The 230,686-nt window shown below is 72.4% G+C and carries 154 protein-coding genes and 7 pseudogenes (2 of these 161 only partly in view); 81 read left to right on the top strand and 80 right to left on the bottom strand.

Going from position 1 to position 230,686, the window contains the following annotated elements:
* A protein-coding gene (locus tag AB0B50_RS03045) for an MBL fold metallo-hydrolase (protein WP_362324560.1) crosses the window boundary here: on the top strand, window positions 1-215 show its 3' portion. It extends 685 nt beyond the left edge of the window; only the last 215 of its 900 coding nucleotides appear in the window; its start codon lies beyond the left edge, outside the window; it ends in the stop codon at window positions 213-215.
* 102 nt (window positions 216-317) lie between these two features.
* Window positions 318-587 carry a hypothetical protein gene (locus tag AB0B50_RS03040; RefSeq protein WP_362324557.1) on the top strand — a complete coding sequence of 90 codons (270 nt, stop codon included), beginning with the start codon at window positions 318-320 and terminating at the stop codon, window positions 585-587.
* A 63-nt stretch (window positions 588-650) separates the two neighbouring features.
* Here the strand turns inward: AB0B50_RS03040 and AB0B50_RS03035 are convergent, their stop codons facing one another.
* Genes AB0B50_RS03035 through AB0B50_RS02995 form a run of 9 tightly spaced genes read right to left on the bottom strand, consistent with a single transcriptional unit; the run spans window position 651 to window position 68,964 of the window.
* The gene (locus AB0B50_RS03035) at window positions 651-3,227 is read right to left on the bottom strand and encodes a beta-ketoacyl synthase N-terminal-like domain-containing protein (RefSeq protein ID WP_362324554.1); all 2,577 of its coding nucleotides are present in this window, start codon (window positions 3,225-3,227) and stop codon (window positions 651-653) included.
* 9 nt (window positions 3,228-3,236) lie between these two features.
* Complete coding sequence (locus tag AB0B50_RS03030) at window positions 3,237-4,385, bottom strand: OzmP (RefSeq protein WP_362324551.1); 1,149 nt, start codon at window positions 4,383-4,385, stop codon at window positions 3,237-3,239.
* 44 nt (window positions 4,386-4,429) lie between these two features.
* Window positions 4,430-7,999 (bottom strand): amino acid adenylation domain-containing protein, encoded by a 3,570-nt coding sequence (locus tag AB0B50_RS03025; RefSeq protein WP_362324548.1) that lies wholly within the window; start codon window positions 7,997-7,999, stop codon window positions 4,430-4,432.
* Window positions 7,996-23,166: an SDR family NAD(P)-dependent oxidoreductase gene (locus AB0B50_RS03020; protein ID WP_362324545.1), complete on the bottom strand. Its 15,171-nt coding sequence runs from the start codon at window positions 23,164-23,166 to the stop codon at window positions 7,996-7,998. Before AB0B50_RS03020 ends, AB0B50_RS03025 begins: the two co-directional genes overlap by 4 nt.
* Window positions 23,167-23,195: 29 nt before the next feature.
* Window positions 23,196-26,585, bottom strand: coding sequence for an ACP S-malonyltransferase (gene fabD / locus AB0B50_RS03015; protein ID WP_362324542.1), 3,390 nt, complete (start codon window positions 26,583-26,585; stop codon window positions 23,196-23,198).
* Window positions 26,582-32,608, bottom strand: coding sequence for an amino acid adenylation domain-containing protein (locus AB0B50_RS03010; RefSeq protein ID WP_362324539.1), 6,027 nt, complete (start codon window positions 32,606-32,608; stop codon window positions 26,582-26,584). The genes fabD and AB0B50_RS03010 overlap by 4 nt, the downstream gene beginning before the upstream one ends.
* A gap of 50 nt (window positions 32,609-32,658) precedes the next feature.
* Entirely contained in the window at window positions 32,659-36,285 is a 3,627-nt protein-coding gene (locus tag AB0B50_RS03005) for a beta-ketoacyl synthase N-terminal-like domain-containing protein (RefSeq protein ID WP_362324536.1), read from the bottom strand.
* Window positions 36,286-36,301: 16 nt separating this feature from the next.
* The gene (locus AB0B50_RS03000; RefSeq protein ID WP_362324533.1) at window positions 36,302-45,406 is read right to left on the bottom strand and encodes an SDR family NAD(P)-dependent oxidoreductase; all 9,105 of its coding nucleotides are present in this window, start codon (window positions 45,404-45,406) and stop codon (window positions 36,302-36,304) included.
* Complete coding sequence (locus tag AB0B50_RS02995; protein ID WP_362324530.1) at window positions 45,403-68,964, bottom strand: amino acid adenylation domain-containing protein; 23,562 nt, start codon at window positions 68,962-68,964, stop codon at window positions 45,403-45,405. Before AB0B50_RS02995 ends, AB0B50_RS03000 begins: the two co-directional genes overlap by 4 nt.
* On the opposite strand from AB0B50_RS02995, the gene AB0B50_RS02990 reads away from it, so the two are divergent.
* The 7 genes from AB0B50_RS02990 (at window position 68,954) to AB0B50_RS02960 (ending at window position 74,955) form a co-directional block, all read left to right on the top strand.
* Complete coding sequence (locus tag AB0B50_RS02990; RefSeq protein ID WP_362324527.1) at window positions 68,954-69,145, top strand: hypothetical protein; 192 nt, start codon at window positions 68,954-68,956, stop codon at window positions 69,143-69,145. The genes AB0B50_RS02995 and AB0B50_RS02990 overlap by 11 nt on opposite strands.
* Window positions 69,146-69,895: 750 nt before the next feature.
* Window positions 69,896-70,759: a 3-hydroxyacyl-CoA dehydrogenase family protein gene (locus AB0B50_RS02985; RefSeq protein ID WP_362324524.1), complete on the top strand. Its 864-nt coding sequence runs from the start codon at window positions 69,896-69,898 to the stop codon at window positions 70,757-70,759.
* Window positions 70,759-71,424, top strand: coding sequence for a class I SAM-dependent methyltransferase (locus AB0B50_RS02980; RefSeq protein ID WP_362324521.1), 666 nt, complete (start codon window positions 70,759-70,761; stop codon window positions 71,422-71,424). Before AB0B50_RS02985 ends, AB0B50_RS02980 begins: the two co-directional genes overlap by 1 nt.
* A gap of 14 nt (window positions 71,425-71,438) precedes the next feature.
* On the top strand, window positions 71,439-71,720 hold the full coding sequence (locus AB0B50_RS02975) for an acyl carrier protein (RefSeq protein ID WP_362324518.1): 282 nt from the start codon (window positions 71,439-71,441) through the stop codon (window positions 71,718-71,720).
* On the top strand, window positions 71,713-72,813 hold the full coding sequence (locus tag AB0B50_RS02970) for an acyl-CoA dehydrogenase family protein (RefSeq protein WP_362324515.1): 1,101 nt from the start codon (window positions 71,713-71,715) through the stop codon (window positions 72,811-72,813). Before AB0B50_RS02975 ends, AB0B50_RS02970 begins: the two co-directional genes overlap by 8 nt.
* The gene (locus AB0B50_RS02965) at window positions 72,810-73,796 is read left to right on the top strand and encodes a 3-oxoacyl-[acyl-carrier-protein] synthase III C-terminal domain-containing protein (protein WP_362324512.1); all 987 of its coding nucleotides are present in this window, start codon (window positions 72,810-72,812) and stop codon (window positions 73,794-73,796) included. Before AB0B50_RS02970 ends, AB0B50_RS02965 begins: the two co-directional genes overlap by 4 nt.
* A 46-nt stretch (window positions 73,797-73,842) precedes the next feature.
* Complete coding sequence (locus AB0B50_RS02960; RefSeq protein WP_362324509.1) at window positions 73,843-74,955, top strand: HAD-IIIC family phosphatase; 1,113 nt, start codon at window positions 73,843-73,845, stop codon at window positions 74,953-74,955.
* Between the two features lie 51 nt (window positions 74,956-75,006).
* Here the strand turns inward: AB0B50_RS02960 and AB0B50_RS02955 are convergent, their stop codons facing one another.
* Window positions 75,007-76,425 (bottom strand): MFS transporter, encoded by a 1,419-nt coding sequence (locus AB0B50_RS02955; protein WP_362325068.1) that lies wholly within the window; start codon window positions 76,423-76,425, stop codon window positions 75,007-75,009.
* Window positions 76,426-76,466: 41 nt separating this feature from the next.
* Window positions 76,467-77,414 carry a nucleoside hydrolase gene (locus tag AB0B50_RS02950; RefSeq protein ID WP_362324506.1) on the bottom strand — a complete coding sequence of 316 codons (948 nt, stop codon included), beginning with the start codon at window positions 77,412-77,414 and terminating at the stop codon, window positions 76,467-76,469.
* A 294-nt stretch (window positions 77,415-77,708) separates the two neighbouring features.
* Between AB0B50_RS02950 and AB0B50_RS02945 the strand changes: the two genes are divergently transcribed.
* Window positions 77,709-78,695 carry a LacI family DNA-binding transcriptional regulator gene (locus AB0B50_RS02945; RefSeq protein ID WP_362324503.1) on the top strand — a complete coding sequence of 329 codons (987 nt, stop codon included), beginning with the start codon at window positions 77,709-77,711 and terminating at the stop codon, window positions 78,693-78,695.
* Between the two features lie 169 nt (window positions 78,696-78,864).
* A complete protein-coding gene (locus AB0B50_RS02940) occupies window positions 78,865-79,707 on the top strand; it encodes a methyltransferase domain-containing protein (RefSeq protein WP_362324501.1) in 843 nt (280 codons plus the stop codon).
* A gap of 510 nt (window positions 79,708-80,217) precedes the next feature.
* On the opposite strand, the gene AB0B50_RS02935 is transcribed toward AB0B50_RS02940, so the two are convergent.
* Window positions 80,218-81,555, bottom strand: coding sequence for a M64 family metallopeptidase (locus tag AB0B50_RS02935; RefSeq protein ID WP_362324498.1), 1,338 nt, complete (start codon window positions 81,553-81,555; stop codon window positions 80,218-80,220).
* 173 nt (window positions 81,556-81,728) lie between these two features.
* Here AB0B50_RS02935 and AB0B50_RS02930 point away from each other — a divergent pair, with 173 nt between their 5' ends.
* From AB0B50_RS02930 to AB0B50_RS02910, 5 genes are all read left to right on the top strand, one after another.
* The gene (locus AB0B50_RS02930; RefSeq protein ID WP_362324495.1) at window positions 81,729-83,117 is read left to right on the top strand and encodes a helix-turn-helix transcriptional regulator; all 1,389 of its coding nucleotides are present in this window, start codon (window positions 81,729-81,731) and stop codon (window positions 83,115-83,117) included.
* 175 nt (window positions 83,118-83,292) lie between these two features.
* A complete protein-coding gene (locus AB0B50_RS02925) occupies window positions 83,293-84,270 on the top strand; it encodes a hypothetical protein (protein ID WP_362324492.1) in 978 nt (325 codons plus the stop codon).
* A 141-nt stretch (window positions 84,271-84,411) separates the two neighbouring features.
* Window positions 84,412-85,623 carry an FAD-binding oxidoreductase gene (locus AB0B50_RS02920; protein ID WP_362324489.1) on the top strand — a complete coding sequence of 404 codons (1,212 nt, stop codon included), beginning with the start codon at window positions 84,412-84,414 and terminating at the stop codon, window positions 85,621-85,623.
* A gap of 45 nt (window positions 85,624-85,668) precedes the next feature.
* Window positions 85,669-87,057 carry a VOC family protein gene (locus tag AB0B50_RS02915; RefSeq protein ID WP_362324486.1) on the top strand — a complete coding sequence of 463 codons (1,389 nt, stop codon included), beginning with the start codon at window positions 85,669-85,671 and terminating at the stop codon, window positions 87,055-87,057.
* Complete coding sequence (locus AB0B50_RS02910; protein WP_362324483.1) at window positions 87,054-88,583, top strand: aldehyde dehydrogenase family protein; 1,530 nt, start codon at window positions 87,054-87,056, stop codon at window positions 88,581-88,583. Before AB0B50_RS02915 ends, AB0B50_RS02910 begins: the two co-directional genes overlap by 4 nt.
* A 50-nt stretch (window positions 88,584-88,633) precedes the next feature.
* Here AB0B50_RS02910 and AB0B50_RS02905 read toward each other — a convergent pair whose 3' ends face one another.
* Both AB0B50_RS02905 and AB0B50_RS02900 read right to left on the bottom strand, forming a co-directional pair.
* Complete coding sequence (locus AB0B50_RS02905) at window positions 88,634-89,866, bottom strand: MalY/PatB family protein (RefSeq protein ID WP_362324482.1); 1,233 nt, start codon at window positions 89,864-89,866, stop codon at window positions 88,634-88,636.
* A 23-nt stretch (window positions 89,867-89,889) separates the two neighbouring features.
* A complete protein-coding gene (locus tag AB0B50_RS02900; RefSeq protein ID WP_362325065.1) occupies window positions 89,890-90,360 on the bottom strand; it encodes a peroxiredoxin in 471 nt (156 codons plus the stop codon).
* Window positions 90,361-90,561: 201 nt separating this feature from the next.
* On the opposite strand from AB0B50_RS02900, the gene AB0B50_RS02895 reads away from it, so the two are divergent.
* The 4 genes from AB0B50_RS02895 to AB0B50_RS02880 all read left to right on the top strand — a co-directional run bounded on the left by AB0B50_RS02895 (window position 90,562) and on the right by AB0B50_RS02880 (window position 94,723).
* Window positions 90,562-92,823 carry an FUSC family protein gene (locus AB0B50_RS02895; RefSeq protein ID WP_362324479.1) on the top strand — a complete coding sequence of 754 codons (2,262 nt, stop codon included), beginning with the start codon at window positions 90,562-90,564 and terminating at the stop codon, window positions 92,821-92,823.
* Window positions 92,824-92,872: 49 nt separating this feature from the next.
* Window positions 92,873-93,139: a hypothetical protein gene (locus AB0B50_RS02890; RefSeq protein WP_362324477.1), complete on the top strand. Its 267-nt coding sequence runs from the start codon at window positions 92,873-92,875 to the stop codon at window positions 93,137-93,139.
* 133 nt (window positions 93,140-93,272) lie between these two features.
* A complete protein-coding gene (locus tag AB0B50_RS02885) occupies window positions 93,273-93,746 on the top strand; it encodes a carboxymuconolactone decarboxylase family protein (RefSeq protein WP_362324474.1) in 474 nt (157 codons plus the stop codon).
* A gap of 53 nt (window positions 93,747-93,799) precedes the next feature.
* The gene (locus AB0B50_RS02880; protein ID WP_362324471.1) at window positions 93,800-94,723 is read left to right on the top strand and encodes an RNA polymerase sigma-70 factor; all 924 of its coding nucleotides are present in this window, start codon (window positions 93,800-93,802) and stop codon (window positions 94,721-94,723) included.
* A gap of 2 nt (window positions 94,724-94,725) precedes the next feature.
* On the opposite strand, the gene AB0B50_RS02875 is transcribed toward AB0B50_RS02880, so the two are convergent.
* The 3 genes and pseudogenes from AB0B50_RS02875 to AB0B50_RS02865 all read right to left on the bottom strand — a co-directional run.
* Window positions 94,726-95,250 carry a hypothetical protein gene (locus AB0B50_RS02875; RefSeq protein ID WP_362324468.1) on the bottom strand — a complete coding sequence of 175 codons (525 nt, stop codon included), beginning with the start codon at window positions 95,248-95,250 and terminating at the stop codon, window positions 94,726-94,728.
* Window positions 95,251-95,317: 67 nt separating this feature from the next.
* Complete coding sequence (locus AB0B50_RS02870; protein ID WP_362324465.1) at window positions 95,318-96,355, bottom strand: CU044_5270 family protein; 1,038 nt, start codon at window positions 96,353-96,355, stop codon at window positions 95,318-95,320.
* Window positions 96,356-96,563: 208 nt separating this feature from the next.
* Window positions 96,564-97,058 (bottom strand): annotated as a pseudogene (locus tag AB0B50_RS02865) (sigma-70 family RNA polymerase sigma factor); the annotation flags it as partial.
* Between the two features lie 106 nt (window positions 97,059-97,164).
* Here AB0B50_RS02865 and ctaD point away from each other — a divergent pair.
* Window positions 97,165-98,913, top strand: coding sequence for a cytochrome c oxidase subunit I (gene ctaD / locus AB0B50_RS02860; RefSeq protein WP_362324462.1), 1,749 nt, complete (start codon window positions 97,165-97,167; stop codon window positions 98,911-98,913).
* A 5-nt stretch (window positions 98,914-98,918) separates the two neighbouring features.
* The gene (locus AB0B50_RS02855; RefSeq protein ID WP_362324459.1) at window positions 98,919-99,266 is read left to right on the top strand and encodes a hypothetical protein; all 348 of its coding nucleotides are present in this window, start codon (window positions 98,919-98,921) and stop codon (window positions 99,264-99,266) included.
* Window positions 99,267-99,313: 47 nt separating this feature from the next.
* Here the strand turns inward: AB0B50_RS02855 and AB0B50_RS02850 are convergent, their stop codons facing one another.
* The 4 genes from AB0B50_RS02850 to AB0B50_RS02835 form a co-directional block, all read right to left on the bottom strand.
* Window positions 99,314-100,693 carry an MFS transporter gene (locus AB0B50_RS02850; RefSeq protein ID WP_362324456.1) on the bottom strand — a complete coding sequence of 460 codons (1,380 nt, stop codon included), beginning with the start codon at window positions 100,691-100,693 and terminating at the stop codon, window positions 99,314-99,316.
* A gap of 168 nt (window positions 100,694-100,861) precedes the next feature.
* Window positions 100,862-101,287: an NUDIX domain-containing protein gene (locus tag AB0B50_RS02845; RefSeq protein WP_362324453.1), complete on the bottom strand. Its 426-nt coding sequence runs from the start codon at window positions 101,285-101,287 to the stop codon at window positions 100,862-100,864.
* Window positions 101,288-101,528: 241 nt separating this feature from the next.
* Window positions 101,529-102,395 (bottom strand): NmrA family NAD(P)-binding protein, encoded by an 867-nt coding sequence (locus AB0B50_RS02840; protein WP_362324450.1) that lies wholly within the window; start codon window positions 102,393-102,395, stop codon window positions 101,529-101,531.
* The gene (locus AB0B50_RS02835) at window positions 102,392-102,889 is read right to left on the bottom strand and encodes a nuclear transport factor 2 family protein (protein ID WP_362324447.1); all 498 of its coding nucleotides are present in this window, start codon (window positions 102,887-102,889) and stop codon (window positions 102,392-102,394) included. Before AB0B50_RS02835 ends, AB0B50_RS02840 begins: the two co-directional genes overlap by 4 nt.
* A gap of 107 nt (window positions 102,890-102,996) precedes the next feature.
* On the opposite strand from AB0B50_RS02835, the gene AB0B50_RS02830 reads away from it, so the two are divergent.
* On the top strand, window positions 102,997-103,602 hold the full coding sequence (locus AB0B50_RS02830; RefSeq protein ID WP_362324444.1) for a helix-turn-helix domain-containing protein: 606 nt from the start codon (window positions 102,997-102,999) through the stop codon (window positions 103,600-103,602).
* Here the strand turns inward: AB0B50_RS02830 and AB0B50_RS02825 are convergent.
* Entirely contained in the window at window positions 103,578-104,018 is a 441-nt protein-coding gene (locus AB0B50_RS02825) for a nuclear transport factor 2 family protein (RefSeq protein WP_362324441.1), read from the bottom strand. The two genes, AB0B50_RS02830 and AB0B50_RS02825, sit on opposite strands and share 25 nt — an antisense overlap.
* A gap of 459 nt (window positions 104,019-104,477) precedes the next feature.
* Here AB0B50_RS02825 and AB0B50_RS02820 point away from each other — a divergent pair, with 459 nt between their 5' ends.
* The 3 genes from AB0B50_RS02820 to AB0B50_RS02810 all read left to right on the top strand — a co-directional run bounded on the left by AB0B50_RS02820 (window position 104,478) and on the right by AB0B50_RS02810 (window position 107,251).
* Entirely contained in the window at window positions 104,478-105,560 is a 1,083-nt protein-coding gene (locus AB0B50_RS02820; protein WP_362324438.1) for a hypothetical protein, read from the top strand.
* Complete coding sequence (locus AB0B50_RS02815; RefSeq protein WP_362324435.1) at window positions 105,557-106,342, top strand: methyltransferase domain-containing protein; 786 nt, start codon at window positions 105,557-105,559, stop codon at window positions 106,340-106,342. The genes AB0B50_RS02820 and AB0B50_RS02815 overlap by 4 nt, the downstream gene beginning before the upstream one ends.
* Before the next feature lie 93 nt (window positions 106,343-106,435).
* Window positions 106,436-107,251 (top strand): LuxR C-terminal-related transcriptional regulator, encoded by an 816-nt coding sequence (locus AB0B50_RS02810; RefSeq protein WP_362324432.1) that lies wholly within the window; start codon window positions 106,436-106,438, stop codon window positions 107,249-107,251.
* A gap of 69 nt (window positions 107,252-107,320) precedes the next feature.
* Here AB0B50_RS02810 and AB0B50_RS02805 read toward each other — a convergent pair whose 3' ends face one another.
* The gene (locus tag AB0B50_RS02805) at window positions 107,321-107,881 is read right to left on the bottom strand and encodes a DinB family protein (protein ID WP_362324429.1); all 561 of its coding nucleotides are present in this window, start codon (window positions 107,879-107,881) and stop codon (window positions 107,321-107,323) included.
* A 477-nt stretch (window positions 107,882-108,358) separates the two neighbouring features.
* Here AB0B50_RS02805 and AB0B50_RS02800 point away from each other — a divergent pair, with 477 nt between their 5' ends.
* The 6 genes from AB0B50_RS02800 (at window position 108,359) to AB0B50_RS02775 (ending at window position 114,120) form a co-directional block, all read left to right on the top strand.
* Window positions 108,359-108,994 (top strand): isochorismatase family protein, encoded by a 636-nt coding sequence (locus AB0B50_RS02800; RefSeq protein WP_362324426.1) that lies wholly within the window; start codon window positions 108,359-108,361, stop codon window positions 108,992-108,994.
* 88 nt (window positions 108,995-109,082) lie between these two features.
* A complete protein-coding gene (gene argC / locus AB0B50_RS02795; protein ID WP_362324423.1) occupies window positions 109,083-110,117 on the top strand; it encodes an N-acetyl-gamma-glutamyl-phosphate reductase in 1,035 nt (344 codons plus the stop codon).
* Window positions 110,114-111,271: a bifunctional glutamate N-acetyltransferase/amino-acid acetyltransferase ArgJ gene (gene argJ / locus AB0B50_RS02790; RefSeq protein ID WP_362324420.1), complete on the top strand. Its 1,158-nt coding sequence runs from the start codon at window positions 110,114-110,116 to the stop codon at window positions 111,269-111,271. Before argC ends, argJ begins: the two co-directional genes overlap by 4 nt.
* An 11-nt stretch (window positions 111,272-111,282) precedes the next feature.
* Window positions 111,283-112,191 (top strand): acetylglutamate kinase, encoded by a 909-nt coding sequence (gene argB / locus AB0B50_RS02785; RefSeq protein ID WP_362324417.1) that lies wholly within the window; start codon window positions 111,283-111,285, stop codon window positions 112,189-112,191.
* Between the two features lie 83 nt (window positions 112,192-112,274).
* Window positions 112,275-113,405 (top strand): acetylornithine transaminase, encoded by a 1,131-nt coding sequence (locus tag AB0B50_RS02780; RefSeq protein WP_362325062.1) that lies wholly within the window; start codon window positions 112,275-112,277, stop codon window positions 113,403-113,405.
* A gap of 136 nt (window positions 113,406-113,541) precedes the next feature.
* Entirely contained in the window at window positions 113,542-114,120 is a 579-nt protein-coding gene (locus AB0B50_RS02775) for a DUF4232 domain-containing protein (RefSeq protein WP_362324414.1), read from the top strand.
* 30 nt (window positions 114,121-114,150) lie between these two features.
* On the opposite strand, the gene AB0B50_RS02770 is transcribed toward AB0B50_RS02775, so the two are convergent.
* From AB0B50_RS02770 to AB0B50_RS02745, 6 genes are all read right to left on the bottom strand, one after another.
* Window positions 114,151-114,675 carry a GNAT family N-acetyltransferase gene (locus AB0B50_RS02770; protein ID WP_362324411.1) on the bottom strand — a complete coding sequence of 175 codons (525 nt, stop codon included), beginning with the start codon at window positions 114,673-114,675 and terminating at the stop codon, window positions 114,151-114,153.
* Between the two features lie 157 nt (window positions 114,676-114,832).
* The gene (locus AB0B50_RS02765) at window positions 114,833-115,063 is read right to left on the bottom strand and encodes a hypothetical protein (RefSeq protein WP_362324408.1); all 231 of its coding nucleotides are present in this window, start codon (window positions 115,061-115,063) and stop codon (window positions 114,833-114,835) included.
* A 131-nt stretch (window positions 115,064-115,194) separates the two neighbouring features.
* The gene (locus AB0B50_RS02760) at window positions 115,195-116,775 is read right to left on the bottom strand and encodes an amidohydrolase (RefSeq protein WP_362324405.1); all 1,581 of its coding nucleotides are present in this window, start codon (window positions 116,773-116,775) and stop codon (window positions 115,195-115,197) included.
* Window positions 116,776-116,837: 62 nt separating this feature from the next.
* A complete protein-coding gene (locus AB0B50_RS02755; RefSeq protein WP_362324402.1) occupies window positions 116,838-117,671 on the bottom strand; it encodes an ABC transporter ATP-binding protein in 834 nt (277 codons plus the stop codon).
* Window positions 117,668-118,810 (bottom strand): iron chelate uptake ABC transporter family permease subunit, encoded by a 1,143-nt coding sequence (locus AB0B50_RS02750; protein ID WP_362324400.1) that lies wholly within the window; start codon window positions 118,808-118,810, stop codon window positions 117,668-117,670. Before AB0B50_RS02750 ends, AB0B50_RS02755 begins: the two co-directional genes overlap by 4 nt.
* Complete coding sequence (locus AB0B50_RS02745; protein WP_362325059.1) at window positions 118,807-119,838, bottom strand: iron chelate uptake ABC transporter family permease subunit; 1,032 nt, start codon at window positions 119,836-119,838, stop codon at window positions 118,807-118,809. The genes AB0B50_RS02750 and AB0B50_RS02745 overlap by 4 nt, the downstream gene beginning before the upstream one ends.
* Before the next feature lie 286 nt (window positions 119,839-120,124).
* Here AB0B50_RS02745 and AB0B50_RS02740 point away from each other — a divergent pair, with 286 nt between their 5' ends.
* Both AB0B50_RS02740 and AB0B50_RS02735 read left to right on the top strand, forming a co-directional pair.
* Window positions 120,125-121,822 carry an ABC transporter ATP-binding protein gene (locus AB0B50_RS02740; protein WP_362324397.1) on the top strand — a complete coding sequence of 566 codons (1,698 nt, stop codon included), beginning with the start codon at window positions 120,125-120,127 and terminating at the stop codon, window positions 121,820-121,822.
* Window positions 121,823-121,908: 86 nt separating this feature from the next.
* Entirely contained in the window at window positions 121,909-123,747 is a 1,839-nt protein-coding gene (locus AB0B50_RS02735; RefSeq protein ID WP_362324394.1) for an ABC transporter ATP-binding protein, read from the top strand.
* 244 nt (window positions 123,748-123,991) lie between these two features.
* Here AB0B50_RS02735 and AB0B50_RS02730 read toward each other — a convergent pair whose 3' ends face one another.
* The 4 genes from AB0B50_RS02730 to AB0B50_RS02715 form a co-directional block, all read right to left on the bottom strand.
* The gene (locus tag AB0B50_RS02730) at window positions 123,992-124,204 is read right to left on the bottom strand and encodes an MbtH family protein (RefSeq protein WP_362324391.1); all 213 of its coding nucleotides are present in this window, start codon (window positions 124,202-124,204) and stop codon (window positions 123,992-123,994) included.
* Complete coding sequence (locus tag AB0B50_RS02725; RefSeq protein WP_362324389.1) at window positions 124,201-138,591, bottom strand: amino acid adenylation domain-containing protein; 14,391 nt, start codon at window positions 138,589-138,591, stop codon at window positions 124,201-124,203. Before AB0B50_RS02725 ends, AB0B50_RS02730 begins: the two co-directional genes overlap by 4 nt.
* A 140-nt stretch (window positions 138,592-138,731) precedes the next feature.
* Window positions 138,732-139,727 carry an iron-siderophore ABC transporter substrate-binding protein gene (locus AB0B50_RS02720; RefSeq protein ID WP_362324386.1) on the bottom strand — a complete coding sequence of 332 codons (996 nt, stop codon included), beginning with the start codon at window positions 139,725-139,727 and terminating at the stop codon, window positions 138,732-138,734.
* A 162-nt stretch (window positions 139,728-139,889) separates the two neighbouring features.
* Window positions 139,890-141,242 (bottom strand): lysine N(6)-hydroxylase/L-ornithine N(5)-oxygenase family protein, encoded by a 1,353-nt coding sequence (locus AB0B50_RS02715; protein ID WP_362324383.1) that lies wholly within the window; start codon window positions 141,240-141,242, stop codon window positions 139,890-139,892.
* 258 nt (window positions 141,243-141,500) lie between these two features.
* Here AB0B50_RS02715 and AB0B50_RS02710 point away from each other — a divergent pair, with 258 nt between their 5' ends.
* On the top strand, window positions 141,501-142,448 hold the full coding sequence (locus tag AB0B50_RS02710) for a methionyl-tRNA formyltransferase (protein ID WP_362324380.1): 948 nt from the start codon (window positions 141,501-141,503) through the stop codon (window positions 142,446-142,448).
* A gap of 183 nt (window positions 142,449-142,631) precedes the next feature.
* Entirely contained in the window at window positions 142,632-143,405 is a 774-nt protein-coding gene (locus AB0B50_RS02705; protein WP_362324377.1) for a PIG-L family deacetylase, read from the top strand.
* On the opposite strand, the gene AB0B50_RS02700 is transcribed toward AB0B50_RS02705, so the two are convergent.
* Window positions 143,395-144,324, bottom strand: a complete 930-nt coding sequence (locus AB0B50_RS02700; RefSeq protein ID WP_362324374.1) for an LLM class flavin-dependent oxidoreductase — start codon at window positions 144,322-144,324, stop codon at window positions 143,395-143,397. The genes AB0B50_RS02705 and AB0B50_RS02700 overlap by 11 nt on opposite strands.
* Before the next feature lie 75 nt (window positions 144,325-144,399).
* Here AB0B50_RS02700 and AB0B50_RS02695 point away from each other — a divergent pair, with 75 nt between their 5' ends.
* The gene (locus AB0B50_RS02695) at window positions 144,400-144,804 is read left to right on the top strand and encodes a MerR family transcriptional regulator (RefSeq protein WP_362324371.1); all 405 of its coding nucleotides are present in this window, start codon (window positions 144,400-144,402) and stop codon (window positions 144,802-144,804) included.
* 27 nt (window positions 144,805-144,831) lie between these two features.
* Here AB0B50_RS02695 and AB0B50_RS02690 read toward each other — a convergent pair whose 3' ends face one another.
* The gene (locus AB0B50_RS02690; protein WP_362324368.1) at window positions 144,832-145,509 is read right to left on the bottom strand and encodes a Clp protease N-terminal domain-containing protein; all 678 of its coding nucleotides are present in this window, start codon (window positions 145,507-145,509) and stop codon (window positions 144,832-144,834) included.
* Between the two features lie 80 nt (window positions 145,510-145,589).
* On the bottom strand, window positions 145,590-146,117 hold the full coding sequence (locus AB0B50_RS02685; RefSeq protein WP_362324365.1) for a hypothetical protein: 528 nt from the start codon (window positions 146,115-146,117) through the stop codon (window positions 145,590-145,592).
* A gap of 263 nt (window positions 146,118-146,380) precedes the next feature.
* Here AB0B50_RS02685 and AB0B50_RS02680 point away from each other — a divergent pair, with 263 nt between their 5' ends.
* Entirely contained in the window at window positions 146,381-147,628 is a 1,248-nt protein-coding gene (locus AB0B50_RS02680) for an erythromycin esterase family protein (protein ID WP_362324362.1), read from the top strand.
* Here AB0B50_RS02680 and AB0B50_RS02675 read toward each other — a convergent pair.
* Window positions 147,564-148,124, bottom strand: a complete 561-nt coding sequence (locus AB0B50_RS02675; RefSeq protein ID WP_362324359.1) for a helix-turn-helix domain-containing protein — start codon at window positions 148,122-148,124, stop codon at window positions 147,564-147,566. The two genes, AB0B50_RS02680 and AB0B50_RS02675, sit on opposite strands and share 65 nt — an antisense overlap.
* A 96-nt stretch (window positions 148,125-148,220) precedes the next feature.
* On the opposite strand from AB0B50_RS02675, the gene AB0B50_RS02670 reads away from it, so the two are divergent.
* Window positions 148,221-149,159: an alpha/beta hydrolase gene (locus AB0B50_RS02670; RefSeq protein WP_362324356.1), complete on the top strand. Its 939-nt coding sequence runs from the start codon at window positions 148,221-148,223 to the stop codon at window positions 149,157-149,159.
* Here the strand turns inward: AB0B50_RS02670 and AB0B50_RS02665 are convergent.
* The gene (locus tag AB0B50_RS02665) at window positions 149,149-150,066 is read right to left on the bottom strand and encodes an RNA polymerase sigma-70 factor (protein WP_362324353.1); all 918 of its coding nucleotides are present in this window, start codon (window positions 150,064-150,066) and stop codon (window positions 149,149-149,151) included. The genes AB0B50_RS02670 and AB0B50_RS02665 overlap by 11 nt on opposite strands.
* Window positions 150,067-150,273: 207 nt before the next feature.
* Between AB0B50_RS02665 and AB0B50_RS02660 the strand changes: the two genes are divergently transcribed.
* Together AB0B50_RS02660 and AB0B50_RS02655 are read left to right on the top strand one after the other, a co-directional pair.
* Complete coding sequence (locus tag AB0B50_RS02660) at window positions 150,274-150,753, top strand: carboxymuconolactone decarboxylase family protein (RefSeq protein WP_362324350.1); 480 nt, start codon at window positions 150,274-150,276, stop codon at window positions 150,751-150,753.
* A gap of 99 nt (window positions 150,754-150,852) precedes the next feature.
* On the top strand, window positions 150,853-151,362 hold the full coding sequence (locus AB0B50_RS02655) for a DinB family protein (protein ID WP_362324347.1): 510 nt from the start codon (window positions 150,853-150,855) through the stop codon (window positions 151,360-151,362).
* Between the two features lie 52 nt (window positions 151,363-151,414).
* Here the strand turns inward: AB0B50_RS02655 and AB0B50_RS02650 are convergent, their stop codons facing one another.
* Window positions 151,415-152,395 carry an SDR family NAD(P)-dependent oxidoreductase gene (locus AB0B50_RS02650; RefSeq protein ID WP_362324344.1) on the bottom strand — a complete coding sequence of 327 codons (981 nt, stop codon included), beginning with the start codon at window positions 152,393-152,395 and terminating at the stop codon, window positions 151,415-151,417.
* On the opposite strand from AB0B50_RS02650, the pseudogene AB0B50_RS02645 reads away from it, so the two are divergent.
* The 3 genes and pseudogenes from AB0B50_RS02645 to AB0B50_RS02635 form a co-directional block, all read left to right on the top strand.
* Window positions 152,301-153,089: pseudogene (locus AB0B50_RS02645) on the top strand (NmrA family NAD(P)-binding protein); the annotation flags it as partial. The gene AB0B50_RS02650 and the pseudogene AB0B50_RS02645 sit on opposite strands and share 95 nt — an antisense overlap.
* A 21-nt stretch (window positions 153,090-153,110) precedes the next feature.
* Window positions 153,111-153,570, top strand: a pseudogene (locus tag AB0B50_RS02640) (aldo/keto reductase); the annotation flags it as partial.
* 13 nt (window positions 153,571-153,583) lie between these two features.
* Complete coding sequence (locus AB0B50_RS02635; RefSeq protein WP_362324341.1) at window positions 153,584-154,444, top strand: alpha/beta hydrolase; 861 nt, start codon at window positions 153,584-153,586, stop codon at window positions 154,442-154,444.
* Between the two features lie 29 nt (window positions 154,445-154,473).
* On the opposite strand, the gene AB0B50_RS02630 is transcribed toward AB0B50_RS02635, so the two are convergent.
* On the bottom strand, window positions 154,474-156,444 hold the full coding sequence (locus tag AB0B50_RS02630; protein WP_362324338.1) for a M13-type metalloendopeptidase: 1,971 nt from the start codon (window positions 156,442-156,444) through the stop codon (window positions 154,474-154,476).
* 271 nt (window positions 156,445-156,715) lie between these two features.
* On the opposite strand from AB0B50_RS02630, the pseudogene AB0B50_RS02625 reads away from it, so the two are divergent.
* Both AB0B50_RS02625 and AB0B50_RS02620 read left to right on the top strand, forming a co-directional pair.
* Window positions 156,716-157,684: pseudogene (locus tag AB0B50_RS02625) on the top strand (hypothetical protein); the annotation flags it as partial.
* A 388-nt stretch (window positions 157,685-158,072) separates the two neighbouring features.
* On the top strand, window positions 158,073-159,128 hold the full coding sequence (locus AB0B50_RS02620) for a tetratricopeptide repeat protein (protein ID WP_362324335.1): 1,056 nt from the start codon (window positions 158,073-158,075) through the stop codon (window positions 159,126-159,128).
* Here the strand turns inward: AB0B50_RS02620 and AB0B50_RS02615 are convergent.
* Window positions 159,118-159,504 (bottom strand): PPOX class F420-dependent oxidoreductase, encoded by a 387-nt coding sequence (locus tag AB0B50_RS02615; RefSeq protein WP_362324332.1) that lies wholly within the window; start codon window positions 159,502-159,504, stop codon window positions 159,118-159,120. The genes AB0B50_RS02620 and AB0B50_RS02615 overlap by 11 nt on opposite strands.
* Window positions 159,505-159,572: 68 nt before the next feature.
* Between AB0B50_RS02615 and AB0B50_RS02610 the strand changes: the two genes are divergently transcribed.
* The 3 genes from AB0B50_RS02610 to AB0B50_RS02600 all read left to right on the top strand — a co-directional run bounded on the left by AB0B50_RS02610 (window position 159,573) and on the right by AB0B50_RS02600 (window position 161,796).
* Complete coding sequence (locus tag AB0B50_RS02610) at window positions 159,573-160,187, top strand: CGNR zinc finger domain-containing protein (RefSeq protein ID WP_362324330.1); 615 nt, start codon at window positions 159,573-159,575, stop codon at window positions 160,185-160,187.
* Between the two features lie 97 nt (window positions 160,188-160,284).
* A complete protein-coding gene (locus tag AB0B50_RS02605; RefSeq protein WP_362324328.1) occupies window positions 160,285-160,539 on the top strand; it encodes a Rho termination factor N-terminal domain-containing protein in 255 nt (84 codons plus the stop codon).
* Window positions 160,540-160,770: 231 nt separating this feature from the next.
* On the top strand, window positions 160,771-161,796 hold the full coding sequence (locus tag AB0B50_RS02600) for a terpene cyclase (protein WP_362324325.1): 1,026 nt from the start codon (window positions 160,771-160,773) through the stop codon (window positions 161,794-161,796).
* Window positions 161,797-161,917: 121 nt separating this feature from the next.
* On the opposite strand, the gene AB0B50_RS02595 is transcribed toward AB0B50_RS02600, so the two are convergent.
* Genes AB0B50_RS02595 through AB0B50_RS02575 form a run of 5 tightly spaced genes read right to left on the bottom strand, consistent with a single transcriptional unit; the run spans window position 161,918 to window position 166,217 of the window.
* Window positions 161,918-163,195, bottom strand: a complete 1,278-nt coding sequence (locus AB0B50_RS02595; protein ID WP_362324322.1) for a cytochrome P450 — start codon at window positions 163,193-163,195, stop codon at window positions 161,918-161,920.
* Window positions 163,192-163,827 carry an ATP/GTP-binding protein gene (locus tag AB0B50_RS02590; protein WP_362324319.1) on the bottom strand — a complete coding sequence of 212 codons (636 nt, stop codon included), beginning with the start codon at window positions 163,825-163,827 and terminating at the stop codon, window positions 163,192-163,194. Before AB0B50_RS02590 ends, AB0B50_RS02595 begins: the two co-directional genes overlap by 4 nt.
* Window positions 163,808-164,191 carry a DUF742 domain-containing protein gene (locus tag AB0B50_RS02585; protein WP_362324316.1) on the bottom strand — a complete coding sequence of 128 codons (384 nt, stop codon included), beginning with the start codon at window positions 164,189-164,191 and terminating at the stop codon, window positions 163,808-163,810. Before AB0B50_RS02585 ends, AB0B50_RS02590 begins: the two co-directional genes overlap by 20 nt.
* Complete coding sequence (locus AB0B50_RS02580; RefSeq protein ID WP_362324313.1) at window positions 164,188-164,598, bottom strand: roadblock/LC7 domain-containing protein; 411 nt, start codon at window positions 164,596-164,598, stop codon at window positions 164,188-164,190. Before AB0B50_RS02580 ends, AB0B50_RS02585 begins: the two co-directional genes overlap by 4 nt.
* Complete coding sequence (locus AB0B50_RS02575) at window positions 164,595-166,217, bottom strand: ATP-binding protein (RefSeq protein WP_362324310.1); 1,623 nt, start codon at window positions 166,215-166,217, stop codon at window positions 164,595-164,597. The genes AB0B50_RS02580 and AB0B50_RS02575 overlap by 4 nt, the downstream gene beginning before the upstream one ends.
* Before the next feature lie 283 nt (window positions 166,218-166,500).
* Here AB0B50_RS02575 and AB0B50_RS02570 point away from each other — a divergent pair, with 283 nt between their 5' ends.
* Window positions 166,501-167,328: a TioE family transcriptional regulator gene (locus AB0B50_RS02570; protein ID WP_362324307.1), complete on the top strand. Its 828-nt coding sequence runs from the start codon at window positions 166,501-166,503 to the stop codon at window positions 167,326-167,328.
* Here the strand turns inward: AB0B50_RS02570 and AB0B50_RS02565 are convergent.
* A complete protein-coding gene (locus tag AB0B50_RS02565; RefSeq protein WP_362324304.1) occupies window positions 167,223-167,924 on the bottom strand; it encodes a M15 family metallopeptidase in 702 nt (233 codons plus the stop codon). The two genes, AB0B50_RS02570 and AB0B50_RS02565, sit on opposite strands and share 106 nt — an antisense overlap.
* Window positions 167,925-168,049: 125 nt before the next feature.
* Here AB0B50_RS02565 and AB0B50_RS02560 point away from each other — a divergent pair, with 125 nt between their 5' ends.
* Both AB0B50_RS02560 and AB0B50_RS02555 read left to right on the top strand, forming a co-directional pair.
* Window positions 168,050-168,466, top strand: coding sequence for a PPOX class F420-dependent oxidoreductase (locus tag AB0B50_RS02560; protein ID WP_362325056.1), 417 nt, complete (start codon window positions 168,050-168,052; stop codon window positions 168,464-168,466).
* Between the two features lie 238 nt (window positions 168,467-168,704).
* On the top strand, window positions 168,705-170,033 hold the full coding sequence (locus AB0B50_RS02555) for an LCP family protein (RefSeq protein ID WP_362324301.1): 1,329 nt from the start codon (window positions 168,705-168,707) through the stop codon (window positions 170,031-170,033).
* Between the two features lie 12 nt (window positions 170,034-170,045).
* Here the strand turns inward: AB0B50_RS02555 and AB0B50_RS02550 are convergent, their stop codons facing one another.
* Together AB0B50_RS02550 and AB0B50_RS02545 are read right to left on the bottom strand one after the other, a co-directional pair.
* Window positions 170,046-170,909: an ABC transporter substrate-binding protein gene (locus tag AB0B50_RS02550; RefSeq protein ID WP_362324298.1), complete on the bottom strand. Its 864-nt coding sequence runs from the start codon at window positions 170,907-170,909 to the stop codon at window positions 170,046-170,048.
* 133 nt (window positions 170,910-171,042) lie between these two features.
* A complete protein-coding gene (locus tag AB0B50_RS02545; protein ID WP_362324295.1) occupies window positions 171,043-172,476 on the bottom strand; it encodes an MFS transporter in 1,434 nt (477 codons plus the stop codon).
* A gap of 181 nt (window positions 172,477-172,657) precedes the next feature.
* Between AB0B50_RS02545 and AB0B50_RS02540 the strand changes: the two genes are divergently transcribed.
* The 3 genes from AB0B50_RS02540 (at window position 172,658) to AB0B50_RS02530 (ending at window position 175,321) form a co-directional block, all read left to right on the top strand.
* Window positions 172,658-173,290, top strand: coding sequence for an NAD(P)H-dependent oxidoreductase (locus AB0B50_RS02540; protein ID WP_362324292.1), 633 nt, complete (start codon window positions 172,658-172,660; stop codon window positions 173,288-173,290).
* A gap of 48 nt (window positions 173,291-173,338) precedes the next feature.
* Window positions 173,339-174,322, top strand: coding sequence for a zinc-binding dehydrogenase (locus AB0B50_RS02535; protein ID WP_362324289.1), 984 nt, complete (start codon window positions 173,339-173,341; stop codon window positions 174,320-174,322).
* Between the two features lie 78 nt (window positions 174,323-174,400).
* Complete coding sequence (locus tag AB0B50_RS02530; RefSeq protein ID WP_362324286.1) at window positions 174,401-175,321, top strand: NADP-dependent oxidoreductase; 921 nt, start codon at window positions 174,401-174,403, stop codon at window positions 175,319-175,321.
* On the opposite strand, the gene AB0B50_RS02525 is transcribed toward AB0B50_RS02530, so the two are convergent.
* On the bottom strand, window positions 175,308-177,125 hold the full coding sequence (locus AB0B50_RS02525; RefSeq protein ID WP_362324283.1) for an ATP-binding protein: 1,818 nt from the start codon (window positions 177,123-177,125) through the stop codon (window positions 175,308-175,310). The two genes, AB0B50_RS02530 and AB0B50_RS02525, sit on opposite strands and share 14 nt — an antisense overlap.
* Before the next feature lie 130 nt (window positions 177,126-177,255).
* On the opposite strand from AB0B50_RS02525, the gene AB0B50_RS02520 reads away from it, so the two are divergent.
* The 4 genes from AB0B50_RS02520 (at window position 177,256) to AB0B50_RS02505 (ending at window position 180,844) form a co-directional block, all read left to right on the top strand.
* On the top strand, window positions 177,256-177,708 hold the full coding sequence (locus tag AB0B50_RS02520) for an ATP-binding protein (protein ID WP_362324280.1): 453 nt from the start codon (window positions 177,256-177,258) through the stop codon (window positions 177,706-177,708).
* A 22-nt stretch (window positions 177,709-177,730) separates the two neighbouring features.
* On the top strand, window positions 177,731-178,216 hold the full coding sequence (locus AB0B50_RS02515) for a hypothetical protein (RefSeq protein WP_362324277.1): 486 nt from the start codon (window positions 177,731-177,733) through the stop codon (window positions 178,214-178,216).
* A complete protein-coding gene (locus tag AB0B50_RS02510; RefSeq protein WP_362324274.1) occupies window positions 178,150-180,111 on the top strand; it encodes a LuxR family transcriptional regulator in 1,962 nt (653 codons plus the stop codon). The genes AB0B50_RS02515 and AB0B50_RS02510 overlap by 67 nt, the downstream gene beginning before the upstream one ends.
* Before the next feature lie 139 nt (window positions 180,112-180,250).
* Window positions 180,251-180,844 carry a barstar family protein gene (locus AB0B50_RS02505; protein ID WP_362324271.1) on the top strand — a complete coding sequence of 198 codons (594 nt, stop codon included), beginning with the start codon at window positions 180,251-180,253 and terminating at the stop codon, window positions 180,842-180,844.
* Between the two features lie 19 nt (window positions 180,845-180,863).
* Here the strand turns inward: AB0B50_RS02505 and AB0B50_RS02500 are convergent, their stop codons facing one another.
* The 3 genes from AB0B50_RS02500 to AB0B50_RS02490 form a co-directional block, all read right to left on the bottom strand.
* Window positions 180,864-181,811 carry an aminoglycoside phosphotransferase family protein gene (locus AB0B50_RS02500; RefSeq protein ID WP_362324268.1) on the bottom strand — a complete coding sequence of 316 codons (948 nt, stop codon included), beginning with the start codon at window positions 181,809-181,811 and terminating at the stop codon, window positions 180,864-180,866.
* 79 nt (window positions 181,812-181,890) lie between these two features.
* The gene (locus AB0B50_RS02495) at window positions 181,891-182,241 is read right to left on the bottom strand and encodes a hypothetical protein (RefSeq protein WP_362324265.1); all 351 of its coding nucleotides are present in this window, start codon (window positions 182,239-182,241) and stop codon (window positions 181,891-181,893) included.
* 83 nt (window positions 182,242-182,324) lie between these two features.
* On the bottom strand, window positions 182,325-183,587 hold the full coding sequence (locus AB0B50_RS02490; RefSeq protein WP_362324262.1) for a YbiU family protein: 1,263 nt from the start codon (window positions 183,585-183,587) through the stop codon (window positions 182,325-182,327).
* 343 nt (window positions 183,588-183,930) lie between these two features.
* On the opposite strand from AB0B50_RS02490, the gene AB0B50_RS02485 reads away from it, so the two are divergent.
* Both AB0B50_RS02485 and AB0B50_RS02480 read left to right on the top strand, forming a co-directional pair.
* Complete coding sequence (locus AB0B50_RS02485; protein ID WP_362324260.1) at window positions 183,931-185,118, top strand: ROK family transcriptional regulator; 1,188 nt, start codon at window positions 183,931-183,933, stop codon at window positions 185,116-185,118.
* A gap of 8 nt (window positions 185,119-185,126) precedes the next feature.
* Window positions 185,127-186,755: a helix-turn-helix domain-containing protein gene (locus AB0B50_RS02480; RefSeq protein WP_362324257.1), complete on the top strand. Its 1,629-nt coding sequence runs from the start codon at window positions 185,127-185,129 to the stop codon at window positions 186,753-186,755.
* Here AB0B50_RS02480 and menC read toward each other — a convergent pair.
* The 3 genes from menC to AB0B50_RS02465 all read right to left on the bottom strand — a co-directional run bounded on the left by menC (window position 186,745) and on the right by AB0B50_RS02465 (window position 189,877).
* Window positions 186,745-187,845 carry an o-succinylbenzoate synthase gene (gene menC / locus AB0B50_RS02475; RefSeq protein WP_362324254.1) on the bottom strand — a complete coding sequence of 367 codons (1,101 nt, stop codon included), beginning with the start codon at window positions 187,843-187,845 and terminating at the stop codon, window positions 186,745-186,747. The two genes, AB0B50_RS02480 and menC, sit on opposite strands and share 11 nt — an antisense overlap.
* A 107-nt stretch (window positions 187,846-187,952) precedes the next feature.
* On the bottom strand, window positions 187,953-188,768 hold the full coding sequence (locus tag AB0B50_RS02470) for a GNAT family N-acetyltransferase (RefSeq protein WP_362324251.1): 816 nt from the start codon (window positions 188,766-188,768) through the stop codon (window positions 187,953-187,955).
* The gene (locus tag AB0B50_RS02465) at window positions 188,765-189,877 is read right to left on the bottom strand and encodes a M20 family metallopeptidase (protein WP_362325053.1); all 1,113 of its coding nucleotides are present in this window, start codon (window positions 189,875-189,877) and stop codon (window positions 188,765-188,767) included. Before AB0B50_RS02465 ends, AB0B50_RS02470 begins: the two co-directional genes overlap by 4 nt.
* Window positions 189,878-190,115: 238 nt before the next feature.
* On the opposite strand from AB0B50_RS02465, the gene AB0B50_RS02460 reads away from it, so the two are divergent.
* Together AB0B50_RS02460 and AB0B50_RS02455 are read left to right on the top strand one after the other, a co-directional pair.
* A complete protein-coding gene (locus AB0B50_RS02460; protein WP_362324248.1) occupies window positions 190,116-190,562 on the top strand; it encodes a nuclear transport factor 2 family protein in 447 nt (148 codons plus the stop codon).
* An 82-nt stretch (window positions 190,563-190,644) separates the two neighbouring features.
* The gene (locus tag AB0B50_RS02455) at window positions 190,645-191,340 is read left to right on the top strand and encodes an alpha/beta hydrolase (protein WP_362324245.1); all 696 of its coding nucleotides are present in this window, start codon (window positions 190,645-190,647) and stop codon (window positions 191,338-191,340) included.
* Between the two features lie 27 nt (window positions 191,341-191,367).
* Here AB0B50_RS02455 and AB0B50_RS02450 read toward each other — a convergent pair whose 3' ends face one another.
* The 3 genes from AB0B50_RS02450 to AB0B50_RS02440 all read right to left on the bottom strand — a co-directional run bounded on the left by AB0B50_RS02450 (window position 191,368) and on the right by AB0B50_RS02440 (window position 195,906).
* Window positions 191,368-192,558 carry a serine hydrolase domain-containing protein gene (locus AB0B50_RS02450; RefSeq protein WP_362324242.1) on the bottom strand — a complete coding sequence of 397 codons (1,191 nt, stop codon included), beginning with the start codon at window positions 192,556-192,558 and terminating at the stop codon, window positions 191,368-191,370.
* 501 nt (window positions 192,559-193,059) lie between these two features.
* Window positions 193,060-194,028, bottom strand: coding sequence for a maleylpyruvate isomerase family mycothiol-dependent enzyme (locus AB0B50_RS02445; RefSeq protein WP_362324239.1), 969 nt, complete (start codon window positions 194,026-194,028; stop codon window positions 193,060-193,062).
* A gap of 102 nt (window positions 194,029-194,130) precedes the next feature.
* Window positions 194,131-195,906, bottom strand: coding sequence for an ABC transporter ATP-binding protein (locus AB0B50_RS02440; RefSeq protein ID WP_362325050.1), 1,776 nt, complete (start codon window positions 195,904-195,906; stop codon window positions 194,131-194,133).
* 347 nt (window positions 195,907-196,253) lie between these two features.
* Between AB0B50_RS02440 and AB0B50_RS02435 the strand changes: the two genes are divergently transcribed.
* Window positions 196,254-198,230 carry an AAA family ATPase gene (locus tag AB0B50_RS02435; RefSeq protein ID WP_362324237.1) on the top strand — a complete coding sequence of 659 codons (1,977 nt, stop codon included), beginning with the start codon at window positions 196,254-196,256 and terminating at the stop codon, window positions 198,228-198,230.
* 31 nt (window positions 198,231-198,261) lie between these two features.
* On the opposite strand, the gene AB0B50_RS02430 is transcribed toward AB0B50_RS02435, so the two are convergent.
* The gene (locus tag AB0B50_RS02430) at window positions 198,262-199,590 is read right to left on the bottom strand and encodes an ROK family protein (RefSeq protein ID WP_362324236.1); all 1,329 of its coding nucleotides are present in this window, start codon (window positions 199,588-199,590) and stop codon (window positions 198,262-198,264) included.
* A 76-nt stretch (window positions 199,591-199,666) separates the two neighbouring features.
* Between AB0B50_RS02430 and AB0B50_RS02425 the strand changes: the two are divergent.
* Window positions 199,667-200,861 (top strand): annotated as a pseudogene (locus AB0B50_RS02425) (family 1 glycosylhydrolase).
* Here the strand turns inward: AB0B50_RS02425 and murJ are convergent.
* Together murJ and AB0B50_RS02415 are read right to left on the bottom strand one after the other, a co-directional pair.
* Window positions 200,804-202,366, bottom strand: a complete 1,563-nt coding sequence (murJ, locus tag AB0B50_RS02420) for a murein biosynthesis integral membrane protein MurJ (RefSeq protein WP_362325047.1) — start codon at window positions 202,364-202,366, stop codon at window positions 200,804-200,806. The pseudogene AB0B50_RS02425 and the gene murJ sit on opposite strands and share 58 nt — an antisense overlap.
* A gap of 46 nt (window positions 202,367-202,412) precedes the next feature.
* Window positions 202,413-203,208 (bottom strand): annotated as a pseudogene (locus AB0B50_RS02415) (zinc-binding dehydrogenase); the annotation flags it as partial.
* A 286-nt stretch (window positions 203,209-203,494) separates the two neighbouring features.
* Here AB0B50_RS02415 and AB0B50_RS02410 point away from each other — a divergent pair.
* The 4 genes and pseudogenes from AB0B50_RS02410 to AB0B50_RS02395 all read left to right on the top strand — a co-directional run.
* The gene (locus AB0B50_RS02410; RefSeq protein WP_362324234.1) at window positions 203,495-203,770 is read left to right on the top strand and encodes a hypothetical protein; all 276 of its coding nucleotides are present in this window, start codon (window positions 203,495-203,497) and stop codon (window positions 203,768-203,770) included.
* Complete coding sequence (locus AB0B50_RS02405) at window positions 203,743-204,039, top strand: helix-turn-helix domain-containing protein (RefSeq protein ID WP_362324231.1); 297 nt, start codon at window positions 203,743-203,745, stop codon at window positions 204,037-204,039. Before AB0B50_RS02410 ends, AB0B50_RS02405 begins: the two co-directional genes overlap by 28 nt.
* Window positions 204,040-204,068: 29 nt before the next feature.
* Complete coding sequence (locus tag AB0B50_RS02400; RefSeq protein ID WP_362324229.1) at window positions 204,069-204,290, top strand: hypothetical protein; 222 nt, start codon at window positions 204,069-204,071, stop codon at window positions 204,288-204,290.
* A 136-nt stretch (window positions 204,291-204,426) separates the two neighbouring features.
* Window positions 204,427-204,597, top strand: a pseudogene (locus AB0B50_RS02395) (DUF5999 family protein); the annotation flags it as partial.
* A gap of 2 nt (window positions 204,598-204,599) precedes the next feature.
* Here AB0B50_RS02395 and AB0B50_RS02390 read toward each other — a convergent pair.
* Window positions 204,600-205,805: an MFS transporter gene (locus tag AB0B50_RS02390; protein WP_362325044.1), complete on the bottom strand. Its 1,206-nt coding sequence runs from the start codon at window positions 205,803-205,805 to the stop codon at window positions 204,600-204,602.
* Between the two features lie 88 nt (window positions 205,806-205,893).
* Between AB0B50_RS02390 and AB0B50_RS02385 the strand changes: the two genes are divergently transcribed.
* Window positions 205,894-206,652 (top strand): DeoR/GlpR family DNA-binding transcription regulator, encoded by a 759-nt coding sequence (locus tag AB0B50_RS02385; RefSeq protein ID WP_362324228.1) that lies wholly within the window; start codon window positions 205,894-205,896, stop codon window positions 206,650-206,652.
* 5 nt (window positions 206,653-206,657) lie between these two features.
* On the top strand, window positions 206,658-207,308 hold the full coding sequence (locus AB0B50_RS02380; protein ID WP_362324226.1) for an HAD family phosphatase: 651 nt from the start codon (window positions 206,658-206,660) through the stop codon (window positions 207,306-207,308).
* Here the strand turns inward: AB0B50_RS02380 and AB0B50_RS02375 are convergent.
* A complete protein-coding gene (locus AB0B50_RS02375) occupies window positions 207,298-207,906 on the bottom strand; it encodes a TetR/AcrR family transcriptional regulator (RefSeq protein ID WP_362324224.1) in 609 nt (202 codons plus the stop codon). The genes AB0B50_RS02380 and AB0B50_RS02375 overlap by 11 nt on opposite strands.
* 108 nt (window positions 207,907-208,014) lie before the next feature.
* Here AB0B50_RS02375 and AB0B50_RS02370 point away from each other — a divergent pair, with 108 nt between their 5' ends.
* From AB0B50_RS02370 to AB0B50_RS02360, 3 genes are all read left to right on the top strand, one after another.
* Entirely contained in the window at window positions 208,015-209,532 is a 1,518-nt protein-coding gene (locus AB0B50_RS02370) for a cytochrome P450 (protein WP_362324222.1), read from the top strand.
* An 86-nt stretch (window positions 209,533-209,618) separates the two neighbouring features.
* A complete protein-coding gene (locus tag AB0B50_RS02365; protein WP_362324220.1) occupies window positions 209,619-209,921 on the top strand; it encodes a hypothetical protein in 303 nt (100 codons plus the stop codon).
* On the top strand, window positions 209,918-210,967 hold the full coding sequence (locus AB0B50_RS02360; protein WP_362324218.1) for a glutathione S-transferase C-terminal domain-containing protein: 1,050 nt from the start codon (window positions 209,918-209,920) through the stop codon (window positions 210,965-210,967). The genes AB0B50_RS02365 and AB0B50_RS02360 overlap by 4 nt, the downstream gene beginning before the upstream one ends.
* Before the next feature lie 16 nt (window positions 210,968-210,983).
* Here the strand turns inward: AB0B50_RS02360 and AB0B50_RS02355 are convergent, their stop codons facing one another.
* The 3 genes from AB0B50_RS02355 to AB0B50_RS02345 form a co-directional block, all read right to left on the bottom strand.
* A complete protein-coding gene (locus tag AB0B50_RS02355) occupies window positions 210,984-211,247 on the bottom strand; it encodes a hypothetical protein (protein ID WP_362324216.1) in 264 nt (87 codons plus the stop codon).
* 76 nt (window positions 211,248-211,323) lie between these two features.
* Window positions 211,324-211,470, bottom strand: coding sequence for a hypothetical protein (locus AB0B50_RS02350; RefSeq protein ID WP_362324213.1), 147 nt, complete (start codon window positions 211,468-211,470; stop codon window positions 211,324-211,326).
* 27 nt (window positions 211,471-211,497) lie between these two features.
* Window positions 211,498-212,430: a LysR family transcriptional regulator gene (locus AB0B50_RS02345; protein WP_362324210.1), complete on the bottom strand. Its 933-nt coding sequence runs from the start codon at window positions 212,428-212,430 to the stop codon at window positions 211,498-211,500.
* Window positions 212,431-212,604: 174 nt separating this feature from the next.
* Here AB0B50_RS02345 and AB0B50_RS02340 point away from each other — a divergent pair, with 174 nt between their 5' ends.
* The gene (locus AB0B50_RS02340) at window positions 212,605-213,849 is read left to right on the top strand and encodes an MFS transporter (RefSeq protein WP_362324207.1); all 1,245 of its coding nucleotides are present in this window, start codon (window positions 212,605-212,607) and stop codon (window positions 213,847-213,849) included.
* On the opposite strand, the gene AB0B50_RS02335 is transcribed toward AB0B50_RS02340, so the two are convergent.
* From AB0B50_RS02335 to AB0B50_RS02325, 3 genes are read right to left on the bottom strand one after another with little or no spacing between them, the layout of a single operon-like run.
* Entirely contained in the window at window positions 213,846-215,057 is a 1,212-nt protein-coding gene (locus AB0B50_RS02335; RefSeq protein WP_362324204.1) for a glycosyltransferase, read from the bottom strand. The genes AB0B50_RS02340 and AB0B50_RS02335 overlap by 4 nt on opposite strands.
* Window positions 215,054-215,932 (bottom strand): MerR family transcriptional regulator, encoded by an 879-nt coding sequence (locus tag AB0B50_RS02330; RefSeq protein WP_362324202.1) that lies wholly within the window; start codon window positions 215,930-215,932, stop codon window positions 215,054-215,056. The genes AB0B50_RS02335 and AB0B50_RS02330 overlap by 4 nt, the downstream gene beginning before the upstream one ends.
* Before the next feature lie 56 nt (window positions 215,933-215,988).
* Entirely contained in the window at window positions 215,989-216,708 is a 720-nt protein-coding gene (locus AB0B50_RS02325) for a helix-turn-helix domain-containing protein (RefSeq protein WP_362324200.1), read from the bottom strand.
* An 84-nt stretch (window positions 216,709-216,792) separates the two neighbouring features.
* On the opposite strand from AB0B50_RS02325, the gene AB0B50_RS02320 reads away from it, so the two are divergent.
* The gene (locus AB0B50_RS02320) at window positions 216,793-217,167 is read left to right on the top strand and encodes a hypothetical protein (RefSeq protein ID WP_362324198.1); all 375 of its coding nucleotides are present in this window, start codon (window positions 216,793-216,795) and stop codon (window positions 217,165-217,167) included.
* Window positions 217,168-217,250: 83 nt separating this feature from the next.
* Window positions 217,251-217,421 (top strand): 50S ribosomal protein L32, encoded by a 171-nt coding sequence (rpmF, locus tag AB0B50_RS02315; RefSeq protein WP_362324196.1) that lies wholly within the window; start codon window positions 217,251-217,253, stop codon window positions 217,419-217,421.
* Window positions 217,422-217,493: 72 nt separating this feature from the next.
* Here rpmF and AB0B50_RS02310 read toward each other — a convergent pair whose 3' ends face one another.
* Window positions 217,494-218,174, bottom strand: a complete 681-nt coding sequence (locus AB0B50_RS02310) for a TNT domain-containing protein (protein WP_362325041.1) — start codon at window positions 218,172-218,174, stop codon at window positions 217,494-217,496.
* A 175-nt stretch (window positions 218,175-218,349) separates the two neighbouring features.
* On the bottom strand, window positions 218,350-219,570 hold the full coding sequence (locus AB0B50_RS02305; RefSeq protein ID WP_362324194.1) for a hypothetical protein: 1,221 nt from the start codon (window positions 219,568-219,570) through the stop codon (window positions 218,350-218,352).
* Between the two features lie 230 nt (window positions 219,571-219,800).
* Here AB0B50_RS02305 and AB0B50_RS02300 point away from each other — a divergent pair, with 230 nt between their 5' ends.
* Complete coding sequence (locus AB0B50_RS02300; RefSeq protein ID WP_362324192.1) at window positions 219,801-221,042, top strand: lactonase family protein; 1,242 nt, start codon at window positions 219,801-219,803, stop codon at window positions 221,040-221,042.
* 9 nt (window positions 221,043-221,051) lie between these two features.
* On the opposite strand, the gene AB0B50_RS02295 is transcribed toward AB0B50_RS02300, so the two are convergent.
* The 4 genes from AB0B50_RS02295 to AB0B50_RS02280 all read right to left on the bottom strand — a co-directional run bounded on the left by AB0B50_RS02295 (window position 221,052) and on the right by AB0B50_RS02280 (window position 224,060).
* Window positions 221,052-222,287: a serine hydrolase domain-containing protein gene (locus AB0B50_RS02295; protein WP_362324190.1), complete on the bottom strand. Its 1,236-nt coding sequence runs from the start codon at window positions 222,285-222,287 to the stop codon at window positions 221,052-221,054.
* A gap of 106 nt (window positions 222,288-222,393) precedes the next feature.
* A complete protein-coding gene (locus tag AB0B50_RS02290; RefSeq protein ID WP_362324188.1) occupies window positions 222,394-222,558 on the bottom strand; it encodes a hypothetical protein in 165 nt (54 codons plus the stop codon).
* A 221-nt stretch (window positions 222,559-222,779) separates the two neighbouring features.
* Entirely contained in the window at window positions 222,780-223,394 is a 615-nt protein-coding gene (locus AB0B50_RS02285; protein ID WP_362324185.1) for a hypothetical protein, read from the bottom strand.
* A gap of 75 nt (window positions 223,395-223,469) precedes the next feature.
* Entirely contained in the window at window positions 223,470-224,060 is a 591-nt protein-coding gene (locus tag AB0B50_RS02280; RefSeq protein ID WP_362324183.1) for a cysteine hydrolase family protein, read from the bottom strand.
* Window positions 224,061-224,114: 54 nt separating this feature from the next.
* Here AB0B50_RS02280 and AB0B50_RS02275 point away from each other — a divergent pair, with 54 nt between their 5' ends.
* Window positions 224,115-224,402 carry a hypothetical protein gene (locus tag AB0B50_RS02275; RefSeq protein WP_362324181.1) on the top strand — a complete coding sequence of 96 codons (288 nt, stop codon included), beginning with the start codon at window positions 224,115-224,117 and terminating at the stop codon, window positions 224,400-224,402.
* On the opposite strand, the gene AB0B50_RS02270 is transcribed toward AB0B50_RS02275, so the two are convergent.
* The 4 genes from AB0B50_RS02270 to AB0B50_RS02255 form a co-directional block, all read right to left on the bottom strand.
* Window positions 224,367-225,080, bottom strand: coding sequence for a DUF2470 domain-containing protein (locus tag AB0B50_RS02270; RefSeq protein ID WP_362324179.1), 714 nt, complete (start codon window positions 225,078-225,080; stop codon window positions 224,367-224,369). The genes AB0B50_RS02275 and AB0B50_RS02270 overlap by 36 nt on opposite strands.
* A gap of 196 nt (window positions 225,081-225,276) precedes the next feature.
* Window positions 225,277-225,951 (bottom strand): MBL fold metallo-hydrolase, encoded by a 675-nt coding sequence (locus AB0B50_RS02265; protein WP_362324177.1) that lies wholly within the window; start codon window positions 225,949-225,951, stop codon window positions 225,277-225,279.
* Window positions 225,951-227,036: an S-(hydroxymethyl)mycothiol dehydrogenase gene (locus tag AB0B50_RS02260; protein ID WP_362324174.1), complete on the bottom strand. Its 1,086-nt coding sequence runs from the start codon at window positions 227,034-227,036 to the stop codon at window positions 225,951-225,953. The genes AB0B50_RS02265 and AB0B50_RS02260 overlap by 1 nt, the downstream gene beginning before the upstream one ends.
* 43 nt (window positions 227,037-227,079) lie before the next feature.
* Window positions 227,080-229,125 carry a PE-PGRS family protein gene (locus tag AB0B50_RS02255; RefSeq protein WP_362324172.1) on the bottom strand — a complete coding sequence of 682 codons (2,046 nt, stop codon included), beginning with the start codon at window positions 229,123-229,125 and terminating at the stop codon, window positions 227,080-227,082.
* A 327-nt stretch (window positions 229,126-229,452) separates the two neighbouring features.
* On the opposite strand from AB0B50_RS02255, the gene AB0B50_RS02250 reads away from it, so the two are divergent.
* Both AB0B50_RS02250 and AB0B50_RS02245 read left to right on the top strand, forming a co-directional pair.
* The gene (locus AB0B50_RS02250; RefSeq protein ID WP_362324169.1) at window positions 229,453-230,304 is read left to right on the top strand and encodes an ABC transporter permease; all 852 of its coding nucleotides are present in this window, start codon (window positions 229,453-229,455) and stop codon (window positions 230,302-230,304) included.
* A gap of 342 nt (window positions 230,305-230,646) precedes the next feature.
* Window positions 230,647-230,686: the 5' portion of a glutathione peroxidase gene (locus AB0B50_RS02245; protein ID WP_362324167.1), read on the top strand. 449 nt of this gene lie beyond the right edge of the window; only the first 40 of its 489 coding nucleotides appear in the window; the start codon lies at window positions 230,647-230,649; its stop codon lies off the right edge, out of view.

The raw sequence follows: 230,686 nt of genomic DNA, 5'->3' as shown, positions 1-230,686 counted from the left end.
AGGTGGCCGAGAGCGTCACCTGGTACTCCATCGAGGAGCTCGCGGCCTCCCTTGCCCGCACGGCCGAACGGCTCCGCTTCGAGTGGCTGCTGCCGGGGCACGGCGACCGCATGCGCCGGCCCGCCGCCGAAATGGCCGACCGCATGCGGGCGTTGGCCGAGAGGGCGCGGGCTCTGCGGCCGCGTCCCATCGACTTCACCGCCCTGCGCTGGTGAGCGCGGCGGCGCGGCGAAGCACCGTACGAATGCCGACGCCGTGGTGGTGAAAACCGCGGTGAGAACATGCGGGGCGCGCCACTCCTGTCTAGCGTCGCTCGCATGAAGACTCATCCGCAGAGGTACGAGATCCTGCTGGTCCCGCAGTTCTCCGAGAGCGGTACGGGCACGACCGACACCCGCGGCGCCCTGCGCTCCGCCGTGGTGGTCGCCACCGGGGAGACCGGCTCCTCCGGCTATCCCCGGTACGTCGGGGACGGTATGGAGGCCGACATCGACCCCGTGACGCGTTCCGTCGAGGCACTCCTCGTCGACGGTGCCGAGCTGGACTACGGCCTCTCGGTGCGGGTCGCGGACCACGAGGGCGGCTGAGCCCCCGCGCGGCCGGACGTCCTGCCGTCCGCGCGGGGCCCGCTCACCGGGTGGTGCCGCCCCTCACGACCCCGAGGGACGGCGTGCGGCGGCCCGCTGGGCGCGGCGCGACATCCGCCCTTCGGAGCCCGCGGCGGGAGCCGTGGGTGCGGTGGTGTCCGGGCCGATGCCCAGTTCGCCGCTCAGGTCCTCCACGAACGAGCGGACCGTGGGGTACTCCACGAACGCCGACGAGCGCACCGAGTGGGCGAGTTCGTCGCTGAGCTTGGCGATGACCTCGATGAGGATCAGCGAGTCCAGGCCCATGTCGAAGAGGTTGGTGTCCAGGTCCACGGTCCGCGGGTCGGGTGCGCCGAGTACCGCGGCGATCTCGTGCCGGATGAAGTCCGTGAGCAGGGTGACCTTCTCTGTGTTCGGCACACCATCGAAGCGGTCCCGCAGCGTCTCGCCCCCGGTCTCGGCGGCCTGTGCGATGGCGCCGTGCGGCTCGATCCAGTGCCGCTTCCGGTCGAAGGGGTAGCTGGGCAGCGGCACGCGGCGCACGCTCTCGCCCTCGTGGTAGGCGGCCCAGTCGACGTCATCGCCCGCGGTCCACACCCTGCCGAGCACGTCCAGGAGGAAGGCCACGCCGACTGTCTCGGGGGTCTGCGGCAGCAGCGCGAGTGCCGGGCGCCCTGACGCGGCGGCGTGCTGGGCGCCGATCCGCTCCAGGAGGCGCAGGGCCGCGTCCGGCAGGTCCGTGCGGTCCGCGGCGACGGCGGGCGTCCGCACGCCCCAGCCGGTCAGCGTGCGCAGGGTGGCGTACTGGACGGCGAAGGCCGCCAAGGCGCCCTCCGCGCGCAGCAGTTCGGCGGCGCCGCCCGGGGCGTTGAGCTCGGTGGCGCACTCGTCGAAGTGCTCGCGAAAGGCCGGGATCTCCTCGTACAGCGCCGTGGCGTGCCCTGCGGGAACGGCCGACGCGTCACCGACGAGTTCGAGGACCGGCTTCTCGGCGGTGGGATCGCCCTTCAGGAGGCGGTTCTCGTCGCCGAGCGCCAGGGCCAGTGCCGCGTCACGCACGTCGGTGGCGACGAGCGCGCGCCGGTAGGTGTGCACGCGCCGCCCGACCGCCAGCGTGTGGGAGACCGCCGCCAGGTCGAGGGCGCGCTCCTTGCGCAGATGGCGGGCGAGGTCGGCGGTCGCCGTGTCGAGCGCTTCGGGGGTGCGGGCGGAGAGCACGAGGAGCCGGGGCCCTGCCGCTCCGGTGGCGGGCTCGGCGGCGGGGGCCTCCTCCACGATCACGTGGGCGTTCGTGCCGCCGATGCCGAAGGAGCTGACGCCGGCCCGGCGCGGGGTCGTGCCCGCGGGCCACTCCTTGGTCTCGGTGCCGACGTAGAAGGGCCCGGCCGCGAAGTCGATCTCGGGGTTGGGCGCGTCGAAGCAGAGGCTCGGGACCAGGGTGCGGTGGCGCAGCATCAGGACCGTCTTGATCAGGCCCGCCATGCCCGCGGCGGTGTCCAGGTGCCCGACGTTGGTCTTGACCGAGCCGATCGCGCAGGACTCGGGGGCGAGTTCGGTGCCGTCGCGCCCGAAGGCCTGGTTGAGCGCGGCGATCTCGATGGGGTCGCCCAGCGGCGTCGCGGTGCCGTGCGCCTCCACGTACGAGATGGTCTCCGGGCCGCAGTCGGCGATCTGCTGCGCCTCCACGACGACGGCGGCCTGCCCCTGCACGCTGGGGGCGGTGTAACCGGTCTTGTCCGAGCCGTCGTTGTTCACGGCGGTGCCCTTGATGACGGCGTGGACGGTGTCGCCGTCCGCCAGGGCGTCGCTCAGCCGCTTGAGGGCGACGACGCCGACGCCGTTGCCGATCACGGTGCCCTGCGCCTTGGCGTCGAAGGCCCGGCAGTGGCCGTCGGGCGAGAAGATCATGCCCTCGTGGTGGAGGTAGCCCTCCCACTGGTCGGCCTGGATGTGGGCGGCGCCCGCGAGCGCCATCGAGCAGTCTCCGGAGAGCAGGCTGAGGCAGGCCAGGTGCACGGCCACCAGGGAGGTCGAGCAGGCCGTGTTGGTGCTGATGCTCGGGCCCTGCAGGTTCAGCTTGTAGGAGGTGCGGGTGGCCGCGAAGTCCTTGTCGTTCGTGATCATCATGCGGTAGCGGTCCACGGACGACGCGGTGCGATAACGCTCGCCGAGGTTGTGCAGCAGATAGGTGTTCATGCCGACACCGGCGAACACACCGATCCGCTGCTCGCCGCGCTGCGGGTCGTAGCCCGCTGTCTCCAGGGCCTCCAGCGCGCACTCCAGGAACTGGCGCTGCTGCGGGTCGATCAGCTCCGCCTCGTCCTGGGTGATGCCGAAGAACCCCGCGTCGAACTTGTCGGCGTCCTCGACGATCTGACCGGCCTTCACATAGCGCTCGTCCGCGATCAGTTGCTCGCTGACCCCGGCCGCGCGCAGCTGGTCGTCGGAGAAGTAGGTGAGGGTCTCGCGGCCCTCGTTCAGGACGCGCCAGAACTTGTCGGGGGTGTCGGCGCCGGGGAAGCGGCAGGCGAGGCCGACGATCGCGATGTCCGAGTCCCTGACCTCCGCGCCGCCGTCCGTCTCCGCCTGGTGGGCGCTCTGCTGTATTCGCCCGTCGTTCATGTCTTCCATGTCTTCCATGTCTGCTCCTCAACCCACCTTGATACCGAGGTCCGCTGCGACGGCGCGCATGTCCAGGAACGTCTCCGCGATGAACCTGGCCCCGTCGTCGGTGGTGTCCATCTGCTTGAACAGTTCCACCAGCGCCTCCCGGTGCTGATCGCGCTCGCCCTCACCCGCGGCGATCTCGAGCACCACGCGCTTGAGGCGCTCCTCGACCTCGGGCAGGTCCAGGGAGCGCGGGAACTTGATGCTGAACGTGGAGCGGTCGTAGTCCTTGTTGCGCCGCACCGCCCGGGTGTAGCTCGATGCGTTGAGCTTGTAGAACATGCAGTCCCAGTTCTTGAACGAGTAGTAATTCAGGAGCGGGAACAGCGTGCAGTGCGTCTCCATCGGCGAAGAGGCGTACAGCCCCTTCTCCTTGAGTTCCGCGACCATGCGGTCGGGGTCGTAGTCGTGCCGCATCGCGATGAACGGGAAGACGATTTTGGGGAGTTCGTCGTCCTCTGCGAACAGGACCTCCTCGATCTCGCCGTCGAAGAGTTCGCTCGCGAGCTCGGGCCCAAAGGACTTGTAGAAGCCGCGGACGACCTCGCGGACGTTCGACTCCATGGTGAGGATCTGCTGCGGGTCGGCGCACAGGGCGATGTAGGGGATGCGCTCGCGGTAGGCGTGGAGGATGGCCCGGATCACGAAGAAGGTGCGGCACGAGACGCAGGGCAGCTTCTCGTCGAGGTACTGTCCCGGCTTCTTGGGGCGGGGCCGGTTGAAGACGTCCCGCATCATCTTCTTGATGTTGTCGTCGTCCGCGTCCACCACGAACGTCGCGGGCAGCTTCTCCTGCGCGAGCTTGATGTTCTGCGCCGCGTGCGTGCTCTCGAAGGGCACGTCGAAGGTGTATGCGAGCGTCCTCTTGCCGTATTCGTTGACGAACTTGTCCAGCATGTACGTGCTGTCCTTGCCGCCGCTGTACATGAAGAGGCAGTCGAATTCCCCGCGCGGGTTGGGCGGCGCCGCCTGGAATTCGGCGAACACCTCATTGGTGTACTTGTAGTTGACGATCAGATCGCCCGCGAAGTCCAGGTTGCACAGATTGCAGACCTGCTCGTCGTCCAGGACGATCCCCGGGTGCCCGTCCTTCAGCGAACAGATCTTGCAGCGGACAATGGTCGGTTCCACGATGCCTCCTTGAAAGGGTGTCGACTGCCCGGTCGGCGGCGGGCTCAGCGTTGCGTGCCGGACCTTCGACGGCGCGCTCCGAGCAGGGAGCGGCCACGGGCGGGGGCCTGCCGCCCGCGCGGCGGTGACGCTCCCGCCGCGTCGTCGGCGAGATGACGGGCCATGGACCCGACCGTCGGGTGGCGGAACATGTCGAGCCGGGTCAGCGAGGGGCGCAGCTCCGCCCGCAGCCGCGCCACCACCTGGGTGAGGCGCAGCGAATCCCCTCCGGCGTCGAAGAAGTTGACGTCGACGCCGACCGCTTCCAGGCCCAGCGCGCCCTGCCAGATCCCGGCGATCCGCCGCTCCAGGGCGCTCGCCGGCGCGGCGTCGGTGCCCTGTCCGGCTCCGGCTCCGGCGAGGGCAGCGGGGGCGGGCAGGGCCTTGCGGTCGAGCTTGCCGTTCGGGGTCAACGGAAGGTCGCGCAGGGCGACGACGGCCCCGGGGACCATGTACGCGGGCAGCCTCGCCCGCACGTGGTCGCGCAGCCCGGCAGCCGAGGGCGAATCGCCGCCCGCGGCGACGACGTACGCCACCAGACGGCCGTCGCCACCATCGCCCTCGCGCACGGCCACGGCCGCCTCCGCGACGGCCGGGTGGTCGCGCAGCACCGTCTCCACCTCGCCGAGCTCGATGCGGTAGCCGTGCAGCTTGACCTGGTTGTCGACCCTGCGCAGATACTCCAGGCGCCCGTCGGGCAGATGCCGCACCAGGTCCCCGGTGCGGTAGACGCGGCCCGGCGCGAAGGGGTCGTCCAGGAACTTCTCCGCGGTGAGGTCGGGCCGCCGGTGATAGCCGTCGGCCACTCCGTCGCCGCCGATGTACAGCTCGCCCGGGGTGCCGGGCGGCACGGGCCGCAGCCGCGCGTCGAGGACGTACATCCGCGTGTTGGCCAAGGGGCGCCCGATGGTGACAGGACAACCGGCCGCCACCCGGTCCAAGGAGGACCAGATGGTGGTCTCGGTCGGCCCGTACATGTTCCAGACCCGGCCCGCGCGCCGCACGAGAGCGGCGGCCAGGTCCTCGGGCAGCGCCTCGCCGCCGCACAGGACGGTCAGTTCGTCGCGGCCCTGCCAGCCCGCCTCGATCAGCATGCGCCAGGTGACGGGGGTCGCCTGGACGACGGTCGGGCCGCACTTCTCGATCAGTTCGCGCAGCTCGAATCCGTCAGCGGCCGCACGCGCCGGGGCGACCTGGACCTGCCCGCCGGTCACCAGCGGCAGATAGAGCTCCAGGCCCGCGATGTCGAAGCAGGCGGTGGTCACGGCGAGCAGGGTGTCCGTGCGGGCGAAACCGGGCTCCTTCGCCATGGAGCACAGGAAGTTGGTCAGCGCCCGGTGGCCCACGCGCACGCCCTTGGGCAGGCCGGTGGAGCCGGAGGTGTAGATGACGTAGGCGGGGTCCTTGGCCGACGCCCGGTCCCCGAAGGCGTCCATCGGCTCGAAGGCGTCCATCGACTCCAAGGAGCCCGCCACCTCGTCTTCCTGCGCGTCGAGTTCGACCGCGCGTGACGGGCAGTCCGAGGGGAGTGCGGGAGCCAGCGCGGCCTGTGTGAGGACGAGGAGCGCGCCGGAGTCGTCGAGCATGTGCCGGATCCGCTCGGGCGGATAGACCGGGTCGAGCGGTACGTACGCCGCGCCCGTCTTCAGCACCGCGAGCAGCCCCGTGAGCAGGTCGGCGGATCGGTGCAGGAACACCCCGACCAGGGTGCCGGGGCCCGCGCCGAGCCGGGCGAGGCGGTGCGCGAGCCGGTCCGAGCGGCGCGCCAGTTCGCCGTACGTCACGACCTCGTCCCCGAACCGGACGGCGGGCGCGTCCGGTTGGCGGCGGCTCCACTCCGCGAAGAGCTGATGCACACAGCGGTCGCTCGGGTAGTCGGCCGCCGTGTCGTTCCACGTGTCGAGCACGCGACGGCTCTCGTCCGCGGTGAGCAGCGGGATCAGGCCCGCGTCCTCGTCGGGCAGCGCGGCGGCGCTGTGCAGGAACCGGCGGAAGCGGGCGGAGAGTTGCTCCGCGGCCCCGGTCATGCCGGGGGCGGCGGGCTCGAAGGCGATGCCGCCGGATCGGCCGATGCGGACGGTGAGGGCGGAACCGTCCGGCTGCGGCCGGTGAGCCGCGATGGCGCCGTCGGTCAGGTCCACGGTGATCGGCAGGGCGGTGCTGCCCGACACGGCCGACCGCTCGCGCAACCGGGGATCACGCAGCCGCACGTCACGCAGTGGGGCGCCGCGCCGTGCCACATCGACGAGCCGTTGGGCGACGGCTTCCTTGAGTTCGGTGAGCGATCGGCTCTCCGTCGCCTCCGGGGCACGGAAAGGGACTTCGGAGTGGAGCGGGGCGGGAATCCTTTCGGCTTCCGGTCCACGGCCGGGAAGGCGCAGGCCCACGTCGAAGCCTCCGGTGTGCTCGCCGGCCATGCGGCCGAGGAACAGCAGCAGGGCGGCGAGCAGCCACGCTTCCCTGTCTTCTTCATCCAGGGCTCGCAGCCGGTCGGGGATCTCGGCATGCGCGACCGTCCCCGTGGCCTGCTCCGACTCCCCTGCGGGCCAGGGCACTTCGAGGGGTTCCTGCTCGGTCAGCCGACTGAGCCAGTACGCCTCGTGGCGACGCGCGGCGCGGGACGCCGACTCCCATCGCTCGGTCGCGGCGTCGTCGAGCTCGGTGAAGCGGTCGCCTGGGCGGAGCCCGACCGCGCCGCCGTCCAGGTCGACGAGATCGGTGAGGCGTACGTCGAAGTCGGCCGTGGCGACGACGACAGCCGCGTCGTCGACGGCCAGCACGGTCCCGGCCGGACGCGTCGACGCATGGGCCGTGACCTGCGCGCCGCGCACCGCGAACAGCCGCTCGTCCAGGGCGAGGAGGGCGAGACCGAAGGCGTTGCGGTGCGGACCGAGCGTGGTGGCCCGCACGAGCGCGTCGAGCTCCCCCGCCGGTCGCCGCCAGGAGAAAAGGCCCGCGCGGGGCGGGCCGTCGTGCGCACCGTGATACGTACGCAGGGTCAGGTCCTGCGGGGTGCGTGTCTCCGTTCCCGCGGCCAGTTCGTCGACCAGTTCACCGAAGGAGGCGGCCGCGGCCTCGTAGCAGGCGAGGTTGAGCGTGTACGCGGTGTCGTCCGGGGCGACCGGCACCGTGCGCTGCTTGAGCAGATCGCCGGTGTCGGCCTCGCGCTCCATCACGTGCCAGGTCACGCCGTGCTCGGCGGCGCCCTCCAGGACGGCCCAGCTGGTCGCGTGCAGACCGGCATGCCGGGGCAACGGCGCGTCGTGGAAGTTGACGGGCATGCGCTCGGGCAGCGCCAGGACCTCGTCGGACAGCATCCGCAGGTTGGTGATGCTGAAGAGGTACGCGAACCGCAGCGGGCGCAGCCGCTCCGCGAGGCCCCGGCCCGGCTCGATCACGGGGAGGCCGTGCCCGGCCGCCCAGCGGCGCAGGCCGGGATCGGCGGCGACCACGGCGGTCACCCGGTGGCCGCGCGTCAGGAGGTGCTCGCCGCATTCGGCGAGGAGGGGCTCCTCGCCGATCAGGACGGCGCTGAAGGGGGCGCAGGGACCGGCAGAGCCGGAAGGTGGGGTCATCGCTGCTTCTCCTGGTCGTGGAGAACGGTGCTCAGCTGGTGGAGCAGGTCGTCCACCTCCGTGTCCGAGAGACCGTTGACGATCTGTTCGAGGCCGGGCTCCTCCGTGGACGCGTCGACGTCCTGAACCGCGAGGTGGCGGGCGAGGCGCTCGATGGTGATGTGCTCGAAGAGCAGGGTCGACGGCAGGGGCCCGTACTCCTGCTCCAGTTCCTTGGTGAGACTCAGGACCACGAGCGAGTCGATGCCGTAGTTCTCGAAGGTGGCCTTGGGGTCCAGGAGGTTCTCGGGCATCTCCAGGACGCGGGCGAAGACCGCCCTGACCCTGTCCTCCGTGGCGCGCACCGGGTCACCGTCGAGGCTCCGCGCGGCGGCCTCGGGGCGCACGGCCCCGGTGTCCGGCTCGGACGGGACAACGGGCTCGGACGGGACGACGGGCTCGGACCGGACGAGCACCACGGGCGCCTCCCCTGCCGCGGGCACCAGCCCGTCGCTCTCGGCCACCAGCACGCACTGGTACGTGCCGCCGCCCGGCCGCGCGTGCGCCGCGACCTTGCGGAAGCCGTTCTGGGCGAGCACGTCGCGCCAGGCGGCCAGGCCGAGCAGCGGGGAGTTGGGCAGCCGGTACTCCGCGTCCTCGAAGAGCCACCAGCCGGTGGCCAGACCGAAGATCAGGGACATCTGGTCGCGCAGTTCGACGCCTTCGTTGATGATCAACACGCCGTTCGTGCCCAGCAGTTGCTTGACGTGCGCCAGGGTGCGGTCGATCCTGCGGGTCGCGTGGAACACGTTGGTGCCGAGCACCAGGTCGTACCCTCCGCTCTCGAAGTCCTGCTCGCGCGGGTCGCGTTCGATGTCCAGGACCCGGAAGTCGGCGAACGGGTGGTCGGCGCCGAAGCGCTTGCGTCCGTGCCGCACGAATCCGTCGGAGACGTCGGTGTACACGTACGCGACCCGGTCGCCGTGGCCCGCGGCGGAGATGCCGCGCAGGACGCGCTCGCTGGTCCCGCCGGTCCCCGCGCCCACTTCGAGGATCCTGATCCGGTCGCCCGGCCGCTGTCGCAGGCGTTCCGCCACGTACCGCAGCACGGTGTCGGTGACCTGGTCGTTGCACCGGTCGGTGACCGGGTCCCCGGCGTAGACCGCTTCCACCAGCTCGAAGGAGCCGCCGGGGAAGAGCACGTCCATATGGCCGCGCCGCCCGGTCAGGACGTCGGGCAGCGCCTCGACGCAGCGCAGCAGCAAGGCGGTCACCGCACCGGCCTCGGGATGACGCCGGGTCAGTTCCCGTACGGCTTCCTCGGGTCGGGCGACGCGGCGCCGCAGCTCCTCGTCCTCGATCCGGTCGGTGGTGACCAGGTGGCCGTGTCCGTCGTCGTACGTCCCTTCGCCCTCGGCCCGCAGATGGCCGCCGCGCAGCAGGACGTCGACGAGCAGGTCGAGCAGCCGCTCCTGCCCGGCGGTGACACCGAGGCGCGAGCGGAGCCCCTCGCGGGTGTGCCGCTCGCCGGTGCTCCGCAGCACGCCCATGGTCCGCAGGGCGCCGACCAGCAGGTCCCGGGCGAGCCGCTCGGTCTCGGCCGACGCGCTGCCTGCGTCCCCCACGCCCTGCGGCTCCGCCGGAAGGGCGGTGAGCGCGGCCGGTGCGGACCGCTGGTGCGGCTGCGCCCTCAGCACGGTGTGCGGGTCGACGCCGAGACCGGCGAGAATGCCCTGCTCGGCCTTGACCACCAGGGCCTGCGGCAGGTCGCCCGCAAGGACGCGCTCGACGGCGGCCATGCCCTCGCCGGCGCCGATCGGCTGGATGCCCGCGGCGGCGAAGCGGCGCAGGACGCGCTCACGGTGGGCGTCGCCCGCGGCGTGCCAGTAGCCCCAGTTGACGGTCCGGACGGGGTAGGGCGCGGTGTGCGCCGCGGCCCTCGCCCAGGCGTCGGCGACATGGCAGCCCGCCGCGTAGCCTGCCTGGCCGTGGTTGCCCTCCAGCGTGACGGCGGAGGAGTACAGCAGCGCGAAGTCGAGGTCCTCGCCGCGCAGCGCGTGGAACATGCTCCACACCGTGTCCGCCTTGGCGTCCAGGGCACTGCGCAGCTCGGCTTCGCCGAGGTCCCTGATGGGCTTGTCCACCAGGACCATCGCGGAGTGGATCACGCCGTGCAGCGCGCCGAAGCGGGCCTTGGCTTCGTCGATTACCGTGCGCAGGGCTACCGGGTCGGCGGCGTCGCACGGCGCGTACAGCACATCGGCGCCCAGGCGTTCCAGGTCCGCGATGTCGGCGCGACGCCGCTCGTCCGGTGCGCCGCGCCCGACCAGGACGAGGCGGGCCCGGTAGGTGCGGGCCAGGTAGCGGGCGGTGTCACGGCCGAGCACGCCCAGGCCGCCGATGACGAGGTACACCCCGCCTACGCGGAGGCGCGTCGGGGCGGCGGGCAGGTCGACACGCTCCAGGGTGCGCACGCGTCGTACGCCTGCGCGCAGGGAGACCGGGGTGACCTTGCCCTGAACGGGCTCGTCCACCAACTGCCGTACGCCCTCGGCGACTTCACTGCCGCGCACGTCGAGGCACGCCGCGCTCAGCCGCGGGTACTCCTTGGCCGCCACCTCGCAGAAGCCGACGAGCCCGGCGGCCGCGGGGCGTACCGAGTCGTCTTCGCCGAGCGGCAGGGCGTCGGCGGTGAGCACCTTCAGGCTCAGGGGGCGGTCGAGCATCCCGGCGCGGTCCAGGGCCCGTGTCAGGCGGTACAGCGAGACAGCGGCACGGTCCTGCGCCTCCCGCACCTCACCGCCGCTCTCCGGCAGTTGCTCGGGGCCGGCGGTGGCGAGGAAGTACACCAGGTCGGCCTGCGGTGCGCGGGCGAGGGTCCGGTCCGCCGCCCGCTCGTCGAGGCCGCCGGCTCCGATGGTCAGCCGTACGTGCGCCGCGTCCGGGTGGGCCTTCTCCAGGGTCGCCGCCAGGTGCTCGGCGTCCGGCGCCGCGACCGTCAGGACCGCCCTGGGGGCGGGCGCGCCTCCGTGCTCCTTAAGTGGCGGGGCGGCCGCCCAGCGGGGGCGGTAGTCGATGCCGGGTGCCGCCGCCTTCAGTTCGCGCAGGGCGAGTCCGGCGATGCGTACGCAGACACGGCCCGCGTCGTCGGCGATGGTGACGTCGAAGCGGTGCGAGCCCAGGTCACGGATGTGGGACCAGCCGTCGCCGGGTACCGGGGCGTGCAGCTCGACCCGGTCCGCGGCGAAGGGCAGCAGCGGCCGGGCGTCCGCGTCGGCCCGGTCGGCGAGCAGCAGGGCCAGCGGGTGCAGCGCCGCGTCGAGCGTGCCCGGGTCGAGCGGGCCGGTGCGGGCTCCCGCGAGATGCTGCTTCTCCGGTCGGCGCAGGCGGGCGAGTGCGGCCCCCTCACCGCTCCAGGCCTGTGCAACGCGCCGGAAGTAGGGGCCATAGGGCAGACCGCGTCGCCGCAGGGAGGCGTAGAGCTCTTCGTGCGTCACCCGGCCGGGACACGCCGCCTTCAGCCGGTCGATGTCCAAGGCTTCGGGGAGCTCGGGAGTCGTGGTGAGCACCTGCCCGAGCGAGTACACCGCGTCGACGCCGGTGGCTGCCGTGAGGCGGTAGTCGTGACCGCCCGCGTCCCGCGCGGGGGTGAGCGCGAGCGTCAGGTCGAGGCCGTCGCCGTCCGTCATCTGGACCGGGGAGAGCCAGCGGACGTCCCGGAAGACGCGCACCGCTCCCTCCCCCAGGGCGCGGGCGATCAGGTCGAGGTGGCCCACACCGGGCAGCACCGGGCGGCCGCCGACGACGTGTTCGCGTACGACGGGATCGGCAGGGGTGAGGGTGACGTGGCGCTCCCGCTGGGTCGTCGGCACGTCCCGGCCCTCACGACGGGCCGTGGGCGTGGCAGGTCCGGTGACCGGCAGCCAGTGCCGGGCCCGCTCGAACGGGTAGCCCGGCAGCGGCACGGTCCCGCACGCCCCCGGGGTCGCCGGGTCCAGCGCCCTCCAGTCGGCGAAGGCGCCGGAGACCCAGAGCCGGGCGAGCCGGGCACGGTCGCCCGCGTCCGCGAGGGTCCGCAGGAAGTCGGGACCGGCTCCCTCGACGAACACGTCCGCGAGCGCGGTGTGCTGTTCGGCATTGCCGAGGATCGCCCAGGGCCCCGCGTCCCCCTCGGCGAAGGCCGCGAACTTGTCGGCGGCGTCGGCGAGATCGGCGGCCAGGAACGCGAGCCGCTCGGGCAGCGCTTCCCTGCCGGCCCTCAAGGTGTGCCCGACGTCGGCGAGTTCGGGCCGCTCGCGGCGCAGGTGGGCGGCGAGCACGGCGGCGTACTCCCGCAGCCGCTCGGGACCGCGGGCGGAGAGAACGAGCAGTTCGGGGCCACCCGCCGAGGTGGTGCGACGCCGAGTCGCCGGGGCCAGGTACTCCTCGAGGACCACGTGCGCGTTGGTGCCGCCCGCGCCGAACGAACTGACGCTCGCCCGCCGCGGCAGCTCCACCCGCAGGCCGTCCCGCTCCTCCACGGGCCGTTCCCAGTGGGCGAGTTCGCGCTGCACCCGGAACGGGGACCGGGCGAAGTCGATGATCGGGTTGGTCTCCTCGGAGTGCAGCGACGGCACCAACTCGCCGTGTGACAGCTGCAGTACGGCCTTGGTGACGCCCGCGATGCCCGCGGCGCCCTCCAGGTGGCCGATGTTGGACTTCACCGAGCCGAGCGCGATGCTCCCCGCCGGAAGGCCGACTCCGGCGAAGGCCTGCTCCAGGGCGGTGTGCTCGATCGGGTCACCCAGGGACGTGCCCGTGCCGTGCGCCTCGACGTAGCCGATGGTGGCCGGGTCGATGCCCGCCTTCTCCAGGGCCTCCTCGACGAGCGCCTGCTGCGCCTGCGGGTTGGGCACGGTGAAGCCGCCGGTGCGGCCGCCGTGGTTCACCGCGGTCGCCTTGATCACTGCGTGGATGTGGTCGCCGTCGGCGACCGCATCGGAGAGCCGCTTGAGCAGCACGGCGCCGACGCCCTCGCCCGGCACATAGCCGCTGCCGCCCGCTCCGAAGGACCGGCAGCGACCGTCGGTGGACAGCATGCGCATGCGGCTGAGGTGCTCGTACTTGAGCGGGTGCGCGGATACGTTGACGCCGCCCGCAAGGGCGTAGCGGCACTCGCCCCTGCGGATGCTCTCGCAGGCCTGGTGGAGGGCGACCAGGGACGCCGAGCACGCGGTGTCCACGACGACGCTCGGGCCGCGGAAGTCACCGAAGTAGGAGACCTGGTTGGCGATCGCGGAGCGGTTGGCGAGGACGGTGTGGTGGTTGCCCTTGGCCGCCTCGTCGGCGGCGAGCTGGGCGTAGTCGCCCCACATGACTCCGGCGAAGACCCCGACGTCGTGCCCCTGGCCGCCGTGGCGCGGGCGCGGGAGGCGGGACGGCGGGTAGCCGGCGTTCTCCAGCGCCGCCCAGGATGCCTCCAGGAAAAGGCGCTCCTGAGGGTCCATCAACTTGGCCTGGGACGGCGGAATACGGAAGAACAGCGAGTCGAAGGCGGCCACGTCCGAGAGGAAGCCGCCCCACTTGCCGTAGCTGGTGCCGGGGGTCGACCGGTCGCTGTCGAAGTGGGCGTCGGCGTCCCAGCGTTCGCGCGGCACCTCGGTGACCGCGTCTCGGCCCTGGCGGAGATTGTCCCAGAACTCCGTGAGGTCGCGGGCCTGCGGATAGCGGCCGCTGATACCGATGACGGCTATGTCGTCGCTGCCGTTGGCACCGTGGTTGCCGCTGTTGCCGTGGCTGCCGTCGCCGAGCGCCGCGGTTCCGTGCGCGGGCGCGGCGGCAGGGGCGGGCGGCTCCTCGCTCTGCTCCTTGACCGCGGGAGGCTCCGGTGACGTGTGCGGCTCCTCGGGGAACAACCTCCTTGCCGCATCGGGGTGTTCGACCAGCAGATGCTCCGCAAGGTCGTGCACGGTGCGGTACTCGAACAGCAGGGTGCCGCGGGCGCCGGGGAAGTCCCGGTCGAGGTGCTCGTTGGTCTCCATGACCAGCACGGAGTCGAGGCCGTAGGTCTCCAGCGTGGTGTGGTCGTCGATCCGCCCCTGGGCGAGGCCGAGCACTTCGGAGAGCAGGGCTCGTACGTGGTCCTTCATGCGGGCCCGCAGGTCCGGGGAGGGCCCGGCCTGGGTGAGTCCGGCCTGGGTGAGTCCGGCCCGGGACGGCGTGGCCTGAGCGGACGCGGCCGGGGTCGTGCCGCTCGTGCGCGGCGTCAGGGCACGGTCCACGGCCCGGCGGTCACCGATCGCCGGGACCAGCCGGACGTCTCCGGTCCGCCAGGCGATGTCCAGCGCGCGCATGCCCTCCTCGCCGGTGAACTCCCGCATGCCGGTGCGCCGTTGATACCCGGCGTGCTCCTCCTCGCCCATGAGGGCGTCGACGCCGCCGATCCGCCACAGCGGCCAGGCGAGCGACAGGGTGCGGCCGTGTACCTGCCCCGCCCGTACCCGGGTGTCGCGTTCTTCCGCGTACGCGTCGAGGAACCGGTTGGCCGCGGCGTAGGCGCAGGCCCCGAAGTCGCCGACGACCGAGGCGATGGAGGAGAACATTACGAAGAGGTCCAGCGGTTCGTCGGCGGTGAGCGCGTCCAGGAGTCGGACGCCGTGTGCCTTCGCCGCGAAGAGCTCGGTGAAACGGGCCAGGTCCGCGTCGAGGACGGTGCCCTGGTCCGCGGCGCCCGCCAGGTGGAAGACGCCGTCGAGGCGGCCGAAGCGGTCCTTGGCCCGGGTCACGGCGGCGCGCAGGGCCTCCGGGTCCGCGGTGTCGGCGGCCACGAGCAGCACCTCGCCGCCGACCGCGGTGAGTTCGCCCGCGGCCGTGCGCGCCTGGGGTCGCTCGGCGGAGCGGCTGACCAGCACGAGCCGGGCCCGGTAGGCCGACGCCAGGTGGCGCGCCAGCTCCAGACCGATGCCACCTGTGCCGCCGGTGACGAGGTAAGTGCCGTACCGCTTGATGGGATTGGTGCCGTTCTGCTGCGGAAGGTTGGCACCCTCGAAGGCCGGTGCGGTCACGTCGGCCCCGCGCAGGGCGCGGACCTGACGGCCCGCCGCCGAGTGACGCACTTCCACTCCGGCGAGGCGGCCGCTCTGGGCCAGTTCGGCGGTCAGCAGTCCCGGCAGTCCGTGCGCGTCGGCCAGGCCGTCCGCGCAGGTCACGGTGAACAGTTCGAAGCGCGGCAGCACTCCACTGGTGGAGAGCGCGAAGCCGGCCGCGGCCTCCTGGTCGGGGCGCGGCCCGGACTCCGTCTCGGCCAGGACGTAGGCACAGCGCACACGACCCGCGAGGCGGACCGCGTCGACGGCGTGAGCAAGCGAGCGCAGTGAGCCGAGGCCGCGCGCGAAGGCCGTGTCGAGCGCGTTCCCCGCCCCGTCGGCGGCCCCCTCGGCCCCATACGGGACGGGCTCGGTCGTCAGGCCCCACAGGTGGACGATGTCGAGGGAGCGGACGCCGTCGCTCTCCAGATCCCTCAGGATCCGTTCGAAGTCCGCGGGCCGGGTGGGCTCCACGGCGTACTGGTCGACTCCCGTTCGTGCGAAGGCCGTTCCCGTGCGTACGTGGATGACGCGTCGCCCGCCGGGCAGCGCGGCCAGGCTCCGCGCGGTGGCGTCGGTGTCCGCGAGGACCAGGACGGCGTCGGCGCCTGTCGTGCCGTCCTGCTCAAGGGGACGCCCCTCCCATTCCTGCCGGTAGAAGAACGGGGCGTCCTTCTCCACGGCTTCCTGCGTCCGTGTCGGCGCGGCGTCGAGGTGGCGGCCGCCGAAGTTCTCGATGCGGACCAGTTCGGCCCCCGACTCGTCGAGGATCCGCACGTCGAAGCTGCGCACGCCGGACACCGTGTCGGCGTCGCGGGCGGGCTGGGCATGGGCATAGCACGTGCGGGGCAGTCGTACGCCGGGTGTACGCATCTCCAGCATGCCGAGGCTGAACGGCACGGCGAGGTGCTCACTCTGCTCGGGTGAGGTCCGGTCCGCCCAGTGGCAGGCGCGCAGGGCGCCGTCGAGCAGCGCCGGAGGCAGCAGCTCCCGCTCGGCGGCGCGGCCCGGCTCCGGCTCCGGCTCCGGCAGGGCGAGGCCGACGAGTGCGCTGCCGTCGCCGAAGTGGACCTCTTCGATGACGTCGAAAGCCGGGCCGTACGCGAAGTGGGCCATACGGTAGGCGCGTTGGACGTCCGCGCCGTCCCGGTGCCGCGGCAGGCTCGCACGCAGGGCGTCGAGGTCGACGGCTTCGGCGGACGGGAGACGCCGTCCGCCGGGCGGTGCGCACACGGTGCCGCGCACGTGAACGGTGCGTTCCGCGCCTTCCGACGTCCAGACCGTGAAGGCCAGTTCGGTGGCCACGCCGGTGCGGGCGAGGCCGACGTGGACGTCGCGCGCCTGGTCCCCGATGACCACCGGCCGTCCCCAGAGCACGTCCCGCAGGGCGTGCGCGCCGGTGAGTCCGGCCAGTTGGGCCGCGGCCCGCGCCATCTCCAGGCAGGCGGCGCCCGCAAGGAGACCGCGCCCCTCGATCACGTGGTCGCGCACCAGCGGCTCGTCGGGCAGGAAGGTCCTGCGGAAGCGGGTCTCGTCGACGGTGGATTCGTTGGCGTCCAGGAGCGGGTGCAGCCGGTGGGCGACCGTCGTCGCGGAGCGTGCGCCGTCCCGGTCCGCCGCGGGCACCCAGTAGCGCTCGCGGGCGAACGGGTAGAGCGGGGCGGGGACGCGGCGCGGGGACGCGCCCCGGGCCGGGGCGAGTTCGTCCCAGTCGGCGGTGCCCTCCCGCGTCCACCGCGCGGCGAGCGCGAAGGCCGGGCCCTCGGCCCCCGGTCGCGCGGACCCGGTGGGCCGGTCGTCGGCCCCGCCCGACAGCAGCAGTCCCGGGCTCGGCGTCCCGCTCTGGTGGGCGCGCAGGGCCCGGACGAGCGCGGCGCCGTCCTCGGCCACCACCGCGAGCCGCTCCTCCATCACTTCGCGGCCGCGCTGCAGCGTATGGGCGAGATCGACGGCGCGTACGCGGTCGCGCTCGGCGAAGTCGGCGAGACGGCCCGCGTACGCCCTCAGCCGCTCCGCGTCACGTGCGGAGAGCGGGAAGACCAGCGGTCCCGCGAAGCGCTGCCCCACGACGGGCTCCGTGGTGCGCTCGGGTCCGTCCCGGTACTCCTCCAGGACGAGGTGGGCGTTGGAGCCGCCCGCGCCGAAGGAGCTGAGGCCCGCGCGGCGGGGCAAGGGGCCGTCGTCACCGGCCGGTTCGGGCCAGTCGGCGGCCTCGCGCTGCACCCGGAACGGGGCGCGCCCGAAGTCGATGTTCGGGTTGAGCTCATCGGAGTGCAGCGAGGGGACGAGACGCCGGTGCTTGAACTGCAGCAGCACCTTGGTGAGTCCCGCGATGCCGGCGGCCGATTCGAGGTGACCGACGTTCGACTTCACCGAGCCGATGGGCCACCGCCGCCCGTCCCCGGTGGCGGGGCCGAAGGCCTTGGCGAGGCCCGCGATCTCGATCGGGTCGCCCAGGGAGGTGCCGGTGCCGTGCGCCTCCACGTAGCCGATGTCGGCGGGCTCCAGGCCGGATCCGCGCAGCGCCCGGCGCACCGCGTCGGCCTGTGCGTGCGGGCTGGGCACGGTGTAACCGTTCGTACGGCCGCCGTGGTTGACGGCATGGCCGCGGATCACCCCGTAAATGTGGTCGCCGTCGCGCACGGCGGCGGCCAGCGGCTTGAGGAGCACGGCGCCGACGCCCTCACCCGGGACGTAGCCGGTGCCCCCGGCACCGAAGGCGCGGCACCGGCCGTCGGCGGAGACGAATCTGCCCTGGCTGAGGAAGACGTACTTGTACGGGTGCAGGGAGAGGTTCACGCCGCCCGCGACGGCCACTTCGCTCTCCGCCGTGCGCAGGCTCTCGCAGGCCAGGTGGATCGCGGTCAGCGACGACGAGCACATGGTGTCGAGCGCGATGCTCGGCCCGTTCAGCCCCAGGGTGTAGGAGACGCGGTTGGCGATCGAGGCGAACGAGGAGCCCGTGACGCGGATGCCGCCCCGCTCGGCGTCGGCCGCGCCGTAGAGCTGGTACTCGCCGTACATCACGCCGACGAAGACGCCGACGCTGCGCCCGGACAGCTCGTCCCTGCGGTATCCGCCGTCCTCCAGGACGTGCCAGGCGTTCTGCAGGAACAGGCGCTCCTGCGGGTCCATCAGCTCCGCCTCGCGGGGCGAGATGCCGAAGAACAGCGGGTCGAAGCGGTCGACGTCGCGCAGGAAGCCGCCCCACTTGGAGGAGGCGCGGCCGCGGGCGGCCGGGTCCGGGTCGAAGTAGCGGTCGTGGTCCCAGCGGTCGGCGGGGATCTCCGTGACGCAGTCGCGGCCCTCGGCGAGGTTCCGCCAGAACTCGTCGACGTCGTCGGCCATCGGGTAGCGCCCGGCGAGGCCGATGATGGCGACGGCACCGGCGTCGTCGGGGTCAGGGGCAGCGGGCTCGGGGGCTGTCGTCACCGCCGTGGACGTCGGCCGCGGGTCCTTCGGGGCCTGGACGCCCGCCAGTTCACCGAGGCGTGCGGCGTGTTCCGCCACGAAGTAGCCCGCCAGTTCCTCCAGCGTCGCGTACTCGAAGAACAGCGTCTTGGGCAGGTCGTCGAAGTGCCGGTCCAGCTCGGCGTTGAGCTGGGTGATGACGAGCGAGTCGATGCCGTACCGGTCGAACGGCACCCTCAAGTCGAGCTCCGCGACGTCGAGTTTGGTGCGCTCGGCGAGCAGCTCGCGCAGGAAGGTGCACGCCCACTCGGTCAGGTCGGCATCGGACAGCTCCGCGCGAGCCACGCCCCCTGTCTCGGGGTGCCGCGTCCCGGGGCGCACCCGGACGGGTTCGAGCGCGGCCGCGATGCGGTCCGTGGCGCCGTGGCCGACGAGGATCGCGCCGCCGTCCTGGCCGCCCAGTGCCGCGTCGAAGGCCGTGAGACCCGCCACCGTGGGCATCGGGTCCAGGCCGAGGCGGTGCTTCATGGCGCGGACGGCGTCGGCGTCCTGGTGCATCCCGCCGTCCAGCCAGAGCGGCCAGGCGAGCGACAGGGTACGGCCGGAGCGCAGGCCCGCCGCCGCCATGGCGGTGCGGCGCTCGGCGAAGGCATCGAGGAACGCGTTGGCGTACGCGTAGTCGCTCTGCCCGGCGTTGCCGAAGACCCCGGCGATCGACGAGAAGCAGACGAAGAGGTCCAGCGGGTCGCCGGCGGTGAGCCGGTCGAGGTGCGCGGCGCCGTGCGCCTTGGCGCGGACGACGTCGGTGAACTCCTCCCAGCTCTTGTTCAGGAGGTAGGAGTCGTTCAGCGTGCCCGCCGCGTGGATCACCGCGCGGATCGTCCCATGGTCGGCGCGGACGGCGTCGAGCAGTGTGCGCAGGGCCTCCTCGTCGGCGATGTCCGCGCGCCGGAAGGCGACGTCGTGTCCGGCCGCGCGGAGCGCTTCGATACGGCGTTCGGCGTCCGGTCCCGGTTCGGACCTGCCGATGAGGACGAGAGGGGCCCCGGACCGGCCGGCGAGGTGCTCGGCCACGGTCAGGCCGAGACGGCCCGCGCCGCCGATGATCAGGCAGGCGCCGTCCTCGCGCTCCTCGCCCTCCTCGCGCAGGGCCGTGCCGCGCTCGGCTTCGGGCACGGAGGCGAGGCGCCGGTGGCGTCGTACGCTCCGTACGCCGTCGACGTACCGCGTCTCGGTCTCGCCGTCGCCCTCGCCGAGGGAGGCCAGTTCGGCCACGAGCGTGCGCGCTGCCGGGGTGTCGGCGTCCAGACCGACCAGGCGGTGGGCAAGACGCGGGTTCTCCAGTGCGGTGGTGCGGGCCAGGCCCACGAGCGCGGCCGCCGTGGGGCTCGCGCCGTGCGCGTCGGTGCGGTGGGCGATCAGCAGGGCGGTGCGGTGGCCACCGCGGCGTGCGACGAGGGCCTTGGTCAGCGCGAAGACGGTGTGCGGGCCCTGGTCGAGCAGGGCGGGCGCGAGCGGCTCGGCGGGGTCGCTCGCGGCGCACCAGGTGTGCAGGACGGCGGTGGGCGTGCGGTCCGACTCCGCGAGGCGGTCGAGCAGCGCGGCGAAGTCGGCCTGACTGCCCGGGGCCACGGTGAAGTGCCCGCTGTCCACGGCGGCGTACCGCTCGCCGGGGGTGACCAGGACGACGTCGGGGTCGGTGGCTCCGGTGGCGCGCAGGGCGTCGATCAGCTCGGTGCGGCGCGCGGGGTCGTGGGCGAGCAGGAGGAGAGGGCCTGTGGGGGTGGCCTTGGTCCCAGCCGTGGTCGCTGCCGTAGTCCTTGCCGTGGCCCCTGCGGGGTCCGGCGCGGCTTCTGCGGGCTCCCATGCGCTGCCGAACAGGGTGGTCTCGGGCTGCGCTCGCTCGTCTCGAAGCGAATCGCCCCGCTGCGACTCGCCCCGCAGCGACTCGCCCCGCAGCGTGCGGACGGACAGGTCGCGGAGCCGGGCGAGCAGCCTTCCCTCGGTGTCGAGGACGGTGACGTCCGCCTTGGTCTGCTTCTCCCCCGCGCCGTGCTCGGGCAGCGTGACATGGGCGAGGCAGCGGCGAGGCAGGGGCGCGAAGACCTCCAACTGGCCCAGTGCCAGCGGGAGATACGTGGTGGCGCCGTCCTCACGGGCCGCGAGCAGGGCCACGACGGCGTGCAGGGCGCCGTCGAGCAGCGAGGGGTGCAGGACGAACCCGGACGCGCTGCCGGGCGTCGGCTCCGCGGCCGGGCCCTCGGGCAGTTCGAGGACGCCGAGTGCCTCCGCGTCGCCGCGGCGCAGCTCGCGCAGGGACCGCATGGCCGGGCCGTAGTCGAGGCCGCGCGCCCGCAGCAGGTCGTAGAGCTCGGGCGCGGCGAGCGCGTCGGGGCAGCGCTCGGCGAGGGCGGACGGTTCGACGGGCGTGGGGGCGTCGGCCCGGCCACGGCGGTGGAGTTCGCCTCGGGCGAAGACCTCGGAGGCACCACTCGCGTCGTCGCTGATCGTGAACCGCGCGCCCTCGCCGTGCGGGGTGAGCCGGACGTGCACCGTACGCGGTCCGCGCGCGAAGGACAGCGGACGTTCGAAAGCGACTCTGCTCAGGTACACCTCTCCCCATGCCCCTTCCAGCAAGGAGAGTTCACCTGCGGCGCGCGCCATCTCCAGGTAGCCGACGGCGGGCATGACGGCCTCGCCCGCGACGCGATGGTCGGCTATGCAGAACTCGTCGCCGGTCAGCGGGGTCGCGTAGCGGTGCTCGGCGAGGGTGGAGACATTGGCGCCGAGCAGCGGGTGCAGCGATTCCCCCGGGGTCCCGGGGATCCCCGGAGTCCCCGGAGCCTCCGGAGACTCGGGGTCGAGCCAGATCCGTCGGCCCTCGAAGGGGTAGGTGGGCAGGGGGATGCGGCGGCGGCGCTCGTCTCCGTAGAAGGCGGCCCAGTCCACGTCCTCCCCCCGCAGCCAGGCGGTGCGGACGGCGTCGAGGAGCGCACGCCCCGACAGCCCCGCGTCCGCGGTGAACGTCCGCTGCTCGCTCGGGACTTCGCCGTCGCCGGTGGCGCAGCCGGGCTCGGCACGCTCCCGCAGGGCGCGCACGGCCTCGGCGCGGTCGGCGCAGACGACGGCCCGGCGGTGGCGGTGGGCCTGACGGCCCAGGGCGAGGGTGTAGGCGGTGTCGGCGAGGTCCGTGTCGGGGTGGCGTTCGAGGTGGTCGGCGAGGTCGTCGGTGAGGGTCTCCAGGGCCGTGCGGGTCTTGGCGGACAGCACGAGCAACTGCCCGTCTCGCGGGGAAGCGTCGGTGGGCTCCGGGCGCGGGGCCTCTTCGAGTACGGCGTGCGCGTTGGTGCCGCCGATGCCGAACGAGCTCACACCGGCCCGCAGCGGCCCCTGCCCGGAGCCGGTCCAGGGCTTGGTCTCGGTGTTGACGTAGAACGGGGTCGCGGCGAAGTCGATGGCGGGGTTGGGCCGTTCGAAGTTCAGGGTCGGCACCAGGGAGCGGTGGCGCAGCATCAGCGCTGTCTTGATCACCCCGGCAACGCCCGCGGCGGCGTCGAGGTGGCCGACGTTGGACTTGAGCGAGCCGATCGCGCAGAACCCGGTGTCGCGCGTGCCGCGGCGGAAGGCGTCGGTGAGCGCCGAGACCTCCACCGGGTCGCCGAGCCGGGTCGCGGTGCCGTGCGCCTCGACGTAGGAGACGCTGCCGGGTTCCGTGCCGGAGACGGCGTGCGCCTCGGCGACGACGGCCGCCTGGCCCTCCTTGCCGGGAGCGGCGTAACTCACCTTCAGGGAGCCGTCGTTGTTGGTCGCGGTGCCCTTGATCACGGCGTGGACGGTGTCCCCCGCGTCGAGGGCGTCCTCCAGGAGCTTGAGGACGACGATGCCGACGCCGTTGCCGAGGACGGTGCCGCCGGCCTCCGCGTCGAAGGTGCGGACACGGCCGTCGGCGGAGAGGATCGCCCCTTCCTCGTACAGATACCCTCGCGTCTGCGGGAACTTGACGGTCACACCGCCCGCGAGCGCCATGTCGCACTCGCCGTTGATGAGCCCCTGGCAGGCGAGGTGAATGGCCACCAGCGAGGTCGAGCAGGCCGTCTGGACGCTGTAGCTCGGGCCGCGCAGGTCGAGTTTGTAGCTGACCCGGGTGGCCAGGAAGTCCTTGTCATTGCCCACCATGACCTTGAAGTGGTCGGATGTCGCGGTCTGGTCGATGCGGGGCAGGACGTTCTGCTGCAGATAGGTGTTGATCGCGGCGCCGCCGTAGACGCTGATCAGGCCGTCGTAGCGGCGCGGGTCGTACCCGGCGTCCTCCAGGGCCGTGTGGCAGCTCTGCAGGAAGAGCCGCTGCTGGGGGTCGATGACCTCCGCCTCGGCGGGCGTGAGCTCGAAGAACCCGGTGTCGAAGAGCTCGACGTCGGGCAGGACGCCGTGCGCCCTGACGTACGCGGGATCGGAGCGCAGCGCCGCGGGGACGCCGGCCTCGGCGAGCTCGTCGTCGTCGAACCGGGAGATGCCCTCGCGGCCCGTGCGCAACAGCTCCCAGAATTCCGCCACGCTGTCGGCGCCCGGGAAGCGCCCGGCCATGCCGACGATGGCGATGTCGTTCCCGGACACTTCGCTCCCGGAGACTTCACTCCCGGGCATGTCGGTGCCGGACACTTCGGTGCCGGACACGTCGGTGCCGTCCGCTGCGGTGCCTTCGTGCGAACTCACGGTCGTTCCCTCTTCCCTTGCCGCTCGGCTCACAGTGCGGCGAACCTGGCCGCGCGCTCGCGCAGCAGTACGGCCGTCTCGGACATCAGCTGCTCGGCGATCGCGTCGACGTGGCGCGACTGCCAGGACTCCAGGACGGTGCCGCGTACCCAGGAGTTGAAGGCGCCCATGGCGGGCCCGCAGTAGATCAAGTAGTCGACGGTCCTGCCCGGTTCACCGCGCAGCGCGAGCCGGAAGCCGCGGTCGAGGTAGGTCCGGAAGGCGTCGGCCATGCCCCGCTTGGGGTCGCCGCCCGCGGTGGCGTTCGCCTCGGGCAGGGGACCGCGCAGGAACTTCTCCTCGATCTGTCGTCGGGTCGCCGCGTCGAGCGCGTCCAGGGAGTCGTGGCGGCGCCACAGCTCGTGCAGCTTTCCCGCGCGCGCGGGCAGGAACACGCCGCGCTTGACGACCTGTGCGCGTACGCCCAGTTCGAACATCTCGGCGGCGGGCGCGAGGGCCACGTCGTGGACGTCGAGTTCCTGGAGCAGGTCCTTGACGGCGGTGCTGGTGTCCGCCTCGGGGGTGCACTGGTTGATGGACCCGGTGACGAGGAAGTCCGCGCCGAGCAGGAACGCGGCGGCCGCGGCCTCCGGGGTGCCGATGCCGCCGGCCGCGCCGACGTGCACCCGGGGGCCCGCGCCGGGCGCCGCGTCGCGCATCCGGATCACGGCGGGCAGCAGCGTGGCGAGGCTGCCGACGGCGTCGTACCAGCCTGAACCGACCTCGACGCACAGGTCGTCGGCCAGCGGCAGTTCCGCGTACCGCGCGGCGTCGCGCTCGGTGACCTGCCCCGATTCGATCAGACTCTGGACGACGCGGCGCGGGGCGGGTGCGAGGAACGCGGCCGCCATGTCCGTGCCGGACACCTTGGCGAGGATCCTGCCGCCACCGAGCCGGTACTTGACGAGGGCGGGGGTGATCCGCAGGAAGCCGGAGGCCTCCACGGTGCGTACGCCCTTGCGCAGGAGGAGGTCGACGAGCGCGGACTCGCGCTGCGGGTCGGCGTGCTGGTGGAGGAGGTTCGCGCCGTAGGTGCCGTCGGCGCCGAGCTCCCCGCGGACGGCATCGAGGCCCGCCTCCACCTCGGGCAGGGACAGCCCGCCCGTCCCGAGGAAGCCCATGCCACCGGCCTTGGCGAGGCGCACGAGCAGGTCAGGGCCCGACACCCCGCCGTACATGGATCCCGCGAGGTAGGCGTATCGGAGGCCGTAGCGCTCGCGGAAGGTGGCGGCGCCGAGGGCGGCGGGGCCGGTGGCGGTGACGGGCTCCCGCGCGGCCACGGGCCCGACGACAGGTTCCTGGCGAGCCACGGGCTCGGCGGCGGACTCCCGGGCAGCCACCGACTCGGCGGCAGACGCCACGGAAGCCACCGGCTCGACAACGGGTTCCAGGACAACAGCCACCGGCGCGACGACAGGCTCCCGGACAACAGCCACCGGCCCGGCGACAGGCTCCCGGAAAGCAGCCACCGGCTCCGCCGCGGCGACGGGCTCGCTCTCCCGCAAGGGTTCGGCCGCCTCCGCCCTCAGCGGCTCCGCCTCCGCCCTGATCTTCGTGACCAGCTTCCGCAGCACCGCGCCGGGGCCGAGCTCCTGGAACTCGAAGTCGCCCCGGCCCATGAGATAGCGGACGGTCTCCGTCCACCGCACCGGCGAGGCGATCTGGCGGGCGAGGAGCTCCTTCGCCTCGCCGGGGCCGTAAGGCCTCGCGTGCGCGTTGGCGATCACGGGGATCGCCGGGTCCCGCAGCGTGAAGCCGTCGAGGAAGCGGCGGAACTCCTCGGCCGTGTCCCGCAGATAGCGCGAGTGGAAGGGGGCGCTGACGTTCAGCGTCACGTAGTGCGCGCCGAGCGCTTCGAACACCGGCTTGCCGCGATCGATCTGGTCGGTGGGTCCGGCGAGGACGAACTGGGTGGGCGCGTTGTGGTTCGCGATGTCCAGGCCCGTCAGACCGTGCTCGGCCAGCGCCTGTTCCACGGTGGCGAGGTCGCGGCCGAGGACGGCCGCCATCCTGCCGCCGTCGGCGCGGCTCATCAGCTCGCCCCGGCGCGCGACGAGCCGCAGCCCGGTCTCGAAGTCGAAGGCACCCGCGGCGAACAGCGCGACGTACTCGCCGAGGCTGTGGCCGACGAGGAAGTCGGGCGGCTCCGGGTTCTCGCGCCGGGTGCGCAGCCAGGTCAGGGCGCTGACGGTGTAGAGCGCGGGCTGCGTGAACCGGGTGAACTTGAGCTCGCGCCTGGGGTCCTCGACGCACAGCTCGCGGATCGAGTACCCGAGCACGGAGTCCGCGAGCGCGGTCTCCTCGGGGAACTCGTCGAAGAGGTCCTTGCCCATTCCCTTGGCCTGGCTGCCCTGGCCCGGGAATCCGTACACCTTCATGACGCCGTCCTTGGGCTCGGGGAGAGCGGAGTGGGAGGCCCGCCGCGCGCGCGGGGCCACCGCGTCGCGCACCGCGGCAAGCGACCGGGTGTCGTCGCCCAGCGGGCTCAGCAGCCGCAGCGACCGTGAACGCGAGCCCGCGGGCAGGCCGTTCCGCACGAAGTTGTGCAGGGTGCCGGAGGGCCCGAGGTCCAGGTACTGGAAGGGACCGCGCCGTTCGAGTGCGGCCAGCGTGTCGGCGTACTCGATGGGCTGCCTCGTCGCCCGCCACAGGTGGTCGGCCGTGATCCGGTCGACCTCGCCCGCGGTGGCGCAGGACACGACGGGGATCCGCGGCGCCTTCGGCTCGGTCTGCGCCATGACCTCCCTGAGCAGCGGCTCGACCGCGTCCATGTGCCGCGAGTGGAAGGCGTAGGCGACCGGGACGCGATGGCACACCACCTTGCGGGCCCGCAGCAGTTCCTCGGCCGCGACCAGGTCGTCGTGGGAGCCCGAGAGCACGAAGTGGCCGGGGTAGTTGCGGGCGGCGACCTCGGTGCGTTCGCGCAGCAGCGGTACGTCCTGGTGGAGCGTCACGTCGTCGAGTACGGCGAGCATGCCGCCGCGCGGCGCGTCGCGCAGCCCCGCGGCCTGGCGGACCAGGAGCCGCAGGCACTCCTCGGCACCGATGACGCCCGCGAGGACGGCCGCGGTGAACTCGCCGAGGCTCGCGCCGAGCAGCAGGTCGGGCTCGATGCCGTGGTGGGCGAGGGTGTCGGCGAGGGCGAGTTCGACCATGACGATCGCCGGGTGGGTGAGCCGGATGTCGTCGAAGGGTTCGGCCGGGCCGCGGCCGGGTGCGTACAGCGTCGCGAGCACCGATTCGCCGAGCTCGGCGGCCACCGCCGCATCGAGCCGGTCGAGGGTGTCGCGGAACACGGGTTCCGCCTGGTACAGGGACCAGCCCATCCGGCTGTACTGCGAGCCCTGGCCGGAGAACTGGAAGACGACGGGCCGGCTCAAGCGCGTTCACCGCCCTGCTGTGCGCGTATGTCCTCGACGCGGAACTCGCCCTCGTGGAAGACCCCGAGGCCGGGCGGGAGCGGCCGCTCGGCGAGGGCCGCGTCGGCGAGGGCACCGACCTGCTGGTCGAGGCCGTCGAGCAGGGACTCCAGGACGGACTGCAGGCCGAGCAGGAGCCGGGTCGCACCGGCGTCGGTGACCTGGTCCCGGTGGTAGGACAGGTGCACGGTGACGACGTTGGTCGGGAACACGTCGAGGCGCAGCGGGAAGCCCATCTTGGAGACGAAGAACGCGGTGCCGGAGCGCTCCATGGTGTCCACGCCGACGTTCTGGAAGACGATGTAACTCTCGCAGGGCAGCGCGCCGTCGGGCAGTTCGCTCCAGCCGAGCACGGCGTCCAGGGGCGTCGTCTCGTGGCTGCCCATCTCGACGAGGGCGCCGAAGACGTCCTCGAGGAACTCCCCCGCGTCGCGGTCGCGGTCCAGGCGGGTGCGCAGCGGCAGGATGTTGAAGGCGGGGCCGACCATGGTGGAGAGCGCCTCGGGGTCGGCGACGGGCGAGGACCGCCCGGCGAGGAGCACGCCGTGCACCACGTCGTCGGAGGCGGTGTACGCGGCGTTCACCAGTGCCCAGGCGCCCTGGAACAGGGCGTTGAGCGGGAGGTGGCCGCGCTGCGAGAGGCGTCGCAGGCCGAGGGTGGTGTCCCGGTCGAGGGTGATGATCTGGCGGGCGCAGCCGTCCTCTGCGGGGCTCGCGGGCAGCTGCCTGCGCAGCCCGTCGGACAGGGCGGTGGGCCGGGTGAGGCCCGCGAGGGCACGCCGCCAGTACTTCTCGGCGGGCGCGTCCGGCAGGGCTCGTACGCCTTCGACGAACTCCTTGAACGGCAGGCGGTCGAGGGCGGGGCTCGGGGTGCGACCGGTGGCCGCCGCGTCCAGGAGTTCCTCGAGCCGGTCGGTGACGATCTCGAAGCTCCAGCCGTCCAGGCAGAAGTAGTTGAGGCTCACCACGACCAGCGCGGTGTCCGCGTCGAGGAGGGCGACCAGGTAGCGCAGGCCGGATGCGGTGGCGAGGTCGACGCCGCGTTCCCGGTCCGCGGCGAGATACGTCTCCAGGTGCGTGTCCTGCTCGGCTCCGGGCAGTCCGCGCCAGTCGGCGAACGTCGCCTCGGGGGCGGCCTCCTCGTGCACCACCTGCACGGGCTCGGCGAGGCCGTCCCAGGCGAAGGTGGTGCGCAGCAGCGGGTGTTCGGCGATCAGTCGGCGGAAGCAGTCGACGAAGACGTCCTCGCTGAACGCGGAGACGCGCAGCAGCTGCATGCGGTGCACGAGGAAGAGGCCGGGCTCCGGGTGCTCGCGCCATTCCCCGAGGGCCCATCGCTGGAACGGGGAGAGTGGATAGACGTCCACGACGCCCGGTGCCCCGGACAGCTTCCGCAGTGCGGCGTCGGCGTCCTCGCCGGTGGCCGCGGCCGGTTCGGGCGCGGTGGTCCCGGCCGACGCGGCGGCTTGCTCGTCCAGGGCGGCGGCCAGCGCGGCGACCGTGCTGTACCGGAAGATCAGCTGCGGCGCGAACTCCAGGTCGCGCTGCCGGGCCTTGGCGACGACGTGGATGGTGTGGATCGAGTCGCCGCCGAGCTCGAAGAAGTTGGTGTGCACGCCCACGTCGTCCAGGCCGAGCACCTCCGCCCACAGCTCGGCGATGACGCGCTCGGTGGGTGTCGTGGGCTCGGCGGGCGCACCGTCGACGACGCCCTGGTCGAGCACCGGCGGCAGCGCGTCCCTGTCGAGCTTGCCGTTGACGCCGACCGGCAGGGAGCGCAGCGGCAGGAACGCGGACGGGATCATGTAGTCCGGCACGCGGTCCTTGAGGAAGCGGTGCAGCGCTCGCACCAGTTCGGCGCCCGCGCGGTTGAACGCGGGGTCGTTCGTCAGGTCCGCCGCGCCGCCCGTCCCCCGGGGCGGGGTGTGCGCCAGGTCGAGGCGGTGCGTGCCGGTGCGGCTGAGCAGGACGGCGTAGCTGCCGTCGGTCGCGTCCGGCATCCAGCTGACGGTGACGGTGCGTCCGGTGTCCTCGCCGAGCCGCCACCACTGCTCCGGGTCGACGTGGGCGGTGGGGTCGGGTGCGGTGTCGCGGACGAGTTCGCCCACGATCTCCTCGCCGTCCCGGTCGCCGAGCCGGTCCCGCTTGTCGTTGATGTCGGCCAGGCGGGCGTTGGGCACGCCGAGCACCGCGAGTGCCTCGGGCCGCTCGTCGGCGAGACGGCGGCGCACCGCGTCGATGCCTCCGCTGTCCGGCCAGTCGAGCGTGACGAGGTCGCTGTCGCGGTCCGCTGCGGGTGCGCCGACGTGGAGGACGGCGTCGTAGCGGTAGCGGGTCATCTCGTTGTCGTGGCTGCCCCGCCGCAGCTGTACGTCGACGCCGGTGAGCGCGGGCCGCCGCGCGCGCAGCGTGGTGAAGAACGCGGGGTGGACGAGGAGTTCCTGCTCCTGGCGCGTCTGACGGGCGATCCGGCCGCGCAGACGCGCGACGGGGAGCTTGGCCGTCGCGCGGCTCAGTTCGACGTCGGCGTGGAAGGTGTCGAGCAGGGCGAGGTTGCGCACGTCGCCGACGAAGACGGCTCCGCCGTCACTCACGCGGTCCAGGGCCCGGTCGAGGACGGTGCGCAGATAGGCGGCGTCGGGGAAGTACTGCACGACGGAGTTGAGGATCACCACGTCGTAGGGCTCCTCGCCCGCGCCCGCGCCGACGCCCGCACCCGCGACCTCGTCGGCGGCGCCGCGCGACAGGGTGACGCCGGCGAGTTCGGGGCGCGCGTCGATCAGCCGCGTACGGACGAAGTCCAGAGCGGCGGCGGAGATGTCGGTGCCGTGGTAGCTCTCGCAGTGCGGGGCGATGCGGGCGAGCAGCAGGCCGGTGCCGCAGCCGATCTCCAGGACCCGCCGGGGCTCGAGGGCGAGGATGCGGGCGACGGTGCCGTCGACCCACTCCTTCATCTCCTCTGCGGGCAGCGGTTCGCCGGTGTAGCTGCTGTTCCAGCTGATGATGTTGAAGTCCGCCTCGCGGGGGTCGGTGTCCTGGGCGTAGGCCTGGTCGAACACCTCCGCCCACTGGTCGACCTGCCCGCTCATCGGGTCCTCGTCGACGGCTGCCGCGGCGGGTCCAGCGCCGGTGCCGGGCACGACGTAGGCCACGAGCTGCTTGTGGTCGGGGTCGCGCGGGTCGTCGCGGGTGACGACGGCCGCCTCCAGGACGTCGGGGTGCTGGGTCAGCGCGGCCTCCACCTCGCCGGGCTCGATACGGATGCCGCGGACCTTGACCTGGAAGTCGGCACGGCCGCGGTACTCGACCGCGCCGTCGGGCAGCAGCCTGGCCAGATCGCCCGTCTTGTAGAGCCGATCGCCCACGGCGCCGAACGGGTCGGGGACGAACCGCTCCTCGGTGAGGTCGGGCCGGTTGTGGTAGCCGCGGGCCACCTGGACGCCGCCGATGTGCAGTTCGCCGACGACGCCGACGGGCACCGGGTGGAGCCCCTCGTCGAGGATCAGGACGCGGGTGTTGGCGATGGGGCGGCCGATGGGGACGATGCCGCGTTCGTCACCGGGCACGCACTGCCAGGCGGTGACGTCGACGGCCGCCTCGGTCGGGCCGTAGAGGTTGTGCAGTTCGGTCTCCGGCAGCCGCGCGAAGAACCGCTCCTGGAGGGCGAACGGCAGGGCCTCGCCGCTGCACACGACGCGCCGCAGGTCCGCGCAGTGCGCGGCGAGGCCGTCCTGGGCGAGGAAGACCTGCAGCATCGACGGCACGAAGTGGGCGGTGGTGATCCGCTCCTCGCGGATCACCTCGGCGAGCCGCGCCGGGTCCTTGTGCTCGTCGGGTCCCGCGACGACCAGCGTGGCGCCGGTCAGCAGCGGCCAGAAGAACTCCCAGACGGAGACGTCGAAGCTGAACGGCGTCTTCTGCAGGACCCGGTCGGTGCCGTCCAGGCGGTAGCGGTCCTGCATCCACAGCAGCCGGTTGACGATGCCGCGGTGGGTGTTGAGGACGCCCTTGGGCTGCCCGGTGGATCCGGAGGTGTAGATCATGTACGCGAGGGTGTCCGGGCCCGCTCCGTGCGCGAGCGGTCCTTCGGGCTCCTCGGCGATCTCCGCCCAGCGCGTGTCGAGGGCGACCACCTCCGCGTCGGTCGGCGGCAGGTCGGCCACCAGGTGCTCCTGGGTGAGGACGATGTCCGGGGCCGCGTCGGCGAGCACGAAGGCGCGGCGGCGCGCCGGATGGTCCGGGTCGACGGGGACGTAGGCGGCGCCGGACTTGAGTACGCCGAGCAGGGCGACGACCAGTTCGACGGAGCGTTCCGCGCAGACCGCGACGAAGCGCTCGGGGCCCGCGCCGCGCCGACGCAGCCAGTGGGCGAGCCGGTCGGCGCGGCGGTCCAGTTCGGCGTAGTCGACGCTCTCGCCGTCGAAGACGAGTGCGGGGGCGTGCGGGGTGCGCCGCGCCTGGTCGGCGATCAGGTCGTGCAGGCAGCGGTCCGCGCCGTCGAAGTCCGTGGCGGTGTCGTTCCACTCCTCGACGATCCGGTGACGCTCGGCCTCGGGGAGCACCGGGAGGCGTGAGACGGCGAGCTCCGGCCGGGCGGCCGCGGCCTCGACCACGACGCGGAAGGCGTCCATGAGGCGGCGTACGGTGCCCGGTTCGAAGACGTCGCGGTTGTACTCCACCTCGACGAGGAGTTCGTCGGCGCAGTCGACGACGCTGATCCACAGGTCGAACTTGGACGTGTCGATGCGTACGCCCTCGATCGCCTCGATGACCAGTTCGTCGCCGGGCTTGAGCTCGCGTGCGGGCAGGAAGTTGAAGCAGACCTGGAACAGCGGGTTCTGCGACAGGTACCGCTCGGGCTGCAGCGCGTCCACGAGGACCTCGAAGGGCACCTCCTGGTGCTGCTGGGCGCCGTTGACGACCTCCTGCACCCGGCGAAGGACCTCGCGGAAGTCCGGGTCACCGGACATGTCCGTCTTGTAGACGAGGGTGTTGACGAACATGCCGATGAGCGGCTCGATGTCGACGTGGGTCCGGTTGGTGACCGGTGAGCCGACCGGGATGCCGCTCTGCCCGGTGTAGCGGTGCAGCAGTACGTTGAGCGCGCCGAGGAGGACGACGAAGAGACTGACGCCCTCGCGGCGGCACAGCGCCTGAAGGCCGTCCCGCAGGGAGTCGGGATAGACGTCCCTGAGGTCGCCGCCCTCGAAGGTCTGGACGGGCGGCCGCGGCCGGTCCAGGGGCAGTTCCAGGTTCTCCGTCCCGTCGCCCAACTGACCGCGCCAGTAGTCGAGCTGGGTGTCCAGGCGCTCGCCGGAGAGGTGCTCGCGCTGCCATACGGCGAAGTCCGCGTACTGTACGCGCAGGTCGGCGAGCGGCGATGGCCTGCCGGCCGCGAACGCCTCGTACAGGGTGAAGAGTTCCTGCCAGAACAGGCCGAGCGACCAGCCGTCGACCACGACGTGGTGGGCGTTGAGCAGCACCACGTGCAGCTCGGGTGCGAGGCGGTACAGGGTGATCCGCAGCAGCGGCCCCGTGGCCAGGTCGAAAGGCCTGCGCCCCTCGTCGAAGATCAGGGCGTCGAGCCGGGCGGGGTCGTCGGTGACGTCGACCAGGTCGACGGGCACCCGGACGTCGTCCAGGATCTCCTGCCACGGCTCGCCGTTCTCGCTGGGCAGCCGGGTGCGCAGCGACTCGTGCCGGCGCACCACTTCCTCGGCGGCGCGCTCCAGGACCTCGCGGCGCAGCGGCCCGCGGAGCCTGAAGCTCATCGGGACGTTGTAGGCGGGGCTGTCGGGCACCATCTGGTCGAGGAACCAGAGCCTGCGCTGGGCGTAGGAGAGCGGCGGTCGCTCCCCGGCCGGCCGGCGCGGAATGCCGGTGGTCCCCGACAGGCGGGCCGCGCCGCTCAGCTTCTCCAGCAGCGCCCGCTTGCGCGGGGAGAGTTGCGACTTGCGCGAAGGGGCGAGGTCTTCGGGGGACATGGGGCGGGAACTCCTCTGGGTCGTCGGCGGCGTCCTGGTTTCTCGCCGGTTCACGCGAGCAGGCTGCTGACTGCTTCCTCGGGCAACTCGTCGATGCGCTCGATCAGTTCGGCCTCGAGAAGCTCCACCATGTCGGCCAGGGTGCGGGCCTGGAACAGTTCGCCGAGGTCCAGTTCGATGGGGAAGCCGCTCTTGATCCGGGAGATGATCTGGGTCGCCAGGATCGAGTCGCCGCCCACTTCCTGGAAGTCGTCCTCCGGACGGGCCGCGGTGACGCCGAGAACCTCGCGCCACGCTTCCGCGACCAGCTCCTGGAGCGGCCCTCCGGCCGGCTCGTCGGATACCGGGGCGTCCGGGGCGTCCGGGGCCGACTCGGTGGCGGGTCCCGCCACCGGCAGGACGAAGGCCGCCTGAGTCTTCGAGGTGGTCACGGGCGAGGCCGTGCGCGCCGCTCCGACCGCGCCCTCCAGGGCACTGTCCAGGGCACCTTCCTTCTCCGCGAGGACGACCGCCTGGTACGCCTGGTCCTCCCGGACCGGGGCCGGGGAGAGGCTGCGCACCGACCGGAATCCGCCGCGCTCCAGGGCCTGGCGCCACAGGGAGACGCTGAGCAGCGGGGAGCCCGGCAGCCTGCAGTCGTCCTCGAAGGCCCACCAGCCGCCCATCAGGCCGAAGGTGAGCGTGAAGAAGTCCTGGGCGCGGGTGGTCTCCAGGAGGATCAACACGCCGCCGGGGCGCAGGAGTTCCCGGGCGTGGGCCAGGGTGGCATCGATGTTCCGGGTGGCGTGCAGCACGTTGCAGGCGAGGACGAGGTCCTGGCTTCCGGCCTCGAAGCCCTGCGCGGCGGGCGAGGACTCGATGTCCAGCGGCGCGAAGGTCACGAAGGGGTGGTCCTTGCCGTACTGGTTGCGCCCGTACTGGGTGAAGCCGCGGGAGATGTCGGTGTAGACGTAGCTCAGCCGCCCGTCCGTGCCGTCGAGCGCGGGCAGCACCTTCGCGGTGGTGCCGCCGGTGCCCGCGCCGATCTCCAGGACGGAGACGGCCGCCTCGGGGTCGCGCTCGCGGCGGGCGTTCACGTACCGCGCGACGAGCCCGGCGACCAGGCCGTTGGTGTCGCCGTCGCTGTGGTAGACGGCCTCCACGGCGTCGAACGAGCCGCCGGGGAAGAGGACTTCGTGGGCCTTCCTGCGGCCGGTGAGGACGTCGGGGAACTCCTCCAGGCAGATCGTCAGGAGGTGGAAGTACCCGTCCATCTCGGGGTAGTCGGCGGTCACCGCGCGCTTGAGGTCGGCCAGTTCGCCCTCCTCCCAGGTCAACGCCTGTCCGTCGGTGACCAGTTCGGTGGTGACCAGCTCGTCCCCTTCGGCGCGCAGGTAGCCGCCGTCGGCGAGGACGCCGAGCAGGCCGTGGAAGAGCGGCAGGTGCTCGTCGACGACGCCGAGCCGCTGGACCAGGTCCGCCTCGCGGTGGCGCTGCCCCGCGGCCGTGAAGACGTCCATGCGGCGCAGCGACGCGAACAGCATCCGGCGGCAGACCTGGGTCAGTTCGCGCACCATCACGTCGGAGCGCAGGGCGGCTTCGAGGTCGCCCGCCGCCGGGTCGGACCGCAGGTGCGCGTCGGCGGCGGCGTCCAGCTCGGCGAGGACGGACGGCACGGCGGCGGAGCCCGACGCCCCGGTCGCCGCGCCCGGAAGGGGAGTTCCGGGCGCGACGCCGGAGGCCCAGGCGTGCGGGAACACGTCCCGCACGAAGGGGTGGCCCGGCAGCCCGATGCGGCGCGGGGCGCTGCCGGTGTGCAGGCGGGGCCAGTCGACGGCGGATCCGGTGGTCCAGGCCGCCGCGAGCTCGTCGACGTCGCGGCCGGTGGCGGCGGGCGCCTCCTGGCGGCGCTCCGTCACCTGGCCGTGGCGCGCACCCGGCACCTCGGTGGCACCGCCCGCGAACGCGTCGAGGCGTTCGAGGAGTTCGGCCAGGGAGTCGGCGGTCACGGCGAGCCGTTCCGCGAACGCCTCGCGGCCCACCTGGAGCGTGTACGCCACATCGGCGAGCGCGTCGTCACCGAGCTCGGCCCGGCGCAGATGGGCGGCCAACTCCCCTGCCTTCTCGCGCAGTTGGCCTTCACTCTTCGCGGAGAGCGGCACGAGCCCGCGCCGCCGGGTCACGGCCCGGACGGCGGCCTTCGGAGCAACGTACTCCTCGATGATCACGTGGGCGTTGGTGCCGCTGTAGCCGAAGGAGCTCACGCCCGCCACCCGCGGCCCCTCGCCCTCGGCGGTCCAGTCGGCGGGCTCGCGGCTGACGTAGACGGGACTGTCCTCGAAGTCGGCGTGTTTGTTCTCGGTACGGAAGTTCGCGGCCGGGGGAAGCTGTCCGTGCCGCAGACACAGCAGCACCTTGATGGCGCCGAGGACTCCGGCGGCGCCCATGGTGTGCCCGATGTTGGCCTTGACCGAGCCGATCGCGCAGAACTGCCTGCGCTCGGTGAACTCGGCGAACGCCTCGGTCAGTCCGAGCACCTCGATGGGGTCGCCGAGGCTGGTGCCCGTGCCGTGCGCCTCGATGTAGCGCAGGCGGCCCATGTCGACGCCGCTGCGCCGGTAGACGTCGCGCAGCAGACCGCTCTGCGCGGTGGAGCTGGGCGAGGTGATGCCGGAGGTACGGCCGTCCTGGTTGGTGGCGCTGCCCCGGATGACGCCGAGGATCCGGTCGTGGTCACGCACCGCGTCCGACAGACGCTTCAGTACGAGGACTCCGACGCCCTCGCCGACGAGCATGCCATCGGCGTCCGCGTCGAAGGGGCGGCAGGCCCGGCCCGGCGAGACGGTGCCGAGGGCCTCCATCGTGACGAACGTGCCGGGGTGGTTGGCCACGTACACCCCGCCCGCGAGCGCCAGGTCCGACTCGCCGTCGAGCAGCAGTCGGCGCGCGATGTCGACCGCGACGAGCGAGGACGAGCAGGCGGTGTCGACCGTCATCGCCGGTCCCGCGAGGTCGAGTTGGTAGGCGAGGCGGGCCGCCATGATGCTGGTGTCGGAGCCCATCAGGGCGTGCGCCGAGTACTCCGCCTGGGGCGCGAGCCCGGTGCTGCCGACGACGGTGGCGACGGCGCGGCCGCGCAGTGCGGAGGCGTCCTGGCCCGCGTCCTCCAGGGCGTGGTAGCAGGATTCGAGCAGGACGCGCTGGGCGGCGTCCATCGCGGCGGCCTCGCGCGGAGCGATGCGGAAGAAGGCCGGGTCGAACTCCTCGCTGCCGGCCATCGCGCCGTAGCGGGGCGCGGCGACGTCGGGGAAGTGCTCGGCGAGCAGCGAGAGCGCGACCGGGTCGTCGACCTCGGTGGTGCGGTCCTCGGCGTTGCGGATCACCTCCCACAGCTCGTCGGGGTTCCGGGCGCCCGCGGTGCGGCAGTGCATGCCGATCACCGCGATCGCCTCGGGCGGCGCCTGCCGGTCCCGGTGGGCCGTGACGCGCTCGGCGAGCCCTGCGAGGTCACCGGCCTCGGTCACCGCGCTGGTCGCGAGAGTGGTGCCGAAGCGGGCGTTGACCTCCTCGGTCAGCGCCACGGTGGTGACCAGGTTCAGGCCGAGGTCCTTGAAGGACGCCTGGGCGGCGCGCTCGGGAGAGACATCGAGGACACGGGCCGCGAGTTCCGACAGCGTCTGCTTGACGTGGGGCGACATTGACTCTCTATCTCCTTCAGCTCCGCGGGGCGCGCGGCTGCGCGGTGGTCTCTGCCAGGTGTGCGCCGTCTGCCAGGTGGGCGCTGTTGGTCCGCAGGCGTTCCGCGTCACTGGCGGAGGCGCGCTTGCGCAGCCGGAACAGGCGGCGTCCGATCCAGCCGCGCCGCAGCGGCTCGGCCAGGTCGGGGTCGGGCCGCGGGTCCACGGCGTCGTACAGGAGCAGTTCCTCGACGACGAACCTGTTCCGTGCGAACACCTCGGACCAGGTGCGCGCGGTCGGCACACTGATGCCGGCGCCGGGGTCGACCAGGTCGCCGCTGAGGGTGCACAGGTGGTCGGCGAGCAGCAGCTGTCCGCCGTCCACGACCGCCGCGTCGAGACGGGCGAAGAGGGTCTGCTTGTCCTCGACGCGGTGGCAGGCGTCGACGCCGTACACCAGGTCGTACTGGCCGGGGAACGGGTCGAGCGGGCCGCTCCGGTGGAACAGCGCGACGCGGTCCCCCGGCCCGTGCCCCGCGATCCGCCGCTCGGCCGCGTCGACCAGTTCCTTGTCGCCGCTCACGCCGTGCACGATGAGCGCGGGGTGCTCCCCTGCGAGGTCGAGGAGCGGTTCACCGTCGCGTACGCCGAACTCCATGACGGCGCCGAGCTGTTCGAGGTCGGTGCCGGAGAGGAGGGTCTTGGCCGCGGCTTCCGGAGATTCCGAAGCTGCGGGAGCCGCGGTGGCTGCGGGAGCCGCGGGAGCTTCCGAAGCCGCAGGAGCTTCCGAAGCTGCGGGAGCTGCAGGTGCTTTAGGAGCTGCCGAGCCATCCGGGGCCACGGGGGCTGCGGGGGCCGCGGGTGCTGTCTTCGCCGCCGCTCCGTGCCCCTTGCCTCCCCGCGCCTTCGTGAGCCGCCGCTGCAGATACGCCGCCAGCGGGCCCGGCGCCGGTTGGTCGAAGACCAGGGTGACGGGGAGCCGCAGGCCCGTGGCGCGGCCCAGGCGGTTGCGGAGTTCCACCGCGGTCAGGGAGTCCAGGCCGAGCTCGACGAATCCGGTGTCGGCACCGATCGTCGCCGCATCCGTGACCAGGACGGACCCGACCTGGTGGCAGACCAACTCCAGGAGCGCGGCGCGCTGTTCGGCCTCAGGGAGGTCGGTGAGCCCGTCCAGGCCCCCGCTGTCCGGCGGCGCGACGGCGGCCTCCACCCCCGGCACGGCCTTGATCAGCCCGCGGTGCAGCGGGTGCCCCGCGCCCGACTCGGCCTGGGTGCGCAGCGCGGCGAGGTCCAGGCGCATGGGCACCTGGAGCGGCTCGTCGGCGCCGCGGGCCAGGTCGAAGAGCGCGAGGCCGTCCGCGGAGGGCAACGGCAGCAGACCGCCGCGGGCCATCCGTCCGGTGTCGCCCTCGCTGAGGTGCCGGGTGAGGCCGGTGGCCTGCTCCCAGTACCCCCAGGCGAGGGAGGTGCCCGGCAGCCCCTGCGCCCTGCGGTGCTGGGCGAGGGCGTCCAGGAAGGAGCTGGCGGCGGCGTAGTTGGACTGGCCGGGGTTGCCGAGCACACCGGCCGCGCCGGAGAAGAGCACGAACTCGGCGAGGTCGAGGTTCTTCTCGCGCGTCAGCTCGTGCAGGTTCAGCGCGCCCTCGGCCTTGGGCCGCAGGACGCGGGCGAGCCGCTCGGGGGTCAGCGCGTCGAACACGCCGTCGTCCAGGTCGCCCGCGGTGTGCACCACGGTGCCGAGAGGGTGCGCGGCGGGAATGCCGTCGAGCACCTCGGCGAGCCGCGCGCGATCGGCGACGTCGCAGGCGAGCACGGTCACCTCGGCACCGGCGGCGGTGAGTTCGGCGGTCAGCTCGGCCGCGCCGGGGGCGACGGGGCCGCGCCTGCTGAGCAGCACCAGGTGCCGGGCCCCGCGTGCGGTCACCAGATACCGCGCGAGCATGCCGCCGAGGACGCCGGTGCCGCCGGTGATCAGGACGGTGTGCGCGGGGTCGGGGCGCCGCGGCACCCTCAGGACGATCTTCCCTACGTGGCGGGCCCGGCTCATGAACCGGAAGGCGTCCGGTGCGCGCCGCAGGTCCCAGGCGCGCCGGGGCAGATGGCTGAGGACGCCGCGCGCGAAGAGGTCCACGATCTCGTGGAGGATCTCGCCGATCCGCCGCGGCCCCGCGTCGACGATGTCGAACGCCCGGTACCGGACGGCGAAGTGCTCGGTCGCGACCTGTCCCGCGTCGCGGACGTCGGTCTTGCCCATCTCCACGAACCGGCCGCCGCGCGGCAGCAGGCGCAGCGAGGCGTCGACGAACTCGCGGGCGAGCGAGTCGAGGACGACGTCCACGCCGCGTCCCTCGGTGACGGTGCGGAACTTCTCCTCGAAGCCCAGGTCACGGGAGGAGGCGAGGTGGTCGTCGGGCACCCCGAGGTCCCGCACGGCGTCCCACTTGCCCTCGCTCGCGGTGGCGAAGACCTCCGCGCCCAGGTGCCGGGCGAGCTGGACGGCGGCCATGCCGACGCCGCCCGCCGCCGCGTGCACGAGGACCGACTCGCCCGAGCTCAGGCCGCCCATGTCGACCAGGCCGTAGTAGGCGGTGGCGAAGGCGACGGGGACGGCGGCGGCCTGCTCGAAGGACCAGCCGTCCGGCATCCGCACGACCGTGTGCGCGTCGGCCACGCAGACCGGGCCGAGGCCGCTGGGGAAGAGGCCCATCACACGGTCGCCGACGGCGAGGTGCGACACGTCGGCGCCGACCTCGGTGACAAGGCCCGCCCCCTCCGCGCCGAGCGTCAGCTCTCCGGGGTACATGCCGAGAGCCCCGAGTACGTCACGGAAGTTGAGCCCCGCGGCACGCACCTCGACACGTACCTGCCCCGCGGTCAGCGGGGCATCGGCGGCGGGCCAGGGCAGCAGGGCGAGGTTCTCCAAAGTGCCCGCGCCGCTGGTGTCCAGGCGCCATGCGGTGCCGTCGCCCGGGGGCACGAGCGCGCCGTCCGAGGCAAGCGGGGCAAGGCGGGCCACCGTCGCCTCGCCGGCGCGCAGGGCGAGCTGCGACTCGGCGGCGTCGATGGCTGCCGCGACAGCCGCGGGCAGCGCCGCGACCGACGCGTCGGTGCCGTCCACGTCGACCAGGAGCAGTCGGTCGGGGTTCTCCGCCTGCGCGGCCCGCAGCAGGCCCCACACGGGGGCGTGGGCCAGGTCCTCGACGTCCTCGCCGACGCGGGTGGACACGGCCCGCCGGGTCACGACCACCAGGCGTGCCGCGCCTTGCGTGTCGTCGGCGAGCCGGCCGCGCACCAGGTCGAGCGCGCGGGCGGTGGCGGCCCGGATGCCGACCGCCAGGTCGTCCTGCCGCTCGGCGTGCAGGGACACCAGGGCACTCTCGCCCGCGCCGTCGTCGGACACGGCCGTGCCTGCGCGGCGCAGGGCGTCGGCGAGGCCGAGGTCGTCGGGGCCCGCCACGGTCCACGTCCCGGCGGGCGCGTCGACCGGGGTCAGCGGCGTCAGCGGGGTCCAGTCCAGGCGCAGGAGTTCATCGGGCAGGGCCGTGCGCGCGGCTCCTTGCCGTACGCCGGTCGCGGATCCGCCCCGTACACCGGTCAGAGGGCGCAGGACGAGCGAGTCGAGGACGGCGAGCGGCCTGCCCCCGGTGTCGGCGACCTGGGCCGAGACCGCGTCGGTCCCCGCGGCGGTGAGGCGCACCCGGACGGTGGCTGCTCCCCCGCCGAACAGGCGCATGCCGGACCAGGAGAACGGCAGCAGTCCGCCGCCGTCGCGGACGAAGCCACCGAAGCCCATGGCGTGCAGGGCCGAGTCGAGGAGCGCGGGGTGCAGGCCGTAGCGTGCGGCGTCCCGGGCGTCGTCGAGCGCGGCCTCGGCGAACACCTCGTCGCCGCGCCGCCACACGGCACGCAGGCCGCGGAAAGCGGGGCCGTAGGCGTACCCGGCGTCCGCCATCACTTGGTAGTAGTCGTCCACGGGTACGGCCTCGGCGCCGGTCGGCGGCCACACCGCGAGGTCGAAACCCGCGTCGGCGTCGTCGGGCGCGAGCAGCCCGGCGGCGTGCCGCGTCCACGGCTGCGCGGCCTGCTCCGCCCCCTCCCCCGCTGCTTCGGTGGACGGCTCGGCCAGGGCGTACACCTCCACGGGCCTGCCGCCCGTGGCGTCCGGTGCCTGGACGACGAGTTGCAGGTGGGCGCCGCCCTGTTCCGTGAGGGTGAGCGGCGCCTCCAGGGTGAGCTCTTCGAGCCGCCCGCAGCCCAGCGTCCGGCCGGCGTGCAACGCCATCTCCACGAAGCCGGTGCCGGGGAAGAGCACGGTGCCGGACACGGCGTGGTCGGCGATCCAGGAGTGTGTGGCCAAGGACACGTCGCCGCTGAACACGGTGCCGCCGTCGGCGAGTCGGACGACGGAGGTCAGCAGCGGATGGCCGGGCGTCTGCTGGGCGGGGACCGCGGCGGACGCCAGGGGCGGCAGGGACGCGCAGGACGTCCCGGATGCCCCGGACGGCAGAGACGCGTCGGGCGTCCTGGACGGCAGAGACGCGCCGGACGTCCTGGACGGCAGGGGCGCGGAGTCGTCGATCCAGCAGACCTTGCGCTCGAACGGATACGTCGGCAGTCCCGACTTCCGCACGGGCGCGCCCTCGCCCTCCTCGTGGAGCCCGGACCAGTCGACCACCGCGCCGCGCACCCACAGGTCGGCGATCCGGCCGAGGTCCCGCTCGCGCAGGGCCTCGTCAAGTCCGGCCGCGTCCATCCGGGCGGCGGTCGCCGCGAAGACGGCGTCGGACGGCCGGCCCCGGCGCCAGCGCGCGAGGTGTCCGCGCAGCTCCTCGGCGCCGGAGGCGACGACCGCCAGACGGTGGGTCAGGTCCACGCGTCCGACCTGGAGTGTGTACGCGATGTCAGCGAGGTCGGCCGAGGGCCTCTGGGCGAGGAAGTCGAGCCAGATGTCGACGTACGCGCCGAGCCGTTCATCGGTGTGCGCGGAGAGGGCGAACACGACGGGGCCTCGGGCGGTCCTCCGGGGGCGCGCCTCGGGTTCGGGCGCCTCTTCGACCACGACGTGCGCGTTGGTGCCGCCTCCGCCGAGTCCCGTGATGCCCGCGCGGCGCGGCGCGGGCACACCGTCGACCACGACCTGCTCCCACGGCACGGGGGTGCCGGAGAGCTCGAAGGGCAGCCGGTCGACGTCGATGGCCGGGTTGAACTCGTCGGGCAGCCGGGTCGGCGGCAGCGTGCGGTGCTGGAGGGCGAGGACGACCTTGAACAGCTGCGCCATGCCCGCGGACGCCTCGCCGTGGCCGATGTTGGGCTTCAGGGAGCCGATGCGGAAGCGTCCGCTCGCCCCGGTCCTGTCCTCGAAGGCCTGGGTGAGGGCGGTCATCTCGACGGCGTCGCCGATCTCCGAGCCGTTCGCGGTGGCCTCCACGTAGCCGATCGTCCGCGGGTCGACCCCGGCGTCGCGCAGCGCCTCCCTGATCACCTCGGCCTGCCGCTGGGAGCTGGGGCTGGTGAACCCGATGGTCCGGCCGTTGTGATTGACGGCGCTGCCCCGGATGACGGCGCGCACCGGGTCGCCGTCGCGCAGGGCCCGGCGCAGCGGCTTCAGGAGGACGACGCCGACCCCCTCGCCGGGCACGATGCCGTTGGCGTCCGCCCCGAACGACGCGCAGTCGGAACGGTCGGAGAGCAGCCCCACGGTGGCCAGTTCGACGTACGTCGACGGATGCAGGTAGAGGTTCACGGCGCCGGCGAGCGCCAGGTCGCAGCGGCCGGAGCGGAGGCTCTCGACCGCCTCGTGCAGCGCCACGTGCGCCGAGGAGCAGGCGGTGTCCACCGCCTTGCTGGGGCCGCCGAGGTCGAACTGGAAGGAGACGCGGTTGACCATGTCGCCGAAGGAGGTGCGGGGCATCTCCAGGCGGCCTTCGGAGCCGAGTTGGGTGAAGCCGTGCTTCGCGCCGCCCGCGAACACGCCGATGCGGCCGCGTACGTCGGCGGGCAGCTTCGAAGGTGCGTGGCCCGCGTCCTCCAGCGCCTTCCAGCACTCCTGGAGGAACAGCCGGACCTGTGGGTCGGTGTTGCGCGCCTCCTGCTCGGTGAAGTTGAACAGAGCGGGGTCGAACCGGTCGAACCCGTCCAGGAAAGCACCCCACTTCGAGTGGCTCTTGCGCACCACGTCCTCGCCCTCGGGATGCGGGTCGTAGTGCTCCCGCCAGTCCCAGCGGCGTCCCGGGACCTCGGTGACGGCCGAGCGGCCCTCCATCAGGAGCTGCCAGTAGCGGTCCTGGTCGGGGGCGTCGGGGAAGGTGCCGCTCATGCCGATGACGGCGATGGCACCGTCGAGTTCGTCGGCTTCGGTTGCGGCATCTTCGGGCTCGGGCTCGGCATCGGGCTCGGCATCAGCTACGGATACGGCTACGGCCTGCGCTTCGGCTGCGGGAGTCGGCTCCGATTCTGATTCCGGCACCGGTACGGGCTCCGCGGCGACAGGTACGACAGGAGCGGCAGGTGCGACAGGTGCGGCCGCCGAGCCGCCCCACCCGAGGAACGCCCTGCACGCGTCGGGGAATCGCTCGACCAGGTGCCCGGCCACGCCCTCGACCTTCGCGAACTCGAAGAAGAGCGTGCGCGAGGCCGCCGGGAACGCCTCGCTCAGGAGCTGGTTCAGCCGGGTGCGCGTGATCGAGTCGATGCCGAAGCGGTCCAGCTGCTCCCGCGGGTCGACTCCGCCGTCGCCCTCGCCGTCCGCGGCCCCCGTCAACTCGGTGGCCATCAGGGCGATCCGGTCCTCCATCGCCTGCGCCAGCCGCTCGGGGCGCTGCTCGGCGGCGGGCTGCGTGGCGGCAGGTACGGGAGCGGGAGTCGGCACCGACACCGGCGCCTTCGCGGTTGCGGGCACAGGCGCAGGAGCGGGCACAGCAGCCACAGCCGTCGCCATGGCCGCCTCAGGTATGCCGTGCCGGGTCCTGGCGAACGGATAGCCCGGCAGCGGCACCCGGTGCGGGGGACCGTTCCTGTGCAGGCGACGCCAGTCGATGGGGCCGCCGCGCACCCACAACTCCGCGACCTGGGCGAGCTTGCCGCGCTCCAGCCACTTGCCGACGGCCTCGCGCAGCTCGTCGTCGTCCCCGAAGAGCCGAACGACGTCGCCCCGTGCGTCGACCTCACCCGCCCAGCAGTTCGCGGGGAGTTCCTGCCCGGCGGCCACGGCCCGCAGCCCTGCGACGAGTTCGGCACGGTCGCGGACCATCAGGGCGGCACGCGCCGGGAGTTCGGCCCTGCCGAGCTGCAGAGTGCGGGCGACGTCGGCGAGCGGCGGCAGCGCTCCCCCGCCCACGGAGACGCTCCCGGCGCGAGGGCCGGCGCCACCCGCATCGGCGGCCAGCAGCGCCAACTCCCCTGTCGTACGGCCCGCATGGAGCGCGTCGGTCGCCAGGCGCGACCCGAACTCGGCGTCCAACGCGTCGCCGATGCGGGCCAGCTGCTCCGGACGTACTCCGTAGGAGTCCAGGCGCTCGTCCGGGTCGATCTCGTCGGCGGCGACGCCCAGGACGCCCGCCACGACCGCGCACACCCGCACGGCATCCACCCGCACGGCGTCCACCGGCAGCGGGGGAACGGAATTCTCCGGGTGCGCCGACTCCAGATGCTCCGCGAGGACGTGCGCATAGGCGCGCAGCCGCTCGGGAGTGCGGGCCGACAGCGGGACGAGCTGCGGTCCGCCCTCGTCCACGCGGGCGGCCATGGCCGTGTCGGGAACGTACTGCTCGACGACGACGTGCGCATTGGTCCCGCTGTGCCCGAAGGAGTTCACCGCGGCCATCAGCGGGGCGCCGGTGGAGCTCTGCCAGGGGCGGGCCGCCTCGTCGGGGACGAAGGCCGAGTCCTGGAAGCGGATCAGCGGGTTGAGCCTGCGCAGGGTCGGCATGCCGACGAGCCTGCCGTGCCGCATGGACAGCAGGACCTTGATGAGCCCGACGACTCCGGCCGGGGCGCCGGTGTGGCCGATGTGCGCCTTGGCGCTGCCGATGGCGCAGAACTCCCGCTCGCCGGTCAGCCGGCGGAAGGCCCTCACCAGGGCGTTGGCCTCGACGGGATCGCCGAGCGCGGTGCCGGTGCCGTGCGCCTCGACGTATCCGACGCGCTCTGCGGGGATGCCGAACCGTTCGTACGTGTCGAGGACGAGCTCCTCCTGCGCGGCGCCGTTCGGCGCGGTGATGCCGTTGCTCGCGCCGTCCTGGTTCATGCCGGTCGCGCGCACCACGCCGTGGATGTGGTCGCCGTCGGCCACCGCGTCGGCGAGCCGCTTGAGCACGAGGACGGCCACGGCCTCGGAGTACACGGTGCCGTTGGCGTCGGCGTCGAAGGTGCGGCACTGTCCGCTCGGCGACATCGCGCCGCTGTCGACGAGGAGGTCGAGGCCCCGCGCGTCCAGACCGGCGTTCACGCCGCCGACCAGCGCGAGCGAGGACTCGCCCGAGCGCAGGCTCTGGCAGGCCAGGTGCACGGCCGCGAGCGAGGACGAGCAGGCCGTGTTGACGACGAGCGCGGCGCCGCGCAGGTCGAGGAAGTACGACAGGCGCGAGGCGACCAGCGCGTCGGAGGCCCCGGTGAACGACTCGTGCGGGTAGCCGGTGGGCTCGGCGCCGATGAACAGTCCCGTGCGGGAGCCCGCAAGCGACTTCGGGTCGAGCGCGGCGTCCTCCAGGGCGTGCCAGCTCTCCTGGAGCAGCAGCCGCTGGTTGTGGCTCATCAGGTCGGCCTCGTGCGCGCGGATGCCGAAGAACTCCGCGTCGAAGCAGTCCCGTTCGGCCAGCGCGCCGCCCCAGCGGTAGCCGCCGGGGTCGTCCGCGGCGACGTAGTGGTCGGGCAGCTCGCCGTAGCCGACGCGGCCCTCGGTGAGGTTGTGCCAGAACTCGCGTACGTCCGCGGCGCCCGGGAACTGCCCGGACATGCCGACCACGGCGATGTCCAGCATCCGCGGGCGGTCGTGGCCATTCCGGTCGCCCCGGTCGCCCCGGTCAGGCCCGGGGGCGGCCGCCGGCGTCTGACGGCGCGCGTCCAGCAGGTCGCGTGCCGCGTCGGCACCGACCGCTCCCCTGGCGTATCCGTCGAGGATGTCGCGGAAGTCCGCGCTGCTCATCGTTGCTCCCTCGTGGCCAGCTCGGCGTCGAGCAGGTCGAGCACGTCGGCGGCGGAGAGCTCTCCGGCCGCGAAGCGTGCCTCCAACGTCGCGATCAGGTCGTCCGGTGGTGATGGCACTGCCAGTTCCAGTTCCGGTTCCGGTTCCGCATCCGGCTCCGGTCCCGACGGGCCGAGCAGCTCGGCCAGGTGGTCGGCGAGCCGCTCGACGGAGGAGAACTCGTACAGGGCGGCCGCGTTCAGCTCGATGTCGAGCTCCTCGGCGATCTGCGCGACGAACGTCGAGCCGGTGATCGAGTCGACGCCCAGGTCGGCGAAGGCCGTCGAAGGCGACAGGTCTGCCGCGGGCACGCGCAGCGTCCTGGCCAGCCGTTCGACGAGCAGCCGCCGGATCTCCGGAATCCGGTCGCCGTGGCCCGCCGCCCTCCGCCGCGTGCCTGCCTCCGCCCGCTCGGACACCCCGGAAGCTCCAGAAGCCCCGGGAGGCACCGCCACAGGGGCGGCGGCCCGCATCCCGATGACCTGCCGGTACCGGCCCGCGCGCAGCAGCCGCACCGCGGTGTCGAAGCAGGCGGCGCCCTCGCCGTCGGCCAGGAAGCCGAGCGTCGGGTAGTCCTTGGCGGCCTCGCCGAACGAGGCGCGCCAGGCACCCCAGTTGACGATCCCGACCGGGAACCCGGCGGTGGGTCCCACGGATCGCGCGAAGGCGTCGGCGAAGGTGATCCCGGCCGCGTAGGCGGCGTGGGTGCCCGCGCCGCCGAAGGAGAAGGCCTGCGCCGAGGAGAAGTAGCAGAGGAAGTCGAGCGGTTCGTCGGCCACGGCCTCGTACACGTTGCGCGCGCCCGCGGCCTTCACCTCGTAGTGCGCGCGGAACTCGTCCTCGCCCAGGTCGGCGAGGGCGCCGGGCGCGCCGGTGATGCGGGTGGCGCCGGCGAAGAGCACACCGTGGATCCCGCCGAGGAGCGCCTTCGCCTCGGCCATCGCCCGCCGCGCCTGCGCGGGGTCGGTGACATCGCCCTGTACGTAGCCGACGCGGTCCCCGTACAGCGCCTCGCGCACGGCGGGGTCGCCCTGCGGCCTGCGTCCGACACAGACGACCTTGGCGTCGTAGCGGTCGACGAGGTGGCGGCTGACGACGCGCCCGACGAATCCGCTGCCGCCGACCACCACATAGGTGCCGCCGGGCCGGATGCCCGGCAGTCCGGGCCTGGCCGCCTCGGACGGCTCCACAGGGCGGACCTCCTGCCGGTAGCGGCGGCCGCCGCGCAGCGCGACGAGGTCACCGGCCGGGGACGCGGGTTCCGCGGCCACCGCGGCGGCGACCGCGGCGCGGCCCTCGGGTGTGCGCAGGTCGTCGCCCGCCACGTCGAGGTTGCGCACGGCGAAGCGGCGGGCGTCGCGGGCCACGAAGTAGGTGAGCCCTGCCAGGCCCGCGCCATGCGCTCCGCTGTGCTCGCCGGCGACCGACTGGGTGTCCTGTGTGACGACGCAGAGGTCCGTGGTCGTACCGGCGGGTGCGAGCCGCTGGACGGCCTCGACCAGGCGGAGCAGGGCGAGTTCGGGACCGGCCGTGGTCACGGTGGCGTCCGGGGCGGGGCCGGTGACGACATGGACGCGGTCGGGAGCGGGACCGCCGAGGGCGAGATGCCCGTCGAGGGCGAGATGCCCGTCGAGGGGACGCTCGGTCACCTCGGCGCCGCCGCGCCGGTAGTGCTGTGCCAGGGCGTCGGCGAGCGCTGTGCCCGTCCGGTCGGCCGCGATCAGCACGGTCCGCGGCGCGTAGCCGCTGCCGGGGGCGGCGTCCGACTCCACCCAGCGGGGCACCGTCAGGAGCCCGGAGGGCGGCACGACGGGGGCGTCCGCGGCAGGGACGGGCTTCGGGAGCGGGGCGGCGCCCTTGGCGGGAACCCAGTGCCTGTCGCCCCCGAAGGGGTACGTCGGCAGGGCCACGCGCCGCGGCCGGTCCGCCCCGAAGCCGGACGACCCGTGGTGGGCGTGCCAATCGACCGTGCCACCGTCGTGCCAGCGCCGCGCGGTCTCGTCGAGCCCCGTCGCGCCGAGCGCGGGGCGCACGCCGTGGACGGCGAAGTCGTCGAGCAGACGGCCGAGTTCGGCGATGTCACGGGCCACGAAGGCAGCACGTACGGCCCACTCCACCCGGCCCACCTGCAACGTGTACGCGATGTCGCGCAGCGCACGGCCGCTGCCGTCGCCCGCGGTGGATCCGCCGAGCGCGTCCCGCAGGCGCGCGGCCATCTGTCGCAGCTGCTCCTCGGTACGGGCGGAGAGCGGCACGAGGACGGGTTCCGACGCGGCCACGCGGGCGCGCGCCGACGTCGAAGCGGACGGCGCGTGCCGCTCCGCGTACTCCCCCGCGTATTCGCCTACGTACTCCTCCAGGACGATGTGCGCGTTCGCCCCGGTGGCTCCGAAGGAGCTCAGGCCCGCGCGGCGCGGCCCCTCCGGCGGCGCGGGCCACGCCGTGGTCTCGCGCTGCAGCCGGAAGGGCGTGCCGTCCAGGCCGAGCAGCGGGTTCACGGTCCGCGCGTGCAGCGAGGGCACCAGCGTGCGGTGGTGCAGTTGCAGGGCCGCCTTGGTCAGGCCCGCGATGCCGGCCGCGGACTCAGCGTGCCCGATGTTGGACTTCACCGAGCCGAGCGCGCAGAACCCGGTGTCGTCGGTGTCCCTGGCGAAGGCGGTGGTCAGGCCCCGCACCTCGATCGGGTCGCCGAGCGAGGTGCCGGTGCCGTGCGCCTCCAGGTAGCCGATGGAGCGCGCGTCGACGTCCGCCGCGGAGAGCGCCGCGGAGATGACGGCGGCCTGGCCGACCGGGCTCGGCACGCTGAATCCGCTGGCGGCGCCGACGTGGTTGACGGCGGACGCGGCGACGACCGCGTAGATGTGGTCGCCAGCGGCCTCGGCGGCGGCGAGCGGCTTGAGGACCACCGCGCCGACGCCCTCCGCCGAGACGTAGCCGTCCCCGCCCTCCCCGAAGGAGCGGCAGCGGCCGTCCGAGGAGTGCATGCCGACCTGGCCGTAGGTGCGGTACTTGCCGGGGTGCAGCGAGAGATTGGCGCCGCCCGCGATCGCGACCTCGCACTCCCGGCGGCGCAGGCTCTCCACCGCCAGGTGCAGCGCCGTGAGCGAGGACGAGCAGAGGGTGTCCACCGTCATGCTCGGGCCGTGGAAGTCGCAGACGAAGGAGACGCGGTTGGCGATCTGCCCCTGGTTGAGGCTGAGCGGCACGGACGTGGCGGCCTCGGCGGCCACCAGCGTGTAGTCCTTGTGCATGGCCCCGGCGAAGACGCCGACCGCGCGGCGCAGGTCGGGCCCCTTTGCCTCGGCGAGGGTGGCCGGGGTGTATCCGGCGTCCTCGATCGCCTCCCAGCAGGTGCGCAGGAACCAGCGTTCCTGGGGGTCGGTGATCTCCGCCTCGGGGCGGGAGATCCGGAAGAAGTCGGCGTCGAACCGGTCGACGTCGTCGAGGAATCCGCCCCAGCGCGAACCGGTGCCCTCGTCGGACGTCCAGCGCCCGGCCGGCACCTCGGTCACGCTGTCGCGGCCCGCCTTGAGGTTCTCCCAGAAGGCCGCGAGGTCCGTCGCGCCGGGGTAGTGCCCGGCCATGCCGACGATCGCGAAGCGTTCGGTACGAGGGGTGGGCATCCGGCGGCGATTCAGTCGGGGGCGCGCGAGCGGCTGCCGTACAGCGCCGGTGCCTGTGGTGCCAGAGGCGCCGGTTCCGTGCCAGCCGGCAAGGATCGCATGGGCGTTGGTGCCGCCGTCGGCGAAGCTGGACACGGCGGCGACCAGCGGAGCGTCGGGCCAGGGGACGAGGCCTCGCTCGAAGCGCAGCGGTGACGCGCCGAAGTCGAAGTGCGGCAGCGGTTGTTGACCGCTGAGGAACGGGACGATCCGGCGGTTGCGGAGCATCAGGACGGCCTTGATGACTCCCGCGATGCCTTCGGCGCACTGCGGGTGGCCGATGTTCGGCTTGACCGAGCCGAGCGAGCACGGGGTGTCGGAACCGGGGCGGTAGACGGCCGCGATCGCCTTGAGCTCGATGAGGTCGGGTACCGGGGAGCCCGCCGCGTTGGTCTCGATGTACGTGACGTCGTCGGCCGCGACCCCTGCGCGGGCAAGGGCGCGGGCCATCACGCCCTGCTGGGCGGCCGGGTTGGGCGTGGCGGGGCCCGCGGTCCTGCCGTCGTTGTTGACCGCCACCGACTTGATCACCGCGTGCACGCGGTCGCCGTCGGCCTCGGCCGCGGCGAGCGGCTTGAGCAGGAGGACGCCGACGCCCTCGGCGGGCGTGAAGCCGCGGGCCCGCCGGTCGAAGACGTGGAACTCCGGCTCGGTGTTGAGCAGCCCGCGCCGGTCGAACAGACGGTGTCCATCGGCGTTGGGGAGCAGGGTGATCCCGGCGACCACGGCTGCCTCGACGTCGCCGGAGCGCATCGCCTGGATCGCGTGGTGCATCGCGACGAGCGCCGAGGAGCATGCGGTGTCGACGACCGCGCCGGGGCCGCGCAGGTCGAAGTAGTGGCACAGGTTGGCGGCCAGGTAGTTCTGGCCGACGGCGACCACGGGGTTGCGGCTGCGGCCGAGGGTCGCGTCGTCAGGGTCGTGCCGGGTGCGGCCGCCGACGTAGACGCCGACCTCTCGCCCCTTCAGCTCGTCGGGGGCGTAACCGGCGTCGCAGAACGCGAACAGCGTCTCCTCCAGGAGCAGCAGCGCCTGCGGGTCCATCGCCGCGGCGTCGCCGTCGGAGAGGTGGAAGTGCCCGGGGTCGAACCCGTCGAGCTCGACGAGGCCCGCGGTGTACCCGGTCTCGCTCCCCCATCGTCGGGCGGGCACGGCACCGATCGCGGACCGTCCTTCGCTGAGCAGCCGCCAGTAGCCGTCCAGGTCGGGGGCGCCGGGGAAGCGACCCGACATACCGACGATCGCGACGTCGAACGGGCCGTCGGCGGGGGGTTGTCGACGCGGTGCGGGAGCGGTGTTCCGGGCCGTGGAGCCGGACGGCCGCTCGGCGACCGCGGCGGCTGCCGTGTTGACTGCTCTGTCGACTGCCGTGTCGACTGCTGTGTCGACTGCCGTGAGGGTCGCCTCCGTACCGAAGGTGCGCGCCAGCGCCTCTCCGTGATGATCCGTCAGCCAGCCGATGAAGGACTCCACCGTGGGGTGGTCCACGAGCACCGACGGGTCGAGTTCGGCGTCGAGTTCACCGCCGACCTTCCGCAGGATCTGCACCATCATGATCGAGTCGGTGCCGTAGTCCGCGATGGGTACGTCGGCCGCGAGCCGTGCACGGTCGAAGCCCAACTGCTCGGCGAGCAGGCCCAGAAGCCACTCCTCCGCCTCCTTCGGCGCAGCAGCCGCAACTCCAGGACTCGCGGGAGCGGCCTGCGCAATTGCCGCCGCGCGCACCTGCGCCTGCGGCCTGCGGACACGCAGTGCCTCCGGCGTCCACTCCGCGGCGACGATCGCCGGCAGGACCACGGGCCCGGCCCCGGTGGACAGCACATGGTCGAGGAGCCTCAGCCCTTCCGCCTCGGAGAGCTCGCCGAGGCCGGTGGCCCGGTAGCCGGGTCCGGGCCGTTCGCCGCCCATGCCGACGCCCCGCCAGCTGGGCCAGGCCACACTCACCAGCGGCAGCCCGTGCGGCGCGCGGCGGGCGACCGCGTCCAGATGGGCGTTGGCCATCGCGTAGTCGCTCTGCCCGACGGCCGCGGCCGGGACCATCGAGGCGACCGACGAGAACAGCACACAGAACCGCAGCGGGTCGCCCGCGAGGGAGTCCACCAGCGCGTCGAGGCCCGCGGTCTTCGGTGCGAGCACGGCGCGCACCGCGTCGACCGGCTTGCTCACGAAGGCGAGGTTGTCCCGGTCCACGAGTCCAGCGGCGTGCAGCACGCCACCGATGGGGCCGAACTCCCGGCGGATCTCCGCCAGCGCGGCGCGGACGGCGGCGGCGTCCTCGCCCAGGGGCAGCGAGAGCACCCGCAGCCGGACCCCGTCACGCTCCAGGGCACGCAGCCCGCTCAGCTTCCGCCCCAGGGCGGTGTTCTCGCCGTGGCGGTCCCACTCCTCGCGCGGCGGCAGCTGCTCTCGCCCGGTCAGGACGAGGGTGCGGGCGCCCCACCGCTCGACGGCGTGCCGGGCGAGCGCGAGGCCGATGCCGCGTGTGCCACCGGTGATGAGGAGAGGCTCGTCGGCAGGGAAACGGACCGGGGCGCCGACGGCACCCGGCAGCTCGGCGAGCACGGCCCGGTGCCGCGCTCCTCCGACGTAGGTGACCTCGACGTCGTCCCCGCCGTCGGACAGTTCGCGCGCCACGAGTCCGGGCAGAGCGGCGTCGGCGGGGTCCGCCTCCAGGTAGCGGGAGCGCACCCGGCCGTACTCGCTCTGCAGCATGCGGTAGAGCCCTGCGCGGGCGTCCCCGGTGCCGACGCCGAGCAGCAGCGCCTCGCGTCCGGCCATGCGCTGCACCACCGGCAGCCAGTCGGCGAGCGCGAGGCCGCCCAGGTCGACGAGCGCGTCGAACCGGTCGTCGAGCTGCGCCACGGAGCCGATCAGCTCGGCGTCCGGCAGGGCGTCGGCGAGTCGGCGGGCATCGGGCCCTGTGCCCAGGACGGCCACGGCACTCGGGCGGCGGCCCGCGACGGCATCGGCGGGCTGCCACTGCCTGGCCAGGAGCCGGGTCCCTGCGGGGGCGGGGACGTCTGCGCCGCGTCGCGCGGCGACGAACACCTCGCCGAACGCGTCCTGTTCGGCCACAGGACGCCACACCTCGGCGTACCCGGAACCTTCGAGGACCTCCTGCCAGCGGGGTGCGGAGAGGATCGGCGCCCCGGGCATCCTCACGTCCTCGTCGTCGTAGAGCCACCAGCCGTCGAGCAGGCCGAAGGTCAGGGTGAGCACCGCCGACTTGCGGGTGACCTCGTTGACGACGAGGACACCGCCGGGGCGCAGGGCCGCGGCGAGGTTGCGCAGGACGAGGCGGATGTCCTGGGTGGCGTGCAGCACGTTCGTCGCCACGATCACATCGCAGTCGCCGCCGGTGAGGCGCTGGCCCGCGCCCTCCTTGCTGACGTCCCAGCGGCCGTAGCGCAGGTAGGCACGGCCGGGTCCGAAGCGACGCTCGGCCTGGTCGAGGAAGGCCGGGGACAGGTCGGTGTACCAGTACTCGACGCGGTCGGCGTACGCGTCGACGCGGGGCAGGACGACGGCGGTGGTGCCTCCGGTGCCGGCGCCGACCTCCGCGAGGCGGACGGTGGCCGAAGGATCCTCGGCGAGGCGCTCGCGCACGGCCGTCGCGGTCACCTCGGCCACGACGTCGTTGAGCCGGTCCGCGACGGAGTTGCCCTGATAGACGGCGGTGAGCTTGGCCATGGAGCCGCCGGGGAAGAGCACGTCGGTGGCGGGCACCGCACCGCAGAGGATCTCGGGCAGCCGGTCGACGCACTCCTCGACCAGGGCGAGCTGCGCGTTCCAGTACGGGTCGGCGGCGAACCGCTCGCGCACCGCCGTCCAGGCGGTGGCCTGGGTCGGAGGCCGCTCGGCCGTGAGCTCCAGGACATCGCCGTACTGCCGTGTCAGGCCCGCGGCGGTGAGCAGCCGGGCCGCTTCGTCGAGCCAGCGGCGGTACTTGTCCACGACGCGGAGCCGCCGCGCGAGCCCTGCCAGGGACTCGGTGCGGTCTTCGGCGAAGGCGCCGGACGCGCAGAGCCGCACCAGGACCCGCCCGGCGATCAGCCGGTCGAGTTCCTCCGCGGAGAGCGCCGCCGGGGCGGGGGCGGGCGGGACGACGGCGCCACGCTTGATCCGGGCGAGACCTTCGACGGGCCCTCCGACAGGGCCACTTGCCGGTTCGACCGGCTCGCTCGGCAGCACGGCCACGTCAGCGTCGCTCTCCCCCGACGCGAAGGCCCCCGGGAACCTCCCCGCCAGATGCGCCGCCAGATCGCGCACCGTCGTGTACTCGAAGAGCAGAGTGGGCTCCAGCTCCTCGCCCACCACGCCCTGGAGCTCCTCGACCAGGCCAAGCACCTGCACCGACTCCAGGCCCAGTTCGTAGTAGCCGGCGGTCACCGGTATCGACTGCGGGGCACGGCCCAGCCGTTCGCCGAGGAGGCGACGCAGGAAGTCCTCCACACGACCGGCCTCGGGCACGGCGCCGGTCACCTCGTCCGTGACGGCGGGGGCGGCCGCGCCTCCCGCCAGCGCCTTGCTGGACAGCTCGGTCAGCTCGGCCACCTGGCGGCCCTCCGCGTCGAAGAAGTCCACCGAGAACCGCACGACTTCGCCGCGCCTGCTCACCGAGGAGCGGCGGACGCGGGCCGTGCAGCGCCCGGTCAGGGGCGCGGTCGTGCGGAAGGAGGCCAGGTGCAGCGGCAGGAACGCCTGGCCGCCGGTGTCGAGCAGCGAACCGGCCGCCACCGCACCGCCGAGCAGCAGCGCCGGGTGCACGAGGAAGTCGCCCTGGGGCGCGGTGAGTTCGGCGGTCAGCTGGTCCGGTTCCGTGCGGACCACTCCTTCGGCGCGCGCGGCGCCGCTGTAGTGCTGGCCGTTGTCGCCGTCCCTCCGGTATGTCTCGGCCAGTGACGTGGCCGCGCCGTACGGCGGACGGTCGTCCAGGCGTTCACCGAAGCGCGGCACGTCCCCCACCAGGACCTCGGCCGTGGCGTAGGGCTCTCCGTCGGTGACGCTGACCTGCCAGCGGCCGGGCCCCGCGGGAGCGCAGCGGATCTCGGCGGCGACCGGCCCGTCGGTCACGTCCAGCGGCCGCAGCGCGGTGAGGTTGCGTACCGTGATCCGCTCGACCGGGTGGCCGTGGTCGCGGAACACCCGGGCGATCAGGTCGACATGGGCGACGGCGGGGAGCAGCGACCGGCCCTGGACCTGGTGCCCCGCGATGACCGGGGTCTTTGTCGACAACACCACGGTGGCGTGCGGGTCACCTGCCAATGCCGTTGCGGGCGCGGAGAGTTGAGCCTCCAGCGCGCGGTGTCCATCCAGCGCGCGGTGGCCCTCCAAAGCGCCGTGGTCCACCGACGCCCGGTGGCCCTCCGGCTCGCCCGACCGCGCGCGGAACGCGTCGGCGACCGGCAGCCAGCACCGCTCCCGGGCGAACGGGTAGCCGGGCAGGGAGACGCGCGGTCCTCCGGCGGGCCACGTGACGTGCGCGCCGCGGACCCAGGCCGCCGCCCGTTCGCGCGGGGAGCCGTCCGCGGCGGGTGCGGCGGACCGCGTCGCGATGCCGGACAGGACGCTCGGTACGGCCGCCCCGGCGAGATGCGCCTCCAGCGCCTCCACGAGGTCGCCCACCGCGTCGAAGACCACGGCGATGCGGTGCGCCATCGGTTCACGGGTCTGCAGTGTCGCGGCGAGCGCGGCCGGGTGCGTGTCCCGGCCCTCTCCGCGCAGGAACTCCGCCATCTGTGTGGTGTGTTCGGTGAGTCGTTCCGCGTCGCGCGCGGACAGCACACACACGTACGGACCGTCCTGCGCGGAGGGCCGCGTGGGGGACTGCGTGGGTGACACGAACTCCTCCAGGATCACGTGGGCGTTGCTGCCGCCCGCGCCGAACGCGCTGATTCCGGCGGTACGGGGCAGGGGGCGGCCCGCGGCGTCGACGCGCGGCGTCCACGGGGCCGGCTCGCGCTGCAGACGGAAGGGAGTGGCGTCCAGGTCGAGGTGGGGGTTGAGGCTCTCGGCGTGCAGGGAAGGCACCAGTTCCTGGTGTCGCAGCTGCAGCAGGACCTTGGTGAGCGCGGCCATGCCCGCGGCCGACTCGGCGTGCCCGATGTTGGACTTCACGGAGCCGATCGGGATGCGCACCCCGTCCAGGTCGTGCCCCTGGAAGGCACGGACGAGGCCGGTGATCTCCACCGGGTCGCCGAGCGAGGTGCCCGTGCCGTGCGCCTCCAGGTAGTCCAGCTGCCCGGGGGTCAGGCCGGCGCGGTCGAGCGCCTCGCCGATCATCACCCCCTGGGCCTTGGGGTTGGGCACGCTGAAGCCCTTGCCCGCCCCGCCGTGGTTGACCGCCGTCGACCTGACCACGGCCAGGATGCGGTCGCCGTCGGCCTCGGCCGCGGAACGCCGCTTGAGCAGCACCGCCCCCGATCCCTCGGCGGGCACGTACCCGTCGCCGCCCTCGCCGAAGCTGCGGCACCTGCCGTCCGTGGACAGGAACCCGCCCTTGGAGAGCTGGAGGTACTTCAGCGGATGGCTCGACACATTGACGCCACCGGCCACGGCCACCTCGCAGTCGCCGTCCCTGATCGCCCCGCAGGCCAGGTGGAGGGCGGTGAGCGAGGACGAGCACATGGTGTCGAGGGCGATGCTCGGGCCGTCGAAGTCGAAGAAGTACGAGACCCGGTTGGCGACGGAGGCGTACGACGACGAGGTGGCCGCCCCGACACCGCGCAGGGCCTCGTCGACGCCGTACAGCTGGTAATGGCCGTACATCAGGCCGACGAAGACTCCGGTACGGACCTTCGACAGCGCGGCACGAGACGTACCCGCGTCCTCCAGGAGGTGCCACACCGTCTGCAGGAAGATCCGCTCCTGCGGGTCGATGTGCTCCGCCTCCACCTGGGACATGCGGAAGAACATGGGGTCGAAGGACGCCACGTCGGAGAGCCAACCGCCCCATTTGGCATACGCCTTGCCGGGGGTGTCGCGGTCCGCGTCGTAGAACCGGTCGTGGTCCCAGCGGTCCTTCGGCACCTCCTCGACACAGTCCCTGCCGTCGCGCAGGTTGCGCCAGAACTGCCCGAGGTCGTCGGCCTGCGGGTAGCGGCCCGCGACGCCCACGACGACGATGTCGTCGTCCTCGGCGGGTTCCCTGGCGGGGACGCCGGCGCGCACGGCCGGGGCAGGAGCCAGGGAGGCGGACAGCACGGCCGCCGGGGCCGCCGGAGCCGGGGCTGTCGTCGGCTGCGCTGTCGGCACCAGCATGTCGCGCAGCACGGGCGCGTGGTGGTCGAGGAGGAAGTCGGCCAGCTCACCGATCGTCAGGTACTCGAAGAACAGCGTCTTGGAGAGCGGCCCGAACCGCTCCTCCAGTGCACGCGTGAGGCTGAGCACCAGCAGCGAGTCGACGCCGTAGGTGTCGAACGCCTCGTCCTCCGCGACGTCGTCGAGCGCCATCTTCAGCTCGTCGGCCAGCAGTTCGCGCAGGAACTCGACGGTGGGGGCGCGCAGTACACCGTCGTACGCATCCGCGTCCGCATCCGCATCAGCGGATGCACGCGCCTGCGTACGCACCGCAGGGCGTCCGCGCAGGACTTCGGCGATCCGGGCGCGGTCGCCCGCGGTCACCAGGAGCCGGGACGCGCCGCTCGCCAGGGCGGCCTCCAGGGCGTCGAGCGCGGCCTCCGTCGGCAGCGGCTCCATGCCGAACTCGCGCCGCATGGCCTGGCGCGCCTCGGCGGTGATGGTCATCCCGCCGTCGCGCCACAGCGACCAGTCGACGGTGAGGCCGCCGCCGGGGCGCCGCTCCAGGTAGTGGTCGAGGAAGCTGTTGGCATACGCGTAGTCGCTCTGCCCGACGTTGCCGAAGACCGCGGCACTCGAACCGAACGCGACGAAGTAGTCGAGGGCGTCCGACCGTGTCGCCTCGTCCAGGTGGACCAGGCCGCGCACCTTGGGCGCGAGCACCGCGTCGGCGTCCGCGCCGCTCTTGCGCAGCGCGAGCGAGTCCCTCAGCGTGCCCGCCGCGTGGACCACTCCGGCGATGCGCCCGAACCGGCGTCGGGCCTCGTCCACCGCACGCTCGACATCGGCGCGCACGCCGACGTCGGCCTGGATGTGCAGCCAGCCGTCGGGGAGTTGCTCCGTCGGGCGGGTTCTGCTGACGAGGACGACGCCCGCGGCGGGGTGCCGGGCGATCCGTTCGGCGACGAGCAGTCCGAGCCGCCCGGTGCCGCCGGTGACGAGGTGGGCGCCGTCGCGGGCGAACGGCGAGGCGCCGGCGGGCGCGGGCAGTTCCACGGGGCGCCAGCCGCGCACCGCGCGTCGACCGCCTTCGGAACGCACCTCCGCCGCGCCGTCTTCGGAGAGTTCGGGGAGCTGGGCGAGTTCGGCAAGCACGAGCTGGGCGAGTTCGCGCGGGGTGGCCGGGCGGGTGTCGGCTCGGCCGAGCACGCTCATCCGGATGCCGGGGTGCTCCTGGCCGATCGTCCGGGCGAAGCCGTCGAGCGCGGCGTGCGCGGCGCCGGTCGCTCCGGGCCCGTCCTCGTGGACGTACAAGTACCGCAGAGGTCCGCCGTGTTCGACGATCCGCCGCCTGCAGAGGTCCAGCGCGGCGTGGAAGCCGCCGCGCACCGCCGCGTCGAGGTCTTCGCCGGAGGCCAGGTGGACGATGCGCGAGGCCCGCGCGGTCGCGCCGCCGACCTGGACCGTCAACTGCGGCGCGAGCAGGGCCAGTTCATCACGCAACGCCTGGGCGCGGCCGTCACCGGTGTCCAGCACGGTCAGCGGCTCGACCGCGACGCGCGGCGCGGATGCCGCACCCTCCGCGGCCCCCTCCGCGACCGGCTCGGACTCCCAGACCGGCTCGAAGGCGTGCACGTCATGCGCCGCCTGTGGCACCTGCACGTCGCGCTCCGCCCGCGGCACCGCCCGCAGCGTGAACCTCTCGATCCGCGCCACCACCCTCCCGTCGAGGGCGGCCAGGTCGATGTCGAAGACCTGCGTGTCGGCGCGGCTCTCCACGGCGACGGCGTGCACGAGGCAGTCGGCCGGCAGCTCGTCGAGGATCCGCACGGATCCGATCGCGTACGGAAGGTGCGCCGTCGAACCCGCCACGAGCCACCCGGCGGTCTGCAGCGCCCCGTCGAGGAGCGAGGGGTGGAAGCGGTGCGCGCCGACCTCGGGGCGGCGCAGCCGGGCCAGCGCCTCGCCCTCGCCGAGGGCCAGCTCCTCGATCACCTGGAACGTCGGCCCGTACGCGAAGCCGAGTCCCGCGAAGTAGTCGTAACACTCCTGCCGGGTCCTGCTCCGGTGGCACCGGGCGCGCACCGCGGACACGTCGACGCGGGCGGGCGGCGCGGCGGTGTCCGTGCCCTCGAAGACCAGACGGCCGCGGGCATGGGGGCGTTCGCCGGTGATCTCGAACTCGCCGGAGGACGCGACGACCACCCGGAGGTCCCGTCGTCGCCCGTCGGCGAGCGCGACCGGCGCGGCCCAGACGACATCGTCGACGCGCAGGACCCGGGCGGCGGCGTCGCCGTGCGCCCGCTCGCCCGCGAGGCGCGCCATCTCCAGGTACACGACGCCCGGCAGTACGCGCTCCTCGCCGACCCGGTGGTCGGCGAGATAGAACTCCGAGCCCGTGAGGTGCTTGGCGAAGGCGGTCTCACCGAACGTCGAGACGTTCTCGTCGAGCAGCTCAGCCAGGTCGGCCCGCGCGGAGCCGCCCCGGGCGGCGGTCGGGTTCCCGGGCCCGGACGGAGCGTCGACCCAGTGACGAGTCGGCTCGAACGGGTACGTCGGCAGGCCGATCCGGCGGCCTGCGGGCAGCCCGGACCAGTCCACGTCCGCCCCATCGGTCCACAGCCGCGCCAGGGACTCCAGGTCGCGCTCGGCCGACAGCGCACGCACGAAGTCCCGCCAGGCGGCGCCGCGCGACGCCACGGCACGGCGCTGTGCGGCGCCCACCCGCCCACGCAGGAGGCCTTCGGCGGAGCGGCCCTCCGCGCAGGCATCCAGTCGGTCGAGCAGCTGGGTGCGGCCACGGGCGACGAAGGCGAGGCGCTCGTCCATGGCCTCGCGGCCGACGCGCAGGGTGTGCGCGACATCGGCGGGCGAGGGCTCATCGGCGCGGACGCGGGCGGCCAGGCGCCGGGCCTGCTCCCGCAGCGCGTGCTCGGACTTGGCGGACAGGACGAACAGGTCGTCGACCGCCGCGTCAGGAGCCGGCGCCGCCGCCTGCGTCCCCTCCGCCTCCTCGATGACGACGTGCGCGTTGGCGCCGCCGAAGCCGAAGGAACTGACGCCCGCCCGGCGGGGCAGCGGGGAGCCGTCCTCCGCGAGCGGAGCGGGCCAGGGCCGCGTGGAGTCGACGATCTCGAAGGGGCCGCCGTCCAGCGCGAGATAGGGGTTGCGCTCGCGGAAGTGGAGGCTGGCCGGGAGGGTGCGGTGGCGCAGCGCCAGGACGACCTTGAACAGACCCGCGATGCCCGCGGCGGCCTCCAGGTGACCGATGTTGGTCTTCACGGAGCCCACGCCGATGGTGGTCCCGGTGCCGGCGTCCACGTCCCCGCACAGCCGCCCGAACGCCTCCGTCAGGCCGGTCGTCTCGATCGGGTCGCCGAGCGCCGTACCGGTGCCGTGCGCCTCGATGTAGCCGACGGTGCGCGGATCGATGCCCGCGGCCCTGTAGGCGTCGACGAGCAGATCGGCCTGTGCGGCGGGGTTGGGCGAGGTGAGCGAGGTGGTGCGCCCGCCGTGGTTGACCGCGGCCGCTTTGATGACCGCCGCCACCCGGTCGCCGTCCCTGCGGGCCGCGGTGTGATCGCGCAGCACGACGACGCCCACGCCCTCGCCGCGCACATAGCCGTTGGCGGAGGCGTCGAACGCCTTGCACCGGCCGTCCTCGCTGAGCATCTCGTTGCGGCTGAGCGCCTCGTAGAGACCGGGATCGAGGATCAGACTGACGCCGCCCGCGATGGCGAGGTCGCAGGTCCCGTCGCGCAGCGCGGTGACCGCCTGGTGCACGGCGGTGAGCGAACTGGAGCAGGCCGTGTCCACGGCGACGCTGGGACCGCGCAGGTCGAGGAGGTACGAAATGCGGTTCGGGATGATCGACAGCGCGGCCCCGGTGAGCGTGTGCGCGTCGGCGGACCGCCCGGAGGCGCGCTGCACCTCCGCGTAGTCGGAGTTGGTCGTACCGATGAAGACGCCGACCCGCTTGCCCGCGAGGTCGGACGCGCGGTACCCGGCGTCCTCGATCGCCGACCAGACCACCTCAAGGAGGAGGCGCTGCTGGGGGTCCATCAGCTCGGCCTCGCGCGGGGAGATCACGAAGAAGGCGGCGTCGAAGCGGTCGACGTCGGAGAGGAAACCGCCCCAGCGGGAGCGGGAGTTGTCCGCGTGCGCCCGCCAGTCCCAGCGCCCGGCGGGAATCTCCGTGACCAGGTCCCTGCCCTGCTCCAGGTTCTCCCAGAACTCCGCCAGGTCGGCGGAGCCAGGGAGGCGGCCCGCCATGCCGACGATCGCGACGTCACCGGTCGGCGCCGGGTCGGCCGGGGGAGCTTCGGGAGCCGTCCGTCGGACCGGGACCGCGTAGGTCTCCTGGAGCTCAGGCATCTCCTGGAGCTCAGGTGTCTCGTGGATCTCAGGCGTCTCCCGGGCCTGCGGCGTCTCCCGGGCCTCGACCAGATGCGCGGCGACCGCGGCCACGGTCGGGTGGCGGTAGAAGAGCGTGGGCAGGACCTCGGTCCCGTACCGCTCGCTGATCCGCGTACTCAGCGTGGTGAAGCTGATGGAGTTCATCCCGAGCCCGCCGAGGGGCGCGTCCGCGGGGATCTCCGCGGCCTCCGCGCCCAGAAGCTCGGCGATCATCGCACTCAACTCGGTTACGAGGGAGGCCAGTTGGGGCGCACCCTCGGTCTCTGTCCGCACCCTGGGCCGCACGATGTCCCAGCCCGACTCCCTACCGCCGCCCGGTCCGCGCAGCTCGGCCAGTGGGGCGTCGGTCAGCCTCCCGCGATCCACCTTGCCGTTGAGCGTGCGCGGCAGCTCCGCAAGCGGTACCAGGACGTCCGGGACCATGTGCGCGGGCAGCCACTGGGCCAGGGCCTCGCGGGGCGGCACACCGGCGCCTTCGTCGAGGTCGAGGAAGGCGTGCAGGACGTTGTCGCCGCCGACGCACCGCGCGACCACGGCGGCCTCGCGAACTCCGTCCTGTCCGCGCAAGGCCGTCTCGATCTCGGCCGGTTCGATGCGGAACCCGCGGACCTTCACCTGGGCGTCGAGCCTGCTCAGGTACTCGATGCGGCCGTCGGGCAGGGTGCGCACCAGGTCGCCGGTGCGGTAGAGGCGGTCGCCGTCGACGGTGACGAACCGTTCGGCGGTCAGCTCGGGTCGGCCCAGGTAGCCCGTGGCCAGGCCCGCGCCGCCGATGTACAGCTCGCCGGGCACTCCGGCGGGGAGCTTCCTGCCGCGGGTGTCCAGCACGTGCAGCCGGGTGTTGGCGACGGGGTGGCCGATGGTGACTCGCTCGCCGGGCGCGAGCCGGCACACGGCCGACCAGATCGTGGTCTCGGTCGGGCCGAACATGTTCCAGACCTGACCGGCGCGGGCCAGCAGCCGCTCGGCGGTGTCCTGGTCGAGCGCCTCTCCCCCGCACAGCGCCTTCAGGCCGGGGTTGCCCGCCCATCCCGCGGCGAGCAGCATCTTCCAGGTGGCGGGCGTGGCCTGGACGACCGTGGCCGTGCTCGCGTCGAGCAGGCGGCGCAGCAGGACGCCGTCGCGGGCGACCTCGGTGGGCACGATCTCCACGCGGCCGCCGGTGATCAGCGGCAGGAACAGTTCCAGGGCGGCGATGTCGAAGCAGACGGTGGTGAGCGCCAGGAGGTGGTCGTCCGCCGAGAACCCGGGCTCCTCGGCCATCGAGAGGAGGAGGTTGGCCAGGGCACCGTGCGGCACCTGAACACCCTTGGGGCGCCCGGTGGATCCCGAGGTGTAGATGACGTACGCGGAATCGTGCGCGGCGGGCCTGGCGCTCGGCGCCGGCAGGATCCCCTCGCCACCGTCGTCGTACGCGTCGACCTGCAGGACCGGCATGCCGAGGTCGACGCTCTGTCCGGAGCGGGCGAGCAGCAGACGCACTCCGGCGTCCTCGACCATGTAGCGCAACCGGTCGACCGGGTAGTCGGGGTCGAGCGGCACATACGCGCCCCCGGCCGTGAGGACGCCGAGCAGGGCGACGAGCATGTCGGCGGACCGGTCGACGAGCACGCCGACTCTGCACCCCCGGGCGACGCCGCGGTGGCACAGGCGAGCCGCCAACGCGTCGACGCGCACGGCGAGTTCGCGGTAGGTCAGCGTGGCGTCCCGGTCGGACACCGCGATCGCCTCGGGCGTGCGGCGGGCCTGCTCGGCGAGCAGCGCGGGCAGTGTGCTGTCCGCGGGGTAGTCACGCCGGGCGATGCGGTGCCGCTCCTCTTCGCCGCGCAGTTCCTCGGCGCTCTGCAGGGGCAGACGGCCGAGGCCCTGGTCAGGAGTGGCGAGGGCCGACGCGAGCAGGACGCCGAAGTGGTCGCCGAGCCTGCGCACGGTCTCCTCGTCGAAGAGGTCCGGGTTGTACTTGAGGCAGTACCGGGCGCCCGCGGCCTCCTCCACGACCTCCAGCGTGACGTCGAACTCGCCTTCCTGGTGGACTCCGGGGAACACCGCGGCCACAGGGCCGGTGTCGCCGTCGTCCTCCACCCAGTTCTGGAAGTAGAAGGCGGTGTCGAACAGGCGGGAGGCCCGGAGCTCCTGAGCGAGCGTCAGCAGGGGGTAGTCGCTGTGCTCCAGGGCCTCCACAAGGGTGTCCCGCACCCCACGCAGCAGGGTGCGGAAGTCCTGGTCGTCGTCGATGTCGTGCTTGAGGACGACCATGTTCATGAAGTAGCCGAGCACGTCGGCGTACTTCGGCGCGGGCCGCCCCGCGACGGGCGTCCCGATGAGGATGCGGTCCTGCTGGGAGTAGCGGTGCAGGAGGGTGGCGTAGGCGGCGAGCAGCACCGCGAAGAGCGAGGTGCGCTCCTCGGCGGCGAGGCGTCGCGCGGCCTCGATCTGCCGTGCTTCCAGACGGCCTTCGACCGAGGCGCCCCGGTAGCTGGGGGCAGCGGGGCGGGGCCGGTCCAACGGGAGCTGGAGCGTGGGCAGCTCACCGGACAGCTGTCGCAGCCAGTACTCGCGCAGGCGCTCGCCGCGCTCCGAACCCAGCAGCTCCGTCTGCCAGTTCACGAAGTCGGCGAAGGTGGCGGCGGGCTCGGCGGAGGGTGGGGACTGCCGGTAGAACGCGGCCAGTTCACGCAGGAAGACGGCGATGGACAGGCCGTCGAAGACGATGTGGTGGAAGGTGAGCAGCAGGACCCGCCTGCCGTCCGCCAGGGCGAACAGCGTGGCCCGCAGCAGGGGTCCCCCGGCCAGGTCGAAGGGTTCGCGTACGCACTTCCTGGCGGCCTCGCGCACCTCGGTCACGTCGCCGGTGTCCAACTGCCTGCGCTCGAAGGCGAGTTCCTGTTCCGGGTCGACGATCTGCCGGTCGCCGCCGACGACGCGGGCCCGCAGCTGGGGGTGCCGGTCGACCATGGACCGCAGGGCTGCGCGCAGGGCCTCCTCATCGGTGTCCGGCTCCAGCCAGAACGCGAGGGGCAGGTTGTACGCGTAGGTGCCGGGCGCGGTCTGTTCGATCACGCTCAGGGCGCGCTGGCCCGCCGAGAGCGGGAACTCCACGGGCTCACGCACCGGGCACACCTCGACGGGTTCGTCCGTCTCGGGCTCCGTGCCCCCCAACGCCGCGACATGAGCGCCGAGTTCACGCAGCGTGGGATGCTGCAGCAGGTCGCCCAGGCGGAGCCGGATGCCCAGATCCTCCTCGATGACCGCGGAGATCTTCATGCCGCTGAGCGAGTCGAAGCCGTAGTCGGACAGGAGGCGGTCCGGGTCGATCGGCTCGTCCAGCTTCAGGGTGGCCGTGACGATGTCGCGGAGCCGGGAGAGCGCCCCCTGCCCGGCCGGACGGGCCGAGGCGCCGGGTGACGCCGCCCGGGAAGCGGTCGGCGCGGGCGTGGCGACGTCGACCGTGCCCGCTTCCGCGTTCTGGCCGATGATCACGTGCTGGCCGAGGGCCGCGCCGCGGTCGAGGACGAGGGCGTCGTCGAAACCCTCCTCGATCAGCAGCCGCTGCCAGGTCTGCGCGGTGGCCAGCGGGGCGTCCTTGATGCGCAGCTCCGGGTCCGTGAAGGCCCACCAGCCGTCCAGGACGCCGCCGGTGACGGTGATGCTGCTGCGGATCGACGTCAGTTCGTTGAGCACCAGACGCCCGCCGGGGCGCAGGAGTTCGCGGGCCTTGCGCAGTGTGCGGCGCAGGTCGCCGGTGGCGTGCACGACATTGGTGGCCACCACGACGTCGACGCCGCCGGGCGTGAACCCCTGCTCGGCCAGGCCCCGTTCGAGATTGAGCGTACGGAAGCGGGTGAACGGATGGCGGGAGCCGAAGCGCTGCTCGGCGCTCTCCAGGAACTGCGGCGAGATGTCGGTGAAGACGTACTCGGCACGGTCGGCCCAGGCGGACAGGACCGGCAGGACGCGGTCGGTGGTGGCGCCGGTGCCCGCGCCGAACTCGACGACGCACAGCCGTTCTCCCGCGCCGAGTTCCGGCACCCGCCGCCGGGCGTGCTCGGCGACCGCTTCGGCGGCGAGTTCATTGAGGGAGTCGGTGAGCGGGTTGCCCCGGTAGAAGTCCTGGACGAGCTCCATGGACGCGTCGGGGAACATGATCTCGGTTGCGCCGACCTCACCGCGCAGCACCTGCGGGTAGCTCCGCAGGAACAGCCGGGTCAGCTCGACGGTGGCCGTGATGTCGGGGTGGTCGGCGGCGATCCGGTCCAGTTCCCTCTCGGCGTGGTCGAGGCCGGTGCCGTCCGCGAGCGCGAGCAGCTCGACCGTGTCGCCGCGTAAGGTCAGATGTCCCGCGTCGGCGAGGATGTTGAGCAGCGCGGTGTGCAGCCGGTGGTACTTGGGGACGATACCGAGCCGGTCGGCGAGGCCACTCGCACTGTCCCGCTCGCCGGGCCGTGCGAAGGCGCCCATGCGCTGGTAGACGCCGAGCAGCGCGGTGTCGCAGAGCGCGGAGAGCCGGTCGTAGCCCGCGAGGACGGCGTCGGCGCCGGGTCCCGCGGGCGCGGGCGCGGCGAACCGCCCGGCGAGCGCGGAGGGGCGGTGGCCGAGTGCTTCCAGGGCCCGCCGGTCGGCGCGGATCGGCATGACCTGGACGGGGCCGTGGACGAGCACCCGCTCCAGCGCGTCGAGTCCTTCGCGCACCGTGAACTCGGCGACGCCGGTCCTGCGGAAGATCTCCCGGAGTCCGGGCTGCGCGCCGGAGCCGACGAGGCCCCAGTAGCCCCAGTTCACCACCCGTACGGGACAAGGGAGTCGGGTGGAGAGCGAGCGGGCGTAGGCGTCCTGGAAGGAACTGGCCGCCACGTAGGCGGCGTTGCCGGCGGCGCTCACGAAGGAACCCACCGAGCTGAAGAACGCGAGGAAGTCCAGCGGTTCGTCGGCCAGCGCCGCGGTCAGCGCGAGCGAGCCGTCGACCTTCGCGGCGAGCGCGGCGCGCAGTTCGGGCTCGGTGAGTTCGGCGATCGTGCTGGCGTTGAAGGTCATGGCGGCGTGGAACACGCCGTGGAGCGCGCCGAACTGCCGCCTGGCCTCGGCGACGGCCTCGCGCAGCGCGGCGGGGTCGGCGGCGTCGGCGCGCAGGTGCAGCAGTCGGCCGCCCGCCGCACGCACCCGCTCCGCGGTGGCCAGCTGCTCGGGGCCGAGCTCGCCGCGGCTGATCCACACCACGGAGGCCCGGTGGCGCTCCGCGAGCTCCTCGGACAGGGCACGCCCGATGCCGCCGCTGCCGCCGACCATCAGATAGGTGCCCCCGGTGCGGTACGGGGAGCGGCCGGGCGGGGGCACGGGCGTCTTCACGAGCTGCCGGACATGGCGGCGGCCGCCGCGCAGCAGGACGGCACGTCCCGCCGGGTGCGGGGGTTCGGCGAGGACCGCGGGCAGCGCGTCAACGGGCTCGGTGTCGGCCACGTCCACGCAGGTGACGTCGAGTTCGGGGTACTCGGCGGCGACAACCTGGGCGTAGCCGAGGATGCCCGCCGCATGCGGGTTGTCTCCGTGCGCGCCCGCGGTGACCACGGTGAGCCGTGGCCTGCCGCCGTTCACCGCGGTCCGGCTGCCGAGGGCGCGGAACAGGGCGAGCACCCCGTCGCGCAGGGCGGCGTCGAGGCAGTCAGGACGGCGCAGACCGCCGAGGTGGAAGAGGTGCCGCACCGGTTCGGTGAGCAGGGCCGCCGGATCGTCGCGGTCCAGGCGGAGGAGGCGGGCTCCGGGGTGCTGCCGGAGCAGGGCCTCGGCGAGGGCGTCGGGTTCGCCCGCGGTCAGCACGGTCACCTGGCCGGAACCCGCGGCGGCGGACGAGGCGGGGGCCGCGGCCGGGAGGTCTTCGGGGGACCAGCACGGCTGGTAGAAGCCGAGCGCGGGGGCGAGCGAGTCGTCTTCGGGGTCCTGCGCGGACGTACGTATGAGGTCCTTCGCCGGAGTGGTCACTGGGTTCGAGGTGGCCGCCGAGCCCTGGCCGGTCGCCGGGATCACGGTGGTCGCCGGTATCACGGTGGTCGCCGAGTTCCGCTCCGGCAGCGGTATCCAATAGCGCTTGCGGGCGAAGGGATACGTGGGCAGGCCGATCCGCCGCGCACCGCTGTCCGGCCACCGCGCCTCGACGCCCTGGGTCCACAGACGGGCGGCTGCCGCGAGGTCGCCGTCGGCCAGGGCGCGGGCGAGGTGGTCCGTCGCGTCCCGGTCCGCCGAACGGCGGGTGCGGGAGGCGTCGTTCAGCTCGACGCCACTCTCCGTACCGGCCGCGACGGCGCTCAACACCGCGCGTACGTCGTCGAGTTCGGCAGCCGGAAAGGCGAGCCTGACGTCCAGCTGCTCCCTGCCGACACGCAGCGTGTGCGCCACGTCGGCGAGGGAGAGCACGGGGAAGGCGGAGAGACCGGCCTCGCCCACTTGCCCTTCGGTACGGGCCAGTTCGCGCAGCGTGGTCTTCCCGGAGACCGTGTGGTCGAGGCCGAGCCGCTCGCTGAGCCCGGCCAGTTCGGCGGCGCCCGGGCCGTACTCGGCGAGCTCCAGGTCGGCGTCCAGGTCATCGGGCCGCACCCGCAGGACGTCGGCGGCGACCCGCAGACACGCCTCAAGGGACTCCTCGGAGACCGCCCGGCCCGCGTCCCGCCGCCCCTGATGGCGCCCGTCCAGGAAGTCGGCGAGCTCTCGCGCGTAGACCCGCAGCCGCTCCTCGCTCAGCGCGGAGAGCACGATCAGTTCGGCGGCGCCGCCGTCCGCGGCGGGCGCCACCGGCGCCCTGCTCCCCCGGTACTCCTCGACGATCAGGTGCGCGTTGGCCCCGCCGCCGCCGAAGGAGCTGATGCCGGCCCGGCGGGGCAACTCCCTCTCCTCGCCGTCCTGGTCACGCACCACGACGCGGTTCCAGGGCGCGGCCTCCTGTTGTACGTGGAAGGGGGTGCCGGACAGGTCGATGTCGGGGTTCAGCTCCGCCGAGTGCAGGGACGGCGGGAGCACGCCGTGCTTCAGCTGCATCAGCACCTTCGTCAGGCCCGCGATGCCCGCGGCGGACTCCAGGTGCCCGATGTTGGACTTGAGCGACCCGATGGCGCAGCCGGCGGGGGCGAGGTCCGGTGCGGTGCCGGCGGCGGCGCGGAAGGCCTCGCGCAGTCCGGCGATCTCGATGGGGTCGCCGAGAGGGGTGCCGGTGCCGTGCGCCTCCACGTAGGTGACGGTGCGCGGGTCGACGTCGGCCCGGCGCAGCGCCGCGGCGATCACCTCGGCCTGGGCGGACGGGTTCGGGACGGTGTAACCGCTGGTCCTGCCGCCCGCGTTGATCGCTGAGCCCTTCAGGACGGCGTGGATGCGGTCGCCGTCGGCTTCCGCCGCGCGCAGCGGCTTGAGCAGGACGGTGCCCACTCCCTCCCCGTCCACGAAGCCGTCGGCGTGCGCACCGAAGCTGCGGCACTGATCACCGCGCGAGATCATCTGACGGTCCGCCAACATCCGTAGGTGCATGGGGTGCAGGATGAGGTTGACCCCGCCGGCGATCGCCGTGGCGCACTCGCCGCGCCGCAGGCTCTCGCAGGCCAGGTGGACGGCGGTGAGCGAGGCCGAGCAGGCGCTGTCGACGGTGAGGCTCGGGCCGTGCAGGTCGAGCGCGTAGGAGACGCGGTTGGCGATCGACCAGTGGGCGGACCGCGCGTGCGTGTGTACGCCGAAGGCGCTGCTCTCCCCCGCCAGCCATTCGTAGTCGTTGTTCATCACGCCCGCGAAGACGCCCACCGGACCCTGCGCGCCGAGCCCTCGGGGCGCGTACCCGGCGTCCTCGGCGGCCGTCCACGCGGACTCCAGGAAGAGGCGCTCCTGGGGGTCCATCTCCTCGGCGTCGGAGGGCGATATCTGGAAGAGCAGCGGGTCGAACTTGTCGACGTCGTCGAGCCAGCCGGCCCACTTGCTGTAGCCGCGCCCGTCCTGGGAGTCGGGGTGGTAGTGCTCGTCCACGTTCCAGCGGTCGGCGGGCACCTCGCCGACACAGTTGCGGCCCTCGACGACGTTGCGCCACAGCTCGTCCGGCGTCCGCGCCGCGGGGAAACGTCCCGCGAGCCCGATGACCGCGATGTCCTCGACCTCCCGCGCGGGGGCGGGGGCGGGAGCGGCCTGCTGCTGCACGGAGGCCAGCAGTTTCAGGAGAAGAGCACGCTTGTCGTCCATAGACCTTCGTCTCATCCGGGTGCCTGGCGGCGCGAATTGCGGCAAGCCCGCAGCACTGCACCACAAAGCGGCGCAGCTCCGGGTAAACAATTCATCAAATCAAGCTGAAGAGAAACAGTGCGGCATCACGATCCGCGACTACGGTGCGATCCATAATGGATCGAAACTCACGCCCGAGTGAAGAGGACGGAAATACCACGTCCGACGACCCTGCTTATGTCACTGTCTGTAAGCACACTCTGAGTCGACCCCCCGTCAGCTTCACTCGTCAACCGGAATCTAACATTGGATATCCAGCATCGGCAAGCACTTGATCTTCACATCCCACATGCATTTGCGCGCCATTCAACTACTCGGGGCGACACCCCCTTTGACCACGGAACTCTCGGTTCCGTTGCCTTCTAAACCACTCACATAGACCGGCATTTCGGGCGTCGTCTTTCAGCCAGCCATGGCACACAGTGAACACAACCGGGCAGTAAGCGGGCGCTGCGGGAGACCTACCGTCGGTAGCACCCGTACACGGCCCGCAGCCGCCCGGATCCGCGTTCCCCACCGGCCTCCGAGTTATTCATGGAAAGGTGTGGAGAAGTGAGAAGGAGGGCTCAACAAGGGGAAAGGCGCAGGCTGTCCAGCATTCCGACCCGACCCCCGATAGGCGAGCTAATGACATCTGGCCATCTCCCGGAACAATCATGCTACGGTCATGCGTCGTCGGGTCGAAGGGGAGAGCCATGGCATCGTCCTGCGAGGCGTGGAACATCGCATTGGCCTAGGCCTGATGACTTCTGATTGGCCTAGGCCTTGTGACTTCTGATTGGCCTGGGTCTGACGACTTCTGAAAGTCCCTCATCGGCCCTCATCAGCCCTTATCCGTCTTCCCGAGCGAACGATTCATTGATGTCAACCGCCAGGTAAGGGGAGGTATGCGGTGACAGAGGAAGAACCCACCCCTCGGCTGGCCGTTCTGGGCGCCGGCGTCATGGGGGTCAGCATCACGACGCTGGCTCTCGCGCGGGGCGTACCGGTCGTCCTGATCGAGACCGATCCGGCGAAGCGGGCGGACGCCCCGGCCAGGATCGAGCGCGAGCTGCGCACCGCTCACCTCATGGGCGTACGCGCGGACACACCGCGCGGGGAGCTGACCACCGGCGCTTCGGCGGCCGACTGCGCGGGCGCGGACGTGGTGATCGAGGCCATCACCGAGGAAGCCGGGCTCAAGGCCGCGGCGCTCACCGAAGCGGCCGGGATCGTGGGCCCGGACACCGCTCTCGTCACCAACACCTCGTCCATCCCCGTCGACGAGCTCGCGGGAAAGCTGCCGCACCCCGAGCAGCTGCTCGGCGTCCACTTCATGAATCCCACGTATCTGATCGGCACCGTCGAGGTGATCCGCGGCTCGCGCACGGCGCAGCGCGCGGTGGACTCGGTGGGCCGGCTCCTGTCGGCGCTCGGCCGCCGCGGCGTCTTCGTCGGCGACGGGCCGGGCTTCGTCACCAGCCGCGTGTTGCACCGCATGATCAACGACGCGGCGCGCGTCGTCGAGGAGGGGCGGGCCACCGCCGAGGACGTCGACACGCTGATGCAGGAGTGCCTGGGACACCGCACCGGGCCGCTGCGCACCGCCGACCTGATCGGCATCGACAACCTCGTGGACTCCCTGTGGGTGCTGCACCAGCGCACCGGCGACGAGGGCTGCCGCCCGTGCGACCTGCTGCTGCGCAAGGTGCGCGACGGCGAGCACGGCCGCAAGAGCGGACAGGGCTTCTACACCTATACGGGAGTGGTGTCCTGATGGCCGGTCAGCTGGCGGTGGACGAGCAACTCCTCGACTACGTACGTCAGATGTCGCTGCGTGACGACGACGTGCTGAGCGATCTGCGCGCCGAGACCTCCGGCATGCCGATGCTGCAGGCGATGCTGGTCCTGCCGGAGGAGGCCCAACTGCTGGCCCTCCTGGTGCGGGTGACCGGCGCCTCCAGCGTCCTGGAGGTCGGTACGTTCACCGGCTACAGCAGCCTGTGCATGGCGCGCGCCCTGCCGCCCGACGGCACGGTCGTCACCTGCGACATCAGCGAGCGCTGGCCCCGCATCGCCCGGCGCTACTGGGAGCGCGCGGGCGTCGCCGACCGGATCGACCTCCGGATCGGGGACGCCGCAAAGACGCTCGACCAGCTCACCGAGGAGCGCGGCGCCGGCAGCTTCGACCTGGCCTTCGTCGACGCCGACAAGGCCAACTACCTCCGCTACTACGAGCAGGCGCTCGCCCTGGTCCGCCCCGGCGGGCTGCTCGTCCTCGACAACACCCTCTTCTTCGGCAAGGTCGTCGATCCGGCCGCGCAGGACCCGGACACCCTGGCCATCCGTGAACTCAACACCCTGCTGCGTGACGACGACCGCGTGGACATCTCCATGCTCGCCGTCGCCGACGGCCTCACCCTCGTCCACAAGAAGCCCTGAGAGGAAGCGCGGAGATGAGCGAGCCCACCACGACCCGTCAGATATCGGCGGACCACGTCCGGACCGAGCTGAACCGGTTCCTGACGGAGCGCACCAAGACCGACTGGGCGGCGGACACCGACCTGTTCGCCACCGGCGGGGTGTCCTCCCTGTTCGCGATGGAGCTGGTGGTCCATGTGGAGAAGACCTTCGGCATCGCCGTCGAGGGCCCCAACCTCAGGATCGACAACTTCCGTACGGTGAACGCCATGACCGAGCTCGTGCTCCGTATCGCCGGGGCCGGCGCCGGTGAGTGACGAACTCCGGGACCTCATCGGCACGGAGATCGGCGACCGGGCCGCCGCGTGGGACCTGGAGGGCTCGATCCCGCTGGAGGTGCTCCGCGGGCTCGGCGCCAAGGGCGCGCTGTGCGCGGAGGTCCCCGCCGAATTAGGCGGACGCGGTCTGACGGGCCTCGAGAACGGTGAACTCACCGCCCACGCGGGCGCGTTGTGCAGCTCGCTGCGGAGCGTGATGACCTCGCAGGGCATGGCGGCGTGGACGATCCAGCGGTTCGGCACGCGGCGCCAGCGCACCGACGAGCTCACCCGGCTCACCCAGGGCGGCCTGGCCGCCGTGGCGTTCAGCGAGCCGCAGGCCGGCAGCGACCTCGCGGCGATCGCCACCACGATCGTGGACGACGGCGACGAGGTGGTCCTGAACGGCCACAAGGTGTGGTCGACCGCGGCAGCCTACGCAGACGTCGTCGTGGTCTTCGGCCGCTACCGTGACGAGGCCGCGGCCGTGGTGGTCCCCACCGACACGCCCGGCGTCACGGTGCGACCCGTCCCCCAGCCCCTCGGCTGCCGCGCGGCCGGGCACGCCGACGTCCTGCTCGACGACGTACGCCTGCCCGCCGCCAAAGTGCTCTCGGGCACGAGCCAGTCACTCGCCCTGCTCACCACGATCGCCCTCACCTACGGCCGTCTCTCGGTCGCGTGGGGCTGCGTCGGCATCATCCGCAGCTGTCTGCGGGCCGCCGCCTCCCACGCCCGTACCCGTGAGCAGTTCGGCAAGCCGCTCGCGCAGCACCAGTTGATCGCTCGTCACCTGTCGGAGCTGGTGGTCGCCGAGCAGACGTCGACCCGGGTGTGCGAGCACGCCGCAGGCTGCTGGGACAACCGTTCCGCCGAGTTGTCCGGCGCCGCGGTCCTCGCCAAGCATGTCGCAGCGGGCCAGGCCGCGCACGCCGCCTCCACCGCGGTGCAGGTCCTCGCGTCGGCGGGGTCGGTGGACGGCGAAGCGGTGGCCCGTGCCTACCGCGACGCCAAGTTGATGCAGATCATCGAGGGCAGCGAGGAGATCTGCCAGCTGATCCTCGCTGAGCGCGCGTTGGAAGGTGTGGCATGACGATCCCTGCCCCGATGAACCAGGCCGTGGGCATCGGCGCGATCCACTGCCTGCTGCCGGACGAGCGGATGTCCGTCGCGGACCTGCCCGAGCTGGCCCGTCTCACCGACGAGGAGCTGAAGTTCGCCGAGCAGGCGGGCATCAAGTCCGTCGGCGTCTTCCCCGACACCGAGCCGACCGAACTGGCCGCCCGCGCCTGCCGTGAGCTCGTCGCCGGGCAGTCCGACGTCCCCGACCTGCTGGTGCACATCGGGTCGCGGGCACCGGACGTACTGATCGGCTCGGACTCGGGGAAGATCGCGCACCTCGCCGGTCTCACGGGCACCTTCCCGTTCACCGTCGACGGCCTGGGCTGCGCGGGTTCCTCGGCCGCCTGGGGCCTCGGCCGCGATCTGCTCCTCGGCGATCCGTCCCGCAAGAGCGTCCTGATCACCTACGGCAGCCGGCCCACCGCGGCCGACCGGGTGCGCCGCCCCGTCACCGTGGTCGGTGACGGCGCGTTCGCGATGACGCTGGTCCGCGGCGGACGCCCGGTACTCAAGGCGCACCGCATGGAGGCCGACAGCTCCTTCCACGACCTGTTCAAGGTGGACTACAAACACCACCCCTGGTCCCAGTGGCGCGAGGAGTGCGCCGACAACGACCGCTACTCCTTCGAGCTGGCCATGCACAGCCGTACGCGGCTCGGCAAGCTCGTCGACCAGGTCCTCGCGGACGCGGGCCTCGGCAAGGACGCCGTGGCCGCCACCCTCATGCAGAACGTCACCGCCAGCGCCTTCCAGTTCTACAAGGCCACGCTGGAGCTGCCGATCCACCCGGTCTGCGCCACGCACCTGGCGGAGCTCGGCCACCTCGGCCCGATGGACGTCGTCCTCAACCTCGACCGCCTCCTCGCCACCGGGGAGCTGACGACCGGGCAGCACGTCCTCGTGCTCAGCAACAGCCCGGTGGCCGCCTGGACCGTGACGTTGTGGGAAGTGTGAGCGCGCCCCGAGGGAACGCGCCCCGAGAGGGAGAGGGAACAAGCCGGTGACCGAACCGCAGCCGACCGTCAAGTGCCTGGTCTGGGACCTGGACAACACCCTGTGGCGCGGCACGCTCGTGGAGGACGGCGAGGTGGTCCTGCACGAGGGGCTCCGCGACGTGATCGTCGCGCTCGACGAGCGCGGCATCCTCCAGGCGGTCGCGAGCCGCAACGACCACGACCACGCCTGGGGGCAGCTGGAGAAGCTCGGCCTCGCCGAGTACTTCGTGCTGCCGCGCATCAACTGGGGCGTGAAGTCCGCCTCGGTCGCGTCGATCGCCCAGGAGCTGAACTTCGCGATGAAGACGATCGCCTTCATCGACGACCAGCCGGCCGAGCGCGCCGAGGTCGAGTTCCACCACCCCGAGGTCCGCTGCTATCGGGCGGAGGACGCCCGCACGCTGCCGGAACTGCCGGAGTTCACGCCGCCGGTGGTGACCGGCGACGCGCGCCGCCGCCGGCAGATGTACCAGGCAGGAATCCGCAGGGAGACCGAGCGCACCGAGCACGCGGGCACCGACGACGAGTTCCTGCGCTCGCTCTCCCTGGAGCTGCGCATCGAGCGCGCGGGCGACGAGGAGATCGCCCGGGTCGAGGAACTGACCCTGCGCACCAGCCAGATGAACGCGACGGGGGTGCACTACTCCGACGAGGCGCTGCGCGCCCTGGTCGCCGACGAGCGGCACGAGGTGCTCGTGGCCTCGCTCACCGACCGCTTCGGCCCGCACGGCGCGATCGGCGTGATCCTGCTCGAACGGCGCCCCGGCACCTGGCACATCAAGCTCCTCGCCACCTCCTGCCGCGTGGTGTCCTTCGGCGTGGGGGCGGCGCTGCTGCGCTGGCTCACGGACGAGGCGGCGCGGGCCGGGGTGTCGCTGACGGCCGGGTTCCGGCGCACGGAACGCAACCGCATGATGGAGGTCGCCTACCGCTTCGCGGGATTCGAGGAGGCGCCCACGCAGGCACAGCCACATGACGGCGACAAGGAGGCGGAGGGGGTGCAGACCCTCGTCCTCATCCCCACTCGCCAGGACCCGCCCGCACACCTCAGGGTCCTCGCCCCGCGCCTGTTCGGCTCCCCGCACGAGGCCGTCGAGTGGGCGCCCGCCGCGCAGTGAACCACCGGTCCGCGCCACGACCGAGCCGTGGTGCGGACCGGGACTGCGGGCTCACTCCGCGGCTTCCGCCTCCACCGGCTTCGGGATGAGGAAAGACGTCGCGAAGGCCGCCGCGATGAGCACGACTCCGGCGATCATGCCTGCCGTGTATCCGGCGGGCGACGTCTTGTCGGCCGGTGCCGCCGCGGTCTGCACGGCGTACAGGACGGCGAAGCTGAGGCCCGCGCCGAGGTTGAACGCGCCCGCGTTCAGACCCGGCAGGAAGCCCGGGTTCTCCTTCGGGGAGAGCACGATGCCGAGGCCGTTGAGGACGATGTTGCCCACGCCCGCGTAGGTGACGCCGATGAGGATCGACGCCGCGAGGAGCAGCAGCCGCGAGTCGGCGTGCAGCGTGAACAGCATCAGGGTGACCGTCACGGCCGAGCCGATCAGGCCGATGCGCAGGATGCGGCCGTAGCCGTACGTGGCGGCCAGGCGCCCGGCGAGGGGGCCCATCGCGAGGCCCGCGAGGGCGTACGGCGTCAGGGTCCACCAGGCGGACTGCTCGGCGGTCATGCCGAAGCCCGCCTGCGCGTCCTGGGCGAAGGCCGGGATCATGCCGTTCATGACGGCGAAGACGCCGGTCATGGTGAGGACCGTGGTGAGCAGCAGTGCCCAGGTGGAGCGCTGGCGCAGGTGCCGGGTGGCGACCAGCGGATGGCTGCTGCGGTCCTCGGTGCGCCAGAACAGGGCGAAGGCGATGGCGGTGACGACGAACAGGCCCGCGACCAGCGGCCAGTTCGCCTTGCCGAGCTTGCCGGCCTCGTTCAGGGCGATGAGGGCCGCGCCGACGGAGATGACGAGGAGGGTGACGCCGGGCCAGTCCATGCGGCTGTCGGCGGAGTCGGCGGACCGTTGAGCAACCGACTCCGGGGTCAGGGTGGCGACCAGCAGAGCGGCGACCGCGGCCACGGCGGCCATCACCCAGAACACCGACTGGAAGCCGTAGTGGTCGGCGAGGAAACCGCCCGCGAGGGAGTCGACGCCCGCGATGCCGCCGTTGACGGCGGTGATGACGCCGAGCAGCGTGCCGTACTTCTTGGGCTCGTGGACTTCGTTGCGGAGCATGATCAGGCAGAGCGGCACGGTGGGCCCGGAGACGCCCTGGATGACACGGCCGGCGAAGAGCATCGGCACGCTCTCGGCGAGCGCGGCCACGACACAGCCGACGACCATGAGCGCCAGCATTCCGGCGAGCACCCTGCGGCGGCCGATGAGGTCGCCGAGGCGCGGCAGGAAGAGCGAGAAGAGCGCGGCCGAGGTGAAGAACGCGGTCTGGGTCAGGCCGACCTCGGCCGAGGTAGCCCCGAGGGAGTCCTCGATGTTCTTCAGGGCGGGGCTGAGCATGCTCGCGTTGAGCTGGAAGGCGAAGCAGGCCGCGAGGAGCGCGGTGACCAGGACGCCGATGCGGACGGGGCGTGAGCCCCGCATGCCGCCGCCGGGGGCAGCGGCCGGTTCGGTGAAGGAGGCGTTCATGCGCGGACGTCACCGATCCGTTCGAGGGCGTCGATGATCAGGTCCCAGAAGCGCTGGTGGTCCAGGTCGACGGCGACCTGGGTGTGGCAGTCGTCGGGGGCGGGCGCGCGGAAGTCCGTCACGGTCATGCCGAGGGTGAGGGTGCCGGTCAGCTCGATGTCCACGGGGGCCTTGCGGACCGTCATGACGCTCGGGTCGATGACGTAGGCGACGGCGCAGGGGTCGTGGACCGGCGGCGCGTCGAAGCCCTGGGCCTCCAGGTACATGGCACCGAAGAAGTCGAGGAGCTCGTTGACGAAGACGGCGGGCTTCGTGCCGACCTTCGCGATGCGCTCGACGACCTCGGGGGTGGCGAGCGCCTGGTGGGTCAGGTCGAGGCCGACCATGGTGACGGGCCAGCTCTCGTTGAAGACGATGTGCGCGGCCTCGGGGTCGATCTTGATGTTGAACTCGGCGACCGGGCTCCAGTTGCCGGTGTGGTAGCCACCGCCCATGAGGACGACCTCGCGGACGCGCTCGACGATGCGGGGCTCCTTGCGGGCGGCGAGGGCGACGTTGGTCAGGCCCGCGGTGGGGACGATGGTGATCTCGCCGGGCTCGTGCGCCATGACCGTGTCGATGATCAGGTCCACGGCGTGCCGGGAGTCGAGCTCCAGGGTCGGCTCGGGCATGACCGGGCCGTCGATGCCGCTCTCGCCGTGGATGTCCGGGGCGGTCTCGACCTCGCGTACGAGGGGACGGGGGCAGCCCGCGGCGAAGGGGACGCCGGTGATGTTCGCGATGCGGGCCACCGACAGGGCGTTGCGGGTGACCTTCTCCAGGGTCTGGTTGCCCACCACGGTGGTGACGGCGACCAGCTCGACATCCGGATTGCCGTGCGCCAGGAGCATGGCGATCGCGTCGTCGTGCCCGGGGTCGCAGTCCAGGATGATCTTTCGGGGCATCGCGGAACCTCTTTGTTCGGCTGAGTCGGCGCTGCGGGGCGAAGACTCGGGAAAACGTTCTCCCAAAACTGTGTGCACAGCTGCGAATTATGTCAATGGCGGACGACACAGCACGGCAAACTCGCCCGGAACGGACACAGTTCGGAGCGGCACGGAGGCGGATCACAGCAGCACAAATAGGGCGAAAGTACACGCAGAATCGACCCTGGTGACGCCGCGAGGCCGCTGATAACGTTTGCCGAAACATACCGAAGGGCGGGTGGGCGCGGCGTGGCCGACGTAACGCTGAGAGATGTGGCCCGTGCCTCCGGCTGCTCCGTCGCCACGGTCTCCCGGGTCCTGGCCGGCACGCGGCCCGTCGGCACGGAGACCGCCCGCCGCGTCCGCGAGGTCGCCGACGCGCTCGGCTACCGGCCCAACCACGCGGCGCGGGCGCTGCGCAGCCGCTCCACCGGCACGGTCGGCCTGGTCCTGCCGCAGATCACGAACCCCTTCTACCCCGCGCTCGTGCGGGAGTTGACGCACGCCCTGAACGCCGACGGGCGCGCCGTGCTCCTCGCGGACTGCGACGACGACCCGGCGGCCGAGGCGGAGTACATCGCCGATCTGCTGAGCCGGCAGGTCGACGCCCTCCTGGTGATCCCCGCGCACGAGGACCGCAGCAGGCAGGCGGTGGCCTCGGCGGCGGCCCGGGTGCCGCTCGTCCTGATGGACCGGGGCTGCGGGCCCGGCATCGCCGACTCCGTCGCGGTCGACAACAGCGCGGGCATGGCCCTCGTACTCGACCATCTGGTGGCCACGGGCCGGCGCCGCGTCTGCTTCATCGGGGCGGCGGGCACGGCATCGGCGGCCGCCGAGCGCCGCGCCGCGTACGCGGCCGGTGCGGGCGCACTGGATCCCGCGGCGCCGGACCGGGTGTTCCTCGGGGACTTCTCCGTGGAGTGGGGCCGCGCCGCGGTCGACGAGGTGTGGCAGGACCGGCCCGACGCCCTGGTCTGCGCCAACGACCTCATCGCCATCGGCGCGCTGCAGCGCCTGCAGCAGCTGGGCGCCGACGTGCCCGGCGAGGTCGTCGTCACGGGCTTCGACGACATCCCGATGGCGGCGCTGTTGGCACCGGGCATCACGACGGTCCGCCAGCCGGTGCCGGAACTGGCCGCCGAGGCGGCGCGCCTCCTCGGCCACCGCCTCGCCGACGGCGCCGGCGACGGCGGCCCCCAGCGCGCGATACGCCTCGCGCCGGAACTCGTCGTACGCGAATCGAGCCGCGTCGCCCCGTGACCGCGCCCGGACACGAGCCGCGCGCGAATCCCCGCTCACGACAGCTGGCCTGTTCGCGCCCTGGGAAGGGCGACGAACCATGCGTAAAGCTGATCTCCGGGTGAAGCTGATCACCGGGTCGAGCTGATCTCTGCACCGCACGGACATCACCGAGCGAGGGGTGGCAACCATGCCGAACGACAGCGCGCAGCCTTTCGAGGAAGCGACACGCAGCTACTACGAGACCGATGATGTCGACGCGTTCTACGACGCCGTCTGGGGCGGCGAGGACATCCACATCGGGATCTACGACCACGAGCACGAGGCGATCGCCGACGCCTCCCGCCGCACCGTCGAGCGCGCCGCGGCCGAGGTCGCCGACCTGCTCACGCCGGGCAGCACCGTCCTCGACCTCGGGTCCGGGTACGGCGGTTCCTCCCGCCATCTGGCCGAGCACTTCGGCTGCCGCGTCGTCGCCCTCAACATCAGCGAGGCGCAGAACCGGCGCCATCGCGCCGCCAACGTCGAGCGCGGGCTCGACGGACTCATCGAGGTCGTCACCGGTTCCTTTCAGGACATTCCCTACGGGGACGGGCACTTCGACGTCGTCTGGTCCCTGGAGGCCTTCTGTCACAGCGGAGACCGGACGCGCCTGATCGGCGAGGCCGTTCGCGTGCTCAAGCCTCAAGGGGCGCTGGTGTTCACGGACTTGATGGCCGCCGACGACTCCTTGGAGGAGGCGCTGCGGTCCACCGTGTCCCGGCTCGGCGTGGACGCGCTGGCCACGCCGGAGTTCTATCTCCGCGCCCTTGCCGAACTCGGCGTCTCCCGCGCCGACTTCGACGACCGGAGCGGTCACTTGACCCAGCACTATGTGCGGCTGACCGAGGAGACCGAGAGGCGTCAGGAGGAGCTGCGCGGCGTCATCAGCCCCGCCTACGTCGACAACCTGCTCGCCAATCTGCCCCTCTGGGCGGACGCGGCCCGCCGCAAGCAGCTGCGCTGGGGCATCTTCCACGGCCGTCGCGCCTAGCGCCGCACCGGCACGGAACAGCGCACCGCGCCCCGGCCCGGACGAGTCTCCGGGCCGGGGCGCCGCGGCCTCGGGCGGGTTACGCCGTGACGCCGCCGGACTGCGAGGTCCCGGCACCGGGCTGCGGGCTCTCAGCACCCGGCGCGCTGGGCCGGGCGGGCAGATCTCCGGCTTGCCCGTGGGGCCGGGCGGGCAGATCTCCGGCTTCGGCTTCGACGGGCCCGGCGGGCAGATCTCGGGCTTCGGCTTGCCCGGCTTGGTATGGGGCTTGCCCGGCTTGACCTGCGGCTTTCCGGACTTCGCGCCCTGGCCGGTGGACTTCCAGGAGGTCACTGTGCCGTTCGGCGTCAGCTTCACGTACACACCGTCGTTGAGGGGAACGGCCGCCTTGTCGACTTTGCACAGGTTAGTAACGGCCACTGCTCGGCTGATGCAAGATCCCGGGAGGAACGCCGACCGGCCGACGACACCGGGTGCCCCGGCGTGCCGGCCGACCGGCGCCTCACCGGCTCAGCGCGTCACCCGCCACTCGACCGTGTCCGTCAGAAGGGACCGCAGCTCAGGATCCCTGACCGCGTCCGTCGGGTCCGTGGCACGGACCGACAGCGTGTGGGCGCGGCCGTCGGACGGGACACCGAGGGCGCGCGGCGTCACCACGGCCTCGTCCCTCACCCGTCGGACCTCTCGGCCGTCGACGCTCCAGCGGAGCCGGACCCCGTCCGCCACCTCGACGCGGACCTTGGTGTCCCGTCGCACCGCGCGGTCCGTGGCCGTCGCCGGGGTGACGACGGACGCGTGCCGGTGGAAGCCCGCGATCATGGCCTCGCGTCCGGGCAGGTTGAACTCACGGCCGAGCGTGCGCATGATCGAGTCCGTCGTGGGGCGGTAGAGACCGCGCGGGTAGTAGCCGCCGCCTTCGTACGCGCCGACCGTGCCGCCGTCCGGCGAGGTCTGGCCGATCCACCGGTACCACTTCTTCTTCTGCGCGGTGAGCTGGGCCGCCGTGAGCTTGCTGATGTTGGACTCCCACGGCTCGGCACCCGTGTAGGTGCCGTACTCCTCGTACCAGTACTCGTCGGCCAGCTTGCCCAGCGAGTGGCCGGTCTCGTGGACGGCGACCTGGTCGGACTGGGCGTGGTCGGAGGAGGCCGTGGCGATGCCGTCGTAGCCGGACGGCGAGGTGATGTCGTTGTAGCCCGCGCCGCCGTACTTGGTGGAGTTGGCGAGGACGATGACGAGATCCGGGTCGGCGGCCTTCTTCGCGTACGACTCCACCTTGTTGGTGTCGACGCACAGCAGGCGTTCGATGCCGTCGCAGAAGAACGCCGAGCCGAGGGCGGTGTCCTTCACGGTGCCGCTCGTCGGGTCGCCGGAGACGCCCGACTGCCGCGAGACCGCGTCCACGGCCCAGACGTTGAAGAGGTTCTTGTACGAGGCGTACGGCTCCACGGCGGAAATCTTCGCCCACTTGGCGCGCACGTCGGCGTGGAAGTCCTCCTGCTGCGCGGAGGTGTAGCCGTCGCCGATGAAGACCACGTCGAGCTTGGTGTCGGTGGGCCCCGCCTGCACGATGGGGACGACGTCGCCGTCGCCCTTGATCCTGGCGCGCTCCTTCGGGGCGAGCGGCTCGGAGGCGGGGACCTCGGTGTGCCGGGGGTGGGCGCCGGGTCCGGTGAAGTACTCGACGCGCTCGGTCCGTTGCGCAGCGGGGCCCGGTTCGTCCGCCGCCGTGGCCGTGCCCGCCGGGGCGGTCACCGCGAGCGCCGCGGTGAGGGCGATGCCGGAGGCGAGGGCGATGCGCAGCGGCGTGCGTCTGGCACGGCCGGGTATGGGATGCGTGGGGGGCATGGTCGTCCTTCCGAAGTCCGCGATATAAATGGCGGGTTAAGCGGGGTTAAGGCGCGGCTCAACGTAGGGGTTCTCGGGACTCCAGGCAATGGGTGTGCGTCAAGTTGTCGGTGCGAGCGGTGAGTTCACGCCGCCGGGGTCGACGGCCGAGTGCGGTGCACGGAGGGGCGGCAATGGCACAGAAGAGTTCCGAGGGCGCACGCCCCGACGACCCGGCCGAGATCGGGCGGCGCGTCCTGCGTCTGCGCGGTGAACGCGGCTTGACCCAGCGGCAGTTGGCCGAGCCTGCCTACACCCCCGCGTACGTCTCCACCTTGGAGTCCGGCAAGGTGCGTCCCTCCGAGGCCGCCCTGCGCCACCTCGCCGAGCGCCTCGACGTCAGCTACGAAGAGCTGGCCACGGGCCGCCCCGCCCACCTGGGTGCCGGCCTGCGCCTGCGACTCACCGACGCCCGGCTCGCCCTGGCCACCGGCGCGCCCGAGGACGCGGCGGCGCTGTTCCGTGCCCTGCGCGAGGAAGCCGTCGGGCACGCTCTCGTCGAGGAGGAGGCCGCCGCGCTCCAGGGGCTCGGCGACTGTCTCCTGGAGTCGGGTGAACTCGCCGGCGCCCGCGACTGCTTCGCCGCCGTCGAGCGGCTGCTCGCCGACGAGCCGCTGCCGCGCCGCGTCCCGGCCATCCGCGGCCGCGCCACCGCCCATCTGCTCACCGGTGAACTCCGCTACGCCTGCTACCTGCTGGAGAGCACCCTCGACGAACTCGACGCCGCGGGGCTGCACGACCCCGACGCGCTGCTGCTCCTGTACACGGCGTCCATCGCGCCGTACATGGACATGGGCGCCCACGCGCGGGCCGCGCACGCCGCCGAGCTGGCCCTCGCCCTCGCGCCGCGCGTCGACGACCCGGCGCTGGTCGCGGGGATGCACCGCGGGGTGGCCCGCACGCTCATCGCCGAGGGCCGCATCGCCGAGGCCGACGCGTCGCTCGCCAAGGCCCAGGAGCTCTACCGCCAGCTGCACATCCGCACCGAACTCGCCCACTGCCACTGGATGCGCGGCTACGTGCACGCCCAGGACGGCGACCTGGAGCACGCCGAGAGCGAGCTGCGCACGGCCCGCGACATCCTCGCCTCCAAGCGGGCCGCACTCTTCACCGAGCAGGTCGAGGTCGAGCTCGCGGACGTGCTGCGGCGGCGGGGCAGGACCGAGGAGGCGGAGACGCTGCTGCGGCCCCTGCTCACGACCGGCGACGACGAGGGCACCGGCTCGCTCGGCGCCGGGCGCGGCGCGGTGCACGCGGGCGGCGCGCACCGCCTGCTCGGGCTGATCGCGGAGGACCGGGGCGACACCGAACGCGCCGAGGAGCACTACTGCGCCGCCCTGTCCCTGCTCGAACGCTCCAGCGCGGCAGGGGACTTGGCTGACCTCTGCCGTCTGCTGGGGGATCTGCTGCGTCGCACCGGACGGGTGGAGGCCGCGATGGACGCGTACCGCACGGGTCTCGGGCACCGGGCCGCCCCCGGCACGACCACCCTGGGACCCGCGCCCGCCACTCCCCCGATGTAGGGCACGGCGCGCACGGCCCGCCACGGCGTCGAAAGCCCCGCCGCTGCATCGAAAGATGTACCGCCATTTCATCCACGGCTACGACTCCCAAGATCGCCCGGACGCCGACGATGAAAGGGACGGTGAACGCGCCCCGCAGCCGGCGCCTTCGTACAGCGGTATCGAGGAGAGACCCATGGCAGCCCCGCCCCCGCACCCCCGCGTACTCGCAGCCCCGCCCTCGTTCGTCGGGGCCCTGGGACGGGCCCTCGTCGGCGGCGCCGTCATGGGCGTGGCCCTCGGCGCGGGCACGGCGCTGGGTCCCGCGATCGCCGACGCCGTCGGGGCGACCGGGGTCCTGGCCAAGCTCATCCCGGCCGCGCTGGTCAGCCTGGCGGCCGTGCCCCTGGTCGTGTACGCGCTGCGCCGCCGGGGCGGATCCCTCGAGGACATCGGCTTCGGCACCGCGGGCGAGAACCTGCGGGCCCTGCTCGTCGGGGCGGGCGTGACGACGGGCGCCGCGGCGCTCGTGCTCGGCGCGGGGACGGCGGCCGGGCTGCTGCGCTGGTCGAGCCCCGAACTGCCCGCCCTCGCGGGATTCCTGGTGGCCAACGGCGTGGTCGCGCTGCTCCTGGAGGCGCTGCCCGAGGAGACGACGCTGCGCGGCTACACATGGGCCTCGCTGCGCGTCCGCCTCGGCGGCGTCGGCTCCGCGCTCGGCACGACGGCCGTGTTCCTGGTCGTTCCCGGCCTGTCGACAGTGGTGGGCGCCGTGGTCGCGCCCCTGGTGGGCGAGGACGCGGACCCCGTCGGGCTCGCGCCGGGCGGTGGGAATCCGGTCGACTACCTCATCCTCCTGACGGTGTTCGGCTTCATGCTCGTCACGGCCCGCACCGCGCTGCGGCGCGCCCCGCTGTGCGTCGGCATCGGTGCCCATCTGGCCTTCCTGACCGTGAACCGGGTCGTGTTCGAGGGGGACGAGCGCGGTGCGGGCTGGTCCGTGGAGCCGTCGTCGCCGGACGTGGAGCTGCTCGTACCGGTGTATCTGCTGGTCGCCACGGCCGCCTTCATGGTGGTGCGGCGGATGGGGAAGCGGCCCGGGGACCGCGCCGCGGCCGCGCTCGGGCCGGAGCCCGCGGCGGGCGTCGCGCCCGCCGTCGCGGCACCGCACTGATCCGGCCGTACCGGGATCTTCGACGGCTCCGACGCATGGACGGCACAGGGCGGGGTGCTGCACCATGGCGGGCAGACAGCTGTTCAGCGTTCCCCGCCACGCCATGACAGCCCAGGCCAACGCCTGGAAGGGAGCGGCCACTTGGCCTCCTCACCGCCCCTGCCGGAACCGACCGCACCTGCCGACCGCACCGCCCGTCGTACCCTGCCGTCCACCGCCGACGTCGTGATCGTCGGGGGTGGGGTGATGGGCGCGAGCATCGCCTTCCACCTCGCAGAAGCGGGCGTACGCGACATCGTCGTCGTCGAGCGCGGCGAACTGGGCGGCGGCAGCTCGGGAAAGCCGATCGGCGGCGTGCGGGCGCAGTTCTCGGATCCGCTCAACATCGAGCTGGGCAACCGGAGTCTGCGCGCCTTCCGTGACTTTCCCCGTCGCCCCTGCGCGGACATCGGACTGGACACCGTCGGCTACCTCTTCCTGCTGACCGGCGCCCGGCAGGCGGCGGACTTCGAGGAGAGCGTGCGGACACAGAACCGCCTCGGCGTCCCCAGCCGCATGATCGGCCCCCGCGAGGCCCGCGTGCTCTGCCCCTACCTCAGCGCCGAGGGCCTGGTGGCCGCCGCCCACTCCCCCGCCGACGGCCACGCGCGGCCCGCGCTCGTCGTCCGGGGGTACGCGCGTGCCGCGGCGCGCGCGGGCACGGTCTTCGCCACGCACACCGCCGTCACCGGCATGGACACGGTCGGCGAGCGCGTCACCGTCGTGCACACCGACCGCGGGCCCGTCTCCTGCGAGGCGGTGATCTGTGCCGCCGGGGCCTGGTCGGCGCGGATCGGCTCCCTGGTGGGCGTCGATCTGCCGGTGCGCCCGCTCCGGCGCCAACTCGCCTTCACCGTCCCGCTGGTGCCTGCCGCGCCGCGCATCCCCTTCACGATCGACTTCGCGTCGTCGGCGTACTTCCACAACAGCGACGACGGACTGCTGCTCGGCCTCGCCGACCCCGGCGAGACCGAGGGCTTCGACACCACGTGGACACCCGAGTGGCTGGACCTGTTCCGTGCGGTCGTGCGGCAGCGCGCGCCCGCCCTCGCCGACATGGAGACGTGCCGAGGCTGGGCGGGTCTGTACGAAGTCACCCCGGACCACAACGCGCTCATCGGGCGCGCCGCCTCGCCGGTCAACTTCCTCTACGCCACCGGGTTCTCCGGGCACGGCTTCCTGCAGGCCCCCGCGGTGGGCGAGATCGTCCGCGATCTGTTCCTGGAACGGCGGCCGTGCGTCGACGTCACCCCGCTCGGCGCGGACCGCTTCCGCACCGGGGCCGAGAGCCGCCCGGAAGCCCATGTGGTCTGAGGCGCGGGCCAGTTGGGGTGACCGTATCGAAAGGACTTCGTTTCGATGATCGGGCAGTGGCGGCTGCGCGCCGCGTTCGCCGAGCGGCTCTCGCGGATGTACGGGCGCGAGGTCCCGGCGTACACCACGCTCGTGGACGTCTCGCGCGAGGTCAACGAGGACGTCCTGCGCGCCCGGGGCGCCGACGCCGAACGCCTCGGCTCCATCGCTCGTGTCACCGCCGAACGGCACGGCGCCGTCCGGGTCGGCACTCCGGAGGAAATGCGGCAGGTGGCCCGCGTCTTCGGCGCCCTCGGCATGCACCCCGTCGGCTTCTACGACCTGCGCGACACCGCCTCCAGCGCGCTGCCCGTCGTGTCGACCGCGTTCCGTCCCGTGGCCGAGGACGAACTGGCCCGCAATCCGTTCCGGGTCTTCACCTCCATGCTGACCGTCTCCGACCCCCGCTTCTTCGACGCGGACCTGCGCGAGCGCCTCACCGCGTTCCTCGCGGGACGCGAGCTCTTTCCGCCGGAGCTGCTCGCGCTCGCCGACCGGGCCGAGGCGGAGCGCGCACTGCCCGAGGAGGAAGCCGAGCGGTTCCTCGACCTTGCCGTGCGCGCCTTCGAGTTGTCGTCCGAGCCCATCGACAGGGACTGGTACACCGCCCTGGAGCGGATCTCCGCCGTCGCCGCGGACATCGGCGGCGTGCGCAGCACCCACATCAACCACCTCACCCCTCGCGTCCTGGACATCGACGAGCTGTACCGACGCATGACCGAGCGCGGCATCGAGATGATCGACACCATTCAGGGGCCGCCCCGCTGGGCGGGGCCCGACGTCCTGCTGCGCCAGACCTCCTTCCGGGCGCTCGCCGAACCGAGGGCCCTGCGTGCCGCGGACGGCGGCGTGAGCAGCGGGACGCTGCGGGTGCGCTTCGGCGAGGTCGAGGCCCGCGGCATCGCCCTCACCCGCGAGGGCCGCGCCCTGTACGACCGCATGCTCGCCCTCGTCGACGAACGGGCGGCGCACCGTCCCGCCGCCGAGCGCGGGGACATCGCGCGGGCCGTGTGGGCCGAGCACCTGCCGTCGAGCGAACGCGAACTCGCCGCGCGGGGGCTCGGGTTCTTCACCTACCACGTGGTGCCCGACCGGCCCCGGGACGGCAGCCGTCCGCCCACCGACATCGAGGGGCTCCTCGACGGCGGCTGGGTGCGGGCCGAGCCGATCGTGTACGAGGACTTCCTGCCGCGTTCCGCCGCCGGCATCTTCCAGTCCAACCTCAGCGACACGGGGTCCAGGAACAGCGGCCAGGTAGGCAGTTCGTACGACGTGGACTCGCTCTCCGGCGTGCTGGGCCGCGAGGTCGTCGACCCCTTCGCGCTGTACGAGCGGCAGCGGGACCGCTCCCTCGCCCACGTCGCCCGCGCACTCAGCCCCCAGGGAGCCTCATGACCGGCATCGTCCTGCCCACCACCGACGCGCTGCGTGCCCGTGCCCGCGCCGCACTCGACCGCGTCGGCGTCGCCGTCCCCGAGGGCGAGGCCCTGTGGTCCCGCACCCCCGTCACCGGCGAGAACCTCTTCGGCCTCGCCGCGGCGGGCCCGGCCGGGACCGAGGAGGCGCTGGCCGCTGCCCGTGCGGCCTTCCTCGACTGGCGCACCACGCCCGCGCCGCGCCGGGGTGAACTGGTGCGGCGGCTCGGCGAGTTGCTGCGCGAGCACAAGGAGGACCTGGCCGACCTGATCACCATCGAGGCGGGCAAGATACGCTCCGAGGCCCTCGGCGAGGTCCAGGAGATGATCGACATCTGCGACTTCGCCGTCGGCCTGTCCCGGCAGCTCTACGGCCGCACCATCGCATCGGAGCGCCCCGGGCACCGCCTGGCGGAGACCTGGCACCCCCTCGGAGTCGTCGGTGTCATCTCCGCGTTCAACTTCCCCGCCGCCGTCTGGTCGTGGAACACCGCCGTCGCGCTGGCCTGCGGCGACACCGTGGTGTGGAAGCCCTCCGAACTCACCCCCCTCATCTCGCTCGCCTGCGACCGGCTCCTTTCCCGTGCCGCCGAGGACGCCGGGGCGCCCCGCGACGTGCACCGGCTGCTGCTCGGCGGCCGCGCCGTCGGGGAGCGGCTCGTGGACGACCCGCGCGTCGCGCTGGTCAGCGCCACCGGCTCGACCCGCATGGGGCGCGAGGTCGGCCCGCGCGTCGCCGCCCGCTTCGGGCGTTCCCTGCTCGAACTCGGCGGCAACAACGCCGTGGTGGTCGCCCCGTCGGCCGATCTGGATCTCGCCGTGCAGGGAATCGTGTTCGCCGCGGTCGGCACGGCCGGGCAGCGCTGCACGACGCTGCGCCGCCTGATCGTGCACCGCGACGTCGCCGACACGCTCGTCGGCCGGCTCACCGCCGCCTATCAGAAGCTGCCCATCGGTGACCCCTTCGACCGGGCCACGCTCGTCGGCCCGCTCATCTCCACCCGGGCGCTGGACCGGATGCGGGGCGCGCTGGCCCGCGTACGCGACGAGGGCGGCGAGCTCCTGGCGGGCGGCGCCCGCCGCGCGGTGGACACGGCGCCCCACGCCGCGTACGTCGAACCGGCCGTGGTCCGCGTCGCCGGGCAGACCGACGTCGTCCGCGAGGAGACGTTCGCTCCCCTTCTGTACGTGATGACGTACGACACCTTCGACGAGGCGATCGCCCTGCACAACGACGTGCCGCAGGGCCTGTCGTCGAGCATCTTCACCCGCGACCAGCAGGAGGCCGAACGCTTCCTGTCCGCCGAGGGCTCCGACTGCGGCATCGCCAACGTGAACATCGGGACGTCCGGCGCGGAGATCGGCGGCGCGTTCGGCGGGGAGAAGGAGACGGGCGGCGGCCGCGAGTCCGGTTCGGACGCGTGGCGGGCCTACATGCGGTCGGCCACGAACACGGTCAACTACTCCAGCACGCTCTCCCTCGCACAGAACGTCAGCTTCCTCTGACGCTCACGGGCGTGGTCCGGTGGCTCTCGCGGGCGTGGTCCGGGTGACTCTCACGGGCATGGCCCGAGGCCGGTGAGCGCGCGGCCCATCCGCTCCACCGCCTCGCGCAGGATCTCCGGTGACGTGGCGAAGTTGAGGCGTACGCAGCCCGCGCCGCCGGTGCCGAAGACGTGTCCTGAGCTGAGCGCCACGCGGGCCTTGTCGAAGAACAGCTTCGCCGGTCCCGCGAGGTCGCTCACGATGCCGGGTCCCGCGCCGTCCTCGTCGTGCAGGGCGAACCGGGTGCAGTCCAGCCAGGCGAGATACGTTCCCTGCGGCGGGTGGTAGCCGACGTGGGGAAGGTTCTCCTCGACCAGGGTGCCCAACAAGCTCCGGTTGGCGTCGAGTCCGACGAGGAGTTCGTCGAGCCACTCGCCCCCGTCGCGGAACGCCGCCGTGTGGGCCAGGATGCCCAGGTGGCTGGGGCCGTGGCTGACTTCCTCCGGCATCCGGCGCAGGTCGTCCGCGGCCTCGCTGCCCGCGACGGCCAGGGCGGCCTTGAGGCCCGCGAGGTTCCAGGCCTTGGACGCGGAGATGACGCAGAAGCCGTCCTCGGAGCCGGGAACGCTGAGGAACGGCGTGAAGTGGGCTCCGGGGAGGATCAGCGGGGCGTGGATCTCGTCGGCGACCACGCGCACGCCGTGGCTGCGGGCGAGCGCGGCGATGGCCTCCAACTCGGCGCGCGTGTGGACGACGCCGGTCGGGTTGTGCGGATTGCTCATCAGGAACGCGGCCCGCCGCCCGCCTCGCCGGGCACAGATGAACGCCTCTTCGAGCGCGCCCAGGTCGGTGCGCAGATCGGGTCCGAGGCGGGCCTCGACGATGTCCCGTCCGTCGTGGGAGACGAACGCGTAGAACGGCGGGTACACCGGCGAGCAGACGACGACCGCGTCACCGGGGTCGGTGATCAGGCGCAGGACCTCGACGATGCCCATCATGACGTCGGGCACGATCGCGGTGTTCTCGACCCGCAGGCCGTCCCAACGCCAGCGCGCGGCGGCGAACTCCGCGAGGGACTCGGCGTACGCGGTGCCGAAGGGGTACCCGGTGTCGCCGCGGTCGACGGCCCGGTGCAGGGCGTCGGCGACGGGCGGCGCGAGGGGGACGTCCATCTCCGCCACCCACAGCGGGAGGACGTCCGAGGGGTGTGCGCGCCACTTCATGCTGGTGCGCTGTCGCAGTTGCTCCACGGACAGCGCCACCAAGGGGTCCGTCCGGCGGTCCGACGAGTCGCTCATGCTCATCCACTGCTCTCCCCGGGCTGAGGTCAGCCCTTTTCGAGACGGCGTACGGCTGCCAGGGCACGGTCGGCGTGCGCATTCATGCGCAGTTCGCTGCGGACGACTTCGGCGACGGTCCGGTCCCGGCCGATGACGAACGTGACGCGCTTGGTGGGCGCGAGGGAGAAGCCGCGCGCGACCCCGAATCGGCCGCGCACCGCGCCCTCGGGGTCCGAGAGGAGGGGGAACCCGAGGGTGTGCCGCTCCGTGAACTCCCGCTGGCGCTCCACCCCGTCGCCGCTGATCCCCACGGGCCGCGCCCCCGCGGCACCGAACTCGGCGGCCAGATCACGGAAGTGACAGGCCTCGGCCGTGCAGCCGGGCGTGAGAGCCGCCGGATAGAAGAACAGCACCACGGGGCCGTCCGCGAGCAGTTCGGAGAGCTGCCGCGGGGTGCCGGTCTCGTCCGGCAAGGTGAAGTCCTCGACGGTGTCGCCCACCGCCACGCGCACGCTCATGCCCTGCTGCCCTGCTGCCCTGCTGCCCTGCGACGTACGGTCCGTCGACGCTGCCACGGTGCCTCCTGGAGTGCGGGAGCGAAACCCTACTCCAGTCATGATCCCCACGGACCACCCCATGCGATGCTGGGGCACGCCAGGCCCACGACAGGGCCGGTGACCAGGGAACATGGGACGAGCCAGGGAGCGTACGGGATCGCGATGGCAGCGGCACGACGGACAGCGAAGGGGGTCTGGGACCGGTTCTCGGCCTCCGACCCGGGACTCCTGCGGCTCATGGCGGGGCTGCGCACGGTCGGGGCGATCCTCCTCGCCCTCGCCGTGCTCGCCCCGCTCGGCACCTCGGTGTCCCATCTGGTGGCGGGCGCGATGGCGGCGATGGTCGCCACGTTCGCCATCCAGGAGAAGGAGGTGCGCGGCCAGGCGATCACGCTGGCGCTCGGCCTGCCCGTGGCGCTCGCGGCGATATCCCTGGGAGCGCTGCTCAACTCCCGTGTCGTCACGGGTGACCTCTTCTTCATCCTGCTGATCTTCGGGGCGGTGTACTCCCGCCGGTTCGGCGACCGGGGCACCGCGCTCGGCCTGATCGGCTTCCAGGTCTACTTCGTCTCCCTGTTCGTGGACGCGTCCGTCTCGGCGCTTCCGGGGCTGTTCCTGACGCTGACCATCGCCTTCGTGTGCAGCGCGATCGTGCGGTTCGCCGTGGTGCCGGAGACTCCGGAGCGGACCCTCGCGCGGCTGCGCGAGGCCTTCCGGGCCCGGCTCGCCCAACTCGTGGCCCACCAGATCGAACTCCTCGACGCCGACGCCGACGACGTGCCGGGGATCCTGGACGACCTGCGGCGCAGCACCGCCCGGCTGCACGAGGCCGCGCTCATGATCCAGGGCCGTCTCGAAGAGGGCACGCGCGACGCGTCCGCCGCGGCGCTGCTGCAGCGCAGGGTCGCCGACGCCGAGATCGCCGCGGAGCGCCTCGGCGTCCTGCTCCTGAACGCGCGCAGTGCCGAGCGCGTCGAGACCATCACGCTGCACCTGCCGAACGCCCCCGCCCCCGCGCCGGGGCGCACCCGCATCGGGCAGGACGCGGGCTCCGCGCTGCGCAGGGATCTGCGGGCCCTGCATCTGCTCGTCGTACGCCTGGTGCCCGACGATCGCGGTACGGCGCTTCCGTACGTACGCAACAGGCTGCTCGGATACCGCGAGGAGCAGGGTCTTCCACAGGGTTCGCCGGCGGTCCAGGACTGTTTCCGCGCGGTCGGTGAGGCGGCGCGCGCGATCCTGGGTCTGCGTCTCGCGGTGGACGGTTCGCGCGACGAGGAGTACGACACCCCGGAGGCCGCCCGCTCCCGCGAGGAGTTCGAGGCGGAGGAGATATCGCTCTTGGGTGAGGCGGTGGAACAGGCGGAGGAGGAGCCGACGGGGCTGCGGCGGCCGACGACCAGGGCGGCCGTGCAGGTCTCGGTGGGTTCGGCGCTCGCCATCGTCGGGGGCGAGTTCCTGTCCACGCAGCGGTGGTACTGGGCGGTCCTGACCTGCTGGGTGGTCTTCCTCAACACCGCGTCCACGGGCGAGATCCTGGTCAAGGGCTACCGCCGTCTCGTCGGCACGGTCCTCGGCGTGGTGGCCGGTGTGGCGCTGGCCGGAGCGGTCGGGAACCACACCTGGATCGCGTTCGCCCTGGTCGTGCTCTGCATCTTCGGCATGTTCTTCACGGCCCCTCTGTCGTACGCGCTGATGTCCTTCTTCGTCACCGCGATGCTGGGCCTGCTCTACACGCTGCTCAACACCTACAGCCTGGACGTCCTCGTGCTGCGCATCGAGGAGACGGCGCTCGGCGCGGCCTGCGGGATCATCGCGGCGGTCCTCGTCCTGCCGGTGCGCACCTCGCACCGCACGGACGAGGAGCTCGGCACCGTCCTCGCGCGGCTGCGGGACGTCGTGTCGGCCGCCGTGTCCCAGCTGAGCGGCGGTCCCGCGGTCGATCTGGTCGACCTGGCGCGGGACTTGGACACGGCGCTGGACGATCTGCGCAGCTCCACGAAGCCGTTGACGCATCCGATCGCCCCGCTGCGGGCCCGGCGCCAGACGGCCCGCTATGTCGTCGCGCTCCTGGAGACGTGCGCGTACCACGCCCGTTCGCTGGCGGCGACGGCCGAGCTCGTGCCCTCCAGCAAGAGCGTCGCGGCCGACGCGCGCCTCGCGCTCGCCGGGCGGCGCATCACGCACAACATCGACCTGATCGCGGCGCAGGTCCGTGACGAGGAGCCGGACGGCACCATCGAGTCGGGGGCGAGCATCGCCTCGATGCTGGACAGCGGCCGCCACGAGGTCCTGCGGACCGGATCGGTGGCGTTCCGTGTGCTGCGGCATCTGCAGCGGCTCGACGAGGGGATCGTCGGCCTGGCCCGGCCGCTCGGGGTACCGCTCGCGGGGCGCGATGCCGGGGTCACCCCACCTTCGTGACGCCCTCGCCCAGGGCCCCGTTGTCAGTGCCGCATGCGACGCTCGCACCATGGACGAGCTGATACGGCGCCGTGTCTACGGCGCGGACCACGACGACCCGGATCCGGGCCCGCAGCCCGGCCACGCCTATCGGGAGTTGTCCGGTGGGCCGCTCGACGGGCTGCTCCTCGATGTCACGGGGTGGACGCAGCGGCAGCTCGCCGAGGGGGCGCTCCTGGTCACCGAGATCGGGGCATACGGACCCGGCGGCCGTGCCGACTACGGACCGCGGCCCGGTTCGGACGTGATGTGGGACTGGCGGGGTGACACTCCCTGATCGCGGGGCCGTCGCGGGGCCGTCGCACGACCGCAGCATGCGAGACGCGTGTCACATTCCGTCGTGTCACAGGAGATCGCGCTCCCTCGTCTCAGGGGTGTACGACTCAGCGACGATCACCGAGGAGCACCCCATGGACGCGCGACTGAACTACTTCGCCAGCCCCACCGCCGGCAAGGCCTTCAAGTACCTCATGTCGGCGGGCAGGACGCTCAAGGACTCCGCTCTGCCGATCGCGACGCAGGAGCTCGTGGCGCTGCGCGTCAGCCAGATCAACGGCTGCGGCGCCTGCATCGACATGCACACCAAGGACGCCACCGCGGCCGGCGAGACCTCACTGCGGCTCAACCTCGTGGCCGCCTGGCGCGAGGCCACCGTCTTCACCGAGGCCGAGCGTGCCGCCCTGGAGTTGGCGGAGGAGGGCACCCGGGTCGCGGACGCGGCCGGTGGCGTCAGCGATGAAGTGTGGGCGCGTGCCGCCAAGTTCTACGACGAGGAGCGCCTCACCGCCCTGGTGCTCCTCGTCTCGTTCATGAACATGGCCAACCGGATGAACGTCATCGCCCGGCAGCCTGCCGGTGACTACCAGCCCGGCCAGTTCCACTGAGGACAAGCGTCACCGGATTCGGCCAACACCCCCATCGGCAACAAGGAGTCGGCGTGCGCGAAGTCGAGGAGTTCGAGGAGCTGCGGCCCCTGCTGTTCTCGATCGCCTACCGCATTCTGGGCAGCGTGAGCGAGGCCGAGGACGCGGTGCAGGAGACCTGGCTGCGGTACGCCGGCTCGGCGACCACGCCCACGTCGACCAAGGCCTTCCTGTCCGCCGCGGTCACACGGATCTCCATCGACGTACTGCGTTCCGCGCGGGTGCGCCGGGAGCAGTACGTGGGCCCCTGGTTCCCCGAGCCGCTGCTGAGCGATCCGTATCAGGATCCGGCGCGCTCCGCGGAGTTGGCCGACTCCGTGTCGATGGCGGCGCTGCTGCTCCTGGAGCGGCTCAGCCCGCTGGAGCGGGCGGTGTTCGTGCTGCGGGAGGTCTTCGGCTTCGGGTTCGACGACGTCGCCGCGGCGGTCGAGCGGTCGGAGGCGGCCTGTCGGCAACTGCTCGTGCGGGCGCGGCGGCACATGGAAGCCGGGCGTCCACGCTTCGAAGCCGCCCGCGAGGAACGGGAGGAGCTGGCCTCACGCTTCTTCGCCGCCCTGCGCGAAGGCGACGTCGCCGGCCTCCAGGACCTCCTCGCCGCCGACGTGTCGATGGTCGGCGACGGCGGCGGCAAGGCACCGCAGCTGGCCAGGGCCGTCATCGGCGCATCGAACGTGGCCCGCCTGCTCGCCGCCGTCTTCCCCCGCATGGCCCGCGCCGACGTGACCTTCGAACCGCACGACCTCAACGGCCAGCCGGGCGCGATCTTCCGGGACCGCGACGGCAAGGTGCTCCACACCCTGGCGCTCGACGTCCTCGACGGACGGATCCAGGCGATCCGCTCCGTGATCAACCCCGACAAGCTCGGGCACGTGGGCCCGGTGGCGGACCCCTGGGAGGTCCACCGCGAGGTGCGGCGGGTGCGTCTGCCCGCAGAGTGACCTCACCGCCCCCGCAGCTCCTCCACGACCTCCTTCAGCACCGCCTCCGGAACGTCCGGCAGCATCATCGCGAAGGCCAGCACGAACCTGCCCAGCAGGAAGGTCGTGTCCGGCGTCCTGCGCACGACCTCCTGAACCGCTCTCACGTCCTGTGCCGCGACCGCCTCGAGCAGCGCCCCGGCGTCCGGCCCCGCGCCGTCCTCCGTCAGCACGAACCGGTCGCCGAAGTCGGCCCGGCGCACCATGTGCCGCAGCACTTGGTCCCCCGCCTCGGGCAGATACGCCTTGCGTACGCCTTCGTTGGCGATCCAGCACAGCGCGGACACCAGGTCGGTGGTCTGCTCGTCGGCGCCGAACTCCGCGATCAGGGCGTCGTACGCGAGTTGGTTGCCGTGCCGGAACGCGAGCAGCAATCGGGCCGCCCGCGCCTTGGCCTCGGCCACCTGCTCCTCCGACACCCGCCCCTCGGACGCCTGTTGCTCGGAGACTTCAACCCGATCGCCCGATTCCTGCTTGTTTACGCCCATCTGGCACATGTTAACGATCACCGTGCCGGGTGCTTCAAGCACCCACCCGCCTCGGGGCGGGCCCGGGTCAACGCATCCAGGCGCTGTAAGACATGACGTCCCCGGCCTCCACTCCGTACGCGCGATCGTTCTTGGTCAGCGTGTCCTCCAGGCCGAGCACGGTGCCGCGGACCGGGTTCAGGATCAGCATGCGCCGCAGGCCGTCCGTCTCGTACACGTACGCCTGGCCGGGGCGGCCGAGCCGGTCGGTGACCGCGCCGGCCGGGCGCAGGCCATCGGCGTCGGCGAGGAGGCGGGTCAGCGCCGCCGTCTCGCGCGCTCCCGGCGTCCAGTGGCGGAGGAACATCGCCACGGCGTCCAGGAGTTCACCGGTGCCGGTGAGCGGAGCGGGGTCGCTGGGGCGGCTGAGCGCGGCCAGGTAGGTGCTCAGTCGCCGGGGCGTGTGCGGGGGCCGGGACTGGGGCGGGGCCGTTCCCCGGCTCGGCGGGTAGGTGCGGTCGCTGAGGACCTTGCCGTCACGGACCGTGCGGGGCCCTTCGTCGCCGTCGGCGATGACGGGCTTGCCCGGGTGGCGCGGGTCCGTGGCCACGACCAGTTCCGTGTGGCTGCCGTCCGCCCGCCAGCGGGTGACGCGCTCCTCGGGCAGCGTGATCGGCGCGGCGCCGGAACCCGACCGCACGGCCAGGCTCCAGGTCAGGACGTGTGTGCCCCTGCGCAGCCGCGGGGCACCGTCGGCCGACGCCGCCGTCGCCGCCCGGTCCGCGATCCGGCCGAGCGACAGCGGCTCGGAACCCGCGGTGAGGGTGAGCGGATGGGGCGCGGCTGCGGCGGGCGCGCTGCTCGACCCCGCGAGGACGAGGGCCAGCGCCGCGGCCACGGCGAGCGAGACCATCTCGATGCCCCAGACGAGGCGGCGCACTTGGCGCACCGGGCGTCGCCGCGCACCTCGCGCGCTCTGCGGACCGTGCGCGCTGTACAGGAGCTGGTTCAACTGCCTTTCCGCGTGCGCCGGCAGGGGCCGGTCGTGGAACCGCGGATGGTCGGCGGGCACGGGGTCGGCGCCGCGCAGCGCGGCGAGTTCGTCGTCATGCGTCTCATGAGCCATGGCCGTGGTCCTCCGGAACGGTGGCGCGAATCGCTTCAGGGGCTGGCCGGTCGGCCGGTGCGGGTCGAGCGGTGGGGGTGGTGAGGGTGAGGGGGGTGGAACGGGGTGTGGGGGCGGGACGGGCGATCGGTGCGGCCCTCGCGACGGGCGGCGCATCGCTCGGCGCGGCCGAAACCGTCGGCCCCGTTCCCGCCCCCACGTCAGGGCCCATCCGGTCGATCTCCGCTCTCAGCCGGCGCCGCGCCCGGTGCAACCGCATCGCCGCCGCCCGCGTGCCACAGCCCAACGCGGTCGCGAGCTCCTCCGTGTCCAGCCCCTCCCAGGCGGTCAGGCGGAGCACCTCCTGGTCGGATGCGGAGAGCAAGTCCAGGGCGTCGTGCACCCACTCCCCCGGACGGTCGGCCTCCGGCCCCGCCACCACGTCCCTGCGGTGGCGGGTCTCGTCGTTGCCGATCCGCTCCAACAGGCGCCGTCTGCGCCCGTATCCACGGACCGCGTTCGCCAGGCAGCGCCGCGCTATCCCGTACAACCAGGGCAGAGGACACGGCGGCAGGTCGGCGCGTCGTCGCCAGGCAACGGCGAACACGTCGGCCACCACCTCCTCGGTGTCACTCGTCGGGCCGCCGAGCCGCCGTGCCACGTAGCGGCTGACCGCCCAGTAGTGCTCGCGATAGGCAGCGGCGAAAATTTCGTCGTCGCTCACGGTTACGAAGTGTCCGGCACAGCCCCACGCGTCACACCTTCGGGGTGTGATCCATGTCGCTCCGCGCACCTGTCACAGATCGGCGACCGCCGGACACAGGCGGGACATGGACAGCAACACCGTGATGCCGCCACCCGAGCGCGCCGCCGATTCCGGTTCCGACTCCGTGCGCAAGCCCTCCATGCGTACGACGACACGGCCCCGTCGCCCCGGACTCGTGGTGGTCAAGTGGTTGACCAGCACCGACCACAAGACGATCGGCACGCTCTATCTGGTCACGTCGTTCGCGTTCTTCTGCATCGGCGGCGTGCTCGCGCTCCTGATGCGTGCCGAACTCGCCCGGCCCGGCACGCAGATCATGTCGAACGAGCAGTTCAACCAGGCGTTCACGATGCACGGCACGATCATGCTGCTGATGTTCGCGACGCCGCTGTTCGCCGGCTTCGCGAACTGGATCATGCCGCTGCAGATCGGCGCCCCTGACGTGGCGTTCCCGCGCCTGAACATGCTCGCCTACTGGCTGTACCTGTTCGGCTCGCTCATCGCGGTCGGCGGTTTCCTCACGCCGAACGGCGCGGCCGACTTCGGCTGGTTCGCGTACGCGCCCCTGTCGGGTGCCGTGAGTTCGCCGGGCATCGGCGCCGACATGTGGATCATGGGTCTGGCCTTCTCCGGCTTCGGCACGATCCTCGGCTCGGTCAACTTCATCACCACCATCATCTGCATGCGCGCGCCTGGCATGACGATGTTCCGCATGCCGATCTTCGTGTGGAACGTGCTGCTGACCGCGGTCCTCGCCCTGCTGGCCTTCCCGGTCCTGGCCGCCGCGCTGTTCGCCCTGGAGGCGGACCGCAAGTTCGGCGCGCACATCTTCGACGCGGCCAACGGCGGCGCCTTGTTGTGGCAACACCTCTTCTGGTTCTTCGGCCACCCAGAGGTGTACATCATCGCCCTGCCGTTCTTCGGCATCATTTCCGAGGTCATCCCGGTCTTCTCCCGCAAGCCGATGTTCGGCTACATGGGCCTGATCGGCGCGACCATCGCGATCGCCGGTCTGTCGGTGACGGTGTGGGCCCATCACATGTACGCCACGGGGGGCGTGCTCCTGCCCTTCTTCTCCTTCATGACGTTCCTCATCGCGGTCCCGACCGGTGTGAAGTTCTTCAACTGGATCGGCACCATGTGGAGGGGCTCGCTGAGTTTCGAGACGCCGATGCTCTGGGCGGTCGGCTTCCTGATCACCTTCACCTTCGGCGGCCTGACGGGCGTCATCCTGGCCTCGCCGCCCATGGACTTCCACGTCACGGACTCGTACTTCGTCGTCGCGCACTTCCACTACGTCATCTTTGGCACCGTGGTCTTCGCGATGTTCTCCGGATTCCACTTCTGGTGGCCGAAGTTCACGGGCAAGATGCTCGACGAGCGCCTCGGCAAGATCACCTTCTGGACGCTCTTCATCGGCTTCCACGGCACCTTCCTCGTCCAGCACTGGCTGGGCACGGCCGGAATGCTCCGCCGGGTCCCCGACTATCTGGCGGTGGAGGGCTTCACGGCACTCAACACCGTCTCCACGATCTTCTCCTTCCTGCTCGGCATGTCCCTGCTGCCGTTCTTCTACAACGTCTGGAAGACGGCCAAGTACGGCAAGAAGATCGAGGTCGACGACCCGTGGGGCTACGGCCGTTCACTGGAGTGGACGACATCCTGCCCGCCGCCCCGGCACAACTACGACTCCCTGCCCCGCATCCGCTCGGAATCCCCGGCGTTCGACCTGCACCACCCCGAGGTGCTGCACGCCTCCGAGGCCCTGCCGCAGGCCGAGGCCTCTTCGGGCGAGCAGCGGGCCGTGCGATGACGGCGATGGACGACCGCCCGGTGGACGTGCGCGCCCTGATCAACGAGGTCGAGGGCCACCTCCTCGTCGAGGCGGCCCGCGCCGACGGCCGCACCGCGGCACAGCACTTCACCGCGCGGCTGCCCTGGCTGACGGACACGCAGCGCGAGGAGGTGGAGCGGCACTACACCGAGGAGCACCTTTCGCTGACGCGGCACGGCTGGCAGCAGGTCGCCCGGCGCAGCCACCAACTGCGTTCCGAGTACGAGGAGACGTACCGCTCCCTGCGGCGGCGGCTCGTCGTCGGCAATGTGCTGGGCGCCGCGCTCGCGGTCGTCGTACTCGTTCTCCTCATGGCGAGCGGCCTCTCCTGAACCTCTCGTCTGAACCTCTCGTCTGAACCGCTTGGCTGAACCGCTCGTCACTCGGTGCCCGATGTCCGGGCCAGGACCCGCGGGCGGGGCCGCGTGTCCTTGGAGGGGACGGCCCGCCGGAGGGCGAGGGCGGCGACGAGGCACACGGCTCCGGCGACCGCCAGGCCGGACGACGGGCCGAGCGCGGTCATCAGGCCGGTGGCGGCGGCCAGGGTGAGTGTTTCCACGCTCATCCGCGCCGTGCTGAACAGCGCGGCGCCCGCCCCTCCCCGGTCGGAGGGCACGTACATGAGGGCCTGCCCGTCCGGGACGCCTTCGGTCAGCCCGAGGCACAACCCGATGACCGCGGCCGCGACGAGCAGGGCGGCGGGGCGGCCGGTCAGCTGAAGGGCGGCCGCGGTGGCGGTGCACAGGAACAGCGCGGTCGTCACCAGCGGCCGCGCCCAGCGCCGCGCGATCCGCGCGGCGAGCAGCGGGAGGAGCGTCGACGGCACGGTGAGCAGGCTGAGCACGACCGCCGCCCCGCCCGCGCCCATGTCCTCGGCGGCGCCGAGCCGCGGCAGCACGGCCAGTGCCACCACGAGCATCCCCATGAAGGCACCCGTCGCCAACGCGTACGCACCGTAGGCGGGGATCCGCAGCAGGTCCACGGGGAGCGCGGGGTCGGGGGCACGTCGTTCCACGCGGACGAGTGCGGTCGCGCAGGCCGCCGCGAGGAGGACGAGCGCTGCCGGCACCCACCACGGGACGCCCGCACCGAAGCCCAGTCCGAACGCGGTGACCGCGGCGGCGACGCTCCCCCCGAAGAGAACGGCGCCCATGCGGTCGAACTCCTCGGGCACCTCGGGGCTGCGCAGTCCCGGCAACCCGAGCGTGGCCATGGCCGCGACGGCGGCGACGGCCCCGGGGACGAGGAAGACGAGGGGCCAGCCCCCGACGGCCATGAGGGCCTGGGCGACCACAGGTCCCAGCGCCAGGCTGCTGCCCAGCACGGCACCCGCGTACCCGTACACGCGACGCCGCTCCTGTGGCGGGTACACGGCCAGGACCATCGACGATCCACCGGCCGCGCACACGGCGGCGCCGATTCCGGCGACCACGCGCAGGGCCACCAGGGACGACAGGTCCGGGGCGAGGGCGGACAGGATCCCGGCGACCGCGACGACGACGTTGCCGAGGGCGAAGAACCGGGTGCGGGCACCGCGGTCCGCGATCGCTCCCGCGAGGAGCAGGGCAGCGGCGAACAGCCCGTTGTAGGCGAGGACGATCCAGGCGCCCAGCGCGTCCGGCCCCGGCAACTGGGCGGTCGCTTCGGGGACGACGGCCGTCGAGCCGGTGATGGCGAGCGGGAAGACGGCCGTGGAGATGAGGTCGGCGGCAAGGACACGGCGACGCTGCCGGACGGAGACAGCATCGGAAACAGACAAGGCAAGCATGAAGTGCGCTCCGGAACACGGAAGTCCGAGCGCCACGGAGGCGCTCCTGGCCAGGGCTCAGGAGCGACGGCGAGAACGGGGGTGACGCGCCGTCGCTCTCAGCGACGGCGCACCTTGTCTGAATCGAACGTCACGGGCACAAACTAGCAACACACCCCGCTATGCCGCGAGCGCACCCCGCTCCCGCAGCATCGGCAGGACCTGGTCCCGTACGGCAGGCGCGAGGCGGAGGTCACTCACGTCGCCGAACACCCATCGCAGATGGGCCAGTTCGGCCGCGGGCGCGGGGGTGCGGTCGATGTCCGCCTCGAAGACCGTCATTCTCATGGGTACGTTCTCCAGGGCCGCCACGGCGTCGACGTCCGCCAGGAAGCGGGGGTCCAGGGGCATGACGCCGAGCTCCTCGTCGAGTTCCCGCGTCAGCGCCTGCGTCGGGGACTCTCCCGCGTCCGGTTTGCCGCCGGGCAGGTAGAAGAGGTCGGGGGCCGCCTGCTTGCTGACGACCAGGAGGCGGCCCTCCCGGACGATCGCGGCCGCCACGACGACCAGGGGCTCCTCGTTCTCCGGCACACACTCTTGCTCCATGCACGCTTGCTCCATGCACGCGATTCTCGCAGCCGTGCGGCCCTGCCGGTTCCGGCGTGAGACCTCCGTTGTCCAACCACCGGCCCGCGTCGCCGAGTTCGTCGATCATGGCGCCGCGCAGCGGACCGAGGCCGATGCCGGCCCGCCCCTGCGGGTGGCGCTCGGCGTCGCGCCCCCTCGGCATCGGCGGCCCGGCGGGCATTCTGCCGAGCCGGGGCGGTGCGGCGCATCCGGATTTCCCTCACCGCCGCCAGGCGTCCGCGTGCGCCGCCGCGAAGTCCGCGAACGAGCGCGGCGCACGGCCGGTGACCCGCTCCACCGCCGGACTCGTACGATCCTCCGCACCCGCCGCGATCGCCTCGTCCATCCCCGCGAGCAGCTCGGCGAACCGCACCGGCATACCGGTGGAGGCGAGCCGGTCCCGCATCGTCGCGCCGGAGACGGCGCGGTGGCGGACCGGACGCCCCGCGACACGGGAGATCACCTCGGCGACGTCGGCGTAACTCAGCGCCCGGGGGCCGGTGATGAGGTGGGCCGTGTTGTGCGGATGCTCGTCGGTCAGGGCCCGCGCGCCGACCTCGGCGATGTCGTCGGCGTCGACGAAGGCGATGCGGCCGTCGCCGGCGGCCGTCACGATCTCGTCGTACGCGCGGACGCCGTGGGCGTGGGGATGGTCGCCGGTGAAGTTCTGCATGAACCAGGACGGTTGGAGCACCGCCCACTGCGCGAACCGCTCGCGGATCGCTCCGTACACCTCGCCCAGGCCGCCGTCCGTCTCCGCGATGGCGGAGGAGGCGAGCAGCACGACGCGCTCGACTCCCGCGCGCCGCGCCCGGTCCAGGAACGGGATCAGGTGCGCGGCGGGGTCCGGGGCTGCGGTGGGCGGGACGAGATAGAGACGCCCCACACCCTCCAGCACCGGGGCGTGCGTCGCGGTGTCGTCCCAGTCGAAGCGCCCGGTCTCGAATCCGGCGACGCCCGCCGGCCCGCCTTCCGGCCGTCGGCTCACCGCACGGACCGGGTGGCCCGCCGCGGCCAGCAGGGCGGCGACGCGGCGTCCGGTGTTACCGGTCCCGCCGGTGACCAGAACCCTCCCGCTCTCGCTCATCGCCCGCCCCCCACGAAGGGCGCGTCGGTGCCGCCCGCAATCTCCAGGGCGGTCTGCGGGTTCCAGTAGTCGCGGTAGTGCGTGATGTATCCGTCCTTGACGGTGACGACAGCGACGTACTCCATCTCGAAGTTCCGCCCCGTGCTCACCGAGCGCCCCTCGCCGCGCATCTCGACGACGACGACCTCCGGGTCCGCGGTCACGTGGATCTCGACGTGCGGGATGGCGGCGAGGTCGATGTGGTCGGGATACGCGGTCATGTAGGCACGGACCGCGGACTTGCCGTCGAGGCGGCGTGGGGCGCCGGGCGGGGCGAAGGGGAACTCGAAGACCCCGTCGTCGGCCCAGAGATCCACCCACCCCTCGAAGTCCTTGTCCAGCAGCAGGTCGAGGCCTCGCCGGAAGACGCCCGAGGGCGTGGTGTCCGGCGTCGTCTTGTTCGGCGCATTCGGCGTCGTCTCGTTCGTCGCGTCCGGCGTCGTCATGTTCGTCATGGGAGTGATGCCCTTCCGCATCCACGACCCCGGCCCGCGCTAATATGCGGACCAGCGGTCCGCATCAATAATACGGACCGTTGGTCCGTTTTTCCAGTGGAGGCACCGTGACACCACCCCCGCGCAAGGAGCGGGCCGACGCCCAGCGCAACCGCGAGGCCGTACTGGCCGCCGCCGAGCGGCTGTTCATCGAGCGCGGCGACCCCGATCGCGTGTCCATGGACGAGATCGCGACGGCGGCCGGGGTCGGCAAGGGGACGCTCTTCCGCCGGTTCGGCGACCGCGTCGGCCTCGTCAAGGCGCTCGTCGAGCAGCGCACGGAACAACTGCGGGCCGACGTCGTCACGGGCCCCCCGCCCCTGGGCCCCGGCGCCCCCGCCGACGTGCGCGCCCTCGCCCTCCTCGACGCCATGCTGCGCCTGAAGCTGGAGACGCGCCCGCTGATGCTGGCCCTGGAGGGCGCGGGCAGCGGCAGCCCCTACCAGAACGACACCTACGAGTTGTGGCATACGGAGCTCACGGCTCTGCTCGCCGAAGCCCGCGGCGCCCAGAACGCGGACTTCCTCGCCCATGCCCTGCTGGCCGCCGTACGCAGCGACCTCGTCGAACACCTCAGCGCCAACGGCACCTCGCCGGAAGAGATCCACGACGGGGTGGCGGCTCTTGCCCGTGCGACGCTGGCGGACGGTCAGCCCTCCTCCCCGAACGCCTGAGCCACGGCCAGGCTGTCCTCGTACACGTGGTGCCGTGTGACGAGGCCCTGGTCGAAGGTGAGGTGCAGGGCGAAACGGGCGCGGTAGGCGCGTCCCGTCGAGCGCGCGGTCTGACGGATCTCGCCGAGCACGACGGCGTCGTCGCCGTCGACGAGGATCCGCTCGACCTCGGTGGCCGCCTCTCCAGGGACGTGGGCCTCGGCGAGCTCGCGGTAGTGGGCCTCGGCGTCGGCACGGGTGGCTCGGTGGCGGATCCAGGGGTGGGCGGGGCGACCGTGCTCGGCCTCGGGCCAGTCCAGCTTCCAGTCGCCCCGCTCCGCGTACAGTTCCGCGATGCGCTCGGGGTCGCCCTCGCCGATGCGGCGCAGCAGTTCCCGCACCGCGGCGCGCGTGGTCGTGGGGGTGGTTGTCGACATGGCTGGTCCTCCGATCCGGGCCCCGCGTCCGGCCGAGCGGGGAGATCACCGACTTCAGCAGAGGTGGTGGATCCGCGCGATTACCTCGTGGGTAATCGCGCGGAACACCGTTGATACGCGTTGATACGGGGCGTCGTTCTGCCCGCGGTCAATCAGCAGTTGTTCCCATTCCGGTGACCTGGAGACCGGGCCACCATCAGCGCCATGCCCCGCTATTCGGCGCAACACCACTACGGCCGCCAGTCCATGGGCACCGGCCCTCGGACCGTGCCCCGTCCGGCACGTCCCGGCACCTCGGGACAGGGTTCGCCGACGATGCCGTACGCCGAGCAACCGACCCTGGCCTGGCGTGCCGTCGAGTCCGACGGCACGCCACAAGCCCGTCGGAACAGCGACCCTCCACAAGGCGGCAGACCGTCAAGGGGCCCCGGTACCTCTGCGCCCCTCCCCCAACCTGCCGTGCCCAGTGCCCCGACCGGCACCTACGCGAGCCTTGGCTGCGAGGTCAACACCCTCTCCCCTGAGGCCCTTTACGCGCACTATGAGCGTTCGCGGTTCCTCTACCCGGAGAAGAAGGCCCGGCTGACGCCCTGCCTGCCGCTGATCCTGCAGAACTGGCGCAGGATGTGGGACGCGGGTGAGGCGCTGCAGCGTGTGGTGACGTGCCGCTCGCCCCACGGCGGTCTCGCCGCGATGACGATGTGGTGCAGCACCGGAACCTGCTGGCACGCGCAACATCTGGTCAACTCCGGGCCACCGCAGGCGGCGCGAGCGGTGATGCTGGCCGCTCAGGCGGAGACGATGCGCGAAGGGCGCATCGACATCCTGCAGACATGGTTCCGCCCGGACCACCCCTACGCCGCCCGGACCTTCCGCACGATCGGGCAGGTCCTCCCTCCGGGCACCTCCTCGGTCATCCCGGGTGACTACCTCATGGTGCCGCTGACCGTGGCATGCTCCCTGGCCACGCCGCAGGACCGGGCCGTTTCCGCGGTCCGTGAGATCACCGGTGGTGAACACTCCCCCGCCCTCGTCTCGCTGGCCTCACGCACCCGGGGCAACCTCTACGCGCACGCCGAAGCACTCGCAGAAGACGACCTGCTGTTGGAGTCGGTGGACCGGCTCTACCGTCCTGCGGGGCTGCGGCGCCGACGCAGGATCTGGGTGCAGCCGGCCCCCGGCGGAGGCCTGTCGGCCGCGGCTCTGGCCTACGAGGGGCCGCTGGGGCTCAACCTTTCCTTCCTGGAAAACCGCCTCGACCTGCTCATCGACCCCGCTTTGGGCTCCGTACACGCCGCACGGACGGTCCGCACACTCCTCTCCCGCGCCTGTGCCGCGTACAAGTCCTTCCCGCCCGCGGCGATTCCGGTGATGACCGATGGCATCACGGGTCGGTTCCTGCGCGCGTCGGGTGCCGAGCCGGTGGCTCCGTACTCCCAGGCGATCTGGCACGCCAACGGGTACGGCGCCTGGTACCGCCACATCGAGGACCTCTACCGCCGGCTGCGGGACAGCGCGGAACGCCACGGGGACGGCCCATGAGCGAGTACCTCATGGAGGACGCCCGGGAGGCCGGCCGCCTGGCGGAGAAGGTCGATGCTCCAGGATGGGTGCGCGCGCACCTGTCGCATGTGATGTCCCCGCGCGCCGCGGTGCTCGACGTGGGCGCAGGCCCCGGTCACCTGGCCGACGCCGTCCTGTGTCGGTGGCCTCAGGCGCATGTCGTCGCCCTTGACGGCAGCGCCGAGCGACTGGCCGCGGGGGCGTCGAGGCCCGGCGACTCCGGCCCTCGACGGTGCTGCGCCCACGCCTGCCATCTGCCCTTCGTCTCCGGCACGTTCGATGTGGTCTACGCCCGTCTGCTGCTGCAGTACGTCGCTCAACGCGGCGCCGCGGTGCGAGAGATGGCGCGTGTCACCCGCCCCGGCGGAGCGGTGGTGCTGTTCGACCTCGACGGGCAGCTCATGTGGCACGACCCCCTGCCAGCGGAACTCGGTTCCTTGCTCGCCCGGATACGGCCCGCCCTGTCGGCTGCCGGCTTCGATCCGAACACGGGGCGCAGTCTCTACCGGCTGGCGCGCGAAGCCGGGCTGCGCGGGATCACGGTCCGCGTCGAGCCCTACCACTTGATCGCCGGGCGGGCCGACGCGGCGGAACGCGCGCGCTGGGAGCTGAAGTTGGACATCGCCCGCCCCTTCCTCCATCGCGCGCTCGGGTCGCAGGCCGCGGCCGACCGTGCCGCCTCCCTCTTCCTCGACTTCCTCGACGACGAGAACACCTTGACCTACTGCGTCGCCTTCACCGTCACGGGCCTTTGCCCCTAGCCCTGTTCAGGCATGACGGCGTTCCGACACGGCGGCGAAAGAGAGAAGGCGGCCCACCTGGAATCGATCATCACAGGCGGAAATACTGAAGCCATGAGGGGATTGTCGGTGCGCGACTACGACCAGATGCTCGATCTGGCCTCCGCGCTCTACCACGACCCCGGCCCGGGCCCGTCCTGGCCGCGACTGCTTACGGGCCTCGGGGAGTGTCTGCACGGCACGATCGGTGTGCTGGCGGCCCTCCGGTGGGACGCCGGCGTCGGCCGGATGCTCGTGGGTCGGCCCGAATGGCTCGGTCAGCAGCGGATGGACACCCTCATCACCACCCACATGCGGGCCCATCCCCTCATGCGGATGTACGCGGCCAGTCACAGCACCACCCCACTGACCCTCAACGACGTCGCCGACGCAAGCTGGTGGCGCAGCGAGGCCCACCAGGTCGGCCGTGACGCCATTGGCGTCACCCAGCAGCTCGCCCTGCCGCTGCGCGCCCCGCCCGGCGTCATCCGCACCCTGGTCATCGGCCGCGACGGCACGGATTTCAGCGAGCGGGACCGGGCCGTCGCACGACGCCTCCAGCCGCTACTGATGGGCATCGACAGCCACCTGCGGCAGTTGGACGTGCTCCGCCGGTCCGTTCCGGCCACCTCCGCGCCGAGGACACCGGAGCTGCGCGCCGCCGAGCACGGCATCACACCGCGCGAACTGACGGTGCTGACCCTGCTGGCACAGGGCCTCACGGCCGCGGCGAGCGCCCGCAGGCTGTGCATCAGCGTGCACACCGTGCTCAAGCACCGCGAGAACCTCTACCGCAAGCTCGGCTCCCACGACCGCCTCACCACGGTGCTGCTCGCACAGGAACGCGGCCTGCTGCCGACGTTCTCGGCCGTCGGTCGACAGGAGTGCTGATCCGGCGCATGCGCAGTCCCGACTCCGCCACCTGCCGGGCGTTCGACGAGACGGGGTGACTGTGACCGGCTACTGACCCACCCGGCCGTCGACGCACTCGCGCAACAGATCGGCGTGCCCGGCGTGACGCGCGTACTCGTCGATCCTGTGCACCATCAGCTCCCGCACCGCGATCCGGTCCTTGCCGACACGCTCACCGAGATCCGCGTACACGGCCAGGGCAGCATCGGTCGCGGCCTGCTCGCGCTCCAGATCGGCGTACGCGGCGTCGACGACGGCCTGGTCGGCGACGGCTCCGTGGAAGTCCGCATCCTTCACGCCGTACAACTTCGGCAGCGGCTCACCGTCCCCGATCCAGTTGCGCCAGTCCCGCTCCACCTCGGCGAGGTGCCGGATCAGGCCGAGCAGCGACATCGTCGACGGCGGAACCGAACGCCGCGCCAGTTGCTCCGGGTCCAGGCCCTCGCACTTCATCCGCAACGTCGTGCGGTAGCTCGTCAGGAAGTCCAGCAAGGTCGCGAGCTCGCCGTCCGGACTGGGCCCGTTGTTGTCACGGGGGTCGTCCTCCGGGTCGGTCCACATGTCGGGGTAGACGGTCGCCTGGGTCCATCGCGCGGGTCGATCAGCCATGCGGCCATGGTTGTCCGCGGGTGGCCGGGCTCGCCACTGGTTTGTTCTTCAAGCTTGCCTGCCGGCTTCGGCTTCTCGAAGAAGGGCAAGCTGTGCACCTGCCTCGACGGCCACTGGCGCCGAGGCCCCACGGCCACTCGCCCCTCACTCCCCTCCCCCCACCCGACGGCTGGTCGCGTGCTCGGCACCTCCGGCACCTGACCACACTCGCGACCCAGCCGATCTTAGGTTAGGCTGCCCTAACCAACAAGGTCGTTCGGGTACGGCCGCGGCCGCCACACCCGGAGCCGTGCGCGCACAGCGAGCCCACGGGCAACTCGGACATTCCGATGGGCAGTTGTGCGCCATGGTGACGGAGCCCGCCTGGGGCGATGCACTTAGGTCAGGCTAAGCTAAGTTCGCTGCGCGGGGCGGCATCGCAGGTGCGTCACAGGGGAGGGAACGTCCTTGAGCTTGCCGGTCATCGACCCATATCCCATGCCTGGGCCCTCCGCCATCCCGCCCTCGCGCGCCGCATGGAAAATCGATCCGGCACGTGCGGCGCTGCTCGTCCAGGACATGCAGAACCACTTCGTCGGGGCGTTTCCGGCAGGGCTCTCCCCCGTCGCGGAGCTGATAGAGAACGTCGTCGCCCTGCGCGAACTCGCGGGAACGCTCGGCATGCCCGTGATCTTCAGCGCCGAGCCCGCCGGGCAGTCGCCGGGCCAGCGCGGGCTGATGGCCGACCTATGGGGTCCCGGGATCGGCGTGGAACCCTCCGCCGCCGCCATCGTCGCGGACCTCACCCCCAGACCCGGCGAACACCTGCTGGACAACGTGCGCCCCAATGCCTTCCTCCGCAGCCACCTCGGCAGGCTGCTGCGATCCGCGGGCCGGGACCAGCTGATCGTCTGCGGGGTGTACGCGCACTTCGGCGTGTTACTGACCGCGATGGACGCCTTCATGCACGACATCCAGGCCTTCGTCGTCGCCGACGCGATCGCCGACTTCTCCGCCGAGGACCACTTCATGGCGCTGCGCTGGGCCGCCCGCAGCGGCGTGGTCCGCAGTACCGACCGCATGCTGCACGACCTCCTGGTCGGCAGAGCCACCCAAGGCGCTCAGCAGGCATGACTCGCTCCGGGCCCCGGGCTGGTGACCGGGCATCGCACCTTCACCATCCAGCAGGACCATCCAGCAGGCACGACGAAAGACGAGGGACATGACGGCACGCGTCGCGGTGGCCGGAGCCAGTGGCTACGCCGGCGGGGAGATCCTGCGCCTGCTGACGGCACACCCCGAAGTGGAGGTCGGAGCGGTCACCGCGCACAGCAGCGCGGGCCGACCGCTCGGGGAGGTGCAGCCGCAGTTGGGGGCGCTCGCCGACCGCGTGCTCGTGGAGACGTCGGCCGCGTCGCTGCGCGGACACGACGTGGTGTTCCTGGCCCTGCCGCACGGCCAATCGTCCTCGCTCGCGCGCGAGTTGGAGCCGGAGACGCTGATCGTGGACTGCGGTGCGGACTTCCGGCTCCGGGACGCCGGGGACTGGGAACGTTTCTACGGGTCGCCGCATGCCGGTACCTGGCCCTATGGGCTTCCCGAACTTCCCGGCGCGCGCGAGGAGTTGAAGGGGAGCAATCGTGTCGCCGTACCCGGTTGCTATCCGACCGCGGTGACCCTCGCGTTGTATCCGGCCTTCGCCGCGGGGCTGGTGGAGCCGGAAGCGGTGATCGTCGCCGCGAGCGGGACCTCGGGCGCCGGGCGGGCCGCCAAACCGCAGCTGCTCGGGTCCGAAGTCATGGGGTCCATGAGTCCGTACGGCGTCGGAGGCGGGCACCGGCACACTCCCGAGCTGACACAGAACCTGTCGCGCGTGGCGGGTGAGCGCGTGACCGTCTCCTTCACGCCGACCCTCGCGCCGATGCCCCGCGGCATCCTCGCCACCTGCTCGGCGCGTCTGAGGGCGGACGCCGCCCTGGCCGCGCGGGCGGCTCGGGAAGCGTACGAAGTCGCGTACTCCGACGAATCGTTCGTGCGTCTGTTGCCCGAAGGGCAGTGGCCACGCACCTCCGCCGTACTCGGGTCCAACTGCGCGCACGTCCAGGTGACCGTGGACGAACACGCCGGCCGACTCATCGCGGTGAGCGCGATCGACAACCTCACGAAGGGCACCGCGGGTGGCGCGGTGCAGAGCATGAACGTCGCCCTCGGCCTTCCGGAAGGCCTGGGCCTGCCCACGAATGGAGTGGCTCCGTGACCGTGACCGCTGCACAGGGATTCCTCGCGAGCGGCGTGGCCGCCGGGATCAAGGAATCCGGTGACGCCGACCTGGCCCTGGTGGTGAACCGCGGCCCGTCGCGTGCGGCCGCCGGTGTGTTCACCTCCAACCGGGTCCAGGCCGCCCCCGTCCGGTGGTCCCGGCAGGCTCTGTCCGACGGACGGCTGGCCGCAGTCGTCCTCAACTCCGGTGGCGCCAACGCCTGTACGGGGCCTTCGGGCGCCGAGGACGCGCGCAGGACGGCCGAGCACACGGCGCGCGCCCTGGGCGTCGGCGTGGTGCCGGACGAGATCGCGGTGTGCTCCACCGGACTCATCGGTGTTCCGCTGCCCATGGACAAGGTCACCTCGGGGATCGACGCCGCGGCCGCGCGGCTCTCGCCCGAGCGGGGCGAGGAGGCAGCCGTCGCGATCAAGACGACGGACTCGGTCCACAAGACGGCCGCGGCATCCGGACCCGGCTGGACGGTGGGCGGCATGGCGAAGGGTGCGGGCATGCTCGCGCCGGGTCTCGCCACCATGCTGGTGGTGCTGACGACGGACGCGGACCTGGCCGCCCCTGCGCTCGACGCCGCACTGCGCGGCGCCGTGCGCACCACCTTCGACCGGGTGGACTCCGACGGCTGCATGTCCACCAACGACACCGTGCTGCTGCTCGCCTCGGGCGCCTCGGGGGTGACTCCGGGCCAGGCCGCCTTCGAGGAGGCCGTGCACGCCGTATGCCTGGATCTGGCACGGCAGTTGATCGAGGACGCGGAGGGCGCTTCCAAGGAGATCGAGGTGCAGGTCGTCGGCGCGGCGTCGGAGGACGACGCCGTGACGGTGGGCCGGTCCATCGCCAGGAACAACCTCCTCAAGTGCGCCCTGCACGGGGAGGACCCGAACTGGGGCCGGGTGCTCTCCGCGATCGGCACGACCGACGCCGTGTTCGACCCCGACCGTCTCGACGTCGCCGTCAACGGCGTCCGGGTGTGCAGGGACGGCGCGGCCGACGAGCCCCGCGACAAGGTCGACCTGTCGGCGCGCCACGTCACGATCACCGCCGATCTGCGCTCCGGCGACGCGTCCGCGGTGATCTGGACCAACGACCTCACCGCCGAGTACGTCCACGAGAACAGCGCGTACAGCTCATGAACGGGATCACCATGAACGGGATCACACAGATGCTTGCGCGGTTCCAAAGCCGGGTCGTCGTCATCAAGTTCGGCGGCAACGCCATGGTGGACGAGGACCTCAAGCGGACGTTCGCCGAGGACGTGGTGGAGCTGCGCCGCGCGGGCCTGCACCCCGTCGTCGTCCACGGCGGCGGCCCGCAGATCAGCGCCATGCTCGACCGGCTCGACCTGGAGGTCCGCTTCGAGACGGGCCTGCGCGTGACGACCCCCGAGGTCATGGACGTGGTCCGGATGGTGCTCACGGGCCGGGTCCAGCGGGAGCTGGTCGGGCTGATCAACGCACACGGGCCGTACGCGGTGGGCATGACCGGCGAGGACGCCCACACCCTGACCGCCGTGCGACGGCCCGCGTGGGTGGACGGCGAACCGGTGGACATCGGACTCGTCGGCGACATCGTCGAGGTGAACCCGGACACCGTGCACTCGCTCCTGGAACGGGGCCGGATCCCCGTGGTCTCCCCCGTGGCCCGGGGCAGGGACGGAGAGGTCTACAACATCAACGCCGACCTCGCCGCCGCGGCGCTGGCCGAGGCGCTGGACGCGGAGAAGCTGGTGATGCTGACCGACGTCGAGGGGCTGTACGCCGACTGGCCGCGCAGCACCGAGGTCGTCGAGCGGCTGACGAGCAGTCAGCTGGAGAAGCTGATGCCGGAGTTGGAGAGCGGGATGCTCCCCAAGATGGAGGGGTGCCTGCGCGCCGTCCAGGCCGGTGTCCGCGCGGCGCACGTCCTGGACGGCCGGGTGCCGCACTCGGTACAGCGCGGCGTCTTCACCGGCGGCACCGGGACCACGGTCGTCCCCGACGACGAGGGCCGTCACGGTCACGAGGGCCGTCACAGCCACGAGTACCGCACGGACCAGGAGGCGCGCTCCGCATGACGACCCTCAGCCAGGACCTGGCCGCCCCGCCGACCGGCACGACCGACGCCCCCGCTCCGCTCACCGACCGCTGGCGTGCGGTGATGATGGACAACTACGGCACCCCTCCCCTGGCCCTCGTCCGCGGCGAGGGATCCACGGTGTGGGACGAGTCGGGGCGTGCGTACACCGACTTCGTCGGCGGGATCGCGGTGAACACGCTCGGCCACGCCCACCCCGCCGTCGTCTCGGCGGTGAGCGCGCAGGTGGCCCGGCTCGGGCATGTCTCCAACTTGTACGTCGCCGAGCCGCCGGTGGCGCTCGCCGAGCGGCTTCTTCGACTTCTGGGACGGCCCGGCAGGGTGTTCTTCGCCAACTCCGGCGCGGAGGCCGTCGAGGCGGCGTTCAAGGTGGCCCGGCGGACCGGGCGGACCCGCATGGTGGCCGCCCGGGGCGGTTTCCACGGCCGCACCATGGGCGCGCTCGCCCTGACCGGACAGCCCGCCAAGCGCGAGCCGTTCCTGCCGCTGCCGGGTGAGACGTCCCATGTGCCGTACGGGGACACGGATGCCCTGAGGGCGGCGGTCACGGAGGCCACCGCCGCCGTCGTCATCGAGCCGGTCCAGGGCGAGGCCGGTGTGATCACGCCGCCCGAGGGATATCTGCGTGCGGCGCGCGAGATCACGCGAGCCGCCGGTGCGCTGCTGGTGCTCGACGAGGTCCAGACCGGGATCGGGCGCACGGGCCACTGGTTCGCCCATCAGGCCGTGGAGGGCGTCGACCCCGATGTGGTGACGCTGGCCAAGGGGTTGGGCGGTGGGTTGCCGATCGGTGCGACGGTCGCCTTCGGCACGGCCGCCGATCTGCTGACTCCGGGGCAGCACGGCTCGACGTTCGGCGGCAATCCGGTGGCGTGCGCCGCCGGGCTCGCCGTCCTGGAGACCGTCGAGGCCGAGGGGCTGCTCGCGCACGTCGTCCGCCAGGGCGAGCGACTGCGGCGCGGCATCGAGGCGTTGGGGCATCCCCTGGTGAACGAGGTGCGGGGCGTGGGGCTGTTGCTCGGCGTCGGCCTGACCGAGCCCGTCGCGGCACGGGTCCAACGGGCGGCGCAGGACGCGGGGTTCCTCGTCAACGCCGCAGGCGACACGACGGTGCGTCTCGCGCCCGCGCTGACGGTCCCGGAGTCCCAAGTGGACGCGCTCGTCGGGGCATTGCCGGGGATTCTCGGCGCCTAGCGGTGGCGGTCGGCGGTGCCGCCTCGGCGGGCCGTGAGGTCCGTGCGGTCGATATGCCTGTGACAGAACGAAGACGTCGCCATGGACCGCCTGCAACTCGGTGCGAGATACAAATATTTCCGACCGCACGTAGCGCATGGACCGCACGCACCGCACGCACCGCAGGCACTGCACATCTTCCTGGGGGAACACCAGGAAGCCCACCCGCATCGCCGCTCTCGCCGCCCTCGGCGTCGCCGCCACCCTCTCGCTCACCGCCTGCGGCGGCGACTCCGGGACGGGCTCCTCCGCCAAGGGCTCCTCGTCCTCACCCTCGTCCACTTCCTCTTCGTCTTCTTCATCTTCTTCGTCTTCTTCGGCTTCTTCGTCTTCTTCGGCTTCTTCGTCTTCTTCGTCTTCTTCTTCGTCCTCGGACGGTGGCTCGAAGGCGGAGGGCGGCTCGGGCTCCGGTGAGGACGCCGACAACACCTCGAACCCCATCGAGCGCGGCCAGGCCCAGCCGCGCGTCACCACCCTCAAGCCCGGCGACGCCGCCGTCTTCAACCTCGCCTACACCATCGACACCAGCGGCGAGAGCCTCGCGAGCCCGACCAACATCGAGGTGACACCCCCCAACGAGACCCACAGCGTGACCCTGGAGTGGCCCTCGGGCGCGGGCGACATCAAGGGCGCCTACACCGACGTCCAGGTCTACCCCACCCACACCACCCACTAGGCGTGGCGAGCGCCCGTCCTTGCACCGCCCTCACAGCACCCGGGCCAGGACTCGTGAATTCCGGCGCGGATCCAGGCACTTGGCCCACGCCGCCGGCGCCTGACTTGCCGAGGACGGGACGAAACCGTGGCGGAGGAACAGGTCGCCGCTTCCCGTCGTTGCCGTGAACAGTGCGCCCAGCGACAGGGATTGAGCCCTGGCCAGTGCGGCACGCAGGAGCAGGGCCCCCACTCCCCGACCCTGACTGCGGGCGGCGACACAGAAGTTGAACAGGACACCCATGGCCGGCCTGTCGCCCCCGGGGGCGACCTCGTGAACCTTCAGGCCCACGCATCCGTCGAGGGTGCCGTCACCGGCGTCCACGACCAGGAAGTCGGCCGCGTCCGCGACGTAGAAGGAGCAAGGGCGTTCACGCAGCGCGCCCGAGAGGACGAACGGCCGGGACAGGGTCATCAGCGCGGCGGCGTCCCTGCGACAGCCGGAGCGTACGGCGAGGGCGGTGGGCGCGGGGGCGCGGGCGGGCCCTTGCACGGGGAGCGGGGCAGCCGTGATCACGGGTTCTCTTTCCTCACAGCCCTGGCGTTCGCTGAAGTCGGCTCGTGCACCATGCCACCCAGGGCTCGCTAAGGTTAGCCTTGCCTAAGTGACCTTCGCAAACGAAACCGCCTCCCGGAGCGGTCACTCCGGAGAAGTCGCTCCGGAGAAGTCGCCGCTACGAACAGGGACGTCCCGGATACTCGTCGCAATCCGGCACCCCGGCCGCACGCATCCGCCGCAGGACCTCGGCGAACGTCGCCCCGTCGCCAATGGGGACAGGGCAGTTGATGTCCCTGTCGAAGACCACGGCCTCGCTCTCGACGAGCCAGATCGCCCACCGGAGCGCGGGCGCAGGCGCCTGCCACAGCTCCGCGAACCGCTCGACGGCGTCCGGTCCCGCACCCACCGCGGCACCTGGTCCCGGCCTCACAGTGGCATCCCATCCGGTCCCATACTCACAGCGGCATCCCATCCGGTCCCATACTCACAGCGGCATCCCATCCGGTCCCGTACTCACAGCGGTATCCGGTCCCGTACTCACAGCGGCTTCGACCCCTCTGTCCTGCGGCCGTCCACGAGCGTGGCCACCACCTGGATGTCGCCGATGCGCGCGGTGTCGACGCGCCGCGGGTCGTCGGCAAGGACCACCAAGTCCGCACGCTTGCCCGGGGCGAGAGTGCCTGCGCTGTCGTCCCAGCGGCAGGCGTACGCTCCCGCGACGGTGTACGCGCGCAGGGCCTCCTCCACCGTGATGCCCTCGTCCGGACCGATCAGTTGCCCCGATGCGGAAGCGCGCTCGACCATGAACTGGACGGCCCGCAGCGGCGATCCGTCCGTGACGGGCCGGTCGGAGCTGCCCACGAGAGTGACGCCGTGGTCGAGGAACCCCTTGCCCCGGTACATCCACGGCGCGCGCTCCTCGCCCATGATCGAGGCGTAGTCGTCGCCGAAGTGGCGCAGGAAGTTCGGCTGGACCACCGCGCTCGCGCCGAGCCGCGCGAACCGCGGGAGCTGGTCGGGCCGGATCAGGCCCGCGTGTTCGACGCGGTGCCGCGCATCGGCGCGCGGCCGGAGGCGCTGGGCCCGCTCCAGGGCCTCCAGGGCGAGGTCGGCGGCGCGGTCGCCGATGGCGTGGACGGCGAGCTGCCACCCGGCGAGATGGCCGTCGACGACGGTCTGCGCGAGGCGCTCCGGGTCGTCCTGGAGCTGTCCCGTGTGCTCCATGCCTTCGTACGGGGCGGTGAGGGCTGCGGTGCGGGCCATCATCCCGCCGTCCGTGTAGATCTTGAGGGCCCCCAGGGACAGCCAGTCGTCCCCGAACCCGGTGCGCAGGCCGAGGCCGAGGGCGCGGGGGATGCCGTCGTCCCCGTGCGCGGCGACCTCCCGCAGGGTGTCGGCGGCCGCCATCAGCTGCACGCGCAGGGGCAACCTGCCCTGATCGCGCAGGAGTTGATAGGCGCCCGCCTCCACGGGGCTGTGGCCGAGCAGTCCGCCGCCGACACCGGCCTCGGCACAGGCGGTGATCCCCTCGGCGAGGCAGACCCGTCCGGCGTGCTCGATGGCGTCCGCGAGCTCGTCCTGGGAGTACGGCAGCCTCAGCCGCCGAGCCGCGGTCATGGCGCTCTCGGCCAGGAAGCCGTCCTGGTGCGGCACGTCGGCCGGGAGCAGTTCCAGGACGGCGCTGTTGACGACACAGGCGTGGCCGGAGTCGTGCATCATGAACACCTTGCGGCCCCGGCTGACACGGTCCAGCTCGGCGGCGGTCAAGTGCCGTCCCAGGGCGCGCTGGTCGTACCCGGCGATGTCCACCCAGGCGTCGGGCGAGGCCTTGCGGGACGCCGCCTCCGCCACCACCGCGAGGACGTCGTCGACGCGCTCGCACGGCGCCACGCTCGGCGTGCCCGCCTTCAGGCCGGCCCAGGCCAGGTGCACATGGCTGTCGATGAAGCCGGGCAGCACGGTGGCACCCTGGAGGTCGATCACCTCCTCGGCCGGGAGCGCCGCCACGGCGCCGTCGAGGCCGACGATCCGGCCGCGCCAGATGCCCAGGTCGTGGGCGACGGGATGGTCCGGGTCCATCGTGAGTATGTGCGCGTTCGTCAACCTCGTGGTGAGCATGGGCTGTTCCGTCCCTGAAGGGTGTCGGTCACGAGAGGGTGTCGGTCACGGGAGGGCTTCGGTCACGGGAGGGCGTCTGCCATGACGGGGCGCTTGGGAGCCGCGGGGATCATCAGCGGGGTGCCGGTCTCCGGGTCGTCGATGATCCGGCAGGGCAGCCCGAAGACGTCCTCGACGAGTTCGGCGGTCATGATGCTCGCCGGGTCGCCCTCCGCCGCGATCGTGCCGCCCGCCTTCATCACCACCAGGTGAGTGGCGTAGCGGCAGGCCTGGTTGAGGTCGTGGAGGACCGCGACGATCGTGTGTCCCTTGCGTGCGTGCAGATCGGCGCACAGGTCGAGCACCTCGACCTGGTGGGCGATGTCGAGGTAGGTGGTCGGTTCGTCCAGGAGCAGGATCGACGTCTGCTGGGCCAGCACCATGGAGAGCCAGACGCGTTGCCGCTGGCCGCCGGAGAGGTCGTCGACGGGCCGCTCCGCGAGCTCCAGGACTCCGGTCTGCCGCATCGCCTCGCGCACCGCGTCCTCGTCCTCGGCGGACCACTGCTTGAGGAGCCGCTGGTGCGGATAGCGGCCCCGCGCCACCAGGTCGCCGACCGTGATGCCGCCGGGCGCCGTCGAGGACTGCGGGAGCAGCCCGAGGCGCCTCGCGACCTCGCGTGAGCGGTACGAGGCGATGGCGGCGCCGTCCAGATAGACCTGGCCCGCCTTCGGCTTGAGCATCCGGGCCAGCGCCGTGAGCAGGGTGGACTTCCCGCAGGCGTTCGGCCCGATGATCACGGTGAACGACTGGTCGGGGATGTCGACGCCGAGGTGGGTCGCCACCGTCCGCTGGTCGTAGGAGAGCGTCAGGTCCTCGGCGCGCAGACGGGGCGTCGGACGGTTCGTTGCAGTCATGCACGGCTCTTTCGCGACTCGGTGACCAGCAGCCAGATGAGGTAGAGACCGCCGATGACGCCGGTCGCCGCGCCCACCGGCAGGAGCGAGGGGGCGAAGAGACGCTGCGCGGCGAGGTCTCCGGCGGCCAGCAGCAGCGCGCCCATCAGGGCGGTCGTGAGGAGTGCGGGTCCGGAGGACCGGGTCAGGCGCCTGGCCAACTGGGGGGCGGCCAGGGCGATGAACCAGATCGGGCCCGTCACCGCGGTGGCGAAGGCGGCCAGACAGACGCTGACGACCAGGAGGGCGGTGCGGGTGCGGCGCACCTCGAGACCGAGCGCCATGGCGGTCACGTCGCCCATCTCCACCATGGAGAGGCGGCGGGACAGGAAGAAGGCGATCGGCAGCAGGACGAGGACCGCGACGCCGATCGCGTTCGCGTGCTGCCAGCCCCGGTTGCTCAGGCTGCCGATGAGCCAGGCCTGCGCCTCCAGGGCCTCCTGGAAGGTCGCGCGGGTGATCAGGTACGAGTTCACGGCGAGCAGCAGCGCGCTCACGCCGATGCCGATGACGACCAGGCGGAAGCCCTGGAGTCCGCGGCCCAGCATGAGGAGGTACATGGCGAGGGCCGTCGCGAGGCCGCCGATCAGGGCGCCGACCGCGATCTGGGTCATGCTGCCGTGCATCACGATGATGACGACGAGCGCCCCGACCGCGGAGCCGTTGGTGAAGCCGATGATGTCCGGGCTGCCCAGTGAGTTGCCGGTGAGGCTCTGCAGGATGGCGCCGCTGACCGCGAGGGCCGCGCCCACGCACAGGGCGGTCACCAGGCGGGGCATGCGCAGGGTGTTGACGATGAAGTCGGCGCCTCCGGAGCCGTTGCCCATCAGCGCCTTGACCACGTCGCCGACGGACAGCTCGAAGTCACCGGTGGTGAGGCTGATGCCCATGACGACGACGAGCGCGGTGACGAGGACGGCCGTGACGACCACGGCGCGGCCCTGGACCCGCAGCGACACTCCGCCGCCGACGCGGAGGACCATGCCGCTGACGACGCGCGGCGGGGCGTCCGCCTTTCCCCGCTTCTTCATGCGGGACTCCCCGCTCTTCACGTGGGACTCCCCGGCGGCCGAGGCCTCGGCCTCGCGTACAGCACTCACAGCATGACCAGCTTTCGGCGGCGGCACAGCGCGATGAACAGCGGAGCACCGAGGAACGCGGTGACGATGCCGACCTGGATCTCGCCCGGGGAGCCGATCACGCGGCCGATGACGTCCGCCCCCAGGAGCAGGATCGGCGCGAGCAGCGTCGAGTACGCGAGCACCCACCGCTGGTCGGGTCCGACGACGAGCCGGGCGACGTGGGGCACCGCGAGCCCGACGAAGCCGATGGGCCCCGCGGCCGCGGTGGCGCCGCCGCACAGGAGCATGACCGCGAGGGCGCCGAGCACCCGGGTCCTGCCGACGTTCACGCCCAGGGCCCGCCCGACCTGGTCGCCCATCGCCAGGGCGTTGAGCGAGGGGGCGAGCCCGAGGGCGATCAGGAGTCCCACGGCGATGAACGGCAGGACGACGTACAGGACGTCGAAGTACCGGCCCGACAGCGAGCCCACCGTCCAGAAGCGGAACTGGTCGAACGCCTTCGGGTTGAGCAGCAGGACGGCCGAGTTGAAGGCGTACAGGACCGCCGTCACGGCCGCGCCCGCGACGACGAGGCGGTCCGGCGTGGCCAGTTTCCGGCCCGCGGAACCGAGCAGATAGACGACGACCGAGGCGAGGGCGGCGCCGAGGAAGGCGAACCAGACGTACCCGAGGAGTGAGCCCATCCCGAGGAAGGCGATGGCCACCACGACGCCCGCCGACGCGCCCAGGTTGATGCCGAGGATCCCGGGGTCGGCGAGCGGGTTGCGCGTCAGGGCCTGCATCAGCGCGCCGGACAGCCCCAGGGCCATGCCGACGAGCACGCCGACGAGGGTTCTGGGGATGCGGTAGTCGTGGATGATGACCGAGGTCTGCGACCCGTCGGGGTTCCAGAGAGCGGACCAGGTGTCGGTGAACGCGATGCCTCTGGTGCCCACCCACACGCTGACAAGGCCGACCACCACGAGGGCACCGAGAGCCAGCAGAAGACCGAGCCCCCGGAACGTCGTGGCGGTGCGGCCCGTCCCGGACTCCGCCGGGGCGCCGATCTTCTCTGCGGGCACCGGCCGGGCTTCGACGGACAACGACACTCCCCCTGCTGGCAGTTCAGTTGTGCTGCGGACCTGCGTCTGCGCTGCGGAACCTGCTTCGCGCGGGCCGACGGATCGATACTTAGGTGAGGCTAACCGAAGGCTCCTGAGCGGTCAACGCGCAGGCCACGACGGGCATGGGCACCCCGTACGCGACCAGGAATAACCTGTCGGGCGAAGCCGGGCCGACCTCATATTTAGAGTAGGCTTACCTAACCTTTCGATCATCTCCGTGGGGGATCACATGCCAACAGGAGGACCAGCAGGGGGACTTGTCCTCCGCAGAGCGATCAGGGGACAGCGCCGACGCGTCGTCTCCTCGTCCTTGTTGGGCATGACCCATCAGGGCTGTGAGGCTCTGGTGCCCGTGGTCATCGGCGTCATCATCGACTCCGCGGTGGCGACCCGCGACTCCGGGGCCCTGCTCCGCTGGCTCATCGTGCTCGCGGTCCTCTTCCTCGTGCTGTCCACGAGCTACCGGACCAGCGCCCGCATCACCGAGGGCGCCGCCGAGCACGCGGCGCACCGGCTCCGCCTCGAACTGGGCACACGCGTGCTCGACCCGCGGGGCGGCGCCGACGAGAACCGGCTGCCGGGTGCCCTGACCAGCATCGCCACCAACGACGCCCGACGCGTGGGCTCGGTGACGACCGTCATCTCGTACGGGGTGGCGGCGCTCGCGGGCCTTGCCATCAGCGCCGTGGCCCTGATCAGGATCTCCGTACCGCTCGGCCTGCTCGTCCTGCTCGGCATCCCGCCGCTGCTCTGGCTCGGCCACAAGATCAGCCGCCCTCTCGAGCGGCGCAGCGAGACCGAGCAGGAGCACGCGGCCCACGCCTCGGGCGTCGCCGCCGACCTGGTCTCGGGCCTGCGTGTGCTCAAGGGCATGGGCGCGGAGTCGGCGGCGGTCTCCCGCTACCGCACCACCAGCCAGGACTCGCTGGCCGCCGCGCTGCGGGCGGCCCGCAGCAGGGCCGGGCACGAGGGTGCCGTCCTCGCGCTGACCGGCGTCTTCATAGCGATCATCGGTGTCGTGGGCGCCTACCTCGCGATGCGCGGCAGCATCAGCGTCGGCGACCTGGTGGCGGCCGTGGGCCTCGCGCAGTTCCTCCTCGGCCCCTTCCAGCTGCTCACCTACGTCAACGCCGAGTTCGCCCAGGGCCGCGCGTCGGCACGGCGGATCGCCGAGGTCCTCGCCTCGCCGGCCACCGTCGAGGGCGGCGAGGCCGAGCCCGGCGAGGCGGCCGACGGGCACCTGAGGCTGCGCGGGGTGTCGCTCGGCGCGCTGCGCGGAGTCGACCTCGACCTGCCCGCGGGCAGCCTGACCGGCATCGTCACCAAGGACCCGGCCGCGGCCAACGACCTGCTGCTCTGCCTGGCCCGCGAGAGGGACCCCTCGGAAGGCGTCATCGAGCTCGACGGCGTACCCCTGACCGGACTCGACCCGGACGCGCTGCGCCGGGCCGTCCTGGTCGCCCACCACGACGCCGACCTGTTCGAGAGCACCTTGCTCGACAACGTACGGGCCGGGGCCGACGGTGATTCGGCCGCGGTCGACAGCGCCCTCAAGGCCTCGGCCGCCGACGACGTGGCCCAGCTGCTTCCCGACGGCGGGGACACCCTGCTCGCCGAGCGCGGCCGGTCCCTCTCGGGCGGCCAGCGGCAGCGCGTGGCGCTCGCCCGTGCGCTCGCCGCCGACCGCGCCGTCCTGGTCCTGCACGACCCGACCACCGCCGTGGACACCGTCACCGAATCGCGGATCGCGGCTCAGCTGCGCGATGTCCGCCGGGGCCGCACCACCGTCCTGGTCACCACGAGCCCCGCGCTCCTCGCGGTCACCGACCGTGTGGTGATCCTCGACGACGGTGCCGTACAGGCCGACGGCAGCCACCCCGAACTCCTCGCCGCCGACGAGAGCTACCGTGCGGCGGTGCTGGCATGACGACGTCGCGCGAACCGGCGGAAGTCACACGCGGACAGACAGCAGACGGACCGACAGAAGAGCCGACAGAAAAGACGGACCAGACCATGAGCGGAGCCGGCCCGGACCGTGCGCTCCTGCCGACCGCCACCGCCACCGAGTCGATGGCGGCGCTCCGCACCATGCTGCGCGGGCACCGGCTCCTCGCCGTGGTGGCGTTCACCGTGCTGATCGCCGGCACCGGCATCGGTCTGCTGACCGCTCCCCTGCTCGGCCACATCGTCGACCTGGTGGTGGACCGGCGCGGGTCCCACGCCCTGACGCTGCCGCTCGTGCTGCTCATCGTCGTCGCCGTGGCGCGCGGCGCCGCGACCGCCATCGGCAGCTCGCTCGTCGCCCGGCTCGGCGAGACCGTCCTCGCGGCCCTGCGCGAGCAGTTCATCGAGCGGGCGCTGCGGCTTCCTCTCGAACGTGTCGAGGCGGCCGGGTCCGGCGACCTGGTCTCCCGGGTCACCAGCGACGTCTCCATGATCGCCAAGTCGGTTCGGCAGGCGCTGCCCGAGTTCAGCCGCTCCGCCTTCACGATCGTGCTGACGCTCGGCGGACTCGCCCTGCTCGACTGGCGGTTCCTGCTGGCCGCGCTGCTCGCGATGCCGGTCCAGGTGATCTCCGTACGCTGGTACATGCGCCGCTCCTCCCCCGTGTACGCCGAACACCGCGTCGCCACGGGCGCGTTGCAGCACCAGCTGCTCGACAGCGTCGGTGGCGTGCGGACCGTGCGGGCCTTCCGTCTCAACAGGACGCACACCGATCTCCTGGAGCAGCGCTCCGGCGCGGCACGGGACATCGGGCTGCGCGGCATCCACATCGTCACGGGCTTCTTCTCCCGGCTCAACCTCGCCGAGTTCATCGGGCTGAGCGCGATGCTCGCCACCGGGTTCGTCCTGGTGGACAACCGCGCGGTCAGCATCGGTACGGCCACGGCCGCCGCGTTGTACTTCCACAGCCTCTTCAACCCGATCAACGCCGCGCTGTACCTCCTGGACGACGCACAGTCGGCCGGGGCGAGCTTCGCGCGCCTCGTGGGAGTCTCCGGGCTCCCGGCCGAGCCCGCGCCTCGGGAGCGCCGTGACGTGCGGGACGGTTCGCTCAAGGTCTCCGCGCTCAGCCACGCGTACGGCACCGGGAGCCCGGTCCTGCACGAGGTCGACGTGGAGGTCCGCAGCGGGGAACGGGTCGCGCTGGTGGGTGCGAGCGGGGCCGGGAAGACCACGCTGGCCAAGCTCATCGCCGGCGTCCACCAGCCGTCCGAGGGGTCGATCACGCTCGGCGGCGTCGACGTCGAGGAGCTGGGCCCCGCCGGGGTGCGCCGCGCGGTGACCCTCATCAGTCAGGAGGTGCACGTCTTCGCCGGGCCCCTCGCCGAGGACCTGCGCCTGGCCCGCCCCGAAGCCACCGACGAGGAACTGCGCGCGGCGCTGTCCCGCGTGGACGCCCTGGAGTGGGCGGAGGCGCTGCCCGACGGTCTGGACACGGTGGTCGGGGAGGGCGGGCACCGCTTGACGGTGACGCAGGCGCAGCATCTCGCGCTGGCCCGCCTGGTGCTGGCCGATCCGCCGATCGCGATCCTGGACGAGGCCACCGCCGACGCAGGCAGCGCGGGCGCCCGTGTCCTCGAACAGGCCGCCTCGCGCGCGCTGGAAGGGCGCACGGGCCTCGTGGTGGCCCACCGCCTCCCCCAGGCCGCGACCGCCGACCGCGTGATCGTCCTCGACCAGGGCCGCGTCGCCGAGACCGGCACCCACGACGAACTGGTGGCCGCGGGCGGTCGATACGCCACGCTGTGGGCCGCCTGGTCGGACAGCCGCCGCGATCCGGTGCGCCTGGGCGATCCCCGACCGGCGACGGCCGGGGAGTCCGGGGTCCCGGTCTCGACGGCCAGCTGAGGCGAGCGCACTCCAGAAACGAAGCACAGCAGAAGGCCTGCGTCCCGGGAGAACCGGGGGCGCAGGCCTTTGCGTCGCGGTACGGCAGCGCCCCGAAGGGGCGCGGGGAACTGCGCGACCAGCCCCGACGCACCCGCGGGCGACACCCGTCAAGTGTCCCTCCCCGTACCCCGTACGACAACGCCGCCGCCCGCCAGAGAGGGATCCTCTGGCGGGCGGCGGCGGTACGGGGCCGAGCCGGGCCTCAGCCCTGCTGCGCCGCGATCAGGCTCGCCGGGCGGAGGTCCGTCCAGTTGGACTCCACGTACGCCAGGCACGCCTCGCGGGTGTCCTCGCCGAAGACGGTTCGCCAACCGGCGGGGACCTCGGCGAAGGAGGGCCACAGCGAGTGCTGGTTCTCGTCGTTGACCAGAACCAGGAAGCGGGCCTGCGGGTCCTCGAACGGGTTGGTGCTCATGCGTTCTCACTCCTCATGGATGTGACGTTGAACAGCTCGGACAGCGGCTGTTCGGAATCTGCTGTCACAGTGCGCAGCAGGGTCTTGAGTTCGGCGGCGAGCCGCCGGGTCTTGGCGGTGCCGAGTCGGCCGGTCGCGTGGATCAGGGCGCAGTGCACGGGTCCTTCGCCCTGCGGTTCGTAGAAGCTGAGGGTCAGCTCCGCACGTGCCGAGCCGGTCGGGACGGCCCGCAGCTCGCCCACTCCGCCCTCCAACCGCTCCAGATCCGCCTGTTCGTGGTGGATCACCATGACCTGCGGTCCCTCGGGTCGCAGACCGGCCGCCCGCACGACCTCGTCGAACGGTACGTCCTGCTGGTCCAGGGCGCTGAGGGTGGTCTCCCGTACGCGGGTCAGAAGCTCGGTGAAGGTCGGGTCGCCCGCGGTGTCGGTGCGCAGCACGACCGTGTTGAAGAAGCAGCCCACGAGGTCGGCGAGCTGGTCGTCGGAGCGTCCGGCGACCATCGTGCCGATGGGCAGGTCGGTGCCCGCGCCATGGGCGGTGAGCAGCGCGGCCAGGGCCGAGTGCAGCACCATGAACATGCTGGTGCCGGTCGCGCGGGCGAGGCGGTCCACGCCCGCGTGCAATTCTTCGTCGAGGACGAACCCCACGTGCCCCGCGGCCCGGCGCGCGCCGTGGCCGTCCGTACCGTCGGCGGGCGGTCCCCCGGCGGGCAGGTCCAGGGCGCGCGGTACGCCCTGGAGGCGGTCGCGCCAGTACGCCAGCTGCCGTCCGCCCCGGCTGTCCGGCTCGGCGAGGTCGCCGAGGATCTCGCGGGCCCAGCGGGCGTAGTCGGCGTAGGCGACGGGCAGCGGTGCCCAGTCGGGAGCCCGGCCCTCGCCACGCGCCGCGTAGGCCGTGGTGAGGTCACGGAACAAGGGGACGACCGACCACTCGTCGACCGCGAGGTAGTGCATCGTCAGGAGCACCGCCTGGCTTCCGTCCGGGCCCGTCAGCAGGCGGGCCCGAAGCGGCGGCTCGTGCTCCGGATCCGGTGCCCCTGCGGCCAGTTCGGCGAGGCGGGCGTCCAGGTCGGCGCAGCTCTCGACGGCCAGGGCCGGGGCGTCGACGGGCCGCTGGAGGACCGCCCCGTCGCGTTCGGCGAACGCGGTGCGCAGCGGCTCGTGCCGCGCCACGACATCGGCGAGCGCGGCGCTCAGGGCATCGGCGTCGAGCCCGCCGGGCGAGCGCAGTACCAGGGCGTGGTCGAAGCCGGGGCCTCGCCTCGCAGACTCCCACTGCCACTGCTGCACGGGCGCCACCGGCAGTTCGGCGCGGTCGGCGGCCGGGGCGTCGGCGCGGCGCAGGGCGGGCCGCGCCGCGGCGGCGCCCTCCAGCTTGCCCGCGACACCGGCGACGGTCAGCGCGTCGAAGACGTCCCGGATGCTCAGCTCGACCCCGAACTCGGCGCGGATACGGCCGAGGAGCCGCATCGAGGCCATGGAGTGACCGCCGAGCGCGAAGAAGTTGTCGTGCACGCCGACGTCGTCCAGCTTGAGGATCTCGCAGAACAGGGCGGCGATCCTGGCCTGCGTCGGCGTCGCGGGGCGGGCCTCGCCGGTCATGCCGGCCCAGTCGGGCGCGGGCAGCGCCTTGCGGTCCAGCTTGCCGTTGGGCGTCAGCGGCAGCGGCCCTTCCAGCGGGACGACGAGTGCGGGAACCATGTACTCGGGCAGCTGCCCGGCGACATGGGCCCGCAGCTCCTGCGGGTCGAGGTCGCGCGGCGCGGCGCCGTCGCGCTCCGGTACGGCGTAGCCGACCAGGCGGACGATGTCGCCGTCGCGGTCGGGCACCACGGCGGCCTGGCCGACCGAGGGGTGGGCCGCGAGGGCCGTCTCGATCTCGCCGAGTTCGATGCGGAAGCCCCGGATCTTCACCTGGGTGTCGACCCGGCCGAGGAAGTCGAGGTTCCCGTCGGCGCGCCAGCGGGCGCGGTCACCGGTGCGGTACATACGGCTGCCGGGCGCGCCGAACGGGTCGGCGACGAAGCGCTGCGCGGTGAGTCCGGCCTGCCCCAGGTAGCCGCGGGCGAGGCCGCGTCCGGAGACGTACAGCTCCCCCACGACGCCGGGCGGCACGGGACGCAGGTGGTCGTCCAGGACGTAGGCGCGGGTGTTGGGGTCGGGGCGGCCGATCGGGACCCGGCCCGTGACGCGGCCGCCGTGTGCGCGGGCCTGCCACAGGGTCGAGTTGACCGTCGCCTCGGTGAGTCCGTACGCGCAGATCAGGTTCGCCGTGGCGCCGAACCGCTCGAAGAGCTCCGGCGGCACGGTCTCGGTGCCGACCAGGACGGTCGCGCCCTCGGGCAGTTCGCAGCCCGGCGGCAGCGCCGACATCAGGGACGGCGGCAGGATCATGTGGGTGGCCCGCTGGTCCGCGAGGAAGTCGGTGAGCGCGGGGCCCGCGACGCGTGCTTCGTCGGTGATCAGGACGAGCCTGCCGCCGTGGCACAGCGCCATCGCCAGTTCGAAGACGAAGACGTCGAAGCCGATCGACGCGAACTGCAGGACCCGGCTGTCGTGTCGGAGGCCCATCCGGTCGACGGCCGTGGCGACCAGGCTGGCGATGCCCTCGTGCGGCACGACCACGCCCTTGGGGCGACCGGTGGAACCGGAGGTGTAGATCACGTACGCGGCCTGGTCGAGGCCGACGGGCCCGAGCGGCGCCGGTGTATCGGGCAGCGCCTCCAGCTCCCGGGCCGTGTCCGGGGCGTCGAGGAGCACCACGGGGACGCCCGCGACCTCCGGGATCTTCCCCGCGACCGGTTCGGTGCCGACCACGACGGCCGCTCCGGAGTCCTCGATCATGTAGGTGAGGCGGTCGCCGGGGTGGATCAGGTCGAGCGGCAGGAACGCGGCGCCCAGCTTCAGCACGGCGGCGACGGTGGCGACCATGTCCACCGAGCGGGGCACGGCCACGCCCACCACGCTCTCGGCGCCGACGCCGCGCGCGGCGAGCAGCCGGGCGATGCGGTTCGCACGGGCGTCGAGCTGGGCATACGTCACCGACCGCGAGCGCTCGACGACGGCGACGGCGTCCGGGCGCTCGGCGACCCAACGGGCGAACAGCTCGGGTGCACAGGCCTCGTCGACCGCGCGGGGCGAGCCGTTGAAGCCTTCGAGGACCAGGTCGCGCTCCTCGGCGGAGAGGATCTCGGCCTGCGACAGAGGCTGCTCGGGGGCCGCGACGAGCGCTTCGACCAGCCTGCGCAGGCGGTCGCCGATGCGCTCGGCGCTCTCCTGGTCGAACAGCTCGGTGGCGAACTCCAGGCGGCAGCCGAGGAAGTCCCCGGCGCCGTCGTCCGTGGTGTGCTCGGTGAAGCTGAACACGAGGTCGAACTTGGCGGACTCGATCCCGAACGGCACGTACGAGGCCTGGAGTCCGGGCAGTTCGAGGGCGTCCCCGGTGCGGGCGTGGTAGCCGACCATCACCTGGAACAGCGGGTTGCGGGACAGGGAGCGGGTCGGGTTGAGCGTCTCCACGACCGACTCGAAGGGCACGTCGGCGTGGGAGAACGCGGCCAGGTCTGTCTCGCGGACCCGGCCGAGCAGCTCGGTGAAGCTGGGGTCGCCGCCCAGGTCGGTGCGGAGGACGAGCGTGTTGACGAAGAAGCCGACCAGGTCGTCGAGCGCCTCGTCGCCGCGCCCGGCGATGGGTGCGCCGAGCGGGATGTCCGTGCCGGCGCCGAGCCGGTGCAGCAGCGCCGCCACCGCCGCGTGGACGACCATGAACATGCTGGCGCCGGTTTCCCGTGCCAGGCTCCGCAGGCCCTCGTGGACGGCGCCGTCGAAGGCGATGTCGAGTTCCGCTCCGGAGAACGCGGGGCGGGCTGGGCGCGGCCGGTCGGTGGGCAGCTCCAGCTCCTCGGGAACGCCCGCCAGTGCGGTGCGCCAGTACGCCAACTGGCGTGCGGACAGGCTGCTTCGGTCGTCCGCGTCGCCGAGGAGGCGCTGCTGCCACAGCGCGTAGTCGGCGTACTGGACGGGCAGCGGCTCCCAGACCGGGGCCGCGCCGTCGGTGCGGGCCGCGTAGGCGGTGGCCAGGTCCCGCAGGAAGGGCCGGTCGGACCACTCGTCGGTGGTGATGTGGTGCAGCAGCAGGACGACGACGTGGTCGTCGGGCGCCACCTCAACGACCGTGGCGCGCAGCGGTAGTTCGGCCGCGAGGTCGAAAGGCCGCTGCACGGCGGCGTCCACGAGGGCGGGTATCTCGTCCTCCCCTGCCCGCACGTGCTCGACGACGGGGTGCGCCTGCTCGGCGGGCAGGACTCGCTGGAACGCCTGCCCCTCGCGCTCGGCGAAGACCGTGCGCAGGGCCTCGTGACGGGCCGCCACATCGGCGAGCGCCGCGCGCCACGCGTCGTGGTCGAGGGCGCCGCGCAGCCGCATGACGAGCGGAAAGTTGTACGCGGCAGAGGTGCACTCGATCTGCTGGATGACCCACAGCCGCTGCTGGGCGTGCGACAGCGGCAGTTCGTCGGGCCGCTCGACGGCGGTCAGGGCAGGGCGTGCCGCGCCGCGCGACGCGGCGGCGCGCCGCACGAGTTCGGCGACGGTGGGCGCCTCGAACAAGTCACGGATGGCGAGTTCGGCGTCCAGCGCGGTGCGGGCGCGGCTGACGAGCCGGGTGGCGAGCAGCGAGTGCCCGCCGAGCTCGAAGAAGTTGCTGTCGATGCCGACGCGGTCCGGTGCGAGGCCGAGGACCTCGGCGAAGAGGGCACACAGCGTCTCCTCCTGCGGGGTGCTCGGCGCGCGCCCGGCCGTCGCTCCACCGGCGAAGTCCGGGGCGGGCAGGGCCTTGACGTCCAGCTTGCCGTTGACGGTCAGCGGCAGGGTCGACACGGGGACCAGGGCGGAGGGGACCATGTAGTCGGGCAGTCCGGCCTTGAGGTGGTCGCGCAGCGCCTGCGTCAGCTCGTCGCCGGGCGAGGCGCCCTCTTGCGGGAAATCCTCGTCCAGGAAGTCCTTGTCCAGGAAGTCCTTGTCCTGGACGGCCTCTCCTGGGACGGCCTCTTCCGGGACGACGTAACCGACCAGGCGCTTGGTGCCCGCGGCCTCGTGCACGACCACGGCGGCGTGCGCGACCGCCGGGTGCGCGGCGAGCGCCGTGGAGATCTCGCCCAGCTCGATGCGGTAGCCGCGGATCTTGACCTGGTCGTCGGTGCGGCCCAGGAAGTCCAGGAGGCCGTCGGGGCGCTGCCGCACGAGGTCGCCGGTGCGGTACATCCGCTCCCCCGGCGCACCGAACGGGTCGGCGACGAACCGTTCCGCGGTCAGCCCGGCCCTGTCGTGGTAGCCGCGGGCGAGTCCGGTTCCTGCGATGTACAGCTCGCCGGGGCTGCCCGGCGGGACGGGGCGCAGCATGCCGTCCAGGACGTAGGCGCGGGTGTTGCGGATGGGCATGCCGACCGTGGAGGTCGCGCTGTCGGCGGTGGATCCGCCGAGCGTGTTGATCGTGTACTCGGTGGGGCCGTACAGGTTGTAGCCGTACGTTCCCTCGGTGCGGCGCAGCTTCGTCCAGACCGTGCCGGAGACGGCCTCGCCGCCGAGCAGCACGAGGGCGGGGCGGTGCTTGCCCGCCGCCTCGTCGCGGTCGAGCAGCCCCTCCTCGATCAGCAACTGGGCATAGGTGGGCGTGACGTTGACGACGTCGACCTCGTGCAGGTCGCAGTAGGCCACCAGCGCCTCGGCGTCGCGGCGCAGCTCCTCGTCGCAGACGTGCACCTCGTGGCCCTCGACGAGCCAGAGCAGCTCCTCCCAGGACATGTCGAAGGCGAAGGAGACGGTGTGCGCGATGCGCAGGCGCCGCCCGCCGGCCGATGCGATGGCCGGGTCGAAGATCTCCTTCTGGTGGTTGAGCTGCATGTTCGTCAGGCCGCGGTAGGGGGTGACGACGCCCTTGGGGCGACCGGTCGAGCCGGACGTGTAGATCACGTACGCCGGGTGTTCGAGGCGGCCTCGCACGTCGTGGGCGAAGGCGGGCCGCTCGGCGTCGGTGATCTCGCCGTCGGGCAGTGCCGCGAGCTCGGCCGCCACGGCCGCGTCGTCCAGGAGGAGTTCGGGGGCGACGGGGCCGCTCTCGCCGCGCAGGGTCGGCGCGACGGCGGCGGTGGACACCAGGCACAGGGGCCCGGTGTCCTCGGCCATCAGGCGCAGCCGGTCGGCGGGGTGGTCGAGGTCGAGGGGCAGGTAGGCGGCGCCCGTGCGCAGCACGGCGAAGAGCGCGGCGACCATCTCGATGGACCGGGGCAGCGCGAGCGCCACGACCTTCTCGGGCCCCGCGCCGCGGGCCAGGAGCAGCCGGGCGAGCCGGTTGATCTGGCCGTCGAGTTCGGCGTACGTGAGGGCGCGCTCGCCGAAGACCAGGGCCACCGCGTGCGGGGTGCGGGCGACCTGGGCGGTGAGCATGTCGGCGATGGTCTCGTTCGGCACCGGCTCGCGGCTGCCGCGCCAGTCGGCGGCCAGCGCGGTGCGCTCGCCCGGCAGCAGGAGGTCGACGCCGACCGTGCGGGCGGCCTCGGGGGTCCGGCCCGCGAGGGCCTCGGCAAGGCGGTCCAGGACGGTGGTGAACCGGGCGAGGATCACGGTCGCGTCCTGCTCGGGGAACAGGTCGGGCCGGGCCGCCAGGGTGACCCGCAGCCGGGCGCCGGGCGTGACGATGAGTGTGAGCGGGAAGTGCGTGCCGTCCACGTTGGTCACGCCGGTGATGCCGTGCCGCTGCCGCAGCTCGGCCGCGCGGTCCTCGCCGTCGGCCGAGCGGAGCACGAACAGGGTGTCGAACAGGCGGCGGTGGCCGGTCTCCTGCTGCAGGGTGCCGAGACCCACGTACTCGTAGGGCATGACGGTCGCGCGCTCGGACTGCACGCGGCGCAGCAGGTCGAGCAGCGGCTCGTCCGGGGCGAAGGCGACGCGGGCCGGGACGGTGTTGAGGAACATGCCGATGATCCCGGCCACGTTCGGCACGTCCGCCGGGCGTCCGGCGACCGCCGTGCCGAAGGCGACGTCGGCGCGGCCCGTCATCGCCGAGAGGACCAGGCCCCAGGCGGCGTTCAGGACCGTGTTGAGGGTCAGTCCGTGGCCGCGGGCGAGGGTGCGCAGGCGGTCGCTGGTCTCCTGGGTCAGGAGGGCGTCGAAGTCGGCGGGGATGACCGGGCCCGTGTCACGCCCCGACGGAGCGACCAGGGTGGGCTCGTCGAACCCGGCGAGAGCCTCGCGCCAGGTGCCGAGCGCGGCGGCGGTGTCCTGCTGGTCGAGCCAGGCCAGGTAGTCACGGTAGGTGCCGGGGGCGGGCAGGCCGCTCGCGTCGCCGCCCCGCTCGTACAGCGTGAACAGCTCCTCCAGGAACAGCCACGCGGACCAGCCGTCCCACAGGATGAGGTGGTGGGTCACCACGAGCCGGTCCCTGCTGTCGCCGAGGCGGATCAGGAGCAGACGGCAGAGCGGGGCCGCGGACAGGTCGAAGCGCTGCCTGCGGTCGGCGGCCAGCAACTCATCGACGCGGACGCGCTGTTCGTCGGCGGGCAGGTGGGAGAGGTCCTCCTCCACCAGCGGGATCTCGGCGCCGTCCGCGATGAACTGCACGGGGCGGGGCAGTCCGTCGCTGGTGAAGCCCGCGCGCAGGCTGGTGTTGCGGTCGAGGAGGGCGCGGCAGGCGGCGCGCAGCCGGTCGGCGTCGACCCGCCGGTCGAAGTCCAGGGACTCCTGGGACTGGTAGACGTCGAGGGCGTCGCCCGCGTCGTACGTGGCGTGGAAGTACATGCCCTCCTGGAGCGGGGAGAGCGGCCAGATGTCCGCGACGGGGAGGCCCGCGGCCGCGTGGACGCGGGCGGTCTCCTCCTCGGTGAGTTCGAGGCCGCCGAGCGGGGCGGGGGCCTCGGGCTCCGCGGGCTCCTCCTCGGTGGCGGCGGGCGCGGCGGAGGTCAGCTGGGCGAGGAGCGCCTGCAGCGCGGGGTCGACGGCCGCTCCTGACTGCTGCTGCGCGGCCAGGACGGCCTGCAGGGCGGCGGCTGCCTGCCCGGCGTCGGAGGCGGAGACGGTCACGCCGTCGGAGTGCACGGGTACCTCGGTCTTTTCAGGTGGCACGGTGGCGGCCAGGGCTTCGGGGGTACGGCACTCGAACACGTCGCGCGGGCTGAGCGTCAGGCCCTGCTCGCGGGCCCGGGTGGCCACGGCGATGGAGGTGAGGCTGTCGCCGCCCAGGACGAAGAAGTCGTCGTCCGCGCCGATCCCGGGCACGCCGAGGACGTCGCTGAAGATCGCGCACAGGGCGCGTTCCCGGTCGTCGCGGGGCGGGCGCCCGCCCGAGCGGGGCGCGGCCTCGGGCGCGGGCAGGGCGTTCTGGTCGAGCTTGCCGCTGGGCGTGAGCGGGAGTCCGTCGATGACGACCACGGCGCTCGGCACCATCTGGGCGGGCAGCGCGTCGGCGAGCGCCGCGTGCAGCGCCTCACCGTCGAGAGCGTCGCCCCGAGCGGGCACGGCGTAGCCGACGAGGGCGCCGTCGCGGGCGATCACGGCAGCGCGGGCGACGCCGGGCAGCGCCGCGAGCGCGGTCTCGATCTCGCCGAGCTCGATACGGTTGCCGCGGATCTTGACCTGCCGGTCGGTGCGCCCGAGGTACTCGACCGCACCGTCGGCGCGACGGCGCACCAGGTCCCCGGTGCGGTACATACGCTCCCCCGGCGCCCCGAACGGGTCGGCGACGAACCGTTCCGCGGTCAGGCCCGCCCGGTCGTGGTAGCCGCGGGCCAGCTGGACGCCGGCCAGGTACAGCTCGCCGGGCACACCGTCAGGCACCGGGCGCAGGAACGGGTCGAGGACGTGCAGCCGGGTGTTCCATACTGGGCGGCCGATGGGGACTGCCCGCTCGGTGGAGGCCTCGTAGGGGAAGTACGTCACGTCCACGGCCGCCTCGGTGGGGCCGTAGAGGTTGTGCAGCGGAACGGGGCCGCGGCCCGAACGGGCGGTCAGCTCCGACCAGTTGCGGGCGTCGGCGCCCGTGAGCGCCTCGCCGCTGCAGAACACGCGGCGCAGGCTCGCCGCCCAGTCGGGCGCGTGCGGCGTGGCCTCCATGGTCTGGACGTACGCGGCCAGCATCGACGGCACGAAGTGCAGCGTGGTGATCCGCCGCGCGTGGATCAGCTCGGCCAGGTAGGCCGGGTCGCGGTGGCCGTCGGGGCGGGCGAGGACGACCGTCGCGCCCTCGGTGAGCGCCCAGAAGAACTCCCAGACCGATACGTCGAAGCTGGACGGCGTCTTCTGGAGCACCCGGTCGTCGACGTCGAGGCCGTACGCACTCTGCATCCAGGCAAGGCGGTTGACGATGGCCCGGTGGGTGACGGCGACGCCCTTGGGGCGGCCGGTGGAGCCCGAGGTGTAGATCAGGTAGGCGGGGTGGTCGGGGCCCGCAGGTCGCACGGGGGCGTCGGGCTCAGTCTCCGGCACGTCCTCGGCGTCGACGACCAGGGGCTGCAGGCCTGCCACTGCGGGCAGCCGCCCGGCCGCTTCGGCGGTGGTCACGACCGTGCGCGCGCCCGAGTCGCCGAGCATGAACGCGACCCGTTCGGCGGGGTAGTCCAGGTCGACGGGCAGATAGGCGGCGCCCGCCTTGTGGACGCCGAGCAGCGCGACCATCAGCTCCGCCGAGCGGGGCACCGCGACGGCGACGTACTGCTCGGGTCCCGCGCCGTGTGCCCGGAGCCGCCGGGCCAACTGCTCGGCCCGTCGGTCGAGTTCCTCGTACGTCAGGGTGGTGTCCTCGAAGACGACGGCCTCGGCGTGCGGGGTGCGCGCGACCTGGTCGGCGAAGAGCGAGGCGAGGGTGGCGTCGGGCACCGGGTGCGCGGTGGCGTTGAGCTCCGCGAGGCCCTGCCGCTCGCGCTCGGAGAGCAGGCCGGTGCGGGCGACGGTGCGGCCGGGCTCGGTGACGAGGGTGCGCAGCAGGGTCACGAACCGGTTGGCGAGGACGGCGACGGTCACCTGGTCGAGGCGCGCGGCGTGGTGCTTGAACCGCAGGAGCAGTCCGTTCTCGCCGGGCTCGACGACGAGCGCGAGGGGGTAGTGCACGGCGTCGAACACCTCGGCGCCGGTGACCCGCAGCTCCGCCGACTCGGGGACGGCCGACACGTCGCCGCTCGGGTAGTTCTCGAACACCACGAGCGTGTCGAAGAGTTCGCCGCCGCCCGCGACCCGCTGGATGTCGGCGAGGCCGATGTGCTGGTGGTCGAGGAGGGCCGCGTGCTCGTCCTGGACGCGCCGCAGCAGGTCGGTGAGGGACTCGTCGGCGCGCAGGGTCACCCGGGCCGGGACGGTGTTGATGAACAGACCGACGGCACAGTCCAGGCCCTCGACCTCCGTGGTCCGCCCGGACACGGTGGTGCCGAAGACGACGTCCTGTCCGCCTGTCAGCGCGCCGAGCAGCAGACCCCACACACCGTGGACGACGGTGCTCAGGGTCAGGCCGTGGGCGCGTACGTAGGTGGTCAACTCCTCGGTGAGGTCCTGCGGGAGGCGGGTCTCTACATGGCCGGGCTCGGCCGACCCCTCCTCGGTGCCGCCCGCCGAAGACGACTCCGGCGACGACGCGGACGGCGCGGGAAGCCGGGTGGGTCCGGCAAGGCCCTCGAGCGCCCCGGCCCACGCGGCGCGGGCGGCCTCCTTGTCGCGTCCCGCGAGCCAGGCCAGGTAGGGCCGCGGGTCCACCGGCTCGGGCAGGTCGGCGCCGTCGTAGGCGGCGGTCAGCTCGCGCAGCAGGACGGAGACCGACCAGCCGTCGGCGACGATGTGGTGCAGGGTGAGCAGGAGCCGGTGGCGCTGTCCGTCCTTGATGAGCGTGGCCCGCAGCAGGGGCGGCCGCGCGAGGTCGAACTGCTCGGCGCGGTCGGCGCGCAGCAGTTCGTCGAGGCCGGTCACGGAGGTGTCGGCCTCGCGCCACGGCAGGGTCACCGGGTCCGCGAGGCGCTGGACGACCTCGCCGCCCGGCAGTTGGCGGAACGAGGCGCGCAGCAGCGGGTGCCGGTCCAGGAGCGACTGGAGCGCGCGGCGCAGCCGGTCCCGGTCGACGGGGCCCGAGAGGTCGAGGAGTTCCTGGACGAGGTAGAGGTCTGCCGCCTCGTCGTCGAACTCCGCGTGGAAGAAGAAGCCCTCCTGGAGCGGGGAGACGGGCAGGGCGTCCTCGTCCAGGTCCGCCTGGGGTCGCAGGGCCACGGCCCCGCCGCCCGTCTCGGTGGCCGCCTGGACCGCCGCCTGGGCGAGCGCCGCCACCGTGCGGTGCCGGAACACGTCGCGCGGCGTGAGGGCGAGTCCGGCCTCGCGGGCGCGGTTCACCAGCTGGATGGCGACGATGCTGTCGCCGCCCAGCTCGAAGAAGCTGTCGTGCACGCCCACCGCGGGCAGGCCGAGCACGTCGGCGCAGAGCGCGGCGAGTGCGGTCTCGGCCGGGGTGCTCGGCGCGCCGGCACCGCTCACGGCGGACACCGCCGTCCACCGGGGCTCGGGCAGGGACTTGCTGTCGAGCTTGCCGTTGGGCGTCAGCGGCAGCCGTCCTTCGAGGACGACCACGGCCGACGGCACCATGTGGTCCGGCAGCGCGGCACCGACCTCGGCGCGCGCGGCCGTCGCCGCGGCGTCGCCCCGGTCGCCGTTCGCCTCCGCGACGAGATAGGCGACGAGGCGCTTGACGCCCCGGTGGTCCTCGCGGGCGAGGACGGCGGCCTGGGCGATGCCCGCGCAGGCCATGAAGGCGCTCTCGACCTCGCCGGGCTCGATCCGGTGGCCGCGGATCTTGATCTGGCCGTCCGCTCGGCCGAGGAACTCCAGGTTGCCGTCGACGCCCCAGCGGACCCGGTCGCCGGTGCGGTACATCCGCTCCCCCGGCGCCCCGAACGGGTCGGCGACGAACCGTTCCGCCGTCAGCCCTGGACGGCCCAGGTAGCCGCGGGCGAGGCCGCGTCCCGCGACGTACAACTCGCCCTCGGCGCCGACGGGGACGGGACGGAGCGCCGTGTCGAGCACGTAGGCGCGGGTGTTGGGGTCGGGGCGGCCGATGGGCGCGGGTCCCGGCCTGCCGCTCTCGGCGCGCCAGAGCGTGGAGTTGACGCTCGCCTCGGTCAGTCCGTACGCGACGACGATCCGCAGCCGTCCCGCCCAGCGCGCGATCAGCTCGGCGGGGACGGCCTCGGTGCCGACGACGAGGACGGCGCCCTCGGGCAGTTCGCACTCCTGCGGCAGCGCCGAGACGAGCGAGGGCGGCAGAATCATGTGCGTGGCGCGGTGGTGCGCGACGTACTCGGTGAGGGCGGGGCCCGCGACGCGGCGCTCGGCGGGGACGAGGATGATCCGGCCGCCCACGCACAGCGACATGATCAGGTCCCAGACGGTCACGTCGAACCCGACGGAGGCGAACTGGACGACGCGGCTGGTGGCGTCGATGCCGAGCCGGTCGGTCGCGGTGGCGACGAGACTGCCGACGCCGTCGTGCGGCACGACGACGCCCTTGGGCCGTCCGGTCGATCCGGAGGTGTAGATGACGTACGCGGCCCGGTCCAGGGCGATCGGCAGGGCGAGGTCGCCGGCGTCGAGCCCGGCGCGGGCCGCCACGAGGGCCGGGTCGTCGAGCAGGAGGTGCGTGACGCCCGCCGGCTGCGGGAGTTCGGCGGCGAGTTCGCGCTCGGTGACGACGGTGCGGGCCCCGGCGTCGTCGAGCATGTAGGCGATCCGCTCCCGCGGGTGGTCCGCGTCGAGCGGCAGATAGGCGGCGCCGGCCTTCATCACGGCGAGCAGGGTGACCACGAGCTCCGGCGAGCGGGGCAGGGCGACGCCCACGACGTCCTCGGCGCGCACGCCGCGGGCGGCGAGAAGGCGGGCGAGCCGGTTGGCCTCCGCATTGAGTTCGGCGTACGACAGCTCGCGGTCCTCGCACACGAGGGCGACGGCGTCGGGCGCGTTGCGGACCTGCCGCTCGAAGGCGGCGGGCCAGGACAGTTCGGCCACCTCGCGGGGCGCGACGCCGAACTCGTCGAGGAGACGGGCGCGTTCGGCGTCCGAGACGAGGTCGATGCGGCCCACGGGACGGTCGGGGCGCTCGGCGAGGGCGTCGAGCAGGGCGAGGAAGCGGCGCTCGTGGTCGTGGAGCGTCCGCTCCTCGCAAAGGTCGGCGTCCGCGTCGAAGTGGACGCGAAGTGCGCTGCCCGCCGCGCACTCGGAGACGCTGACGGCCAGGTCGCTGACGGGGCCGAGCCAGGCGGGGTGCAGTGCGGCGTCGAGGCCGGGGAAGTTCAGGTCGCCGCCGGAGGGCAGGATGTTGACGGTCGGACCGACCAGCTCCGATACGCCGTCGACGAGGCCGAGCTCCCTGGCGAGGTCCTCGGCGCGGTAGCGCCCGTGCGCGACCGCGTCGGCGACCGCTCGCCGTACGTCGGCGGCCAGTTCGGCGCCGGTGGTGCCCGCGTGCACGGACAGGCGCAGCGGGACGACGTTGGACACCATGCCGGGTATGACCTTCGCGTCCACGTCGTGGCGTGCGGCGACCGGCAGTCCGAGGACCAGATCCCGCTGCCCGCCGACCCGGTGCAGATAGGCGGCGACGGCGGCCACCACGAGGTGGGAGAGGCGGACGCCGACGTGCTCGGCGGCGGCGTGCAGCCGGGCGGTGTCCGCCGCGCTCAGCTGTGCGGTGCGCCGGATCCGGCGCGTCATGAGGGAGGGGGCGCGCTCGACGAGGCGGGCGGGCTCCGGCCGTTCGGCCATGCGGTCGAGCCAGTAGGCGCGGTCGGCCCGGTACTGCTCACCGGCGCGGTAGGCCTGGTCGGCGGCCACCAGGCGGGGCAGCGGCCCGGCGGGGGCGGGTGCCTGCTCGCCCCCGGTGTAGAGCTCTCCGGCCCTGCGGGTGATCAGTGCGGCGGCCATGCCGTCGGCGACGATGTGGTGGTAGCGCTGGTACCACAGGACGCGGTCGTCGGTGAGCCGGAGCACCGCGTGGGCGTACAGCGGCGCGTGCGCGAGGTCGGCCTGCCTGTCCCGCTCCGCGGCCATCCAGTCGGCGGCGGCACGGTCCTGGTCCGGCTCCTGCCTCAGGTCGACGACGGGTACGTCGACGGGGTGCCGCTCGGAGATCTGTTCCGGGGTGCCGTCCTCGGCCGTGACGCGGACGTGCAGGGCGTCGGCTTCCTCGACGGACTGCCGTACGGCGGCGACGAGGCGTTCCTGGTCGACGTCACCGTGCAGTTCGAGGACGAACGAGATGTTGTAGGCCGAGCTCTCCGGCTCGATCTGCTGAGCAAGCCAGATGCCTGCCTGCCCGCCGGTGACGGGTGTCCTGACGGCAGAAGTCCGATCCGACTCGGCGTCACACATCTTCGAAGGACCTTTCCCTGATCAAGCAACTGTGAGAAGTCGTCACGAGACGGCCGGCGTCGTCGACGCCGGCCGTGCCCGGCCGGTGACGTACATACGGGTCTTCGGGCGGGTGTCCGGCAACACCCGCCCGCGCGGGGCTACTTGATGTCCGCGAGCAGCGGCTCGATCTCGTCGATGGCGTAGGGAATCGACAGGACCGTGTTGAAGGAGAACGCCGCACCGATGTCCGGGTCCTGGTACGGCACGAACAGGTCGCGCTTGTCCTGGTGGACCTTCAGCTTCTTGTAGAGCGGCTCGCCCTTGATACGGTCGTTGGCCTCGGTGCTGGAGGTGACCCACACGAGGCGGTCGGTGTCGAGGACGTTCAGCTTCTCGGCGCTCAGCTCGGCGACGTTCCAGCCGGGCTTGGCCAGCTTGTCGATCTCGGGCTTCAGCTTGAAGCCGAGCTCGTTGAAGAAGATCGCCTTGGGGTCGGTCCTGGTGAACGCCGAGTACTTGCCCGCCTCGAAGCTGTCGGCCACGGTGAGGGTCTTCTTGGCGAACTCCGGGTGCTTGGACCGGACTTCCTTGAAGCGCGCGTCGACGTCCGAGATCAGCTTCTCGGTCTCCTTGGTCTTGCCCAGCGACTTGCCGATCTGCCGGGTCATCGTCTGCCACGGCGCGGCGTAGTCGGCGTGCCCCTTGGGCTGCGCGACCACCTTGGCGATCTTGGAGAGGGTGTCGTACTGCTCCTTCTTCATGCCCGAGTACTGGGCGATGATCAGGTCCGGCTGGAGCGCCGCGATCTTCTCCATGTTGTACTCGTCACGCTCGCCGACGATCTGCGGCTTCGTGGAGCCCCACTTCTCCTTGGCCCAGGGCCACTTGCCGTACGGCTTCTCCTTGAACCAGTCCACGGCGCCGACGGGCTTCACGCCGAGCGCGAGCACGGCGTCCTGGTCGGACAGGCCGAGGGTGACGACCTTCTTCGGCTGCTCGTCGATCGTCGTGCTGCCGTACTTGTGCTTGACCGTCACCGGGAAGGCCGCGGAATTCGCGCCCGCGCCCCCCGCCGACTTGGCATCGGAATCGGACTTCTCGGACCCTCCCCCACAGGCGGTCAGAGCGAGCGCGGCGACGGCGGCCACAGCCACACGGGGAACATGCCTGACCAACCTGGTCAGCACCGGACGTGTACCAGCGGACACGGACTTTCCTTTCACAGGGGTTTACACAGTGCGCGCCTCGCCTCCCTGGAAGGACGGCGCCACAGGGAGACGAGGCTTGTGCGTGGGGGGTGGGACTGAGGGGTGCGACTAGCGGGGCGTGGGGATCTCGTCGGCGATCCGCCGGTCGCCGTCGCCGGCCGGCCGCAGGCTCCCTTCGAGGATCGACTCGAGGATCTCGCCGACCCTGATCGCGGTGTTCGACAGCAGGGAGGAGGTGATGCCGTGCGTGTGCTCGGTGCCGCCCTGCAGGTAGATGCCGCACTGCAGCGCCGCGTCGGTCGCCACGCGGTAGTCGCGCCCGACCCGGACCCGGCCCTCGTCGTCGCGTCGGCAGTACCCCTCGACCTCGCCGAGCAGGCGCAGCGGGTCCGCGGGCCGGTAGCCGGTGGCGTACACCACGACGTCGGCGTCCAGCGGGGTCTTCTCGCCGGTGACCAACGACTCGACGGTGGCCCTGACCCGGTCCGGGGCCTCGACCACGTCGGTGAGCCGGGAGACGTTGAGGAACCGCAGCCGCTCGTTGCCGAGGACCTTCTCCTGGTACGACTGCCGGTACAGGTCGTCGATCAGATCGATGTCCACCACCGAGTAGTTGGTGTTGCCGTGGTAGTCGATCAGCTTGCGCTTCACGTCGTCCGGGGCCGTGAAGTACTCGTCGACCGCCGCGGGGTCGAAGATCCGGTTGGCGAAGCTGCTGTCGTCGGCGGGGCTGTAGCCGTAGCGGGAGAAGACGGCGCAGACCTCGGCATCGGGGAACCGCCGGTGCAGGTAGGCCACGTTCTCCGCGGCGCTCTGGCCCGCGCCGACGACGATGAAGCGGGACGGCTCGGCACCCTCGAGCGTCTCGACGCGCTGCAGGAAGTCCGAGTTGTGCCAGATGCGGTCGGTCCGCTCGACCCCTTCCGGCATGTACGGGCGCAGACCCGTACCGACCACCAGATTTCGGGCACGGTGCGTCACCAGCTCCGATCCGGCCCGGGACGTCACGTCCACGTACTCCACGACGCCGTCGCGCACGACCGGCCGCACGGCGACGACCTCGTGCCCGTAGGACACCATGTCGTCGACCTTCGCCGCGGCCCACTCGAAGTAGTCGTGGAACTCCACGCGCAGCGGGAACAGGTTCTTGTGGTTGACGAAGTCGACAAGACGCCCCTTGCTCTGCAGATAGCAGAGGAAGCTGAACTCGCTCGCCGGGTTGCGCATCGTCACGAGGTCCTTGAGGAAGGACACCTGCATCGTCGCGTCGTCGAAGAGCATGCCGCGGTGCCAGCCGAACTGCGGCTGCTGCTCGAAGAAGTGAGCAGTGACCGCCTCCTGCCTGCCGACGCGGGCGTTGTGCTCGCTCAGCGCGATCGCCATGGCCACATTGGACGGCCCGAAGCCGATTCCTATGAGGTCGTGGATCACCGGTGCGTCGCCAGGAAGAACCTGAGACATGTCACTCCCATCGTGCGGGACAGCCGCCTGTGAGGCGTCGAAAAAGTACGGGGCAGGGCACACCAACGACCGGCGCCCCAGTGGAACTTAGGTAAAGCTAACCTGATCTGGCCAACCTGTCGACAGGCGCGGCGCCCGCCACGGGGGCAGAGGCCCAGCACACACGCTCGAACGCCGCCCAGAACCGCGGACGTTGCTTCATTAGGTAAGGCTTGCTTTACTTACGCTGGTCAGTAGCTCTTCAGAGGAGGAAACCCCATGCGGGTCGTCATGTTCGGTTATCAGACCTGGGGCCACCGCACCCTCCAAGCGCTCCTGGACTCCGAGCACGACGTGGTGACGGTCGTGACCCACCCCAAGAGCGAGCACGCCTACGAGAAGATCTGGAGCGACTCGGTCGCCGACCTCGCCGAAGAGCACGGCGTCCCCGTGATCATCCGCAACCGCCCCGACGACGAGGAGCTCTTCGAGCTGCTCAAGGCGGCCGACCCGGACATCATCGTCGCCAACAACTGGCGTACGTGGATTCCCCCGCGCATCTTCGACCTCCCCCGCCACGGCACGCTGAACGTCCACGACTCGCTGCTGCCGAAGTACGCCGGCTTCTCCCCGCTGATCTGGGCCCTGATCAACGGCGAGAGCGAAGTGGGCGTCACCGCGCACATGATGGACGACACACTCGACGCCGGTGACATCGTGGTCCAGCGCGCCGTGCCGGTCGGCCCCAAGGACACGACCACGGATCTGTTCCACAAGACCGTCGACCTCATCGCCCCGGTCACCACCGAGGCGCTCGGCCGCATAGCGTCCGGTCAGACCGAGTTCACCAAGCAGGACCGTTCCCAGGCGAGCTTCTTCCACAAGCGCGCCGAGGAGGACATCCGGATCGACTGGACCTGGCCCGCCGAGGACCTGGAGCGCCTGGTCCGGGCCCAGTGCGCGCCGTACCCGAGCGCGTTCACGTACCACAAGGGCAAGCGCCTGGAGGTGGTGACCGCGGTGGTGTCCGAGGGCCGCTACGGCGGCACCCCCGGCCGCATCTTCTACCGCGAGGGCGAGGGCGTGGTGATCGTCGCCGGGGCCGACGCGCGCACCGGCCGCAACCACGGCCTTGCCATCACCCGCGTGCGCACCGAGGCCGGCGAGGAGTTGCCCGCCACCGACTACTTCCGCTCCATGGGCGGCTACCTCACCAGCCGCGCCTGACCGCGGTCGCTTCGGCGGCTTCGCCCTTGGCACCGACATCGCCGCCGCGTGGACGTTCCGGTCCATGCGGCGGCGATCGCCGCGTGACGGCGCGCGTCGTGACGGCGATCGCTTCTCGCAGGCGCCCGCTTCATCGCGACGATCACTTCTACGATGGCTCGGGTCCGCAGGAAGGAGCCTTCAATGCCCGCCGATCCCAGCCTCCTTGGGGTCTTCGCCCACCCCGACGACGAGTCCCTGGCGGCCGGCGGCGTGCTCGCCCGGCACGCGGCGTCCGGCGCGCGCACCGCGGTCGTCACGGCGACCTGGACCGAGGGCACGCACCGCGCCCCGGAGCTGGCCGAGGCGCTGCGCATCCTCGGCGCGGGCACGCCACGACTGCTCGGCTACGCCGACGCCCGCGTCCCGGAGTCGGCCCCCGGCCAGAAGCGCTGGTGCGACGCACCGCTCGACGAGGCGGTGGGGCGACTGGTGGCGCACATCCGGGAGTTCCACCCGGACATCGTGGTCACACACGACGCATACGGCGGTCTTTCCGGACATCCCGACCATGTACAGACCCACCGGGTGACGGTGCTCGCCGTCCGGGCCGCCGGTCTCCACGGGCTCCATCCGGAGGCGGGACCCCCGTGGCAGCCGCGCGCCCTCTACCTCGCCACGCACCCGCACTCGGTGGCGGCGGCCCTGCGGGCCACGATCGGCACACGCAAGACCCTGCACTCCGTCCCCGACGACCAGGTGACCGCCGCCGTCGACGTCAGCGCCTGGCTGGAACAGAAGGTCGCCGCAGTCCTCACCCACCGCAGCGAGGTGGAACGGGGAGCCCTGCCGGGCCTGATCGCCGGCCTCTCCCCGGAGCAGCAGGGGCAGTTGCTCGCCAAGGAGTGGTACGTCCGCCACGACCTGGCCCCTGTGTCCGTGCCCCCGGCGGCAACCCGGTCGGAGCTCACGGCCTGAGCAGTAGCTCGCGGGTGCGCGCCAGCAGGTCGTACTGGCGGCGCAGGCCGTCGCCCGACAGATTGACGACGAAGGTGCCGGCGCCCGCACGACCGTACGCGTCAAGTCGTTCCGCCAGCGCCTCGGGAGGCCCGCTGACCACCAGCCGGGACGCCTGTTCCTCGGAGAGACCTTTCTCACCGGTCAGCGAACGCAGAAAGCGCACCAGCCGCCGATGCCCCCTGCGGCTCTCCCCGGGATCGGTGCTCAGCGCGGCGAACACCGTGGTGCCGATCTCGGGTGTGCCCCTGCCCGCTTCGGCCGCCATCGCCGTCAGCTTGTCCGCCCTCTCGGCCAGTTGCGCGGGTTCGAGCAGCGAGGCGAGCCATCCGACACCGTGCTCGACGGCTCGCCGCAGCGCCCGGTCGGACATGCCGCCCACCCACACCGGTGGCGCGGGAACGGCGGGATCGAGCGTCATGGCCGGTTCGCCGGGCACGGTCAGCAGAGGCGTCGGGCGACCGGCGAACAGATCGGGCAACGCGCTCAGCACCACATCCGCCCGGCGGCCCCGTCCGGCGAACGGAACCCCGCCGAGCGGCCAGTCCTGTGGATGTACGCCGGCGCCGACCCCGAGGACCACACGGCCGCCGGACAGGTGCTGCAACGACGACAGCTGTTTGGCCGCCCAGGCCTGCTGGCGCAGCGCCAGCAGCATGACCCCGAAGCCGATCCGTACGCGCTCGGTCACCGCGGCGGCCGCGGTCAGCGCGACCACACTGTCCAGGAACGGGGTACGCGCGCACAGGTGGTCGCCCGCCCACACCGTGTCCAGGCCTACGTCCTCGGCGTGCCGGGCCAACGAGGGGATCTCCCGCAGCCCGCCCTCCTCTCCGCGTTCGACGAAGGTCGGAAGACAGACACCAAGGTTCACCGGCATATCGATCCTTTCCCGAGGGGAGAGCGGCCGAGGACGACCTTGCCCGCTCAACCCGGGTTGAGTTCAACTGGCCCGATGGACGACCTGGCTTCGATACGGCGCGTCGCCGACCACTTCGATCTGCCCGTCTCGACGCTGCACTACTGGGAGCGCCGCGGACTCATCACGCCTCACCGACGCTTCGGCCAGCGCCACTACGACGCCGCCCAGCTCTACCGGATCGCACTGATCCGTCTGTGGCGGACCACCGGGCAGATGTCCCTCAACGAGATCGTCGCGGTCCTCGCCGACCCCGCGGACGCTCCCGGCTGGCGCGGCACCGTCACCGCCCGCATCGCCGCCATCGAGGCCGAGATGGCCGAACTGGACGCCGCGCGCGGCTACTTGCGTGACCTCCTCGCCTGCCCCCACGAGGACGCGCCCGAGGAGTGCGAAGGCTTCCGCGCCGGAGTCGCCCTTCCGGGGCCGGTGTCCGACTGAGGGCGGGCGAGGGCGAGCGAGGGGCGTTCAGAGCGTGGCCAGATCGAGTCCGGCGTCGACGAGCACGGCCACGGCGACGCCTCGGCCGGTCCGGGCGAGGCCGTGGAGGAGATGACGGCAGTCGATGAGCTCGGATCCCTCCTCCCTCGATCGCTCCTCCGCGATCGCGATGGCCTTACGGGAGTAGGGCGTCCACGCGATCCGCTCGGCGGCCCGGGAGGCACCCGTGCTCAGCCGGGCCCCGACCTTTCGGTGGACGTCGTCGGGCGACACCCCGGATTTCCGCAGGAGTTCGGTGGCCGTGTTGTCCTCCGCGGTGAGACCCCACAGGAGGTGCTCGGTTCCGATGTAGTTGTTGCGGTGGTGGACCGCCGCCTGCTTCACGTGAGCCATCGCCTGGCGGAGCCCCTCGGTCATCGCGTCGGGGCTGTAGCGCTTGTGGGGTGCGTGGAAGCGTTGCTGCACGGCCTGGCGCGTCACGCCCAGGGCCGTTCCGATGTCCGTCCAGGAGTGGCCGTGCATGCGGCAGTGCTCGACGTAGTCCTCGACCAATTCGTCGGCGAGCACCTGCAGTTGGCCCGCGACTCCCGAGGCCGTCGCCAACAGCGCCAGCCAGTCCGGCTGTTCCTGCCCCGGCGCGCGGTGGGCGGTGTCGCAGGTGCGGTCGACTTCCGCGATGAGGTCGTCCAGGTCTGGAAGAGTCATGACGCAAGTACGCCTTGACACTTATGAACTGTCAAGGCGTACTTGCGTCATGGGCAGTTGGGGTCAGTGCGCGGCGGCGGCTAGCCCACCCATCCCCGCAGCAGCTTCTCCCGCTCCGACGCCCGGGGCGATCCGCCCTCCCAGGAGCGGCCCCACTCCGACATGGCCGCCAGCGTCGTGGACATCGTCGCGGCACCCTCCGTGAGGCGGGCCAGCAGGGCGCGGGAGAGGTCGACCTCGGCCTGGGGGTAGCCGACAGCCGCGGCGACGTAGGCCGCCAACTCGCGGTCGCCGCCGGAGGATTCGACGTGCACCGTCATCATCGCCGGGGACGCCTCCGCCAGGCCGTGACTCATCGGCATGGCCAGTTCCTTCACCGTGCCGAGCGCCACGTTCTTGACCGCGCCGACCCGCCGCATCAGGGATTTCACGGGGACGTCCGTCACCGTGAGGCCCCGCACGTCCTCCCACAGGAAGAGGTCGGACTGCTTGTCGCCCAGGCCCACCACACCCTCGGGGGTCAGCCGCACCCCGGGAGCCAGACCGGACGGCTTCGCGCCCACGTACACGTCGCCCCCGGCGATCCAGAACAGGCCCACCATGGCCATGGGTTGCTCACTTCTCCCGACGACGGCACGGCCGCCGTTGTCGCACATCGAATGGTCCGGCATTGATCGGTCGGACGCAGCCTACCGTCTCGTTGTATTACACAATCACAGCCGGTACGAGGACACGGCGCCGGCGCCACCAAAGGCGCGCTCCACGTCTCGACGGCCCGCCCCGGCCTTCCCGGCTTTTAAGGTTCCCCCGGGAAACTCCGGCGATTTCGACCAAGAGTTTCACTCAAACCTTCAACGATAGCGTTGAAGGCATGGCTACTGACATCAAGAGCACCGCTCGTTCCGTCGAGGCCGCCACCGTCCTGGACCTCCTCCCCGCCCGGCCCCGACTGCTCGCCCTGGGCGAGCCCACGCACGGCGAGGACACCCTGCTCGAACTGCGCAACGACCTCTTCCGGGAACTCGCCGAACAGGAGGGCTACCGGACCATCACGATCGAGAGCGACTGCCTGGCGGGCCTGGTCGTGGACGCGTACGTCACCTCGGGCACCGGCACCCTCGACGAGGCCATGGAGCGCGGCTTCAGTCATGGGCTCGGCGCCTCCGCGGCCAACCGTGAACTCGTGCGCTGGATGCGGGCCTTCAACGAGGACCGACCCGCGTCCGAGCAGCTCCGCTTCGCCGGCTTCGACGGCCCGCTGGAGATCACCGGGGCCGCGAGTCCGCGCCGGGCCCTCACCGCGCTCCACTCCTACCTCGCGGCCCACGGCGACGCGGACCTGCTCCCCTGCACCGCCGAGACACTCGACCGCCTGCTCGGCGCCGACGCCCCGTGGACCGAGCCCGCCGCGATGCGGGCCCCGGCCCGATCCGTGGGACAGACGGCCCAAGCGGGTCAACTGCGTCTGATCGCGGACGACTTGGTGGCGCTGCTCACCGCGCAGACGCCCCACCTGATCGAGAAGACCTCCCGCGGCGACTGGGACCGGGCGCGCCTGTACGGGCGTACCGCCACCGGACTGCTGCGCTACCACCACTGGATGGCCGACATGTCGCCGAGCCGCATGGCACGGCTGATGGGACTGCGGGACCAGATGATGGCCGACAACCTCCTCGCCCTCGCCGAACGCGGTCCCGCCTTCGTCCACGCGCACAACGCCCATCTCCAGCGGGACAAGAGCTCGATGCGCATGGGGGACATGCCACTGCTGGAGTGGTGGAGCGCCGGCGCGATCGCGCGCGCCCACCTGGGCGAGCGGTACGCCTTCGTGGCCACGGCCCTCGGCACGATCCGCCACCACGGGGTGGACACCCCGCCACCGGACACGATCGAAGGACTTCTGTACGCGCTCCCGGAGGACCGCCGCGTTGTCGACCCCCGGCAGCTGGCCGCCTCCTTCGGGAACACGCCGCCCGCCCCCCGCGTCTCCCCGTACCACGGCTACGCCCCGCTCGACCCGGCGCATCTGTCCGCGTACGAGGGGCTCGTGTTCGTCAAGGACGCTCGCGAGGTTCCACCGCGGGAGGAGCCTCCTCGGCGGGGAACAGAATCGGGCTGATCAGGTGCCGGGTGCGTTCCGGGGCGGGTGCCTGCGCGAGCCGAGGTGCGAGCACGGCGCGCATCTCCTCGATCATCGCGGCGAGTTCGTCGGGGCTGAGCCAGATCGCGTGCTGGCGATAGCCCACCAGGTCGGCCGTCGGGTCGGCCTCACCCCGGTCCAGGTAGGCGTTGAACTCGGCGAGCAGCGTGGCCATGGCCACGGCGAACACGCGCCGGTGCTCCTCCCGTGACACGCCCGCGGCCGCCTCGGCGTCGACGACGGCACGCTCACGCCGCAGTCGGTAGCTGCGCTCGACGGCTCCCCGCACCCGCCGCTCACCCTCCACCTCCAGAAGGCCGCCGTCGGCCAGCAGGCCCACCTGCCGGTAGACGGTGGCCTTCGACACGTCGGCCAGCAGGGCGCACAACTGCGCGGTGGTGAGGGTGCGCCCGCCGGACAGGGCGTGCACGATGCGCAGCCGTACCGGATGCAACAGGAGGTCGACCGTATCCATGGGCCCACATTCTCACCTCTGCTACTGTTCGCAAAGTTGAGAACAGTGAGTCGAGCGGTCGCCGAAGGCCGCTCACGCGCACCGAAGGAGTGGGTCATGGCGGTCGAGGTGCCTCCGTTGGGTAACCGGTACGACGTCGCCGGGCGGCGGCTGATGCTGTACCGCTCGGGCACCGGAGGGCCAACTGTCGTGTTCCTCCCGGGAGTCGGTCTGATGAGCCTGGACTACCTGAACATCCACGACCGCGTGGCGGAGCGCACCACCAGCGTCCTGTACGACCGCGCAGGCAACGGCTGGAGCGACCCGGCCGTATTGCCCCGCACGGCCGCCGAGGTCACGGACGAACTGCGCGACCTCCTCGCCACTGCCGCCGTTCCTGGTCCGTATCTGCTGGTCGGCCACTCCTTGGGCGGGGCGTACGCGCTCCACTGGGCGCGCCGCTTCCCCGGCGACGTCGCGGGGCTCCTCCTGCTCGACCCCTTCCACGAGGACCTGTCCGTGCGAACGCCCCCGCACGTGCGCGACAGGCTCGACCGGATGCTGGACGAGATGCGGCGTCAGGAGGTGACCGAGCCGACGGCGGAACAGTTCCAGCAGTCCCGGGAGCAGTTGACGCGCCACTTCGCCGCGTGGCCCGATGCGGTGCGCGGGCCGCTCGTCGAACGTCACCTCGCCACCTGGCGGGCCGCATCGCAGGAGAACCAGAACCTCTACGACAAGGTGGCGGAGGAGTTCCGCAGGGCGCCGGACACTCCGGACGTACCACTGATCGTGCTCTCCGCCATGGGGTACGACGCCACTCAGGCTCAACTGTGGCCCGAGGACGACCTGCGCCGGATCCAAGAGGCCAAGCGCACCCTCCACCGGGAGCTGGCCGGGCAGTCCGCGCTCGGCGAGCACAGGATCCTCGACGAGGCCGGGCACGGCTGGCTCCACGAGGAGTGCCCGGACGCCGTGCTCGACGCGGTCGACGACCTGTTGCACCGCATCCGTCGAGCAAGGAACCGATCCGTGGCGGAACCGATCAGCGGCTGACTGCGGTCTCCCGCTCGACGCGCGCCAGCTTTTCGGGGTTGCGTACGGCGTAGAGCCCGGTGACGCGGCCGTCCTCGACGCGCAGCGCGATGACGGTGTCGATCACGCCGTCCCGCCTGACGACGAGGCCCGGTTCGCCGTTGAGCAGGGTCGGCTGGAGGGACATCGCGGTGGAGATCCTGGCCAGCACGCGGGCCACCGGGTCGGCCCCGACGACCGGCGCCAACGCGGCCCGCACGACTCCGCCGCCGTCGGTCAGCAGGACGACGTCCGGTGCGAGGACATCGAGGAGTCGCTGCAACTCGCCGGTTTCGACGGCCCGTTGGAACGCCTCGACCGTGCGGCGGGCCTCGGTGGCGGACACGACCCCGCGCGGTCGGCGCGCGGCGACATGGGCCCGCGCCCGGTGGGCGATCTGGCGGACCGCGGCCGGACTCTTGTCGACGGCTTCGGCTATCTCGCCGTACTCCAGGTCGAAGACCTCGCGCAGCACGAAGACGGCCCGTTCGGTGGGCGCGAGCGTTTCGAGGACCATCAGCATCGCCATCGAGACGCTGTCGGCCAGCTCGACGTCGTCGGCGACGTCCGGCGCGGTCAACAGCGGTTCGGGGAGCCAGGGGCCCACGTAGGACTCCTTGCGGCGGCCGAGCGTGCGCAGCTGGGTCAGCGCCTGGCGCGTGGTGATCCGTACCAGGTAGGCGCGCTGATCGCGCACAGCCCCCTGATCGACGCCCATCCATCGCAACCAGGTCTCCTGCAGGACGTCCTCGGCGTCGGCGGCCGAGCCGAGCATCTCGTAGGCGACGGTGAACAGCAGGTTGCGGTGGGCGACGAACGCCTCGGTGACGCCGTCCGAGCGGCGGTCATCAGTGGATGGTTCAAGCGTGCTCCCCGTCGGGTCACTCATGGTCGGCTCCTGCCCGTTCGCTCGCGTCTGTGCCGTACACGAGACGCCGGCCCCCACCGCTTTGTGACACCCGCGTCCGGTGGCGTACGTCACTTCTCCGCGCCGTCACAGGGGGCGGCCCGTCGGCATCTTGTGTTCGTTCGGCGCGGCGGCGCAGCGAGGCCGCGGCGCATTCGATTCCACGATTCAGCGAGTGAGGACAACGCCATGGAACCCCGCTTCAACCTGTTCGACAGCCCGACCTCCGCGAAGGTCGCCAAGCGCTTCTACAACACGTCGCTGGCCCTCGACGACTCGACGCTGCCCAAGTCCCTTCGTGAGCTTGTGGAGTTGAGGGTCGGGCAGATCAACGGCTGCGGATTCTGCGTCGACATCCACACCAAGGAGGCCGCGGCCGCGGGTGAGACGGCGCTCCGCCTCAACCTGGTCTCCGCCTGGCGGCACACCACCGTGTTCACCGAGGCCGAGCGGGCCGCGCTGGCGCTCGCCGAGGAGGGAACCCGGCTCGGCGACCACGGGGTGTCCGACGAGACGTGGGCTGCGGTGCGCGAGCACTTCGACGACGACGAGGTCGGTGCGCTGGTCTGCCTGGTCGCCCTGATCAACGCGGCCACCCGGATGAACGTGATCGTGCACAACCCGGGCGGTTCGTACGAGCCCGGCATGTTCGCCGCTTCCGCCAACTGATCAGCGGGCCTTACACGGGCCCGGCGTTCGGGGAGGCCGATGCCGAGGTGGATACTGCCTCCCCGAACGCGAACGCAGGCACGGATGAGGAGCACGGCAATGACGGACGACAAGCGCGTAGGGCCGCCCCACTTCGGAAGCGAACGCGACATGCTGCGTGCCTTCCTCGACTACCACCGCGCGACCCTCGCCATGAAGTGCGAGGGACTCACCGACGAGGAACTGCGGCAGCAGTCGATGCCGCCGTCCACGCTGTCGCTGCTCGGCCTGGTGCGGCACATGGCGGAGGTGGAACGCTCCTGGTTCCGCCGCGTGTTCGAAGACAACGAGGCGCCCCTGGTCTGGTCCGACAGGATCGACTTCCAGGCGGCGTACGACGCGAGCAAGTCCACCAGGGCCGAGGCGTTCGCCGCCTGGGAGGCCGAGGTGGAGAACTCCCGCCGCGTCGAACGGGAAGCCGACTCCCTGGACCAGGCCGGGCTCCAGCCGCGATGGGGCGAGGAGGTGTCGCTGCGGATGGCGCTGGTCCACGTACTCCTGGAGTACGGCCGCCACAACGGCCACGCGGACTTCCTGCGCGAGGGGATCGACGGGACGGTGGGTGCCTGAGCGCGGGCGACTCCCCCGGCAGACGAGCGCAGCCCTTACCGTCATGCCTTCGTCACCTGAGACCGAGGCCGAGACCGAGACCGAGGCCGAAACCGAGATCAGGGGCGATGCCCGTCAGTTCGCAGCTCTTGTCCCACAGCCGTGCCGCGACGGACGCGTCGGTCAGGTGGTTCCACAGCTCTTCGCGTCGCGGTTCGCCGCGCAGGCCGAAGACGCGCGGCCCCCACAGCTCCCCTCCCCTCACCGCCGTATCGAGCACCGCCCGGACCGCCGGCCATGCTCCGGCGTGCTTTCCCTGGAGCAGGAGGGCCGCGGGCGCCCCGCGGAGGCGCGCGCCGGGGGTCCGCGTGTGGATCGGCGGTCGCGGTGGAGTGAGGGAGTCCAGCGCGCCGCCGGGATGGACCACCACGCTCGCCACCGTGCTGTCGGCAGCGCGCAGGCGCCGGTCGAGTTCGAGCCCGAAGTACATCTGCGCCAGCTTGGAGCGCCCGTAGGTGCGCTTGGGCCGGTAGTCCCGCCGGGACTGCAGGTCCGCGGGGTCGAGCCGCTCGGTCTTCGCCGCGAAGCTGCCCACGGTCACGACGCGGGCCGCCGGTGCGGCCGACAGCAACGGCATCAGCCGGTGGGTCAGCGCGAAGTGCCCGAGGTGGTTCGTGCCGAACATCAGCTCGTGGCCCTCCGCGGTCTCCTCCCGCGGCGGGTCGTCCAGCGCGACGCCGGCGTTGTGGACCACCACGTCGAGGTGTTCCACGTCCAGCGATTCCGCCGCCGTGCGGAGCGAGGAGAGGTCGGCGAGGTCCAGGCGCACGGCCCGGACCCGCGCGCCGGGCACACGTGAGCGGATCGAGGCACTCGCGGCATCGGCCTTCGCGGGATTCCGGCAGCCCAGCACGACCGCGGCCCCGGTCATGGACAGCTGCTCGGCGACGAAGTACCCGATGCCGGCATTGCCGCCGGTGACCAGGAACACCCGGCCATCGGCACGCGGCAGCCGGTGGACGTCCCAGGGCGCGCTGGAGGAGACGGATGGCATGGCGGCGGTGCTCCCTTGTCGCGATGGCTGCTCTTGGGGAGCAGTCCGACCTCCACCGTCGCAGTGGCCACCGACAGATCGGCAACAGATCACCGACAGCCCTGCCGACCGATCGACGCTCGGCCAACTGCTCAGGCCGTCGATCCGCCTGCGCCTTCCTGTGCGTGCCGTATCGGACGGAGACATGGAGACGGAGACGGACATGGACATGGACATGGACATGGATTCGATCGTGCTGGTGACGGGTGCCACTGGGATGCGGGGCGGTGCCACCGCCCCGCAGCTGCTTGCCGCGAGCCGGCGGGTACGCGCCCTGGTACGGGACGCGACCGACCCGGCGGCCCTCGCGCTCGCACGGGCCGGAGCCGAACTCGCCGTCGGCGACATGACAGACGGTGCGTCCCTGCGGGCGGCGATGCGCGGCGCCCATGGAGAATTCAGCGTTCAGCCCACCGCCGGATACCCCGGCGCTCCCCCCGAGTTCACCGTCTCCGACGAGATCCGCATTGGCAGGAACGTCGCCGACGCGGCAGCGGAGCAAGGCGTCCGTCACGTGGTGTACGCCTCGGTCGGCGGAGCGGAGCGGTCGTCCGGCATCCGCCGCTGGGAGAGCAAGTGGCAGATCGAACGGCACATAGCCGCGCTCCGGCTGCCGTTCACCGTGCTGCGCCCGGTCCGCTTCATGGAGAACCAATCCCACCCCGTCCTCGGGGTCCGCGCCGACGACCCCGACCACCGGGCCGTACGCAACGACGCCGCGTACGTCAGGGCGGCCGTCGAGGCGAGCCTGCGCCGCCTCGACGTGGACGTCATCGACCTGTACTACATGCACCGCCGCGACCCCGCCGTCCCGCTCGCCGAGTCCGTCGGCGCCATGGCCGAGCTGGTGCGGGAAGGCAAGGTCAGGCACCTGGGCCCGCTGCTGCACCCAGGCCAGCGCGATCTGCGCCGTGGTGCCGATCCCGGGCACCCGCAAGCGCAGCCGCCTGTTCGAGAACGCCGCGGCCACCCGGACCATGCTGACCGGCGAGGAACTGGCGCTGCTCGATCCGATCGCCGCCCAGGTGGCGGGCGACCGCCGCCCGGACACGTCGCTCACCACCCCGCCCGGGGAGACCGAAGCACCGGCACCGGCACCGGCGAACAACCCGGTTGCTCCCTGCCGACGCCCCTGACAAGGTCGTCGCCATGCCTACCTTCTCCGCGTACGACGGAACCAAGCTGGCCCACCACGTGCGCGGGCAATCCCCCGGGGCCGAGGGCGTGACTCCCCTGGTGTGCCTGCCCGGTGGGCCCATGCAGGCCTCGGCCTACCTGGGCGACCTCGGCGGCCTCGCCGCGCGGCGGCCCTCGGTCCTGCTCGACCTGCGCGGCACCGGTGACTCCGCGGTGCCCGAGGACCCGTCGACGTACCGCTGCGACCGTCTCGTCGACGACGTGGAGGCCCTGCGCGAGCACCTCGGCGTCGCGTCGATGGACCTGCTCGCCCACTCCGGCGGCACGAACCTCGCGGTGCTGTACGCGGCCCGCCACCCGGAACGCGTACGCAGGCTCGTCCTCGTCGCCCCGAGCACCATGGCCCTCGGCATCCCCGTCCCGGGAGCCGTCCGCCGCGAGACCGCGCTGCTGCGCGAGGGCGAGCCGTGGTTCCCGGAGGCGTTCGCCGCCCTGGAGGAGATCGTGGCCGGGCGGGCGACGGCCGACTCCTGGGCGGCCATGGCCCCCTTCGCGTACGGCCGTTGGGACGCACAGGCGCAGGCTCATCGCGCCGCGGAGGACGGTCAGCGCAACGACGAGGCCGCTGCCGCGTACGGCGCGGAGGGTGCCTACGACCCGGATGTCACCCGCGCCGCGCTCGCCCGGCTCACGACGCCGGTGCTGCTGCTCGCCGGCGAGGTCGACCTCAACTCGCCGCCGCCCGCGGTGGCCGAGCTCGCCGGGCTGTTCCCGAACGCCGAGCTGGTCGTGCAGCCCGGCGCGGCGCACTTCCCCTGGCTCTACGATCCGGAGTGGTTCACCGACGCCGTCTCGGCGTTCCTGACCGGCTGACGGGGCCCCGGCCAGGAACGCCGCGGGATTCACCAGATCCGTACGCGCTCCGCGCGGTCCAGCCAGAGACCGTCACCCTCCGCCGTGCCGAACGCCTCGTGGAACTCGTCGAGGTTGCGGACGATGTTGGCGCGGAACTCCGGCGGCGAGTGCGGGTCGATCGTGAGGTACTGCTGTTCCTGCTCCTTGCGGCGCTTGGTGCGCCAGCAGTACGCCCAGTTCATGAAGAGCCGCTGCGAGCCGGTCGTGCCGTCCTCGCTCACCGGCAGCGGCGCGCCGTCGAGCGCGATGAGGTAGGCGGTGTGCCCGATGGTCAGCCCGCCGAGGTCACCGATGTTCTCGCCGACCGTGAGCGAGCCGTTGACGAACTCGCCGGGGAGGTTGCGGGGCGAGAAGCCGTCGTACTGCTTGATCAGGGCCTTCGACTTGGCCTCGAACGCGGACTTGTCGTCGGCGGTCCACCAGTCGTTGAGGTTGCCCGCGCCGTCGTACTGAGCGCCCTGGTCGTCGAAGCCGTGGCCGATCTCGTGGCCGATGACGGCGCCGATGCCGCCGTAGTTCTCCGCCGGGTCGGCGTCGGGCGAGAAGAACGGCTTCTGCAGGATGCCCGCGGGGAAGCAGATCTCGTTGGTGCCCGGGTTGTAGTAGGCGTTGACGGTCTGCGGCAGCATGAACCACTCGTCGCGGTCGACCGGCGAGCCGATCTTGGCGAGCTCCCGGTCGGTCTCGAACGCGGCCGCCGCGTGCGCGTTGCCGAGCAGGTCGTCGGCGGAGACCTGGAGCGCGGAGTAGTCGCGGAAGGTGTCCGGGTAGCCGATCTTGGGCCGGAACGTGGCGAGCTTCTCGTACGCCCGCTGCTTCGTCTCGTCGGTCATCCAGTCGAGCCGGGCGATCGACTGACGGTAGGCCTCCAGGAGGTTGGCGACGAGATCGTCCATCATCGCCTTCGACGAGGGCGGGAAGTGCCGCGCGACGTACTCCTTGCCGACGGCCTCGCCGATGGAGCCCTCCACGAACGCGACCGCGCGCTTCCAGCGGGCGCGCAGCTCGGGGGTGCCGTTGAGGGTGCGGCCGTAGAACTCGAAGTTGTTCCGCACGAACTCGTCCGAGAGGTACGGCGAACAGGCGCGCAGCACGCGCGTCAGCGTCCAGTCCCGCCACTGCTCGATCGGCACCTCGGCCAGGACCGTGGAGAGGTGGGCGAGGTAGGACGGCTGGCGGACGCAGGTCTCCGCGATCGTGGCGTCCGAGCCGCCGAGCCCGGCCGCGTAGCCACGCCAGTCGAACTCCGGGGCCAGCGCCGTCAGTTCGTCCAGGGTGGTGAGGTTGTAGGTCTTCAGGACGTCACGGGTCTCGGCCCGCTCCCAGTGCCCCGCGGCGAGCTTCGTCTCCAGGTCGAGCACGGTCCGGGCGGCGGCCGCCGGGTCGGTGTGCCGGCCGAGGGTGAGGAGCTCGGTGAGGTATCCGACGTACTTCTCGCGGACCTCGGCGAACTTCTCCTCGCGGTAGTACGACTCGTCCGGCAGGCCGAGACCGCCCTGGAGGACGTTGAAGAGATAGCGGTCGGAGTCGCGGTCGTCCGAGTCGATGTACGAACCGAAGAGCCCGGAGCCGCCGACGCGCTCGAAGCGGCCGAGGAAGGCCGCGAGCTGCTTGGTGTCCCGCAGGCCCGCGACCTCGTCGATCAGGGGCTGGGCGGGGGCGAGCCCGCGCGCGGCGATGGTCTCCTCGTCCATGAAGGCCGCGTACAGGGCAGCGATCTTCCGGGTGTCGTCGGAGCCCTCGCCCGCATCGGCCGAGGCCTCCGAGGCCAGCTCCTGGATGATCGTCTTGACCTGCTGCTCGGCGGTGTCGGCCAGCTGCACGAAGGGGCCCCAGCTGGAGCGGTCCTCGGGGATCTTCTCCGTGTCCAGCCAATGGCCGTTGACATGTCCGAAGAGGTCGTCCTGCGGTCGGATCTCGGGGTTCATGCCCGGGCGGGCGTCATCCAGAATGCTCATCCATGCAGCCTATGCGAGCGATCTGCCCGGTACGACGGGGTATCACGGGACGTCTCCGTTCCGCTCCCCTCGGCGACCGGGCCACGGACGGGTGATGTGCGCGTCAACTCGCGCACAAAACATCCCAATAGGAGCGATAAAGTAGCGCGTCAACCTTCGTACCCCTGTGACACCCAGGAGAACATCCGTGACCGTAGCCATCGCACCGTCCGAGGATGTCACCGGCCCCCAGGACGCGCCCGCCGACGCCGCGGACGCCGACGCGGCGAGCCTGGTGGCCGAGGACGCCCGCGACTTCGGTGCCTACGCCCGCACCGGCGGCTGGGCCTTCGGCCTCAAGGTCGCCCGCAGCGTGCGCCCCGGCGGGCAGAGCGCCGGTGAGACGCCGAAGGTCTCGGCGAAGGAGTTCGCCGAGATGGCGGGCTGCTCGGCCGACCGCGTCATGCGCTACTACAAGGCCTGGGACAAGGCGGCCGACGACGGGATGGTGCCGCACTTCGAGGCGCTCCGGCCCGGTATGGACGTCGAACTCCCGGACGCCGACATCTGGTTGTCGTACTACACCTCCCGCTCCAGCGCGCTCACCCAGCGCGGAGAGGCGATCACCGAGGCCGCCGAGGCCGAGGGCATCCGCCCCACCAAGGCCCTGGAGGTCGCGGAGAACCCCACCGCGCTGCGCGCCGCGATCCTCGCCGACCCCGGCACCGCGGAGGCCGCGCGCAAGGCGCTGATGGACCGCCTGGAGGAGGACCCGGCGCTGCGCACGGAGCTGGTCCGCGACATCGTCCGCGTCGACGACCTGAAGAAGGCCGTGGCCGCCGAGTCGAAGGCGGGCGACCGCGTCGACTACGTCCGCCAGATCGTGGAGAAGGGCCAGGTCAAGACGCCCGCGGGCCAGATGATCGACGCCCCGGCCGAGCTCCGCGAGGAGGCCGAGCGCCATCTGTCCCTCATCGACGAGCTGGAAGGCGGCGAGGAGTCCGGCGAGTGGGCGCGCGAGGCCTACGACACGGTGCGCGACATGGTGGCGCAGACCGTGCAGAGCAACCCCGAGCTGCGGGTGCAGGAGCGGCGCGCGAAGTTCTACAGCAGCCTGCAGAAGGCCACGAAGGTCTTCGAGGAGCTGACGTTCGACGACGTCGAGGACATCGACGACATCTACGAGGACGACATGGTGCGGCGCCTCGAGGACCTGCAACAGGCGATCGGCGCGTGCATCACGACGCTCCGCGCGGCAACCGCGCAGGGCGTGGCGGAGGCGCAGGCCCCGGCGTCGGCTCCCGCTCCGGTTCCCGCGCCGGTTCCCGCTCCGGCTCCTGCTCCGGCTCCGGCTCCTGCTCCTGCTCCTGCTCCGGCTCCTGCTCCTGCTCCTGCTTCGGCTTCGGCTTCGGCTTCGGCTTCGGCTTCGGCTTCGGCTCCCGAGCAGACCCCCGTCGGCGACAACGAGTGGGACGCCTCCTGAGGGCGATCCCCGGATCTCCCCGTACGTCCCGAGGTTGATCACGACCTTCGGCGTAGCACTCGAGTCGTACGCGATGACCCCTATCGGGAGGGATTCGCCGCCCCCCGCCCGGCTCGTAGCTTCTTGATCACGTCACTTCCATGACCGATCGAGAGGCCTCGGATCCATGTACGTCAAGGCATTCGCCCCGGAGTACCAGGGCGAGCTGGGCTCGGAGTTGACAGTGAACTCCTCCTACGAGGAGGTGCGCGCGACCGCCGGCCGCGCGCTCTCCCGGGCAGGCGGCGCGGCCGAGCGGGCCCGCGCCGCCCTCGCCCTCGCCGAGGCGTGCAGACGGCTCGGCCGGGTCGAGGACGCGGGTGCCGCCTGGCGGCAGAGCTACCGCAGCGCCCGTACCGCGCAGGACGCCGGGGCGATGGCCTGGGCACTGTGGAGCGGCGGCACCCTGGCCCGCCAGTGCGGGGCGCTGCCGCTCGCCCGGCGGTTGCTCGCCCACTCCGTCGACCTCGCCGCGGGCAGCGGCGACCGGCTCGCGCACGGCTACGCGCTCGCGGGCCTCGCCGAAACGGGCCGCATCCAGGGCGACTACGCCGCTGTCGCCGCGCTCCACGAGGAACTCCTGGAGCAGGGGCGCAAGCACGGCGAGGCACGGCACATGGTGTGGGCGATGACCGGCATAGCCCAGATGCACCGCAACCGCGGCGATCATGCCAAGGCCCTGGAGCTGTTTGAGGAGTCGGTGCGCATCGCCACGGACGCGGACGACGCGCGAGGGCGCGCCTGGTCGCTGCGGGGCGTGGCCGACGTGCTGTCCCTGCGGGGCGAACCCGACCGGGCGCTCGCGCTGCTCTCCGAGGCGGAGGACGTCTGCCGGGCGATGGACCTCGCCAGTGCGCTCGCCTACAACCACAAGATGCGCGGCAATGTCCTGTACCGCGCGGGGCGTTACGCGGCGGCCCGCGAGACGTACGCCGTCGCCCTGGAGGAGTTCACCGCGATGAGCGAGCCGCGCGGCACCGCGCTGTCCCGGCTCGGCCTCGCCAAGTGCCGGGCGCGGCTAGGACGCGACCGCGAGGCGACGCTCGCCGAACTGGCCGTGCTGGAGGCCGACTTCGACCGCATGGGGCTGCGACACGCGCGCGACATGGTCGTGGCCTTCCGCGCGGAGACGGCCGGCACGGCCAGGACAGCGGACGCCGTGGCGCCCTCCCTCAGTCCGTGAGCGTGATGCGGATCCCGACCGTGCCCTTCAGGCCGCGGCGCAGCCTGCTGCCGAGCAGCGTGAAGAAGCCGACCACCCGGTACTTGCGCAGGATGAGGCTGCGGTAGCGCGCGGTGACCTCGGGCGTGCAGAGCTCGGCGGTGGCGGGCACCTGCTCGCCCGTCGGCCTGCCGCGCAGGTCGCACGGTCCGACCAGGACGTCCGCGCGCCTACGGATCCGCTTCACCTTCCACGAGTCGCCGGCCGTCCAGATCCCGAGCGCGTCGCCGTCCCGGACGACCCAGACGGGGCTCGGCACCGGGGTGCCGTCCTTCCTGTAGCTGCTGACCAGCAGGTATTTTCCGTCGCTGAGCCGCGTCAGCAGGGTGTCGTCCATGCGGGGAGTCTAGGGCGCGGCAGAGGCACCTCCGGAGGGACCTCCCCGTAACCCCTAATATTGGTTACATGGCATCGCCCAGGTCCTCCTCCCACTCCCCCGGCATTCGGATGCGCTCCTACAGCGGGTCCACCTACCGGTTCGATCCCGGCGCGCTCTGCCTGGAACTGCTCACGACCGGCGGCCCCGGCGAGTTCCGGCGGCACGAGGTGCTGCACGCGCCCGCCGACCTGGCCGCCTGGGCCGAGCGGTCCCGGCTGACACCGACGCCGTCCCTGCGGGTGTCGCAGGCCGAGGTCGCCGACGCCCGGCGGCTGCGTGACGCGCTGTTCCGCGCGACGACCGCCCGCGCCCTGGACGAGCCCGCCGACCCGACCGACATCGCCACGGTCAATGCCGCGGCCGCCCGCCTTCCGTTGATTCCCGCCATCGGGCCGGACGGCGGGCGGGCCTGGGCCGACGGCGCGGACGGGACCGGGCTGCTCGCCACGGTCGCGCGCGACGCCGTCGACCTGTTGACCGGCCCGTTCGCGCACCGCATCCGCATGTGCGAGGCCGGCGACTGCTTCCTGATCTACGTCGACACCTCACGCCCCGGCCGTCGCCGCTGGTGCTCGATGGAACACTGCGGCAACCGCCACAAGGTACGGACGCTGCGGGCGCGCCGCTCCGAGGACGACTGATCGCCTGCGATCGGCACGGATTCGCATGGCAGGACCGCGGATCACGGGGTACCCATGAAGGACAAGGTCCGTCTCCCATCGGAATCAGGTGATCGTCGTGCCCAGGGCACAGATCAAGGATGAGAAGACCTACCAGGCGCTGCGCCGCGAGGGCGCCGGCAAGGAGAAGGCGGCGCGCATCGCCAACGACTCCGGCGGCTCCCGCTCGGCCACCGGCCGCAAGGGCGGCAAGGCGGGCGCGTACGAGGACCGCTCCAAGGACGACCTCTACAGCGAGGCCAAGAAGGTCGGCATCGAGGGCCGCTCGAAGATGAGCAAATCCCAGCTGATCGACGCGCTGCGCCACCGCTGATCGACGCGCTGCGCCACCGCTGCGGGACAGCGCGTGCCACCACTGAGAGGCAGCCAGTTCGGGGAGCGCCGGAGGCGTTAAACCTGCGGCGCCCGCCAGGGGAGTTGACAAGATCACAGCGTAGATCGTTTACGGGCCGGGCATCTTGGCAGTGAAGTTGATCAATGAACATGCCAAGCAAGCGCGCGCGGGCCGGGGGGTTCTCGTGCGCACCTCACGAGGAGCGCCTCCATGCCTCAGGACGTACGGTTCGACATCCCCTTCGACACACCCGTCAGCGAGCATCTCGACTACGCCAGGGGACATCATCTGCGCTGGGTGCGGGAGATGGGACTGGTGCGCAGCGAGGGCGGGCTCGAGGAGTACCAGAGCTGGGACCTGCCGCAGGCGGCGATACGTACGTATCCGCACGCCTCGGCACAGGACATGGTGGTCCTGATGAACTGGTTCTCGCTGGCCTTCCTCTTCGACGACCAGTTCGACGCGGCGCGACCCGACCGCGCGGACCGCGTGGCCGAGGTCTCCCGCGAACTGGTCGCCACTCCCCTGCGCCCGGTCGGCAGCACGCCCCGCGTCGTGTGCCCCGTCACGGTGGCGTGGGCGCAGGTGTGGGAGCAGCTGGCCGACGGGATGTCACCGGCCTGGCGCACGCGGTTCGCCGCGTCCTGGGGCCGGTTCCTGGTCGCGCACTCCGAGGAGGTCGACCTGGCGGCCCGCGGCGAACGGCTCGGGCTGGACGCGTACACGGCGTTCCGGCGGCGCACCGTCGGCATCCACCACAGCATCGACGCGGGTGAGCGCAGCCGCCGCTTCGAGGTGCCCGTGCAGGCCCAGGCGCATCCGCTGATGGTGGCGCTGCGCGACGCGGCCGCGGACACCATCGGGTTCATGAACGACATCCACTCCTTCGAGCGCGAGAAGCGGCGCGGCGACGGGCACAACCTCATCACCGTCCTGCACCACGACCGCGGGTACGGCTGGCAGGACGCCGCCGCCGAGGCGATACGGATGACCGAGGAGCGGCTCGGCGACTATCTGCGCCTGGAGTCCCAAGTGGCCGACATGTGTGCGGAGTTGCGGCTCGGCGAGGACGAGCGTGCGCGCGTCGGGATGGGAGTGGAGGCCATCCGGCACTGGATCAAAGGCAACTACGAGTGGGCCCTGGTCACCGGCCGCTACGCCGCGGTCAAGGACGGTCCGGCCGCGGTCGCCGAGGCACAGGGGCGCGGCTCGCTCGACGATCTGCTGACCGTCTGAGGCGTCTTCGGCAGGCGGCCGCCAACGCCGCGTCGGCCGGACCGCGGGTGAGCGGTCCGGCCGACGGGTCGTGCCATCCGTCCGTTCGACGGATCTTTTCCACCGTCCGGTCGACGGAGTCTCAGGCCGCCTGGGGCGTGAACTGGACCGGCAGGCGGTCGAGTCGGGTCTCCCAGGTGGAGGCGGTGGAGCTGAGCTCGTCCGGCGCGACGGCGAGGCGCAGCCCGTGCAGACGGTGCAGCAGCACGTCGACGGCGGTCTCGATGATGGCCTGGCCGATGCCCTGCCCCGGGCACTCGTGCGCGCCGCCGCTGAACGCGAGGTGCGCCTTGTTGCCGTGCAGGTCCGCCGTGGCGTCGGGGCGGACCTCCGGGTCCACGTTGCCCGCGGCGAGGCCGAGCACGAGCAGGTCACCGGCCTTCACCTGCTGGCCGCCGAGCTCCAGGTCGGCCGTGGCGAAGCGGCCGGGACACACCGCGAGGGGCGGGGTGTTCCACATGACCTCCTCCACCACCGCCGAGACGTTCAGCTGCCCGCTGACCAGGCCGGTCATATGGGAGGGGTGCGTGAGCACCAGCTGGAGCACACGGGCCAGCAGGTTGCTGGTGGTGGTGTGGGCGGTGATCAGGACCAGGCGCAGATGGCTGAGGATCTCGTCGTCGTCCAGATCGGCGTGGTGCTGCAGCAGGCCGGTCGTGAAGTCCGAACCCGGCTCGTCGCGTTTGCGCTCCGCCAGCTCGCCGAGGATCTTCATGATGCGGTCGTTGTGCGCGACCGCCTCCTCGCCGCCCTTGATCACCTGGGCGCAGGACAGGGCCAGTTGGCGTCCTTCGCCCTCGGCGAGGCCGAAGAGCCGGGTGAGGACGAGCATCGGCAGGTGCTCGGCGTACTGGCCCACCAGGTCGGCGCCGCCCGCCTCGGCGAACGCGTCGATCTGCTTGTTCGCGAAGTGCATGATGTGCCGTCTGATGCCACGGCCCGCCGCGGCCTGCAGATTGTCGGTGACCGCCGCGCGCAGCCGCCGGTGCGGCTCGCCGTCCTGGGACACGCAGTCGGGGCGCCAGGCCAGCATCGGGACGAGCGGGGACGACTCCTCGATCCGCCCTTCCTTCCAGTCCCGCCAGATGCGCGAGTCGCGGGCGAACTGGCGGGGGTTCTCCAGGACGCGCCGGTTCTCCCGGTAGCCGAGGACCAGCCAGGCCGGCACGTCGCCTTCCAGTAAGACGGGCGCCACCGGGCCGTGCTTCTCGCGCAGACGCGCGTAGATTCCGTGGGCGTCGCTCGACGCCTCGGCGCCGTACAGCCGGGTCGGCGTGTCCGAGGCACCGTGCTGGACCGGGCATCCGCCCGCGGCTTCGAGGGCGTCGCCGTGGGGGCCGGGCGGGGTCGGGGCGTTCATCGGGACTCCAGGACGGCGCGGGACTCCACGACGGCGGTGGAGCGTTCCTTGAGGTGGCGGATCAGGGCGATGAGCACATCGCGGCTCGATGCCTTGTCACGGGCGTCGCACGCGACGATCGGGGTGCTCTGCGGGATGTCCAGGGCCTCGCGTATCTCCTCGACCGGGTGCTCCTTGGAGTCGGGGAAGACGTTCAGGGCGATGACGAAGGGGACGTTCTGCCGCTCCATCTCCTCGATGGCACGGAAGCTGGAGGCCAGGCGGCGGGTGTCGACGAGGACGACCGCGCCGAGGGCGCCCTTGAACAGGCCGTTCCACAGGAACCAGAAGCGTTCCTGTCCGGGGGTGCCGAACAGATAGAGGACCAGCTGCTCGTTCAGCCCGATCCGGCCGAAGTCCAGGCTGACCGTGGTCTCCTGCTTGTCCGCGACCCCGATCAGGTGGTCGACGTCGATGCTGGCCTGGGTCAGCGTCTCCTCGGTGGTGAGCGGTTTGATGTCGCTCACCGAGCGGACCATGGTCGTCTTTCCGGTGCCGAAGCCTCCGGCGATCATCACTTTGACCGAGCGGCTTTCGGCGGCCAGTGCGCCGGTCGACGACTGGTCGGTTCGGTCAAAGCCTTTGAAGTCCACTGAGAACCTCCTCAAGGAGCTCGAGGTCCGGCCCTTGGCCGGAGGGGGAAGAAGCCGGGATGGGGTCACGGGCCTCCACCCGGCCCGCTTCCAGCAGGTCGGTCACCAGCACCGCGAGAATGTTGAACGGCAGTCCGAGATGGGCGCCGAGCTCGGCCACCGACAGCGGGTCGCGGCACCGGCGCACGATCTCCTCGTGCTCGTGCTGCATGCCCGGGACGGGCGCCGTGCGGGAGGCGCAGGTGATGACGAGCGTCGCCACGTCGAGCCCGGCGGCAGGCCCGCCCGGTCCGCTGCGCCCGCCCGTGAGGACGTAGTAGCGCTCGAGACCGGACGGGTCCGTGGGCCGGTGGGGGCCACTCATCCAGGCTGCTCCTCCCGGCGCGGAGTGGTGCCGAGCAGCTCACCCATCCGCCGGGCCAGGTCTCTCATCTGGTGGCCGAGCAGCCCCTGGTCGAGCCCTTCCTTGGCGAGGACGCCGAGATACGTCTCCACACCCGCCCGCACCACGAAGAGGTGCCCGCCGTCGACCTCGATCATCGCGAGACGCAACTGCCCGCCGTACTTGGGGAATTGCGCGGCGACGGGCTGGGCGAGCGCCTGCAGCCCGGCGACCACGGCGGCGAACCGGTCCACGTCGTCGGGGTCGTCGGCGCCGTACGACGTGATGGCCTTGCCGTCGCTGGACGCCACGAGGGCGAAGCGGATCTCCTGGATGGACTCGGTCAGGTCACGGAGCGCCCAGCTCACGTCGGTCTCGTGCTGCGTCATCGCTGGTCGCTCTCTTCGGTCCGGGGCTCATCGGTCTCTCTTCCGGCGGTGGCGAAGGCCGCCAGGCCGGTGAAGGACGTGTCCGGCGGCACGACGGACGGGGCCGGGGCCGCCGCCGGAGTACCGGCCGTGTCCTGTGCGTCGGCGCGCGGCTTGCTCCTGCGCCGCTTCGGCAGGCCACCGGGGGTGGTGTCCGCCTCGGGCACGGCGACGGCCTCGGGGGCCGGTGCCTCGGCGGGAAGCGGCATCGCGTCCGTCTCGGCCCGGGGGGCGGGGACCGAGGGCTGGGCGGGGGCCGCGGTGGCCGGGAGCTGGCTGAAGTACTTGTGCGGGACGACCACGACGACGGAGGTGCCGAGCCAGGGGGAGTCCGCGAAGGTGACCCGGATCCCGTACTTGCGGCCGAGGGTTCCCACGACGCGCAGGCCGAGGTGGGCGTCCTCCGAGAGGCCGCCGAGGCCGGGGCCCGCGGCGACGCCTTCGAGGGAGTCGAGCGCCTGCTGCTTCTTCTCCTCGCTCAGGCCCTTGCCGGCGTCCTGGATCTCGATGCCGACGCCGTTGGGCACCTCCTTGCCCGAGACGATCACGGGCTCGGTGGGCGGCGAGTAGCGCGCCGCGTTGTCCAGGAGGTGGGCGAAGATCAGCGTGAGATGGTCCACCAGGCCGCCGTCCACGCCCAGTTCGGGCAGCTGACGCACCTGTACGCGGTCGAAGTCCTTGATGCGGCCGATTCCGCCGCGGACCACGCTGAGCAGACGCTGCGGCTCCTGCCACTGCCGTCCCGGCCGGTCCGTGCCGCCGAGGACGCCGATGCTGGCGGCGAGACAGTCGGCGGGGCCGATCGCCTGGTCCAGCTCCATCAGGCCCTGCGCGACGACGGGAGAGCGGCCGTGCTCGCCCTGCATCTCGTGCAGTCGGCCGCGGATCTTGCCGGTGAGGACGTGCAGCCGGCTGCCGATGCTGATGACGGCCTGTTCGGCGGAGGTGCTGCGGTTGAACTCCTCCTCGACCGCGATCAGTCCGGCCCGCAGGACCTTGCGGACCTCCTGCCGGAACTCGGGGGACACGTCGGTCTCCTGGGCGAGCGGCGGCAGTACGTCGTCGATGGCCTCGCCGGAGCGCAGGCCCTTGAGGGCGGTGGGCAGGAAGTCGTCGCCGAGGCGGGCGAGCAGTTCCTGCTGACGGTCCACGCGCCACTGCCAGGCCGTGGCGTCCTCGGCCAGGCGGGCTTCCAGGGCGGCGCGCTCGGTGGCGTACTCGTGCTCCATGGAGGCGCGCTCGGTCGCGTACTCGTGCTCCAGGGCGGCGCGCTGAGTCGCGTACTCGTGCTCCAGGGAGGCCACGTGGTGCTGCCACTGCCGCGAGTGGCTGATCTGAGCGGCCTGGACCTGGTCGGCCACGCGGCGCAGTTCGCTCCTGGTGCGCAGCAGGAGCCGTACGCAGAAGGTGGCTGCCGCGGTGGCGCCAAGTCCCGCGAGCACCAGGGATATTCGGGCCTCTTCGGGCCCGCCCACGGCGCCGACGACAGTGCCCGCGCCTAAGCCGAGCGGCAACAGCCACCAGGCGTGCCAGGCCCGTGGCTCTCGGGCCGCCGCCGGTGGCGGAGTGGCAAGTTCCATCTGCATCCTCAAACCAACGCGAACGAACATGGGGACAACCACTGATTCAAGGCCGCCCGGGGACGGCAGCACAGCAGGGTGCGACGGATCGCAATCACGTCAACACGGCGCGCCACCAGGGAGCTTATAGGGTTCAGGGGGATGTGGATCAAGTCGGTCCGGTACTCAGTACGTGGCAGTAGCTATCTTTCGCGTCAAGATCATCCACTGCTTCGGCGGGCACCCGCTCCCGCGGGTAACCTTCATGATCGGTGGCGGAGCGGTGCCGCCGGAGAGGTTGCCGATGAGCCGTCAGGACGCGGAAGAGGAAACGGGGGCGGGGTCCGGGAGGCTGCGCCCGGTCGACCTCGCGCGTACGGCCGGTGTGTCGACCCAGCAGATCCGCAACTACGCCGACGCCGGGATCCTGCCGCCCGCCCCGCGCTCCCCCGCCGGGTACCGCATGTTCGATGCGGGGCACCGGCAGGCCCTGATCACCTACCGGGCCCTGGTCCGCGGCCACGGTCCCGCCGCGGCCCAGGAGGTCATGCGGGCCCTGCACGCGGGCGATACGCCGCGGGCGCTCGCTCTGGTCGACGCCGGGCACGCCGCCCTCCACGAGCAGCGGAACTCCTTGCGGACGACGGGCGAAGCACTGGAGGCCCTCGCGGAGGAAGGGGACGGCTCCCCCGCCCCGCCGCGCTCACGGCTGCGCATCGGAGAGGTGGCCGCCCATCTGGGCGTGCGCGCCTCGGCACTGCGGGTCTGGGAGACGGCCGGGCTCCTGACACCGTCGCGCGATCCGGTCACGCACTACCGCTCCTACCTCCCCGCCGACGTCCGTGACGCACGCGTCGTCCACATGCTCCGCCAGAGCCACTACCTCCTGCCGCAGATCCGTCCGGTCCTCGACGACCTGCGCCGCAGCGGTGGTGTCGGAGCGCTGCGTTCGGCCCTTGAACAGCGCCGGGCAGCCCTTGACCAGCGGGCGCGAGCCATGCTGGAGGGCGCGGCCCATCTGCACGGCTACCTCACTGACACGTCATCGGCGCCGGAGTGCCCGTCATCGGGCAGGTCGGCCTCGCGCGGGCCGTACAGCGCGGACGGCGCCCCCGAGGCCAGCGCCCAGTAGCGGTCGCCGTAGGACCAGTGCCACCACTCCGTGGGGTAGTTGACCAGGCCCGCGCCCGTCAGCGCGGCGCCGAGGATCTTGCGATGCCCACGCGCCCGTGCGGTGATGTTCTCCGCGTCGGTGTAGCAGGCGCCCTCGCTCTCCTCCGGATCGGCGTTCATCCGGGTGCCCAGGTCCAGTTCACGCCCCTCTCCGTCGGCGAGCGTCAGGTCGACGGCCGCGCCCGCGCTGTGCGGGGCGATGTCGGGCGGGGAGACGTAGCGGCTGGCCGCCGCGTGGATGTCGGCCGGGGGCCGGCGCGGGTGCAGGGCGCGCAGCTGCTCCTCGTACTCCTCGAAGTAGCGGCGCTGGAGCGCCGGTGGACGGTATCCCTCCACGAACAACAGCCGCAGCCCCGGCGGCAGCAGCTCCTGCGCCCGCAGCAGACGCCGCACGACGCCCTCGCGCAGCAGCGCGAACGCCGTTCCGGATCCGGCCTGTTGACGCCCGTCGACCAACAGCGGACTGCCCTTGCGTACGTCGATGAACCGCTCCCCGCACTCGCGCACGGGGACGGCGGCGACACGCGGGTCCGACATCAGGATGATCTCGCTCATGGGGCGACGGTACGCGGCCGAAGATCACGGCCGGCCGTAATCCGGACGATCCCCGGTGAAGATCCGTGTACGCTCCACGGGCCGTTGACGCGGCCGGTGACGAAAGGAGCAGCAGCATGCGGTCCATGAGCGAGAGCGAGTGGCGGTCGTTCGTCCTCGAGGGGACGCGGACGGGGAAGCTGGCGACGAATCGGGCCGACGGTCGACCGCACGTCACGCCGGTGTGGTTCCTGCTCGACGAGGACGTCCTGGTGTTCACCACCTGGCACGAGTCCCTCAAGTACAAGGCGCTGCGCCGCGCACCGCGCTTCTCCCTCTGCGTGGACGACCAGCAACCGCCTTTCTCGTACGTGATGTTGGAGTGCACCGCCGACTTCACCGACGACCCCGACGTCCTGCGCGACTGGGCGACGCGGATCGGCGGCCGTTACATGGGGTCCGAGCAGGCGGAGGCGTACGGGAAGCGGAACTCCGTACCGGGCGAGTACCTGGTGCGGGCCCGCATCGACCGCGCCATCGCCTTCGGGGGCATCGCCGACTGAGCCCGCTCGGCGAGCGGGCTCAGTCCGTGGTCGGCCACGGGGTCGGCGGCGACGGCGTCCAGGAGCGGGCGCGGCGCCGGGTGGCGTGTCGCCGTGGTGCGGGCGAGCGATTCCCCTGGGGCGGGCAGCGGCCGCCGACCCACCCGCGCGGCCGAACGCGCGCCGTCAACGCCGGGAATCGGCCGGGCGGCGGCCTAGCCTGCGGAAACGGATCTCCCCGCACCTCTGGAGGCGTCCTTTGCCGTCGAGCCGTGTCCTGCGCCGTCTCGCCCTCACCGCCCTGCTCACCGCGTCACTGGTCTCCACGGCACCGTCGCCGCCCGGGGCCCCCTCCCCCGCCCGGGACCAGGCCCGGGACCAGGCCCGGGACCAAGCCAGGGACCAGGCCAGGAACCGGGGGACCAATCTCCTCGTCGTCGGCCTCGACCGCCGCACCGGCATGTCGCAGCGGGACATCCAGCGACTGCACGTCGGTGGCAAGGAGTGCGACTGCACCGACGTGATGATGCTGGTCCACATCGCCCCCGGCGGGCGGCGGCTCAGCGTCGTGTCCATCCCCCGCGACTCGTACGTGCCGTTCGCCGAGCACGGCCACCCCGCACACAGCGGCAAGATCAACGGCGCCTTCGCGGAGGGCGGCGCGGACCTCGCGGTGCGCACGGTCGAACAGGCCACCGGCGTCCGCGTCGACCACTACCTCGAAGCGGACTTCCTCGGCTTCGTCGAGGCCGTGGACCGGCTCGGCGGCGCCGAGGTGTGCACCGACACCCCGCTCAGGGACCTCAACTCCGGCCTGAAACTGGCCCCCGGCACCCACGCCATCAACGGTGCGCGGGCGCTGCGCTACGTGCGGGCCCGCAAGCTCTCGCCGCCCGGCGACCTCGGCCGGGTCCGCCGCCAGCAGCGCCTCCTCCTCGGCATGCTGGGCCGGCTCTCCGAGGCGGGCGCCTTCTCCAGCCCGACGGCCACGGCCCGCACCGCGTACGCGCTCGCGAAGACCCTGCGCACGGACGAGCACACGACCTGGCGCACGCTGTACGACCTGGGCCGGTCCCTCAACGGGCTCGGCCTCGCGCACACCGAGTTCGCGACCGTCCCGATGTCCGACTTCGACCACCGGGTGCCGGACTGGGGATCGACCCTGCTGTGGGACGGGCCGCGCGCGAAGGCGCTGTTCGACGCGGTGCGCGAGGACCGGCCGCTCGTCGCGCACCGCGCGGCGGACGCCGTCCCTGTCGACATGCGGCCGGAGACCGTGCGCGTGCGTGTCGACCACGCCGCGACCGCCGAAGCCCTGCGCGCCAACGGCTTCGACGTGACGGCCGCTACGCGGCCCGGCGGCCGGGCGGCGGGCCCCACCGTCATCACCTACGACCCGGTCCAGGCCCGGTATGTCGACACCCTGGCGGCTGCCCTGCCCGGCGCCGAGCTGCGCGCCGTCGCGGGGCACGGCCCGGTCTTCCACGTCACCGTGGGCGCCGGGAAGCAGCGGGTGCAGGCCGTGACGTACGACCGCAGCAGCGTGGAGGGCGCGCCGGTGTCCGGGGACCGGCTGCGCTGCGGCTGAGAGCCCGGCCGGTCAGCCCCGCGCCGCTTCCAACGCATCGGCCAACTCGCCGTAGACCCGGGCGTGTTGGCGCGCGCTGGGCGGCAGCTCGGGGTTCCAGGGCAGAGTGCGGACGCCCTGCCCCAAAGCGTCGCCCAGCGCGGAGGCGTTGGACCGCACGTCCGTGAGGACGAGGTCCGGCTCCAGCGCCGCCGCCTCCGGCCAGGTCGTCGTGGCCCAGTTGGCGCCCTGCCCCGGCGCGGGGTCCACGAGGCCCACGCCGAGTCCGGCGAGCGCGGCGAGGTCCGGCCAGGCGTACGGCCGCGCCAGATGGACGGAGTCGGGCCCCGCGGGCGAGAGCGCGAGCACGCGGGGCCGTGCGGTAGCGGCGGCCGCCTCGGTCAACCGGCGTTCCGCTGCGGCGAGTTCGTCCTCCGCCGCGGGCTGTTCGGTGGCGCCGAGGCTGCGCGCGAGGGCCGTGAGGCGATCCCTGATCGCCGCGAGGTCATGGCCGCCGCCGACGTCGAGCACCACGAGGGGGAGCTGCTGCTCCAGGTGCTTGGCGGCCTCCGGGTCGATGCCGTAGACCTGCCCGCCGCCGTACGTGAGCGCGACGACCAGGTCGGGCCGCGCGGCGAGGAGGGCGTCCAGGTCGAGTGCCGAACCGGCGCCGAAGTAGGCGAGGCCCTCCAGAGGCAGGCCGCCCGACTTCGCCGGGTCGGGCACGGCCGGGTCGTCGTGCGCGGAGCCGAAGACACCGGCGGGGCGTATGCCGTGGTCGTGCAGTGCCGCGGCGGTCGGCAGGTAGGCGACCACGCGCGACGGCCGGTGTGCGGCCCTCACCAGATGCCCCCGGTCGTCGGTGAACTCCCAGTCCCTGACCGTGTCTTGTGCCATGATCTCCGACTCCTCCTGCCGCCGCGCCACGGCCTGCCCTGCCATGGCCGTCCCGGTGCTACCTGCCCTGGTCCGCACCGGACTACACGAGGGCGCCCGCCCCGGGGCTCCGGGGCGGGCGCACTGTCCGGCCTCAGACCCGCGCCGGCCGCTCCGCCGCCGGGACCTGCGGCTTCTCCGCGATCGGCTCCTTCGTGCCCCGTGCCATCACGCGCCCGCCGAGCATCGCGAGGAGCCCGCCGACCTGCAGCACCGCGAGGACCACCACGCCGGTGCGGAAGCCCTTGGCCCCTCCCCCGCCGAGGCCGTACGCGAGCGACGCCACCGCGGGGCCGACCGTGAACGCCAGGGTGCGCACCGTCGCCCCCACGCCGCCGCCCGTGCCGATCATGTCCGTCGGGGTGGCGGCCAGCATCGCCGTGTTGTTGGGGGCACCGAACACGCCCTGCCCGAAGCCGATGAGCGCGAGCCGCCAGGCCAAGTCCACGAGGCCCGCCTGCCCGTCCAGGGTCAGGGTGGAGAGCAGACCCGTCAGGGTGAGGGCACCGCCGAGCGCGGCGATGCGGTGCGGCGGGTGACGGTCCGTCAGCCGACCGCTGAGCGGCGAGCCGACGGCGACGCCGCCCACGAAGAACATCATGGCGAGGCCCATCATCTCGGCCCCCGCGTGCAGCACGTCCGCGACGAAGAACGGCAGCAGGAAGAGCGAGAGCCCGATGAACGTGCCCGTCAACTGCAGGGAGAGCAGCGGCAGTCCGAACGTGGGTCGTCTGACGAGTGCCACGATCGCCTTCGAGGAGCGCAGCCGCGTCCACAGCACCGCGAGCCCGGCCGCGACGACCGCGAGGACTCCGGCGACGTACGCCGAGCCGTTCTCGACCCGGTCGAAGGCGAGCAGCAGCGCGGTGACCGCCCCGCCGAGCACCAGCACGTCGGCCAGCAGGGTGCGGTCGGGCAGCGGGAGCCCGCCGCGACCGCGCGGCATCATCCGCGCGCCGAGCCACAGAACCACCAGCAGCACCGGGATCTTGACGAGGAACACCGGCCGCCAGCCGTACGCGTCGGCGACGAACCCGCCGAGCGAGGATCCGGCCATCGAGCCGAGCGGCATGATCGTGGCGACGTATCCGAGCGCCCGGCCGCGCAACCGCCCGGGGACGCTCGACGCGACCACCGGGATGTAGATGGCGACGACCATCGCGCCCGTGGCGCCCTGCAGGACCCTGGCGACCAGCAGGACCCAGAAGTTCGGCGCGAGGGCCGCGAGGACGCTGGTCAGACCGACGGCGGTGACCGCGCCCAGGAAGACGAGCCGGATGTCGGCGCGGTCCACCCAGCGCCCCGCGGGGATCGCGAGCGCGGCGGTGGGCAGGGCGTAGGCGAGGATCACCCACTTCGCCGCGCCGCTCCCCACGTCCAGCTCCTGGCCGATGGACGGCAAGGTGACCGCGGACAGGCTCATCTCCAGGGTGACCATCAGCATCGCGAGGGCCATCACGACGACGGGACCCCAGCGCGGGGTGTCGACTGCCTGCTCAGAGCGGTTCGTTGCTGCAGTGTTCGTCATGGGGGCGACGGTACGGAGGGGGCGTCCGTCTCCGCCTCTGTCGGACGACTGGGGTGTCCTCCACCGGTCGACCTAGTCCCTGCGCAGGTACCGAACCCGGTCGCGCGACAGAGGCGGAGACGGGGCCCGCGTTCGTAGCTTCGTCGGTGTCGTAAGCCAACACCGAGCCGAGGAGACCGACATGGGCAACACCCAGGACACGATCGTCGACGAGCACGGCACCGAGATCCGTGAGGACGTACGCCTGGACGCACCCCTGAAGGTGGCCGTCATCGTGGCGAGCACCCGGGAGGGCCGCTTCGCGCCGACCGTCGCCGCCTGGTTCACCGCACAGGCCACGCAACGCGCCGACCTGGACCTCGACGTCATCGACCTGGCCGACGCGCGGCTGCCGGACGGCCTGACCGGGCAACCCGGCCCAGAGGTCGCCCGGATCACCCCACGCATCGACGCCGCCGACGCGTTCGTCGTCATCACGCCCGAGTACAACCACAGCTTCCCCGCCACCCTGAAGACCGCGATCGACTGGCACTACGCCGAGTGGCGCGCCAAGCCGGTGGGCTTCGTCAGCTACGGCGGGATGGCCGGCGGCCTGCGCGCCGTCGAACAGCTGCGGCAGGTCTTCGCCGAGCTGCACGCGGTGACGGTGCGCGACACCGTCAGCTTCCACGGCGTGTGGGACTGCTTCGACGAAGCCGGCGCCCTGACCGACCCGTCGGGCCCCACGTCGGCCGCCAAGACGATGCTCGACCAGCTCGCCTGGTGGGGCCACACGCTGCGCGACGGCAAGACCGTCCGCCCCTACGCCGCCTGAGCCCGGTACCGCCGCAACCTTCCGTTTCTTCAGCAGGAGTTGACCACCATGCACGCCGTACGTCTGCACACCTTCGGGCCCGCCGAGAACCTCCGTCACGAGGAGGCGCCCGACCCGGTGCCGGGTCCCGGCCAGGTGCGGATCGCCGTCGGGGCCGCCGGGGTCCATCTGCTCGACACGGCGCTGCGCGAGGGCGCGGCCGACCAACTCCCCTTCGCTCTACCGGAGTTGCCTATCACAGTGGGCCGCGAGGTCGCGGGGGTGGTCGACGCGGTCGGCGACGGCGTCGAGGAGTCCTGGCTCGGGCGGCGTGTCGCCGCGCATCTGGGTCTGGTCAACGCGGGGTACGCGGAGTTCGCCGTACGCGAGGTCGAGGCGCTGCATCCGCTGCCGGACGAGGTGGCCTTCGACACCGCCGTCGCGATGGTCGGCACAGGGCGCACCGCCCTGGCGATCCTGCACCTGGCCGAGCTCACGGCGGACGACGTGGTGCTGGTGACGGCCGCCGCGGGTGGCATCGGCACGCTCCTGGTGCAGGCCGCGAAGAACGCCGGGGCGACGGTGGTGGGTGCCGCAGGGGGTGCGGACAAGGTCGAGCGGGTGCGGGCCCTGGGCGCGGACGTCGCGGTCGACTACGACGTTCCGGAGTGGCCCGAGCTCGTGCGGGAGGCCCTGCACGGCCGCGAGGTCACGGTGGCGCTCGACGGAGTGGGCGGCGCGCCGGGCCGAGCGGCACTCGAACTGATCGGTTTCGGCGGGCGGTTGCTGCTGTTCGGCTGGTCCGCCGGCACGGTCACGGAGCTGTCCGCGCAGGATCTCTACGACCGGATGCTCCAGGTGACGGTCGCGCTCGGGCCGCGCCTGCTGACGGTGCCCGGCGGGCTGCGGGGTGCGCAGGACCGGGCCATCGCGGAGGCGGCGGCCGGGCGTCTGGTGCCCGCGGTGACGCGCTTCCCGCTGCGGGACGCGGCGGCCGCGCACCGGGCCCTGCAGAGCCGCGGGACGGTCGGCAAGGTCGTCCTCATCCCCTGAGTCGGCGACGGTCGCGGGCGCCCCTCAACCCCGGGGCCCCGCCCGGCGTCACCTGTCGCAACGTACGAAGGAGTCGTCATGAAGATGATCGCCGCCGCGCTGTCCGCCTACGGTCCGCCCGAGGTGCTGCGGCCGATGGAGCTCGACGTCCCGGAGCCGGGGCCGGGCGAAGTGCTGGTGCGGGTGAGGGCCGCCGGGGTGCAGCCCTTCGACCTGGGGGTGCGGGAGGGCCGGGTGCCGCCGGGGGCCGAGCCGGGGTTCCCCGTGGTGCCCGGCAACGAGTTCGCGGGCGTCGTGGAGCGTATCGGCGGGCGGGTCGCCGACTTCGCGCCGGGCGACGAAGTGCTCGGGTACTCGCTGCTCGGCGGGTACGCGCAGTACGTCGCCGTCCCCGCCGAGCAGTTGGTGCACAAGCCCACCGCAATGCCGTGGACGGTCGCCGGCGGGTTCTCGGGCAACGGCCAGGGCGCCCATCTGGCGCTCTCCCAGCTGCGCGTGGGGCCCGGTGACACCGTCCTGATCGGCGCCGCGGCCGGTGCGCTCGGCACGCTGTCCGTGCAGTTGGCGCGGGCCTGGGGCGCGACGACCGTCATCGGCACGGCGAGCGAGGCGAACCACGACCATCTGCGGGCGCTCGGGGCGATCCCGGTGACGTACGGCGAGGGGCTCGTCGACCGGATCCGGGCCGTCGCGCCGGACGGCGTCGACGCGGCGCTCGACGCCGCAGGACCGGAGGGTCTGCGCGCCGCCGTCGCCGTGGCCAAGGACCGCGGCCGCGTCGTCACCATGGTCGCCATGGAGGAGGCGACCCGCCTCGGCCTGCCCGACTGGGGCGGCACCCGCTCCGCGGCCCGTCTCGCCGAACTCACCGCGCTGTACGAGAAGGGGGCGCTTGACGTGCATCTGCGCGCGACGTTCCCGCTGGAGCGCGCGGCGGACGCGCACCGCCTGGTGGCCACCCGCCACGGCCGCGGCAAGGTGGTCCTCACGGTGGGCTGACCGGCCCTTCGGCGGCGGCGCGGATCACCTCGAGGGTTTGCTTCTGCTCGTCCGTGAGCTCGTGCCTGCTGATCGTGGTGAGCTGATCGATCAACTCCAGTGCGCTGTCCACTCCTTCGCGGGCGCCCAGCTCGTGATGGATCGTGGCGCCCGCGACATACGCGTTCGCCGCCTCGCCGAACCGCTTGCTCCGTCGCGCCGTGCGGCCGAGGAGGAGCAGCACGCCGGCTTCGCCGCTGCGGGATCCCAGGCTCCGGTACATCTCCAGGGCCAGGGTCTGGACCTCGCGTGCCTCCGTGCACAGATAGTGGTGCTCCAGCTCCCGGCCGAGCAGCTTCAGGACGCGGGCGATCATGAGGTGGGGCCGCACCCCCCGCGCCACGGCGACGGCGGCTTCGGTGACGGCGACCAGGTCGTCCAGGTGGAAGCCGTGGCTGAGGCTCATTCGGGCGGCGTGGGCGAGCCGGAGTGTCGTGCTGCGCAGGCCGAGGGGCGGTGCGGCGGTGATCGTGGCGACCAGGTTGAGCCGCTCGGCCTCGAACCACGCGTGCGCGGCCGAACGGCCCGTGAACCGATCGGAGTCGACCATGCGGACGACGTAGGGCAGTTCGCTGGTGGCCGCCGCACAGGTCCAGATGTAGTGGTTGTGGAGGCGGATCTGCGCGGCCCTGCGGTCGTCGGTCTCCGCGTGAGCGGTTCCCTGCTCCTGGGCATACAGACGCACGAGGTCGTGCATGCGCCAACGCCCGTAGGCGTGGCCCGTTCCGATGAGGTGGGTGCGGTCGAGGTCGGCCAGCAGTTCCTCGGCGTCGTACGGATCGATCCCGGCGAGGTGGACCACGGCCTCGGTGGAGATGTCCGGGCCCGCGTTGAGCGACAGGAGCCGGAACAGCCGCGCGCTGTCGGGGTCGAGGCGCTGGTACGACAGGTCGAAGGCGGCCTTCACGGCGCGGTCCTGCCTGCGCAGCCGCTTCAGGCGCGAGTGCCGGGCGGTCAGGGCGTCCGCCAGGGAGGAGAGCGGGCGCGCGGGGTTGTCCGCCAGCAGGGCCGCGGTGATCCGCAGGGCCAGCGGGAGTCCCCCGCAGGCGCGGGCGATGGCCGCGGCGGCGTCCGGCGCCCGCCGTACGCGGGTGTCGTCCTGGCCGCGTGCCTCCCGCAGGGTCTGCTCCAGCATGCCGACCGCGGCCGCCTCGTCGACCACGTCCAGGTCGAACAGCCTGCCGCCGAGGTCGAGTTTGTCGCGCGAGGTGAGCAGGGCCGCGTTGGCGCCGTCGGAGGGCAGCAGCGGCAGCACCTGGTCGGCGCTGGACGCGTTGTCGACGACGACCAGTACCCGGCTCCCCGACTCCGCGAGCCCGGCCAGCATGCTGCGGTAGAGGCGGGCACGGCCCTGCAGATCGGGGGGAATGTCCTGGGAGTCGACACCCAGGGCGCGCAGGAAGCCGTCCAGGGCGTGTTCGGGAGCGAGGCGATGCCCGGAGTCGTAGCCGAGCATGTCGACGAAGAGCGCCCCGCCGGGGAACCAGCCCTCCCGGCCCAGCGCGCGGGTGGCGGTCTGGACGACCAGCTCCGTCTTGCCGATGCCACCGAGGCCCACGACCGACGAGGTCGTGACCGGCCGCGGCGCGTCGGGCGCCAGGGCTCTCAGCAGGGCGTCCACCTCCGCGTCACGCCCGGTGAAGACGGCCGAGGCCGGGGGCAGGCCGGAGAGCGCCGGGGTGATCGCCCGAGGCATGTTCAACATGACGTCGCGGGCCTGGACCACGGGCCCGAAGAAGACACCACCACTGATTTCGTTGCGCACGGGCCGAACGCCCTCCCTTCGTAGTGGGCGCAAGTGTGCCGCCCGCGTGCGGGTGCGGCCAAGGGCCGCACCGAGCCCGGACGCGAGCACTTGTTCGGCCCCACATGTGACTGCACGTAGGGTCATGACCATGGGGTTGTACGGGAGGGAAGACGAACTCGGCGTCATGGACCGGGTGCTCGCGGGGGCCGGGGAGGGTCGCAGCGCGGCGCTCGACGTGCGGGGCGAGGCGGGGATCGGCAAGTCCGAGCTCCTCGCGCACGCGGTCGAACGGGCGCGCGCCGAGGGCCTACGGGTACTACGGGCCACCGGCACCGAGTCGGAGAGCGAACTGCCCTTCGCGGGCCTGCACCTACTGCTCGGCCGAGCGGCGGACCGCATCGCCGACCTGCCGGAGCGTCAAGCGCGGGCGCTCGGGGGTGCGTTGGGGTTGCCGGAGGGGGCGGGCGCGGTTCGCGCGGCGGGCACGGATCGCCCGGCGGGCACGGTACACCCGGCGGGCACGGTTCACCCGGCGGGCTCGACCGGCTTCGCCGACTCCACCAGCTCCACCAGTCCCACCGGGGGGAGCCGGCGGCAGTGACCGGTTCCTGATCGGGCTTGCTGTGCTGCCCCTCCTCGCCGATCTGGCCGAGGAGCAGCCTCTGTTGTGCGTCGTCGACGACGCGCACTGGCTCGACAAGGCGTCCGCCGAGGCGCTGCTCTTCGCCGCGCGGCGGCTGGATGCCGAGGGGGTGGTGATGCTGTTCGCCGCCCGTGACACCTACGCGCCGCCGTTCCCCGCTCCGGGCCTCGACGAGCTGCGTGTCGGCGCGCTGTCCGAGGCGGCGGCCAGGGACCTGCTGGCCGAGCACGCAGCCGATCTGCCGCAGCATGCGCACGTACAGATCCTCGACGAGGCGGCGGGCAACCCCCTGGCGCTGCGTGAACTGCCCGTGGCGCAGCGGGAGGGGCAGTTCACGACGCGACGCCGATCAGCGGGCACGCGCGCGTGCAGCAGACGTTCACCGACCGCATCTCGGGCTTGCCCGCTCCCACCCGCACCCTGCTTCTCGTCGCCGCGGCGGAGGCCACCGACGACCTCGCGGTGATCGTGTCCGCGGCGTCCGAACTGGACGCGGCGGTCGCCGACCTGGGCCCCGCCGAGCGCAAGGACCTGGTCAGGGTCGCCGATGGACGGCTGGTGTTCCGGCACCCGCTGATCCGCTCGGCCGCGTACCAGAGCGCGCCGATCGGCGAACGCCTCGCCGCGCACCGGGCCCTGGCGCACGCGCTGCCGCGCGTGGGGAACGTCGACCGGCGCGCCTGGCATCTGGCGGCGGCCACCACGGAACCCGACGAGTACGTCGCCGCCGTCCTGGAGGAGACCTCGGAGCACGCACGCGCGCGTGGCGGCTACACGGCCGCGGCCTGCGAGCGCGCGGCGCGGCTGAGCCCCGACTCCCGGGACCGCGCCCGCCGTCTCGCGCTGGCCGCGCACGCCGCGGCCGCCGCCGGGGAGACCCGTCGCGCCGCCGAGCTCGCCACGCGCGCCGCCCCGCACATCACCGATCCGCCACGCCGGGCCGAGCTGGCGAAGGTACGGGCGGCCGTCGCCCGCGAGCAGGGCCTGCTCGAAGCGTCGTACACCCTGCTCGGCGAGGGAGCCGCCGAGGTCGCGGCGACGGCGCCGGACACCGCGGCGTTCATGCTGTACGAGGCGGTGACCGCCGCCTGGCTGGGCGGTCAGCACGCCGCGGTGTCCGAACTGACCGGCAGGCACGCGGGGTTGGAGCTGCCGCGCCGCGCGGACACCACGCCCTTCATCGACGCCGCTCTGCCCCTGGAGCGCCTGGCCGGGAACGACCCCAAGGCGGCACTGCCCGCACTGCGCGACCTCATCGTGGGCCTTGACGACCGGCACGCGGGCCTCGACCTGCGCGAGCGGCTCTCGATCGCCGCGTGGGCGTTCTCGACGGGCGACCTGGAGACCGGGCACGGGCACCTCGCGGCGCTGGAGCGCGAATGCCGCTCGCAGGGCGCGATCGGCATGCTGCCGCTGACCCTGATGCTGCTCGCCCGTTCGCACACCTTCCTCGGCCGTCACCGCGACGCCCACGCCGCCGCGTCGGAGGGGCTGCGCGTGGCCGAGGACGTCGACCAGCTGCCGTACGCCGACCAACTCCGGGGCATCCTCGCCCACTTGGCGGCCGTCGAGGGCGACGAGGAGCGCTGCAAGGAGCTCGCGGGCCGCCACGGCGCGCACACCTCGCCACCTCGCTTGGTGTGGGGCATGTGCGCGCTGAGCCTCCTGGACCTGGGGCTCGGCCGTCCCGATGCCGCGCTGCGGCGGTACGAGGAGCTTTTGACAGGCCCGTCACGGCACGCCGTCAAGATCCTCTACAGCCTGCCGGACCTCGTCGAGGCTGCCGCCCGCACCGGCGCGACGGCCCGCGCCGCCGAGGCCCTCGCCCGCTACGAGACCTGGGCCGACGCCACCGGCCAGGCCTGGGCCGAGGCGCTCGTCCTGCGCTGCCGGGCGCTGCTCGCCCCCGAGGAGCAGGCCGGTGACCTGTACGAGCGCGCGCTGCTCCGGCACCAGGTCGGCGGCCGTCCCTTCGAGCGGGCCCGCACCGAGCTGCTGCACGGCGAGTGGCTGCGCAGGGCGGGCCGCCGGGCCGAGGCGCGCGCACCGCTGCGCGGCGCGGCCGACGCCTTCGAGGCCCTGAAAGCCGGGCCGTGGGCGGAGCGGGCGCGCGCCGAACTCCGGGCCACCGGCGAGTCCCGCCCGGCGGCAGCCCCCTCGGGCGACCGCTTCAGCACGCTCACCCCGCAGGAGCTGCAGGTGGTGCGCCTGGCGGCGACGGGCCTGACCAATCGCGACATCGGCGCCCAGCTGTTCCTGAGCCCGCGCACGGTCGGCTATCACCTCTACAACGCCTATCCGAAGCTGGGCGTGGCGTCGCTCGGTGAACTGGCGCGCCTGGGCGTGGAGTTGCCCGCCTGATCCGCCTTCGCCTCCGTCGGGCCCTGGCCGTCGAGAGCGCCGAGCGGGTGCTCGATGGCCGCCCTCACTGCTCATGGCCAGGACCCCACACCGGAAGCCCAAGCACTGCGCTCACGCCGGGAGCCCAAGCGCTGCGCTCATGGCAGCTCATGACACGATCCTCGACATGCGCAAGCGCCCCACCCTCACCGAGCGCCGGTCCCCCTGGGTCGTCTTCGCCCGCCGTGACGCCCCGTGGCTGCGCGCGGAGTCCGCCGGCCTCCGGGAGCGGGGTGGGCGGGTGGTCCGGCTGGACGGCCGTGAACTACGTGACCCGAAGGCTCTGTTCGCGGCCTTCGCCCAGGCGTTGTCCTTTCCCGGTTACTTCGGCCACAACTGGGACGCACTCGTGGACTGTCTGCACGACCTGCACGGCCACGAGGTCGGCGCGCGGGACGTCGCCGTCCTCATCGAGCACGCCGACGCCACGCTCGGCGGCGATCCCGAACTCCTGGGGCTGTTCGTCTCGGTCCTCTGCCAGGCCGCCTGGCACGCCAACCTTCAGCTCGACGCCGATGGGATACCGCACCAGGACAGGGACCCCTTCACCCTGCACTTCGTGTTCCTCCTGCACGACCTCGCTCCCGCCGCCTTCGCCGAGGCGGCCGCGCGCGGTTCCGACGTGCAAGTGAGCCTGGGGCAGGGTTACTTGGCGGCGACGCTCACCGGGGACGACTGGCCGGATCGCAATTGACAGGGAGACCGGCCCGGTCTCAGCTGAAGCGGTCGTGGTCCGCCAGGACGGCGTCGATGACACGCCGGTTGGTCTCCGCCCGTTCCTCGTCCGTGTCGATGTGCTCGGACAGGACGAGCAGCGCCTTCCACAGGGCCCAGCCCCGGGCGCGCGCCCAGGCGCCCTCGTCCTGGTCGACCGCCCGGCGGAACGCCTCGCGGCTCTCGCCGTCGAACATCCCCCATGCGGCTACCAGATCGCAGGCGGGGTCGCCGACGCCCGATGTGCCGAAGTCGATGACCGCCGTGAGCTTGCCGCCCTCGACCAGCAGGTTGCCGGGTGCGATGTCGCCGTGGAACCACACCGGGGTGCCGTCCCATTCCGCGGCCAGCGCGGCGTCCCACACGGCCGCCGCCCGCTCGGTGTCGACGCGGCCGTCGAGCGCGCGCAGGCAGCGGCGGGTCTCTTCGTCGTAGTACGCGGGGGACGTCCCGCGGTACCAGCTGTGCTCCCCGGCCGACGGCCCGCCCTCCGTGTCGCAGCGCTGCAGCGCGTGCAGGAAGTCGGCCACCGACACCGCGAACTGCGTCATGTCGTCGATGTGCCCCCGCATGGCCGTCTCGCCCGCCAACCAGCCGCGCACGGACCACGGATAGGGGTACCCCTCCCCCGGCTCGCCCTTCGCGAGGACCGGCGGGACCGCGACGGGCAGCGAGGGCGCGAGGCGCGGCAGCCAGTCGTTCTCCTTGGCCACCGCGGGGACGTATCCGGCGGCTGTGGGGAGCCGGACCGTCTTGTCGTCGCCCAGGCGGTAGGTCCGGTTGTCCCAGCCGTCGACCTCCACCGGCGTCACGGACAGCTCGCTCCACTGCGGGAACTGCGCGGCGAGCAGGCGTCTGACCAGAGCGGCGTCGATGCCGGCACGGCCGTCGGGGCCGACGCGGCTGCCGGGTGCGAGGGGGTCGCGAGGGGAGGGGGTCGAAGCCATTCGGCGATCATCGCGCCGGGACGCCCGCCCCGGCAACGTGATTTCGGGGCCGCCCGATGAAGGCTTCGGGTCACCCCGTTCAGAGCCAGCGCTCAGCCGACTCCAGGGTGTCCCCGACGCCCGTGTTGAACGCGATGGCCGCCTGAGGCGCATGACGGCGGGTCAGGTTCAGGATGCGCTCGAAGAGCTGCAGGAGCGGCTCCGCCTTGCGGATCCCTCCCCCGACGACCACCACGTCCCACGGACGCCTGGTCGGCGCCGCGACGAGCGTCGGTTCCGCCTTCTCGTCGAACACGACCACCGCGGAATCGACGTCGACGCCGCGCTCGGCGAAACGGGCCAACTCCTTGTCGAACGCCTCGTTGATGGCCTTGGCGTCATTGCCGGGCAGGGCCTCGGGGTCGTAACCGATCACCAGTACGGAAGACATGCGGGCAAGATTGACAACGGCGCCGGTGACGTCCGACCGGCTGCCCGGGAGCGGCAGCCTCGGAGTCGACGATGCTCCCGGGCTCAGAGGCCGAGTTGCGCCCGCCCCGTCGCGTCCAGGTCCGCCGGCTGCGCGCGGTCGGCCCACGACGCCTCGTAGTCCTCGCGGGCGAAGTCGCTCGGGCTCGCACCCTCCAGGAAGCGCTCGCCGCACTCGCGCGCGTACGCCGCGTTCTTCTCGCAGTACGGGCTCGCCGGGATGTACATGACGTTCCCCCAGCGCTCGGGGTTGCTGCCGTCGGCCACGGAGTGGATGAGGTCGCCGTGCCACCACACCGTGTCGCCGGGCTCCACCGCGGGGATCGCCGTCAGCGCGGGCAGCAGGACCGAGTGGTACTCCTCGGTGACCGGCAGCGCCTGGCCGTTGACGGCGCCACACAAGTCGTCCTCGGCGACGTCGTCCTGCAGGGCGCGCAGCAGCATGTACGCCATCGCCGAGGGGATGGGCACGACGTGCAGGACGCCGTCGGTGGGCCGCATCTCGGACAGCGCGGTCCAGCCCTGGAACGTACGGAACGCCGAGCACATGACCGTCGAGGGGAACTCGTCGACCTCCGTGCGGTGGGCTCCGTCCCACGGGTCGTACGCGCTCCAGTCACCGTCGAAGACATGGCGGAAGACCCGCTGGTAGGCAGGGAGCAGCCAGCGCTCGACGGAGCCCGAGTCGGTGTGCGCGGACAGACCGAGCGAGGCGGATCCGGGCTCGCGGCGCCGGATGCGGTCGGGGTAGCCGGTGTCGCGGTCCGGGTCGAACCACACCCGGCCCTCGGACTCGTGCTTCCAGAAGGAGTTGAGGAAGGAGCGCACGGCGCTCATGTTCCGGTCCTGGCGGGCCCGCATCTGCGGCTTTGACCAGTAGACGGGGTAGATCTGCGGCTTGCTGGAGGAGAGGCCGGCGAAGACGTCGTCGGCGGGGCCTCGATAGGTCCGCGCGAAGCCGTTGTCGTCCAGGTACGCGGCGAGTTCGGCGTCCCAGGCCTCGGCGCGGGCGCGCGGAAAGGTGCCCTTGACTACGGCGCAGCCCCGGCGGCGCACGGCCTCGACGGTCTCGGCGGGGACGGTGCCTGCCGCGACGTCCTCGAACCGCACCACAGGGAAGACCTCCCGGCCCGCCTCGCGGTCGGCGACGACGGAGGCGACCTCGGCGCGCATCGCGGCCTCGACCTCGGTGAGGGCCGCGGCCGGATCACCGATCCTGGCGCGCAGCGCGCGCTTGGTGGCGGCGATGGCGGCCGGGATGTCGGCGGGTATCGGGGAGGTCGCCTTGGCGGGCGCGGGCGCGGGCATGGACGCGGACGCTGGCGCGAACGCGGGCGCTGGCGTGCCGGGCATCGCGGCGGACCTGGGACCGGGGGTTTCCACGGACCTGCGACCGGGGGTCGCCGCGGACGCCACCCCCGGCTTCCCCGGGGACTCCGAACCCGAAGTCCCCGGGGAGACCGTCCCTGGGATCCCCGCCACGGACTGCGAGTCCGAAGTCCCCGCGGACTCCGCCCCGTGCGTCGCCGCAGACGTCGCCCCTGCCTCGGTCGTGGATGCCATGTGCCTGCCTCCAGTTTTTAATAAGGAGTCCTTACTAGAACCATTGATACGCTGCCGAAGCCCTCGCCGCAACCCCCTGGGAACCCTGTTGACCGACGCCGCCGAAGCCGCCGCCCGCCCCGGCGACAAGCCCCTGCCGCGCCTCGCGCTGCTCCGCGAGATGACCGACCGCACCGTCCTCGAGCAGGTCTTCGACCAGGGCCGCGTCACCCGCGCGGCGCTCGCCGAGACCACCGGCATCTCCAAGCCGACGATCTCCGAGTCGGTGCGCCGCCTGGAGTCCTCGGGCGTCCTGCGCGCGAGCGGCAGCAACGAGACAGGCCGCCGCGGCCGGGTCGCGACGTACTACACGCTCGCGCCCGACGCGGGCCACGTCCTGGCCGTCGAGGTCAACCAGCACGGCGTCCGCACCCTCTCCGCGGACCTCGCCGGTAACCCGCACGGCACCGCGCGCCTGACCACACCGACGGCCGAGGGCACCGAAGCGCTCGCCGACGCGCTGCGCACGGCGGTCGCGCAGGCGCTCCGGGACCGCGCGGACGACGGCGCGCTGCGTGCCCTCGCCGTGTCCGTGGCGAACCCGGTGGCCCCGCAGACCCGCACGGTCATCGCGCTGCCGGACTCGCCGTTCCCCGAGAACACCCTCGACCCGCGCACCGTCCTCGCCGAACTCGCCCCGGCTCCCTGCCTGGTGGACAACGACGTCAACTTCGCCGCCCTCGCCGAGCGGCGCGCGGGGGCCGCGGCGGACACGCACAGCTTCCTGTACGCCTACATCGGCGCGGGGCTCGGTCTCAGCCTCTACGTCGGCGACCAGCTGATCCGCGGCGCGCACGGCCTCGCGGGCGAGATCGGCTACCTCAACACGGCGGGCACCAACCCCCCGCTCTCCCTCTCCAACGCCCTGGCCCGCCAAGGCTTCGGCCGCCCCGGCAGCCCGGCGCTGGACGTCGGCGTCGTCACCGAGCACCTCGCCCGCGCCGCGTCCGGCGACACGGCGGCCCGCGCGGCCGTGGACTCCCTGTCCAACGCGCTGGGGCAGGCCCTGGCCGCGGCCTGCACGGTCGTCGACCCCGAACTGGTCCTTCTGGGCGGCCCGTTGGGCGGCCTGCCGGAACTCCTGGAGCCGATCCGCGCGACGGTGGCGGGCGCGGCCTTCGTCCCCGTCCGCATCGAGCTCGGCACCGTCACGGACTCCCCCGGGCTCCGGGGCGCGCTCCTCGCGGCCGTGGAGGCCGGGCGTGCCGGGGTCCTCGCGTCCCAGCCGAGCCGGTGATCAACGACATGCCATGGGCAGCCCGCACGAGTCTCGGCCGCATCCTCGATGACCTGGGCCCCACGCTGCTCGACCTCGTGCACGGCAGCCCGGAGCCCGCGGACGAGGTCGGCGGCGTCGTCATCCATGACCCCGGGGACGACATCGCGTACCCGCCGCATGCCGTCGTGCTCGGCGTCGCCGTCTACGGCACGAAGGCGATCGCCGACCTGCTGCACGGTCTGCGCGAGCAGGGTGCCGCCGCCCTGGTGGTGCGGGGTCCCGTCGCGCCGGACGAGGTGCTCGCCGAGGCGTCGGCGGCCTCCGGCGTGGCTCTCATCGCCCTGACACAAGGCGCATCCTGGTCCCAACTGACGGCGCTCCTGCGGACGTTGCTCACCGAGGGCGGCGTCGGCGACGCGGGCCCCGAGTCGCTGGGCGGCGTCCCGTCCGGCGATCTGTTCGCGCTGGCCAACGCCGTCGCGACGCTGCTCGACGCGCCGATCACGATCGAGGACCGGCGGCACCGGATCATGGCGTTCTCCGGACGGCAGGACGAGGCGGACCAGGCGCGTGTCGCCACCGTGCTCGCGCGCCAGGTGCCCGACGGATATCTCCGCGTCCTGGAGGGCCGGGGCGTCTTCGGCGAGCTGTACCGCAGCGACCGCCCCGTGCACATCGCCCCGGCCACGATCGACGAGGGCGAGACGGCCCTGCCGAGGGTGGCCGTCGCGGTGCGCGCCGGGGACGAGTTCCTGGGGTCGGTGTGGGCCGCGGTGAAGGATCCGCTGACGCCCGACCGCGAGCAGGCGTTCCAGGACGCGGCCAAGCTCGTCGCCCTGCACCTGCTGCGGCACCGCGCGGGCGAGGACGCGCAGAACCGGCTGCGGGCCGACCTCGTGAGCACCGTACTGGAGGGCGGGGCGGGGGCGGCCGAGGCCCTGGACCGGCTGGGGCTCGTGCACGAGTCCACGGTGGTGATGGCCATGGGTCTGACCGCGCAGGACGGGGACCACGCGCAGGTGGTGGCCGAACGGCAGCGGCTGACCAGCGCGTTGGGCATCCACCTCGACGCGGTGCAGCCCCGCTCCGCGCTCGCGCTCCTCGGCGACGTCACCTACGCCATCGTGCCGGTACCGGCGGACACCGCGGCCGGGCGCGAGCGGGCGGAGCAGATCGCGGCCAACTTCATGGAACGTGCCGGGCAGCGGGCCCGAGCGGTCATCGGCATCGGCTCGGTGGCGGCCGAACCCGCGGAGCTCGGACGCTCACGCGCCCGGTCCGACCGGGCCCTGCGAGTCCTGCTCAGCGGCCGGACCGGCCGCCGGATCGCGTCGATCGGCGACGTCTACATCGACGCGCTGCTCCTGGAGATGCAGGACCTGGTGGCCGTGCACGGCGACGAACTCCTCAGCCCCGTGGCCCGGTTGGTGGAGTACGACGCGAAGCACCAGGCCCATCTGGTGCGGACACTGCACGCGTGGCTGGACGCCTTCGGCGACGTCATGACCGCGTCGGCGAACTCCTACGTCCACCCGAACACCTTCCGCTACCGCCTTCGCCGGGTGAGCGAGGTGGGGCAGATCGACCTGCAGGACCCCTCGGTCCGCTTCGCGCTCATGCTCCAACTGAGCCTGATGGGCGACGCTACACCTTGATCCACTCCTTGGCCGTGGTCACCTCTTCCAGCACCTCGGCGAGCGGCTCGACACCGAGCCCCGCCCCGGTGGGCACGTCGAGGTGGCCGTCCGCGAGCTCGAACGGCTCGGTGACGTCCGTGGCGAAGTAGCGGCGCGAACCGGAGGTGTCGCCGGGCAGGGTGAAGCCGGGCAGCGCGGCAAGGGCGACGTTCGCGGCGCGGCCGAGGCCGGTCTCCAGCATGCCGCCGCACCACACCGGGACGCCGTGGGCCACGCACAGGTCGTGGATGGCCTTGGCCTCCAGATAGCCGCCCACCCGGCCCGGCTTGATGTTGATGACCGACGCGGCGCCCAGCGTGATGGCCGCGGCGGCGTCCTCGGCGGACTCGATCGACTCGTCCAGACAGACGGGCGTACGCAGTTGCTTGGCGAGCGCGGCGTGCTGGACGAGGTCGTCGTCGGCCAGCGGCTGCTCGATCAGGAGCAGGTCGAAGGCATCGAGCTTGGCCAGCTGCCGGGCGTCGGCCAGGGTGTAGGCGGCGTTGGCGTCGATCTGGAGGAGCAGGTCGTCACCGAACCGCTCCCGCACGGCGCGGACCGGGGCGACGTCCCAGCCCGGCTCGATCTTGAGCTTGATGCGGACGTACCCCTCGTCGATGAACCCGCCGACCGTGTCGAGGAGTTCGGGGATCGAGTCCATGATGCCGACCGAGACCCCGCAGGCCACCCGCTCGCGTTCGGCCCCGAGGTACGCCCCGAAGGACTGCTCCGCGGAGCGGAGTTGGGCGTCGAGGACGGCGGTCTCCAGCGCCGCCTTGGCCATCTTGTGGCCCTTGAACGGCTTCATGGCGCGCTTGACCCCGTGCGCGTCCGCGTCGGCGGGCAGCGCGGGGATGAGGAAGCGGCGCAGCACGTCGGCCGCCCCGTCGACGTACTCGGAGCAGTAGCGGGGTTCGGACATGGCCACGCACTCGCCCCACCCCTCGCTCTCGGGCGTGACCACGCGTACGAGCAGGACGTCGCGGGCGGTCTCGACGCCGAAGGAGGTCCTGAACGGCGCCCGCAGCGGCATCGCGATCCGGCGCAGCTCGATTCCGGTGATTTTCACGGTGGTTGACTCCTGGAGAAGGGAGAAGGGAGAAGGGACGAAGGGGAGAAGTGGGAACGGGAGAGGGGAGAACGAGAGAAGGCGGGGGCCATCCGGGCAGGGCAGGGTCACTCGGAGGTGTCGCGCGTGACGACATAGCGGGCGCGGTCGTGGAACCCCGTGACGCGGGCCCCCTCGGCGAGAAGACCGCCGAGGACCTCGCGCAGGGCGAGGCGCCACGCCTTGGCGGCCCCCGGGTCGGCGCGACGCAACCCCTCGATGTCGGGCGGGACGTCGACCAGCAGCGTCCGGGCGTCACTGCGGCCGGCGGCCGGGAGGACAATCGGGAGACCGTCCCGTACGGACAGGGCGGTCACGGCGTCGGACGGTACGGACACGGGCGGGGCGGCCGAGGCCGCGGCGGCCACCACCGCCGGATGGGACAGCTCCCACGAGATCAGGGCACGGTCGCTGTCGTCGCCACCGTTGATCTCGTCGTCCATGGCTCCGTAGAAGCTGGTGAGGTACTCCACCGGGCGTCCGCCGAGCTTGGTCAGGTTGAAGTGGGCGTTGCGCCGCACCAGCGGGTCGTAGGTCCACGTGACCGTGGAAAGGCCGCGGGCCAGGGCCCAGTCGCGCTGATGCCACTTGAGGGCGAGGCCCGCGCCGAAGCCGGGCAGGGCCCCGGTGACGTGCGAGTGCAGCGCGTGTCCCGCGGGAGCCGCGAAGAAGGCGACGGACGCGCCGACCAGGCTGCCGTCCGCGAAGGCCCCCGCGACATAGTTGCCGGCGTGGGAGAGCGCCCGCATCTGCTCGACGCCCATCGGGGAGGCGCCGGGCGCGGAGCCCCAGATGCGCTCGAACAGGGCGTTGACGCCCTCCAGTTCGCGCAGCTCGTGCACCTCGCGGACGTCGAGGGCGGCGTGGGTGGGGCGGGTACTCATGAGGCGTCCTCCTTCGCCGGAGCGACGACCAGAGCCACCAGGGCCGCGAGGAGCCGAGCACGGGGGACCATCTCCGCGACGATCACATGTTCGTGGTCCGCGTGGGCTCCGCCGCCGACCGCGCCGAGGCCGTCCAGGGTCGGGCAGCCGAGCCCTGCCGTGATGTTGCCGTCGGAGGCCCCGCCGACCGCCGCCGAAGAGAGGGCCTCCAGGCCCAGCTGTCGACCCAGGACGCGAGCCCGCTCGAACAGCTCGGCGGACGAACTCTCTTCCAAGGGCGGCCGGTTGGGACCGCCGCGCACCTCCAGGCTCGCTCCGGGCACCGTCGTCTTCAACGCCCGCATCGCCGTGTCCACGTGATCCTGTGCCGCGAGAGTCGGCACGCGGACGTCGACGCTGACCCTGGCCTCGGCGGGCACCGTGTTGGTCGCCGAACCGGCACCGACCACCGTGGGGACCACGGTGGTGCGCCAGTCGTGCCGGGCGCCGGAGTCGACCTCGTCGGCAAGACCCTCCAGGGCGAGGATCAGATGCGCCGCCTCGACGGCGGCGTTGATCCCCTTCTCCGGCTCGAGGCCGGAGTGGGCCGCCTTGCCGTGCACTACCAGCTCGTAGGCGGAGGTGCCCTTTCGGGCGGTCTTCAGCGCGCCGCCGTCCGCCGACGCCTCAAGGACGAAGGTGGCATCGCACTGCCGCGCGGACTCCTCGATGAGGGCCCGCGACGTCTCGGAGCCGACCTCCTCGTCGCCGGTCACCAGGACGCGGATCCCCTCCAGGGAGGGCAGCGAAGCCAGGGCGTGGAACATCTGCACGAGACCGGCCTTCATGTCGAAGACACCCGGGCCGCGCGCCACGCCGTCCCGCACCGACCACGGATGAGTGGCCAGCGACCCCATGGGCCACACCGTGTCGTGGTGCCCGAGGAGGAGCACCCGTGGTGTGCCGAACGTCCATCGCAGATGCGTGACGCCGTCGACGACGATGCGTTCGGGCGGGGCCCCGAGGTGCCGGGTCCCCTGCGCGGCCACGACGTCAGCGCTGCGCGCCACCGCCTCCAGGTCCGCCGAGAAGGACTCGCACACCACGAGTTCCTCCAGGTCGGCGAGCATCGCGGCACGGCTGTGCAGATCTTCGGTCACCTTCGACTCCTCCCGAGCGACATGGCATCGACGCTATGGGAGAGCGGAGGCGGCGTGTTCGTACTGTTCACCCAAGATCGGCGGGCGGCTCCGTAGCGCGCTACGAACCCCGATGCCGAGGTGGCCGTTCACGGAAATCGCACGCCCACCAACCACTCTGTGCTGACATGGACTTCCGTGTCCGCGTCCGTATCCAGGGGGGACTGGCATGTCCAGAACGCCGCAGGAGATCTTCCAGAGCTACATCTACGCGGGTTCCCTGACCCGGAACGCCGACGCCCTGGCCGAGCAGTTCACCGAGGACGGCGTCTTCGAGGCGCCGCTCGTGCCGGACGGCGCCGTCTTCCCCAGGAGGCTGGTGGGGCGCGAGGAGATCCGCGCCGCCATGGCGGCGTACTACGAGCGGCAGGCGAAGGACGACGACCGCAAGCCCAACCTCCAGAAGTCCGGGTACGTGCTGCACACCACCGCCGACCCCGACGTGTTCATCGCCGAGATCGACACGGTCTTCGACGGAGCGGAGGGCGCGGACGGGAAGCAGGGCGAGAACGGGAAGAGCGAGGACGTGACCGTCTCGCTGGTGCAGATCTTCCGCGTCCGGGACGGGAAGATCGCTCGGCTCCGGGACTACTTCGCACCCGAGGTCGTGGGCTGATCACAGTCCCGGTCGCGTCCGGGGCGGCACCCGCATACCGTGTTCGCGAGGGGGTCCCCCTCGAACGAAATGGCAGGTCACCATGGTCGGCAAGCCCGCAGTTGTTCTGGTGCACGGTTTCTGGGGCGGAGCCGCCCACTGGTCGAAGGTCGTCGTCGAACTGCACAGGCGCGGTTTCACCGATCTGCACGCGGTGGAGAACCCCCTGACGTCCCTGGCCGACGACGCCGAGCGCACCCGCAAAATGGTCGCGCAGGTCGATGGCCCCGTACTGCTGGTCGGCCACTCCTACGGCGGCGCGGTGATCACCGAGGCCGGCGATCTGCCGAACGTCGCCGGTCTCGTCTACGTCGCCGCGTTCGCCCCGGACGCGGGCGAGAGCCCGGGGCAGCTCAGCCAGGAGACCCCGCCCGCCGCGTTCGAGAACATCGCGCCGGACTCCGACGGCTACCTCTGGGTCGAGCAGGACAAGTTCCACGAGAGCTTCTGTCAGGACCTGCCCGCGGACGAAGCGCTGGTCATGGCCGTCACGCAGAAGGCACCGCTGGGCTCGACCTTCGGCGACAGCGTGACCGCGCCGGCCTGGCGGACCAAGCCGTCCTGGTACCAGGTCTCCACCCAGGACCGCATGATCCACCCGGACAACGAGCGCCGCATGGCACAGCGCATCAACCCCCGCAAGACGATCGAGCTCGACGCGGGTCACGCCTCTCTGGCCTCCCGGCCGGGCGAGGTGACCGACCTCATCGAGTCGGCGGCGAACGACCTCGCGGGCTGAGCGGAGCGCCTCAGCGGACCCGCCCGCTCACTTCTTCCGGCACAGGGCGTCGTCGACGAGTTGCTCGGTGCGCTTGTCCCGGTCCTCCTGGGCCAGGTTGGTCGAGCGCATCACGATGACGCCCTTCTTGCCCTTGTCGACGAAGCCGTTGGCGTTCAGATGGCCCAGGGTGGTCCCGCCGTGGCCCCAATAGCCGCCTCCGCAGCTGAGCTTCGTACGGAAGATGCCGAGCCCGTACTCCTCCTTGGTCTCCGTGTCGCCCTCTTCGCGGGCCGGCACCGTCTTCTGCATCTGCGCCAGCAGCTTCGGCGCGAGCAGTTTGCCGCCGAGCAGGCTCTGCCAGAACCGCGCGAGGTCGTTCGGGGTGGTGACGAGATCGCCCGCCGCGCCGCCCCAGGTCATGCTCACCTCGGTGCTGTCGACGATCCGGCCACCGGGCTTGAACTGCTGATAACTCTGGGCGTACGGCTGAGGAAGGCCGGTGCGCCTGCCCGAGGAGAACGTGTGCCTGAGGCCGAGGGGTTCGATGATCCGGGCGCGGACCTCGTCGCTCCAGTGACGGCCCGTCACCTTTTCGATGATCATCCCGGCGAGGATGTAGCCGGTGTTGGAGTAGCCCCACCCCTTGCCGGGCTCGAAGAGGGGGCGGTTACGCAGGGCCAGGTCAACCAGTTCGCGCGGCTCGTAGGCGTCGAGGCGGTGCTTCTGGAAGCTCTCCTCGTCGAAGACGGGCAGGCTCCCGTCGTAGTCGGGCAGGCCGCTGGTGTGCTGCAGCAACTGCCGTACGGTGATGCGCTTTCCGTCGTTGCCGTTGCCCTCGACCACGCCCGGCAGCCACCGGTCGACCTTGTCGTCGAGGCGTATGCGGCCCTCGCCGACCAGTTGCAGCATCACGGTCGACACGAAGGTCTTGGTGTTGCTGCCCATGCGGAAGTAGCCCTGGCGCGGCATCGGCCGGTCGGTGCCGAGTTCGGCGGTGCCGCTGCGCAAGGAGGTGCGTGCGCGTCCGTTCACCAAGGTGGCCTCGGCGCCGACCACTCCCTCTTTGACGATGTCGTCCAAGCTCCGTTGGAAATCCGTCCCGCTGCGGCCGGTTGCTCCGCGACCGGCATCGGCGGCCGATGCGGTCGACAACGGCATGGCCAGTGTCGCCGTGACGGCGACGGCCGTCAGCGAACCCAGGGCGGCTTTGCGCAGGGAGTCTCTCGGCTGCGTCATGGTGGGTGCCTCACATCGCTCGAAGAGGATCGACGGGTGTGCCCGTCACAAGATCGATTCACCCACGGGAGAGCTGCACCCGACCATGACGGAGCCCCCCTGACATGAGGTGCGGAAAACCCCACCCCCACAGGGGGGCTGCCTTGAAGACCCTCCCCTTCGTGAATTGCGCATGCCGCAACTCACCATTTCTTGGTTACATAGGACGCAACTAACAATTCCCTAAAAGGAGTTAAGGCGGATTTCTTGATTCAGGTATTGCGCCATACCCGCCACATAGGCCTGGTCTTTTCGTGATCGACCATCGATCGACTTCTTCGGCAGATGCCCCGGCTTTCCATGCTCTACCTCTACCTGCTCTACCTGCTCTACGCGCTTTCTCCGCCTTCCTGTCCGAACAGGCCCTTGGGGGAGTAAGTCCATGAGCAAGTCCGACCCTCGGCGCCACTTCAAGCGCAGTTCCCGGTTCGCCGTACGCAGCGGTGGGTCGGCGGGCCGTCCTCACCTCCGCAGCCAGGCGCCCGCACCTTGGATCCAGTCGGTGAACAGGGCCTCGTCGCCCAGGACTTCGATGCCGTCGGCCGGGGTCGGGGTGCGGCGCCGGTAGAGGAGGAGCAGCAGATCCGCGAGCGGTCCGCGGACCGCCGCCGTCGCCTTCTTGTGGGCGTGGCTCCAGGTGCTGGGGGCCTCGGAGAGGTCGATCAGCCACTCGCCCGTACCCTCCGGGGCGTCCGTGGCGTGGAAGTGGATCGAGCGGCCGGGGCCGAGCAGCGCGGCGTACTCGGCCTCGGACGGGAAGGCCTGCGGCAGGGTGCTGAGCCAGATCCACTCGTCGAGGCCGTCGATCGCGACGTCCGCGTCGAGGGTGTACGTCGCGCCGACCGCGGCGGTCGCGTCGAAGCGGTGGACGACGGTCTCGTACGTCATGCGGCGCGCCCAGAAGGCCGGGTTGCCGCCCGGCGCCACGGTCCACACCCGGACGTCCGGGTCCGTCGACCGCAGCGTCTCCGCGAACCGGGCGGCGCCGTCGGTCAGCCAGGCGGACAGCGAGTCGATGTCGTCGTCCGCCTCCGGCGTGACGTCGTTGACCTGCTCGTCGGGCACGGGTTCGGTGGCCTGCGTCCGTACGATCGTCTCGGCCCAGCGGTGCGTTCCGCCGACGTGGCGCAGCAGGTGGGCAAGGGTCCAGCCGGGGCACCCCGGCACGGGGGCCGAGGCATCCGCACCCTTGACCGTGGCGGTCAACTGGGCGGTCTGGTCGACGATTCGGGCGGCATAGCGTTCGTGGACGGGGCTCGGGCTCGGATGCGTCATGCCGTCACGGTAGTTCACGGACTGCAGGATGCTGGGTACGAACCAGGGGCTGCTGAGCACGGAGGGCAGGCCGCTGCCGCTCGCGCCGTTCGCCGCCCCTTCAGCGGCGGCCCCTCTGTCCGTCGTGTCCTCGGTGCTCGGCTCTGTGGCGGTCATGTCGTCCTTCGCTGTCGCTGTCGCTGCCGCTTGCTCTCGTTGCCGCGGGGCCGCGCTCGTGGCCCCGCGGGATTTCCCTCTGCCCGTCACGACGTCACGACGTCACCCCGACGTCGCCAGGAACTGGGTCGCCGCCAGCTCTCCGTACAGCGGGTCCTCCTCCACCAACTCCGTGTGCGTGCCCACCGCGCGCACCCTGCCCGCGTCCATCACCACGATCCGGTCCGCCAGCGTCACCGTCGACAGGCGGTGGGCCACCACCAGGACCGTCACCTCGCGGGACACCTCGGCCACCACGTCCCGCAGGGCCATTTCGTTGACCGCGTCCAGCTGCGACGTCGCCTCGTCGAGCAGCAGCAGGCGGGGCTTTCTGAGCAGCGCGCGGGCGATCGCCACCCGCTGCCGCTCGCCCCCGGACAGTTTGGAACCCCGGTGGCCGACCACCGTGTCGAGGCCGTCGGGCAACCGCTCGACCATGCCGTCGAGCCGGGCGCGTACGAGGACTTCGTGGACGTCGGCGTCGGTGGCGTCCGGCGCCGCGAAGAGGAGGTTCTCGCGCAGGGTGCCCGCGAGGACGGGCGCGTCCTGCTCCACGTACCCGATGGAGGCCCGCAGTTCGGCGAGCGGCCACTCCTGGACGTCCTTGCCGTCGACCAGGACCCGGCCGCCCGTCGCCTCGTAGAACCGCTCGATCAGGCCGAACACGGTCGTCTTGCCCGCGCCGGACGGGCCGACGAACGCCGTCATGCCCGCGCCCGGCACGTCGAAGCTCACGCCGTGGTGGACGCACGGGTGGTCGTCGCGGTAGCGGAAGGTCACGTCGTCGAAGGTCACCGACATGGCTGCGGGCGCGGCGGGCGTCGGCACCGGTGCCGACGCCGGGGCCGGTGCCACGCCGCCGTCCGGCACGGACTGGTCCGTCTGTTCCGTCTCCAGGCGTTCCGCCTGCACGATCCGCGCGATCGCCGCCGAGCCCTGCTGGTACTGCGTCGCCGCTTCGACCAGGCGCCCCACCGGGTCGATCAGGTAGAAGAGGAAGAGCAGATACGTCACCAGCGTCGAGATCGATATCGCGCCGGATGCGACCCTCGCGCCGCCGATGCCGAGCACGGCGAGGAACGACACCTGTACGGCGAGCCCGACCGAACTCCCCGCCATCGACTGCCACTTCGCCGAGCGCACACCCTGCCGCCACGCCTCCCGCGCGGCGGCCTCCACCGCGGCGGCCTCCCGCTGCTCGGCGCCGGAGGCCTTGACCGTGCGGAAGGCGCCGAACACCCGTTCCAGCGCGGTGGACATCGTGCCCACCGCTTCCTGCGAACGCTGCGTCGCCTGCTCGATCTTCGGCATCAGCAGGGCCACCGCCCCGCCGATGAGCACGATCACGCCGAGCGTGACGCCAAGGAGCACCGCGTCCATCAGCCCCATCAGGATGATCGTCGCGATGAAGGTGAGCCCGCCGGAGGCCGCGGACACCACGGACTGGGTGGTCACAGCCCGCAGGAGCGTCGTGTCCGAGGTGATGCGGGACATCAGGTCACCCGGCTGGGTCCGCTCCACCTCGGGCAGGCGCAGCCGCAGCAGCCGTCCGATCAGAGTGCGCCGGGCCGCGAGCACCACGGACTCGGCGGTGCGCTCCAGGACGTACGCGCCGAAGGCCTCGATCGCGGTGCCGAGGATCACGAGTCCCGTCAGGAGCAGCAGGATGCCGGCGATCGAGTCGTCGCCGCCGAGCCGGTCCACGAGTGCCCCGGCCGCCAGCGGCTGGGCGAGCCCGGCCGCCGAGCCGATCAGTGTCAGTACGGCGCCCAGGGCGACGGCGGCGCGGTGCGGGCGGAAGTGCTGGTAAAGGGCGCGCCAGGTCTCCTTCGCCGGCAGCCGCCCGGTGCCGGCCCCTCCGGAGGCCGGATCGGGCGTGGGGCCGGGTCCGGCGGTGGGTGGCGTCTCGGTCGCGTCGGTCACGACTGACAGGACGCGGTACGGGGTGATCCACCTGACTGACGTGCGAAGTGTCGTGGACCGGCGCACATCCGCGACCGTTCCCGTACAGGGATACGAGGAGTCGCTGCCCCGCATGATTCGGTCGGACGTTTCACTACCCCGGATGACAGTGGGGAGTTAGACGATCTGCTGAAAACGGTGCAGAGACGATTCTGCACGGGGACGGTGGCACGGGGCGGGCAGCGGGCTCGCGGCGGTGAGGGACGCGAGCGGAGTGGAGAGGCGTGCGAGAACGGGGTCACGGGGAGAGCGCCGCCCGGCCGGACGGCCTGCGCTCCGGCGGTCTGATCGGACGGACCGGGGAACTGGGGGCGCTCCGCAGGATGCTGGCGCAGGGCAGGCTGGTGACGGTGGTGGGTGGCGCGGGCATCGGCAAGAGCCTGCTCGCCGAGCACGCGGCCGCCGCGGTGGGCGGTTCACTGCCGGACGGTGTGGTGCGGGTGCGGTGGTGGGACGGCGGCCCGTCGCGCCGCAGGTCGGTCGCCCAGGCGGTGGCCGAGGCGATGGACGACGAGACGGAGGGATCTGCCGCGTCGGTCGAGGCCGCGGAGCTGGTGGCGCGCCTGGGGAGCCGCCGGATGCTGCTGCTCCTGGACGACTTCGATCCGGTACGGGAGGACTGCGTACGTCTGATCCGCGAACTCCTGGAAGAGGCACCGGGGGTACGCGTACTGGCCACCGGCCGCCAACCACTGGGCCTCGGCGACGAAACGGTACTGCGGCTCGGGCCGCTGACGGTGGGGATGGACGGGGGTGCGGACGCGGGCGAAGGTGCGGCTCCGGGCCCCGCCGTCGCCCTGTTCCTGGAGCGCGTTCGGGCCGCCCGGCACGACGCCCGACACGGCCTGCGGCAGGACGTGAGGCAGGACGCTCCCACCCCCGGCCCTCCCCCGCCGCACCCCGCTGAGCTGCGGCTCGCTCACGAAATCTGTCGGCGGCTCGAAGGCGTGCCGTTGGCGCTCGAGTTGGCGGCGGCACAGGCCGCGCAGTATCCATTGGCGCAGCTCGCACGCATGCTGGAGCCCTCCCAGGGGTGGCTCGGTGTCGCGGACGCGCCCCTGCGCAGGCACCGGTCGCTGGGGGCCGCCGTGGGTGCGGGGTACGCCCTGTGCGGGGCCGCCGAGCGGACCGTGTGGGCGCGGCTGAGCGTGTTCGCCGGGGACTTCGACGAGGACGCGGCGGTGTTCGTGTGCGCGGGCGGCGGGCTCGACGCCCAGGACGTGCCGGTCTCGCTCGCCCGCCTGGTGCTCGCCTCGGTCCTGGAGCCGGTCCGCGATCCCGGCGGCGTCCTCACGCCGCGCTACCGCATGACCGCCGCGGTCCGCGGATTCGGCGCCGAGCGTCTGCAGTCCGTCGGGGAGACGGCTGCCGCCGTCAGCCGTCATCTGTACTGGTACGGCCATATCGCCTCCACCGCCCACCACTTGTGGAGCACAGGGCTGCACGAGCGGGCCGCCGCACTCGTCCGCGACGAGGAGACGGATCTGCGCGCCGCGCTGCTTCGTCAGCCGAGCGGCGCCGACCAGGCCTCGTCCGCTCTCGCGCTCGCGGTGGACCTGTGGTTCTGGTGGGCGGTCTGCGGTCACGCCGAGGAGGGGCGCGCGGTCCTCGCGCGACTGCTTCCCCTCGGCCGGTCGGACACCCGGGTCTGCGGGCAGGCCCTGTGGCTCGCCGGGTGGCTGACCGCGTGCGCCAACACCACCGAGGCGAGCGAACTGCTCGGCCAGGCCTGGCGCGTGGCGGTGCTCGCCGGCGACGACGCCACCATCGGCCGCGTCGCGCACGTCCTGGGCGCGCTCGCCCTTGAGGACGGCAGGACGGAGCGGGCCATCGCGCATCTGCGGGAGGCCGCCGACACCATTCCCGTGCACGCGGAGCACGGCCCGCCCGCCGCCGTCAGCTGGGCGCTCCTCGCGGTGGCCCAGGCCAGGGTCAGACCGGCGGACGCGTGGCGCAGCGTCCGTCGCGCGTCGGCGGGGCCGCAGCCGCGGCACGACGTGTGGACGCGCTCCATCACGCAGTACGCGCAGGCCCTCGTCGACCACTTACGCGGGCGCCGCAGCCGAGCCTGGCGGCGCGCCCACAAGGCGCTCGCCGGAACCGCAGAGGTCCCGGCCGTCCCCACCATGGCAGGGCCGCCCGGCGCCGCACTCATCCATCAGCTGATCGCGGACATCGAGGCGGGCCAGCCGCCCGCCTGACACCCCGGGAACGTCACTTCGGCGCCCCCGTTCACCGAACCCCCCGCCCCTCCAGCACCGCCTGCCAGTCCGGTGCGCCCGCCGCCCCCTCCTCCGTCCTCGCCACCGCCGTGCGGCGGCGGCCGCCCCGGGTGAAGAAGTCGGCGAGGGGCAGCGTCGCCGCGCCCACGGTCACCGCGTCCGGGCCGAGTTGGCCGAGGTCGACGGCGACGCGGGCCGCGGGGTGACGCAGGGCGTACGCGGTGGTGTACTCCCGGACGGCGGGCAGCAGGTGCGGGCCCAGCCGCAGGCCCGCCCAGCCGCCGACCAGGACGCGTTCGGGGCCGAAGAGGTTGACGAGATCGGAGATGCCCGCGCCGAGGTACTCGGCGGTCTCGTCGAGGACCGCCGCGGCGACGGGGTCGGGCGCGGTGTCGTCGTCCGGATGGGCGGCGGCCAGCAGCGCGCTCACCCCGCTCTCCTCGTCGGCGCCGGGCGGCAGTTGGCCGCCCGCCTCCTGCCAGCGCTCCAGGAGGGCCTCGGCTCCGGCGTACGCCTCCAGGCAGCCCCGCGCCCCGCAGCGGCAGCGGCGGCCGCGGACGCTGACGGTCAGATGCCCCCACTCGGCGGGCCCGCCCCGCGCGCCGCCGTGGATGACGCCGCCGGTGACGACGCACGCGCCCACGCCGGAGCCGATCAGGACGATCGCCGCGTCGCGCGCGCCCCGGCCGCTGCCGAACCACATCTCGGCCTGGCCGAGCGCGCGGGCGCCGTTGTCGACGAAGTAGGCGGTGCCGACGGGGAGTTCCACCGCATCGCGCAGCATGGCCTCCAGGGGGACGGCGTCCCAGCCGATGGTCTGGCCGTGCACCACGGTGGCACCGGAGTCGTCCCGGTCGACGATGCCGGGCACACCCACGCCGACGCCGAGCAGGAATCCTGGACCGGCTCCGGAGGCGATGCCCGCCTCGGCGGCCACCTCCGCGACCCCCTCCCGTATATGACGGACGATCAGCTCCACGTCGTGCCCGGAGTCCGTCAACGGGCGTTCGGTGCGGGCGAGTTCCTTCAGCGCGAGGTCGAAGGCCTCCACGCGCACCCGCGTCTCCCCCACGTCGACTCCGATGAGCCGACCGCTGGAGGGGGCGACCCGCAGCAGCGTGCGCGGGCGTCCGCCGTCCGACTCGACGACGCCCGCCTCCTCCAGGAGTCCGTCGGCGGTGAGTTCGGCGACGACGTTGCTGATGGACCCCGAACTGAGTCCGGTCGCGGGGCCGAGTGCCTGCCGGCTCATCGGCCCGCCGAAGTACAACCGTTGCAGCACCGTGGCGCGGTTGCCCACGCGCAGGTCGCGCACCGTCCGACTGCCCCGCTCTGCCATGTGGCTCCTCTCCGGTCCGCAACATACCGGTGCGCGACCTCTTGCCGCGACCATCTATCAGGTTTTAACTCACGTCATAAATAAGGCCGTGAAACCATTCAGGTGTCGAACTCGGCCTGCCCTCGGCACCGCTTCGGCCTGCGGCAGCAGCGACGCAGGAGGCGCGGGCAGCAACTCCTCACCCAGGAGGCTCACTTACCAGGCCTCCAACCAGGGGCCGAACCTCGCGGCGGACAAGAAGATCCTCACGCCCGAGCTGAAGAGGTTCGAGAAGGAGACCGGCATCGAGGTGAAGCTGGAGGTCATCCCCTGGTCCGAGCCGCTCAACCGGATCCTGGCGGCGCCCACGTCGGGCCAGGGCCCCGATGTCCTCAACATCGGCAACACCTGGCCGTCCTCGCTCCAGGCCACCGGCGCCCTGCTGCCCTGGGACGCGAAGACTTCGCGGCGATCGGCGGCAAGGACCGCTGCGTGGACTGGGCCCTCGGCTCGACCGGCGCCGCGGGCAAGGATCCGGCGGCGGTTCCGCTGCACTCCCTGTCGTACGCCCTCTGCCACAACAAGGCGATGTTCATGGCCAAGGACAAGATCGTCGCGCCGGGCCTGACCGGCCTGGAGGCCGCCGTGCGCGCCTTCTACCACCTGCTGCTCGGGCACGGGCTCGGCTTCCCCGCCGACATGCGGGAGGTGTACCAGGTGGACTTGCCGGAGCGGGTGGGCGACGCGGTGACCATGGCCCAGCCGCTGGACTGGCTGGGTCTCACCTACCACTTCCCGGCGACGGTCGTCGACGACCCGGCGGGCCCCGCGCCGTGTGCCCGCCAGGTGTACCGCCCCGAGGTCCCGCACACCGGCATGGACCGGGAGGTCGACGCGAGCGGCATCGAGTCCCTGCTGATGCGCCTGACCGAGGAGTACGGGGCGCGCAGCCTGTACGTCACCGGGAACGGCTCGGCCTACCCCGACGTCGTCCGCGACGACGGCTCGGTCGACGACGTGGAGCGCGCCCGCTGTCTGCGCCAACACCTGGCGGTCTGCGCCCGCGCCGCCCTCGGGGCGCCGCGCCGGCCGGGTACTACGCCTCGTCGCCCCTGGACAACTTCGAGTGGGCGTACGGCTACGACAAGCGCTCCGGACTCGTCCACGTCGACTACGCCACGCAGCGCCGCACCATCAAGGCGAGCGGCCGCCACTACGCCGACCTCGTCCGGGCTCACCGGCGCAGCATGCGCAGTTCCCCTATCCCCAGCAGCCGGGCGAGCACGAGGTAGCCCGCGGCCATCGTCACACCGCCGGCCGCCAGGGCCACAGCCGTCGACGCCGTGCCGGTGAGCGACGTCTCGGCGCCCGCGCGGGCGGCGGCCAGGCCGAGCGCCCCGGCCAGGGCGGAGGCCAGCGTCAACTTGCCGTACGTACGCACCAGTCGGCGCCCGTCGAGGTAGCCGCCGAGCCGTCGGCGCAGCAGCCGCGCGGTGAGCAGGAGACCGGCGGCGTACGAGAGGGTGTAGGCCGCGGCCATGCCGGTGACCGCCCAGCGCGCGGGCAGCAGCTGATGGCAGGCGGTGGCAAGGACTATGTTCACGCCCGCCACCCAGCACGCCATCCAGAAGGGGGTGCGGGTGTCCTCGTAGGCGTAGAAGCCGCGCAGGAGGAGGTACTGCGCGGAGAACGGGATCAGGCCGAGGCCGAACGCCTGCAGCATGTGGCCGAGGGGCTCGGTGGCGGCGGCGTCCGAGGCGCCGTGGGCGAACAGCAGCTCGGCGGTCTGCGGCCCGAAGGCCAGGAAGAAGAACCCGGCGGGCACGATCACCGTGCCGGTGACGCGCAGGGCACGGGAGAGCTCGCCGCGCAGATCGGCGGTGCGGCCCTCCGCGGCCGCCTTGCTCATCCGCGGCAGCAGCGCGGTCACCAGGGAGACGGTGACGATGGACTGCGGCAGGAGCCAGATGGTCTGCGCGTACGAGTACGCGGTGTATCCGGCCCCTGCCTTCGGCAGGCGCTGGTCGGCGATGTTGGCGTAGTTCGTGACGACGGTGAGCGCGACCTGGTTCGCGAGGACGAGCAGCAGCGTCCAGCGGGCGGCCTGGACGCTCTTGCCGAGGCCGGTGCCGCGCCAGTCGAAGCGGGGCCTGAAGCGCACGCCGGCGGCGCGCACGAACGGCACGAGCGCCAGGGCCTGCAGGGCGATGCCGACGGTGGTGCCGATGCCGAGCAGGCCGACCTGGTCGGCGGTGATGTCCCGGACGCTGTCGGGCACGGTCATCAGGCCCAGATAGGCGCCGAACATCGCGACGAGCACCACGTTGTTCAGGACCGGGGTCCACATCATCGCGCCGAACTTCTCACGGGCGTTCAGCACTTGGCCGAGCATGCCGAAGAGTCCGTAAAAGAAGATCTGCGGGAGCAGGAACCGGGCGAAGACCACGGTGAGTTCGAACGCCTCGTGGTTGGCGGGGGTGTCCCGCATGTAGAGGCCGACGATCTGTGGGGCCGCCCACACCGCGAGCGCCGTACCGACGCCGAGGACGCAGACGACGAGGGTGACCAGGCGCTGCTCGAAGGCCTTGCCGCCGTCGGGGTCGCTCGCGCGGGCGCGCACCAGCTGGGGCACCAGGACGGCGTTCAGCGCGCCGCCTATGAGGAGGGTGTAGAGGCTGGTGGGGACGGTGTTGGCGGTGTTGTACGTACTGGCGAGGAGGCCGGTGCCCAGGGCCGCGGCCTGGAGGACCTGCCTGATCAGCCCGGTGGCCCGGGAGACCACCGTGCCGAAGGCCATGAGGAGCGAGGAGCGTGCGAGGGTCACCACAGGAGCGGCACCTCGATCAGCCGGTCGGTGCCGTCGCGGAGTTCGAATTCCATGCGCTTGATCCTCGCACGGGCCTCTGACGGCGGACGCCGAGCCCGGCGCGGGGTGCGAGCGCGAGGACGCCCACCTTGCCGGTGTGGCGGTTGATCTGCACGAGCCGGGTCGCCTCGGCCACGTCGTCCAGGGCGTACGTCACCGACAGCGCGGGCTCGATGTGACCGAGGTCCAACAGGCGTGCCACGGCGGCCTGTTCGACGAGGTTGGCGCCGTGGCTGCCGATGACGCGCTTGAGCCGCATCCAGAGGTAGCGGTTGTCGAACTCGTGGCGGTAGCCGGAGCTGGAGCCGCAGGTGACGACGGTGCCGCCACGCCGGACCACGAACACGGAGACCCCGAACGTCGCCCTCCCCACGTGCTCGAACACGATGTGCGGGTCCTCCCCCACCAGCTCCCTGATGCGCCTGCCGAGCCGCTTGCCGACCGTCGTCGGGTCGGCGGGGGCGCTGCCGGTCAGGCCGATCTCCTCGCGGTCGACGACGGCGTGACAGCCGAACCGCCTGGCCCGTTCCGCCTTCTCGGGGCTGCTCACGACGCCGACGGCGATCCCTCCGCCGCCCCCGCACGAGCTGGGCGGCGTACGCGCCGAGCCCGCCTGCCGCGCCCCAGATCAGCACGACGTCGCCCTGGGTCATACGGGCACCCCGGTCACTGACGAGCATGCGGTAGGCGGTGCCCGCGCACAGCGGACTGCTGGCGCCCTCCTCCCACGTCAAGTGGTCCGACTTGGGCAGGAGTTGACTGTCCCGTGCCACGCACCGGGACGCCGGACCTCGGTTCGCAGTGCGCGCTCTCCAAGCAGCTCGCGGGCGCCTTCCAGGACGCGTACGAGGGCGAGAACATCGCGGCGCTCCTCAAGGCAGGCTTCGCGGACGCCGCGACGGACGGCGTCGGCTACCTCGACGGCCAGGTCCATCCGTACGCGTCCGGCGCCGACGCCGGTCACGCCCTGCTCGACATCGCCCGTACCGCGCCCGCGATCCCCGGCAGCGGCCTCGACGAGGAGACTCGGGTCGGGCGCCGGAGGACGTCCGGCCCATCGTGCCGCCCGAGTTCCTCGCCCGCTTCGACGAGCGGCCGGGGCGCGTCGTCGTGCCCGACCCCGAGGGTCCCGGGCGGGCCCGCGCCGTCGCGGGGGCGCTGCACGGGCTGCGGGCCGTGGTCGGTCCGACCGTCGACGTGCACGAAGGGGCGCGGTCGCTGCGCTGGGTGCTCGACGCACTGGAGCTCTCCCGGCGCGGCGTCCTGCCGGCGCCGGACGTGCTGCACTGCGCGGACCATCTGGCGACGTGCTGCTCTTCCGGGACGAGTCGTTGATCGACGCGCTGGTGCGGCGGCACCTGCTGCCGCTGGACGCCGTGCGCTCCCCTCGGCGCGAACGGTTCGCCGAGACGCTGCTGTGCTGGCCGCGCTGCGGCCACAACGCGAGCGAGGTCGCGAACCGGCTCGCCGTCCACCCGCAGACGGTCCGCTACCGGCTGCGCCAGCTGGACGAGGTGTTCGGCGACCAACTGCACGATCCCGTGGCGCAGTTCGAGATGCAGCTCGCGCTCCACGCGGTGAGCCTGCGGCCCGCGGCGGACTGAACGCCGTTACGAGGAAGCCTCGTCCAGGCGTGCCGGACTCCGAGGCGTTCACGGCGTACGAGCACACGATGCGGGGTTTCGTCGAGCAGAACCAGGCGCTGGCCACCATGGGCAGCGCCACCCTCGCGCCCCGCAGCCAGGAGCTGCTCGACGCGCGCAACGAGGCGCTGCGCGACCCGTCCGCCCTGACGGGAGAAGAGGGCCGCGCCGCCAACACCGGCCTGACGCTGCCGGACTACGGCCGGGGCTAGCGCTGCCGGACTACGGCCCGGGCCAGACGCCGCCCGTCTGCGGCCGGGGCCGGTGAGGCGATGACTTCTCCGCCGCCGAGGAGTCATTACTCGTACAAAGCCCGTGCAGGGAGCCCGCGTTGGAAGCAGGTGCGTCATGTGTTCCCACCAGCCGCCGTGCCCGACAGCCGACAGCACCGACCGCGATGCCGCCGCCGTGCTGACCGCCCATCCCGAACAGGGCTGGAGCCTGCTGTGCAACGGCACGATCGTCTTCGACGACACCGGTGAACTCCTCCCGGACGGACGGGTCGTGCCGCCGCGACGCTGTCACGAGCGCATGGCGGACACCTCGGCGCGCGCCGTCGGCTTCGGGCGCAGGATGCCCGCCGTGCAGGCGGCGACGGCACAGAAGGCCACCGGCAGGAAGAACGTCAGGTTGAGCGGCATGAAGTGGGTCAGCGGTCCGATGACCGCGGGCCCGGCGAGCATCCCGAGGTAGCCGAGCCCCGCGACGCGGGAGACATTGGCTCCGGCGGCGTCCTGGTCGGCGTGTCCCGCGGCGCTGAAGAGCTGCGGGATGCAGCCGGACAGGCCCGCGCCGAACACGGTCCAGCCGAACAGGGCCGGCGGTACCCAAGGGGACAGCGCCGCCACCGTCAGACCGAGCGCGGCCACGGTCGCACCGTGGCGCAGGACGGCCACCGGGCCGAAGCGCGCGGCCACCCGGTCGGCGAGCAGCCGCCCGACGGTCATGGCCGCGGCAAAGGCGCCGTAGGCGAGGGCGGCGGTGGCGGCGGGCGCGCCCAGGGCGTCGCGCAGGTGCAGCACACTCCAGTCGTTGGCCACGCCCTCGCAGAGCATGAGCATCAGCGCGAGGGCGGCAAGTATCCATATCTGCCGGGGAGTTCCGCGGCGCGAAGGGGAAGCCTCCGAAGTCTCCTTCTTCGTACGCGAGGCGGGCGTGCGCGCGGTGGGCTCGGGACGCAGCAGCGCGGGGGCGGACAGCCCGGCGGCCGCGGCGCCGAGCAGCGCCACCGCGCCGAGGGTCACAGCGGGGCTCCAGCCCCAGCTGAGCGTGCGGGCGCCGACCAGCGCGGCCAGGACGCCGCCGATGGAGAACGTGGCGTGGAAGGCCGACATGACGGGCCGCCGGTAGCCGCGCTCGACCTGGACCGCGTGCGCGTTCATGCTGACGTCCAGGCAGCCGTTGCCGAGGCCGAGCACCAGCAGGGCCGCGCCCAGCGTCCAGACGTTCGTGGCGAGGCCGGGCAGGACCAGGGCCGCGCTGCACAGGGCCGCGCCGGCGGGGACGACGGCGCGGGCACCGAGGCGGTCGGTGAGCGGGCCGACGACCTGCATGCCGACGAAGGCGCCCGCACCGAGCAGCAGCAGGAGCCAGCCGAGCACGGCATGGCCGATGCCGACCTGGTGCTCGATCGCGGGGATGTGGACGATCCACATCCCCATGAGGAAGCCGTTCAGGGCGAAGTAGGCGAAGGTGGCCAGTCGCCCGGCCCGCAGTGTTCTCTCCATGGCTGCACTTTCCATGACTTCGAACATAACGAACAGAAACGGTGTTCGCTAGCTTGATTTTCAAACATCGCTGATGTTTGATGTGGGTGTGGCCAGTACAGATCGACTGAGGCAGATCACCGACGCCGTGCGCGAGGCGGGGCGGATCGGTGTGGCGGAGCTCGCCGAACTCACCGGCGCCTCCGAGATGACCATCCGCCGCGACCTGGAGGCCCTGGCCGAACAGGGCGTCCTGGAGCGCTACCGCGGGGGCGCGCGGAGCCTGCTGCTGCGCGGCGAGGAACCGCCCTTCGCCCTGCGGGCGCGCGAGGGCCTGGAGGCCAAGCGCCGCATCGCGGCCGAGGTGGCGGTGCTGATCACCGACGGCGAGTCCGTGGTGGTCGACAGCGGCACGACCTGCCTGGAGGTCGCCCGCGCGCTGGAGCACCGGCGCGTGACCGTGATGCCGCTGTCCCTGCACGCGGTGAACGCCCTGTCGGGCGCGCCCCAGGTGACCCTCCTCGTACCCGGCGGCCGACCGCGCCCGGGCGAGCTCGCCCTGACCGGCCCGCTCACCACGGCTTCCCTCGCCGCCCTGCGCTTCGACACCGCGGTCGTCGGCTGCTGCGGGCTGACCGCTGCGAACGGTCTGACCGCCTACGACCTGGACGACGCCGCGGTCAAGCGCGCGGCGATCGCCTCGGCCCGCCGCGTCATCGCCGTCGCGGACGCCGCGAAGCTCTCCCGCACCGCCCTGGCCTTCGTCGCCCCCGCCGCCGCGCTGCACGCCGTCGTCACCGACGGGGCGGCGGCGGACGAGGAGACCGACGCGCTCGCCGCGGCGGGCGTGACCGTACGAAAGGTGTGACCCCCTTGAACAACTCGGCCGAGCCGAACGGCAGTTCCCGGACCCGCGGCACCCCGCACGACGTCGTGCTCTTCGACATGTTCGGCGTCATCGCGTGCCATCAGTCCCAGGACGGCAAGGACCGCCTGGCCGCCGTCGCCGGGGTGCCCGAACCGGCCTTCTGGGAGGCCTATTGGGGGCTGCGTCAGCCGTACGACCGCGGGGACGTGACCGGACCCGCGTACTGGCGGCGCGTGGCCGACGCCCTCGGCGTGGACTTCGACCGGGAGCGGGTCGCACGGCTCGTCGAGGCCGACCTCGCCAGTTGGAGCGCCGTCGACGACACCATGGTCGCCCTGATCGAGGAACTGGCGGCAGGGGGACGGCCGATCGCGCTGCTCTCCAACATCCCCGAGGAGCTGGCCGCCCGCTACGAAGAGCGGTACTCCTGGCTCAAGCACTTCCAGGTGTGCGCCTTCTCCTGCCGCATCGGGCACGCGAAGCCCGAGCCCGGCGCCTACCGCTGGTGCCTGGAGGCCCTGGGCACCGAACCGGGCCGCGTCCTCTTCGTCGACGACCGCGAGGAGAACATCCGGGCCGCCGAGGCGAGCGGCATACGCGGACACCTCTTCACGAGCCCCGCCCGCTTGAGGGAGGCCCTCGACATCAGCGCGTGATCGCGCCCAACAGCGCCTTCGCGCACAGGTCCCGCACCTGTTCACGCGTCAGGTCCGGCTCCTCCAGCCACTCCAGGCAGACGGCCACCATGAACGCCAGCCATCCCCGCACGGCCAGGCGCACCGCGGGCAGGTCCTGGGTGATGCGGGCCACGTCCGGGTCCGCGGCGAGCGCCGCGAGGATCTGCCGCTCCTGAGCGGCGAGGCCGTTCCGGTAGACCTCGCGGACCAGCGGGTCGCCCGCCGCCTCGGCGCGGTGGAAGGCGCGGAAGCCCTGCGCGTGGCTCTCCACATAGCCGAGGAACGCGTCGAGTCCGGCGCCGATCTGTTCCTGCACCGGCAGGCCGGGAACGGCCGCCGTCAGCCGCAGCATGCGCTCGCTCTCGCGGTGCACGACGGCGGCGAAGAAGTCCCGCTTGGTCGGGAAGTAGTGGTACAGCAGCCCGCGCGAGACACCGGCGATCTCCGCGACCCGCTCGATCCACACGTCGTCGTAGGGCTTCTGCGCGAACAGCCGCGCCCCGACGGAAAGCAGCTGCTCACGCCGCTCCTCGGTGCTCAGTCTGCGGCGCGTGCGCTCCTGCGGGTTCGCGGCCATGCAGGCACCTTACTTGACGGGAATTCAATAGCGGTACCAGACTGGAAGCTCCTATTGAATCCACGTACAACAGGCCCAACGGGCCCGTCGGACAAGGGAGATGGGCACATGGCGCAGACGACGCGGTCCGCGGCGGCGAAGGGCCCGGACGAGCGGGGCGCGCCCGCCTCGCCCTCCGGCGGCGCGTCCACCGCCCCACCCAAGGGATTCCGCAGCGCCGAGCTCGGCTGGCCCGAGCTGCGCCGCATCCCCCACCCGCCGCGCAGGCTCCCGCTGCTCGGCGACATACTCGGCGCCAACGTCCGTACGCCGCTGCAGGATTCGATGCGGATGGCCAAAGACCTCGGGCCCATCTTCCGCCGCAAGGCGTTCGGCAAGGAGTTCGTCTTCGTGTGGGGCGCCGAGCTCTGCGCGGACCTCGCCGACGAGTCGCGCTTCGCCAAGCACGTGGGCCTGGGGGTCGCCAACCTCCGTCCCGTCGCGGGCGACGGGCTCTTCACCGCGTACAACCACGAGCCCAACTGGCAGTTGGCGCACGACATTCTCGCCCCCGGCTTCAGCCGCGACGCGATGGCGGGCTACCACCCGCTGATGCTGGACGTCGCGGGGCAGCTGACCGCGCGCTGGGACGAGCGGGAGGCCGCGGGCCGGTCGGTGGACGTGCCGGGCGACATGACGAAACTGACGCTGGAGACCATCGCCCGCACCGGCTTCGGGCACGACTTCGGCTCCTTCGAGCGGTCCGCGCCGCACCCGTTCGTGACAGCGATGGTCGGCACCCTCTCCTTCGCCCAGCGCCGCAACGTCGTGCCGCCGTTCCTCGCCCCGCTGACGCTGCGCGGCGCCGGGCGGCGCAACGACGCCGACATGGCGTACCTCAACCGCACCGTGGACGCGGTCGTCGCGGCCCGCCGCGCCTCGTCGGGGCCCGGCGGCCACGGCGACCTGCTCGACCGGATGCTGGAGGTGGCGCACCCCGGGACCGGGGAGCGGCTCACTCCGGAGAACATCCGCCGACAGGTCATCACCTTCCTGGTGGCCGGGCACGAGACGACCTCCGGTGCCCTGTCGTTCGCGCTCCACTACTTGTCGCGCTCCCCCGACGTGCTCGCCCGCGCGCGGGCCGAGGTCGACGAGGTCTGGGGCGCGGAAGGAGAGCCCGCGTACGAACAGGTGGCCAAGCTGCGTTACGTACGCCGGGTGCTCGACGAGTCGCTGCGGCTGTGGCCGACGGCTCCGGGGTTCGCGCGTGAGGCGCGCGAGGACACCGTGCTCGGGGGCGTCCACCCGATGCGGCGCGGCGCGTGGGCGCTGGTTCTCGCGGCCATGCTGCACCGCGATCCCGCGGCGTGGGGCGAGCGTCCCGAGGAGTTCGACCCCGACCGGTTCGCACCTTCGGCGGTACGGGCCAGGCCCGCGCACGTCTTCAAACCGTTCGGCACCGGCGCGCGGGCCTGCATCGGACGTCAGTTCGCGCTGCACGAGGCGACGTTGGTGCTCGGCCTGCTCCTGCGCCGCTACGACCTGCACGCGGAGCCCGGCTACCGGCTGCGCGTCGCCGAGCGCCTCACCCTCATGCCGGACGGTCTCACGCTGCGCCTCACCCGCCGCGCCCCGGCCGCGTAGGGCGCGATTGTCAGACCCGTGCGCGAGAGTGGAGACGGCATCACCGCGATGCCGTTTTGCCACCCAGCGCAGAGGAGTCGCTCGACATGACCGGCACGACGTCCGAGGAACTGCTCGCCGCCCAGGCCTGCTTGCGCCTGCTGCACACCGCGCGGGCCGCCCTGTCCGACTCCGCGTCGGTCTCGCCCGCCGCCGCGGCGTCGCTGCTCGCCGGGCCGATCGCGGAGGCCGACGACGCACTGCGCCGCGCGGGCCTCGCGGGGAACGAGGCGGCGCTCATCGACCGCATCTACGACCTCGCGCCTCCCCCGCGCCCCGAGGACGACGCCGTCCGTACGGTGCCTTCCCCCGTGGCCCGTTCCCGTGCGCGCGAGGGCAGCCAGTCATGAGCGGGGCAGGCGGGAGCGGCGGGGCGAGGAACAGCCCCCCGAAGGGCAACGCGTCGTACGGCCACAAGGAGTTCAAGCGCTCCAAGAGCCACTTCGCGGACCGCATCACCGCCGACGGCAGGGACGGCTGGCCCGTCGAGGCGGGGCGCTACCGCCTGGTGGTGAGCAGGGCCTGCCCCTGGGCGGGCCGGGCGCTGATCGCGCGGCGGCTGCTCGGCCTGGAGAGCGCCGTGTCCCTGGCCGTCACCGACCCGATCCAGGACGACCGGAGCTGGCGCTTCACCCTGGATCCCGACGACCGCGACCCCGTCCTCGGCATCCGCTTCCTCAGCGAGGCGTACGAGGCGCGTGAGACCGGATATCCCGGCGGTGTCAGCGTCCCCGCGCTCGTGGACGTGCCCAGCGGCAAGCTGGTCACGAACGACTTCCAGCAGATCACCCTGGACTTCGCCACGGAGTGGACCGCGCTGCACCGGGAAGGCGCGCCCGACCTGTACCCCGAGCCGCTGCGCGACGAGATCGACACGGTCGTCGAGGGCGTCTACCGCGACGTCAACAACGGCGTGTACCGCGCGGGTTTCGCCGCCGACCAGAGGGCGTACGAAGAGGCGTGCCGCGATGTGTTCCGCCGCCTGGAGCTCACCTCGGAGCGCCTGTCAGGACGGCGCTACCTGGTCGGGGACACCCTCACGGAGGCGGACATCCGCCTGTTCTGCACGCTGGTGCGGTTCGACGCGGTGTACCACGGCCACTTCAAGTGCAACCGCTGGAAGCTGGCCGAGGACCCGGTGCTGTGGGCGTACGCCCGGGACCTGTTCCAGACCCCGGGCTTCGGCGACACCATCGACTTCGACCACATCAAGCGGCATTACTACCACGTGCACGAGGGCATCAACCCGACCGGCATCGTGCCGCTGGGCCCCGACCTCGACGGGTGGCTGACGCCGCATCACCGGGAGGAGCTGGTCGGCCGGCCGTTCGGCGACGGCACGGCACCGGGGCCGGTGCCCTCCGGGGAGGAGGTGCCCCCTTCGGGACGGCCGTGAGAGCGCCGGGCGGCGGTCACTGACCCAGGTTCGCGAGCGGGTCCTTGCCGGGCTGCCAGGTGAACTTGTCGCCGCCCACCCAGCGCACGGCGTCCGGGTCGTCGAGGTCGTGCACGGTGATGCCCGCCATCGCGGCGGCGTCCAGGACGTCCGTGACGGTCTTGGCCTTGCCGACCACCTCGCCGTCGATCTCCACGATGCGGAACGGCGGACTGCCGGGCTGGACGCCGAGGACGGTGATCCGGGGGTTCGACATGTACAGGTACGCGCTTTCGCTCATGCCTGGAACTCTTCCACGGTGAGCCGCGCGAGCGCCTCGCCAGTCGGCCGCTCGGGCTACCCCCGCGTCCGCGCGGTCAGCCCACCGTGGGCCCGACGAGGCGCGCGGCCACCGACCGCGCCGAGGCGAGCGCGCGCCTGCGGTCCGCGCCGCGCCGACCGGGCACCACGCGTGTGCTCAATCCGTCCAGGAGCGCGAGGAGTTCACCGGCGCGGGCCGCCACGCCGTCGCCCGCGAAGGCGACGGCCGGTCACCGCGCCCAGGCCGGCGTCCACGTCGCGCCGTCACGGTCGTCGTCGGCGCCGACGGTCCCGAGGTGGTCACGGAGCGCGGTGAGCGCGGGGTGCCGGTTGTCGCCGCGCCAGATCAGGGAGTGCGGGTAGACCGGTGTCGGGTCGTGCACGGGGATGCGCCGAAGGTCGTCGTCGGCGGGCCAGACCAGGCGCGTCTCCTCGCCGACGATGGTGGCAAGACCCGGGGTCTCGGCGATGGTGTCCAGGAGCGGCTCGGTCCCGAAGTCGGGTCCCGTCACCTCGATGGTGAGCCCGAAGGCGGCGGCGAGCTCGTCGTAGTAGGCGGCCCACTCCGTGCCGCTGACGATGCCGGGCATCCAGATCCGGTGCCCGGCGAGCTGGGCGAGGGTGACCGAGCGGGCACCGGCCAGCGCGTGGTCGGGCCCGGTGAGGAGCTGCAGCGGCTCGTCGTGCACGCGGGCGGCCTCGATGCCGTCGGGCAGCCGGTCAGCGCGCCGGGTGACGGCCCGGAACGCCGCGTCGATCGTGCCGGCCCGCACGGCGGTGATCGCCGCGTCCGCGTCGAAGAGCGTCACGACGTCGAGCGGGGTGTCGGGCCGCGCGCGATGGAAGCCGCGCAGCAGACCGGCGGGCGCGAGCCGCCGGCCGATCACGTCGACGCGCAGCGCACGGCTGCCGGGCCGCACCGAAGCCGCCGCGCGCTCCTGCGCCTGCAACAGATTGCGGGCGTGGGGCAGGAACGCCTGCCCGTCGATGGTGAGCCGGGCCCCGCGCGCGGTGCGCGTGAACAGCCGCACCTCGAGGTGCTTCTCCAGGCCCGCGATACGTTTGGAGACGGCCTGCTGGGTGATCGACAGGTCGGCGGCGGCGCCCTGGAACTGTCCGGCGTCCGCGGCGGCGACGAAGGCGCGCACAGCATCGAGATCCATGGCGGCCACCCTAGACCCGCCACGCATGCGGTCGCACAACCCGTGGTTGTACGCCGGGGGCAGACCGGTTGTTTGATCCGGTGGCCTGCCGCTCGCTTGGATGTCGGGGGCAACGCGGGGTTGTCCGAGACGACGCCAGGTGGTCCGGCGGGAACGACGAGGAGTGGGCGAGGCATGGCGGGGAGGCGGTCGCTGGGGCGGCGGTTCGGGTGGCTCTGGACGGCGTATGCGATCAGTATGTTCGGCACACGGCTCGCCTTCGACGCGTTCCCCCTGATCGCGATCCTGGTGCTGCACGCCGACGCGACGCAGGTCGCGGTGCTCGCGGCCGCGGGGCTCGCGGTGGGCGCGGTGGCCGCGATCCCGCTCGGGCCGTGGGTGGAGTTCCGCCGCAAGCGGCCGGTGATGGTGGGGATGGATCTCCTCCGGTGCGCGGCCCTGCTGACCATCCCCGCCGCGTACGCCTTCGACCTGCTGAGCTTCGGGCAGCTCCTCGTCGTGTCGGTGGTCATCGCGGCGGCCGACATCACCTTCGGCGCGGCCAGCGGCGCGTACCTCAAGGCGCTCGTACCCCCCGAGGACCTCCTCGTCGCGCACGGGCGGTTCGAGTCCACGGCGTGGACGGCCACCATGCTCGGGCCGCCGCTCGGCGGGGCCGCGGTCGGCGTGTTCGGCCCCGTGGTCACGGTGGTGGCCGACGCCGTCAGCTATCTGCTCTCCGCCCTGGGGATCCGCGCGATCGGCGGCAAGGAGCCACGCCCCGTGCGCTCCGACGCCGCGCCACGGATGCGCGGGCGCGATCTGCTCGAAGGCTGGCGGTTCATCCTGGGGCACCCGGAGCTGCGCCCGCTGTTCTTCAACAACCTCCTGGTCAACGGCCTGATCATGGCGGCCACTCCGCTGCTCGCCGTCCTGATGCTCGGCCCGCTCGGCTTCGCTCCGTGGCAGTACGCCCTGGCCTTCGCCGTGCCCTGCGTGGGCGGCCTGATCGGCTCGCGCCTCGCCCGCCGCCTCGTCGCGCGGTTCGGGCAGCGCAGGGTCCTGCTCACCGCGGGCGCGCTGCGCGTCTGCTGGCCGCTCGGCCTGGCCTTCGTCCGTCCCGGGGTCAGCGGTCTCGTCCTGGTGATGGTCGTGGAGTTCGGGCTCATCACCTGCTCGGGCGTCTTCGCCCCGGTCGTCGCCACCTACCGCCTTGAGCGGACCCCGGCGGACCGGGTCGCCCGCACCCTGTCCGCGTGGTCGATCACGGGGAAGACGACCACCGCCACCATCACCGCCCTGTGGGGAGTCCTCGCCGGTTTCACGAGCCCTCGCGTCGCACTCGCCGCCGCCGGCCTCCTCATGCTGGCCACGCCGATGCTGATGCCTCGACGAGAGCGTACGAAGACGGAGGCGGCGCAGGTGCCTTCGGTGGGCTAGGGCAGTCGCTCGATCGCCTTGAGCACGTGTCCCGCACCGTCCTCCGCCGCCATCGCCCCTGCGAGGCGGGTGGCGGCCCCTGCGTACGACTCCTCGCGGACCGCGCGGCCGAGCGCCTCCGCGAGGCGGGACACGGTGAGGTCCGTGAACGGGACGGGTGCGGTGCCCGCGCCCAGGGATGCGAGCCGGGCGGCCCAGAAGGGCTGGTCGGCGGTGACCGGCACGGGCACGGCGGGCACCCCGGCCCGCAGCCCCGCCGCCGTGGTGCCCGCGCCCGCGTGGTGGACCACGGCCGCCACACGCGGGAAGAGCAGCGCGTGCGGCACCTCGCCGACGGTGAGGACGTCGTCGCCGGAGGCCGCGAGCCCGGCGCGGCCCGCCTGCAGCACGCCCCGAAGTCCTGCTGCCCGCAGCGCCTGCACCGCGATTGCGCCGAGTCTCTCGCCGTCACCGCCCGCCATGCTGCCGAACCCGATGAACACCGGCGGCGGCCCGGCCCGCAGGAAGTCGTCGAGCTCCGCGGGGAGCGAGGCCGCCGGGTCGTGGTGCGGCCACCAGTTGCCGACGACGTCGAGCCCGGGGCGCCAGTCCCCGGGGCGGGGCACGACAGCCGGGCTGAAGCCGTGGAGCACCGGCCAGCCGGAGCGCTCCTGTCGGGCGCGCACGGCGCCCGGCGCGGCGGCGGGGAGTCCGAGGCGTACGCGCAGGTCGCGCACCGCGTCGGCGTAGACGCGGTCGACCATGCGCAGGGAGAAGCGGCCGAGGGTGCGGTTCCCGAAGCCGCCGAGCGAGCGCGTGCCGACGACGACAGGCGGGAACTCTCCGGTGGGGTGCGCCGGTTGCAGGTACGCCCCGATGGCCGGCACGCCCATCGCCTCGGCGAGCTGCCAGCCGAGCGGTGCCGTGGTCGTGGAGAGGATCAGCAGGTCGGCGCCCCGTACGGCGGCGTCGACGAGGCCGCCGCCGAGGTCGTGCACGAAGGCCGCGGCGGTCCGCATGAGCTCCTTGCGCGCGCCCGCGCGCTGCTCGGGGTCCGGGCCCGCGGGGACATCGCGGAACCGCAGTCCCGCGGCCTCGACGAGGGGCTCGAAACAGGCGTGCGTGGCGATGGCCACGTCGTACCCGGCCGCGCGGAGCCGGGCGCCGAGGCCGGTGTAGGGGGCGACGTCGCCGTACGAACCGGCGGCGGTGATGAGGATGCGGGTCATCGGTTTCCTTCGGCTTCTGGGGTGTTCCCGGAGCCCTCCGGCGCGCGACTCTCACCCTCAGGTCCAGGGTGAGAGTTGGCCTCGGACGCGCGTCTCGCTCCAGGGCTCGTCCGGGTCTCGGCATTGGCCTGTACAGCCGCACGCAGATACGCGGCGAGGCCGGGCCGCTGCTGGGAGGGCGGTACGACGAGGGCGAAGGCGCGCGGGTCCTCGGCGAAGTCGTCCGCGATGCGCAGATGCATCTCGGGTGGGCACGGCGTGAACCAGCGGGCGATGTGCTGCCGGTGCGCCTCGGCAAGCTCCCGTGCCCGCTCGCCCTCCGCGGGCTCCCCCGCGTCATGGGCGGCGAGGAGTTCGTCGCGCCACCGCGCGGCCTCGCCCATGAGCCGCGCCCAGTCCTCCTTGGAGTGCGTGGCGGCGCTCTTCATCGCGGCCCGGTGTCCCGCGCTGTCCTGCCACTTGAGCTCGGCCTCGGTGGCGTAGCTCAGGTCGAAGGTGATCTCGCCGAACACCTCGAAGCGCTCACGGGGGCTGAGGGGCACGCCGGTCTGCTGCACTTCCATGGCGCGTTCGGCGACCTCGACCAGGCGTTCCAGCTTGCCGATCTGCTCGCGCAGCGTCCGGCGTCTGGCCTTCAGCTGATCGAGGGCGTTGGCCTGCGGGTCGGCCAGGATCTCGGCGATCTCGTCGAGGGCGAAGCCGAGTTCGCGATAGAAGAGGATCTGCTGCAGCCGGGCCAGGTCGGCGTCGTTGTAGAGGCGGTATCCGCCCGCGCTCCGTTCGCCGGGCGTGAGCAGCCCGGCGCGGTCGTAGTGGTGCAGGGTACGGACGGTGACCCCCGCGAAACCGGAGACCTGCCCGACGGTGTAACTCATGGACCTCGCCTTTCGTCGACGTACAGCGTGAAGCCTGACGCGACGTGAGGGTCAACTCAGGGCTGGCGCGGAGGTGCCGGAGTTCGGGCCTGCCGCAGCGATCCTGGAGTGCGGCCGGCGAACTTCCGGACCGTGCGGGTCAGATGCGCCTGGTCCGCGAAGCCCGCGTCGGCGGCGGCTTCGGCGATGACGCCCGCGCCTCCCGCCCTCTCTCCGTCCAGGAGCGCGGCGACCGCGGCCCGCAGCCGCTGCCACTGGCGGAGCGTGCTCAGCGGAATCCCCACTTCCGCCGCGACCAGGGCGCGCAGCCGGGCCGGGGACAGACCGAGCTCCGAGGCGACGGCATCGATGCGGCCGACCCGAGCGGATGCCCGTACGGCATGGAGAACGCGAGGATCGACGCGGGTCCGCGCTCCGACGAGCGCGACCATCTCGCCCCGCAACGCCTCCGCGTCCAGCCCCGCCCCGTCGCGCACCGCGGAGAGGAGTCGCCGCACGGTCCGGCGATCCAGCCACGCGGGCCCGGCGAGACCGCCGGGCAGACACCAGGGTTCGAGAAAGACGGCGACGAAGGGCGAGGAAGTGGCACACGCGTGCGCGTACTGCGGCGGCACCAGCACTCCAGCCCCTGCCGCCTCCCCCACCAGGACCTCCCCACCCTCCGGCAGGACGAGCTTCCAGGTCGGATGCCGATGCCGGGAGACGTCGTACGCACGGGGTTCAGCGAAGACCGCGGCGTCGCGGGTGAGGGCGAGGGAGGCGGAGCCCGGAGCCATCCGTTCCGGACCGCACGCATCCCGCCCCGCGCCGCAAGCGTTCCGTTCAATACGGCACCCGGTGCTCACCCCGATCATCGCCGCATGCCCACCTTCGCCGCCCCCGCCCTCGCCGTCTTCCTGTCCTGTACGGCCCTCGGTCACATCGCCTTCCCCGCGTACTTCCGCACCTTGGTCCCCGCCTGGCTGCCCGCCCCGTCCATCATCGTCGCCGCGAGCGCGGTCGCCGAACTGGCGGTGGCCGGGCTGCTGTTCACACCCGGCACGCGCACGCTCGGCGGCTGGGCGGCAGCCCTTCTGATCGCCGGGTTCCAGGTCTCCCATCTGGACGCCGCGCGGCACACCCGCACCGCCTCCCGGTTCCTCGACACGGCGTGGGGCGTGGCGGCCCGGCTCGTCGTGAATGCCGCCTACATCGCCTGGGCCGTGGCGGTCGCGGCCGCGGACGCCGGCCACTGAACCGCCACTTGTTAATGGGATCCATTTTCATATAGCGTGCGGGTCATCAGGGGCACCGCCCCCCCACACCCTCGGAGGACCCCATGGCCGTACCCAAACGGAAGATGTCCCGCAGCAACACCCGCCACCGCCGCGCCCAATGGAAGGCGAACACCCCTCAGTTGGTGCCCGTCACCGTCGACGGCGTGCGCCACATGGTGCCGCAGCGCCTGGCCAAGGCGTACGAGCGCGGCCTGATCCACCCGGAGGACTGAGGGCCCGCACCCAGCCACCTGGACACCCAGACACCTGGGCACCTGGGCACCCCCGGGTCAGCCGACGCAGCCCTAGCTGTTCGCAGGCTCCAGGTAGTCGTGGTCAAGCAGCCACTTCACGTTCAGACGCTGCCCCTCCCCCGGGTCCAGGAAGACCGGGTCCAGCTTGATCTGCTGGCCGCGGCCGGGCTGCTCGAACCAGGGCGCGATACGACCCTGCCAGACATAGAACGGCTTGTTCACCTCATAGACGCGGTAGTCGCAAGCGAAGGCGGCGTCACGGGTGTTGAGGTTCTGCGGGGGCAGCGCACGCTTCGCGTAGGCATCCCCGGCAGGCGCGAGGTACGACCCGAACTCCGAGCCGAAGCGGTCCACCTCCTCGCCCCTCTCCAGGAGTTCGGGGCGCTTGTCTATCTCGCCGTTGACGGTGTCGAAGCCGTCGTTCGGCGGGTACTTCCAGCTGCCGGTGTCCGCGGGACCCTCCCAGTACTTCTCCAGGAAGGCCTTCGGCGACAGCTTGCCGGTCCGCTTCCAGCCCTTCAGGAGCGGGCCGACGGGACGATCCCACTTCTTGGGGAGCCACTTCGGACCGAGGCGGGTGTCGCCGAGGAACTCCCCCGTGCACGGCTCGTGCACCGCCGCCCCGGAGACCGGGGGCGCCGGCGCGGCGGAGGCCGTCGCGCTCGCGGCGGGCGCGGCCGCCATGGCGGTGGCGACTCCGAGCGCGGCCAGTACGGTACGGATCCGGATCACATGACTGTGGTCCACTCGGCAACTCCTCGTGCGTGTAGGCGCGTTCGAAACAGTGGACACCGAACCGAACGTGCTCCGACTGCGACTGCGATCTCCGTCAGCCGCTCGCACACCGTATAAGAGCAGTGGCTCTCTGTGGTCAACTTCTCTTGCCGGGCTGACCTGTTGGCCGATTTCAGCCGATGACCTCGGATGCGCACACCGGGCGGCCGCGGGTCGCGTACGAACGGGCCGCCACGAGCAGGGCGCCGCCCAGGCCGCCGAAGGAGAGCCCGCCGAACGCCACCATCCACGTCATCCCCGCGCTGGTGGTGAAGACGCCGGACGGCTCGATCCGGTCCATGACGCCGAGCGCGCCGAGCGGGGCGTAGACGAGCAGCACGGTGCCGTACGCCGCCAGGGCGCCGCCGGTCAACCAGGCCGGGATCAGCGGCAGGAGGCGCGGCACGCGACGCCCCGACAGGAACAGCGTCCAGCGCGGGAACACCTGCCCCCAGCGGTACATGAGGCCGACCAGCAGGAAGATGCCGAGCAGCGCCGCGAGCACCGTCACGTCGACGCCGACCTCCGCGAGAGCCCGCGAGGCCCCCGTCGCCTCCGACTCCACGTCCCTCTGCCAGACCTCGCCGCTCACACTGATCGCGTCGCCGCCGAACATCCAGACGGTCTTGACCACGGACCACGGCAGCAACCCGCACGCGAGGACGAATGCCGTCGCGCGGGTCCGCGCCGATGCGGTGGAGGCGGCGGGGTGGGTGAGCGGGCCGTCGCCCTGACCGTCGTGCGCCTGCCCGCAGCGGGCGCACCGGCCGCGCAGCCGACGGCGGTACGAGACGGCGACCATCCACAGGAGCCCCACGCCGCACGTGCTCAGGAGCACATGGACGAGCCCGGTGACGCTCTCCACCCCGGAGCCCGACAGCAGCGTCACGAAGTGGATCGGCAAGGAGATCGCGCCCCACCCGAAGGCGGGGACGAGAAGGACCAATGACGTTCCCGCCACGATCCGCCCGGCCCTGGCGAGGCCCCTGGTCGTGGCGGCGCAGACCCCGGCGGCCAGCAGGGCGAGGACGGCCTGGGCCAACTGGAGCGCGACCGGCTGGCAGGTGTCCGGCCTGATCGGCACGGCCGTGCCGGTCGCCGCCCAGCCGACGAGCACAGCGGCGTACAGCACGCCCCACACCTGGGCGGCGAGCGGCGCCCACGCGGGCCAGCGGCGACCCCATGGGGCAAGCCCGCCGCGCGCCCGCCAAGTGCGCCTGATCCGGGGGGTGTTCACCGGAGCCGTCACCGTGTCCTCCAGAGTCCGAAAGATGCCCATGGCTGAGATGTCCAAGGCGAAGTCGTCCATGGCGAAGTCGTCCAAGACCGAGTCGTCCAAGGCGAAGTCGTCCATGGCGGCGTCCGAAGATCGCCGCCACCTGAGACTCCCGCGGCCCGGCGCACACCGCGTCACCCCTCCGGACCGACCGCCTCCGCCGCGCGGCGGACCTCTTCTTCGGGGCTCACCCGTGCCGCGTAGGCGCCGCCACCACCGGGCGTGCCTCTTGTCCAGGCAATCGTGTACAGGGCACTGTGTCTGCCACATCCGTCACGCCCGTCACCACCGACGCATGAGGTGCAGCCATGAACAGCGGAGCAGGCTCGGCCGGAGATGCCGGGACACGGAACGGCCCGGGGCGGCGGCGTTTCCTCGGCGTACTCGCGGGAGCGACCGCGGCGGGCGCGATGTCGTCGGCCGCGGCCTGCGCGTCGTCGGCCCCGCAGGACCAGGAACGGCCGGATCGCGCGCGCCGGGGCGCAGCCTCGTCGGCGGCCCATCGTCCGCGCCGCGAGCGGCAGTTGTTCCTGGGGACGTACACCTCGCAGGAGGGCGGCGGTTCGGGCATCGGCCTGGCGACGTACGACGAGGAGACCGGCCGCGTGACCGGCACGGGTACGCTCACCGGCGTCCCGGACCCCTCCTACCTGGCACTGCACCCCTCGGGACGCACGCTGTACGCCGTCAACGAGCGGGAGAAGGGCGGTGTGACGGCAGTCGCGCTCTCCCCCTCGGGCAAGCACGAAGTGCTCGGCACGCGTGACACCGGTGGCGCGGGGCCGTGTCACCTCTCCGTGCACCCCGGTGGCCGCTGGCTGCTCAGCGCGAACTATCGCTCGGGCAGCGTGGCCGTCCACCCCGTGTCGAAGTCGGGCGCGCCGGGCGAGCGGACCGACCTGGTCACGCACTCCGCGCCGCCGCCGGGCCCCGGCCAGGAGGGCCCGCACGCCCACCAGATCATCACGTCCCCCGACGGCCGTCACGTCCTCGCCGTCGACCTCGGCAACGACACGGTCTACACGTACCGCCTCGACGAGAAGGCGGGCACCCTGAAGCGCGTCTCGTACTCGAGCCTGCGCCCCGGAGCGGGACCGCGGCACCTCACCTTCCATCCCTCGGGGCGCTATGCGTATCTGGCCAACGAGGTGGACAACACGGTCGTGGTATGTACGTACGACCCTTCGTCCGGCCGCCTCGGGCCCGGCGAGCCGCAGTCGACGGGCACGGGCGAAGGCACCAGCTACCCGGCGCAGATCGTGGTGACGCGCGAGGGCCGCTTCGCCTTCCTCGCCAACCGCGGGCACAACAGCATCGCGCGGTACGCGATCGAGCGCGGCGGCGCCGGGCTGCGGCTCCTGGGCACGGTCGAGGTGGGCGGCGACTTCCCTCGCCACCTCGCGTTCTCACCGTCCCAGCGGCTGCTGTTCACCGCGAACCAGAAGTCGAGCTCGGTGAGTGTCTTCCGCGTGGACGCAAGCAGCGGCGAACTCACCCTGACGGAAAAGCCGTTCGCGGCCCCGGTGGCGGTGTGCGCGCTCCCTCTCTGAACCTCGCCTCTACCGCCCATGAGTACGAGGAGCAGCTGACGGCACAGTGGTGACGTCGGCCTGCCGGTCGGCGCAGAGAGCCGTGTTCACGACCGCACGGAAGTCCCGCTCCCCCTCTTTGCCTTCGGGGAGCTGGTTGAGGGCGAGGGCGACGGTGCGACCGTCCGGCCCGACGGCGCCGAGCGCACGGTGACCGCCGGGCACGGTGCCGCCGTGCCCGTACCAACGGCCGCCGCAGTCCAGCGGGGTGGAGATCAGACCGAGGCCGTAACGGGCGCCGGGCCAGAGGCGGTCGGGGTCGGCGGGCACAGTTCGCTTCATCTCGGCGACCCATCGCGCGGGCAGGAGCTCGCCCCCCATCAGCGCGCGGAAGAACCGGTCGACGTCGGAGGGCGTGGAGACGAGTGCGCCGCCCGCGCCACCGAAGGTCATGTTCCACTCGGTCCCGTCGACGCGACCGGACGCAGCGCCGATACCCGTGTCAACGAAATAGCTGCGCGAATGCGGCCCTCTGATACGCCTCCCGTCCCCGGGCCAGTACGTGTCGCGCAGGCCGAGGGGTTCGATGATCCGCCGGGTCACCTCGGTCTCGATGTTGCGCCCGGTGACCTTCTCGACGATGAGCCCGGCGAGGACGTAATTGGTGGTGGAGTAGCTCCACTTCTTCTCCGGCGGGGGCAACTCCAGTGCTGTGGCGACCAGTTCACGGGCCCCGAAGTGCCGGAACCGCCACTCCTCCAGCGGCCGGGCGGCAATCGCGTCGGCATGGTCGGGCAGCCCGCTGGTGTGCTGAAGCAGCTGCCGGACGCTGATCCCGCGACCGTCGTACCCGTTCCCGCGAATCACACCCGGCAGATACCTCTCAACGGGAGCGTCGAGCCGGACCCGCCCCTCGGCGGCAAGCTGAACGACGACCGCGGCGGTGAACGTCTTGCTGACACTCCCGATCCGCAACCGGTCCCGCACACTGGCAGCACGACCGCTCCCCAGATCGGCCACGCCCCGGGCAACACTCCACGCCCCACAACGCCGATCCACGACTTCGGCGACGGCGCCGGGGACGCCGTGGCGGTGGGTGAGGTTGCCCAGGGAGCGGCCGACCTCGTCACGTGCCGCGTCGCAGCGGGAGGAACCGGGTGGTGCGGCGACATGCCCTTCAGCCGCCGCGCCGGCCGGGGGAACGCTCACCACCAGGGCGGCCACCGCCGCGAGGAACGCCACCGCCCCGTGCCCACGTCGGCGCACACGCAGGGCAGTTGAGGCACTTCTCTCACCACGTTCACTGTGCTGTCGATGCGTCATACACCAAGACCGTAGCGCCCCCACCCCGCCGGAGATCACCACAGCGGCCTCACGAACGGAGCAGCCGCCACTGATCCGTCCGCGCGCGGGCTTGCTCGGCAGGGAGCTCGCGGACCAGGTGGTACATGTTCTCGAAGTATTCCTGCCACCGGTTGGGGTCCGGCATGGCATCCCGCGCCCTCTTGGCCCGCTCCGCCGCCACCACTGACTCCATGTGTTCCCACACCGAGATCACCGACCCTCCCAGGTAACCGGAGACAGGCTCTAAGCCCACCACTCCGTGCGTGACCAGAGCCCCCGAGATTGTCGTCGTGCCAGGCGAGTTCGCGCACAAGATCCCGCTGCTCCTCCGGCAGCCCCTCCGGTCCGGCCGACAGATCGCACTCGGACGATTCTGCGTGCACGAAGTGCCGCGACCTCCACCGTGCCTCCGAATCAGTCCCCAGAGGTACAGGGAAGGAGCGTGGTCAGCCCCTCCGGTACCTTCCACGCGTTTCGCCACGGAGTCAGCCGCCTTCGACCGTCCGGCAGCTGCACGACCGCCCTCACCACGACCCTCCGCCCCGGGCAGTGAGTCCGGTACTCCTCGATCCCCGGCCACAGCGGTTCGGTCCACTCCCTGCTCTCACCGGGGTTGAGCAAGTAGAAGCCGTTCATCTCGAACTTCAACGGCCTCACATCCATGCCCCAGTGGTGACGACGGTCGAACCACAGGTTCGGGAAGAAGACACTCACCGGTGTCCTTCCCACGTTCACCACTCTGATGATGAAGGCCTCATGCGTGTACGACGGGCTGCCCCCCGTCGACGAGCGGCTGGTGCGGCCGCTCGCCAAGGAGATATCGGTACCGGCCCTCCGGGCGGGAGTGCTCCAGATGCTGTAGTGCTCGCCGTCCCCGAGCGTTGCGTCATCATGCACGGCCAGCCGGAGACGCACCTTCAGCCGCGGGCCGTCGAGGAAATAGTTCAGCACCTGCCAGCAGACCGACACCACCGAGAACGCGAGCCCAAGGACCGCGATGACGAACGTCGTTGGATCTGACGCTTCCATGGACCGAGCGTAGGACCGGCCGACCACGGCGGGGAGACGCGGGCTCGAAGCGCTGCCCGCACCCGCCGCGCATGCCTACGGCTTCCTGAACCCCACCTGGCTCGCCCTCGCCACGATCTCGACCTCGTCGCCCAGCGCCCATTCGGCGACGCGCGATGCCGTGGCCGCCGGGATGACGTCGCTGATGCCCTCTGCCGCCGGGATGTCGTACGTCCCGTGTGCGTCGTGGGGCAGGACCACACGGAAGTCGAGGTCCAGCGCCGTGCGGGCCGTCGCGCTGACGCACATCTCCGACATGACGCCGCAGATGGCCAGCTCGTTCACGCCCGCGTCGCGCAGCAGCTTCTCCAGGTCGGTGTCCTCGAAGCCGTCGTCCACCGTCTTGCGCAGGAGGATCTCGCCGCGGTCGGTGTCGACGGGCAGGTGGATCTCCCAGCCCGGGGTGCCCGGTTCGTCGGAGGTGCCGGGCTGGCCGTCGTTCTGCAACTGGACGACCAGCGCGCCGCTTTCGCGGGCCCTGGCCAGCAAGTCCCCGACCCGGTCGAGGAGGCGGTCCGCGTCCGGTACCGCCTCCTCGCCGCTGACGAAGGCGCACTGCATGTCGACGATGATCAGGGCCTGTACGGGCGAGGTCGGGTTCGAAGTCGGGTTCGAGGTCTCAGTCACCCCGCCATCATGCCTGCGCGACGCCGGGCGCCGCTCTCGATAACGTACGTGAGTATGAGCACGGAACTGACCGTTCTCCTCGTCTGCGCCGCCGTTCTGGTCGCCGTGACGCTCGCCGTCGCGATCACGCTCGTCGTCCGACTCGTCCGGACCCGTCGCGCCCTGCGCAGAGCCGGACTTCCCGTCGAGCGGCAGTGGGTCTTCTGGGCGGCGATCGCCTATCTCGTACTCCCCGCCGACCTCCTGCCCGACCCCGTCTTCCTCGACGACATCGGGGTGCTCGTGCTGGCCCTGCGGTCGATGCGGTCAGCCTCCGACGGGCCGTCCGCGCCGGGTGGTTGAGAGGCGGGCCTTCATGAGCAGCGCGTGCATGCAGTCGGTGACCTGCGTGACGTCCTCGACGGTCTGGTGGAACGGGAGACGCACGTCCGCCTGGCTGCGGGCGCGCTCCAGGCGCAGCGAGATCCCGTGCATGTCGATGGCGAGCGGGCGGACCCGCACCACGCCCTGCAGGCTGTCCGGGCTGATGAGCCGGGTGAGCTGCTCGACGGCGTCCGGGTGGGCGTCGGCGAGGTGGGTGAGCAGCCGCGACTCCGCCTCGGCGAGCGGATCGGGCACGGTCAGCGCGAGCTCGTCGAGCTCGACGCCCACGCGCTCGCCGGTGGCCTCGTGCAGCACGGCGCAGGTCGGCTCGAAGACGAGGTGCTCCCCGTCGTACGCCAGTGCCCCGGACAGCCAGAGCCGCGCGCGGATCCGGTCCCTCAGCGGTACCGGGGCGACGTCGGCGAACTCGAGCAGCGTGGACGGCTCGCCGCGCGGCGCGCAGATGAGGGCGGCGGCGAGCGCGCTGTCCTCGGGCGGAGACAGCCTGATCCTGCCGTCCTCGGTGACGCTGTGCGCGCCCACGAGTTCGTCCTTGCCGATTTCCGTGGTCACCGCGCAGGACCATGCGGTGGCGAGCACTGAACGAGCACGTGCTGCCGCTGTGGGCACGGCCGTGCTGCTGTGACGGACACCCATCCTCAACCTCCATTAGGTAAGCCTTGCCTAACTTATCGGAGATCGCGGGACAGGGCCAGTACGCGTCATGGCCCCGCGCGGCGAACCACGCGGGGCCATGAGGCGTACGTCAGTTGAAGGTGCGGGGTGTCCTGCCCCAAAGGCGTCCGTGACCCGAAGGCATCAGTGCTCCGCAGGCGTCAGCACCCCTGAGGCGTCAGTGCCCCCTGGCGATCCACTCCTCCAGGTGCGGCGCCTCGGCCCCGACCGAGGTGCTGTCGCCGTGCCCGGTGCGCACCACCGTCTCGGGTGGCAGCGTCAGGAGCTTCCCCTTGATGGACTCCACGATCGTCGGGAAGTCGCTGAACGAGCGGCCCGTCGCACCCGGACCGCCGGCGAAGAGCGTGTCGCCGGTGAAGACCGTGCCGAGCGCGGGGGCGTACAGGCTGACCGCGCCGTGACAGTGGCCCGGCGTGTGCAGCACCTTCAGGGTCGTACCCGCCACGGTCAGCTCCTGGCCGTCGGCGAGCTCGCCGTCCGGGGCGCGGTCGGGGTGGGTCATCTTCCACAGCTCCGCGTCCGCAGGGTGCAGCAGGATCGGCGCACCCGTGCGGGCGGCCAGGGCCGGGGCCGCGTCGATGTGGTCGTCGTGGGCGTGCGTGCAGACGATCGCGACGAGGCGGCGCTCCCCCACCGCGTCCGCGATGGCGTCCGCGTCGTGCGCGGCGTCGATGACGACGCACTCGCTGTCGTCGCCCACGATCCATACGTTGTTGTCGACCTCCCAGGTGCCGCCGTCCAGGGAGAAGGTCCCGGACGTGACGAGGTGGTCGATCCGCGCGCCGGGCGCACCCGCGGCTCCGGACGCGCCCGCACCGGCTTCGGCCGCCATCAGAACATCACCACCGAACGCAGGACGTCGCCGTGGTGCATGCGCTCGAAGGCCTTCTCCACGTCCTCCAGGGCGATGGTCTCCGTGACGAAGGCGTCCAGGTCCAGGCGTCCTTGGCGGTAGAGGTCGATGAGCATCGGGAAGTCGCGCGACGGGAGGCAGTCCCCGTACCAGCTCGACTTGAGCGCGCCGCCGCGCCCGAAGACGTCGAGCAGCGGCAGCTCGATCTTCATCTCCGGGGTCGGTACGCCGACGAGGACGACCGTGCCCGCCAAGTCACGGGCGTAGAAGGCCTGTTCGTACGTCTCCGGGCGGCCGACCGCCTCGATGACGACGTCGGCCCCATTGCCACCGGTCAGCTCGCGGATGGCCTCGACGGGGTCGGTGGAGCGGGAGTTGACGGTGTGCGTGGCGCCGAGGCCCTTCGCCGTCTCCAGCTTCTTGTCGTCGATGTCCACGGCGATGATCCGCGCGGCACCGGCGAGGCGGGCGCCGACGACCGCGGCGTTGCCGACGCCGCCGCAGCCGATGACGGCGACCGAGTCGCCGCGGCCGACGTCGCCGGTGTTGATGGCGGCGCCGATGCCCGCCATCACGCCGCAGCCGAGGAGTCCGGCCGCGGCGGGCGAGGCGGCCGGGTCGACCTTGGTGCACTGCCCGGCGGCGACCAGCGTCTTCTCGGCGAAGGCGCCGATGCCGAGCGCGGGCGAGAGCTCGGTGCCGTCGGCCAGGGTCATCTTCTGCTTGGCATTGTGCGTGGCGAAGCAGTACTGGGGGCGGCCGCGCAGACAGGCACGGCACTGGCCGCACACCGCACGCCAGTTGAGGATCACGAAGTCGCCGGGCGCGACCTCGGTGACGCCCTCGCCGACCGACTCGACGACGCCCGCCGCCTCGTGCCCGAGCAGGAACGGGAAGTCGTCGTTGATCCCGCCCTCCCGGTAGTGCAGATCGGTGTGACAGACCCCGCACGCCTGGACCTTCACCACGGCCTCACCCGGGCCCGGATCCGGGACAGTGATCGTCTCGATCCGTACCGGCTCGCCCTTCGCGCGTGCGATCACGCCCTGCACTTGCTGCGCCATGACTTCAGCCCTTCTTTCTCTTCACGTCTTACCTGTCTCATCGTTACAGGTCGAGCACCGGGTGTCCCAGGGGGGCGCCCCACCTGAGCATCTGCTCCATGACCGGGACGGGCAGCGAGGGGTGCTGGGCCGCGGCTTCGGTGATGTCGGTGTCGGTGTCGACGTCCCGCAGCATCCGCACCAGCACGCGCGCGGGCAGCCGAGGATGTCTCGAAGCCGCGTACCGCACGCCACCGTTCGGGTCGTCGAGCAGCCGCACGGCCGACGCGGGGGTCAGCCGAGGGTCGGTCGCGGCCCGGTACCGCACTTCCTTGTCACCATCCCGACTGAGTCGCTCGACAAGGTCGGCTGTCGATTCCGGGTCGTCCAGGGCCAGGCGACGCATCCTGGGGTTCGCGTCGTCGGCGTAGCGGAGCAGGTTGTGGCGGGGGAAGTTCGGATGGCTCCGGGGGCGATCGGGGGTGCTGAGGCTGCCGGTCCACCACTGCCACACCCGCAGCAGCATGTCGGCGGGTGCGTCGTCGCAGGATTCGGCGAGGAAGAGCTGAACGACGCGGTCCTCGTCGCGGGCCAGGCGCTCCACGGCATCCGGCGGCAGACGCCTGGCGCGGGCGACGCTTCTGCGTACGAGGGGATGGGAAGAGGCGGCGAGGCGACGCATCGCGTCCGGCTCCTCGTGCAGCGCCACGACCCAGTCGAGCGCGTGGCGATGAACGCCCGGATCGAAGTCGATGTCGATGTCCGCCCGCTGCTCCTCGGTGAGATCAGGGCGCGTGGAGACCTCGAAGCGGACGTCTTCCTCGGGATCCTCGGCGAGGAGGGCGACCAAGTCCGGGTCGAGATGCGGGTTGCCCGCGAGGGAGCGGCGCTGGGTGGAGGCGCCGTGTCGGGCCAGATGCTCCGCGAGTTCGCGCTCCAGGCGGCAGGTCCGCACCGCGCGCTCTTCCAGCCCCCACCCTCCTTTGAAGTCCGCGGAAGCGAAGACCGGCCGAGGCATCGGATGATCCTGGTGGTGCTCCAGCAGCGCTTCGGTGCGTACGTTGCTGTCGGAATCGCCGAGAAGCGCGGTGCGGGCCGGACCTTCCAGATGAGGCCAGGCCCTGCGGCAGGCCGAGGCCCGTACGACGGAATCGGTGTCGTCGGCCAGGGCGGTGAGTACGTGCACAGGCAGTCCGCGAAGCCCGACGACCTCTGCGCGGATCCGTGCGGACGGGTCGGCCGCAAGCTCTTCGCAGGCGGCGTCGGTGAGCTCGGCGCCCCGGTCCACCGCTGTGGTGGTGAGGACCCAGCGGCGCCGGTCGTCCGGCTCGTCCAGGATCAGACGGGCCCACTGCTCGGGCGTGACATTCGGCTGGGCGTCGGCCACCAGCCCTCGCATCGTCCAGTCCGGGTGAACGATGAGTTCCTCGATCACGGCCATCGGCAGGGGCCGCACCATGAGGGCATAGGACCGGCTCTGCTTCAGGAGGACGACGCGCAGGTCATCGGGGAGGTTCGGGTTCCGTGCCAGTCCCTTCGCCCAGATCTCGCTGAGCCTCTCCGAGGGCGCCGGACCGTCAAGCAGCGCCGTCCAAGCGGCTTCCCGCTCCGCAGGGGTCTCTTGGTCGGCAGCACGGGCGGCGGCTTCCCGCTGCTCCGGGATGCGGTCGAGCACGACGAATCGGGCTTCGCCCTTCTCGACGGTCACCTCGATCAGGGCGTTCCCGTCTGCGGAGATCGTGATGAACTCCGGGCGGCCGGGCCGCTCACGCTCGCCGAGGACTCCGGCGAGGTCCCACCGGTCGGTGAGCCTCACCCGTGTCCAGCGCCGGGGCCCGCAGCCCGTCCAGTCACCGGCGACGTCGATGGCGACGTCGATGAGGAACGCGCCGTCCTCGCCGATGATGCCGTGGCTCACCGCGAGTCGGTGCCACCGCGTGTTCAAGCCTGCGGCTTCTTCCCTTACCACCACGGCCGGTTCGGCCTCGCCCGAGCCGACCATGCGCCAGGCGGCACCGGCCGGCAGCACCCTCTCGAACCGGCCGTCCCCCACGACCTCCAGCCCGGCACGCCGCAGCGACTCCGCAAGCTCACCTCTCCCACCCGTCATGGGTGCCATCCTGCCCGCGCCGTTCGGCGGCCGGAAACGGTGGCCGCAGACAATTGCTGTCTCCCCCCACCCCATGGCGCACCCTGGCACCACCGCCCGCACCGCGGGCGGTCCCGCACTGCCACGGCCCCCGCGCGGGCCCGCCTCCGGGAGGCAGCCATCGCCGCCACACGCTCCGACGCCGCGGCACAACGCGTATGGGACACACTCCTCGCCCCGCTGGAAGAGGCGGAACGGGAGACGCTGCACCGGCTGTTGCGGCGAGTCGCGGAGGCACCGGGGACAGGGACGCCGCCGAGCTGGCCCACGGCGATCTAGGGTGAGCGCGTGGACGCTGCCCCCACCCCGCTCGCCGCCCAGGCACTCCTGCCGGTGAACACGGCACTCGCCGTAACACTGCTCGTCCTGCTGCTGGCCGCAGCGACAACGGCGGCCGTCTTCCGCCTGTCCCCCGACGGCTCGCGGGGCAGGGCCCGCGACATCCTGGTCGCGGGAGTGCGCGCGACGGCTCAACTGGCCGCCGTCTCCCTGGCGATCGGCTGGGTCGTGCACCACGCGGCGGCGCTGTACGCGTTCCTGCTGCTGATGTTCGCCGTGGCCACCCGCACCGCGGGGCGACGCATCACACCGAACGGCACCTGGTGGTGGGCGGCGGTGCCCATCGCGGGTCCGGTCGCCCCGGTGGTGACGGGTCTGACACTGGCCGGGCTGCTGCCCGTGCGCGGCATCGCCATGATCCCCGTGACCGGCATCCTCATCGGCGGCGCACTCACGGCGACGGTCCTGGCGGGCCGCCGGGCCCTGGACGAACTGCGTACGCGCAAGGGCGAGTTCGAGGCGGGACTGGCCCTGGGTCTCCTGGACCGGGACGCCCGCCTGGAACTGATCCGACCCACGGCATCGGACGCCCTCCTGCCGGGCCTCGACCAGACCCGAACGGTAGGCCTGGTCACACTCCCCGGCGCTTTCGTGGGAATGCTCCTGGGAGGCGCGTCGCCACTCCTGGCCGGAGCGGTCCAACTCTTCGTCCTGATCGCCCTGATGGCCATCCAGGCCATGGCCGTGGCCCTGACGGTCGAACTGGTCGCGAGGGGGAGACTGCACCGTGGCGAGCCGGAACGCCCGGCCGTCGCGCCGGAGGCACGGGGCCCAAGGGAGGCACGGCCGCCCAAGGGCTGAGTGCATCAAGGCTTCGGACCAACCGCCCGCCCAGGGGTGCGGTGCAGTGCGGATCACTTCGCCTTCACCAGGCCCTGGCGCCCTTGTCGAAGGAGGCGCTCGCTTCTCCGTCCTTCACGACGGCGACCGTCTTGCCGCAGCCCTCGCCGTCCCGCGTGGTGATCACGAGGTTCCCGAAGTCGTCGCAGGACTCCACGTAGTTGCCAAAGCCGTTCAGTCGGCCTTCATTTCTTGCATGTTCAGGCCGAAGAACTCGCGGACCGGGTTCAGCCCAGACGGCGCCTTGGCGCTGATGGTGGGCCTCACGTGGTGTGCGGGCGGGACGGGCGTAGGCTCGGCCGCATGTCTGTCTACGAAGAAGAAATCGGCGCCCTGCAGGGCG

The sequence above is a fragment of the Streptomyces sp. NPDC041068 genome (assembly GCF_040647455.1).
In the GTDB taxonomy this organism is placed as follows: Bacteria; Actinomycetota; Actinomycetes; order Streptomycetales; family Streptomycetaceae; genus Streptomyces.
This window is presented reverse-complemented; position numbering and strand designations above follow the sequence as displayed.

Coding starts and splice junctions, on each gene's coding strand:
- AB0B50_RS02735 (WP_362324394.1), top strand. CDS start 121,909: ATGAGCGGAGCCGGCCCGGACCGTGCGCTCCTGCCGACCGCCACCGCC.
- argC (WP_362324423.1), top strand. CDS start 109,083: ATGACGGCACGCGTCGCGGTGGCCGGAGCCAGTGGCTACGCCGGCGGG.
- AB0B50_RS02365 (WP_362324220.1), top strand. CDS start 209,619: ATGACCGGCACGACGTCCGAGGAACTGCTCGCCGCCCAGGCCTGCTTG.
- AB0B50_RS02825 (WP_362324441.1), bottom strand. CDS start 104,018: ATGTCGACAACCACCCCCACGACCACGCGCGCCGCGGTGCGGGAACTG.
- AB0B50_RS02585 (WP_362324316.1), bottom strand. CDS start 164,191: ATGAGTGGCCCCCACCGGCCCACGGACCCGTCCGGTCTCGAGCGCTAC.
- AB0B50_RS02845 (WP_362324453.1), bottom strand. CDS start 101,287: ATGGAGCAAGAGTGTGTGCCGGAGAACGAGGAGCCCCTGGTCGTCGTG.
- AB0B50_RS02730 (WP_362324391.1), bottom strand. CDS start 124,204: ATGAGCACCAACCCGTTCGAGGACCCGCAGGCCCGCTTCCTGGTTCTG.
- AB0B50_RS02520 (WP_362324280.1), top strand. CDS start 177,256: ATGGGGTTGTACGGGAGGGAAGACGAACTCGGCGTCATGGACCGGGTG.
- AB0B50_RS02780 (WP_362325062.1), top strand. CDS start 112,275: ATGATGGACAACTACGGCACCCCTCCCCTGGCCCTCGTCCGCGGCGAG.
- AB0B50_RS02840 (WP_362324450.1), bottom strand. CDS start 102,395: ATGAGCGAGAGCGGGAGGGTTCTGGTCACCGGCGGGACCGGTAACACC.
- AB0B50_RS02620 (WP_362324335.1), top strand. CDS start 158,073: ATGTACGTCAAGGCATTCGCCCCGGAGTACCAGGGCGAGCTGGGCTCG.
- AB0B50_RS02305 (WP_362324194.1), bottom strand. CDS start 219,570: ATGGACGACTTCGCCTTGGACGACTCGGTCTTGGACGACTTCGCCATG.
- AB0B50_RS02650 (WP_362324344.1), bottom strand. CDS start 152,395: ATGCCATCCGTCTCCTCCAGCGCGCCCTGGGACGTCCACCGGCTGCCG.
- AB0B50_RS02855 (WP_362324459.1), top strand. CDS start 98,919: ATGGACGACCGCCCGGTGGACGTGCGCGCCCTGATCAACGAGGTCGAG.
- AB0B50_RS02390 (WP_362325044.1), bottom strand. CDS start 205,805: ATGGAGAGAACACTGCGGGCCGGGCGACTGGCCACCTTCGCCTACTTC.
- AB0B50_RS02370 (WP_362324222.1), top strand. CDS start 208,015: ATGGCGCAGACGACGCGGTCCGCGGCGGCGAAGGGCCCGGACGAGCGG.
- AB0B50_RS02665 (WP_362324353.1), bottom strand. CDS start 150,066: ATGAGTGACCCGACGGGGAGCACGCTTGAACCATCCACTGATGACCGC.
- AB0B50_RS02755 (WP_362324402.1), bottom strand. CDS start 117,671: ATGACTGCAACGAACCGTCCGACGCCCCGTCTGCGCGCCGAGGACCTG.
- AB0B50_RS02695 (WP_362324371.1), top strand. CDS start 144,400: ATGGACGACCTGGCTTCGATACGGCGCGTCGCCGACCACTTCGATCTG.
- AB0B50_RS02635 (WP_362324341.1), top strand. CDS start 153,584: ATGCCTACCTTCTCCGCGTACGACGGAACCAAGCTGGCCCACCACGTG.
- AB0B50_RS02580 (WP_362324313.1), bottom strand. CDS start 164,598: ATGACGCAGCACGAGACCGACGTGAGCTGGGCGCTCCGTGACCTGACC.
- AB0B50_RS02535 (WP_362324289.1), top strand. CDS start 173,339: ATGCACGCCGTACGTCTGCACACCTTCGGGCCCGCCGAGAACCTCCGT.
- AB0B50_RS02455 (WP_362324245.1), top strand. CDS start 190,645: ATGGTCGGCAAGCCCGCAGTTGTTCTGGTGCACGGTTTCTGGGGCGGA.
- AB0B50_RS02575 (WP_362324310.1), bottom strand. CDS start 166,217: ATGGAACTTGCCACTCCGCCACCGGCGGCGGCCCGAGAGCCACGGGCC.
- AB0B50_RS02975 (WP_362324518.1), top strand. CDS start 71,439: ATGAGCGAGCCCACCACGACCCGTCAGATATCGGCGGACCACGTCCGG.
- AB0B50_RS02595 (WP_362324322.1), bottom strand. CDS start 163,195: ATGAACGCCCCGACCCCGCCCGGCCCCCACGGCGACGCCCTCGAAGCC.
- AB0B50_RS02675 (WP_362324359.1), bottom strand. CDS start 148,124: ATGGATACGGTCGACCTCCTGTTGCATCCGGTACGGCTGCGCATCGTG.
- AB0B50_RS02480 (WP_362324257.1), top strand. CDS start 185,127: ATGCCATGGGCAGCCCGCACGAGTCTCGGCCGCATCCTCGATGACCTG.
- AB0B50_RS02835 (WP_362324447.1), bottom strand. CDS start 102,889: ATGACGAACATGACGACGCCGGACGCGACGAACGAGACGACGCCGAAT.
- AB0B50_RS02775 (WP_362324414.1), top strand. CDS start 113,542: ATGGACCGCACGCACCGCACGCACCGCAGGCACTGCACATCTTCCTGG.
- AB0B50_RS02670 (WP_362324356.1), top strand. CDS start 148,221: ATGGCGGTCGAGGTGCCTCCGTTGGGTAACCGGTACGACGTCGCCGGG.
- AB0B50_RS02705 (WP_362324377.1), top strand. CDS start 142,632: ATGCCCGCCGATCCCAGCCTCCTTGGGGTCTTCGCCCACCCCGACGAC.
- AB0B50_RS03025 (WP_362324548.1), bottom strand. CDS start 7,999: ATGACCCCACCTTCCGGCTCTGCCGGTCCCTGCGCCCCCTTCAGCGCC.
- AB0B50_RS02360 (WP_362324218.1), top strand. CDS start 209,918: ATGAGCGGGGCAGGCGGGAGCGGCGGGGCGAGGAACAGCCCCCCGAAG.
- AB0B50_RS02460 (WP_362324248.1), top strand. CDS start 190,116: ATGTCCAGAACGCCGCAGGAGATCTTCCAGAGCTACATCTACGCGGGT.
- AB0B50_RS02610 (WP_362324330.1), top strand. CDS start 159,573: ATGGCATCGCCCAGGTCCTCCTCCCACTCCCCCGGCATTCGGATGCGC.
- AB0B50_RS02685 (WP_362324365.1), bottom strand. CDS start 146,117: ATGGCCATGGTGGGCCTGTTCTGGATCGCCGGGGGCGACGTGTACGTG.
- AB0B50_RS02260 (WP_362324174.1), bottom strand. CDS start 227,036: ATGGCGCAGCAAGTGCAGGGCGTGATCGCACGCGCGAAGGGCGAGCCG.
- AB0B50_RS02740 (WP_362324397.1), top strand. CDS start 120,125: ATGCCAACAGGAGGACCAGCAGGGGGACTTGTCCTCCGCAGAGCGATC.
- AB0B50_RS02930 (WP_362324495.1), top strand. CDS start 81,729: ATGGCACAGAAGAGTTCCGAGGGCGCACGCCCCGACGACCCGGCCGAG.
- AB0B50_RS03010 (WP_362324539.1), bottom strand. CDS start 32,608: ATGTCCCCCGAAGACCTCGCCCCTTCGCGCAAGTCGCAACTCTCCCCG.
- AB0B50_RS02325 (WP_362324200.1), bottom strand. CDS start 216,708: ATGGCTCCGGGCTCCGCCTCCCTCGCCCTCACCCGCGACGCCGCGGTC.
- AB0B50_RS02900 (WP_362325065.1), bottom strand. CDS start 90,360: ATGAGCGTGCGCGTGGCGGTGGGCGACACCGTCGAGGACTTCACCTTG.
- AB0B50_RS02875 (WP_362324468.1), bottom strand. CDS start 95,250: ATGGGCGTAAACAAGCAGGAATCGGGCGATCGGGTTGAAGTCTCCGAG.
- argB (WP_362324417.1), top strand. CDS start 111,283: ATGAACGGGATCACACAGATGCTTGCGCGGTTCCAAAGCCGGGTCGTC.
- AB0B50_RS02465 (WP_362325053.1), bottom strand. CDS start 189,877: ATGCTCGCCGACCTGGAGGAACTCGTGGTGTGCGAGTCCTTCTCGGCG.
- AB0B50_RS02335 (WP_362324204.1), bottom strand. CDS start 215,057: ATGACCCGCATCCTCATCACCGCCGCCGGTTCGTACGGCGACGTCGCC.
- AB0B50_RS03000 (WP_362324533.1), bottom strand. CDS start 45,406: ATGAGCAGCGCGGACTTCCGCGACATCCTCGACGGATACGCCAGGGGA.
- AB0B50_RS02495 (WP_362324265.1), bottom strand. CDS start 182,241: ATGTCTTCCGTACTGGTGATCGGTTACGACCCCGAGGCCCTGCCCGGC.
- AB0B50_RS02700 (WP_362324374.1), bottom strand. CDS start 144,324: ATGCCGGTGAACCTTGGTGTCTGTCTTCCGACCTTCGTCGAACGCGGA.
- AB0B50_RS03005 (WP_362324536.1), bottom strand. CDS start 36,285: ATGTCGCCCCACGTCAAGCAGACGCTGTCGGAACTCGCGGCCCGTGTC.
- AB0B50_RS02600 (WP_362324325.1), top strand. CDS start 160,771: ATGCCTCAGGACGTACGGTTCGACATCCCCTTCGACACACCCGTCAGC.
- AB0B50_RS02450 (WP_362324242.1), bottom strand. CDS start 192,558: ATGACGCAGCCGAGAGACTCCCTGCGCAAAGCCGCCCTGGGTTCGCTG.
- AB0B50_RS02430 (WP_362324236.1), bottom strand. CDS start 199,590: ATGGCAGAGCGGGGCAGTCGGACGGTGCGCGACCTGCGCGTGGGCAAC.
- AB0B50_RS02810 (WP_362324432.1), top strand. CDS start 106,436: ATGAGGGGATTGTCGGTGCGCGACTACGACCAGATGCTCGATCTGGCC.
- AB0B50_RS02330 (WP_362324202.1), bottom strand. CDS start 215,932: ATGAGTTACACCGTCGGGCAGGTCTCCGGTTTCGCGGGGGTCACCGTC.
- AB0B50_RS02265 (WP_362324177.1), bottom strand. CDS start 225,951: ATGGCGGCCGAAGCCGGTGCGGGCGCGTCCGGAGCCGCGGGTGCGCCC.
- AB0B50_RS02655 (WP_362324347.1), top strand. CDS start 150,853: ATGACGGACGACAAGCGCGTAGGGCCGCCCCACTTCGGAAGCGAACGC.
- AB0B50_RS02885 (WP_362324474.1), top strand. CDS start 93,273: ATGGACGCGCGACTGAACTACTTCGCCAGCCCCACCGCCGGCAAGGCC.
- AB0B50_RS02300 (WP_362324192.1), top strand. CDS start 219,801: ATGAACAGCGGAGCAGGCTCGGCCGGAGATGCCGGGACACGGAACGGC.
- AB0B50_RS02490 (WP_362324262.1), bottom strand. CDS start 183,587: ATGCCCGCGCCCGCGCCCGCCAAGGCGACCTCCCCGATACCCGCCGAC.
- AB0B50_RS02870 (WP_362324465.1), bottom strand. CDS start 96,355: ATGGCTCATGAGACGCATGACGACGAACTCGCCGCGCTGCGCGGCGCC.
- ctaD (WP_362324462.1), top strand. CDS start 97,165: ATGGACAGCAACACCGTGATGCCGCCACCCGAGCGCGCCGCCGATTCC.
- AB0B50_RS02530 (WP_362324286.1), top strand. CDS start 174,401: ATGAAGATGATCGCCGCCGCGCTGTCCGCCTACGGTCCGCCCGAGGTG.
- AB0B50_RS02940 (WP_362324501.1), top strand. CDS start 78,865: ATGCCGAACGACAGCGCGCAGCCTTTCGAGGAAGCGACACGCAGCTAC.
- AB0B50_RS03040 (WP_362324557.1), top strand. CDS start 318: ATGAAGACTCATCCGCAGAGGTACGAGATCCTGCTGGTCCCGCAGTTC.
- AB0B50_RS02470 (WP_362324251.1), bottom strand. CDS start 188,768: ATGAGTACCCGCCCCACCCACGCCGCCCTCGACGTCCGCGAGGTGCAC.
- AB0B50_RS02905 (WP_362324482.1), bottom strand. CDS start 89,866: ATGAGCATGAGCGACTCGTCGGACCGCCGGACGGACCCCTTGGTGGCG.
- AB0B50_RS02800 (WP_362324426.1), top strand. CDS start 108,359: ATGCCTGGGCCCTCCGCCATCCCGCCCTCGCGCGCCGCATGGAAAATC.
- AB0B50_RS02340 (WP_362324207.1), top strand. CDS start 212,605: ATGGCGGGGAGGCGGTCGCTGGGGCGGCGGTTCGGGTGGCTCTGGACG.
- AB0B50_RS02815 (WP_362324435.1), top strand. CDS start 105,557: ATGAGCGAGTACCTCATGGAGGACGCCCGGGAGGCCGGCCGCCTGGCG.
- AB0B50_RS02935 (WP_362324498.1), bottom strand. CDS start 81,555: ATGCCCCCCACGCATCCCATACCCGGCCGTGCCAGACGCACGCCGCTG.
- AB0B50_RS02980 (WP_362324521.1), top strand. CDS start 70,759: ATGGCCGGTCAGCTGGCGGTGGACGAGCAACTCCTCGACTACGTACGT.
- murJ (WP_362325047.1), bottom strand. CDS start 202,366: ATGGCCTTCGGCACGGTGGTCTCCCGGGCCACCGGGCTGATCAGGCAG.
- AB0B50_RS02565 (WP_362324304.1), bottom strand. CDS start 167,924: ATGAGCGAGATCATCCTGATGTCGGACCCGCGTGTCGCCGCCGTCCCC.
- AB0B50_RS02725 (WP_362324389.1), bottom strand. CDS start 138,591: ATGTGTGACGCCGAGTCGGATCGGACTTCTGCCGTCAGGACACCCGTC.
- AB0B50_RS02805 (WP_362324429.1), bottom strand. CDS start 107,881: ATGGCTGATCGACCCGCGCGATGGACCCAGGCGACCGTCTACCCCGAC.
- AB0B50_RS02320 (WP_362324198.1), top strand. CDS start 216,793: ATGCCCACCTTCGCCGCCCCCGCCCTCGCCGTCTTCCTGTCCTGTACG.
- AB0B50_RS02915 (WP_362324486.1), top strand. CDS start 85,669: ATGATCGGGCAGTGGCGGCTGCGCGCCGCGTTCGCCGAGCGGCTCTCG.
- AB0B50_RS02615 (WP_362324332.1), bottom strand. CDS start 159,504: ATGGACGACACCCTGCTGACGCGGCTCAGCGACGGAAAATACCTGCTG.
- AB0B50_RS02660 (WP_362324350.1), top strand. CDS start 150,274: ATGGAACCCCGCTTCAACCTGTTCGACAGCCCGACCTCCGCGAAGGTC.
- AB0B50_RS02950 (WP_362324506.1), bottom strand. CDS start 77,414: ATGCCCCGAAAGATCATCCTGGACTGCGACCCCGGGCACGACGACGCG.
- AB0B50_RS03035 (WP_362324554.1), bottom strand. CDS start 3,227: ATGGAAGACATGGAAGACATGAACGACGGGCGAATACAGCAGAGCGCC.
- AB0B50_RS02505 (WP_362324271.1), top strand. CDS start 180,251: ATGGCAGCTCATGACACGATCCTCGACATGCGCAAGCGCCCCACCCTC.
- AB0B50_RS02895 (WP_362324479.1), top strand. CDS start 90,562: ATGGCAGCGGCACGACGGACAGCGAAGGGGGTCTGGGACCGGTTCTCG.
- AB0B50_RS02275 (WP_362324181.1), top strand. CDS start 224,115: ATGAGCACGGAACTGACCGTTCTCCTCGTCTGCGCCGCCGTTCTGGTC.
- AB0B50_RS02550 (WP_362324298.1), bottom strand. CDS start 170,909: ATGGCACAAGACACGGTCAGGGACTGGGAGTTCACCGACGACCGGGGG.
- AB0B50_RS02910 (WP_362324483.1), top strand. CDS start 87,054: ATGACCGGCATCGTCCTGCCCACCACCGACGCGCTGCGTGCCCGTGCC.
- AB0B50_RS02255 (WP_362324172.1), bottom strand. CDS start 229,125: ATGACGGGTGGGAGAGGTGAGCTTGCGGAGTCGCTGCGGCGTGCCGGG.
- AB0B50_RS02500 (WP_362324268.1), bottom strand. CDS start 181,811: ATGGCTTCGACCCCCTCCCCTCGCGACCCCCTCGCACCCGGCAGCCGC.
- AB0B50_RS02690 (WP_362324368.1), bottom strand. CDS start 145,509: ATGACTCTTCCAGACCTGGACGACCTCATCGCGGAAGTCGACCGCACC.
- AB0B50_RS02760 (WP_362324405.1), bottom strand. CDS start 116,775: ATGCTCACCACGAGGTTGACGAACGCGCACATACTCACGATGGACCCG.
- AB0B50_RS02995 (WP_362324530.1), bottom strand. CDS start 68,964: ATGGACGACAAGCGTGCTCTTCTCCTGAAACTGCTGGCCTCCGTGCAG.
- AB0B50_RS02925 (WP_362324492.1), top strand. CDS start 83,293: ATGGCAGCCCCGCCCCCGCACCCCCGCGTACTCGCAGCCCCGCCCTCG.
- AB0B50_RS02570 (WP_362324307.1), top strand. CDS start 166,501: ATGAGCCGTCAGGACGCGGAAGAGGAAACGGGGGCGGGGTCCGGGAGG.
- AB0B50_RS02630 (WP_362324338.1), bottom strand. CDS start 156,444: ATGAGCATTCTGGATGACGCCCGCCCGGGCATGAACCCCGAGATCCGA.
- AB0B50_RS02965 (WP_362324512.1), top strand. CDS start 72,810: ATGACGATCCCTGCCCCGATGAACCAGGCCGTGGGCATCGGCGCGATC.
- AB0B50_RS02445 (WP_362324239.1), bottom strand. CDS start 194,028: ATGACCGCCACAGAGCCGAGCACCGAGGACACGACGGACAGAGGGGCC.
- AB0B50_RS02710 (WP_362324380.1), top strand. CDS start 141,501: ATGCGGGTCGTCATGTTCGGTTATCAGACCTGGGGCCACCGCACCCTC.
- AB0B50_RS02680 (WP_362324362.1), top strand. CDS start 146,381: ATGGCTACTGACATCAAGAGCACCGCTCGTTCCGTCGAGGCCGCCACC.
- AB0B50_RS02560 (WP_362325056.1), top strand. CDS start 168,050: ATGAGCGAGAGCGAGTGGCGGTCGTTCGTCCTCGAGGGGACGCGGACG.
- AB0B50_RS02285 (WP_362324185.1), bottom strand. CDS start 223,394: ATGGAAGCGTCAGATCCAACGACGTTCGTCATCGCGGTCCTTGGGCTC.
- AB0B50_RS02545 (WP_362324295.1), bottom strand. CDS start 172,476: ATGACGAACACTGCAGCAACGAACCGCTCTGAGCAGGCAGTCGACACC.
- AB0B50_RS02375 (WP_362324224.1), bottom strand. CDS start 207,906: ATGGCCGCGAACCCGCAGGAGCGCACGCGCCGCAGACTGAGCACCGAG.
- AB0B50_RS02290 (WP_362324188.1), bottom strand. CDS start 222,558: ATGGAGTCAGTGGTGGCGGCGGAGCGGGCCAAGAGGGCGCGGGATGCC.
- AB0B50_RS02540 (WP_362324292.1), top strand. CDS start 172,658: ATGGGCAACACCCAGGACACGATCGTCGACGAGCACGGCACCGAGATC.
- AB0B50_RS02955 (WP_362325068.1), bottom strand. CDS start 76,425: ATGCGGGGCTCACGCCCCGTCCGCATCGGCGTCCTGGTCACCGCGCTC.
- AB0B50_RS02890 (WP_362324477.1), top strand. CDS start 92,873: ATGGACGAGCTGATACGGCGCCGTGTCTACGGCGCGGACCACGACGAC.
- AB0B50_RS02345 (WP_362324210.1), bottom strand. CDS start 212,430: ATGGATCTCGATGCTGTGCGCGCCTTCGTCGCCGCCGCGGACGCCGGA.
- rpmF (WP_362324196.1), top strand. CDS start 217,251: ATGGCCGTACCCAAACGGAAGATGTCCCGCAGCAACACCCGCCACCGC.
- AB0B50_RS02270 (WP_362324179.1), bottom strand. CDS start 225,080: ATGGGTGTCCGTCACAGCAGCACGGCCGTGCCCACAGCGGCAGCACGT.
- AB0B50_RS02355 (WP_362324216.1), bottom strand. CDS start 211,247: ATGAGCGAAAGCGCGTACCTGTACATGTCGAACCCCCGGATCACCGTC.
- AB0B50_RS02715 (WP_362324383.1), bottom strand. CDS start 141,242: ATGTCTCAGGTTCTTCCTGGCGACGCACCGGTGATCCACGACCTCATA.